Consider the following 220,311-nt stretch of genomic DNA (forward strand, 5'->3'; position numbering starts at 1 on the left):
CTGGCCTGCCGCCGGCCGCGCTCCGACAGGCCGGCCTCCGGCGACTCGGTCGCCGCGTTCTCCTGCTCGCCGTGCCGAGCCAGGTACAGCAGCCGGGTGATCATGGCCTGCATTGCACCACGACGGACGGCGCGGGGTCGACCCCGCGCCGTCCGTCGACCGACGGATCAGTCCGCCCGCCCGCCGGCCGCCCGGGCGAAGGTGAGCGCCACCCACAGCCACCCGGCCGCCACCGCCACGCCGAACGCCACCATGACGGCCGGCGCCGGCCGGACGATCAGCGCCACCCAGGTCACCGCGAAGAAGGCCCCGGTCGCCAGGCTGTACACGGCCCGACCGCGTTCCCCCCGGCGCGCAGCTCGCCGGCCACCAACGACCGTCGCCACGATCAGCGACACGAAGGCAACCGCCGCCACCAGGAAGTGCAGACCGCCGTGCCAGCTGATCTGGCCGGCCCCACGGGGAGTGCCCGCCGGAAAACCGTCGAGCGGGTCGGCGCTGAAGATCCCCGCGCCCACCAGGCCCAGCCCGTAGAGAGCGAGCAGACGTGGCAGCCAGACCGAGCCGGTCGACGCCGACCGCCGCAGCGCCACGGCGGCGGCCAGGCACAGCGCGCCGGTGGTCAGGAACGTGGCGATCTGAATCCAGCCCAGCCCTCCGGTGCTCAATGCGCTGACCGGGTGCCGCCGGAAGTCGAAGCCGTCCCTGGTGAAGCCCTGCAGCAGCGCGGAGGCTACGAAGATCGGGCCGGCGAGCACCCCACCGAGCAGCAGAGCGCGATCCCGGTCGACGGTGGCCGGTCGGACCACCGCGGTCGGCGCAACCTGGGTCATCGGTCCGCTCCCCTCAGGCCCGCGGAAACATCTGGCCGACGCGGATCTTGTTGCCGAACGGGTCCCGGATGCCGAAGTCGATCCCGTACGGGCGCTCGGTCGGCTCGTCGGTGATCTCGACGCCCTTGGCGACCAACTCCTCGTGGGTCTTGTGGGCGTCGTCGGTGGTCATGAAGAGGGAACCGCCCAACGCACCCTTGGAGAGCAGTTCCCGGACCTGCGCGGCGGTGGCCGGGTCCAGCGCCGGCGACCCCGGCTTCTCCAACAGGATCTCGCGTTCCGGGTCGCCGGGCAGGTTGACCGTCAGCCACCGCATGAAGCCGAGGTCCTGGTCGGTGTTGAGCTCCATGCCGAGCTTGTTCACGTAGAAGTCGAGTGCCTCATCCTGGTCGAGGACGTAGATCTGGGAGCGGCTGATCGCGTTCATCGTCATGGCAATCACGCTAGACGTAGACCCTGACCTGCTGCTTATCCAAAACTGCTGGGTCGCGTCCACGCTTTCATGAAGCAGGACGGCACGTTGCCCGGCGCGGCGCGGCGGCGAAAGTCGGTCGGGGACTCCCCGACGATCTGCCGGAACGTCCGGCTGAACGTGCCCAGGCTGCCGAAGCCGACAGCGAAGCAGATGTCGGTGACGTCCCGGCCGGTCTCCATCAGCAACGACATCGCCCGCTCGACCCGGCGGCGCTGCAGGTAGCGGTGCGGCGTCTCGCCGAACGTCGCCCGGAAGGTGCGGATGAAATGAGCCTCCGAGACGTGCGCGATCCGGGCCAGCGCCGGAATGTCCAGCGGTTCGGCGTACGCCCGGTCCATCGCGTCCCGGGCACGCAGCATCGCCCGGTTCGACTCCTCCACCGCGCGACTCATCAGCTCGCGTACACCCGATCCGCTGGCAACCTCTGACTCACCCCGACAGAGCATAGGGCCGTGCTAGCCGCGTCCTCCTGCTGCGCTGCCCACGGGGATCCGCAGGGCAAGATCCGCACAGGTTCAGGGGTGTTGCTGCCTCGAACGCGTCGGAGGCGGCAACACCCCTGAAGTTGCGTAAATCTTGGGCGCTACGCGCGGTACGCGGGTTTGCTCCGCTCTCGGCGGGCAGCACCCGATGGTGAATGTCAGGCGATGCTGGGGGCTGCGGTGTGGGGAGCGTCCTTCGGGTCGGCACCGTGCCGGTTACTTCCCCGAGTGCCTTCCTTGACGAAGAACACGATCAGGACGATGGCCCCCACGAGAGGCACGAGTGCGATGAACAACCACCAGCCCGAGCGGTCGGTGTCGTGCAGTCGACGCACCGAAACGGCCAGGGTCGGCAGCAGCAGGGCCAAGCTGACGATGAGCCCGATGACGCCGGTGGAGCTCGGTTCCGAGCCGATTTTGGTCCCCAGCGCGCTGTCCAGAATTCCGGTGACAATGCTGAGGATCACGGTGAAGAGAGCGAACCACCAGTACTCGGACCGGCGAGCTCGACCGCGGAAGCCGACGTACTGGGAGAGGACAGATTTGATGGCATCGACGGGGGACATGAATGCTCCAGCGCAGTAAGGGATTGAGACCCGTAAGGTCAACTGCGACGCAGCCAAGCAGACGCCGGGCGGGCGGTCAACGGCCTTTCGGCTGGCCCCGCCCGGTTGGAGTCCGGGACGTGAAACGCTGATCCTTCCGATGGTCGAAAGATCATCTCAGATCGGGCGAATCAATACCCCGACCTGGATGACGCCTCTTGCTGTCTCACCCGTTCGACGGTTCTTGGCTCTCGAACCGGCCGCTCGCGGCCGTACCCGTCGGCAGGAGCCTGGTGAAGATGAAGAGCCCCCGGCCGGGATCGAACCGGCGACATCTCGCTTACAAGGCGAGTGCTCTGGCCAGCTGAGCTACAGGGGCGCGCGCGTCGGGGTCAGCATAGCGAGTGACATCCGGATATCCCGCTCGCCAGGCCTCCCGAGCACGGGAAACGTCGCCAACCCGACGCTCGTACGTCCGGCCGTACGTCGATTGATGTCCGCCCGTGCCCGACTGACCGTTTTGCGTAGGCGTCCACTGCTCCCTCACCTTGGCAGCGCGGGCAAAGCCGTTTACGGTGCAGGAACACGGACGAAGGTCCGGCCGCCCCTCGCGACCGACCGCCGTCCGTTGACCGGCACGGTCACCGTGTCGGTCGCTCCTTCACTCGGATCGTCCGGCACGTTCCTGCCGGTGAAAGGAAGCGCTTCACCATGGCTACGGTCACCTATTCCAAGGCGTCCCGGGTCTACCCGGGCCAAGAGCGTCCCGCCGTCAACGAGCTGGACCTCGAGATCGGCGACGGCGAGTTCCTCGTCCTGGTCGGCCCGTCCGGTTGCGGCAAGTCCACCAGCCTGCGGATGCTCGCCGGCCTGGAGGACGTCGACGCCGGTTCGATCTACATCGACCAGCGCGACGTCACCCACCTGCCGCCGAAGGCCCGCGACATCGCGATGGTCTTCCAGAACTACGCCCTCTACCCGCACATGACGGTGTACGAGAACATGGCGTTCGCCCTCAAGCTGCGCAAGACCTCCAAGTCGGAGATCGACCGGCGGGTCAAGGAGGCGGCCGGGCTGCTCCAGTTGGAGGAGTACCTCAGCCGCAAGCCCAAGGCGCTCTCCGGTGGTCAGCGCCAGCGTGTCGCGATGGGTCGGGCGATCGTCCGCGAGCCGCAGGTCTTCCTCATGGACGAGCCGCTGTCGAACCTCGACGCCAAGCTGCGCGTGCAGACCCGTACCCAGATCGCGTCTCTGCAGGCCAAGCTGGGCGTCACCACGGTCTACGTCACGCACGACCAGGTCGAGGCCATGACCATGGGTCACCGGGTCGCGGTGCTGCTCGACGGTGAGCTCCAGCAGGTGGACACGCCGCGGGCGCTCTACGACACCCCGGCCAACGTGTTCGTCGCCGGCTTCATGGGCTCGCCCGCCATGAACATCAAGACCGTGGCGCTGAACGAGAACGGCGCCGAGTTCGCCGAGCTGCAGGTCCCGCTGACCCGCGAGCAGGTCGCGGCGGCCCGCGCCGAGGGCGGCGACGGCAAGGTCACCGTGGGCTTCCGCCCGGAGGACTGCGAGCTGGTCAGCCCGACCGAGGGCGGCATGCCGGTCGTGGTCGAGCTTGTCGAGGACCTCGGCTCGGACGCCAACGTCTACGGTCACGCCGCGCTGAGTGGCAACTCGGAGCGCTTCGTCGTCCGCACCGACCGGCGCTCCATGCCGAACATGGGTGACACCGTGTTCGTCAAGCCGCGTACCGGCCGCAGCCACGTCTTCCACGCCGCCACCGGCAACCGGATCTGACGTAACGCCGTACCGACAGGGGCGGTCCGCTTCGGCGGGCCGCCCCTGTCGTCGTACCGCGATGGGTTCTCAGCCCGGAGAGCCAGCGCGGAGGTGGCTCTCCGGGGTGATTCGGCACGGCCGGCCGCGCTCGTAGCGTCACGGCAACCCCGAATCCCGAGGAGACATCGTGACCGCCGCGCCAGCAAGCCCCGCCGTGCCCACCAGCCCCGCCGAGTCCCCGACCGCCCGTTCCCGGCCGTACCGGACGGCCCGTCTGGCCGGCCGCAGCCTTGCCTACTGCGCCGCGCTCGTGCCGCTCGCCCTGCTCGCGCTGGTCACCACCCCGCTCGGTGGAGCCGGTGCCGCTGCGACACGCTGGCGGGCCCTGCGTTCCAGACTGCTCGGGGCACCGCCCGCCACCGCCGGCCGGAGACCCGGCACGGTCTCGGTGTTTGGCCACGCCCTGCTCAGCCTGCTGCTCGGTGCGGCGGCCCTGCTGCCGCTCGGAATCGAGGTGTTGCTGGTGCTGCGCGGCGTGCTCTACGGAGTGGTCGACCCCGGCCCGTACACCAACTCCTGGGGTGGTCCGACCCGGGCCGGTGCGTGGCTGGCGCACTTCCTCGTGGGCCTACCAATGGCCGCGGCCGGGCTGGCCGCGCTGATCGGCATCGCCGCCGTGCATCAGCGGCTGACCCGGAGTCTGGACGGGGAGAGTCGCGCACCCTGGCTGATGCCGACCGCGCTGCTGATCGCGCTGGCCGGGGCGCTGCTCTTCGTTGCCTGGACCCACCAGATCTAGACACGCGACGAGGCCCCCTCCCGCGGGAAGGGGCCTCGTCGACGTGGTTACAGCTCGACCGCGCGGCGCCGGGCGACCTCGGCCAGGGCGACCGCGGCGGCCACGCTGGCGTTGAGCGACTCGACCTCGGAGATCATCGGGATGCTGACGGTCAGGTCACAGGTCTCCCCGACCAGCCGGGACAGGCCGCGGCCCTCGGAGCCGACCACCACCACCAGCGGACCGACCGCAGCCTCCAGGTTGTAGAGGTCCGTGTCGCCGTCGGCGTCCAGGCCGACCACCATGAAACCGGCGTCCCGGCAGGCTTTCAGCGACCGGGTCAGGTTGGTGACCTGGGCCACCGGCACCCGCGCGGCCGCGCCGGCACTGGTCCGCCAGGCGGTCGCCGTGATTCCGGCGGCCCGCCGCTCGGGTACGAAGACACCCTGCGCGCCGAACGCGGCAGCCGACCGGATCACCGCACCCAGGTTGCGGGGATCGGTGACACCGTCAAGTGCGACCAGCAGCGGTGCCTGCTGCTCCACCGCCGCGGCGACCATGTCCTCGAACGGCTGGTACGCGAACGGCGGCACCTGGAGCCCGACGCCCTGGTGCAGCACCCCGCCGGTCATCCGGTCCAACTCCGCCCGGCTGATCTCCAGGTTGGCGATGCCCCGGTCGGCGGCGGTCCGGATGATCTCGTTGATCCGGTCGTCCATGTCGATGCCCTGGGCGGTGTAGAGCGCCGTGGCCGGGACCAGGGCGCGCAGCGCCTCCAGGACCGGGTTGCGCCCGACCAACAGCTCCGGGCTGTCCTTGGACGGGTTGGACTTGCGCCCCGGCGCGACGCGAGGGCCACCCCGGCCGGTGGGCTTGCCGCCTCGAGCACCGGTGCCACCCCGGTTGACCGGAACGCCTCGGCCGCCGCCCTTGCCCCAGGTGGTGTCCTTGCTGCCCGGCTGACCGATCTTGGGGGCACGCCCCTCCTCGACCGCCGCCCGGCGCTCCTTGTCCTGCTTCCAGGCGGTGCGCTGGGGCAGCTTCTCGGTGCCCGAGTAACCCTTGTGCCACGGCCGCTCGTCGGCGGGCAGGGTGCGCCCCCGCCCGGCCAGGGAGTCCTTGTTCTTGCCGCCGGTGCCCTTGGGGGCGCCCGCCTTCGGCGTCAGTCGCCGGCCACGGCGCTGCGAGTTGCCGGCCATCAGTCCTGCTCTCCAATAGTCCAACGGGGTCCCTGGGGGGTGTCCTCGACCACCACGCCGGCCAGCTTCAGCTGGTCGCGTACCGCGTCCGCGGCGGTCCAGTCCTTACGGCCCCGGGCCTGCGCGCGCTGCTCCAGGGCCAGCGCGATCAGGGAGTCCACCACGGCACGCAGATCGTCCGAGCGGCCGCCACCGGTCCAGGCCGGGTCGAGGGGGTCGATCCCGAGGATATCCAGCATCGCCCGTACAGCGGCCAGCGTGGTGCGGACGGTCACATCGTCGCCGGTGCTCAGCGCGGTGTTGCCGTCGCGGAGCTGCTGTTGCAGAACGGCCAGCGCCGCCGAGGTGTTGAGGTCGTCGTCCATCGCCGCGACGAAGCCGTCGGGCAGCCCACCGGGATGCCCGGCGCCCACCCGCTCGGCGGCCCGCAGCACGAAACCCTCGATCCGGCGGTACGCGACGGCCGCCTCGCGGAGCGAGTCCTCCGAGTAGTCGATCACGGAGCGGTAGTGCGCGGCGGCGTAGTAGTAGCGCAGCTCCACCGGCCGCACCCCGAGCGAATCCACGTAACCCAGGTCCAGAGCGTTGCCGGCGGACTTGCCCATCTTGGCGCCGCCGATGCTGAGCAGCCCGTGGTGCACCCAGTAGCGGGCGAACGGCAGCCCGGCCGCGTGGGACTGGGCGATCTCGTTCTCGTGGTGCGGGAACGTCAGGTCCAACCCGCCGCCGTGGATGTCGAACTCCGGGCCCAGGTAGCGCCAGCACATGGCCGAGCACTCGATGTGCCAACCCGGGCGGCCCAGCCCCCACGGCGACGGCCAGTAGGCGTCCGCCGGCTCGTCCGGCTTGGCGCCCTTCCAGAGCGCGAAGTCGCGCGGGTCCCGCTTACCCCGGTCGGGGGCGTCCCCGGCCGACTGCATCGCGTCCGGGGACTGACCCGACAGCGACCCGTACGCCGGCCAGGAGGCCACGTCGAAGTAGACGTCGCCGGACCCGTCCGATGCCGGGTAGGCGTACCCGTCGGCGATCAACTTCGTGATCAGCTCGTGCATCTCGGGAATGTGCCCGGTGGCGCGCGGCTCGTAGGTGGGTGCCAGCACATTCAACGCCCGGTACGACTCGGCGAGGATCAGCTCGTTGGCGTACGCGATCGACCAGAACGGGCGGCCCTGCTCAGCCGCCTTGACCAGGATCTTGTCGTCGATGTCGGTCAGGTTGCGGATGAAGGTGACCTCGAAGCCGGCGGTCAGCAACCAGCGGCGCAGCACGTCGTAGTTGACGCCGGAGCGAAGGTGACCGATGTGCGGCGGAGCTTGGAGGGTGAGACCACACAGGTAGACCCCCACCTTGCCGGCTTCCCGCGGGACGAAGTCCCGCACCGATCGGGTGGCGGTGTCATACAGGCGTAGCGTCACCGTACAAGGGTAGCCGTCCGCGCCTGTCCGAGTCCTCCGGTGCCGGGTCGTACGCTGCCAGGCGTGGATGCGACCGTACGCCCCGGTGAGCCGCCCGCCGGCCCGAGCACCGGCAGCGACCAGGCGGACGCGGTCTCCGGCCGTGCCGGCGAGACGGCGCAGACGCTGGACCGGGGGTTGCGGCTGCTGCACCTGGTCGCCGACGCGCCAGGCGGACTCACCGTCACCGAGGCGGCGAATCGGCTCGGCATCGGCCGGGCTGCCGTCTACCGGCTGGTCGGCCCGCTGACCGGGCACGGCATGCTGCGCCGCGGCGGCGACGGCCGGCTCCGTCTCGGCGCCGGGGTGCTGCACCTGGCCCGACGCGCCCAGCCGCTGCTCGCCGACGGGGCACTGCCCGCGCTGCGCCGGCTCGCCGAGCAGGCCGGTGCCACCGCACACCTGACCGTGGTCGAGGGCGGCGAGGGTGTCGCCCTCGCCGTGGTCGAGCCGAGCTGGACGTCGTTTCACGTCGCGTACCGGACCGGGGCGCGGCATCCGCTGGACCGGGGCGCGGCGGGTCGGGCCATCCTGGCCGGCCGGTCCGGAGCGGCGGAACCGGTGAGCAGCAGTGGTGAGTTGCAGTCCGGGGCGTACGGGGTGGCTGCGCCGGTGCTCGGCGTACCGGGGTTGGAGGCCAGTGTCGGCGTGGTCGCGCTCGCCCCGTTGGACGTCGACACGGTCGGCCCCCAGGTGCTCGCCGCCGCCACGGCCGTCGCCGCCGCCCTCCGCTGACCGCAGGACCACCCGCCTGCCTGCTCGCCGCGCCCGATTGCCTGCGCGCCCGATTGGTCAACTCGACTTCCTGGACAACGCGGTGTCCGCGCGCCGACGACAGCCCGACTTTCAGGAACGCGAGTGGATCATTGCCGGCCCATACCACGACCGGCGGGCCGGCTCGTGGTTGTCCACAGGCGTCGCCCGGACGTTGAGGTGAGTTGTCCACAGGGGTTTCCGCGGCCGAACGGCGGTCGGCAGGCTGCTCGGTATGCCGCCACGTCCACACCGCCCCGACGCTCTGGCCTGGCAGGTCTTTCGGGGCTCCGACGCCATCCGGAACGACCTGCTCACCGAGCATCAGCTGCGCAGCTCCGCTTGGTTGCGTCTACGCCACGACGTGTATGCCGACGCACGGCTGGACCGGGACCACGCCCTGGCCTGTCGCGCCGCGCTTCTCCGGCTACCGCCCGGCGTGGTGGTCGCCGGCCCGTCGGCGGCCTACCTACACGGCGTCGAACACGCCGCCGCCTTCACCGACGACGTGCACGTCCTCGTGCCCCGGCCGCTGCGAATCGGCGCACAGCGCGGCCTCCGCGTGCACACCAACAGCATCACCCCGATGCCCGACGTCGCGACCACAGACCCACCCCCACCGGGCGCGCAGCGTCCGCCCCAATCAGGGCAGCCCTCCATCGCGCAGGGCCCGAACGCGACGTGGCACAGTCCCAGCGGCGCCGGGCACCCACCCGGCCCTGCTCAGGCACCAGGGATCCAGCGCCCAGCCGGCACAGGGCACCCACCGGGGACAGGGCAACCCTCGGTCGTCGGAATGACGGTGCCCCTCGCACGGCAACTGCTCCGGCGAGGCGACGCCGTGGTCGGACCGGATGGCCGTGCGATGGCGGGGCCGGTCGGCGGAACGGTGCTCTCCGGACCGCAACCTGCCCGAGATCGGAACGGCCGGATCCCCCGCTCCGACCCCGGGCGGGCCGCCTGGGAGACGAGCATCTGGCTGGAGCCGGTCCGGGCGGTCACGATCGTCGACTCACTGCTCGGGCAGGGCCTGATCCAGCGTGACACGCTCGTCGAGTTGGCCGCGCGCAACGTGGAGCGGCCCGGCGGGCGGCGCGCACAATGGGTCTTCGCACTTGCCGATCCGGGTGCGCAGTCGCCACCGGAATCGCAGTTGCGGGTCCGGCTCGTGCTCGGCGGGCTGCCGCGGCCGATCGCCCAGCACCCGATCCGGCTGCCCGACGGCGTGCTCCTGCATCCCGACCTGGCGTGGCCGGAGTACCGGGTGGCGGTCGAGTACGACGGGCAGTGGCACGCCGACGCCGATCAACTGCACCGCGATCGCCGCCGACTGAACCTGCTTGTTGGTGCCGGGTGGCTGGTGCTGCACGTGACCAGCCGACGTCTGCACACCGACTTCCCGGCAGTGCTCCAGGAGGTGCGCACCGCGCTGACCGCTCGCGGGTGGCGTAGGTGACACCCCCGGCTGGTCTGCCACGATCGACTCGGATTCCTGGAGTCTGCGCGATCCATTTGTCGGTGACATCCCGCTTCCAAGGAACTCGAGTCGATCACGAGTCAGCGAGCCCCGCACAGCCGAGCCGGGCGAACGCGAGGGGGCCCGGTCGACCAGAGTCGACCGGGCCCCGAGGCGTTGCCTTACGGACGGGCGTTCGGCCTGAGCGGGGTCTTCACCGCCGCGTAGGCGTCAACGATCCCGTACCCGTAGAAGCCGTTGAAGTTGAGCCCACCGGCGCAGTAGGCGTCGTAGGTCTCGTCCCGGCCCTCATTGCGGTACTGCTGCAGCCGCGGCGACGGGCAGGCGTGCTCGGCCGCCGTCCGGTAGAGGTGCTGCTCGACCTGGTCCGGCGACAGGCCGAAGCCACCCCGACGCTCCGCCTTGCCGTAGCGGCTCACGATCAGCGCGGCCACGCCGGCGGCGTGCGGGGACGCCATCGAGGTGCCCTGAAGGTAGGTGTAGTAGCCGCACTCACCGTTGGCCTTGCACTGCTTGAAGACGAGCGTGGCGACCCGCGGGTCGATGTTGCCGTCGGCGTCCACCCGGGGGTCCGGGATGGTGGCGGAGATCGGCTCCTCCTGGAGCACCTTCAGCGGGTAGGTGGAGAGGATCCGGTTGCCCGGGGTGTTGTACGTCGGGGTTCCGAAGCCGTCCCGGGCGAAGCCACCCGGCGCGGCGACCGAGATCTGCTCGGTGCCGTAGTTGGAGAAGTCCGCCTTCTTGCCGGACGGGCCGACCGACGACACACCGATCACGTGCGGACCTTCGGTGGGCAGGTCCCAGCAGCTCTCGTTGTCGATCGGGCGCGGGTACGGGTCGGCGCCGTAGTCCGGGCTGGAGACGTCGGTACGGGGTGCGCCCAGGTCCTCGTTGTTGTTGCCGAGCGCGCCGACCAGGGTGACGCCCTTGTTGTGGGCGAAGACCAGCGCCCGCTTCATCGCCTTGATGATGGCCCGCTGCTCGGCCTGACTCGCCGGGGAGTCGGCAGGGTTGGCGGTGCAGTTGTAGAGCCACGGGTCGACGTAGAACGACATGTTGACCACATCGATCCCGGACCGGCCAGCGTAGACCAGGGCGTTGACGACCGGGTTGAGGAAGAAGTAGCCGGAGTCCTGGCCACCCTTCAGCTCGACCAGGGAGACCTTCGGGGCCACGCCGGAGAGACCGAAGCCGTTGGCGGCGGCACCGATGGTGCCCGCCACGTGGGTGCCGTGCCCGCCGTCGTCGGTGCCCACCGCGTCGAGGCAGCTCGGCACCTCGCACGGCCCGTCGACGTCGGTCAGGTCCGGTGCGAAGTTGCGCGACAGCGCCCAGTTGAAGTTCGGCGCGATGTCGGGGTTGCTGGCGTCCACGCCGGTGTCCAGCACGCCGACGGTCACCCGACGGTCACCGGGCTCGATCTTTCGGGCCTGGTCGGCCCTGATCATCTTGAGACCCCAGAGCTTCTCGTCGAGCGGGTCCAGCTTGGCGCCCTTCTTGGCGGCACCGGCGGCGGCCGTGTCGGCCAGCACCTGCTCCTGCTCGATCCGGTCCAGCGTCGGCTTGCGGCCGATGGCCTTCTGCTCGGCGGCACCGATCAGCGTCGGGGCGGCGACCGCCCTGGCCGCGAAATCGGCCCGGTCACTGGTCACCTGGAACATGCCGACCTCGTCGGACCGGGACACCACCGTGCCGCCAGCAGCTCGGATGGCGGCGACCGCCGTGTCGGCGGCGACGCCGTCCTCGGCGACGACGGTGAAGGTTCGGGAGTTGGTCGGTGCGGCGTTGGCCGGTACACCCAACCCCGTCGCCGTAAGTGCCAGCACAGCCGCGGTCGCGACGGCACCGACGGTGAAGCGCTTGCTCACCACATCGGATCCTCTCGTTGAGGGACGTGGCAGCCATCACACAGCAAATGACAGGTTTACGCCAGGTGAACGCCCGTTATGGCGGTGAATCTCTCGTTCATCCACCCAGCTCGACGCGGATACCATCCGCGTCGATGCCCAGATCGGCGAGCACCGCCGGCAGATCGGCCATCGTGGACAGTGGTCGGCAACTGTCTCACCGGCCGTCGACGGCCAGCGCGGGCTCGGGCCGGACGGGCGCCGGTGCCGGCTCCGACCCGCGCAGCTCGTCGAGGCGCACCAGGGCGACCCCGGCGACGATCAGGACCCCGCCGAACAGCTGCCAGCCCGTGGGCAGCTCGTTCAGGAACAGCCAGGCGATCAGCACCGCGAAGAGCACCTCGGTCAGCCCGACGAACGACGACAGCCGCGGGCCGAGGATCCGGGTGGCGGCGACACCGGACAGGTACGCGACGACGGCGGCCACCAGCGACAGCCCGGCGATGGGCACCAGCCAGCTGGTGGGTCGCCCGGCGAAGGTCACCTCACCGAAGGTGGCGTGCAGCGGCAGCAGACCGGTCATCCCGATGATCAGCAGCGTGGCGGCGCCGACGGCCATTCCGCCGCTGGCCAACGCGACCGAGGGCAGTCGGGGATCGACCCGGCCGGCGAGCACGAAGTAGCCGGCCAGGCCGAACGCCGCGCCCAGACCCCAGAGCACGCCCAGCGGGTGGAAGTCAGCCGTGCCCGCGAGGTCGAGCACGAACGCCAACCCGGCCAGGGCGGCCACCGACCCGGCCACGGTGAGCCGGCGGGGACGCTGCCCGTGCCGCAGCCACATCCAGCCCACGACGAGGATGATGCCCAGGTACTCCAGCAGCAGCGCGACGCCGACCGGCAGGTAGCGCACGGCGTTGAAGAAGCAGACCTGGGCCAGCGCCACCCCGAGAAGCCCGAACAGACCGATGGCCGTGGCGTTGGTCCGCAGCACGTGCCACTTCCCCCGCAGGGACAGCAGGGCGGGGATCGCCAGCACCAGGGCGGCGATGCCGACGCGGGCGATCACGGCGGACCCGGCCGACCAGCCACCCTCGATGAGCGACCGGGCGAAGGTGCCCGAGGTGGCGAAGGTGACCGCGGAGAGCAGCGCCAGCGCGGCGCCTGCGGCGGGTCGTGACTGCATCTCGCGCTCCTCGGGACGACAGGGTGTCATGAGCAAACTATCCTTGTGCTCATGACGCTAGGGGGCCACTGCGACAGGAGTCAAGGTGCTGTTCGCTCATGACACCGAATGTTCGCTGATCGCCGCCGCCGCGCTGGTCAACACCGCGGGTCGGGACGGCGAGTTGCTGCCCGACGTCGCCGCGCTGGACGCGTTCTTCGTCCGGCACTCCTACAGCGGGCGGCACGAGCACACCGACGCCGAGGTGCGCGCCGTCCGGGAGCTACGCCCCCGGCTTCGCCGCATCTGGTACGGCGAGCCCGCCGAGGTCGTCGCCGTGGTCAACGGCCTGCTGCTCGAGCACCGGGCGCTGCCACAGCTCATCGAGCACGACGACGAGCCGTACCATCTGCACGCCGTGCCCCGCGACGCGCCGCTGGCCACCCGGATCGCGGTGGAGGCGGCGATGGCGATGGCCGACCTGGTTCGTGCGGGGGAGCTGAGCCGACTGCGGATCTGCGAGTACCCGGACTGCGACAACGTGGTCGTCGACCTGTCGCGCAACCGGTCGCGGCGGTTCTGCGAGGCCGGCTGCGGCAACCGCGCCGCGGTGACCGCCTATCGTGCCCGTCGGGCCGCCGGCCGCTCCTGAGCGGGGGCGGCCCACTCCCGCGCCCGCAGCTCGTACTCCACCTCGCCATGCTCGGTGCCCGGAATCGGGTCGTCCCACTGCAGGTGGAAGGTCCGCACGTAGCGCAGGCCGGCCTTCGCCATGACCCGCCTGGAGCGATCGTTGACCGTCATCGTCTCGGCCCACACCCGCTGCACCCCGACGGTGTCGAAGGCGTGCCGGACCAGGGCCCGGCAAGCCTCGGTGGCCAGCCCGCGCCCCCACGCCGAGCGGAGCAGCCGGTAGCCCAGCTCGGCCTCGGTGCCGTCCGCCGACGGGTCGAGCGCGAACCAGCCCAGGAACTCCCCGCTCTCCCGGTCGTGCGCAGCCCAGCGACCCAGCCCCGGATGCCGGTCGTACTGCGCCAGCAGCCCCGGCAACTGCTCGTCGCGGACCCGCGCCAGCGGCGTGGCGACACCCCCGCTGAGGAACCGCATCACCTCGGGATCGCTGTCCAGCTCGACCAGTGCGTCCACGTCGCCCATGGTCAACCGCCGCATCCGCAACCGCTCAGTCCGCGGCGGCAGGCCCGCACCATCTCCACCCACGGGCCGGATCATCCCGCCGCCGCGCGACACCGTCGAGCCGTTTACCCGAGCCGCCCGCAAGATCCGCCCAACGTCGGTGAAGTTGCTGCTTCACGCCGCGCCGAGGCAGCAACGTCACCGACGTTGCCGCGGAACCCTGACCGCCGTCGCGCGCCAGGCAGTCGCGTCAGCGCGGGGGCGCGACCACGAAGAGCCGCCAGGAGTACGCGTCGACAACGAGCACGGGTTTGTCCGGGTGGTCAGGGGTGGGTCATCCGGAGCAGGTCGAGCGCCTCGTCGAGTTGGGTCTCGGTCAGCTTTCCCGAGTCGACATGACCTCGGGAGATCACCACCTCGCGGATGGATGTCTGCTTGGCCAGCGCCTCCTTGGCGATCGACGCCGCCTCGTCGTACCCGAGGTGGCGGTTGAGCGGGGTGACGATCGACGGTGAGCCCTCGGCGTACGCCAGGCAGACCTCGGCGTCCGCGACAAGGCCAGCCACCAGGCGGTCGGCGAACAGCCGGCTCACCGCGGAGAGCAGCCGGATCGACTCCAGCAGGTTGCGACCCATCACCGGGAGCATGACGTTCAGCTCGAAATCGCCCTGCGAGCCGGCGAAGCCGACCGTCGCGTCGTTGCCGATCACCTGGGCGCAGACCTGCCGCATCGCCTCGGCGACCACCGGGTTCACCTTGCCCGGCATGATCGACGAGCCGGGCTGGAGGTCGGGGATGCGCAGTTCGCGCAGGCCGGCGCGAGGGCCGGAACCCATCCAGCGGATGTCGTTGGCGATCTTGTAGAGGCCGATCGCCACCGTCCGCAGCTGCCCCGAGGCCTCGACCAACGCGTCCCGGGCGCCCTGCGCCTCGAAGTGGTTGCGGGCCTCGGTCAACGGCAGCCCCGTCGACTCGCGCAGCTTGCCGATCACGGCGGCGGCGAAACCGAGCGGCGTGTTGATCCCGGTGCCCACGGCGGTGCCGCCCAACGGCAGTTCGGCCAGCCGGGGCAGCGCCCCCTCCAGCCGGTCCACGCCGTAGCGGACCTGGGCGGCGTACCCGCCGAACTCCTGGCCCAGGGTGACCGGGGTGGCGTCCATCAGGTGGGTACGTCCGGCCTTGACCACCGTCTCGAACTCCGCCGCCTTCGCCTCCAGGGTCGACGCGAGGTGGGCCAGCGACGGCAGCAGGTCCTCCACGATGAACTGGGTGGCAGCCAGGTGGATCGAGGACGGGAAGATGTCGTTGCTGGATTGGGACGCGTTGACGTGGTCGTTCGGGTGCACCGGAGCGCCCAGCTCGCGGCTCGCCAGGGTGGCGATCACCTCGTTGGCGTTCATGTTCGAGGAGGTGCCCGAGCCGGTCTGGAAGACATCCACCGGGAACTGGTCGTCGTAGCCGCCGTCGGCCACGTGCGCGGCGGCCGCGGCGATGGAGGCGGCCACGTTGGCGTCGATGACGCCCAACTCGCCGTTGACCTCGGCCGCCGCGCCCTTGATCTGCGCGAGGGCCTTGATCTGGGCCGGCTCGATGCCCCGGCCGGAGATCGGGAAATTCTGCACCGCGCGCTGGGTCTGTGCCCGCCACAGCGCCTCGGCGGGCACCTCCACCTCGCCCATCGAGTCGCGTTCGATGCGGTAACCGGTCGCCTCTGGAGTCGTCACGCGTACCATCCTGCCGCGCCCGTGGCCGACTCGCAGATGATCCGTCAGCCCAACTCGGCCAGCAGCCGTTCCACCTCGTGCTGGTCGGGCGACTCGATCTGCCGGAACAGGAACAGCGCCTGATTCAGGTGCACGCGGGCCGCCGCTGGATCGGTGGTCCGTACACAGCGGGCGATGCCCGCCAACGCGCGGGCCTTCTCATAGCGGGCAGCAAGCCGGCTGGCGTCGGCGAACACCCGGCGGTGCAGGTCGAGTGCGCTGGCAATGTCCCCCTGTTCCAGGATTGCCCGGGCCAGCAGATTGCGGGAGGCGCACTGACCGATCCGGTCGCCGGCATCGACCATCGCCACCAGCGCTTCCCGGTGCAGGGCGGCGGCACGTTCCAACTCTCCGGCAGCGAACTCCATCACGCCGATTTCGTTAAGCAACTCCCCCTCGCCGAATCGGTTGCCTCCCCGGCGTTTGAGATTCAGCGCGACCCGCAGCAGACGGCGGGCGGGACCGAGGTCACCCATCCGGTGCCGGGCAATGGCGAGATGTCCCAGCGCGTTGTTGGTCTGCCGAAGGTCCTTCGTCTGCCGGGCCAACAGGAGGTGCAGCCGGGCGGTGCGCAGCGCCTCGTCGTACCGGCCCCAGCCGATCAACGCGTAGGACACGTTGTTCAACAGATTGGTCAGTTCATGCGCGTCGGCCGGCCCCCGGATCATGCCGAGTGCCTCGTCGAACTTCGCCTTGCCCTGCCGGAGGTCGCCGTTCGCGGAGTACGAGACGCCCAGGTTCCATAGCGTGCTGAGCACATCGCCGCGCAGCCCGAGCCGGCGGCGCAGGGTGAGCGCCACCTCCATCGCCCTGATCGCCTCCGGAAAGCGGGCCAGCCGGAAGTACGCCGACGAGAGGTAGTTCAGCATCATGGCGATGGCCGCCTCGTCGCCCAGCCGCTCGGCCACTCGAAGCCCGATCGTGTGGGTCTCGATCAGCTCGTCGAGGTGCCCGCCGTCGAAGTTGAGTCGCCAGCAGGCCCGAGCCATCTGCCAGCACTGGACCGGGAAGTTCTCCTCCTCGGCCATCCGAATCAGAGCGGTGAGCCCGGCGTGGTTCGCCTCGAACCACGCCTGCCCCTCGGCCCCCGGGATGGCCAGCAGATCGGGGCGGAGGGGCGTGTCCGCGGGGATGTTGCGGCGACTGCCCGCTGCCTCGATCGTTCGGGCGATCGCCAACGTGACGGACAGGTGATGGTCCAGCAGCCGCTCCAGGGCGGCCCTGCGCTCCGTCTGCCACTCCGGTCCAACGAGCAGCAGCCGGGCGTACTCGCGCAGCAGGTCGTGCAACCGGTACCGGCCCGGCTGCACCTCCTCCACCAGGTGCGCGTCGACCAGCTCGTCCAGCAGGTCCTGGGTGTCGGCCAGGGGCAGCTCGGCGAGTGCGGCGGCCACCCGGCTGTCCAGGCGTCCGCCCGGGTACAGGCCGAGCATCGGAAACAGGCGCTGCGCCGGCGGTGTGACTTGCGCGTACGACAGGGCGAACGCCTGCCCCACCGAGCGCTGCCCGGCGGCCAGCTCGGCCAACGGGCCCGCCTCGGCGCCCAGCCGTTCGGCGAGGTCGGCGACCCGCCAGCGAGGCCGGTGCGCCAGCCGCGCGCCGGCCAGCCGGATGGCGAGCGGTAGGTGGCCGCAACGACGCGCCACCTCGGCAGCCGCCTCCGGTTCGGCGGCGATCCGCTCCACGCCGGCCACCCGACCGAGCAGCTCGATCGCCTCATCGGCGTCGAGCACCGGCAGCGACGACGGCCGGCCCTCGTCGAGCCCGACAAGCCGACGACGGCTGGTGATCAGGACCAGGCAGTGCGAGCCGTTGGGCAGCAACGGTGCCACCTGGTCGGCGGTGGCCGCGTTGTCCAGCACCACCAGGGCACGGAGGCCGGCCAGCTCGGTACGCCAGAGAGCAAGTCGGTCGTCGAGGTTCTCCGGCATCCGCTCCGCGGCCGTTCCGAGCTGGCGGAGCAGAGCCGCCGCGGCCGTGGTCGGTGTCAACGGTCGGCGCTCGCTGTGCCCGTGCAGGTCGATGAAGAGTTGCGCGTCGGGATAGCGGTCGGCGAGTGCGGTGGCGACGTGCACGGCGAGCGTGGTCTTACCGCTCCCGGCCATTCCGTCGATCATCTGGATCCGGGTTCCGTCCTCCTCGATCTCCTTGACCAGGCGGGTCAGCGTCTGCTGCCGGCCGATGAAATCGCCGATCGCCCGGGGCAGCGAGCGGACCGGGGCGATCGGTCGGGCTTCCCGACCAGCCAGGGCCAGGTCACCGGCGAGCACCCGTTGGTGCAGTGACTGCAACTCGACGCCCGGTTCGATGCCCAGCTCGTCGGCGTAGATCCGCCGGCCCTCGCGGTAGACGGCGAGCGCGTCGGCCTGCCGGCCGACCGAGGAAAGGGCGAGCATCAGCTGGCCGCGCAGGCGCTCCCGCAGCGGATGCTGGTCGACGCTCTCGGTCAGCTCCTCCAGCAGCTCGACAGCCTGGCCGAGGCGCAACTCGACGTCGACGCACTCCTCCAGGGCGGTGAGGCGCTGCTCGTCGAGTATCTGGGCACGACGGCGGACGCTGCGGCTCGCAATGCCGGCGAGCGCCGGCCCTCGCCACAGCGCCAGGGCGGCGCGGTACTCCGAGCGGGCGTCGACCAGGCGACTCGCCGCGACGGCGGCACGGGCCGCCTCCACGGCCTGGGCGAAGACCTCGGCATCCAGGTCGGGTGGTGCGGTGCGGACGCCGTACCCCGCCGGGTCGGTGACGATGGTCCCGGCGCTCAGCCCCAGCTCGGTGAGTCGACGCCGCAGCCGCGACACGCAGGTCTGCAACTGGGCGCGGGCGGTGGCCGGTGGTTGCTCCTCCCAGACCGCGTCGATCAGATCCTCGACCGGCACCAGCCGGCCGGTGCGCAGCAGCAGCATGGCGAGCACGATCCGGTCGCGCCCGGCGGTGACGGTGGACTCGCCACCGCCGACCCGCAGAGGCCCCAGGATCCCGAACCGCATCTACTCCCCCGCTTCAGTCGTGCAACTTCCAGCAGAGTAGTCCGGTGGTCACAGATCGCCCCGGTCAGGCGATAGCGATCTGAGAGTGGATCGACAGCGGTGCGCAGCAGACTCGCTCCGGGTTGTCGGTGACGGCATCCGACGGGGGCGGTGCGCCCGTCCCACCCCAGCGGGGCGGGCGCACCGATGTCGGTTACAGCACGGACGACCGGAGGGGCGTCGAGCGGATCCGCTCGACGCCCCTCCGCGTGCCCGTCTGTCGGGTCAGCGTCGGCCGACGGTCAGCACCGGCTTGGTGACCTCGGCGAAGAAGTCGTTGCCCTTGTCGTCGACCACGATGAAGGCCGGGAAGTCCTCCACCTGGATCTTCCAGACGGCCTCCATGCCCAGCTCCGCGTATTCGAGCACCTCGACGTGCTTGATGCAGTCCTGGGCGAGGCGGGCCGCGGGGCCACCGATCGAGCCGAGGTAGAACCCGCCGTGCTGCTGGCAGGAGCGGGTCACCTGGCTCGAACGGTTGCCCTTGGCCAGCATCACCTGCGAACCACCGGCGGCCTGGAACTTCGCCACGTAGGCGTCCATCCGCCCGGCGGTGGTGGGGCCGAACGAGCCGGAGGCGTACCCCTCGGGGGTCTTGGCCGGACCGGCGTAGTAGACGGCGTGGTCGCGCAGGTACCGCGGCATCGGCTCGCCCGCGTCCAGCCGTTCGGCGATCTTGGCGTGGGCGATGTCCCGGGCCACCACCAGCGGTCCCGACAGCGACAGCCGGGTCTTCACCGGATACTTGGACAGCTCGGCACGGATCTCGTCCATCGGCCGGTTCAGGTCGACCCGGACGACCATCTCGGCGTCGAGCGAGTCCTCGGTGACGTCGGGCAGGAAGCGCGCCGGGTCGGTCTCGAGCCGCTCCAGCCACACGCCCGACGGGGTGATCTTGGCGACCGCCTGCCGGTCCGCCGAGCAGGAGACGGCGATCGCCACCGGGCAGGACGCGCCGTGCCGGGGCAGCCGGACCACCCGTACGTCGTGGCAGAAGTACCGGCCACCGAACTGTGCGCCGATGCCGAAGTTGCGGGTCAGCTCCAGCACCTCCGCCTCCAGCTCCAGGTCACGGAAGCCGTGGGCGCTCATCGAGCCGGCGGTGGGCAGCGCGTCGAGGTACTTGGCGCTGGCGTACTTCGCGGTCTTCAGCGCGTACTCGCCGGAGGTGCCGCCGATGACGATGGCCAGGTGGTACGGCGGGCAGGCGGCGGTGCCGATCAGCCGCAGCTTCTCCTCCAGGAACTGCATCATCCGCGTCGGGTTGAGCAGCGCCTTGGTCTCCTGGTAGAGGTAGGACTTGTTGGCCGAGCCGCCGCCCTTGGCCATGAAGAGGAACTTGTACGCGTCGGGGTGCCCGTCCGGGTCCTCGGCGTACACCTCGACCTGGGCCGGCAGGTTGCTGCCGGTGTTCCGCTCGTCCCACATGGTCAGCGGGGCGAGCTGGGAGTAGCGCAGGTTCAGCCTCGTGTAGGCCTGGTAGACGCCCCGGGAGATCGCCTCGGCGTCGGCGCCGTCGGTCAGCACGTGCCGGCCGCGCTTGCCCATGACGATGGCGGTGCCGGTGTCCTGGCACATCGGTAGCACTCCGCCGGCGGCGATGTTGGCGTTGCGCAGCAGGTCCAGTGCGACGAACCGGTCGTTCGGCGAGGCCGCCGGGTCGTCGATGATCGCCCGGAGCTGGGCCAGGTGCGCCGGGCGCAGGAAGTGCGCGATGTCGTGCATCGCCTCGGCGGTCAGCGCGGTGAGGGCGGCCGGTTCCACGGTGAGGAAACGACGGCCTCCCGGGCCGTGTACGACGTCGACGCCCTCGTCGGTGACCAGGCGGTAGTCCGTCTGGTCGGGGCCGGTCGGCAGCAGGGGGGCGTACGAGAATGCGGCGGCACTGCTCATGAGCGGCAAGCCTAGGGCAGACCGGTCGATCACTCCCACCCGCCGGGCTGGTCCTGGGACGCCGCTCTCATCCGCCGGGCTCACCGCGCACCGGTCACGACCGTTCGGCGTGCGGCACGCCGGCCGGGCCGCCCGTTCAGCCGTCCTTGCCGCCGGCCGGGTCGGGGCAGAGTTCCCCCTTGGGACCGCAGGTGCCGTCGATCGGCGGGTCGGGACGGTTGCCGCCCGGGCCGGGGACGCCGCCGTCGCCGGGCGGCGGGGCGGGGGTGCCGGCGGTGGCGCCGAAGCGGACGTACCCGATCTCCCGCCCCTCGCCGATGATCATGCCTTGGGGCCCGACGGCGAGGGCGTTCGCGGAGGTCCGCAGGACGGCCAGCTCGCGACCGGTTCGCGGGTTCAGTGCGACCAAACGGGTCGGCTTCTCGTCGGCGACCACGGCCGCGTACGGGGTGAGCGCGGCGCTGGCCTTGCCACTGGCGGGCCGGGTCCACAGCACCCGGTCGGTGCCCAGCTCGCGGGCCACCACCGAGCGCTTGTCGGCGGCCCGGAAGATGGCGAACCGGTCGTCGACCGCGATCAGCCGCGTCCCCGATTCGCCGACCCAGAGCAGCCGCCCGTCGTACCCGTCGATGACCGCCTCGCGGGCGTCCGGGGCGACCCCGATCAGGACGTTGCGCGCGCCCTGCGGGTCCTCCCGTTGTACGCAGCCGGCGCTGTCGGCGGTCCGCAGGTTGACCCCGGTTCGCTGCCAGGCCTCCTGGCCGGTCGCCGGGTCCCGGGCGGAGATGGCGTAGTAGCAGGTGCCGTCCTCGGACCGTGCGACGATCCGGAGCATCCGGCCGCCCACCACGGAGAGCCGCTCGTCCTGGCCCGGCTCGACGTTCTGCAGCACGCGTCCGGTGGCCGTGTCGACGACGTGTACGCGGCCGTCGACCGGAAAGCCGAGCAACGGTGGTGCCGGCTCGGGCCCGGCCACTCCGTCGTCGACCCGGGTGGCGGTGAGCCGGCGGGTGCCGCGCAGACCCGGGTTGTCGGCGAGCAGCCCGCTGTGCACACCGGGTAGGAAGGCGGTCCACAGTGGTGCGGTGCCGCGCGGGTCCCAGGCGCTCAGGGTGCAGTCGGTGGCGTCCGTGCAGTGGGCGTCCAACAGCAGGTTCCGGTACGTCCAGACGGCCACCGCGTCGCCGTCGCGCCGCCGGGTCACGCCGGTGGCGGGATCGAGCAGCTCGTACCCCTTGACCAGCAGCTTGCCCACGGCCACGACCGCGTCCCGGTCGCCGCCGGCGACCGCCGACCAGTCCGCCTTGCGCTCCCACAGCTTCGCGCCGGTTGCCAGGCTGCGGGTCTCGACCCGGGTGCGTTGCTCGACCACCACCGTGTCACCGGCGATCGTCACGCTGCGCGGCGTGCCGCCGACCCGCTGTTGCCAGACCACGTCGGGTTCGGAGATGGGTTGGCTGCGGTCCACCCAGTCCCAGAGGCCCGGAAAGGGGTTCCACACGCCGGTGGCGGCGAGGGCGACGACCACGGCGAGGCCGAGCAGCAGCCCGCCGCGCACGCTCCCCTTCGCCACACCGCACACCGTAGCCACGATCACGGATCTTCCGTAGGCCCGCGCCGCCGTGTCGCCGCGCTTTCTGCGGGCGGAGGTGTTAACAGGGCCTGCACCTGCGCCGAGGGGCGGCGGGTCTACTGGCGCACGGCGCTGCGGATCAGGGGAAGGGTGCGGTACGGGATCTGCTCGGCCAGCGCGATGATCGTCGACGCCCGGGTGATGCCGGCGGAGGAGACGATCAGGTCGATGACGCGTTGCAGGTCGGTGTTGGAGCGGGCCACGATCCGGCAGAGCAGGTCGCTGGAGCCGGTGATGGTGTGCGCCTCCAGCACCTCGGGAATGGCGGCCAGGTGGGCGGTGACCGGGTCGTGGCCCTGCCGCTGGCTGATCTCCAGGGTGACGAAGCTGGTCACCCCGAACCCGATCGCGGCCGGTGAGATCTCCGGGCCGAAGCCGCCGACGACCCCCCGGTCGACAAGCTTGTCCAGCCGGGCCTGCACGGTGCCCCGGGCCACCCCGAGCCGCCGGGAACACTCCAGCACCCCGATCCGCGGCTCGTCGGCGAGCAGTTCGATCAAGCGGACGTCGAGTGCGTCGAGCTGTACAGCCTGCTCACCGTTCATGGGTCAAGACCATACCGAATGCACAACCTGACCAGCGCTTCCGCCGACAGTTGCCCACCCCGGCCCGACGGCGCGATCCTCGCCTCAGCAACCAACCACGGCGGCCCACGAGGCCGGCTGGTACGCGAGGGAGGCCACCATGACCCAGGCGATCGACCGACCCCAGTCGACCGAGGACGTCGACGTCGACCGGCTCGTCGGCGCTGTCGACCACGACATCAGCCACGACCCGTTCCCGGTCCGGGGTCTCGACCACGTGCACTTCCTGGTCGGCAACGCCAAGCAGGCCGCCCACTACTACTCCACAGCGTTCGGCATGACCTGCGTGGCGTACCGCGGCCCGGAGCAGGGCTACCGGGACCACGCCCAGTACGTGCTGACCAGCGGGTCCGCCCGGTTCGTGCTGACCGGCGCGGTGCGTCCGGACGCCGACGGCGCCGAGCACGTGGCCCGGCACAGCGACGGCGTCAGCGACATCGCGCTGGAGGTGCCGGACGTGGACGCCGCGTTCGCGCACGCCATCGCGCAGGGCGCCGCCAGCGTCGTCGAGCCGCACGAGGTGACCGACGAGCACGGAACCGTCCGGCTCGCCGCCATCGCCGCGTACGGCGACACCCGGCACACGCTGGTCGACCGCTCCCGCTACACCGGCCCGTTCCTGCCCGGCTTCGTGGCTCGCGGCCCGATCGTGGACCGGCAGCCGATGATCGACGCCGGCATCCAGCCGAAGCGGTTCTTCCAGGCCGTCGACCACGTGGTCGGCAACGTGGAGCTGGGCCGGATGGACGAGTGGGTCGAGTTCTACAAGCGGGTGATGGGCTTCTCCAACATGGCGGAGTTCATCGGCGACGACATCGCCACCGACTACTCGGCGCTGATGAGCAAGGTCGTCGCGAACGGCACCCGCAAGGTCAAGTTCCCGCTCAACGAGCCGGCGATCGCCCGCAAGAAGTCGCAGATCGACGAGTACCTGGAGTTCTACCAGGGGCCGGGCGCCCAGCACATCGCGGTCGCCACCAACGACATCCTGGCCAGCGTCGACGCCATGCGTACGGCCGGTGTGGAGTTCCTGGACACCCCGGACTCGTACTACGACGACCCGGAGCTGCGCGACCGGATCGGCAACGTGCGGGTGCCGATCGAGGAGCTGAAGGCCCGCAAGATCCTCGTCGACCGGGACGAGGACGGGTACCTGCTCCAGATCTTCACCAAGCCGGTGCAGGATCGCCCGACCGTCTTCTTCGAGTTGATCGAGCGGCACGGCTCGCTCGGCTTCGGCAAGGGCAACTTCAAGGCGCTCTTCCAGGCCATCGAGCGGGAGCAGGAAGCCCGCGGCAACCTGTAACACTTGCGATCGTGACGCAGCCTCCGTCGTACCCGACGCCGCCGGTCGGTGGGCTCCGGCCCGCCGCCGGCGGCTTCGCGCCGCCGCCCGGACCACACCCGCAGGGGTACGCCGTGGCCTGGCAGCAGTGCCTCCACGCCCAGTTCGCCGCCAGGGTCGTCGTTAAGGTGTCCGAGTGAGCGAGCGAACCAGCAGGACCAGCAGCGTGGAATCTCGCGCCGGCGCGCAGCGAAGCGGAGCGGTGGCGTGAGCGTAGAACCCGGCTGGTACGTGGACCCCGCCGACCGTGAGACCCGGCGGTACTGGGACGGCGAGGGTTGGCTCGGTGCGCCGATCTCCGTCGACGCCATCCCACCGGAGGGCCCTCCCCCGGTGGAGCCCCCACCCGTCCCGGTCACCCCGACCACCCCCAGCCCGGTGACGGCGGCACCGGACTGGCCACAGCATGCCGGCCCGCACCCAGGGCACGGCCGACAGGTCGGGCACGGCCCGCAACCGGGGACCGCCCCACAGGCTGGGCACGGCCCGGGCTGGGGGCCGCAGGCAGGGCCACCCGGGTGGGCGCCGCAGGGTGTTCCGCCAGGATGGGCGCCGCAGGCCGGCCCGCCCGGCTGGCCCGGACGGCCCCAGGAGCCGCGTCCGCACGGCCTGGAGCTGGCCGGCTACGGTCGCCGGCTGACCGCCCGACTGATCGACTTCGGCATCGTCTTCCTGCTGAACGCGGTGGTCAACGGCTGGTTCGTCTGGCGATTGGTCGAGGAGCTGCTGCCGTACTGGCGGGAGGTGATCCGACGAGGGCTGGAGGGCAACACCTCCACCGAAGGGCTGCCGCCGATCGGCGAGCAGGCCGGGCTTCTCCAGATCGTCATCCTCATGATCGCCACCGCGCTCTGGCTGGCGTACGAGGTGCCCACCATGGCCGCCGGCGGGCAGACCGTCGGCAAGCGGCTGATGCGGATCCGCGCCGTACCACTGGCCGCTCTCCAGCCGCTGGGCTTCGGCCGGGCGCTGAGCCGGTGGAACATACTGGGCCTGTCCACCCTGCTCTGGTTCTGCGCGGGGCTCGGCCTGGTGCTGCAACTGGTCGGTGCCCTCTCCCCGCTCTTCGACCACCCGCTGCGTCGGGCGCTGCACGACAAGGTCGCGCAGACGGTGGTCGTGCACATCCCCCGCAGCACGGACCCCACCGCCCCGAACGACCGCACCCAGCCCCCGGGAGACACCGAATGACCGACACCGGACGTCACCAGCCGGCGCTGCGGCTGACCCGCGCCGACCTGGACGCGCTGCCCAGCTACGTGCCGGGGCGTAGCCCCGCCGACCTGGCCCGGGAGCTGGGTCTGCCGGAGGCGATCAAGCTGGCCAGCAACGAGGTGCCGTACGGGCCGCTGCCCGGCGTGGTGGAGGCGATCACCGAGGCGGTCAGCGGCGCACACCGCTATCCGGACATGGGTGTCGTCGCGCTGCGCGAGGCGCTGGCCGAGCGGTACGGGGTGGACGCCGACCGGATCGCCACGGGCTGCGGGTCGGTGGCGCTCGCCGATCACCTGGCCCGGGCCACCTGCCTGCCCGGCGACGAGTTGCTCTACTCGTGGCGGTCGTTCGAGGCGTACCCGATCATCGCGGCGACCAACGGCGCGACCAGCGTGCGGGTGCCCAACGACGCCGGGCACGGGCACAACCTGACGGCGATGGCCGCGGCGGTGACCGACCGGACCCGGATGATCTTCGTCTGCAGCCCGAACAACCCCACCGGCACCGCGGTACGCCGGGCCGAGCTGGACCGGTTCCTCGACGCGGTGCCGGATGACGTGCTGGTGGTCGTCGACGAGGCGTACCGGGAGTTCGTCACCGACCCCGACGTGCCGGACGGGCTGAGCTACCTCGACCGGCCGAACGTGGCCGTGCTGCGCACGCTGTCCAAGGCGTGGGGCCTGGCCGGCCTGCGGGTCGGCTGGCTGGTGGCCCAGCCCGTGGTCGCGGCGGCGATCCGCAAGGTGGTGACCCCGTTCTCCACCAGCACGGCTGCCCAGGCCGGAGCGCTCGCCGCACTGGCACAGGCCGAGGAGATGGAGCGCCGCTGTGCCCTGGTCGTCGGCGAGCGGGAGCGGGTCACCGAGGCGGTCCGGAAGTTCCTGCCCGACGTGCCGACCAGCCAGGCCAACTTCGTCTGGCTACCGCTCGGCGAGCGGGCGGTGACGTTCGGCAGGTCGTGCGAGGCACGCGGGGTGATCGTCCGCCCGTTCCCCGGGGACGGCGTCCGGGTCACGATCGGCACCCCGACCGAGAACGACGCGTTCCTCGCGGCGGCCGAGGCGGCACTGGCCTGAGCGAGCCCGGCCGCCGGCGCCGGTGCCGGGCTGAGAGTTCGACGAAACTGGCGGGCGGAGCAGCGCTACCACGTTGCGCCGCCCGCCAGTTTTTCGCTAGGGCGCTCCGTCGATGACGGCCAGGTGCCAGCGCGCCTCACCCTCGGTGTCGACACGAAGATCGGTGGACACCCCCTTGTCGACGAAGACCTGGGACAGGTTGGCCACCCCGTCGCAGGGGTACCGCACCGGCGCTGTGGACTTCATGTTCAGTGCGATCCGACCCCCACCGGCGCAGACGAAATACACCGTGAAGCTGGCCCCGCCGGGCACGACGCCGGCGAGGGTTGTTCCCTGGTCGTCTGACAACGGGCCAGCCAGAAGGACGCGGCCGGTGGGAAACCAACCCGCAGGCTCGTCCGGGGTGGAAGAGGGCCCGACGGGCAGGTTGGAAGGCGGGGCACCGGACGGTGCGGACGACCGTCTCGCCGTGCCATCGGTGCAACCGGCGACCATCAGCAACGGAAGAGCCACACCGACGGCCAGGCGCACCACGGAACGACAAGCGCGCATCTCGCGTCTCCAATCCAGACCGGGCGCGTCGAACGACCGCCGTCGGGCCGTCAGACTGCCCGAACCGCAGTCTCGTACGTTTGTCGGGCAACGTCAGTAGTACAACTTCCACGCTTCGCGGTACGGCGCGTAGGCGCTTCCCGACTTTTCGGAAGTCGTGTTGCAGTTGCTGTAGACGTAGTGCGATTTCCAGTTGACGTTCTCCTTCCAGTTTCCATAGTCACCGTAGAGAGTGGAGTTTGCATTGACGGTGCCGCTCACCTCGACACCGTAGGACGTCGTGTTGCTCTGCTCGATACCGGCATTGACGGTGGCTTCCATCTTGGCGAAGATCGCCGCCTTCAACTCGGCCGTGACCGAGAGCGAAACGGTGAAGGTCGTGGTACCCGTCTTCGTCGCGGTGAATTTGAAGCTCTTCGCCGAACCGGTGTTGTTGATTACCGAGGTGCGGAACTTGGCATCGAAGGTGTTCGTGGTGTTCGTCATCGAGTAGACGTAGTCTCCAGGGGAGCAGTACTCCGACTGGGTACCGTACTGCGGACCCTGCTCACCCCTCGGCTGCACGGGGGAAGGGATGGGAACGAGGTCCTCCGAAGCCGCCGGGGTGACATTCCCACTCGCCATCGCGGGGAAAGCCGGCAATAGAACGGCGGCGACGACGGTCGCAGCGAGTGGAACAGCTCGAAGAAAGCTGGTGGAAGTCTTGCTCATCGCCACATCCTTCATCGTGTCCGTGCTGGAGAAACCAATGTTCCACGGGGCTGCACCGGAACTGCATATCGGCGGCCCATACCCATAGTCGACTGACACTCCACCCAGCCACACCGTGCTCGCGAGGAGCGGTTGCGGACTCACGATGGCGGGGGCGTCCGCCGCGACGTGGATGGCGACTTGCAGCAGGATCGTGCGACTTTTCCGATAGATACGTTAAATCAGGACGAGAACATCCATTGCATGGGTGTGACAGTGGATGTAGCGTCCTCGTCGCTGCTCACCTCGACGGTGAGCGACCACGGGGGTGTCATATGAGATTGTTTCGACTGCTCGGTTCTCCGGGGGTGACTGTCGATGATGTCGCTCTCCATCCACGGGGAGGGCACGTGCAGGGCATACTCGCGGCTCTTCTGCTCCGACCTGCCCAAAATGTCAGCGCGGCCAGCCTGACGGCGGCAATGTGGAGTGACCCCCCGGTTTCCGCCCATGCCAACGTGCGAACCTTCGTCACCAAACTGCGCCGTTTTCTCGGCGACGTCGAACCAGGTCTCAACGAGCGCCTCATTACCGTTCAGAGGGGCTACCGACTGGGCGTTTCCGTCGGCGAGACCGACCTGGGGCAATCCACCGAACTCTGGAACGCTGGTCGTGCGGCGATGACCCGTGCTGACTTCTCGGCTGCCGTTGACGCTCTGCAGGGCGCATCGGCGCTCTGGACCGGAGTTCCGGGTCAGGGGGTTGCTGCAGAAGGGTGGCTCAGCCATCGCTTCGCGATGCTCCGCGAGCAACGCTTCGCCCTGGCGGAGGACCTGGCCGCTGCTCGCATTGCTCGCGGCGACGGCCTGCCTGCCATTGCCGGCCTACCGGAAATTGTCGGTGCGAACCCTGCCCGGGAGAAAGCGGCGGCCCTCATGCTCGTGGCGTGCTACCGGTCCGGCAATCTTCCGGCGGCTCTGGGCATCTTCGTGGCAGCCCGCACGACACTGCGCCGCGAATTCGGCGTGGAACCGGGATCGTGGCTGCAAGTCCTTCATCGTGCCGCCCTCAACCGCGATGACGCCCTGCTGCTCTCCGAACAGTTGCTGGTGAGGCTGAGCCGCGATGGCGAGCCGCGACTTTCCACCGTCAAGGCGGCCTGAAGGACAGAACCGTTGCGCGATCGTAGGGCCTCCGGTCGGTTTCGCAGCCTGGATTCCGGGCGCGCCACGATCAGGTGGCGGCCAGGATCACCGCCTCAGCGGTCAGGTAGTACCGCTGGTCGTCGCCATCCGGGTCGACCGGCTCGCGGAGCCGTTCCACGGCGACGTAGCCGTCCACCGCGGCCACCGCTCCCGGTACCCAACCCGTACCGTCCGAGCCGACGTTCAGCGAGAAGCGGGAACGTTGTACGCCCGTCGCCGGATCCAGCGTCACCAGGTCGTTCGCCTCGGTCAACAGGTGCACCCGTCCGGGTTGGACGGCGAGCACCCGGGCCGGTCCCAGACCCGCGGACCGCCACAGCTCGGCGCCCGAGCGTGCCGACCGTCCCACCACCGCTCCGTCGAGCACCGAAATCGCCTGCTCATCGATCAGCGTGGCGCCGGCCGGGTCGAGCGCGGGCGCCGCGATCGGCTCGCCACCGCCCAGCAGCCAACCCCTACCACCCGCGTCACCCGGTCCAGCGGTCCGCAGGCCCGGGCAGTCCGACCGGCCGGTACGGCATCCGAGCGGGGTGACCACCAGTTCGTCCGGTCCACCGGGCGGACGCCACCGCTCGCGCACCACACCGTCCGCCGCGTCCCGGAACTCGACCGTGGCCGGGCCGGCGCAGGTGTCCACGCCGATCAGCTGCCCGGACGCGGTGGTGCCGACGTCGCTGCGGCAGTCACCGGGCAGGTTGACCCGCCACAGCTCCCGACCGCCAACCAGTTCCATCCCGCGAGCGTCGGCGGCCCCCGCGACCACCACCACCGTCCGACCATCGACGAGGTCGGTGAGGTAGAGCCCGCGAGGATTCCACACGGTGGCCGCACCGGTTCGTCGGACCACCGCGCCGCTTGCCGTCGGCACCGGGCCGTCCGCCCGCCACAACACGCGGCCGCTCGACGCGTCGAGCGCGACCACCCGACCGTCGGACCAGCGGCTGACAACGGTACGGCCGCTGGCCACCACCCCGGTCAACTCCGCCGGCCACCGCCGGTACGACCAGTACGGGGTGGTCCGGTGCCGCCCGTCGACCGGTCGGTCGGCGTAGACCTGTCGGTGCGCGGCGTACACCCGTAGTCGGGAGTCCACGATCAGCGGGGCGACCGGCAGCCGACCGACCACGCCGGCGGCCGGTGGGGCCGCGGCCGGATACCCACCGCGAGCCACGGTGCTCACCTCGGCCGGCGCGAGCACCCGGTGGACGATGACCGCGACAGCCGCGGTGACGACCAACGCCGCGACCACCGCCACCAGTCGCCGCGGGCCCTTCGGGAACCCCATGCCGCACCTCCGCACGGCACCCTACCCAGCGGAACCGGCCGGATCCCGGTCAGGTCACGCCCGGCGATGCGTGTCCGGGTGGATGCTCGCCGCCGCCCGACGAGGGTGGCGATGGGCCCGGTCGAGGTCAGGCGGCCTCGGCCGAGCCGGTCGCACCGGCCGCGACGGCCAGATCGGCGAGATCGCGCCGGAGGGCCACCTCGACCGCCCGGGCGGCGAGCCCGCCGAGCAGCAACGCCACCACCCGCCCGTACGGGGCGGTCGGCACCGCCTCCTGGGTGACGGTTACCGCCGTGCATCCGCGACGGCGACGCCGGACCTGCCGCAGACTCAAGGTGATCCGGTAATCCGCGCCGGCACCGGAGGAGCAGAGGACCATCCGGTGGGGGGCGAGCGCCTCCACCACCAGGAACTCCTCGATCAGGGTGCCGCCGCCCGGCTGGGCGCGCTCCGCACGCCACGCGGTGCCCGGCCCGAACGGGCCGGGGGTGAGCAGCTCGACCGGGCCGGCGGCGGTCAGCCGGGCCTCGCGGCCGGGCAGGTCGGTCAGCAGACGCCAGACATCGACAGCGTGTGCCTCGATGAACCCGGTAACCGCCACCGTCGACATGCCACCTCCCGTGTCCTCGACGGTACGCGGGGTGAGGGCCGGACGTGGCCCCCGGAACGGAATTTCCACCGCCCGGAGGCCACGCTGTCCATGTCGGTGGCTGCTCGACGCCGGTCGTCGACCGGCCCAGCCGCTCAGCGCTCGAAGCGACCGGCCCGGATCGCGCCGACGAAGGCCGTCCATCCCGGCGGGTTGACGGCGAGTGTGGGCCCGGCCTGGTCCTTGGAGTCACGGACCGCGACCAGACCGAGGACGTCGACCAGGTTGTCCGCCACCTCCACGCAGAGCCCCTGGTCATTGGAACGGCTGCTGGTACGCCAGACCGCGCCCGCGAGATCGTGCATCGTCATTACCTCCGTGTGCGATGGGATGCCCCACCACTGCCGGCCAGGTGCCCGGCCCGTACCGCGCGGCGGGGCGACGGAATCCGGACGATCAACGGGCAAAACCCGATCGGCGATCGCACAGCCGGTGCGATCAACAGTCCCGCCCGCGAGACGGGTTGGCCCGGGCGGGTGACCAACCCGGTCCGGCGGTGCCGACGGTCGGCTCGGACGACCGCGGAGGCCGATCGGCGGTCGGCGGCCTCAGCGGGCCGGGCGGACCGTGCCGGTGACCTCGCCGAGGGCGATGGTGGTGCCGTCCGGGCCGGGTGCGGTGGCGGTGATGGTCACCGTGTCGCCGTCGGCGAGGAAGGTGCGGCTCTCGTCGCCGAGCTGCACCGGCTCCGTCCCGCCCCAGGTCAACTCCAGGAACGAGCCGACCTGCCCACGGTCCGGGCCGGAGACGGTGCCCGAGGCGTACAGGTCGCCGGTGCGCAGGGACGCGCCGTTGACGGTGAGGTGTGCCAACTGCTGCGCCGGCGTCCAGTACATGGTGGCGAACGGCGGCTCGCTGACCGGTACGCCGTTCCACTCGACCGCCAGCCGGAGGTCCAGCCCGACGTGCGGCACGTCACGTAGGTAGTCGGCGACCGGCGGGTCCTGGTCGGGGGCCGGTACGAAGGCGTCGGCCAACGCGTCCAGTGGCGTGATCCAGGCCGAGACCGAGGTGGCGAAGGACTTGCCCAGGAACGGGCCGAGCGGCTGGTACTCCCAGGCCTGGATGTCCCGGGCCGACCAGTCGTTGACCAGCACCACCCCGAACACGTGGTCGGTGAAGTCGTCGACGGACACCGGTGTGCCCAGCGGGCTGGGTACACCGACCACGAAGCCGACCTCCGCCTCGATGTCGAGGCGTACCGACGGGCCGGTGACCGGGCCTTCGGCGGAGGCGCGCTGGCCGGTGGGGCGGATCACCGGCGTACCGGAGACCACCACCGTGCCGGCCCGCCCGTGGTAGCCGATCGGCAGGTGCTTCCAGTTGGGCAGCAGCGCCGGCTGGCCCGGGCGGAAGATCTGCCCGACGTTCGACGCGTGGTGTTGCGAGGAGTAGAAGTCGACGTAGTCGGCCACCTCGATGGGCAGCAGCAGCTCCACGTCGGCCAGCGGCACCAGCAGAGGCTCCACCGCCGGGCGGTGCGCCGGGTCGGTCAGCAGCTCGGTGATCCGTTGCCGCACGGCGGTCCACTGCGGACGGCCCAGTGCCAGAAACTCGTTCAGGGTGGGCCGGCCCAGCGCGCCGGCCGCCAGCACCAGATCGGCGGCCTCGGCCGCGGCGAGGTCGAACACCCAGGACCCGATCCGTACGCCGATCCGCGGCCGCCCCCCGTCGGACCGGAACACCCCGTACGGCAGGTTCGTCACCCCGTACGGCGAACCGTCGATACCGGTCACCCAGGTCATGCGTCGTAGCCCCCGTTCACCAGCCCCAGCCGGATCAGATCGGTCAGTGGTTCCAGGATGCTGCACGAGCCGAAGCCGACCCAGAGCGGGCGGGGCGCGTCGAGCCGCCCGTTCGTGCGCTCCAACAGGGGACGCGGGTCGGTCACGGTCAGCAGCTCGGCGACCGCGTGCACGTCGTCGCCCTCGGCGGCCGCCAGTGTCGCGGCCAGCACGTTCGCGTAGCCGTGGTGGGTGAAGCCGGTCTCCGTGTCGAGGTGCCGGACGGCCTGGTGCAGCCCGGCGGTGAGCTTGAACGGCAGCTGCCGGTCCCGGCAGGCGCAGATCACGGCAGCCAGCTCGGCCGGCGTGGGAAAGAGCTCGGCGGCCAGCCCACCGGTGCGGAACTTGGCCGCGATCGGCACTCCGTCGGCGCGGGCGGCGGCGAGGGCGTCCAGCGCGCCCATCAGGCCGAAGGCCAGCGGCAGCTCCGCGTAGACGGCCTCGACGTCCGGCATGGCGTCGGTCAGCCGCAGCAGCTCGGCGATGCCGGGCAGCGGGTCCTCGCCCCGCCGGGCGACCGCCACCTCGACCTGCCGGGCGCTGACGCCGTCGGGCGCCAGGAACGACAGCGCGAAGGGCAGGCTCGCGACACCGGTGTCACCGATCACCCCGACCACCAGGCCCTCGGCCGGGTCGACGAGACCACTCAGCTCGCCGGCGGCGACGGTCGACGCCGGGACCAGCAGCGGGCCGACCAGGTCGGCGTACCAGGCGGCGCGGTACCGGCGGTGGGCGGCCAGCGCGTCGGGCAGCTCGGCGCTGCCCGGAGGAAAGACGGCGGCGTCGTCCACCAGGCCGTCGAGGAGTGCGGGCACCTGCGTTGACACGGAACAAGAAGATACGGGACGCTACAAGGAACGGACAACAGCGTCCGATTATCGGACGCCCCCGGCCGGTGAACGGGACATATCGGGAGGCGAGATGCCGTACTACCGCAGCGTCGGCGAGGTGCCGCGCAAGCGCCACACCCAGTTCCGCCAGCCCGACGGCAGCCTCTACGCCGAGGAGCTGATGGGCCAGGAGGGCTTCTCCTCCGACTCGTCGCTGCTCTACCACCGGTACGCGCCCACCGCGATCCTGGCCGCCGACGAGTTCACCCCGCCGACGTTCACCCGGACGCCGAACCTGCCGCTCAAGCCCCGCCACCTGCGCACCCACAAGCTCGACACCGGCGGAGCCGACCCGATCCTCGGCCGGCAGTACCTGCTCGCCAACGACGACGTGCGGATCGGCTACGTCCTCGCGGACCAGCCCTCGCCGCTGTTCCGCGACGCCACCGGCGACCACTGCCTCTACGTCGAGTCGGGCGCGGTCCGGGTCGAGTCCCCGTTCGGGGTGCTGGACGCGGTCGCCGGCGACTACGTCGTCATCCCCACCTCGACCATCCACCGGTTGGTGCCCACCGGTGGGCAGCCCGTCCGGCTGCTCACCATCGAGGCGGCCGGGCACATCGGGCCGCCCAAGCGCTACCTCTCCGTACGCGGCCAGTTCCTGGAGCACTCGCCCTACTGCGAGCGCGACGTCCGCGGCCCGGACGCCCCACTGCTCGTCGACGGCGAGGAGGCGGAGGTGCTGGTCCGGCACCGGCGTGGCTGGACCCGCTACGTCTACGCCCAGCACCCGTTCGACGTGGTCGGCTGGGACGGGCACCTCTACCCGTGGGCGTTCTCCATCCACGACTTCGAGCCGATCACCGGACGGATCCACCAGCCCCCGCCGGTGCACCAGACCTTCCAGGGCCCCAACTTCGTCATCTGCTCGTTCGTGCCCCGCAAAGTGGACTACCACCCGGCCTCGATACCCGTGCCGTACAACCACCACAACGTCGACTCCGACGAGATGCTCTTCTACACCGGCGGCAACTACGAGGCTCGGCGCGGCTCCGGCATCGAGCAGGGCTCGATCTCGCTGCACCCGTCCGGGTTCACCCACGGCCCCCAGCCGGGTGCCGCCGAGCGCTCCATCGGCGCGGACTACTTCGACGAGTTGGCCGTCATGGTCGACACCTTCCGCCCACTGGATCTCTGCGACGCGGCCCACACCGTCGAGGACGAGGCGTACGCCTGGACCTGGGCGCGCCGCGCCTAGTCAGCGGACGGCGGTGCGGCTGAAGACGGCGAACTCGGCGATCGCGGTGGCGACGATGGCCAGCACCAGCAGCCACGGCGAGCCGATCACGGCGTACACCAACAGCAGCACCGGCGCGGCTGCCACGGCGTAGATCGCCAGGGCCATCGCCCGGTCCGAGTGCAGCAGGGCGGGCAGGACGGTCCGGGTCAGCCCCGGCAACCGGGCCGCGAACTGCCAGACGACGATCCCACCGGTGAGCGCGGCGAGCACCGCCAGGACGCGGGAGAACCCGTCGCTCGCCGAGGCCGCGAACGCCACCAGCACCGCCGCCACCAGCGACCAACCCGCGCCGTAGAGCACCAGGCGGTGCAGGCCGGACGCGAGGGTCCGCGGCGAGTCGATCCGGCGAGGGCTGACCGTCACCGTCTCGGCGATGTGCGCCAACACCGCCGACCAGCGGCGCTGCTCCAGGCGCATGACACCCACGTCGTGCCCGGCTTCGGCCACACTCGGGTCGAGCCGCAGCGCCTCCCGGTAGGCCTTCTCGGCCAGGTCGAACAGGTCCAGCCGGGCGGCCACCAGGCTCAGCACCAGGTGGGCCTGCGGCTCCTGCGGGGCCAGCTCGACGCCTCGCCAGGCCGCGTTCAGCGCCGGCTGGCCGTTGCGGGCGTCGGCCAGGAGCGCCGCCGCGCTCCGCTGGGCGTACGCGTCGGCCGGGCCGAGCGCGAGGATCCGGTCGGCGGTGGCTGCCGACTCGGGGTAGCGCTCCAGGTCGGCCAGTGCCATGCCCCTGGCGACCAGCGGTGGGAGTGCCTGCGGCGCGGCGGCGACGGCCGCGTCGGCGGCCGTGAGCGCATCGGCCGGCCGGCCGGCGGCGAGATGCACCCGGGCCAGCATGAGGAGCGCGTCCGGGTCGTCGGGCCGCAGGGCCAGCCCGTAGGTCAACTCCCCGGCCGCCTCGTCGTGGCGACCGAGTTCGGCGAGAAGCTGGGCCCGCTGCAGGTAGCCGTCGGCGGCGGACTGGTCGGGGGTGGGGTCGCTGGACATCGCGGCGAGCCTAGGTGGCCGGCGCGTCGTACACCAGGGCCACCGCGATGCCGGCCAACCCCTCCTCGCGGCCGGTGAACCCGAGCCCGTCGGTGGTGGCGGCGGAGACGGTCACCGGGGCGCCGACGGCGGCGGAGAGCACCTGCTGGGCCTCCTCGCGGCGCCGGCCGATCCTGGGTCGGTTGCCGACGATCTGCACGGACACGTTGCCGATCTCCAGGCCGGCGGCCCGTACCCGGCGAGCCGTCTCGGCGAGCAGGGCGACCCCGGACGCGCCGGCCCACTCCGGCTGACCCAGACCGAACGCGGAGCCGAGATCGCCGAGGCCGGCGGCCGAGAGCAGCGCGTTGCAGGCGGCGTGCGCGGCCACGTCGGCGTCCGAGTGCCCGGCCAGGCCGTCCTGGTCGGGCCAGAGCAGGCCGGCCACCCAGCACGGCCGACCGGGCGCGAAGGCGTGCACGTCGGTGCCGACAGCAACCCGGGGAACGATCATGATCAGAGGGTACGCGTCAGCCGGCGGCGGTCAGTAGGTGCTCCGCCAGCGCCAGGTCGAACGGGCGGGTGATCTTCAGCGCGTACTCCGATCCGGGCACGCACCCGACCGTGACACCCTGCTTCTCGACCAGACCGGCATCGTCGGTCAACGGGTCACCGGCTGCGGCGTGTGCGGCGGTGAGCACGGACCGACGGAACCCCTGCGGGGTCTGCACCGCGCGCAGGGCGGATCGGTCGACGGTGCCGAGGACCACCTCGCCGGCGCCGACCTCCTTGATCGTGTCGACGATCGGCAGCACCGGGATCACGGCGTCCAGCCCGTCACGGACCGCCGCGGCGACGGATTCGACGAGCTCGGGCGGGGTCAGCGCACGGGCGGCGTCGTGCACCAGGATGATCGACGGGCCATCTGGCACCGCGGCGAGCGCGGCGGCCACCGACGCCTGCCGCTCCGCGCCGCCGGGCACCACCGTCACCGGCGCCACCGGAGCGAGCAGTTCGCGCACGGTGGTGACCTCGGTTGCCGGCGCGGCCACCACGATCGTGTGCACCGAGGGCGCCGCGGCCAGCCTCCGCACGGCGTGCACCAGCAGCGGTTCGCCGGCGAGCAGGCGCAGCGCCTTGGGTCGGCCGGGCCCGAGTCGTACACCGGCACCCGCCGCAGGAACGAGGACCGCGACGTCACCGCGCGGATTGAGCTGCGCGGTCACGTCACGGTCCTCGGTGGTTTCTTCGCTACGAAGTGGGACGACGACTAGGCCTCGGTGAGCACCTTGTCGAGCAGCATCTCCGCCTCGTCCTTGGTGCTCTTCTCCGCCAGCGCGACCTCGCCGACGAGAATGTCGCGGGCCTTGGCGAGCATCCGCTTCTCGCCCGCGGAGAGGCCCCGCTCCCGCTCCCGGCGCCACAGGTCACGCACGACCTCGGCGACCTTCAGCGGGTTGCCGGAGGCCAGCTTTTCCAGGTTGGCCTTGTAACGCCGCGACCAGTTGGTCGGCTCCTCGGTGTGCGGAGCCCGGAGAACGTCGAAGACCAGGCCGAGGCCTTCTTCGCCGACCACCTCACGCACACCCACGATCTCGGCGTTCTCGGCCGGCACCCGGACCGTCAGGTCACCCTGCGCGACCCTCAGGACGAGGTATTGCTTGGGCTCGCCCTTGATGACCCGAGTCTCGATTGCCTCGATGAGTGCGGCCCCGTGGTGGGGGTAAACAACGGTCTCGCCGACACTGAAAACCATAGGTTCGAAACCCCTTTCGCTGTGTCTAGGGTAACACGGTCAGGCACCGATGTCTCACCGATGTCCTGACTGTTGGCGCAGCTCAGGGGCCCTGTGAGAGGTCTTGCTTCAGCTTGACAGGCGGTCAAACCAATGGTTCGAACACGCTCCGTGACGCACGGATGACTTCCTGGCACGGGTGAACAGAACGTCGAGATCAAGGGCTATGCGCTCACCTCATGGTATCCCGCCCGGCGGGACTGCGCCCAGGTGTAGCGGGAGGTGCCCCCGGTGCGGGAGGCTGGACGCAACACCGCGTGCCACTCCCGAGACGCTGTCAGGGGGTCCGATGGGCAGACCAGACGCAGAGGGCCAGGGGCCGTCCGACGGGCTGCCCGACCTGCCGCCCGAGTGGGGTCGGGTGGTGGTCCCCGACGACGCATCCGCGCTCGCCGCCGAGGCCGCCCAGATCCGTCGTGAGCTGCGCCGGGCCGCCGGCCAGCCCGGTGACGGCCTCCGCGCCCTGGCGCTGCCGCTGCTGGTCCTGCTGGTGGCGCTGCTCACCACGGTAATCGGCCTGCTCGCGATCACCTGGCCGCGCGCCAACCGCGGCGCCGACCGCCCGACCCCGGCGCCCTACTCGCCACCCGCTGCCGTCACCGGTCGCCCGCTGCCCGCACTCGACCTGGTCGACACCGGCCAGGCGCCGGTGCCCCTGCGCGGCCTGCTCCCCGCCATGATCATCCTGGTGGATGGCTGCACCTGCCCCGACCTCGTCGCCGACGCGGCGGCCGCGGCGCCCGCCGGGGTCGCCGTGGTCACCGTCACCGGAGGGCGCACGGTGACGGCCCTGCCTCCGGCCGGACGAGACGTACGCGCGCTGGCCGACCCCGCCGGCGGGCTGCGCTCGTTCGTGGGCCAACCGGCCCGACCCGGCAGCGCGACCGCACTGCTCGTCGACCGCGCCGGCGTGGTGACCCGGGTGCTGCCCGAGCTGGGGCCGATCGACGCGTACCGGGCGGACCTGACCGCTCTCGGCGCCTGACCGGCGTGACCCGACCTAGCGGGGCAGCGCGACGAGCTGCGCCTGGACGTCGATGGGCTGACCACCGATGGCCGACAGGGACACCCGGAACGGCCCGCTACCGGGCATCACCTCGGCGGAGGCGATCGTGCCGTCGCAATCGATGCGCGGCGGGCCGGTGATCTCGGCCCCGGTGCTCGTCACCGCCAACGTGCCGGGCCGGGTGCACCGGTATTGGAGCAGGTAGCGTGCGCCGTCATTGGCACTGGTGGACTGCCTGGTCACCCCCTGACCGGGGGTGAGTTCCCGCTGTTCCCGCCAGATCGTCTGGTGGAACAACGGCAGGTCACCCGCGGGGAAGAGCATCGACGGATCACCCTGGATGTCGGTGATCGCGCCCGTCGCCGGGTCGACCACCGCCCTGACGGCGTCGCCCGTCACGTCGTCCAGCCGCATCATCACCCGAGCGTCGGGCACGCCCGAGGCCAGGGCACCTTCCGTTTCGGTGCTGACGCTCGGTTCAGCCGTCGGCGGACCCGCCGACCCGGCCGTCGGGACGGGCGCGGCGGCCCACCACCACCAACCGCCCACCGCCACCACGGCCAGGGTCACCCCGACCAGAACCGCCGACCGCAGCCGGTCGTCCGCCGTGTCCATGCTGGCGAGCGTACCGGCCGGGCCGCCGGTCGCTCAGCCCTGTCGATCGAGCAGGGCCGCGTACAGGGTCAGGCCGGGCCCGAACGCCAGCATGACGATCCGTCGAGGTGCTGAGGTGGCGCGGCTCAGCCGGTCCACGATCAGCAGCACGGTCGGCGAGGAGCAGTTGCCGTGCTCGTCGAGCGTCGCCCGGGACGCCGCCAGCGCCTGCGGCGGCAGGGCCAACTCCCGCTCGACCACGTTGAGGATCCGCGGCCCGCCAGGGTGCACCGCCCAACCGTCCACCTCGGAGCGCGTGGTGCCGTGCCGAGCGAGCAGGTCGTCGACAAGCCCACGGACGTGCCGGGAGAGCACCTGCGGCACCTTCGGCGACAGCCCCATGCGGAAGCCGGTGTCGGTGACGTCCCAGGTCATGTGATCCGCGGTGGAGGTGTCGGTGACCGAGGTGACCTCGCGCAGCGCGTACCCCGGCCCGCCCGGCACCACCACGGCGGCGACCGCGGCGTCGGAGAAGAGCGCGTGCGAGACGATCTGCTGTGTGTCCACCCGGGCACTGGAGGGCTGGATGTGCAGGCTGGTCAGCTCCGCGCAGAGCAGCAGCGCGGGACGACCCCGTGCGGTGACGAAGTCACTCGCCGCACCCAGCCCGGGCAGCGCCGCGTAACAACCCATGTGGCCGACGAACATCCGCTGGGTGTCCGGGGCCATGCCGAGATCCCGGGCGAGCAGGATGTCCAGCCCAGGGGTGGCGTACCCGGTGCAGGAACAGACGATGAACAGGCCGACGTCGCCGGCACCCAACCCGGCCGCGGTCAACGCGCGGCCGATCGCCTCCTTACCCAGCGGCAACGCCTCCACCTGGTAGCGGCGCATCCGTCGTTCGGTCGGCCAGTCCGAGACGTCCTCGAGCAGAGGATTGACGGCGGCCTGCCGCCGCGTCACCCCCGAGTTCGCGAAGATCCGCTGGGCCAACGACCGGGTGGTGCCGGAGAAGTGCCGGGAGAAGAAGCCCTCCCACAACTCGTCCTGAAGGGCGGACGGCGGTTGCGCCGCCCCGAGCCCCGCGATCACTGGTACGGGCACGATCCCCACCTCTCGTCCGACGCTGTCCTCCCCCGGGCCGTCCCACCGGCCACCTCGGCCGGCCAATCCCCCGCGGCGGTCGAACCACTGGCGCTCACCAACGCGGGGCCGATCCGTCGCGATCCGGGTCTCCGCCGAGCGCGGCGATGCCGAGCCAGTCGGCGCAGACGTCCGAGGTGGCCGGATGCAGTGAGCCGCAGCGGGCATCCCGGTAGAGCCGCTCCAACGGGTGGCCGCGCCGTGTCGCCGAGGTGCCCGCGGCCTCCAGCATCGACGCCGCGACCTCGGCGGCCGTGGTTCCGGCCAACAACTTCGCCCGCCACACCCAGCGATTGGTCTCCGCGTCACCCGGTGACTCGTCCACCCTCCGGGCCGCCTCGGCCACCGCCAGGTGGGCTGCGGCCGTCGCCGCGTCCGCCCGCCCCAGCCGGGCCCGCACCGCTGGCAGACCAGCCAGGTTTCGGGCGTTGAGATGCTCGGCCGCCGCGTCGATCGCCGCCCGCGCCACCCCGACGTAGACGGCCGCGTAGCTGGCCACCAGCCAGTGCGGCATCAACTGGGCGACCACCAGAGCCAGCCCCTCGACCCCGCCGAGCAGCCGGTCGGCCGGCACCTCGACGTCCAGGTGCAGGTCGTGTGAGGAGGTGGCGCGCATGCCGAGCGCGTCCCAGGTCGGCTCGACGGTCAGCCCGTCCGGGCCGGCCGGCACCAGGAACTGGGAGACCGTCGACTGGTCGGCGGAACTGCGCGCGGCCACCAGGTAGCCGTCGGCGTGCCCGGCCCCCGAGCAGAAGGTCTTGCTGCCCTTGAGGCGCCAACCCCCGTCGGTCGCCTCGTAGACCGTGCTCAGCTGGGAGAGCCGGGCACCGGCGCCGCGCTCGCTCATCGCGACCGCGTACCAGGAGCCCCGCGCCGCCGCGGTGAGCAGCCGGTCCCGGGCGGCCAGCGCCTCGTCCGGCACGCCCAGAGCCTCGGCCAACTCCTCGGTCACCGCACCCAGCGCGCCGGTCACCGAGGCGTGCATGTTGAACACCAGGGCGGTGGCGCCGTTGCCCCGGGCAAGTTCGGTAGCCACGGCGGTGTACTCGGCGAAGCTGGCGCCCAGCCCACCCAAAGCCCGGGGCACCATCAGCCCGAACAGGCCGGCCTCCCGCAGGTCTCGAAAGTCCTCGATCGGAAAGGAGCCGTCCCGATCGTGCGCCGCCGCTCGCGCGGCGAACCGCGGCGCCAACCGGCGGGCCGCCTCAAGCGCATGCACCGTCATATCGCTCCCTCCTCGGCGTCCCTTACCCCGGTCACGGCCCGACTATCCTCTGCGGACCCCCAGGCCCTGGTACAACACGGCGGTGGACCGGGTCGGCACCATCCGCGGGACACGGCCGGCGGCAGCCGCGCCCGGCGCCCGGGACGCGCGCGCCCGTCGCAGCAGCCAGGCCACCAGGGCACCGACCTCGGGGCGGATGCCGCGCAGCCGCAGGTCGACACCGTGCCGGGCACACTCGGCCACCAGCGCGCGATCATCCACGAACATGTGTGGGTCGTGGATGTTGCGGGGCACCGTCGGCAGACGCTCGGCGATCCGTACCGCGACCAGGCGCGCCAGCGCCGTGTCGTTCAGCGTGTCCAGCACCAGGAGGCCGCCCGGTCGCAGCAGCCGACACGCCTCGGCCACCGCGCGTGGCCAGTCCGGCACGTGCTCCAGCAGCTCGCCGGCGGAGACCACGTCGGCGCAGCCGTCGGCAAGCGGGATCGCCGTGACGTCGGCCTGCAGCACGCGCACACCGTGCTCGGCGGCCTGCACCAGCGCCGAGCAGGTCAGGTCGACCCCGACATGCCGATATCCCTTGCCCGCCAGATGTGGCGCGAGCAGCCCGGCACCGCAGCCCAGGTCGACCAGGAGCGCGTCGGGGTGGGTGGCCGGCGGCACCATCGCCGCCCGGGCCTCGGCCAGCCAGTGCAGCATCGCGAACGCGCCATCCGGCCGCCACCACTCCCCGGCCAGGTCGTCGTACTGGCGCGGATCGTTGCGCGGCAGCACCCGGGGACCGGTCGGCGCCGCGGCCGCAGCCACGTCTCGCATGGCTCTGAGCGTGGCACGACTGCTCGGTAACGACCAGACTTCCCTTATGTCGTCGAGGGTGTTAGGGCTGGTCAGGGCGAGCCATCCGGAACCGGGCGTGGCGGTGACCACGGTGGCCGGTCTGCTGGCCTGGGGCGTGGGGCACCGGCCGTCCGGAATCATCTCCGTGGTGCTCGCCGTGCTGGCCAGCCAACTCGCCGTGGGCTGGACCAACGACGCGCTGGACGCCGAGCGGGACGCCACTGTGGGGCGTACCGACAAACCGGTCGCCGCCGGCGCGGTCGGCCGGCGCACCACGGCCTGGGCCGCGACGGTGGCCGCGGTCGCCTGTCCGCTGCTGGCGCTGACCACGAACCCCGTGGCCGCGTTCTGGCTCACCGTCGCCCTGATCTCCGCGCTGCTCTACGACTGGCCGCTCAAGGCCACCGCCTTCTCGGTGCTGCCGTACGCGGTCTCCTTCGCCGCGCTACCCGCCTTCGTGGTCCTGGCGCTGCCCGGCGAGCCGAGCCCGCCAGGCTGGCTGCTGGTGGCGGGCGCCTGCCTGGGTGCCGGCGCGCACTTCGCCAACGTCCTCCCCGACCTGGCCGACGACGCACGCACCGGGGTACGCGGCCTACCCCACCGGATGGGCGCGACCGGCAGCCGGATGGCCGCCGCCGGGCTGCTCCTCGCGGCGACCGCGGCCCTGGTCCTCGGGCCGCCCGGGCCGCCGTCGGCGGTCGGTCTGGCGGCGGTCGGCACGGCCGCCGTGGTGCCACCCCTGAGCTGGTACGCCGGGCGCTCGGCGGTCCGGGACGGCGGACGGCCGGTGGCGGCGTTCCGCGCGGTGCTGCTGGTGGCCCTCATCGACGTGGTCCTGCTGGTGGCGAGCGGTCGGGTGGTCTGACCGGCACCCGGGACGGTGGCATTGCCGGGTCCGCGTGCGGGCCTCGATCAGCCCCAACTACCCTGGAGCGCGGTCTGCGCGGGTATGGCCACCGTGCCCGGCGTGCGGCCGGGTGGGGATCGTGACGAGGAGGACCGACGTGACGCGCTCGATCAGGGGATCCCGGCGGGCGGCCCTGCTGCTGTCCGGGATTGCGGCGGCGACCAGCCTGCTGGCGTCCGGGTGCGGCGCCGGCCAGATCGCCGAGACCGCCAAGAAGGCGCCGTCGGTCCAGGGCGTCAACCTCTCCGCCGGCAACGGCGTCTTCGCGGTACGCGGCCTGCTGGTCGAGTACCCGGGCGTCGAGGGTTACCGGGCCGGGCAGGACGCCCCGCTCAACGCCGTGATCTACAACGACTCGAAGGACACGGTGACGGTCACCGTCACCAGCGAGAGCGCCCGTGAGGTGGTGATCAGCGACGGCTCGGCGAGCCCGTCGCCGTCGGTCTCCGAGTCGGCCTCCGCCACCCCGTCCGCGTCCGGTTCGGCCAGCCCGTCGGTCTCCGGGTCGGAATCGGCCAGCCCGTCGGCGACCCCGTCCGAGACCGGGTCGTCCTCGGCCACCCCGTCCGCCCCGGAGTCGGCGCGGGCGTCGGGCTCGGCCAGCCCCTCACGACCGGGCCAGCCGGCCCGGATCGAGTTGGCCCCGCTGAGCTACCTCCAGCTCAACTCCGAGGCCACCTCGCAGCTCCGGCTGCTCGGCCTGACCGAGGCGGTGCGTTCCGGTCAGAACGTCGTCCTGACCTTCGACTTCGGCAACGGCAACACGGTGACCGGCTCGGCGCCGGTCGCGGTGCCGCTCACCCCCGCGGCACCCCCCTCGCCGATCATCGAGCGTGAGGGCGGCCACGAGGGCCAGGAAGAGGGCGGCACCAGCCACGGCTGACCAGACCCCGGCATCGACGAACACCCCGGCGTGGTGACCACCACGCCGGGGTGTTTTCGTCGTACGCGAGGACTAGCGTCCTGATGTGACCACCTCCCGATCGGCCGCTCCGCGCGGCGGCACGGCCAGTGGTGCCCGCGGGCGGTCCGCCGCTCGCGAGCCGCGTCCGGCCTACGAGTGCGACGCCTGCGGCCACCAGCCGCCCAAGTGGGTGGGGCGTTGCCCGGAATGCGGCGAGTGGGGTGCGGTGGTCGAGAGCACCGTGACCGGCCCGACCGTGTCGGGTCGGGTGGTCAGCTCCCGACTGCCGGCCGAGCCGGCCCGACCGATCGCCACCATCAGCGCCGCGCCGGCCCGTGCCCGGCCCACCGGGGTGAGCGAGCTCGACCGGGTGCTCGGCGGCGGCCTTGTGCCGGGCGCGGTGGTGCTGCTCGCCGGCGAGCCCGGTGTGGGCAAGTCGACCCTGCTGCTGGACGTGGCGCAGCAGTGGGCCGCCGGCTCCGGCAGCCCCTCGCTCGTGGTCAGCGGGGAAGAGTCGGTCAGTCAGGTGCGGCTGCGCGCCGAACGGATGGGCACCCTGCACGAGCAGCTCTACCTCGCTGCCGAGAGCGACCTCGCGGCGGTGCTGGGGCACCTGGACGCGGTCAAGCCCGGCCTGCTGGTGCTCGACTCGGTCCAGACCATCTCGACCACCGGCACCGAGGGGGTGCCCGGTGGCGTGACCCAGGTGCGCGCGGTCACCTCCGCGCTGGTCTCGGTCGCCAAGGAGCGGGGCATCGCCACCGTGCTGGTCGGGCACGTCACCAAGGACGGCCAGGTGGCCGGGCCCCGGGTGCTGGAGCACCTGGTCGACGTGGTGCTGCACTTCGAGGGCGACAAGCACTCCTCGCTGCGGCTGGTACGCGGCGTGAAGAACCGTTTCGGCGCTGCCGACGAGGTCGGCTGCTTCGAGATGCACGAGGGCGGCATCAGCAGCCTGGCCGACCCGTCCGGGCTGTTCCTCACCCGCTACGCGGAGCCGGTGCCGGGCACCTGCGTGACCGTCGCGATGGAGGGACGCCGGGCCCTGGTCACCGAGGTGCAGGCACTGATCGGCGCGACGGTGGCCGGCTCGCCCCGGCGCACGGTCTCCGGCCTCGACTCGGCCCGGCTGGCGATGGTGCTGGCGGTGCTGCAACGCCGCACCGAGCGGCTGACCCTGCACGACCGGGAGGTCTTCGCGGCCACCGTGGGCGGCATCCGGGTCGTGGAGCCGGCCGCCGACCTGGCGGTCGCGTTGGCGGTCGCCTCCGGCGGGCTCAACCTGGCCATCGCGCCGCACCTGGTGGCGATCGGCGAGGTGGGCCTCACCGGCGAGGTGCGCCGGGTCGGCGCGGTGCCACGCCGGTTGGCCGAGGCGGCCCGGCTGGGGTTCAAGGTGGCCCTGGTCCCGCCCGGTAGCGGCCCGTCCAGCACCGGTGCCGGCCCTGAGCAGATGCGGGTGACCGAGGTCACCGACGTCCGTTCGGCGCTGCACCATGCGGCCCGCGCGTCCGCCGAGTGACGCGCCGTGCCGACGGGAACGGCGATACCGGACAGCCCGCCCCGGGCGGGGAAACGGTTGGAAGGGCGGCATCGTGACACATCACAGTAACCACGACAGCACCCACCGCACGGCAGTCCGTAGACTGTGCCCGTGCCGATCGACCGCGAAACCACCAAGCCAGCCGGCGCGCCGCCGCACGCCCGCACCGGCGGCGTGGGCTCGCCTGCCCGCCCGATCAGCGTGAGCGTGACGGCGGGGACCGCCGGGAGCGCCGGCGATCCGCTGCGGGCCAACCTTGCCCTGATGGCACCCGGCACCGCTCTGCGCGACGGGTTGGAGCGCATTCTGCGCGGCCGCACCGGCGCGCTCATCGTGCTCGGTTACGACAAGGTCGTCGAGGGTCTGTGCACCGGCGGCTTCCCACTCGACGTGGAGTTCTCCGCCACGCGGGTTCGCGAGCTGTGCAAGATGGACGGCGCCGTGGTGCTCTCCAGCGACGGCACCCGGATCGTCCGGGCGGCGGTGCACCTGATGCCCGACCCGTCCATCCCGACGGAGGAGTCCGGCACCCGGCACCGCACCGCCGAGCGGGTGGGCCGGCAGACCGGCTACCCGGTCATCTCGGTCAGCCAGTCGATGCGGATCATCAGCCTCTACGTCAACGGCCAGCGGCACGTGCTCGACGACTCGGCGGCCATCCTGTCCCGCGCCAACCAGGCGCTGGCCACCCTGGAGCGCTACAAGCTCCGGCTGGACGAGGTCTCCGGCACGCTCTCCGCCCTGGAGATCGAGGATCTCGTCACCGTGCGGGACGCGGTGGCGGTGGTGCAGCGACTGGAGATGGTCCGCCGGATCGCCGACGAGATCGCCGGTTACGTGGTCGAGTTGGGCACCGACGGCCGGCTGCTCGCCCTACAGCTGGACGAGCTGATGGCCGGCGTGGACGCCGACCGGACGCTGGTCATCCGGGACTACCTCCCGGTCGGCCGCAGGTCCCGCACCCTGGACGAGGCGCTGGTCGAGCTGGATCTGCTCGGCGCCACCGAGCTGATCGACCTCGTGTCGGTGGCCAAGGCCATCGGTTACCCCGCCGCAACGGACGCCCTGGACGCCGCGGTCAGCCCGCGGGGCTTCCGGCTGCTGGCCAAGGTGCCCCGGCTGCCGGTGGCGGTGGTCGACCGTCTGGTGGTGCACTTCGGCAGCCTCCAGCGGCTGCTGGGCGCCACGGTGGAGGACCTGCAGGCCGTCGAGGGGGTCGGCGACGCCCGCGCCCGTGGCGTCCGCGAGGGGCTGTCCCGGCTCGCCGAGGCATCCATCCTCGAGCGGTACGTCTGACCCGACTCGGCCGGCGAATGGCTCGGCCGGCGATGGCGGTCGGTGACGGGTCGGTCGGTGACGGTTCAGCCGGTGATGGTGATCTTCGCCGGAGCGCTCAGCTTGGTACCGACCCTGGCGAACACCTGGTACGTCCCGGCCGGCGGGAACGGCCCCGCGGCCAAGCCGTTGGTGTCGCACCGGGTGGTGTCCCGCCCGTTCCAGCCGACCTGGTAGGAGCGCTCGAAGTTCGGGGTGAAGGACTGCACGTCCGATCCCTGGACCTTGCCGCAGGTGTCCGACGACCAGATCTTCTCCGCGCCGGACTTGATGAAGATTTCCTGGAGGTCGGCGCCCACGTTCCGGCTGCACGTCCGGTCCGCGGTGTTTTTGATCTTGAGCTCGAGGTCGACGACCGCTCCGCGCTGCACCGAGGTGGGCTGCGCCACCGAGATCACGCTGATCTCCGCGTCGGTGCAGGTGCCGTCGTCCACCGACCCGGCGGCCGCCCCCGGCGGCGGAGCGTTGCTGGTGATCTCGGGGCTCGGGTCGCCCCCAGCCGGATCGGCTGACCGGGACGCCGGAGGAGCCCCGCTCTGCGGCGTCAACACCGGGCCGGCGGGACCCGAGGTCGCGGCGGATGTCGGAGTCGGCCCTGCCTGCGGCCGATCCTCGGAACGGCCCGAGCCGGTGCACGAATAGAGCAGGACAATCAGGAAGAGAAGCCCCGCTCCGAGTACGACGACGCGACGCCGCCAGTACACGGCGGGTGGCAGGGGGCCGACCGTCAGACGCATGATGCCCCCCACCGTAGCGGCGCAGCCCCCACCAACCCGACGCGACGCGCCGGAGCACCACCAGCTCGACCCACCGAACGTCCCTTGAGGACGGTTTGGTTGATCGCCGCACGCCCGTTCAGAGGTAGACCTTTCGCTGGTAGACGGCGTGCGCGCCGGCCACCCGGTCCAGGAAGAGCAGCCCGGCGCAGTGGTCGATCTCGTGCTGCAACGCCCGCGCCTCGAAGCCGTCGGTCACCAGCCGCACCGGCTCCCCGGTCCCCGGCAGGTCACCCTCCACCACCAGCCGGCTGGCGCGCTTCACGTCCCCGGTCAGGTCCGGCACCGACATGCACCCCTCCCGGCCCGGCTTCCACCGCGTCGCCTCGACGACCCGGGCATTGCAGAGCACGAAGGCGCCGTGCACGGTGATCGCCTTCGGATGCCCCGTGACATCCACCGCGAAGACCCGGGCACCCACACCGATCTGCGGTGCGGCCAGGCCGACGCAGCCGGGCGAGACGCGCATCGTGGCGACCAGGTCGGCCGCCAGGCGTACCGTCTCACCGGCGGTCGGGTCGACCTCGTCGCCAGCCCGGCTCAGCACCGCATGCGGGGCCGACACCACCGGCCGCACCTCACCCGGCAAGGCCAGCGACTCCGGTGTCCAGTCACCCAGGCCGGCGTACGTGTCGGCGCCCCGACCGGTCTCCGCCCCGCTCCGCCCGCCCGTCACAGCAGGTCCGGGTCCGCCGGCCGAAGGGTGACCTCGACGCCCAGCTCCGTGGCCGTCCGGTGCAGCCGGTCGATCACCGTGTCGGCGACACCGGCCGGCAACTCGACCTCGGCCAGCACCACGTAGAGCGAGCCGGCCAGCCGGGTGCTCAGGTCGGTGACGTTCCCGCCGGCGTCCACCAACACCCGGGTCATCGCCGCCACGATGCCCATCCGGTCCGATCCGTGCACCGCCAGCACGTACGGCTCGCCCACCGGAGGCACCTCGCCGTCCGGGGTGACCGCGCGTACCGTCGCCAACAGCTGCCCCTCGGCGGCCAGCGGCACCAGCGCGGCCTCGACCTCGGCGGCGGCCGGGCCGGTGCAGATGAGGGTCATCGCGAAGTGCCCCCGCAGCCTCGTCATCGTGCTGTCGGTGAGGTTCGCGCCCAGTCGGGCCAGCACCTCCGCGACGTCAGCCACGATGCCCGGCCGGTCCCGACCGATGACGGTGATCGCGAGCTCGTTCATCCGGGCATTCTCCCCGATCCGCCCGCTACCGCCCTGCCACCCCGCCCGAGCCGCCCATCCAGCGGGAATGCCACGTGACATCATCGACGACGCGATGACTCAACCCGATTTCGCCACCATGGTCAGCCGGTGGTACCAGCAGAACGCGCGTGCCCTGCCATGGCGCGACCCCGACGTCAGCCCGTGGGCCATCCTGGTCAGCGAGGTCATGCTCCAGCAGACGCCGGTGGTCCGGGTCGTACCCGCCTGGCAGGCGTGGTTGGCCCGCTGGCCGGACCCGGCGACGCTGGCGGCGGACAGCCCAGCCGAGGCTATCCGGATGTGGGGACGCCTCGGCTACCCCCGCCGGGCTGTCCGGCTGCGGGAGTGCGCGGTGGCGATCGTGGACCGGCACGGCGGCCAGGTTCCGGACCGACTGGAGCAGCTACTGGCGCTGCCGGGCGTGGGCACGTACACGGCGCGGGCGGTGGCCGCGTTCGCGTACGGCCAGCGACACCCGGTGGTGGACACGAACGTACGCCGGGTGGTCTGCCGGGCGGTGGCCGGCGAGTCGGACGCCGGCCCGGTGACCCGGCCCGCCGACCTGGTCGCCACCGAGGAGCTCCTGCCGGTGGAGCCGGCCGCCGCCGCACTCGCCAGCGCGGCGTTCATGGAGCTGGGTGCGGTGATCTGCACGGCCCGGTCGCCACGCTGCACAGCCTGTCCGGTCGAGTCGGTCTGCGCGTGGCGGGCCTCCGGGCAGGAGGCACCGGCCGGACCCACCCGGCGCCCCCAGCGGTACGCGGGCACCGACCGGCAGGTGCGCGGCCTGCTGCTCGGAATGCTCCGTGAGTCGACCGGGCCGGTCCCGCACCAGCGGCTGGACCAGGTCTGGACCGACGACGTGCAGCGCGCCCGCGCCCTGGCTGGCCTGGTGCAGGACGGCCTGGTCGAACCGGTCGGCAACGACTCGTTCCGCCTCGCCGGCGACGGCCCCGCCCTGCCTACCACCGACCTCACCACCTGACCCGCACGGAGCCATTCGGCGCGCCCCGCCAGCCACGGGGGGCGCGGTGCGGCCTGCCGGCGTATGCCTTTCAGCGAGCCGCTCACGCCACCGACGCGGGCTGGTGCGAGGTCGGCAACGAGCGTGATGCCTGTGAGGCATTTTTATGCCTCACAGGCATCAGGCCAAAGACAGTGACCGCTACCAGGTGAGGCTCGCGCAGCCCAGAACGGATCCGGGGCGGAACGACGACCGCCGAGGGTGCAAGCCGTCGCACGACGGGCGGGGGAGGTTGGCGACGACAAGGCGGGGCCCCGGTGGCCTGCGCCACCGGGGCCCCGCCCCCTGCTATCGGTTGTGCTACTCGTCGGCGCCCGCGGCGGCGGTGCCGCCCAGGTCGGCCGGCACGGCGTCCGGAACCTCGACCGGCTTGTCCGCGCCCCGGAAGACGAGCTTGGACTTGTCGATGTCGTTGGGGTCGCCTTCGCAGTCCACCACCACGATCTGACCCGGGGTCAGTTCGTTGAACAGGATCCGCTCGGAGAGGTTGTCCTCGATGTCGCGTTGGATCGTGCGACGCAGCGGACGGGCGCCGAGGACCGGGTCGAAGCCCTTGAGCGCCAGGTACTTCTTGGCGTTGTCGGTCAGCTCCAGACCCATGTCCTTGTTACGTAGCTGACCCTCGATCCGCTGGATCATGATGTCCACGATCGAGAGGATCTCGTTCTGCCGCAGCTGGTGGAAGACGATGGTGTCGTCGATCCGGTTGAGGAACTCAGGCCGGAAGTGCTGCTTGAGCTCGTCGTTGACCTTCTGCTTCATCCGGTCGTAGGTCGACTCGGAGTCCTCCGACTGCTGGAAGCCCAGCGACACCGCCTTGGCCACATCGCGGGTACCCAGGTTGGTCGTCAGGATGATGACCGTGTTCTTGAAGTCCACGATCCGACCCTGACCGTCGGTGAGCCGACCGTCCTCGAGGATCTGCAGGAGCGTGTTGAACACATCCGGGTGGGCCTTCTCGATCTCGTCGAACAGCACCACCGAGAACGGCCGACGGCGCACCTTCTCGGTCAGCTGCCCACCCTCGTCATAACCGACGTAGCCGGGAGGGGCACCCACCAGCCGGGAGACCGTGTAACGGTCGTGGAACTCGGACATGTCCAGCTGGATGAGCGCATCCTCACTGCCGAACAGGAACTCCGCCAAAGCCTTGGACAGCTCGGTCTTACCCACACCCGACGGGCCGGCGAAGATAAACGACCCCGACGGGCGCTTCGGGTCCTTCAGACCGGCCCGGGTACGCCGGATCGCCTTCGAGACCGCCTTGACCGCATCCTCCTGGCCGATGACGCGCTTGTGCAGCTCGTCCTCCATACGCAGCAGACGCGAAGTCTCCTCCTCGGTCAACTTGTAGACCGGGATACCCGTCCAGTTACCGAGCACCTCGGCGATCTGCTCGTCGTCGACCTCACTGACGACGTCCAGGTCACCGGCCTTCCACTCCTTCTCCCGCTGCGCCTTCTGACCAAGGAGCTGCTTCTCCTTGTCCCGCAGCTGGGCGGCGCGCTCGAAGTCCTGAGCGTCGATCGCGGACTCCTTGTCACGACGCACCTGCGCGATGCGCTCGTCGAAGTCCCGCAGATCTGGCGGCGCGGTCATCCGACGGATCCGCATCCGCGCGCCAGCCTCATCGATCAGGTCGATCGCCTTGTCCGGCAGGAAACGGTCGGAAATGTACCTGTCGGCCAGAGTCGCGGCAGCCACCAGGGCAGCGTCGGTGATGCTCACCCGGTGGTGCGCCTCGTAACGGTCACGCAGGCCCTTGAGGATCTCGATGGTGTGCGCCAGGGACGGCTCACCCACCTGGATCGGCTGGAACCGGCGCTCGAGCGCGGCGTCCTTCTCCAGGTGCTTGCGGTACTCATCCAGCGTCGTGGCGCCGATGGTCTGCAGCTCACCGCGGGCCAGCATCGGCTTGAGGATGCTCGCCGCGTCGATCGCACCCTCGGCGGCACCCGCACCCACCAGGGTGTGGATCTCATCGATGAACAAGATGATGTCGCCGCGGGTACGGATCTCCTTGAGCACCTTCTTCAAGCGCTCCTCGAAGTCACCGCGGTAACGTGAACCAGCGACCAGCGCACCGAGGTCAAGCGTGTAGAGCTGCTTGTCCTTCAGCGTCTCGGGCACCTCACCCTTGATGATCTTCTGGGAGAGGCCCTCCACCACGGCGGTCTTACCGACCCCGGGCTCACCGATCAGGACCGGGTTGTTCTTCGTCCGGCGGGACAGCACCTGCATGACCCGCTCGATTTCCTTCTCCCGCCCGATCACCGGGTCGAGCTTGCCCTCACGGGCGGCCTGGGTCAGGTTACGACCGAACTGGTCCAACACCAGGCTGGTCGACGGCGCGGCCTCACCCGGCGCGGCACCGGCAGCGGCCGGCTCCTTACCCTGGTAGCCCGACAGCAACTGGATCACCTGCTGGCGGACCCGGTTCAGGTCCGCGCCGAGCTTCACCAGCACCTGGGCGGCGACGCCCTCACCCTCACGGATCAAACCGAGCAGGATGTGCTCCGTGCCGATGTAGTTGTGGCCGAGCTGCAACGCCTCACGCAGCGACAGCTCCAGCACCTTCTTGGCCCGCGGCGTGAACGGAATGTGCCCGCTCGGCGCCTGCTGACCCTGGCCGATGATCTCCTCGACCTGCTGACGAACACCCTCCAGAGAAATACCAAGACTCTCCAGAGCCTTCGCCGCGACGCCCTCACCCTCATGGATCAGGCCCAGCAGGATGTGTTCCGTACCGATGTAGTTGTGGTTGAGCATCCGGGCCTCTTCTTGGGCCAGGACGACAACCCGTCGCGCTCGGTCGGTGAACCGCTCGAACATGCCCTCGTGCTCCTCACGTGCCGTGCGCCTTGATGGTCTAGATCTCGGCGGGGCCGGTGCACGAACGTCCGGGACGGGCGTCCGTGCCTCCTTACTCTATCGTCGCTGACCGACTCAGCTGAGGTCGTGTGTCTCCGGTGCGGGTCGGTTCCACGTCGTTTTGCACAACCGTCCGCGCTCAGGAGGTGTTCCGGTAGCCCTGTCGCTACGCGCAGAGCGAAATCGCATCCGACGCGACGGACGCCCGCTGCCCACCCTGAGGGGCTCCGCGAGGGGTACCGGCGCCGGCGATGGACACCGCGACAGTCCCTGAGGAACGTTGTCCACAGGTTGTGGACAGCTGCTCCACTGGTTGTGGACAACGTCGGGCGGGCGGCAATGCTTCCCGCCGGGATGCGGCGCCGTCCGGATACGGCGACGCCGGCCCGGAGAGGCTCCGGCCCGGCGTCGGTGTCGCCCAGCGGTGGCAGTGGGCCACCAGAAACTGACAGAGTCAGCGCTTCGCGTGGAACTCGTCGACGATCTCCTGCGGGATACGTCCCCGGTCGGAGATGTCCTTGCCGGCCTTCTTGGCCCAGTCCCGGATGGCCTTGTTCTGCTCCCGATCGGCGGTCGCGCCGCCCCGACCGCGAGCGGCACGCCCACCGATCACCACACCACCACGGCCCACCCTGGTCCCGGAGGCCACGTACGACGCAAAAGCATCGCGCAATTTCGCGGCGTTGGAACTCGACAGGTCGATCTCGTACTGAACGCCGTCGAGGGCGAACTTGACAGTCTCGTCAGCGTCCCCGCCGTCCAGGTCATCGACCAGCTTGTGAATGATCTGCTTGGCCACGTCCCACATTCCTTTCGAGCAGGGTGCTCCTGCTTAACGAGAGCACAATAACCCCCGCGCTGCATGCCCCGTCAATAGGATGCGGTTTCAGCCCGGCAGGAGCCCGCCGAGACTACTCCGGGCGGACCAACGGGAAGAGGATCGTTTCCCGAATTCCGAGCCCGGTCAGCGCCATCAACAGCCGGTCGATTCCCATTCCCATACCGCCCGATGGCGGCATTCCGTACTCCATCGACCGGAGAAAGTCCTCGTCGAGACGCATCGCCTCGTCGTCGCCACGAGCGGCGAGCTGCGCCTGGGCCAGCAGGCGTTCCCGCTGCACCACCGGGTCGACCAGCTCGGAGTACGCCGTGCCCAGCTCGAAGCCGAGCACGTACAGGTCCCACTTCTCGGCCAGCCCCGGCTCGCTGCGGTGCGCCCGGGTCAGAGGGCTGGTCTCCTCCGGGTAGTCCCGGACGAAGGTGGGGGCCTGCAGGCCGGGAACGACCAGTTCCTCGAACAGTTCCTCGGCCAGCTTGCCCGTGCCCCACTTCGGGTCCACGGCCAATCCCACCTTGTCCGCGTACTCGATCAGGCGCGGCCGTTCGGTGCGGACCGTGACCTCCTCACCGAGCGCCTCGGAAAGCACCCCGAACAGGGTCACCGACCGCCACTCGCCGCCCAGGTCGAACTCCTGCCCGTCGGCGTGGGTCACCACCGTCGAGCCGCTGACCGCGACCGCCGCCTGTTGTACGAGATTGCGGGTCAACTCGGCCATCGTGTTGTAGTCGCCATACGTCTGGTACGTCTCCAGCATCGCGAACTCCGGCGAGTGCGACGAGTCGACGCCCTCATTACGGAAGTTGCGGTTGATCTCGAAGACGCGGTCGACCCCGCCAACCACCGCGCGCTTGAGAAACAGTTCCGGTGCGATTCGCAGATACAGATCGGTGCTCAGCGCATTGCTGTGAGTCACGAACGGCCGGGCCGCCGCGCCGCCGTGCAACAGCTGCAGCATCGGGGTTTCCACCTCGATGAAGCCCTGCCCGTGCAACGAATCACGCAGACTGCGCACCGCCGCGGCCCGGGTACGGACCATCTGCCGGGCCTGCGGCCGGACGATCAGGTCCACGTAGCGCTGGCGGACCCGGGCCTCCTCGGAGAGCGGCTTGTGGGCCACCGGCAGCGGCCGCAGCGCCTTGGCGGTCATCTCCCACCGCCCGGCCAGCACGGACAGCTCACCCCGACGGCTGGTGATCACCTCACCGGCGACGCCGACGTGGTCACCGAGGTCGACCAGGCGCTTCCAGTCCTCCAGGCGCTCCGCGCCGACCCTGTCCAGGGAGAGCATCGCCTGCAACTCGGTGCCGTCGCCGTCGCGCAGGGTCGCGAAGCAGAGCTTGCCGGTGTTGCGCACGAAGATCACCCGACCGGTGACCGCGGCCTGGTCGCCGGTGGCGGTGTCGGTGGGCAGGTCGGCGTAGCGCGCCCGCACCTCCGCGAGGGTGGCCGTGCGGGGAAATCCCACCGGGTACGGTTCGACGCCGTCGGCGAGCATCCGGTCCCGCTTCTCCCGGCGGACCTTCATCTGCTCGGGAAGGTCGTCGGCGGGGTCCACTGGCACGGCGTTCTGCTCGGTCACGGCACGCTTCCTCGTCACGGAGTTACAGGGGGTCAGGCCCGAGCGTACTCAAGCGCCCAGGGGGCCGTTACCGGATAACCTGCCCGCCATGGTCGATCACACTCGTGCCCCCTCCTCCGGCCGGGCCGCGGCCGAACGGCGCTGACGGGTGGTGGTGGCGCGCCGAGGATCAGAGGTTGCGCTCGTAGACCATCCGCAGACCGATCAGGGTGATCATCGGCTCGTGGTGGGTGATGCTGCGGCACTCGTTGATGACCAGCGAGGCGAGGCCGCCGGTGGCGATCACGGCCTTCACGGCGCCCAGTTCCTCGGTCATCCGCTCGACGATCCGGTCGACCTGGCCGGCGAAGCCGAAGTACAGGCCGGACTGGAGGCACTCCACGGTGTTCTTGCCGATCACCGAACGGGGCTTGGTGGCCTCGACCTTGCGCAGTTGGGCGGCGCGGGCGGCCAGCGCGTCGAAGGAGATCTCGATGCCCGGCGCGAACGCCCCACCGAGGAACTCGCCCCGACCGCTGATGACGTCGAAGTTGGTGGTGGTGCCGAAGTCCACCACGATCGACGGGCCGCCGTAGAGGGTGTACGCGGCCAGGGTGTTCACCACCCGGTCGGCGCCCACCTCCTTCGGGTTGTCGATCGCCAACTGCACCCCGGTCCGCACCCCGGGCTCGACGATCACGCTCGGCAGGTCGGCGTAGTAACGGTCGAGCATGGTGCGCAGCGAGCGCAGCGCGGCCGGCACCGTGGAGCAGGCGGCCACCCCGGTGATGTCGACGTTGTCCCCGGCGAGCAGGCCCCGGAACATCAGACCCAGCTCGTCCGCGGTCGAACGGGCGTCGGTCTTGACCCGCCAGGAGTGCACCAGCTTGTCGCCGTCGAAGGTCGCCAGCACGGTGTTGGTGTTTCCGATGTCGATGCAGAGCAGCACGCACGCAGCCTAGACAACGGCCGTCCGGGCGGGTGCGGACCGGGCCGCGGACCGTATCCTTGTCGTATCGCGACATGAGCATGGATCAATCCACGGCGCGGCCGGACGGGGAGCGGACATGTCGGGGACGTGGTGGATGCGGGGCCGCAACACCCTGCGCCGGCGTCGGCGACACGTGCTGGTGCTGGTCGCGCTGGCCGGCGGCGCCATCTGGATGATCGTGCAGGCCTGGCGGGCGTCCCTCCGGGAGGCAGGCAGCTTCGCCGGCGACCTCTACCTCAACATCGGCGCCGCGCTGATCATGACGTTACTGACCTACGTGGTGCTCAACCCGCTCTTCCGCGAGCTCCAGACGGTCAGCATCATCGAGCACCCCCGGCTGGACCGGGACGCGCTGATCGAACGGGTCGCCCAGTGCCGCGAGATCGTGGCCATCCTGGAGACCTGGACCAGCATGTTGGAGGGCCCGTACGCGGCCCGGTTCGTGGCCGCGCTGCGCTCGGCGTTGGCCAACGGCGCCGTCGTCAAGGTGCTGCTGCTCGACCCGGACTCACCGGCGGTCCGGCTGCGCGGCGAGGAACTGCGCCGGCGGGACGCCTCGGTGGCCATCCTCAACAACCTGTGGCATCTGGCCCGGCTCAGCGAGGAGCTGCCCGAGTCGGCCCGGGCCCGGCTCCAGGTCCGGGTCTACAGCGCCGCCCCCTCGGTGCAGATGTACCGCTGGGACGGCAAGGCGTTCATCTCGTTCTTTCCGGTGCAGGGCAGCACCTTCGACACCCAGCAGATCGAGGCGTTCGTCTCCACCCCGCTCGGCGAGTTCGTCGACGACAGGTTCGCCGAGTTGTGGGAGACGGCGCCGCTGGAGGACCTTGCGGCGTGCCTCACCCTGCGGCTCTGCCTGCGCCAGGCCGATCGGGACCTGGAGCGCTGCGAGGCGCTCTACGTCCGCTCCGACGGCGACTGGTACATCGCCGGCACCGACCTGGTGCGCAACGTGGCCCGGCACGGGCTGGCCGGGCTGAGCGTCGTCCTGGACCGACCCGAGACCCAGGGCGAGACCTTCGCCATCGGCGAGGCCGACGAACTGCCGCCCGAGATCTACAACCGGGTGCTGGAGCTCTTCCGGGCCAAGTACGGCCTGGACGGTCGGCAGGACACCGAGAACCGGGTGATCTTCAACCTGGCCGCCACCTCACTCACCACCGTCTGAGGCCCGGCCGGCCGCCAGCAGCACCTGTCATTCCGTCCGCAGGTCCATGGCGATGTCCAGGATGGGCGACGAGTGGGTCAGCGCCCCCACCGAGAGGAAGTCGACACCTGTGGCCGCGTACCTGGCGGCCACCTCCAGGGTCAGACCGCCGGTCGCCTCCAGCTCCGCCCGGTCACCCACGGCGGCCACCGCCTCGGCCAACGCCTCCGGCGTCATGTTGTCGCAGAGCAGGAAGGCCGCACCGGCCTCCACGGCCTCGACCGCCTCGTCGACGCCGGTCACCTCGACCTGCACCGGCACCTCGGGAAACGCCTCCCGGACCCGCCGGTACGCCGCGGTGATACCCCCGGCCGCCAGCTTGTGATTGTCCTTGATCATGGCCACGTCGTAGAGGCCCATCCGCTTGTTGGTGCCACCGCCGGCCCGCACCGCGTACTTCTCCAACGCCCGCAGCCCCGGCGTGGTCTTGCGGGTGTCCAGCACCATCGCCTTCGTGCCGGCCAGCGCGTCCGCCCAGGCACGGGTGTGCGTCGCCACGCCGGACATCCGGCAGAGCAGGTTCAGCGCGGTGCGTTCGGCGGTGAGCAGCAGCCGGGTCGGCCCGGTCACCGTGAGCAGCACGTCGCCGCGGGCCACCCGCTCCCCGTCGCGGGCCAGCACCGACACCTCGACGGTACGGTCGCCGAACACCTCGCCCACCAGCTCGAACACGGCGGTGGCCACGGCCGTCCCGGCCACCACCCCGTCCGCGCGAGCCACCAGATCGGCGGTGTCGGTCTGCTCCGCCGGAATGGTGGCCACACTCGTGACGTCCAGGAAGCCCGGCCCCAGGTCCTCGACCAACGCGTTCTCGATCACCCGCCGCACCTGAGCCGGGTCCAGTCCGGCTGCCTGCAACGCGGCCTGCGTCGACTCCGCCAGAAGCTTCTCCGCTCGCGACACCGGCCCACTCCTCGCGCTCACTGCATCCCCTTCCACTGCTGCGTCACCCTGCCCTGCGCCCCGATCGACCCGACCAGGTGGCCCAGCCACCGTTCGTCGGCCGTCGGGAAGTCCTCCCGCCAGTGGCAGCCCCGGGTCTCCCCGCGCGCGTAGGCCGCCGCCACCAGCGTCGATGCCACGGTGAGCAGATTCGTCGCCTCCCAGTCCGCGGTGCGCGGCCGGCCGCCGGCGGCACCCAACTCGGTCAGCGTCCCGGCCGTCTCGGCCAGCGTTGCCGCCGAGCGGAGCACTCCGGCGCCCCGGGTCATGGCGCGTTGCAGGGCCGGCGTCGCCCCGGTCGGCAGCAACCAACCGGCACCACCCCGCCAGGCGCCCGTGTCGGCCGGTTGGACCTGCTCGGGCAGGCCGGCCGCGATGTCGTCGGCGATCCGCCGGGAGAAGACCAGACCCTCCAACAGCGAGTTGCTGGCCAGCCGGTTCGCGCCGTGCACACCCGTGCAGGCGACCTCACCGCAGGCGTACAGGCCGGGGATCGAGGTCCGGCCGCGCAGATCGGTGCGGACGCCGCCGGAGGCGTAGTGCGCGGCCGGGGCGACCGGGATCAGGTCGGTGGCCGGGTCCACGCCGATCGCCAGGCAGGACGCCACGATCGTCGGGAACCGGCCGGCCAGGAACCCCCCACCCAGATGCCGGGCGTCGAGGAAGACGTGGTCCGCGCCGCTGGCCAGCAACACCCGGTGGATGCCCTTGGCCACCACGTCCCGCGGGGCCAGCTCGGCCAGCTCGTGCTGGCCCACCATGAACCGCTTGCCGTCCGCGTCCACCAGGTACGCGCCCTCGCCACGCAGCGCCTCGGAGACCAGTGGCTGCTGCGCGTGCCCGCCATCAGGCATTCCCGCGCCCGGCGGGGTGATAAGGGCGGTCGGATGGAACTGAACGAACTCCACATCGGTCACCGCCGCACCGGCCCGCATCGCCAGAGCCACCCCGTCCCCGGTGGAGACCGCAGGGTTGGTGGTGGCCGCGAAGACCTGGCCCATCCCGCCGGTGGCCAGCACCACCGCCCGGGCCAGCAGCGCCCCCACACCGTCCTCGCTGCCCTCACCGAGCACGTGCAGGGTGATCCCGCAGGCCGGACCGAGGCCGTCCGGGCCGTTCCCGGGGGCACGCAGCAGGTCCAGCACCAGGGCGTGCTCGACCAGCCGGATCCACGGATCGCGGCGCACCGCGGCATGCAGCGCCCGCTGCACCTCGGCGCCGGTGGCATCCCCGCCGGCGTGCACGATCCGGTCCGCCCGGTGCCCACCCTCCCGGGTCAGCATCAGTGAGCCGTCCGGGTTGCGATCGAACTCGGCGCCGACCCGCATCAGCTCGCGCAGCCGGGTCGGCCCCTCCTCGACCAGCACCCGGACCGCCGCCGGGTCGCAGAGCCCGACCCCGGCGACCTCCGTGTCGTACGCGTGGGCGGCCGGGGTGTCGGCCGGGTCGAGCACCGCGGCGATGCCGCCCTGCGCCCATCGGGTCGAGCCGTCGTCAATGTTGACCTTGGTGACCACCGTGACGTGCAGCCCCGCCTCGCGCAGGTGCAGCGCCGCGGTCAAACCGGCCACCCCGGAGCCCACCACGATCACGTCGGTCGTCTCCACCCAGCCGGGCGCTGGCGCGGCCAACAACGGAGGCAGGGCCGGCAGGTCCACGGTCGGAAGGTCCATCCCCCCAGTCAACCCGAACCGTCCTCGCCCGGGGCGGCGGGGGCGCGACGAGTGGTTTGGGCTACCCCGTCCGACACCGGCCCTGCCGCGACGACCGGCGCACCGTGGTCACTTGGTCCGAACCGGCAGGCCCACCGGGCCCGCACCCCGCAGCGAGGCGGTCACCGTACGGTCGCTCAGCCACAGGTAGCAGCGGACCCCCCGGTCGCCGACCCGCCAACGCCCCGCGCCGGGAGGGCGGACCAGCACGCCGCTGCGGAACCGCAGGGCAGCGTCGTCCGGAACGCCCACATACCGGCCGAGGAGCGTCCGACAGCCGGTGTAGAGCGGTGCCCACTCGGCGTCCCGGGTCGGGTACGGCGTGTCCGGCGCCCGCCACACCCCGACGAACTCCGCGTCGTGGCGGCCGCCGCACTCCGCCGGGACCAGCGTCTGCGCGCCCCGGCCGGCTCCAGCACGGGTCTGCTGGCAGCCCAGCCGCAGCGTGGAGGCACCCTTCAACGCGTCCCGCAGACTGCCCGAGCGGACCACCACGGTGGCCGCCGCCTCGACGGTGGTCAGCTCGCTGAGATCGCATCGGTACCAGCGGGAACCGGCCGTCCAGCCCGCCCCCGAGGGCAGGGCCACCGACAACCGCAGCCGACCGGCCCGCCAGTCATCGCCCACGTACCCGGTGGTGCGGGTGTCGCACTCGGCGAACGCCCCACGCAGCTCGGCGGAACCGCCGGCCGGGGCGGCGGCCCGCTCGACCGGAAACGACCCCACGTGCACGGTCTCCACCCGGTGCGGGCCGACGCAGTCCGTGGGCTGGTAGCTGGCCAGGGTGACGACGTCGGTGAAGTCGGCGGCCTGACACACGCCGGCGGCCGGGGTGAACGCCGCGGCTGGCGGTAGGGCCGCCCAGTCGTCGGTCAGGTCACCGTCCAGACCGCCGGCCCCGGCGCAGCCGGCCAGCAGGACTGCCGTGACGGCAGTGGCGAGCAGAGTCGTCATCGCACGGCGCATGCGGCCTCCCCCAGGCACCGACCAGCTTCCGACGGCGCAACAAGGGTAACCGGAAATGACCTTCCAGTGACAGACCGGAATCGGAACGCGTCGGGGTCAGACGGCCGCCACGGCCAGCGGGCTGGGCACCGGGTCACCGGCCGTGCCCGGTGCCGCCGCGGCCGGGTCGGCACCCAGCTCGACCACCCGGTTGTCGGCGTCCACGTGCACCACCCGAGGCCGGTACGAGCGGGCCTCGGCGTCGTCCATCTGCCCGTACGAGATCAGGATGACCAGGTCACCGGGGTGCACCAGGTGCGCGGCGGCCCCGTTGATGCCGATCACACCGCTGCCCCGCTGGCCCGGAATGACGTACGTCTCCAGGCGTGCACCGTTGGTGATGTCCACGATCGCCACCTGCTCGCCGGGGAGCAGGTCGGCAGCGTCGAGCAGATCCTCGTCCACCGTCACCGAACCGACATAGTGCAGGTCGGCCTGGGTCACGGTGGCCCGGTGGATCTTCGACTTGAGCATGGTCCGCAGCATCGAGGTGGCCTTTCGCGAGGGTGGTGGAGGGGTGCGGCCGGGTCAGGGGCGGGGCGCGAGGTGGACAGCCGCGTTGTCGATCAACCGGGTGCTGCCCACCCACGCGGCGATCACCAGCCGCGCCGGGCCGGACACCGGGCCCGGCTCCAGCTCCGGATCGGTCAGCACCAGGTAGTCGAGCCTCGCACCGGGCGTACCGGCGGCGAACGCGGCGTGCGCGGCCGCCAGCACCGCTCCCGCGTCCAGACCATCGTCGGCGGCCTCCGCGGCGGCCAGCAGCGCGGCGGACAGGCTCAACGCGGCGGCCCGCTCCGGCTCGCTCAGGTAGCGGTTCCGGCTGGACAGCGCCAAGCCGTCCGGCTCCCGGACGGTCGGCACGCCGACCACCTCGACCGGCACGTCCAGGTCCCGGGTCATCCGCCGGACCAGGGTGAGCTGCTGGTAGTCCTTCTCGCCGAAGAACGCCAGGTCAGGCCGGGTGAGCTGAAGCAGCTTCACCACCACGGTGAGCACGCCGTGGAAGAAGCCGGGGCGGCTCGCGCCCTCCAGGTCGGCACCGAGCGGGCCAGGATCGAGCCGTACCCGAGGCTGGCCGTTCGGGTACATCTCGGCCACCGACGGGGCGAAGACCAGGTCGGCGCCGGCCCGCCGGCACACCTCCAGGTCTGCGTCGAGCGTCCGGGGGTAGCGGTCGAAGTCCTCGTTCGGCCCGAACTGCAACGGGTTCACGAAGATCGTCACCAGCACGTGGTCGGCCTGTTCCCGGGCCGCGCGCAGCAGCGTCTCGTGCCCGGAGTGCAGCGCGCCCATGGTCATCACCACCGCTACCGGGCCCGTCATCGCGGCCCGGGCCTCGGCCAGGTCGGCACGCGTGTGTACGAGCTGCGTCACAGCGCCACCTTGGCTCGCGACTGCGGGGCTCGCAAGATCGGCTCACTCCCCACGCTCACGCGGCCACCTCCCGACCACTGTCGGCCAGCACGCCGAGCAGCGACTGTGCGTCCACCGGCCGGAGCCTGCCGGCGGCGATCGCCCGGTCGGCGGTACGCCGGGCCAGCGCCAGATAGGCGGGGACGGACTCCGGGGCGGTGGCGGACAGTCGGGCCAGATGCCGCTGGACGGTGCCCGCGTCGCCGCGCGAGACCGGGCCGGTCAGCGCGTCGTCGCCGAGCCGCAGCGCGTTCTCCAGGGCGGCCCGCAGCAGCGGGGCGAGCACCTTCTCCGGCTGGGTCACACCGGCGTCGCGCAGCCGGTCGGTCGCCTCGTTCACCAGGGTCACCAGGTGGTTCGCGCCGTGCGCGAGCGCGGCGTGGTACAGCGGGCGGTCCGCCTCGCCCACCCACTCGGGCACGCCACCGAGGTCGGCCACCAGCCGGGCCGCCAGCGGACGCAGCTCCGCCGGGGCGGTCACCCCGTACGAGATGCCGGCCAGCCGGGCCAGGTCGTCCGGCGTACCGGTGAAGGTCATGGCGGGGTGCAGGGCGAGCGGCCGGGCACCGACCGCGACGGCCGGTGCCAGCACGGACAGCCCGTGCGCGCCGGAGGTGTGCGCGATCACCTGACCCGGGCGCAGCGCGCGCCGGTCGGCGAGGTCGGCGACCACCCCGGCCAGCGCGTCGTCGGGCACGGCGATCAGCAGCAGGTCGGCGGCGGCGTGGGCGACGGCGGCGACCGGGCGGCGGGGAACCTCGGGCAGCAGCAGGGCGAGCCGGGCCTGACTGGCTCCGGAGCCGTCGGCGACGGCTGCCACCCGGTGCCCGGCGGCGGCGAGTGCGGCGCCCAGCACGGCGCCGACCCGCCCGGCACCGACGACACCGACGGTGAGCAGACGGGAGGTGGCGGCGGCCGAGGCGCCGACGACGGCGCTATCCCGCAGTGCGGCAGGCCCGTGTGGGGCGGCCGGACGCGGGCGCAACGGTGCGCTCATGACGACGATCCAGTCCTCGAGAAGGGGTACCGGTCGATCGCAAGTATGCCCCCGGCCTCCCGAACCGGGACAAGCATGTGTGAAAACCTTCACCACCCGCCCCACGGCCTCCTCGTGGACCTCCTGCGCTGCGACCGGACAGTCCCGAGAGGTGGGAGCGCGGGTCGAACCGTAGGGTCGGCATGGTGACGCTGCCTGAACTCCCGACCGTCTGATGGCGCTTCCCTGGCGGAACGCGATGAGTCAGGCCCTCTACGGGCCGAGCGGATTCTTCGTGGCCGGCGCCGGGCCAGCCGACCACTTCCGGACCAGCGTGCACGCCTCCCCGGCGTTCGCCGGTGCGCTGCTGCGCCTGATCGCACAGGTGGACGCGGCACTCGGCCACCCTCCCCGTCTCCGGGTGGTCGACGTGGGCGCCGGGCGGGGGGAGCTTCTGCTCAAGCTGGCGTCCGCCGACGTCCAGGCCGCCGCCGGGCTCGCGGTGGGGGTTTCCGCCCGTCCGTCGCTCGCGGAACGCGTGCGGTTCACCGCGGTGGAGTACGCGCCGCGACCCGAACACCTCCCCGCGGAGATCGAATGGGTGGCCGAGATTCCGGAAAGGATCACGGGAGTGCTGCTGGCCACCGAGTGGTTGGACAACGTTCCACTGGACGTGGCGGTGCACACCACGGACGGCTGGCGGTACGTGTCGGTCGACCCCGAGAGCGGTGCGGAGACGGTTGGCGAGCTGGTCGGTCCTGCCGATCTCGAATGGCTCACCACCTGGTGGCCCTCCGGTTTCCGGGCGGAGATCGGGCGGACCAGGGACGAGGCGTGGGCGGACGCGGTAGGCAGGATCGAGCGGGGCATGACGGTCGCGGTCGACTACGGGCACCTGCGCGACGACCGGCCGGTGGACGGGACGCTGACCGGGTACCGCGCTGGGCGGCAGGTGCCCCCGGTACCGGACGGGTCGAGTGACGTGACCGCGCACGTGGCCATGGATTCGGTCGCCTCCGCCGGTGCGGCGGTCGCCCGGTGTGCGTACTCCCTCGTTCCGCAGCGGGAGGCGCTGCGGGCGCTCGGGGCCGACGGCGGGCGACCGCCGCTGAGCCTGGCCGGCACCGACCCGGCGGGGTACGTGCGGGCGCTGGCCGCTGCCTCGGCGGTGGCCGAGCTGACCGACCCGGCCGGGCTCGGCGGGCACTGGTGGCTACGCCAACCGGTCGGCATCCCGCTCGGGCCGGCCGTGGCACGATGACGGGCATGACCACCGACGCCGGGGACCTCCGTGAACTGACCGTCGGCACCGGGGCCGGCCTGGTCGCCGGCACCGGCGGTGAGCAGCTCGGCACCGACATGGTGCTCAACATCGGCCCGCAGCACCCCTCCACGCACGGCGTGCTGCGGTTGAAGCTGGTGCTCGACGGCGAGCGGGTGGTCGCCTGCGAACCGATCATCGGTTACATGCACCGGGGCGCGGAGAAGCTGTTCGAGGTGCGCGACTACCGGCAGATCATCGTGCTGGCCAATCGGCACGACTGGCTGTCGGCGTTCTCCAACGAGCTGGGCGTGGTGCTCGCGGTGGAGCGGCTGATGGGCATGGAGGTGCCGGAGCGGGCCACCTGGCTGCGGATGGCCCTCGCGGAGCTGAACCGGGTGCTCAACCACCTGATGTTCCTCGGCTCCTACCCGCTGGAGATCGGGGCGATCACGCCGATCTTCTACGCGTTCCGGGAACGGGAGACCATCCAGGCGGTGATGGAGGAGGTCTCCGGCGGCCGGATCCACTACATGTTCAACCGGGTGGGCGGGCTCAAGGAGGAGGTGCCGTACGGCTGGACCGGGCGGGCCCGTGCGGCGATCGGTGAGGTACGCCGACGGCTGCCCGACCTTGACCACCTGATCCGGCGCAACGAGATCTTCCTGGCCCGCACCGTGGGCGTGGGGGTGCTCTCGGCCGCCGACGCTGCCGCGTTCGGGGCGTCCGGGCCGGTGGCCCGCGCCTCCGGGCTCGACCTCGACCTGCGTCGCGACGACCCCTACCTGGCCTACGACGAGCTGGACGTGCCCGTGGTCACCCGCACCGCGGGCGACTGCCACGCCCGCTTCGAGGTGCTGCTCGACCAGGTGTACGCGTCGCTGGACCTCGCCGAGCAGTGCCTGGACCGGGTGGACCGTCTGACCGGGCCGATCAACACCCGGCTACCCAAGGTCCTCAAGGCGCCGGAGGGGCACACCTACGCCTGGACCGAGAACCCGCTCGGGATCAACGGCTACTACCTGGTGTCCCGGGGCGAGAAGACGCCCTGGCGGTTGAAGCTGCGCACCGCGTCGTACGCCAACGTGCAGGCGCTGGCGACCCTGCTCCCCGGCTGTCTGGTGCCGGACCTGATCGCCATTCTCGGCTCGATGTTCTTCGTTGTCGGGGACATCGACAAGTGACCTGAGCGGTGCGGGGTCAGCGCCAGCGGTCGGTGACCGGGGCACCGCCGGCGCGTGGCTCGTCGTCCTGCGGCGGATAGCCGTACCGCTCGTCGACGCGGCGCCGGCCGGCCCGCTCCGGTGCGGGATCCGCCTGGTGGCCGCGCTGGCGCGGGGGACGCCACTCGTCCGGCACCGCCACGCCGCCGACCGGCAGCGCCGGCCGGTCCTCCGGCTCGGCCCGCCAGCCGCCGTTCCGGTCGTGCCAGCGCGCCGGCTCGTCCCGGTGGTACGGCTCGGGCTCCTCGTGGCGGCTCGGCTCGTCGTAGCGGCGCGCGTCCTCCTGCCGGCGCGCGTCCTCGTGCCGGCGCGCGTCCTCGTGCCGGCGCGCGTCCTCGTGCCGGCGCGCGTCCTCCTGCCGGCGCGCGTCCTCCTGCCGGCGCGCGTCCTCGTGCCGGCGGGGGTCCTCGTGTCGGCGGGGTTCCTCGTGTCGGACGGACGCCCACCGGTCGGCCATCCGGTACTCGGTGCCGCTCGCGTCGGCCTGCACCTCGGCCCGGCGCTCACCGACCCGCACCTCACGGCCGTGTTCGTCGTCGCGCACGGCTGCCCACCGGTCTCCGGCCCGCAGTTGCGACCAGTACTCGCCGGTGTCGTCCGCCCGCAGGGCCGGCCCGGGCTGCGGCGCGGCCGTCCGGTCCGGCTCACGCTGCGCCGACCAGGCGCGGTCGTCGTGGCGGTCGTCCGGTTCTGCCCACGATCCCGGGTGCGGCCGGTCCTGGCCGCGCGGCGGTCGGGCACCCCGGCCGGGCTCGTCGGGCTGGGCGTGCGCGTCGCGCGGATCGGGCCACTCCGGCTCGTTGCGGGAGGCTCCCCAGCCAGGCGCGTCGCCGGAGCGGCCGCGATCGTCGGCGGGGCGGCCGCGATCGTCGCCGTGACCGGACCGGGGGCGCTGCTGCGGCTCATCCCACGAGCCTTCCGCCGGCCGGGAACGCTCGTCCGCGCCGCCACCCGGGGTCCACTCCCGCGCGGGCGCGGTCCACTGACCGGCGTATCCGCCGTCGTACCGCCCGCCCGGCTCGGCCGGGCCCCCGTCCACCACGGTGTGCCGAGTGGTCACGTGCACGGTCTCGGTGTGCCGGACCACGCCGACCGGCCGCTGCGCCGGCTCGGGGCGGCCCTGGTCGCGAGGGCGGGAGGCCGTGCCGTACCCGGCGGCCGCCGGTCGCTGCGCGCCGTACACCCCGCCGGCCGCCGGCGGCTCGGCGCCGTACACGCCGCCGTCGTTCGAGGGCTCGGCGCCGTACACCCCGCCGCCGGTCGAGGGCTCGCCGGCGCCGTGGGCGGCCGAGCGCGGGTACGCCGGCTCGTCGTCGTCGACGCGCTCGGCGCGACCCCGCCGGGGCGCCGGTTCCTGGGTGCCCGGCATTCGGCTCCGACCCGCCGGGGCCCCACCCGGCACCCGACTGATCGCCGGGGCCGGGGCCGCCGGCTCGGCGGCCGGCACCCGCGCCCGGGCGGCACCCGTCGGGTCGACCGACGGGGTGGCACCGGCGGGGACGGCACCGCTGGCGTCGAGGCGGCGGCGGACCGCGGCGATGCCCTCCTGCGCCCGCTGCGCCTGGTCGAGCGCCTGGTTGCCGCGCTGCGCGGCGGCCGCGATCTCGGTACGCAGCTCCCGGCGCAGCCCCTCGACCTCGTCCAGCAACTCGTCGGTCCGCGCCGACGCGCCGTCGGGCCGCAGGGCGATGGACAGGCCGATCAGCACCACCGCCACGATGGCGAGCACCGCCGCGAAGCGCAGCGGCCCGTTGCCGTCGGCGACCAGCAGGATCAGCGCCGCCACCGGGGCGAGGGCCACGCCGGCCCAGAAGAGCATGGTCAGCAGCGGCGGTTGACGGCGGGCGTCGGGAGTGACCGAGGCTGGCATGGCTGTGCAGCCTACCGAGGATCTCCACCTGAGGGAACGGGTGCCCGGCAACGTACCGACGCCCCCGCCCCGAGGGGGGCGAGGGCGTCGTCAGCACGCCACGAGGTGGCTCAGCTGGTGGCGAAGGCACCGTCCGAGGAGAAGATCAGGCCCACGCTGATGGCGCCGGTGCGCAGGCCGTTCTTGGTCAGCGGCCCACCCTGGTCGAGCGAGGAGAACGAGCCCACCGAGAGCCCGTACGTCTTCTCCAGGCCCGGCTTGCAGAACGGACGCTGCTGGCACTCCGGCGGACCACCCAGCACGGTCGCGGTGCCGGAGCACTTCGCGGCCAGCTCGGAGAGCGTCTTGACGCTGTACTTGTCGGCGAATGCCTGGGTGACCGCGAAGGCGTTCTGGTCCTGCGCGGCGGCCGGGGCTCCGAAGGTGAGGCCCACCTTGTCGCCCTCGGCCTTGAGCTTGGTGACCGTGGTGTTGATGTCGGGCGAGGAGACCGGCGGGGGGTTGGCGCCGTTGGCCTTGGTGTTGAGGAACTCGGCCATCGTCGCGGCGTACTCCGGGACGACCTGGACCTCGCCCTTCTCCAGCGCCGGCTCGTACAGCTCGCGGTTGCCGATCTGCTGCACCTTCACCTGGTAGCCGGCGGCGGTGAGCGCGATCCGGTACAGCTCGCCCAGCGTCTGGCTCTCGCTGAAGTTGCCGGCGCCCACCACGATGTTGCCGCCCGGGCCCTTGGCGATGCCCGCGGTGAGGTCGTTCGCGGTGGCGAACTCCTCGGCCGCGACCTTGGGGGTCTTGCGGTCCGCGTCGACGGCCTTGTTCAGCTGGACCAGCTTCGGCGTGTCGAGTGCGGCGGAAACCTTGTCCAGTGCGGCGATCAGCTGCGGGTTGGCCGCCTTGCTGTTGACCGCCGGAATGATGTTGTCGGAATTCTGCAGCTTCTTGTCGTCCTGCAGTGCGATGAGCTGCTGCCCGGCTACCGGGGCGCACCCGGCGCCGGAAGCGCTCGCCTTCGGTGCGTCGGTGCCGGACGAACCGGCGTCACCGCACCCGGTGAGGAGCGCCGCCGCGGCGACGGCGCCGACCGCGCCGAACGCCAGACGTGTACGTGCGCGCATGTGCCCGCCTTCCGTGTCCCGGCGCGGCCCGTCCTGGGCCGGCCGCGTGTCCGACGGACGAACCTGGCTGTCGGTCGCCCGCGAATGTCCACCCAACATCGTCCGGAACCGACCGACAACTCCAGGAGGGCTTCGTCACCGCATTGTCACCAGCCGAGCCGTCCCCGGTCGGTGAATTCGACGACCGCTCACCCTTTCCGGGCCGACCCTCGTGGGTCAGGCGCGGCCGGTGGCGTCGGCGGACCGGGGCCGCCCCGTACCCTGCCGGACGCGCCGCAACGGACGGGGTGTGACCAGCCGCTCGACGCCGCTGAGGAGCACCTCGGCCAGCAGCGCGAGACCGGCCACCAGCACGCCACCGGCCACGATCTGACCTCCGCCGGACGCGATGCTCAGGCCGAACCCGGTGCGGATGATCTCGCCGAGGCCACCGCCGTTGACGAACGACGCCAGCGCCGTGGTGGCGATCACCTGAACGGTGGCGGTCCGGAAACCGGCGGCCAGGTAGGGCACCGCGAGCGGCAGCTCGACCCGCCTCAGCAACTGCCCGCCGGACAGACCCATCCCGCGGGCCGCGTCGCGTGCCTCCGGGTCGGCCTGGCGTACGCCGAGGTAGGCGTTGGCCAGCAGCGGAGGGACGGCGAAGACGGCCAGCGCCACCACCACCGGCGTACGCCCGAAGCCGAGGAACGTCAGCGGCAGGATGGTCAGCAGCGCCAACGTGGGGATGGCCAGGGTGGCGTTGGACACCAGCACCACCAGGCCGCCGCCGCGCCCGGTGTGCCCCAGCCAGAGCCCGAGCGGCCAGGCCACCAGGCAGCCGAGCACCACCGCGGCGGCGGAGATCGACAGGTGCTCGCCGAGCCGGTCCAGGATGCCGCCCGGGTTGGTCCAGTTCAGTGGGTCGTTGAGCCACAGCACGGCCTGGTGTACCGGGTTCGCCGCGGCGCTCATCGGGCACCCCGGGCGGCCCACGGGGTGACCAGCCGACCGACCAGGACCAGCAGCAGGTCCAGCAGCACGGCGAGCGCCACGCAGAGCACCGTACCGGTCATGATCTCGGCCTTGTAGAGGTTGTTCTGGAAGCCCGCGAAGATCAGCTGCCCGAGGCCGCCGTGCCCGACCAGCACCCCCACGGTGACCAGCGCGACCGTGGACACGGTGGCCAGTCGCAGCCCGGTCAGGATGCCCGGTATCGCCAACGGCAGGTCGATCCGGAACAGCCGACCCCACCGGCCGTAGCCCATGCCCTCGGCGGCCTCCCGGACCTCCGGTGGCACCTGGTTGAGCCCGGCCACCACGTTGCGGACGATCAGCAGCAGCGCGTACAGGACCAGCCCGACCAGCACGGTGGTGGCACCGGTGCCCAGGTACGGCGCGATGAAGGCGAACAACGCCAGCGACGGAATGGTGTAGATCACGCCGGTGATGCCGAGGATCGGGCCGGCCAGCGGGCGGAACCAGTACGCGACCACGGACAACGGCACGGCGACGAGGACCGCGATCAGCACCGCTCGCCCGGTGAGGGAGGCGTGTTCGCGCACCGCGGCGAGGATCGTGTCAGAGTTGTCCCGCACGTACTGCCAGGAGAACCACGGATTACCCGGGTCGGCCCGGTAGCTCAGGCGGAAGGACATACGTGGACGTTACCCCGGAGGCCGCCGGCATGACCGAATCACCCCGCGCGGCATCGATCTCCCTACAGGGCATCCAGAAGCGCTATCCGAACGGCACCGAGGCCGTTCGTGACCTCAGTCTGGAGGTCACGTCCGGCGAGTTGGTGGTGCTCATCGGACCGTCCGGCTGCGGCAAGTCGACGGTGCTTCGCATGATCAACCGGCTGATCGAACCGACCGCGGGGCGGGTCATGCTCGGTGACGAGGATGTCACCGACGTCGACCCGGTGCGCCTGCGCCGTCGGATCGGCTACGTGATCCAGAACGTCGGGCTCTTTCCACACCAGACGGTCCGGGCGAACGTGGCCACCGTGCCCGGGCTGCTCGGCTGGTCCCGCAGCCAGACCCGCACCCGCGTCGACGAACTGCTCGACCTGGTCGGGCTGGACCCCACGCAGTTCGGACGCCGCTACCCGCACGAGCTGTCGGGTGGGCAGCGGCAGCGGGTCGGGGTGGCACGGGCGCTCGCCGCCGACCCGGTGGTGCTGCTGATGGACGAGCCGTTCTCGGCCGTCGACCCGATCGTCCGGGCCCGGCTGCAGGAGGAGTTCCTCCGCCTCCAGGCCGAGGTCCGCAAGACGATCGTGCTGGTCACCCACGACCTCGATGAGGCGGTCCGGCTCGGAGACCGGATCGCCGTGCTCTCCCAGGGCGGCCACCTGGAGCAGTACGACACCCCGGCGGCCCTGCTCGGCAGCCCCGCCACCCCGTTCGTACGCGAGTTCGTCGGGGCCGACCGGGGCATCCGCCGGCTGGCCGTCACACCCCTCGACCGGAAGGCGCTGGACCCGGTGCCCGGCGACGCACCGGCGGACCTGCCGACCGTTGCGCTGGACGGCTCCGCGTACGACGCGCTGGCGGTGCTGCTCACTTCGGGACGGGACCGTCTCGTGGTGACCGACGACGGCCGACCGGTGGGCGCGCTCAGCCGACAGCGCGTCCTCGACCTCGGCCGGTCGACGGACTGACCGGAAGCCGGCCGCGTCAGCTCAGCCGATGATCCGGCCGGGATGCCCGTACCGGCTCAGTGCTTCTGCAGGTAGTCGATGAAGGCGGCCCGCAGCAGGGGCGCCGACTCCTCGTACCCGTGCCCGGTCATCTCCCGCCACAGCGCGTTGGCCTCGTCGATGATCGGGCCGATGGAGTTGGGCGCGCCGTCCAGGATCGTCGCCTCGTCCGCGTTCGGCTGGCGGCGCAGCACCGACAGGAAGAACCCCACGTCACGGTGCTCACGGGCCAGGGCGAACGCCCGCTCCCGCAGTTCCTCGGTGGACAGCAGGTCGAGCTCCTGGAACGAGGATCCGCCCGGGGTGGCGGCAGGTGTGTCGGTCATCCGCCGAGCCTAACCGTCGAGATCAGCGCCGGCGCGCGGACGCGGCACGGCTCACCGGTCGTCGGCGTCCCACCGACGCGGGCTGTCGTCCCAGCGCGGATCGCGCCACGGGTCGACCTGTTGCGGCGCCGGCGTCGTCGGCAGCTCGGGGGACCAGGTGTCGACCGGCTGCGGCACCGGCACCGACCAGCCCCTGCTGATCGTGCCGTCGCCGACCGGCTCCGGCCGCTCGGTGCTGCCCGGCCGGGGCCTTCCGAACGTCTCGACCAGCCGGGTGACCAGCAGCCCGACGCCGAGCGCCACACCGCCGATCGTCCAGGTGTCCACCGTCCAACCACGCGCCCGCGCGTACGCCTGGAAGGTGGTGACCAGGCCCACCGCCAGCAGCGCTCCGAAGACCCCGCCCCGGCGTCCGAACGCGCTGGTGCCGCCGAGCAGGGCCACCCCGATCGCCAGGACGGTCCACTCCAGCCCCGTGGTGGGGATGACCGACCCTGGGCCGTTGGCGGCGAGCAGCACGCCGGCCAGGGCCGCCAGCACGGTCGAGCCAACCACCGCGGCACCGGTGACCACGGCGGCGACCGCACCACGGCGACGGGCCGGGTCGACGATCGGCCGGTACCGGCCGACCAGCCGACGGACCGCACGGATCGCACCGAACAGCCCGCCGAGGACCGCCACCGCGGCGAACCCGGCGAAGAGGTAGCCGGCGGTACGCCCCGGCTCGTAGTCGCCCTGCACCAGCACGGGTGCCGACCGGCGCTCGATGAACACCACCACACCGGCCGCGCCGGCCAGGCTGGCCGCCCAGCCCGGCACGTGCAGCACCACCACGGCCAGCGCAAGGGCCAGCCCGCCCAGCGCGGCGACCGCGACGGCCGGGCCGACGGAATCGCGCAGGCCCTGGTCGCCCCGCTCCGCGTAGTGCAGTGCGGCGGCGACCGCCACCGGCCCGACGGCGAGGTTCGCGGCGGCGGTGCGCAGGCTCAGCCCGGCGGCGAGAGCGAGCAGCCCCAGCCCGACCGCGTCGACCAGCAGCGTGTTCAGTCCGGCGCCGCGCAGCGCGGCCGGGTCGGCCTGCCAGAGCAGCCAGCCCAGGGCGGCGACGCCTGCCAGCAGCAGGATCTCCCAGACCACGTGCACGCCGATCCGGTCCCGGCCGGGCTCACCGTGGGTGGGGTCGTCGAAGACGTTCTCCAGGACGGCGGCGGGCACCCCGGCCGGAGGTTCCGCCCAGCGGTCCCGGCCCGTTTCTTCGTACGCCATGACGCCGCCTCCCCGCTGGCCGGCCCACCCCGGTCCGGCGCGCGGACGGACCGAGGGCGGCCGTTGCTCTCCGGTCGCAGGCACCGTACCCGCGGCCGGAGCCAGGCGTAACCCCCTGCTCAGCGCTGGCCGGGGCGGCTCTCCCGCTGGTCGGGCTCGCGCTCGTCGTCCGGGCGCTCCGGCACACGGCAGGACCGCTCCAACCAGAGCGCTGCGCCGACCAGCGCCAGCGAGGCGAGCAGGCCACCCCCGGCGGCCGGCCGATCCTCCGTGGCCGCCCGGGTGGTCTCGACGAAGAGCCAACCGGTGAGCCCGGCGTAGAAGCCGGCGAAGATGGCCGCGGCCAGCGCCGACGCCTTGGCCAGCACCACGAAACGGGCCACCATCAGCGGGTCGACCGGATCCCGGCCGGGTTTACGCGCGATCCGACCGCGGGTGTTGATCGCGGCGTAACCCTCCAGCGCGGCGAGCCCGGCCAGCGTCACCACCGGCAGCCAGGGCAGCCGGGGGATGCCGCTGTAGTAGAGGCTGCTGATCAGCAGCCAGGCCACCGCCGCCGCGGCCAGGGCCGCCACGAGCAGGGTGGAGATCCGGGTGGGACCCATTCGAGACCGGTCCGGGCCGGGCCCGCCCGGTGGTGGGGACTTCGCCTGTGTCATGCCGGCCGGCTCCGCTCGGTCATGCCGTCGACTCTAACGCCAACTCCGGCCGGGGACGCAGATCCAGCGCGTCCTGGGCGGCGGGGCCGGCGGTGAGCAGGTCGGTCAACCAGCCGTGCCCGGGCAGCCGCCCGTACGGCTGGATGTCGATCCACGGCCGGAGCACGAACGCGCGCAGATGCGCCCGGGGGTGCGGCAGGGTCAGCTCGGGGTCGTCGCTGAGCATCGGCTCGTCGTCGTCGCCCCAGACGGCGATCACGTCCACGTCGAGGGTGCGCGGCCCGAACCGCCGCTGCGGGTTGCGGACCCGGTCGGCCGCCCGCTCCGCGGCCCGCGCCCGCTCCAGCCAGTCGCGCGGGGCGGCGGCGGCATCCTGGGCCAGCAGCACAGCGTTGAGGTACGCGGGCTGGTCGGCGTCACCCCACGGTGGAGCCTCGTACACGCCGGAGAGCACCAGCACGCTGTCGCCGAGCGTGGCGACGGCCGTACGGAGATGATCCAACCGGTCACCCAGGTTGCTGCCGATGGAGAGAACGGCCCGGGTCACCGGGCACGCGTCCGGGTCATGGTGACGGCCACGTCGGTGAAGGTGTGCGGCACCGGCGCCTCGGGCTTGTGCACCGTGATCGTGGCGCTGTCGACCCGAACGTCTGCCAGGCAGACCACCAGCAGCCGGTCCGCGAGGGTCTCGATCAGGTTCACCGGCTCGCCGGTCACCACCGCGACCAGGCGTTGCGCCAACTCACCGTAGTGGACGGTTGCGGTGACATCGTCGCTGGCGGCGGCCGGGGAGAGATCCAGTTCGAGGGTCGCGTCGACAACGAAATCCTGCCCCTGGGCGCGTTCGAAGTCGTACACCCCGTGCCTGCCGTGGGCCCGCAGGCCGGTGAGCTGGATCCGGTCGGTCATCAGTCTCCCTCTCGAACGGCCCGCGCGAGGGCCAGGCGTGGACGTCCGGTGGCGACCCAGACCGCAAGCGCGTCGGCGGTGGCCCGCACGTCGTGCACGCGTACCCCCCAGGCGCCCGCAGCGACCGCCAACACGCTGGTGGCGACGGTGGCCGCCTCCCGCTGCGCCGTGGGTCGCGACGTGCCGTCCGGGGCGGCGAGCAGCCGACCGAGGTACGACTTCCGGCTGGCCCCGAAGAGCAGCGGGCACCCGAGGTCCAGCAGTTCCGGGAGGCGGGCGCTGAGCTCCCAGTTGTGCTCGGCCGTCTTGGCGAAGCCGAGGCCGGGGTCGACAACGATGCGGTCAGCCGACACCCCGGCGGCCAGCGCTGCGTCGATCCGCTGGCTCAGCTCGGCCCGCACGTCGGCCACCACGTCGGTGTAGCTGGCCAGCTCGCGCATCTGCCGGGAGTGACCACGCCAGTGCATCAGCACCCACGGGCAACCGGCGTCGCGGACCACCCGGGCCATGTCGGGGTCGGCGAGCCCGCCGGAGACGTCGTTGACCACGGCCGCCCCGGCGCGCAGCGCCGCCTCGGCCACCCGCGCCCGACTGGTGTCGATGCTCACCCGCACTCCGGCGGCGGTCAACTCGCGGATGACCGGTAGCACCCGGTCGGCCTCGGTCGTCGCGTCGATCCGCTCGGCGCCCGGGCGGGTCGACTCGCCGCCGACGTCGACCAGGTGCGCCCCGGCGTCGCGCAGACGGACGCCATGTCCGACGGCTGCGTCGAGGTCGGCGTACCGTCCGCCGTCGGAGAAGGAGTCCGGCGTGACGTTGAGGACGCCCATCACCACCGGGCCCGGGGCCCGTACCAGATCGGTCACGACTAGACGGTACCGGTCGCGTGGGCGGCACCCGCCGACCCGGGTCGGCTCTCCCCGGCACCCCTGACGTGGTAATTAGAACAGGTGTACGATCGGCCTTTCGGGCACGATCCGGCACTCCCGTCGCGGCTTGTCGCAATCCGGGGCGGCCCGTACGCTTTGGAATTGGCCAGCATCACGATGGCGACGCTTGGAGGGAGGGCCGAAGCGGGGGAAAACCGCCCAAAGCTCGCCACTCTCCGTGGTGAGTAACGAACGCAGGGTCGAGAACGCTGCGCCCTGCGAGCACATTTCCCGCCAGGCTTGCCTACTGCACCGCCGCGGCACCGCCGGCCGCGATATGGGGAGGTTCCAGTGATCGCCTTCGAGCTCATGGAGACGGCGTCGTCCGGCGTCGCCCACGCGCTCTCCACCCTGGCGTCGGCTCCACTCGCCGAGCCGGCACCGAAGGGGATCGACACCAACAGTGTGGTCACCTTCTTCGCCAGCAAGATCGCACCGATCCTGCTGGCCGTCCTGGGAGTCATCTTCATCGGCCGAGCAAGCCGGGGCGAGATCTCCAAGGTGCTGACCAGCTCCGCCATCGCCATCGTCGGGCTGGCCTTCATCGCCGGCGCGGCAACACTCTTCTTCGTCGGCGATTACCTGATCGATCTGATCTTCGAATAGGCGCGATCACCAGATGCGGCTGCGCACCGATGACGACATCTACCGGGCACGCCTGGTCTACCTCGGGCCGCCCGGCTACACCCTTCCGGTCCACCTGCCCTACGCCCAGTACGGGCTGTTCATGCTGCTGGTCCCCCTCTACATGTTCATCCACTGGCTGTTCACGCTGACAGTCGAGCTCTTCCCAGCCTGGGAGATCGCGCTCGCCATCGTGACCACGTCGTTCATCTTCCGGCACGTCGACCCGGATCGGCCGGCGCGGGTTGTCATCCGCACCGCACTGACCGACTGGCGACGCACCCGGGAGCCGGCGATCGAGCAGCGCGACCCGCGACTGGTCGGCAGCCGGATCAGGATCCGGGAGGAGCTGGCATGACCGGGCGTACGCCGATCGGTCCGTCGCATGAGGCGGTCGCATGAATGGCTCTTCCACGCCGGGTTCCCCGGCCGGCCGTCCGGCCGCGCCGGGGGGTCACCGTGCGCAGTCACTCGACTACGCCGACGTCGAGGACGAGGTGGCGCTCGACCCCGCGCTGGTGACCTCCCCAGGTCACGGCGCGGTCGGAGTCTTCCAAGCCCCCCGGCCGGTCCCCCGCCGGCCGCCACCCGCAGAGCCCACCGCGGTGTCGGCCGGCGAGAACGCCGACATCGACTCCCCGTTCCTGGACCTCTTCGGCGCGTCCCGGCCCGGTGGCGCTCGAGCCGTCCCGGTTGGCCCGGCGACCCGGGAGCAGCCGGCAATCCCGGAGCAACTGCCCGCCGCGACGCACCTCCAGCCGGGTGCTGCACACGCTCAGCCGGCCGCCACGCACGTTCAGCCGGCCCAGCGGGTGCCGGGTCGGGCACCTGATCCGGCACCCGCTGGGGCGCCCGACGAGCCCACCAGCGGCGGGTGGCCCGTCGAGCCGCGGCGCGGAGTCGGCGAATCCCGAGTGCCGCACCAGGCCGGCGACCGGTTGCCGATGCTCCGCCCACCGAACGAGCCCGACGCGGGCGCCGGGGCAGTATCGGCTTCCTCGGCCGGGGGGCCAGCGGCCCTACCAGCCAGCGCCGCGCCATCGGGCCGGCCGACGGCACGGGTCGTCGAGCCCCCCAGCACCACACCCGGGGACCGGCCGGCCCTGGAGCGCAAGCCTCGCCGCGTCGCCGAGGGCGGCCCAGCCCGGTCGGCGCCGGCCGATGCCGCACCGACCGGGCGAGAGGTGGCCGCACCCCGGCAGCGGCCCCCCGCCCGGCCGACCCGGGTCCGCGCCCCAAAGATCAAGTTTGGGGATCGTGACCCGTCGGTCGAGTTGGCCATCACCGAGATAGCCGGCCACCTCACCTTCACCCCGAACACGGTCACGGCCTGGTACTGGCTACCCGAGGTGCGCTGGGCCTTCCGACCCGACGCCGAACGCGAGGCGCTGCTGTCGGCCATCTCCGAGCAGTACGCCGGCCTGGCCGGTTTCCGACTGCACCTGCGGCGCACCACCCGCCCGTTCCCCGCCGACGAGTGGGCACGCACCATCGACGCGCACACCTCGGCACCCCTGCCCGACGTGCCCGGCACCACCGGCTGGGCCGACCACCTGGTCGCCGCCCAACGGCACCTGATGTCGGTCAACCACGCCGAGGGGCAGACGTACCTGGGCGTCACCTTCGCCCGCCGGTCACTCGGCGACTCACTCACCGAGCGGCTGCTGCGCACCTTCGGTCGCGGCACCGCCGACAGCGAGCGCCGCAAGCTGGGCCGCACCGTCGAGCAGTTCGACGAGGTGCTCGGCGCGTTCGGCATGCGCGGCCGACGCGTCACCGCCCAGGAGCTGGAATGGCTGCTCTACCGCTCGGTGGCACTCTGCATGGCGCCGCCGGGCCGGCTCTCCCCCGTGACCGACGGGCGTTGGGAACGCGGCGACCTGCTCGCCATGACCGAACAGGTCGAGCGGTACCGCACCCCGTACGGCTCGACCGTGAAACTGGTCAACCGGATGACCGGCGAGGAACGGCACGTGGCCGTGCTCGCCGTCGGCCGGATGGAGCCCCTGGAGATCCCCGAACGACACGAGCCCTGGCTGCACTTCCACGAGCGGCTGCCCTGGCCGATGGAGATCTCCACCCGGGTCGACATCCTCGGCTCCGGTGACTCCTTCCGCAATCTCGAACACCGCCTCCGGATGATCCGCTCCCAGCAGCTCGACTACGCCGAGCACGGCATCGACGCGCCTCCGGAGCTGGAACGGCTGGCCAAGCGGGCACTCGTGATCGGCGACGAGATGACCACCGGTCTGCCCGTCGACTCGGCCCGTGCGCATGGCTGGCACCGCATCGCGGTCGGTGGTCGAACCCGTGAGGAGTGCCTGGAGCGGGCCCGCCGGCTCATCCAGCTCTACTCCCGTGAGCTGCGCGTCTCACTTCAGCACCCGAAGAACCAGGACTGGCTGGCCCGCGAGTTCATTCCCGGCGAGCCGATCGCCAACACCGGCTACGTCCGGCGCATGCCGGTCCCGCTGCTCGCCGCCGCGCTCCCCCAGGCCGCCTCCAACGTCGGCGACCGGCGGGGCGACCTGATCGGCCGTACCGCGGGCACCTGCCGCCGCCCGGTCTTCCTCGACCTGCACTTCCCCATGGAGGTACGGGAACGCTCCGGGCTCGCGGTCTTCGTGGCCGAGCCGGGCGGTGGCAAGTCGACCCTGCTCGGCGCGCTCGGTTACCTCGCCGCCCGGCGGGGCGTCCAGGTGACCCTGCTCGACCCGTCCGGGCCGTTGGCGCGGCTCTGTGCCATGCCCGAGCTGCGGCCATACTCGCGGGTGCTCAACCTCACCGGTTCGGAGCAGGGCACCCTAGCGCCGTACTCGCTCATCCCGACGCCGCTACGCAGCGAATTCGGTGCCGGGGCCACCGGTGACCGGGAGTTCGAGATCGCGGTCTCCAACGCGCGAGCCGAGCGGCGGATGCTCGTCCAGGACATCTGCATGATGCTGGTGCCGCCGCAGGTGGCCCGGGAAGCCTCCACCGCGACCCTGTTCCGGCATGCCGTCCGCCAGGTTCCCGCCGAGGAGACGTCCACCCTGGACGACGTCGTGAGCTGCCTCGGGCGACTCGACGACGACGCCGGCAAGGAGCTGGCCAACCTGCTGCTGGACACCGCCGAGATGCCGCTCGCCATGCTCTTCTTCGGCCGGCCGCCGGAAGGGCTGCTCGGTGCCGACGCGGCACTCACCGTGATCACCATGGCCGGGCTACGGCTTCCCGACCTCAAGATCGAACGGGAGTACTGGTCCGCCGAGGAGGCACTCGCCCTGCCGATGCTGCACACCGCACACCGGCTCGCCGTCCGCCGCTGCTATGGCGGGTCGATGTCCTCCCGCAAGCTCGTCGGCCTGGACGAGGCGCACTTCATGGAGGGCTGGCGGTCCGGGCGCTCGTTCCTGGTCCGGCTCGCCCGGGACTCCCGCAAATGGAACCTGGCCGCGCTCGTCGCCTCCCAGAACCCGCGCGACATCCTTGGCCTCGACGTCCAGAATCTCGTCTCCACCGTCTTCGTCGGCCGCATCGCCGAAGATGCGGAGATCGCCTCCGAAGCGCTGCGGTTGCTGCGAGTGCCAGTGAACGACGGGTACGAGGCCACCCTCGCGTCGCTGTCGGCCGCCGACACGAGTTCGGCCTCCCGGCTCGGCTTCCGCGAGTTCGTGATGCGCGACGTCGACGGGCGGGTGCAGAAGGTCCGAGTCGACGTCTCGTACGTCGAAGGGCTGCTGGACCACCTCGACACGACGCCCGCCGCGATCGCCGCAGCAGCCGGAGTGCTGCCGAGCATCCCCCTGCCGGATCTGGAGGCGTGACATGGCGAGGGCCCGGGAACGGATCGCGGCATTCCTGCTCGCTCTCGGCGTACTGGCCGGGGCCTCCCTCTCCTGGCCGCTGATCGGTGCGGAAGCGGCGGCTGCCGCACCGCCCGCCGCCCAGGCCCGCGCCGACCTCTGCACGACCTCCGAGTGGCAGGCCGACTTCCGGGCCTGCGTGGGGAAGCTCAAGGAGGTCGGCGAAACCGAGGTCACCTGCCGCAACGCACCGACCCCCGACACACCGGACTCCGGGCTCGCCGGCTGGTTCGCCGGACGGCCGGACTCCGCCAAGCAGCCCGGCCCGAAAGGGCTCTACAGCGACTACGGATACGCCGGCTACAGCTATCCGACGTACGACATCCCTGGCGGGTGTGCTTCGTCGGTCCTGCACCCGGACTACAAGTTCACCACTACCGTGGCAAACGGCGAATTTATGATCGCCACCGCGGTCATCGGCGCCTCGAACGCGCTGCGGGAGCGGGCCTGGGACCCGAGTTCGATGTGGGGCTGGGCCGATCCGCTGGTCGAGCAGGCGACCAAGGCCGTTTACCAGAAAGTTTTCAGCGTCTTCGGCATCGTCACGCTCTGTGTGGTGGGGCTCTACCTCCTCTGGCGCTCCCGCCAGTCGGACATGAGCAACGCCATGACCACTGCGGGCTGGGCGCTGCTGGTCATGGTCGCGGTCACCGCGCTGGCAGCCTGGCCGGTCAAATCGGCGAACATCGCGGACGGCACGCTGGTCACCACGCTGGGCGTCGTGCACGATGCCGTCGGTCCCGCAGCCCGAGACACGCCATCGGATAAGTGTGACGATCCAAACCCCGAGGCTTGTAAGGACAACCGACCGCCCGCCGTTCGGGCCAGCGACACCGCCACCGAGGCGATGCTCTACCGCAACTGGCTACGCGGAGTGCTCGGCTCGGCCGACAGCGAGACCGCTCGCAAGTACGGCCCCGCTCTCTACGACGCCAAGTCACTCTCCTGGGAGGAGGCGGAGAAGCTGCGCGCCAACCCGGCCACCCGGGACGCCACGATCAAGGCCAAGCAACAGCAGTGGGCACGGGTCGCTCAGCAGATCCAGACCGAGGACCCGGAGGCGTACGAGTACCTCCAGGGAGTGCGGGACATGGACCGCGTTGGCGCCGGGTTCATCGCGGTGCTGGCATCGGTGCTCTTCGCCATGTTCGACCTGACCGCGTCGGTGCTGGTGCTGCTCGGCTTCCTGATCTTCCGGTGGGCGGTGATCGCGGCGCCGATTCTCGGCACCGTCGGTCTGCTCCGACCGGCCAGCGCCGGGTTGCGGCGTTTGGCGAACGCCGTGGTCGCGGCGGTCTTCAACATCGCCATCTTTGGCACCGGGGCCGCCATCTACCTGTTCGCGGTTGACCTGATCATGAGTACGTCGACCCTGCCCGGCTGGCTCCAGGTCGTGCTGGTCTGGCTCTGCGGCGTGGTCGGCTGGCTGCTGCTGCGGCCCTACCGGCGGATCACGCAACTCGGCGGCAAGGACAGCAGCGAGGCGGTGGGCTCGGCCGGGTCCTGGCACCGCCGGTTCTTCCGGGACATGCGGACCGCGGCGCGGCTGGATGTGGCGGAGCCCGGCGGCACGCTGGAGCCGATCGGCGGACGTCGCCAGTCGCCGGTCGCCGAGCGGACCTCACTGCGGCCGGAGGCGCGGCAGGAAGACCCCGGTTCCGTGCCGACCCGCCCGACCGACGGCCAGCGCACCGGTGCCGGGCGCCCGGATGGCAAGGAGCGTGCGGACGAGGTGCCGGTGGAGGAGGCCGGCGGCCGGGACCGCCCGATGGCGCCGCGGCCCCGTCGCCGGCAGCCGGCAACCTGGACCGAGCCGGACGTGCCGGCCGAGAATCCGTCTTTCGTGGTCTACCGGCCAGGCTCCGTCGACCGTGAACCGGACCGTCCCGGACCGCGGGTGCGCTCAGAGGCGCGGTGACGACGATGCGACGGGCGCTGGAGTTTCTGGTCACCCGGGTGTTGCGGTCCCGACTGGGAGTTGCGCTGGTGATCGCGGTGCTCGTCTTCGGCGTGCTCGGAGCGGCCCGACTGTTCGCTGGCCCCGTCGATCCCGGACTGGGACTGAGCAGCCGGCCGAATCGGCCGATCAGCACCGTCGACCCCACGACCGGTGACGACGGGCTGGTCTCCACCGACACACCACAGTCACCGGTGACCCGGTCCGGTGACCGCACACCCGAACAGACCGCCGACCGGTTTGCCGCCGCCTGGCTCGGCCGGCCCGGGCTGACCACCGAGCAGTGGCAGACCGGATTGCGGCCGTTCTCGAGCCCGGCGCTGACCGAGAAGCTGGCCGGTGTCGATCCCGGCGGCGTCCAGGCCGAGGAGGTCACCGGGCCGCCGGTGGTGCAATCGCGCACCGAGACATTCGTCGAGGTGCTGCTGCCGCTGGACACCGGTCGGCTCCGACTGGAACTGGTCGCCGCGAAAGACGGGTGGCTGGTCGACGCGGTGGACTGGGAGCGGACATGAACGACAGCAGAGGCACCACCGCCCTCCGCCGGCCACTGCGGCTCGGTGTCGTCGCCTCGATACTGACCGGGGTGCTGCTCCTGCTCTGCTGTGCCGGCGGCACCACCGCCTTCTTCCTCAGTGGCCTCAGCGGTGATGCGGAGGACGGAGACACCCTGGCCAACGAGGACTGCGGTCCCGTGCGGCCGGTGGACATAGTCGGCAAACTGCCCCGGTTTCCCGAGTACGGCGACGCCCAGGTCCGTAACGCTGCGATCATCATCAAGGTCGGTCAGGACATGAAGGTGCCTCCGCGGGGCTGGGTGATCGCCCTGGCGACCGCGATGCAGGAGTCCGGCCTGCGCAACCTCGCGAACAGCGGTGTGCCGGCGTCCCTGGCTCTGCCGCACGAGGGCGCCGGCGCCGACCACGACTCGCTGGGCCTGTTCCAGCAGCGGCCGGGTTGGGGCACGGTTGCCGAGCGGATGACTCCCGCGTACACGGCCCGCAAGTTCTACGAAAAGCTCGTCGGGGTGCAGAGCTGGCAACGACGACCGCTGACCGTCGTGGCGCAGAAGGTCCAGATCAGCGCGTACCCGGACGCCTACGCCAAACACGAGGAACTGGCCAGCCGCATCGTGAACGCACTGTCCGGCGGTGCGGCCCGCACCATCGAGATCGACGGCAAGGCGCTGTGTGACGCAGCCGAGCACGGCCAGATAGCCGCCTCCGGCTGGACCGCCCCGATTCCCGGTCAGGTCGGCTCCGGCTTCCGGACCGCCAGCCGGCCCGGCCACGACGGCGTCGACATCGCGGCAGCCAAGGGCACCGAGATCCGGGCGGCGGCCGCCGGTCGGGTTCTGGTCGCCACCTGTGATCCGGACAATTGGAAGCGGGTGAACTGCAACGTGGACGGGTACCCCGGCAAGGGTGGATGCGGCTGGTTTGTCGACCTGCTGCACGCCGGGGGCTACATCACGCGTTACTGCCACATGGTGGTCCAGCCCCGTGTGGAGCTCAATCAGCTCGTGGCAGCGGGCGAGGTGATTGGCCAGGTCGGCAGCAGCGGCAACTCCTCCGGCCCGCACCTGCATTTCGAGGTGCACCTACGCGGCGACCGGTCCCCCCGTGGAGCCGTCGACCCGAACCAGTTCATGCGCACGCGGGGTGCCCCGCTGCGCCGCCCGGCGTGAGGTCACCGAAGGCATGAGCGGACCCCTGCCGGACCCGTTCGCCGACCAGCCTGACTGGGCGCCCCGGCCACCTCTGCCGCTGGCGATCATGCCCGCCACCGAGCGGGTGGAGTTGCGCGGACGGCGTGTGCTCGTCGGGCTGCCGGGACTGGGCTGGCGGGGCGACCTGCGCGCGGACGACCGGGTGGTGCAGGGCGCCCGGACCTACGTGCCGGTGATCCCCGAGCACGAGTGGTACCGGGCCGAGGCCGACCAGGTCGAGGTGTTCGCACCACTGATGCCGGTCGATCGGGTCTGGGTGGAGACAGTCGCCGACCGGCCGAACCAGGACGACACCCGAAGCACCGGGATACGACTGGTCTCGCTGGACGGCCCGGCTCACCGATCCCCCACACCGGTCTTCGAGGCGGACGCGGTCACCGGTCGCCGGGTGGTCCATGTCGACGGCGGCGTGGAGCATCGCGACCTACGCGCGGTCACCGAGACCTACTCGGGCGCCGAGGGAGACATCTGCGTCCGGATCACTCCCGAGGTGGAGTGGTACCGCTGGGCCTGGCGCGGCCAGTCGCCCACCACCCTGGAGGTCCCGGTCCATCTTCTGTGGATCGAGTAATAGTCAGCCGGCTCGCGTACCGCCACAAACTCGCCACCCATCATCGTCGTCGACAACGTTGAACACCCAGTTCTCTCGCCGGCTGCTCCTGGGGACGCCATCTGCAGAGCCGGCGATGGTAAGCGTCGTGCCCACGGACTCACCGTCGCCGGACGAACTTCTTGTCAGCGGACCCCAACTGACTCGCACGACCACATCAAATTTCGTCTCACGCTGCTCTACCTCAAGACGTAGGTCACGCATGGCCTGAAGCTCAGCAGCGCCGTCCTCACAGGTGAAGAGGCCAGCCCTCGTGTCGTCACGATCCACGAGGAAGGCGCGTAGGTAATTGTCGACCACCACGTCGGGCGCGCTGCGGTCAGGGGCGGCGGCCCGGCTGTATAGCACCAGTCCGGCGATGGTTCCGGCCACCATCAGCAGGGCGAGCACACCCCCGACCACGATGAGCGCGGTCCGCATCCGGCGGCGCGGCGGCTGCTGCGCCGGCGTGGCCGGGGCCGGCGGCAGTTGCTCGGACGGTGTCCGCTGGGCCGGTACGCGGGAGACCTGGGAACCGGCTGGGGGCTGCACTGATTCCACCTCCTGAAGTTATCGGCTGGACGCCCCGGAGCCAATGCCCCAGATCCAGCGGATCGTGACGGACCCCTCCCCATTGGTGAGATCCACGACAACACCGGCGCACCGCCGTGGCACCTCCCGGAGGTGCGGCCCTGGCTGGGATACCGTCTCTGATCGGGGAGGGGTTGCCAGCCTCGGGCGGAGGGGGTGGACGCGGTGGCCGGATCGAAGGCACGCACGAACCGCGCCGCAGCTCTGCACCGACGGGCGGCGGCTGTCGCGACCGCCGCCGCCGGCATCCTTGACGAGACACGACCCGCCCCGGCCGATCAGCGCCGCCAGTACGAGGTGGCGGACCGGCTGCGGGCCGCTGCGGCGCGGTTGGCTCCTGGCTGGTCGGGCGCTGCTATCGACTCGCTGACCGTGGATTCTCCGGCGGGCGACGGCCCTCCTGGCTTCGTCCGGGTCGGCACCGCGGCGCCGCTGGACGACGCCCGCTTTCCCGCGCTGGTGCCGTTTGTCGGCGCCGGGCATCTGTGCATCGACTCGGACGCCCGGGAGCCGCGGGTGGCGGGGCTGCTGCGGGCTGTGCTGCTGCGGTCACTGGGCGCCGCGCCGGCGGGTGCGCTGCTGGTCCGCGCGGTGGACGCCACCGGTGTCGTGCTCGTTGCGTTCGGGGCGCTGGCCGATGCCGGCCTGTTGCCACCGCCGGCGGTGGACGTGGCGGGTCTGCGCGCGGTGCTGACCGAGGCGGAGCAGTGGGTCACCCCGGGGGCGAGCGGGCCACGGCGGCATGACCGGACGTTGCTGCTGGTGGTCGCCGCGCTGCCGGAGCGGACCGGCCCCACCGACCTTGCCCGGCTCGAGGCGCTCGCCGAGCAGGGGCCGGCCGCCGGGCTGCACCTGGTGGTGGCCGGCTGGCCTACCGCCGGCCCGTACGCCGCCCGGGCGCCGCTGCCGCACGCCACGCCGTTGGCGCTGCGCAACGCGTACGCGCTGCTCGGTGACCCATCCGGTGCGTCCTTCTCCAGCCCTGGCGCTGATGCGCCGGGCGGGCTGAACTCACCGGTCTTCGTCGAGGCGGATCCACCGGCCGAACTGGTGGACGCGGTGTGTCGGCGGCTCGCCGCGCAGGTGGAGGCCGGCTCCCGGTTGGCCCTGGCGGATCTGCTGCCGCCGACGGGTGATCAGCTCTGGGCTTCGGATCCGGTGGACGGGTTGAGCACGACGGTCGGTGACGCCGGAGGCCGGCAGGTGTCGCTCGGCTTCACCGAGCTGACTCCGCACTGGCTCGTGAGTGGCCGGTCGGGTGCGGGGCGCGCGGCGTTCCTGACCACCGCTCTGCTCGGGCTGGCTGCCCGCTACGGCCCCGACGATCTGGCGTTCTACCTGGTGGATCTGGGCGATGGCGAGTCCTTCGTGGAGTTCCTGCAGACCGAGCGGGACCGGTCGTGGGTTCCGCAGGTGCGGGCGGCGGCGATGGCCGCGGACCGGGAGTACGTTCGTGACCTGCTCGACCAGTTGACGGCCGAGGTGCAGCGCCGCGCGGATGCCGGTGGACGCGCCGGCGGGCAGCGGTTCGCGGAGCTTCGGCAGCACCGTCCGCTGCCCAGGATCGTGTGTGTGGTGGACAATGTGCCGCTGCTCTTCGCCGAACGGGACCGGCTGGCCGCCGAGGTGGCCGCGCAGCTGGACGCCTTGGCGCGCACCGGCCGGGCGTACGGCGTACACCTGGTGCTGGCTGGCGCGGGCGAGTTGGGGCTGAGTGCCCGCGCGGACGCCGGGCACCGGGATTCGGTGTTGGGGCAGTTCCCGGTGCGGGTGGCGTTGCCGGGCGGCGGTCCGGTGCTGGAGCCGACGAACGACTCGGCGGCGGGTCTGCCGGTGGGCAGCGCGGTGGTGAACACCGCTGGCGGGCTCGGTGGCCCTCGGGGTGCGACCCGTGGTCACGAACGGCTGATTCGTCACCCTGACCCGCAGGACCACCCGGAGGTGGTGGAGCGGCTGCGGCAGGAACTGTGGACGGCCCGGCCGGCCGGGTCGGTGCCTCCGGTGGTCTTCGCCGGCTATGCCCGGCCGCTGCTGGGCAACGACCCGCGGCACCGGACGGCGTTGGCCGGGCAGGCGCACGGGCCTGCGGCTCTGCTCGGCAGGGCGGTGGACGTGGCCCGTTCGACGGTCACCGTTGCGCTGGGTCCGGCTGCCGGTCGCAACCTCGCGGTGCTGGGGTCGGGCCCGGCGGCGGGCGGCCTGTTGGCGACGGCGGCCCGGAGCACGGCCGGCCACCACGAGCCGGGCACGGCCCGGTTCCTGGTGGCGGCACCGGATCCGGGTGCCAGGGTGCTGGCGGAGGAGTTGACGACGGAGCTGGCCGCCCGCCATCCGGCCACCACCATGGTTGACCTGCCGACGCTGCTCGCAGATCCGGGTGCGGAGCTGCCCACGTACCTGGTGGTTTTCGGATTGGACCGGCCGGGGCCTCGGGAGCTGCCGGTGGACCGCCTGCGCGCACTGCTGCGGGACGGACCGCCGGCGGGTCGGCACCTGCTGGGCTGGTGGCGGGCGGTGCCGCCGTTCGCCGCGCTGCTGGAGCCGGACGGCGAGGTGGGCAAGCTTGCCGCCGTGGCCGCGCTGGACGTGCCGGCGGCCCAGCTCAGCGCGGTCTTCGGCCGGCCGGTGGAATGGCGGTCCCGGCCCGATCGCGCGGTGCTCTGGGATGGCCCCGATGAGCGGGGGACGGTCCTGGTGCCGTTCGCCGACGGGGTCGGGTGATCCGGTGGTGCGTGCTGCGGGAGGTGTCGGCGTGGGTCCGAACGCGACGGTGACCGGGCCGGGGCGGCAGCGGGCCGCCGAGCCGGGCGGGGACGTCGCGCCGGCCGGCCCGGAGGCCACCACGGCCTGGTCGGAGTATCTCGCCGCCGCCCGCCAGCTGGACGGGGTACGCCGCGGCGCTTCGGCCGCCGCCGGCGAGCAGGCCCGCTCGGCGGAGGCCGCCCGGGAGGAGCTGACGGTTGTTCGCACCGGGCTGGCGAGTCAGCAGGAGCGGCTGCGTGAGCTGGGCGTACCGGCGATCTCGCTGGTGCCGTCGCCGCCGGAGCTGACCGAGGCGGCCCGGTCGATGGCGGGTGGTCCGGCGGCCGTGCTGGCGGCGCTGCGCGGCGCGCGGGGCCGCGCCGAGGCGGCGGACGCGGCGCTGGCGGCACGTGGTCGGCTCCGGCCGGCGTCCTGGCCCGCACGGACCCGCAATCTGCTGGTGTACGGGCCGTTGGCGCTGCTGGTGCCGCTGATCCAGGTCGTGGTGTACGCGGCGACCGGCGCGGACGCGCTGAGTGTGGCGGCGTTGATCTGCGGGCTGCCGATGCCGGCGGCCGCCTTCGTCGCCGGTTGGGTGGGCATCGGGCGGGTGTTCCGGGCCGGTCCCGGCGAACGGTTGGACCGCACGGTGCGCTTTGGTGCGCTGGTCTGCCTGGTCCCGGCGGTGCTTGTCACGGCCGGCCTTCTGCTGGCACTGCTGGCTGACTGACCCGCCACGCCGAGGGCCCCGGCGGCCGGGGAGATACGAGTAAGGGCCGCGACGATGACGAGAACGGTCGGCCGTCCCGGAAGGGGTCGGCCGACCGTTCGCGCGTTCGGGGTCGTCAGCGGGGAATGATGAGCGCCATCGCCTCGGCCCGCGACTTGGCGTCGTTCTGCAGGGTGCCGCGCACGGCTGACGTGATCGTCCTGGCACCCGACTTCTGGATGCCCCGCATCGCCATGCACATGTGCTCGCACTCCAGCACGACCACGACGCCGCGCGGTGAGAGCTTGCTCATCAGCAGGTCGGCGACCTGGGAGGTGAGCCGTTCCTGCACCTGCGGCCGGCGGGCGAAGACCTCGACCAGCCGGGCCAGCTTGGACAGGCCGGTGATCCGCCCGTCCGGCCCGGGGATGTAACCGATGTGCGCGCTGCCGCGGAACGGCAGCAGGTGATGCTCACAGAGGCTCATCACGTCGATGTCCCGGACGATCACCAGCTCTTCGTGGTTGGCCTCGAAGGTGGTGCTGAGCACCTGGGCCGGGTCGACCCGCAGGCCGGCGAAGAGCTCGGCGTACGCCCGGGCGACCCGGGCCGGGGTCTGCTGGAGGCCGTCACGGTCCGGGTCCTCGCCGACCGCGATGAGGATCTCCCGGACAGCCCTCTCGATCCGGGCGAGGTCGACAGCGTCCTCGACCGGCCTGCCGGTCAACCTGCCGCTGATCAGCCGGGCGGCCACGTAGTCCAACCCGTCGTCACCGTCGGGCTCGGTTGCGGAGACGGCCAGCTCCCGTTGCGGGGAGCTGGCCGTCGAGTCGCTGCTCAGTGCGTACCGTCCGAGTTGTTCGACCCGGTGGAACCGCCGCCGACCGCCGCCTGGGCGCCGTCGGCCTGGGCCTGCGCCTTGAGCTTGTCCTTCTCCGAAGGGGTGAGCACGGGCGGCTCGGTGGAGGGCTGGCGCTTGCCGAAGCCGTTGTACGGCGCCAGCGGCGGGCGCTTGACCACCCGGGCACAGATCCGGGCCATGTCGGCGGTGGAGAGGGTCTCCTTCTCCATCAGCTCGAGCACGATGCTGTCCAGGACGTCCCGGTACTCGACCAGGATCTCCCAGGCCTCGTCGTGCGCCAGCTCGACCAGTGCCCGCATCTCGCCGTCGATCTCGGCGGCCACCGAGTCCGAGTAGTCCCGCTCGTGGCCCATGTTGCGGCCGAGGAACGGCTCGTCCCCGCTGGTGCCGTACTTGATGGCGCCGAGCTTGGAGCTCATGCCGTACTGCGTGATCATCGCGCGGGCCAGTTGGGTGGCCTTCTCGATGTCGTTGCCGGCGCCCGTGGTCGGCTCGTGGAAGACCAGCTCCTCGGCGGCCCGACCACCCAGCGCGTACGCCAGGGTGTCGATCATCTCGGCGCGGGTCTGGGTGTACTTGTCCTCGGTGGGGAGCACCAGGGTGTGGCCCAGCGAGCGGCCACGGGACAGGATCGTCACCTTGTGCACCGGCGCGGCGTGCGGCAGCGCCCAGGCGACCAGCGCGTGCCCACCCTCGTGGTACGCGGTGATCTTCTTCTCCTGGTTGCTCATCACCCGGGTCCGCCGCTGCGGGCCGGCGACCACCCGGTCGATCGACTCTTCCAGCGAGTCGTTGCTGATCGCCCGCTGCTCCTTGCGAGCGGTGAGCAGGGCCGACTCGTTGATCACGTTGGCCAGGTCGGCGCCGCTGAAGCCCGGCGTACGACGGGCCACCGCGTCGAGGTCGACGTCGGGCGCGAACGGCTTGCCCTTGGCGTGCACCCGCAGGATGGCCTTGCGGCCCTCCATGTCGGGGGCGTCCACCGGGATCTGCCGGTCGAACCGGCCCGGGCGCAGCAGCGCCGGGTCGAGGATGTCCGGCCGGTTGGTGGCCGCGATCAGGATGACCCCGCCCTTGGTGTCGAAGCCGTCCATCTCGACGAGCAGCTGGTTGAGCGTCTGCTCCCGCTCGTCGTGGCCGCCACCCATGCCGGCACCACGGTGCCGGCCGACGGCGTCGATCTCGTCGACGAAGACGATCGCCGGGGCGTTGGTCTTGGCCTGCTCGAACAGGTCACGGACCCGGCTGGCGCCGACGCCGACGAACATCTCCACGAAGTCGGAGCCGGAGATGGAGTAGAAGGGCACCCCGGCCTCGCCGGCGACCGCGCGGGCCAGCAGCGTCTTGCCGGTGCCGGGCGGGCCGAACAGCAGCACGCCCTTCGGGATCTTGGCGCCCAGGGCTTGATACTTCGCAGGGTTCTGCAGGAAGTCCTTGATCTCGTACAGCTCTTCGACGGCCTCCTCGGCACCCGCGACGTCCGCGAAGGTCGTCTTCGGAGTGTCCTTGGTGATCATCTTCGCCTTGGACTTGCCGAAGTTGAGCACCCGGGAGCCGCCGCCCTGCATCTGCGACATGAAGAACAGCAGCAGGAGCACGAGCAGCGCGATCGGCAGCAGGTTGACCAGCAGACTCACCCAGATGCTGTCCGACGAGACCTTGGCGTCGGCCGGGCCGGTGACCCGGTTGGCAGCCTTGGCGTCCAGCACCTCGTTCCAGACCTCGTCGCCCACCTGGTACGGGAACTGGGCCTCGATCTTGTTGGTGGTGGTCTTGCCGAACTTCGTCTTCTGGGCCAGGTCGAGCTGGAGCGTCTGCTCCTTGTCCTGGAAGACGACTTTATTGATCTTGGCGGTGTGCAGCTGGTCGAGCGCAACGGAAGTGTCCACGCGGTGGTAGCTGGGACCAGCGGTGAACAGCTGACTGAGCACAACGGCGCCGAGGATGACCAGGATGATCCAGACCACCGGTCGGCGGAAGAAACGCGTACGTTCCATACTGTTGTCGAGCGCCAGAGCGCCCGCATCCTCCTGATCGACGTCCTGACCGTCTGATGGGGTCGCCGCGATGAGCGACGGCCGGAGCCGCCGTGCGGGCCGGCCTCGACCCCGAAGCGCGGAAACTGCCGCGCCGCGGTCATTCGACGGTACACCGTGTACGCGAGGAGTGAGCTTGCGAGCCCCGCAGTCGTACACCCGTCAAAAAACCGTGTACGCGAGGAGTGAGCTTGCGATCCCCGCAGTCGTACACCCGTCGAAAGAACCGTTGAACGTACGGCGGGTCCGGGTAGAAGCCGGCGTGGCGGGAAGTCCGGCTCGGCCACCCGAACGCCCGGTCAAGCGGTCGAGGGGTCGAGCGCGGAGGAATCTCCACGCCACCGGGCTCCACGGTAGCCGCAACAGCTGAGAGCGCGCTGAACGTCGGCTTGACGGGTACCAACGCGAGTTGACCTCACATCGCCACCGCTCGAACCCGGCGTGGGCCGGTCCTGATCAGCTGCGCGCGTACACCTCGGGCTTGAGCACCCCGACGTACGGCAGCTCGCGGTATCGCTCACCGAAGTCCAGGCCGTACCCGACCACGAACTCGGTCGGGATGTCGAAGCCGACGTACTTCACCGCGACGGGCACCTTGACCGCGTCCGGCTTGCGGAACAGCGCGACCACCTCGACGCTCGCCGCCGAGCGGGACTCCAGGTAGCGCAGCAGCCAGGAGAGTGTCAGCCCGGAGTCGACGATGTCCTCGACGACCACCACGTGCCGGCCGGCGATGTCCCGGTCCAGGTCCTTGAGGATGCGCACCACACCGGAGGAGGTGGTGCCCTGGCCGTACGAGGAGATGGCCATGAAGTCGAGTTCGGCCGGGGGGCCGTTGCGGCCCAGCGCCCGGGCGAAGTCCGCCATGAACATCACCGCACCCTTGAGCACGCAGACCAGCAGCAGTCCGTCACCCACGTGGGCGTAGTCGGCGGAGACCTGCTTGGCCAGCTCCGCCGTCTTCTCGCGGATCTGCGCCTCGGAGATGATCACGTGGTCGATGTCGGCGTCGTACCAGGAGCCGTCAGCCATGACTCCTAGCCTGCCGTACGTCTGATGGCCTCCGTCGGCGGGGCCGCACCTTTTGGCGCGGTCCCGCCCGGGATTTTCACCGCAAAAACCACCAAACACATCAGCAGGTACGCGACCGCCAGCGGCGGCCGTCGTCGCTTGGCTTCCAGTCGGCCGAATCGTGACTGTCGGTGGTGAGACCGGCCGCCGAGGCGGCGACGAGCAGGACGAGGAACACGAGGAAGAGCAGGAACTCCATGGCGGCGCTCGCTTTCGCATGATTGCTGTCGGTTTCGCCGCCGGTGCGCACCGGACTGAGACCAGTCTGCGACGACTCGCGCCGACCGGACAGTGGCAGTGATGCCAGTGAGCATCGATTTACTGCCACCTGTCGGGTTACCCTCGTCACATGCTTCGATCCGTCGCCGTTCTCGCCCTCGACCAGGTCGCCGCCTTCGAGCTCGGGGTGCTCGCCGAGGTGTTCGGCACCGACCGGACGGCCGACGGCTTCCCCGGTTACCGCTTCCACGTGTGCAGCCCGGACGGCGCGTCCGTGCGCACCTCGTCCGGCTTCCACCTCACGCCGCACGCCGACCTCGGCCCGGTGGAGGACGCCGATCTGGTGGCCATACCCGCGCACGCCCAGGCCGACGCCGTCCCGGGCCCGGTGCTCGACGCGCTGCGCCGGGCCGACGCGCGCGGCGCGCACCTGTTCAGCGTCTGCTCCGGCGCCTTCGTGCTCGGCGCGGCCGGGCTGCTCGACGGCCGGGAGTGCACCACCCACTGGCGGCACGTGGACGAGTTGCAGAGCCGCTATCCGCAGGCCCGGGTGCGCTGCAACTCGCTATACGTCCAGGATGGCCGCCTGCTCACCAGCGCCGGCACCGCGGCCGGCATCGACGCCTGCCTGCACCTGGTCCGTCAGGAGCACGGCTCGGCCACCGCGACCCGGCTGGCCCGGCGGATGGTGGTCCCACCGCACCGCGACGGCGGCCAGTCGCAGTACGTCGAGGCACCCATCCCCAGGGCGCCGGAGGCACCCACCCTGGAGCCGGTGCTGGAGTGGCTGATGGGGCACCTGGACCGGACCGTCACGGTGGAGGAGTTGGCGGCGCGGGCCGGCATGGCCCCACGGACGTTCGCCCGCCGGTTCCGCGCCGAGACCGGCACCACCCCGCACGACTGGCTCACCAACCAGCGGGTGCTGCTCGCCCGACGGCTGCTGGAGGAGACGCCGCTCAGTGTGGAGGCCGTCGCCGACCAGGCCGGCTTCGGCGACGCGGCGGCGCTGCGCCACCACTTCAGTCGCCGGGTCGGCGCCACTCCGCACGGCTACCGGACCACCTTCCGGGACCGGGCGCACAGCGGCTGAGACAGCCGGCGCGCCGCGCCACCCCTCAGCCCGAGGGAACGGGGGCGAGCCGGTCGTCGCGGCGGAGCACCCGAACACCACCGGGCAGATCGACCGGGCCCTGACCGTGCCACCCGGTGACCAGCGCGTCCAGCGCGGCGACGTGCCCGAACGACAGGGCTCCCGGACGGGCGCCCAGCTCACGCGCCCAGGAGTGCAGCACCCGGCCGCGTACCGCGGGGGCCAGGCCGAACAGTTCCGGCACCGACAGCCCGCCACCGGGATGCCGGGCCGCCGCCAGAGCCGTCTCCGCCAACCCGTCCAGGACGGCGTTGTCGGCCGCCACCAACCGGGCGGTACGCGCCAGGTTGTCCAGCACCCCCGGCCCGAGCGCCCCCACCAGCGCCGGCAGCACGTCGGCCCGTACGCGGGACCGGGCGTACGACGGGTCGGTGTTGTGCGGGTCCTCCCAGGCGCTCAGCCCGAGCACGGCGCAGGCGGCGCGGGTCTGGTCCCGGTCGACCGTCAGCAGCGGGCGCAGCAGCGTCACCCCGGCCACCGTCCGGCCGACGGGCATCCCGGCGAGCCCACGGGGGCCCGACCCTCGGGCGAGCGCGAGCAGCACGGTTTCGGCCTGGTCGTCACGGGTGTGCCCGGTCAGAACCGCGACGGCGCCGTGCTGCCGGGCGACCTCGGTCACCGCCTGGTAGCGGGCCTCCCGCGCGGCTGCCTCGGGCCCACCGGCCCGCCCGGACACCTCCACCCGGGACACCACCACCGGCGTGAACCCGGCGTCCCGAGCCCAGCCGGCCACCGCCTCCGCGCGCTGCGCGGAGCCGGTCTGCAGGCCATGGTCGACGGTTACCAGGCCGGGCGTCCGGCCCAGCCGGGGCGCCACGAACGCGGTGGCCGCCGCCAGGGCGAGTGAGTCGGCACCACCGGAACAGGCGACCAGTACCGGGCCGCCGGACGGCAGGCCGGCCAGCGCGCGGCGGACCGCCACCCGGATCGCGGCCACCGGCGGGGCGAGCGCGGCCACCGCGGACGGTCAGCCGGCAGCCGGAACGGTGCCGGCCGGACCGTGCACGCGGGCCACCCAGGCGTCCGGGTCGCCGAGCTCCGACAGCCGGGGCAGGGTGAGTGGAGAGTTGAAGATCGCGTTGAGCCCGGGCATGCCGACGCGCTCGACCACGCCGTGCACGAACGTGCGCCCCTCGGCGTACTGGCGCATCTTGACGTCCACACCGAGCAGCCGGCGGATCGCCCTCTCCAGCGGGTTGCCCGCCTCACGGCGGCGGTTGAACGACGCCCGGATCCGCTCGACGCTCGGAATCACCCGCGGGCCGACGCCGTCCATGACGAACTCGGCGTGCCCCTCCAGCAGGGTCATCAACGCGGTGAGCCGGTCCAGGACCGCCCGCTGCGCCGGAGTCTGCACGATGTCCAGCACGCTCGTCCGGCTCTCCGGGTCACGGACCGCGTCGGACAGGGTGGCCACCCCCCGCCGCAACCGCTCGACCAGGTGCTCGCCGCCGCTGGACGAGGCGTCCACGAATGCCTGCACCTCGCCCAGGAAGTAGCCCCGCATCCACGGCACCGCGGTGAACTGGGTCCGGTGGGTCACCTCGTGCAGGCAGACCCAGAGCCGGAAGTCGCGCGGGTCGGCGCCGAGCTTCCGCTCCACCTCGACGATGTTCGGAGCGACAAGCAGCAACTGTCCCGGGTCGGCGGAGAAGACCTCGTACTGGCCGAGCACCCGGCCGGAGAGGTACGCCAGCACGGTGCCGGCCTGCACACCGGTCAGCCGGGACCCGATCGCCTCGGTCAGTGCGCCCGGTGGCTTGTCGCCGGAGAGCCGGCTGACCAGCGGGGTGATCACCTCGCGCAGCCCGGCGATGTTGGTGGCGGCCCAGTCTCGGCGGTCGACCACCCGGACCGGCGGGTGCGACACCTGCGCCCGCAGCCCCGTGTAGTCGGCCACGTGCCCGGCCGCCTCGTCGGTGAGCCGACGCAGGTCGCCGACCACGTCGGTGGCCTCGGTGTACGACACCCGAGGGCCCGACTTGCTCAACGCCCCCGCGGTGGCGGCGGCCAGATCCCAGTCCACGAACTGCGCCATGGACCCACCGTACCCGCGCCGCGACACCCCGACCCGGGCTCGCGTCGCCGACCGACGACGACCCGGACCCCGTGGCCGATCGCGAGCGCTGCGCGGACGGCGGCGGTCAGCGACAGCCGCAGCCGGCCAGTGCGGCGGCGATCCGGTCCAGCGCCGGTTGCGCGGTGTCCGTACCGCCGGGCACGTCATCGGTGAGCACCGCGAAGGTCAGCAACCGGCCGTCGGCCGTGGTCACCAGACCGGCGATGGCGTGCACGCCGGTCAGCGTGCCGGTCTTGGCCCGTACGGCACCCGCTCCCGCGGCGGTCCCGGGAGCCCCTCGGTAGCGGTCGTCCAGCGTGCCGGACCAGCCGCCCACCGGGAGGCCACCGAAGATGCCGGCCAGCTCCGGATGGTCCGGGCTGGCGGCCAGCCGGATCAGGTCGGTCAGCAGCGACGGGCTGATCCGGTTGCGGTAGGACAGCCCGCTGCCGTCGGAGAGGGTGATCTCTTCGGCGGGCAGACCCAGCTTGGCCACCTCGGCGTCCATCGCGGCGGCGGCGCCGTCGAACGAGGCCGGCTGGTTGCTGGCCAGCGCGACCTGGCGGGCCAGCGTCTCGGCCAACAGGTTGTCGCTCTCGTTGATCATGATGTCGACCAGCTTGATCAGCGGCGGGGACTGCACGACGCCCAACTCGCTGCCGGGCGCCGTGGTGCCGCCACCAGCGGCGGCGACCGGGGCCGCGCCGCGCTTGACGGCGCCCGCCGGTACGCCGAGCAGCCGCGCGAACGACCGGCCGGCTGTCAGGTCCGGCTCGGCGACGCGCTCGGCACCGCCGCGCTCGGCGCCCGGGTCCGCACGCGCGCCGTCGGTCATCAGGGCGGTCACCGCCCCGCCGTACCCGTCGGTGGGGGTGTCGTCCTTCCAGCCGGGACCGTAGAGCGGACCCGAGTAGGCCGAGCCGTCGACGATCACGCTGGTGGGAGCGGTGCCGCCCAGTGCGGTGCGCACCTGGGCGGCCAGGTCACTGAGGCGCGCCGCGCCCGGGTAGTAACTCTTCTTGTCGACCGCGAGAGTGGCGTCGCCGCCACCGACGATCACGACCTCGCCGGACTTCGCGCCGGCCACCGCCCGGGTGGGGATCCGGTAACCGGGCCCCCGGGCGGCCAGCACGGTCACCCCGGTGGCCAGCTTCGTCACCGAGGCGGGCACCGTCCCGTTGTCCGCACCCTTGCCGTACAGCGTCTGGCCGGAGGTCACGTCGGCCACCGAGATGTTCACCCGGCCGCCCAGGGCGGCGGCCCCGACCAGCGGGTCCAGGGCGGCCCGTACCCCGGCGGGGGTGGGCAGCGGGGCGTTCGGGTCCGGGCCGGCCAGCACGTCCGACGGGTCGGGCTCGGGGGTGGTGCCGGCGGCGGCCGGCGTGGGCCCGGCGTCGTCGCCCAGCCAGCCGGCGACCGGGCCGGGCCGGGTCACGAAGACCCCGACACCGGCGAGCACCAGCAGCAGCACCAGGGTCAGCACCAGCGGAAGCCGCCGACGACGGAACGCGGCGGGCGCGGGCTGCGGCGCGATGGGCGGCTCGGCGCCGGCCGGCGCCGGCAGCGCGGAGATGGGCGGCCCCAGCGGTGCGACGCCGGCCGGGACCCGAGCGGTCGGTCCGTTGCCGAACGGCGGGCCGCCCGGTGCCGGGCTCGACGGGACCACCGCCCTCCCGCTCAGTGGGGCACCGGTGGGCCGACCACCGCCGGCAGCCGGGTAGCGACCGCTGTTCGCACCGGCGGGCGACGGCCCCGCTGGCGGGCGCCAGGGCAGCGGAGGGGGGCGTTCGGGCACCGTCTCCGGCGCCGGGGGCGACGGCTCGGGTGACCGCGGGACGTGGGCGTCGGGCACCGGAACCCGTCCGGTGGCGCCGCCGGAGCCGGATCGTCCGGTACCGCGCGCGTCGCCCCCGTCCGGGCGGTAGTGTGAATCTTCCCTCCCCACGACCCCCTCCTCCCGCAGTCAAAATCGGCTTGGGTGACACTACTTCGGTCCGAAGACTATGCGGCGGCCGGAGTTGGCGGGTGGGCTTCACCTGTCCCGGGAGGCCGCCAGTGGTTTCCGTTAGCCAGCGTGGGCAGACGAGGGAGCGTGCAGATGGATTTCGACGTGACGGTTGAGATCCCGAAGGGTCACCGGAACAAGTACGAGGTGGACCACGCGACCGGCCGGATCCGGCTGGACCGCACCCTCTTCACGTCCACCCAGTACCCGGCCGACTACGGGTTCATCGAGGGCACGCTGGGCGAGGACGGCGATCCGCTGGACGCTCTCGTGCTGGTGCCCGAGCCGACCTTCCCCGGCTGCCTCATCCGCTGCCGCACCATCGGCATGTTCCGGATGACGGACGAAAAGGGTGGCGACGACAAGGTGCTCTGCGTGCCCTACGAGGACCCGCGCCAGGAGCACCTGCGTGACATCCACCACCTGGGCGAGTTCGACCGGCTGGAGATCCAGCACTTCTTCGAGGTGTACAAGGACCTGGAGCCCGGCAAGTCGGTGGAGGGCGCGACCTGGGTCGGCCGCACCGAGGCCGAGGCCGAGATCCACGCCTCCTACCAGCGGGCCAGGGACGCCGAGGCACGCGGCGAAGCTGCCCACTGACGACGATCACTGACGCACCGGGCCCGGGAGCCGCTCAACCGAGCAGCCCCCGGGCCCGGTCGTACAGGTCGAGCACCGCGCAGGCCACCGGCACCACGGCGACCACCAGTGCCGTGTCGGTGACATCCGCGAGCCGGCCCACGTACGGCGAGACCGGCCGACGGGCGTACCCGGTGCCGGCCGCGACGGCCACCAGGGCCAGCGCCGCCCCTCCGAGGACCAGCGCCAGCCGCCCGGTGTCGTCGGCCCGGCCGACCAGCACCGCGCCCAGGATCGCGTAACCGGCCAGCCCGGCGAGCACGGTCGGCACCCGGTGCCGCAGCGCCACGAACAGCCGCGATCGCAGCAGCAGCACCGCCGAGGCCACCGCCACCAGCACGCGGCCAGCTGTTCCGCCGGCCACCCCGAGCACCGTCGCCGTGCCCACCACCAGCAGCGCGTGCCCGAGCAGCATCCCGGTGAGCATCTCCTCCGTGCGGGTCACCGCCGCGTGCACCCGACCCCGGTCCGGCAGGTCCCGGGCCCGCTCCGGCTCCGCGGCGGGCTCGGCGGCCGGCAGGGTGATCGGCGGCAACGGCAACTTGCCCAACCGGATGGCCAGCAGTGGGATCACCCCGACGGCGAACACCAGCGCGCTGATCAGCACCGCCGCGGTGCCGGCCGAGGTCAGCAGCAGCCCCCCGAGCGCCGCGCCGACGCCGACCAGGCCGACCGTGACGCCGGCCACGAAGACCCGTAGCCGGCTGGCCACCCCGAGCAGCCCGAGCAGCGCGACCAGCAGCAGCGCCACCGAACCGGCCAGCAGTTCCGGAGCGCCGACCCAGCGCGCCGGGCCGAACGGCCCGACGGGATCGCCCGAGCCGACCGCGAGGGCGCCGGCGACGAACGCGTACGGCAGGGCGTAGCCGCCGAGAGTCGCCCCGGCCGTACCGTCGCCGTTGGCTCGGGACGCGACCGTGCCGGCCACGGTGAGCAGCAGCGCCACCACGGCCGCTGCCAGCCAGCCACCCCGATGCGCAGGGCCGCCGGTGAGCAGGGCGAACAGGCCGACGGCGAGCGGCACTCCGGCGCCGGCCAGGCCCGCCGCCCGGGTGGCGGTGGGCGACCAGGCCCCGCCCCGGCGACGGGCTCCGTCGGCGATGGCCTCCACCACGTCGTCGTACTCCAGCTCGGGCCAGTGGGCGCGGGCCGGCACCAGGTGCAGCACCTCGCCGTCGCGGACCCCCTGTGGCAGGAGCGCCTGGGCGGTCGCCAACAGCGCGCCGTCGGTACGCCGCAGCACCCAACCGCCGTGTCGCTCGCCGTCGTCGGCCAGCCCCTCACCGGCATGCCGGAGCACGTCGGGCAGCAGCTCGGCGAGGGGCACCTGCTCCGGCAGAGCGACGTCCACCCGTCGTTGCGGCGCGCTGATGGTGACGCGGGCCAGTCCGGTTGTCATCGACTGATCTCCATATCGAGGGGGATCGGAGGCTGCGCGGACGACAGGACTTTACCTACCATGAGCCAGGCTCGGGTTACCCAGCGCTGTCAGGAGGCCGAGTGTCCACCGTCGTCATCAAACGTCCGCCCCGCCGGTCGGCACCGGAGATCCCCGCCGGCGACCTGCCGGTCGAGGCACCGCCGGAGATCCCCGTGGTGACCGGCGGGCGGTGGCAGCAGGTGCTCATGCTGCTGCCCATGCTCGGCGGCACGGTGGCCATGGCGATGATGTTCGGCCGCGGCGGTGGCGCCTACTCGTACGTGGTGGGCGGCATGTTCGGCCTCTCCTCGTTGGCGATGCTGGTGACCTCCTGGGGCAGCGCCTCGGGCACGCCGAAGAAGTCCGAGATGATGGCCGCCCGCCGGGAGTACCTGCGCCACCTGGCCACGCTGCGCCGGCGGGTCCGGCAGACGGCCGGGCAGCAGCGGGCCGGGCTCTACTACCGACACCCCGACCCGGGCCGACTGTGGTCGACGGTGGACAGCCACCGCGTGTGGGAGCGACGACCCGCCGACCCGGACTTCGCGGTGGTGCGGGTCGCCGTCGGACCGCAGACGCTGGCCACCCCGCTCGTTCCCCCGGTCACCCGGCCACTGGAGGAGCTGGAGCCGATGACCGCCGGCGCGCTGCGGCGCTTCCTGGACGCGTACTCCGTGGTTCCGGACCTGCCGGTGGCGCTGTCGCTGCGCAGCTTCGCCCGGGTGCACGTGCGCAGCGCCGGCCGCACCGGCCCGACCACCGGCGGGCCACCCACCGGCGGGCCACCCACCGGCGACCCGGCGGCCCAGGCCCTGGTGCGGGCCGTGCTGACCCAACTGGCCGTCTTCCATGCCCCGGACGAGCTGCTGGTCGCGATCTGCGCCGGCCCGGAACGGCGGGCCGGCTGGGAGTGGGTGAAGTGGCTTCCGCACGCCCACCACCCGGCCCGCACCGACGCGCTCGGCCCGGTACGGCTGGTCACCAGCTCCGCGGCCGAGCTGGAACGACTGCTGGGCGACGTGCTGGGCAGCCGATCCCGGTTCAGTCCGGCGGGACCGGCAACCGACGGCCCGCACGTGGTGGTGGTCCTCGACGGTGGCGACCTGACCGGCGCCACCGACCTGACCGGCGACGGCGGCATCGACGCGGTCACCGTCCTGGACCTGGACACCCCGCCGCCGCGCCTGCTCGACCGGTACGCGCTGCTCCTGGAGCTGCGCGGCCGGCTGCTGCACTCCTGGTCGGTCGAGGGGCACGCCGAGGTGGGCAGCGCCGACCAGCTCGACCCCGCCGACGCAGAGGCGGTCGCCCGACGACTGGCGCCGCTGCGCCTGGCCGGCGCGGCGCGCGGCCCGGACGCCCCACTGCAGGCCGAGCTGGGCCTGCCCGAACTGCTCGGCCTCGGTGACCCGGAGAGCTTCACCGCCGAGCAGGGCTGGATGCCGCGCTCGGCGCGGGACCGGCTGCGGGTGCCGATCGGGGTGGGCGCCGACGGCGGGGCCATCGAACTGGACCTCAAGGAGTCCGCCCAGGACGGGATGGGCCCACACGGCCTGCTCATCGGGGCCACCGGCTCCGGAAAATCCGAGTTGCTGCGTACGCTCGTGCTCGGGCTGGCCGCCACACACAGCTCCGAGCAGCTCAACTTCGTGCTGGTCGACTTCAAGGGCGGCGCCACCTTCGCCTCGTTCGACCGGCTGCCGCACACCGCCGCGGTGATCACCAACCTGGCCGACGCGCTGCCCCTGGTCGACCGGATGGTCGACGCGATCAACGGGGAACTCGTCCGCCGGCAGGAGCTGCTGCGGCGGGCCGGCAACTTCGCCAGCGTGCGCGACTACGAGCGCGCCCGGGCGGCCGGCAGCCCGCTGGCCCCCCTGCCGTCGCTGCTGCTGATCTGCGACGAGTTCTCCGAGCTGCTCTCCGCCAAGCCCGACTTCATCGACCTGTTCGTGCAGATCGGCCGGCTCGGGCGATCACTGGGCGTCCACCTGCTGCTCGCCAGCCAGCGCCTGGAGGAGGGACGGCTTCGAGGGCTGGACACCCACCTGTCGTACCGGATCGGGCTGCGGACCTTCTCCGCCCTGGAGTCGCGCACCGTGCTCGGGGTGCCCGACGCGCACGAGCTGCCCCGGTCGCCGGGCCACGGCTACCTGCGCGCCGGCACCGACCCGCTGGCCCGGTTCAAGGCCGCGTACGTCTCCGGCGCGGTCCACCGACGGGCTGCGGCGGCCGGGGCGACCGCCGGTGGCGGTGCCCGCCTGCTCACCTTCACCACCCACCTCGTGCCGGTGGTCGAGCCGACCACGCCGCCCGTGCCCGTCGTGACCGACGAGGACGGTGGCCGGGCGACCCTGCTCGACCTGCTGGTCGACCGGCTCGTCGGGCAGGGCCCGCCAGCGCACCAGGTCTGGCTTCCGCCGCTCGGTCAGCCGCCCGCCCTGGACGAGCTGCTCGGCCCGGTCGAGGTCGACCCGACGCGCGGGCTCACCGTGGGCAACCCCGAGCTGCACGGCGCGCTCGGGGTGCCGGTGGCGGTGGTGGACCGGCCGCTGGAGCAGCGCCGGGACCTGCTCTGGCTGGCGCTGGACGGCGCGGCCGGGCACGTGGCGGTGGTCGGTGCACCGCAGAGTGGCAAGTCCACCGCGCTGCGCACGTTGGTCTGCGCCCTCGCGCTCACCCACACGCCGGCCGAGGTGCAGGTCTACTGCCTCGACTTCGGCGGCGGCGGGTTGGCCGCGCTGCGCGACCTGCCGCACGTCGGCGGGGTGACCGGCCGCGCCGATCCGACCGCCGTGCGGCGCACCGTCGGTGAGATGACCACCCTGCTGACCGACCGGGAACGCCGATTCGCCGAACTGGGGGTGGAGTCGATGGCCGCGTACCGGCAGCGCCGGGCAGCGGTGGGGGCTGCCGGCCAGCCGGGCGCCGAGAAGTACGGCGACGTGTTCCTTGTCATCGACGGGTGGAGCACGGTGCGCGGCGAGTACGACGACCTGGAGCCCCTGGTCACCGACCTGGCCACCCGTGGCCTGTCGTACGGGCTGCACGTGGTCGCCACGGCACTGCGCTGGCTGGATTTCCGTCCGGCGATCCGGGACCTGTTCGGCTCCCGGTTGGAGCTGCGCCTCGGCGACCCGGCCGACTCGCTGGTGGCGCGGCGGGCGGCCGCGAACGTGCCGGAGCGCTCCGGTCGAGGGGTGACGGCGGAGGGCCTGCACTTCCTCACCGCGCTGCCTCAGCTCGCCACCGCCAGCGGGGACACCGCCGACCTGGTCAAGCGGGTCGCCGGCAGCTGGGGAGGTTCCGTTGCGCCCCGGGTCCGGCTGCTGCCGCCGGTGCTGCCGTACGCCGAACTGGATCTCGCCGCGACGACCGGGCTGCGGCTGCCGATCGGAATCGCCGAGGCGGACCTGCGCCCGGTGCTCCTCGACTTCGCGACCGAGCCGCACTTCGTGGTCTTCGGGGACTCGGAGTGCGGCAAGTCGTCGTTCCTGCGGGCGCTGGCCACCTCGATCATCACACGGTTCACCCCGGAACAGGCCCGGGTGATCCTGGTCGACTACCGACGCAGCCTGCTCGGCGCCATCGAGTCGCCACACCTGATCGGTTACGGCACCGCCGCGGCGCACACCGCCGACCTGGTCGAGTCGGCCGTCGGCTACCTGGAGCGGAGGGCTCCGGGGCCGGAGGTCACTCCGCAGCAGCTGCGCGACCGGTCCTGGTGGTCCGGGCCGGAGCTGTTCGTGCTGGTGGACGACTACGACCTGGTTGCGGCCGGGCCGGCAAACCCGTTGCGGGCGCTGGAGGAGCACCTGCCGCACGCCCGGGACGTCGGGCTGCACCTGGTGCTGGCCCGCCGCTCGGGCGGGGCGGGCCGGGCCCAGTACGAGCCGATCGTGCAGCGCCTGCGGGAGCTCTCCACCGCTGGGCTCGTGATGGCGGGCAGCCCGGAGGAGGGCGCACTCGTCGGCCCGGTCCGGCCGGGACCGCTGCCACCGGGGCGTGGTCGGCTGGTCACACGGCGGGAGGGTGTACGCCTCGTCCAGCTCGCCCAACTGCCGCCGCCGTGACTGTCTCCGCGGTTTCTGCCGTGACGGGTGGGGAAACCGGTAATCTCCGATCGTCATGGTTCTGTCGGGATGAATGGCTGAGGATGTGACTGGGGTTCGGCACAGCTGTCCGGCGGCGGCCCGACGGGCGACCGGCCGGTTCGTGGTCGGTGTGGCGGCAGCGCTCGCCGTCGTGGCTCCGGCCGCAGCTGCCGCGCCCGTCGCCGTGCCCGCCGCAGGCGGACAGATCGCGGCCGTGCCTGTCGCGTTCGCCCCCGGCGACACCGTGGCCCGCAGCGATGAGGCCCGCGACGAACAGTGGCAGCTCGACGAGCTACGCGCCGAGACGGCGTGGCGCACCTCGACCGGGCGGGGCGTGACCGTCGCCGTGGTCGACTCCGGGGTGGACGCCAACCATCCCGACCTGACCGGCCAGGTGCTGCCCGGTCTCGACCTGGTGGACCCCGACGGCGGCTCCGGCCCGGATCCGGTGGGGCACGGCACCACCGTCGCGGGCCTGATCGCCGGGCGCAGGGACGACAAGCGGGGTGTGGTCGGCCTGGCCCCGGACGCCCGGATCCTGCCGGTACGCGTCCTCGACGACGAGAACCGCTACGACGACGCGCTGATCGTGGCCCGGGGAGTGCGCTGGGCGGTCGACCACGGCGCCCGCGTGATCAACCTGTCGTTGGGCGGCAGCGGCGACAGCCCGGCCCTGGCGGCGGCTCTGGACTACGCGTTCGCCCGCGACGTGGTGGTGGTCGCCTGCACGGGCAACCTGGCCACCTCCAGCAGCTCGAAGGTCTGGTATCCGGCCCGGGAGCCGGGCGTGATCGCGGTCGCCGGCCTGGAACGCAGCAGCGACAACCTCTGGTCCGGCTCGATCACCGGGCGGGCGACGGTGCTTGCCGCCCCGGCGACCGGGCTGGTGGGCGCCAAACCGCCGACCGGGTACTGGCGGGTGCAGGGCACGAGCTTCGCCGCGCCGCTGGTGACCGCCACCGCCGCGTTGGTCCGGTCCCGCTACCCCACGATGCCCGCCGGTGAGGTGGTCAACCGGTTGCTGGCCACCGCCCGTGACCTGGGCCCGACCGGGCGGGACGATCGCTTCGGGTACGGAATGGTGGACCCGGTGGCGGCGCTGACCGCACAGGTGACGCCGGTGACCGTCAACCCGTTGGACGACCAGAGGTCTCCGGGCGTGGTCGGCTTCGGCCCCGCCCCCGGCTCCGCCGACGACGACCCGGTGGCCGGCGCCGGCAGCGACCCGCTCGGTCTCACCGCGCCCCGCCAGCAGACCCGATGGACGGCTCGCGCGGCGGGCGGGCAGGACGAGTCGGCCCCGGAGCAGCTCTTCACCGAGGCCGCGCTCCTCGTTGCCCTGATCACCGGCGCGGCGTTGGTGGTGCGGCGGTTCCGCCAGCGCGCCCGCTGATCAGCGTCGGCGCCCGCAGGCCTGACCGCGCCGCGGGTGGGGTAGAACCCTTCGCATGAGCACGCCCGGCCAGCGCACCCTGGCACCCGCCGACCAGTCGTCCTGGCGGCGGCGCCTCGACCCGGACCACTCGCTGGGCCTGCGGCTGACCCTGGCCGCCACGGCGGCGTTTCTGGTGCTGGTGCCGTTCGCTCTGCTCACACTGCTGGTGCTCGGTGCCTGGGCACCGCTGCACCGGCTGGACGCGACGATCACCGAGACGCTGCACGGGCACGCGCTCGACCATCCGGCCTGGGTCACGCTGATGCGGATCTGGACCGAGGTGTTCGGGCCGATGCCGTTGCGGGCCGTCGCCCTGCTGGTGGTGATCTGGCTGCTGCGTCGGGGCGCCCGCCGCCTGGCCTTCTGGGTGACCACCACGATGGTGGTGGGCGGTTCGATCGGTCCGCTGCTGAAGCTGCTCGTCGGCCGGGACCGGCCGGAGCTGCTCGATCCGGTCGCCCGGGCGGCCGGCTACTCGTTCCCCTCCGGGCACGCGCTGAACGCCACCCTGGCCGCCGGGGTGCTGCTGCTGGTGTTTCTGCCGTACGCGGACCGGGGGGCGTGGCGGATCGTGCTCTGGGTAGCCGCGGTGCTGCTCACCGTGGCGACCGGGTTGAGCCGGGTGGCTCTCGGCGTGCACTTCGCCAGCGATGTGCTCGGCGGTTGGCTGCTCGGTACGGCGGTGGTCGCGGCGACCGCGGCCGCCTTCACCAGTTGGCGGGCGCACACCGGCCTACCGGCCGTTCGGCCCAGCCGTGACGGCGTCGCGCCGGAGGTCGAACGGCACCCCGGAGCGGCCTGAGGCGTGCCGACGACCACGACCGGGTACTGGCCGGCCATGACCGAGACCGTGGTCCAGATCGTCCGGCGGGTGCTGCTGCCGGTCTCCCTCCTGCTCGGCGTCATGGTGCTGCTCGGGGTGCTGGTCACTCGGGTGTTCGCCCGCACGTGGCCGTTCACCGTGGAGGACGCGGTGAACCGGGAACTCGCCGGAGACCGGACGGCCGGTTGGAACAACGTGTCGCTGGTGTTCAGCACGATGGCCAGCACACAGATGATCATCGTGGTCACCGTGCTGGCGGCGCTGACGCTGCGGCTCTGGTTGAAGCGCTGGCGGGAGCCGCTGTTCCTCTGCGCGGCGGTGATCGCCCAGGCCCTGGTGTTCCTGCTGACCACGCTGGCGATCGACCGGCGGCGGCCGGCGGTGGAGCACATGGACGTCTCGCCGCCGACGTCCAGCTTCCCGTCCGGGCACACCTCGGCCGCGGTGGCGCTCTACGTCGGCATCGCGGTGCTGCTGGCGCTGCAGACGCGGAGCACCGGGGCAAGGGTGGCCTGGTGGACGCTCCTGCTGGTGGTGCCGTTGGGCGTGGCCCTGACCCGGATGTACCGCGGGATGCACCACCCCAGCGACGTGCTGGCGTCCTTCCTCAACGGCGGCACCTGCGTGGTGATCATGGCGCGCAGTGTGCTCGATCGTGGGGTGCGGTGGGGACGGACGAAGCTGCCCGCCGGCAGCAGGCGCCCCGTGCCGGCCCGGAGCTGACCCGGACGGCGGTCAGGTGCACTCGCCGGTGCCCACGCCCCTGGTGCGTTCGGCGCCGGCCAGCGCCACCGGGCGCGCCTCGGCCGCGGTGACCGCGAAGCCGGTGTTCGGGTCGTCGGCCGCCGCCGCGAAGATGACCCCGAGCACCAGGCCGTTACTGGAGACCAGCGGCCCGCCGGAGTTGCCACTGCGGACCAGCGCCCGGATGGTGTAGATCTCGCGGCTGACGTCACCGGAGGAGTAGATGTCCGGTCCCTTGATCCGGTCGACGTCACGGACCCGCGCCGACTGCGCGTTGTACGGGCCGTCGAGCGGGAAACCGAGCACGATGGCGTCCGAGCCGCTGCCCGCGTTGCCGGCGGCGAAGCGCAGCGACGGGCCGGGCATCCCGGGCACGTGCAGCACGGCCAGGTCGCGGTCCGGGTCGTAGACCACCACCTGACCGTCATACCGCTCGCCGCCGAGTTCCACCGCCACCGAGCGGGTGCCGGCGACCACGTGTGCGTTGGTCATCACCCGGTCGTCGGCGTACACGAAGCCGGAGCCCTCGATCCGGCGCGAGCAGCTGGGCGCCGAGCCGAGCACCTTGACCACCGACCGTTGGCCGTTGACCACCACCTGGGAGCCGGCCAGCGCGGGGTCGGGCGGCTCGACCTGCCGAGCCCGGGTGGGTGCGAGGTCACCGAAGACATCCGGAAAGCCGTTGGTGTCGACGGTGTCCCGCAGCGCGGTGGAGAGCTGCTGGGCCTGGTCCGGCAGGACCCGGTCCACCACTGTGATCAGCGCGCTGTTGCGCACCGACGCGGCCAGCCAGGGCAGCGACGACGAGCCGAGCGGCACGGCGACCAGCCAGGCGACCAGCAGTACCGCGAAGAGCGAGACGAGCGCCCCGCCGACGTCGTCGACCCGCCTGCCCACCTCACTGGTGATCGTCTTGCGGAGGTGCGAGCCGAGCCAACCGGCCAGCGCCTGACCGACCACGGCCAGCCCGAAGACCACGACCAACGAGATCAGCACCCGGGTGCCGCTGTCCACGAACTGCCGGGCGAGCAGCGGCCCCAGCTGGAGGCCCAGCAACGCGCCCAGGAAGAAACCGGAGAACGACAGGATTCCGGTGACGAAGCCCTGGCGGTATCCGCTGATCGCGAACACGAGCATGAGCAGCAGAAGGACGAGATCCACGGCGGACACTCCCCAAGCGTACGGGCCACGCGCCCGGCAGATGACCTTCGCTCGCTGAAGGTGACCGCGCGGTCAGCGCAGGGCGGTCTCGTCGACGTCGTCGGTGCCGGCCGACGGCGCGGGTGTCGCCCCGGTCGGCGGGAGCTCCACGACCCTGCCGCGCGACCACGGGCGGGCCCAACCGCCCATCTCGAGCAGGGTGGCCAGCACTCCTGCGGTGAAGCCCCAGACCAGCATGCCGCGCGCCGAGAAGGCCGGCCCGATCCAGCCGCTGGGGTGGCGGACCCGCAGCCGGTTGGCCGGGTCGACCAGTTCGCTGACCGGCAGCCGGGCCACGTGTGCCACCTCGGCGGGCTCCCGGGGGTGCACCGGGTGCGGGTCGTGCCACCAGGCCAGCACCGGGGTCACGACGAAGTCGCTGACCGGGATCCAGAGCTTCGGCAGCTCCGCGAGCACGGTCACGCTGGCCGGGTCGAGGCCGACCTCCTCGTTCGCCTCGCGCAGGGCGGTGGCGCGGACGTCGGCGTCACCCGGGTCGGCCGCACCGCCGGGAAAGGCCGGCTGGCCGGCGTGCGTGCGCAGGGTGGCGGCGCGTTGCAGGACCAGCACGTCGGGGCCGGCACCGGGCTGCTCGCCGAGCAGCACCAGCACGGCGCTCTCCCGGCCGCCCTCGGCCGGGGTCGTCAGTCGGGTGAAGTCCTCCGCGCGGGCGGTGCCGAGCCGGGTCAGCAGCGGCTCGATCCACTCGGGCGGACGGTGGGTCACGCCGCCACCGCCAGACCGAGGTGCTGGCGAACCAGCTCGGCGAGCCGGGCGTCGTCGAGCGCGCCGCTGGCGTCGATGTGCCGGATCCGGCCGTCGGCGCCGACGAAGAGGGTCATGGGGAAGAAATTGCGCTCCAGCTCGCGTTGCAGCGTCTCACCCTGGTCGACCAGGATCGGGAACCGGATGCCCAGGTCCTCACCGGTGGACTGGGCGCTGCTGCGGCTGTCCCGGCTGTTGACCCCGACCACCTGGAGCTGACCGGCGGTCCGATCGCTGAGGCGTTGGAAAGCGGGCAACTCCTTGCGGCACGGCGGGCACCAGGAAGCCCACACGTTGATCACCGCCGGCCCGGCCACGTCCCGCAGGGCGACGGGAGCGCCGCCGGTGAAGCAGGACAGGGTCAGCTTCGGCAGCGCCTGGCCGCCAGCGGCGGAGGACGTCGTGCCGGGCGTGGCGGGGGACGTCGTGCCGGGCGCGGCAGAGGCCGTCGTGCCGGGCGCGGCGGGGGGCGTCGTGGCGGGGGCCGTCGGGCCAGCGTTGGGCGACGCGGCCGTGGGCGCCGTGCTCAGCGCGGCGCAGTCCCGGAACGGCGACGGTCGTTCGGCTGCGGCTGGACGGGGAGCCGGGTCGTCGTCGGCCGTGCCGCCGGTGCAGCCGGTGACGACCAGCAGCAGCGGCAGGAGCAGCAGTGCGAGGCGGCGGTTCACGGCACCTCCGCGGCGACCGCCTGGGCGGGCACGAGCGCCGGGTCGACCCCGGCCGCCGCCGCCAGGTCACGTGCCCGAGGCCCCTTCAGCAGCTTGGCCGCGGCGGCCGGGTCGGTGGGGCCGGTGCCGTACGAGGGGCAGAGCTTGGCCAGCGTGCACGCGCCACAGGCCGGCTTGCGGGCGTGGCAGACCCGGCGCCCGTGGAAGATGATCCGGTGCGACAGCATCGTCCAGTCGCGCCTGTCGTACAGCGCGCCGACCGCGTGCTCGATCTTGACGGGGTCGGTCTCGGTGGTCAGCTGCCACCGGTGCACCAGCCGCTGGAAGTGCGTGTCAACGGTGATGCCCGGAACGTCGAACGCGTTGCCCAGGATGACGTTGGCGGTCTTGCGGCCGATCCCGGGCAGCGTCACCAGGTCGACGAGCCGGCCGGGGACCCGACCGTCGTACCGGTCGAGGAGCGCCTGCCCGAGCTTGAGCAGGGAGTCGGTCTTGTTGCGGTAGAAGCCGGTGGGCCGGATCAACTCCTCCATCTCACCCCGGTCCGCGGCCGCGTAGGCGGCGACGCTCGGGTAGCGGGCGAAGAGCTTCGGTGTGACCTCGTTGACCTTCTTGTCCGTGCACTGCGCGGAGAGGATGGTGGCGACGGCCAGCTCCAGCGGCGTGGAATGGTCCAGTTCACAGTGCGCGTCGGGGTGCGTCTCGGTCAGCACCCGACCGATCTTCCGGGCGCGGCGCTTGCGCCCAAGGTCGGTCTCGCTGACACCGGGAGGACTACTGGTCACGACGGTCAGCCTACGTCGCCCCCCGGACGTCCTCGTCGTGTCAACCGGCGGTCGGCGGCGAGATCTTGCCCTGCCCGTCGAGCCGGGCACCGCCCTTCGGGAAGTCGCCACGACTCAGCTCGGTGACCAGGCCCAGGCCCCGGTCGTCCGTGTCCATCGTCGGCTTGCCCACGGAGTTCATGTACGTCGAGGTGAACGAGCCGCCAGCCCAGCCGCCGTCCGGCTTCAGCGACACCTTGAGCACCCCGCCCCAGCCGAGCCGCCCGTCGTTGAGCAACGAATTGCCGCCGCCGGCGAAGTTGCCCATGCTGTAGGCGATGAGCCGGCCCTGATAGAACTCCATCCCCCGGAGCACGTGCGGCCCGTGACCGACGATCAGGTCAGCGCCGGCGTCGATCATCGCGTGCGAGAACTTGACCGGGTCGCCGCGGTTCTCGCCGAGGAACATCTCCGTGCCGGGCTTCACCCGGGTCTTGTCCGCGCCCTCGCCACCCATGTGCACCTGCACCACGACCAGGTCAGCCATGGTGGCCGCCTTGGCGACCACCTCCTTGGCCGAGCCGATGTCGACCAGGCTGTTGGACCAGACGTACGACGAGAAGCCGACGACCGCCACCTTGACGCCCCTGATGTCGACCACGGTGATCTCGTCGGGGGCGCCGGTGTGCTTCAGGTCGTACTTCTCCAGCGCCTTCTGGGTGTTCTCGTAGCCCTTCGGGCCGTAGTCGTAGCCGTGGTTGTTGGCCTGGTTGAGCACCTTGAAACCGGCGTCGCGCAGGTGTGCGGCGTACTCCGGTGGTGCCCGGAACTGGTAGCAGCGGCTGGAGTTGGCCCCGCACTTGCCGGTGCCGGTGTCGACCGTCAGCGGCTCCTCCAGGTTGCCCATCACCAGGTCGGCCTTGAGCGCCTCGGTGACCGAGCTGAAGAAGCCCTTGCCGCCGGCGGCGGGCAGCCGGCTCGGCGCGTTGCCCATGATGATGTCGCCGGTGGCGGAGAGCGAGATCGCGCCGCCCCCACCGGAGGTCGAGGTGCCGGCGCTGGCCTTCGGGCCGGCCGTGGTCACCGGCGCGCCGGTGCCACCACCACCGGCACCCGGTTGCCAGACCGGCGCCTCAGCGGAGTCGGCACAGCCGGCGACGAGCAGGGCGGCCAGCAGCGCGGCGAGGCCGAGGGCGACGCGGCGGCGCGGGCGGGGCGCAAAGAACTCAGGAGCGTACATCGTCCGCGACCCTACCGGGCCGGGAACGCGCCGACGACGGCCGATCGGTCGGAAGTTCAGCCGTTCAGCCGGTCCGACCAGGGCAGGACCGGCCGGTCACCGCCGGTGAGCACCGCGGCGTGCACCGCCCAGGCGAGCGGGGCGCCCCAGGCGGAGCGCGGTCCGCCGTACCGGGCCTCCGGCCCGTCCACGGGGCAGAGCACGGTGACCGCGTCGGTCGGTGTGCCGGTGCCCGACAGGCCCAGCTCCATGATCGCCTGGGACTTCGCCTCGGTCGCGGTGGCCACCGCGTTGACCAGCGCCGAGTCGGCGAGTCGGGCCGGCACGTACACCACGATGTTGACCGTTCCGACCTGCTGGGTGAGCGCGGCCGGTGCTGGCACCGCGGCGGGCACCGGGGTGCCGAGCCCGACGGTCGCCCAGGCGCGCACCCCGGCGTCGGTCCGGGTCACCACCTCGGTCACGTCGACACCGGTCAACAGGCCCACCCCGGGTCCGTCGAGGTCGAGGTCGGCGGCGAGCGCCGCCAGGTGCCCGGCGGGGTCGTCGCGGTCGTACGACATGGGCACGGTCGCGTTCAACACCCAGCGCCGGACGCCGAGGCCGCCTCCGAGTGGGCCGCTGCTGATCGCCCTCAGCGGCCCGTCGGTGCGCCACACGAGCAGCGGGATGTCCCACCCGTCTTCGACGCGGCTGGTCAGGGTCGGCTCGCTCAACACGTCGGGCAGGTTACGCCCACCGATCAAGATTCCAGGGGCGACCTCTGATTCATGCTCATGTGCGCCTAGACTTGACGGCGCGTGAGGGGGTCAGCGGACGGCGGCCCCGGCCGGGAAGACGGCACGCGCAACCGGAGGTGCGCGATGGACGAGGTACTGGCCCGCAGCGGGATCTTCCAGGGTGTCGACCCGGAAGCTGCCGAGGCGCTCGCCAAGGAGATGGAGACGATCGAGGTCCGCAAGGGCGAGATCGTCTTCAATGAGGGCGAGCCCGGCGACAGCCTCTACATCCTGCTGTCCGGAAAGATCAAGGTTGGCCGACGCGCGGCGGACGGCCGACAGAACCTGATCGCGGTGATGGGCCCGTCGGACATGGTCGGTGAGCTGTCGCTCTTCGACCCGGGTCCGCGTACGGCGACCGCCACCGCGGTGACCGACACGCGGCTGGTGCGACTGCGCAAGCAGGCACTGCGGCCGTGGCTGAACAACCGCCCGGAGATCGCCGAGCAGCTGCTCCGGGTGCTCGCCCGGCGCCTGCGCCGGACCAACGACTCACTCGCCGACCTGATCTTCACGGACGTGCCGGGTCGGGTCGCCAAGAACCTGCTCCAGATGGCCGGCCGGTTCGGCACCCGGGACGGCGGCGTGCTGCGGGTGACCCACGACCTCACGCAGGAGGAGATCGCCCAGCTCGTCGGCGCCTCCCGTGAGACGGTCAACAAGGCGCTCGCCGACTTCGCCTCGCGCGGGTGGTTGCGCCTGGACGGCAAGAGCATCATCATCCTCGACCCGGAGCGCCTGGCCCGCCGCGCCCGCGTCTGAGCAGGCACCCGCCCACCGGCCCCCTCCCTCTGCCCGCCCCAGAATCGCTGGACTCGGCGCGGCATCCGGGGCGAGGGTGGCGCCATGGTGAACAGGGTTGCGGTGCTCTCCGACATCCATGGCGTACTGCCCGCACTGGAGGCCGTGCTGGCCGAGCCGGATGTCGCCGCCGCCGACCTGATCGTGCTCACCGGCGACATCGCGGCCGGCCCGCAACCGGTCGAGGTGCTGGACGTGCTCGCCGATCTCGGCGACCGCGTCTGCTGGGTGGGTGGCAACGCCGACCGTGAGCTGGTCGAGTCACGGGCGGGGCAGCCCGCGTCGATCGAGGTGTCCGAGTGGGCCGCCGGGCAGCTCCGCGACGACCAGCTGTCCCGTCTCGCCGCGCTACCGGCGACGGCGACGTTCGAGATCGACGGTCTCGGTCCGACGATCTTCTGTCACGCGACCCCACGAGACGACGAGGAGGTCGTGCTCGTCGACTCCCGGATGGAGCGCTGGGCACAGGTGTTCGCCGGTCTCCCGGCCGCGATCTCGACGGTGGTCTGCGGTCACACCCACATGCCCTTCACCCGGCTGGTCGATCGCCGCCTGGTGGTCAACCCTGGCAGCGTCGGCATGCCGTACGGGGGCGCTGGCGCGTGGTGGGCGCTGCTCGGGCCGGGGGTACAGCTGCGCCGCACCGCCTTCGACGTGGATGCGGCGTGCGCGCGGGTGGCGGCGGAGTCGACCTTCCCCGACGCCGCCGCCTGGGCCGACGAGTACCTGCGCTCCCAGCACAGCGACGCTGACGCGCTCGTCGTCTTCGGGCCCCGCGACGGCCGCTGACCCAGCAGGTCGGGAGGTGGGGTCGGGTGCCTTTGGAGCTGAATCGTCTGCGACATCAGCTCCAAAGCACGCCAGCACACCGTCGCCCACCCCGACGCCTCGCCGCCGTCGCACCCTCCGCGCGGCCAAGGGTGCGGCAGCACACTAAAAAAGTCAGTCTTGACTGTTTGTTTCCCAGGCAGCAGGCTGTTCCCGTGTCCACAGCATCGACGCGCGTCCCTCAGCAGGAACGCAGCCGCGTCACTCAGGCCAGGCTGCTGGAGGCGACCGTCGACTGCCTGATCGAGCACGGCTGGTCCGGCACCACGACCACCGTCGTCGCGGCGCGGGCCGGCGTGTCCCGTGGGGCCCAACTGCACCACTATCCGACGAAGGCCGCGCTGGTGACGGCCGCCGTCGCCCATCTCGCTGAGCGGCGGGCCGCCGAGCTGCGCACCGAAGCCGAGGCGTTGCCGGCCGGGCCGCAGCGGCTCGACCGGGTGATCGACCTGCTCGGCGTGGCGTTCACCGGCCCACTGTTCGTGGCCGCCCTCGAGCTCTGGGTCGCCGCCCGCACCGACCGGGAGCTTCGGGACGCCCTGGTGCCGCTGGAGGCGACGGTCGGCCGGGAGATGCACCGACTCACCGTCGCCCTGCTCGGCGTCGACGAGCGCCGGCCCGGTGTCCGCGAGGCTGTGCAGGCCACCCTCGACCTGCTCCGCGGGCTCGGGGTGGCCAATCTGCTCAGCGACGACTCGGCCCGCCGCACTGCTCTGCTCGCCACCTGGAAACGCCAGCTCGCCACCTTGCTCACGCCCTGACCGGCCGCCCGCTACCGGGCCCGCTCTGACTCGCCGCCCGCTGCCGGGCCCGCCCTTCACCGGAGGCACGATGGTCGACCTCGAGGACCTGCTCGCTGATTTGGCCGACGAGTCCGATCAGTTGGACGCCCTGGTAGGCCCGCTGCCGGCTGGCGCGTGGGCGCGACCGACGCCCGCGCCCGGCTGGAGCATCGGGCACCAGATCGCCCACCTCGCCTGGACCGACCACGTGGCGCTGCTGGCCGCCACCGACCCCGCGGCGTTCTTCGCATCGGTGACCGCTGCCCCCGATCCGACCCGGCTGGTCGACGTCGGCGCCGAGGAGTTCCTCGCCCCGCCGGCCGAACTGCTCGCCCGCTGGCGGGCCGGCCGAACGGCACTCGCCGTCGCGCTGGCCGCCGTGCCGGAAGGCGAGAAGCTGCCCTGGTACGGCACCCGGATGTCGGCCACCTCGATGGCGACCGCCCGGATCATGGAGACCTGGGCGCACGGCGAGGACGTGGCCGACGCGCTCGGCGTCGTCCGGCCGGCCAGTGACCGGCTCCGACACGTGGCGCACCTCGGCGTGCGTACCCTCGGGCATGGTTTCGCCGCGCACGGCCGGCCCGCACCGACGACGCCGGTCCGGGTCGAGTTGACCGGCCCCTCCGGCGACACCTGGAGCTGGGGTCCGTCGGACGCCGCCGACCGGCTGACCGGCCCGGCCCGGGACTTCTGCCTGCTGGTCACCCAGCGCCGGCACCGCGCCGACCTCGCCCTGCTGGCCAGCGGCCCGGTCGCCGACGAGTGGCTCGACGTGGCCCAGGCCTTCGCCGGCCCGCCGGGTGCCGGCCGCGAGCCGGCCGCCGCGCCCGCCGGTGCAGACGGAGTACGGGCATGATCCGGATCGGCAACGCCTCCGGCTTCTACGGTGACCGCTTCACCGCCTGGCGGGAGATGCTCGACGGCGGCGAGCTGGACGTGCTGACCGGCGACTACCTGGCCGAGCTGACCATGCTGATCCTCGGCCGGGATCGGCTGCGCGACCCCGATCTCGGCTACGCGAAGACCTTTCTGCGCCAGTTGGAGACCTGCCTCGGCACCGCCCTCGACAGGGGCGTACGGCTCGTGACCAACGGCGGCGGCCTGAACCCCGCCGGCCTGGCCGCCGCCATCGAACGGCTCGGCGACCGACTGGGTCTGCCGACCCGGGTGGGGTACGTCGAGGGCGACGCGATCGAGCGGCCGGACGCACTGACCGCGAACGCCTACCTCGGCGCGTTCGGGATCGCCGCCTGCCTCGACGGCGGGGCGGACGTCGTGGTCACCGGCCGGGTCACCGACGCGTCGCTGGTGGTCGGCCCGGCCATCGCCCGGTACGGGTGGAGTCGCGACGACCTGGACGAACTGGCCGGGGCGACCGTCGCCGGGCACCTCGTCGAGTGCGGCGCGCAGGTCACCGGCGGCAACTTCAGCTTCTTTTCCGAGCTGCCCGACGGTGGGCACCGGCCCGGCTTCCCGATCGCCGAGGTGCACGCGGACGGCTCCGCGGTGCTCACCAAGCATCCGGGCACCGGCGGCGCGGTCACCGTGGAGACGGTCACCGCCCAACTGCTGTACGAGATCGGCGGGCCGGCGTACCTGGGGCCGGACGTGGTGACCCGGCTGGACACGGTGACGCTGCGCCCCGACGGGCCGGACCGGGTCCTGGTCTCCGGCGTCCGCGGCACCCCACCGCCGCCGACACTGAAGGTGGGCGTCAACAACCTCGGTGGCTTCCGCAACTCGATGACCTTCGTCCTCTGCGGGCTGGACATCGAGGCGAAGGCGGCCCTTGTCCGGGGCCAGGTCGAGGAGGCGGTGGGCAAGGACGGGTTGGAGTTCGTGCTGGCCCGGACGGACCATCCGGACGCCGTGGACACCGAGACGGCCAGTGCACTGCTGCACGTACACCTGCGCGACAGCGACAGGGCACGGGCCGGGCGGGCCTTCTCGGCCGCCGCGGTGGAACTGGCGCTGGCCTCCTACCCGGGCTGCACGCTGACCACCCTGCCGGGCGACGCGACACCGTACGGCGTGTTCACCGCCGACACCGTGGCGCAGGACGCGGTGGCGCACGTGGCGGTGCTGCCCAGCGGCCAGCGGGTGCCGGTCGCCCCGCCGATCCGCACCGAGCCCGCGCCCGACGCCGGGACGTCGCCGGGCGGTGGAACGGCCGCGGTCGCGGGTCCGACCCGGCGGGGGGCGCTCGGTGAGCTGGTCGGCGCGCGCTCCGGGGACAAGGGCGGGGACGCCAACCTGGGCGTCTGGGCGCGCTCCGACGCCGGGTACGGCTGGCTGCGCGAGTGGTTGACCGTCGAACGGCTGGCCGAACTGCTGCCGGAGACCGCTCCGCTGGACGTGCGGCGGTACGAGCTGCCGAATCTGCGGGCGGTCAACTTCGTGGTCGAGGGCCTGCTCGGTGCCGGGGTGGCCGCGTCCACCCGATTCGATCCGCAGGCCAAGGCGCTCGGTGAGCTGCTGCGCTCCCGGATCGTCGACCTACCGGCCGACGTGACGCCGTGAGCGCGAGGAGTGGGCCGGTCCTGGGAGCCCCGCAGTCGCGAACAGGGGTCATCCCGTGAGCATCGTGGACACGCCGGAGCGGCGGCAGTTGCGTGAGCTGACCCGTGCGTTCGTGACCCGCGAGGTGCTACCGCACCTCGACGACTGGGAACGCGCCGGTGAGGTGCCCCGGGCACTGCACGTGACCGCCGCCCAGCTCGGCCTGCTCGGCATCGGCTTTCCCGAGTCGGTCGGCGGCAGTGGCGGTGACCTGCTCGACTCGATCATCGTGACCGAGGAGCTGATCCGCTCCGGTGGCTCGTCCGGCCTGGTCGCCGCCCTGTTCACGCACGGTATCGCGCTGCCGCACATGGTCGCGGCAGCCGGCGCCGGCTCCGGCGGCCTGCTTGCCGGGCGACGCGGCGGCGCCGCCACACCCGACGCGGCGGACGACCTGGTCGACCGGTACGTCCGGCCCACCCTGGCCGGCACCATGATCGGCGCGTTGGCGATCACCGAACCGGACGGCGGCTCGGACGTCGCCGGGATCCGCACCACCGCCCGCCGGGACGGCGACCACTACGTGGTGAACGGGTCGAAGACGTACATCACCAGTGGGCACCGGGCCGATTTCGTGACCACGGCCGTCTGCACCGACTTTCCGGGTAGCGGTGAGCTCACCCTGCTGGTCATCGACCGCGACACACCCGGCTTCACGGTCGGCCGTCGGTTGGAGAAGCTCGGCTGGCACTGCTCGGACACCGCCGAACTCTCCTTCGTCGACGTGCGGGTGCCGGTGACGAACCGGATCGGCGCGGAGAACACCGGCTTCCTGGCGATCATGCAGCACTTCGCGGCGGAACGGCTCTCGCTGGCCACTCAGGCGTACGCGATCGCGCAGCGCTGCGTCGAGCTGGCCGTGCGCTGGTGCCGGCAGCGGGAGACCTTCGGCCGTCCGCTGGTCAGCCGGCAGCTGGTCCGGCACCGGCTCGCCGAGATGCACACCCGTGCCGAGGCGGCCCGGTCGTACGTGCACGAGGTGGCCGCCCGCGTGGCGGCCGGGGAGCCGGTGGTGACCGAGGTGGCGATGGCCAAGAACGTGGCCGTGGCCGCCTGCGACCACGTCGTCGACCAGGCGTTGCAGCTGCACGGCGGTTTCGGCTACCTCCGTGACGCCGAGGTGGAGCGGCACTACCGCGACGCGCGGATCCTCGGCATCGGCGGCGGCACCACCGAGATCATGAACGAGATCGTCGCGAAGGGAATGGGCCTGTGAGCATTCTGGAGAGCGCGGTCGACCCGTCCGCGACCGGGTTCGTGGCGAACCGGACGGCCCTGCTGGACCGGCTGGCCGAGTTGGACGCCGCTCTGGACCAGGCCCGGGCCGGCGGCGGCGAGAAGTACGTGACGCGGCACCACGCCCGCGGCAAGCTGCTCCCCCGCGAGCGGATCGAGTTGCTGGTGGACGCCGACAGCCCGTTCCTGGAGTTGTCGCCGGTCGCCGCGTACGGCACGGACTTCCCGGTCGGCGCCAGCGTGGTCACCGGCATCGGGGTGGTCGAGGGCGTGGAGTGCCTGATCATCGCCAACGATCCGACGGTACGCGGCGGCGCGGTCAACCCGTGGTCCCTGGCGAAGACCCGGCGGGCCGGCGAGATCGCGCTGGCCAACCGGCTGCCGATGGTGAACCTGGTCGAGTCGGCCGGGGCGGATCTGCCCACCCAGGCGGAGATCTTCATTCCGGGCGGTCGGGTGTTCCGTGACCTGACCCGGCTCTCCGCGGCGGGCATCCCCACGGTCAGCGTGGTCTTCGGCAACGCCACGGCCGGTGGCGCGTACGTGCCGGGGATGTCTGACCACGTGATCATGATCAAGGACCGGTCGCAGGTCTACCTGGCCGGGCCGCCGCTGGTGCGGATGGCCACCGGCGAGGTCACCGACGACGAGTCGCTGGGCGGCGCGGCGATGCACGCGGCCACGTCCGGGCTCGCCGACCACCTGGCCTCCGACGAGCGCGACGGCATCCGGCTGGCCCGTCAGTGCGTCCGCCGGCTGAACTGGCGCAAGCAGGGTCCTGCGCCGCGTACGCCCGTGCCGCAGCCGCCGACGTACGACCCGGAGGAGCTGCTCGGGATCGCCAGCGCCGATCTCAAGGTGCCGTTCGACCCGCGGGGGGTGCTGGCCCGGGTCCTGGACGGCAGCGCCTTCGACGAGTTCAAGCCGGCGTACGGGGATGCGCTGGTCACCGGCTGGGGCGAGCTGCACGGATACCCGGTGGGCGTGCTGGCCAACGCCCGGGGGGTGCTGTTCAGCGAGGAGGCGCAGAAGGCGGCGCAGTTCATCCAGCTCGCGAACGCCGCCGACGTCCCGCTGATCTTCCTGCAGAACACCACCGGCTACATGGTCGGCACCGAGTACGAGCAGCGCGGCATCATCAAGCACGGCGCATTGATGATCAACGCGGTATCCAACTCGACGGTGCCGCACCTGACGGTGAACCTGGGCGCCTCGTACGGGGCCGGCAACTACGGCATGTGCGGTCGGGCGTACGAGCCGAGGTTCCTGTTCACCTGGCCCAACGCCAAGTCGGCGGTGATGGGCCCGGCGCAGCTGGCCGGTGTGCTCTCCATCGTGGCCCGGCAGGCCGCCGCCGCCCGGGGGCGCGACTACGACGAGGAGTCCGACGCGGCGATGCGGATGATGGTCGAGCAGCAGATCGAGTCGCAGTCGGGCGCGCTCTTCCTCTCCGGCCGGCTCTACGACGACGGGGTCATCGACCCTCGGGACACCCGTACCGTCCTCGGGCTCTGCCTCTCGGCGATCCACAACGGACCGGTGAAGGGCGCCGACGGTTTCGGCGTCTTCCGGATGTAGGGGGCTGCACTCGTGATTACTCGACTTCTGGTGGCCAATCGGGGCGAGATCGCCCGCCGGGTCTTCGCGACCTGCCGGGCGCTCGGCGTGCAGACGGTGGCCGTGCACTCCGACGCGGACGCCGACGCGCCGTTCGTGGCCGACGCCGACCAGGCGGTCCGGCTGCCGGGTGACGCGCCGGCCGAGACGTACCTGCGGGTGGATCTGATCCTGGACGCGGCGCGCAGGAGCGGCGCGGACGCCGTGCACCCGGGCTACGGCTTCCTGGCCGAGAACGCGGAGTTCGCGGCGGCGGTGGCCGACGCGGGGCTGACCTGGGTGGGGCCGCCGGCCAAGGTGATCGCCACGATGGGCGACAAGCTGGCGGCGAAGGCACTGCTCGCCGAGGCGGGTGTGCCGATGCTGCCCAGTTGGACCGACACCGACGGGATCACCGACTTCCCGGTGCTGGTCAAGGCGTCCGCCGGTGGCGGTGGGCGCGGGATGCGGATCGTCCGGGAGGCCGCCGGGCTGGCCGAGGCCGTGGCCTCCGCGCGCCGCGAGGCGGCCGCCGCGTTCGGCGACGGCACGGTCTTCCTCGAGCGGTACGTCGAGCGCGGCCGGCACGTCGAGGTGCAGATCTTCGGGGACACCCACGGTACGGTCGCCGCGCTGGGTGTGCGCGAGTGCTCGATCCAGCGCCGGCACCAGAAGATCATCGAGGAGGCGCCCGGGGTCATCCCCGCGGAGCTGCGGGATCAGGTGCACGAGGCGGCGGTGGCGGCGGGACGCGCGGTCGACTACGTGGGTGCCGGCACGGTGGAGTTCCTGCTGGCGCCGACCGGCGAGTTCTTCTTCCTGGAGATGAACACCCGGCTCCAGGTCGAGCACCCCGTCACCGAGTTGACCACCCCGGCCGGCCTGGACCTGGTTCGGCTGCAACTGCTGGTGGCCGAGGGTGCCCCGCTGCCCGAGCACGCCCGCTATCCGGCCACCCGCGGCTACGCCATCGAGGTACGGCTGTGCGCCGAGGAGCCGGCCCAGGGCTGGCGGCCGGCCACCGGCACCCTGCACCGCTTCGACGTGCCGGGGGTGGACCGCGAGTTCGGCTGGCTCCAGCGGTCGGGCCTGCGGCTCGACTCCGGCGTGGTGGCAGGCTCGGTGGTGGGCGTGCACTACGACTCGCTGCTCGCCAAGGTGATCGCCGTGGCACCGACCCGGTCCGAGGCGGCCCGGGCACTGGCGGGCGCGCTGGCCCGGGCCGAGCTGCACGGGGTGGCGACCAACCGGGACCTGCTGGTCAGGGTGCTGCGCAGCCCGGAGTTCGGGGCAGTCGAGATCGACACCGGTTTCCTGGACCGGCATCCGGAGGTCTTCGTTCCGCTGCTCCCCGCCGACGAGCTCCCGGTCACCGCGCTCGCGGCCGCGCTGGCCGGCGCCGCCCAGCGCCGATCGACGGCGCCGGTGCTGGGCGGGCTCCCCTCGGGTTGGCGCAACGTGCCCGCTGTCCGCCAGGTCACCCGCTTCACCCGGCCGGACGGCGAGATCGAGGTCCACTACCGCCTGGACCGCACCGGCCGACTCGCCGAATGGTCCAGCACGCCGGCTACCGGTGCGGCCGAGGGCTCGGCCGACCGGCGGGAAACCGGCTCGGCCGCACCGGTCGCGCCCACCGTGGCGCTGGTCGAGGCCACCCCGGACCGGGTGGTGCTCGACGTCGACGGGGTGCGGCGCGCGTACCGCGTACACCGGGTGGGGTTGGCGGTGTTCGTGGACGGTCCGGACGGGGCGGCGAGCCTCGCCGAGGTGCCGCGTTTCCCGCTGCCCACCGCGGAGGTGGCCGCCGGGTCGCTGCTCGCGCCGCTGCCGGGCGCGGTGACCCGGGTGCACGTCCAGGTCGGCCAGCGGGTCGAGGCCGGCGATCTGCTGCTCACGCTGGAAGCCATGAAGCTGGAACATCCCGTGCTCGCCCCGACCGACGGCATCGTCGCCGAACTGCCGGTGCCGGCCGGCGGTCAGGTACGCACCGGTGCCGTGCTGGCCGTGGTCACATCCGAGGAGGACTCCCGATGACCTTCGACCTCACCCCCGAACAGGATCAGCTACGGGACGCCGTGCGGGCGTTGGGCCGCCGGTACGGCCACGGCTACTTCGTCGAGAAGGCGAAGACCGGCGAGCACACCAGCGAGCTGTGGGCCGACGCCGGCCGACTCGGCTACCTGGGGGTCAACATTCCCACCGAGTACGGCGGCGGGGGCGGCGGCATCACCGAGCTGGCCATCGTCTGCGAGGAACTGGCCGCCGCCGGCTGCCCGCTGCTGCTGCTGGTGGTCTCCCCCGCCATCGCGGCCACCGTGATCCACCGGCACGGCACCGAGGAGCAGCGCAAGCGGCACCTGCCCGGCCTCGCCGACGGGTCGGCGAAGATCGTCTTCGCCATCACCGAGCCGGAGGCGGGCTCGAACTTCCACCGGCTCGGCACGGTGGCCCGACGCGACGGCGACGACTGGCTGCTGAACGGCCGCAAGTGCTACATCTCCGGCGTCGACGAGGCCGGCCACGTGCTGGTGGTGGCCCGCGTCGCCGTCGGAGACGGCCAGGCCGGCTCGGGGGACGCAGCTCCGCAACGACTCAAGCCCGCGCTGTTTCTCGTGCCGACCGACGCGCCGGGGCTGACCCGGTCCAAGCTGGACATGGAGATCCTGTCCCCGGAGAACCAGTTCCTGCTCTACCTGGACGACGTGCGGCTGCCCGCCGACGCGCTGCTCGGTGAGTCGCTGGAGGCCGGTCTGCCGGCGCTCTTCGCCGGACTGAACCCGGAACGGATCACGGTGGCAGCGATGGGCGCCGGCACCGGCCGGTACGCCATCGAACGGGCCACCGACTACACCGCCACCCGCAAGGTCTGGGGCGGCCGGACGATCGGCTCACACCAGGGCGTGGCCCACCCGCTGGCGCACGCGGCGGTGCAGGTCGAGCTGGCCCGCCTGATGATCCAGAAGGCCGCCACCCTGTACGACGCCGGCCGCGACCTGGAGGCCGGAGTCGCCGGCAACATGGCCAAGTACGCGGCCGGGGAGGCCGCCGCCCTCGCCGTGGACACCGCCGTGCAGGCCCTCGGCGGGGCCGGCATGACCACCGAGTACGGGGTGGCGACCCTCCTCGGCGCCGTTCGGGCCGGCCGGATCGCCCCGGTCAGCCGCGAGATGATCCTCAACTTCGTCGCCCAACACGTGCTGGGCCAGGACAAGTCCTACTGAGGGTGCCGCCCACGGGCGCGAGCAGGTGGAGGACGGCCCGTCCCGGTACCGGATGGCTATAAGGCGGTGAGCCTCGTCATCGAGGCTGGCCACAACGTTGCCGAGCACGTGCTTGCTCTCTGCCACAATCTGCTCTCACCCAGCCAGGCCGACGCAAGGTCAGCGGCTCTGCGAGGTGGCTCTTCTGCGCGGCCTCACGAGGCCGTGCTTATCAAGGCGTGGGGTGCCGGTCACTGTTGTGAGCGTGATGCCTCAGAGGCATATTTATGCCTCTGAGGCATCACGCTCTGCGGGGCGCGGGGCGCGGGGCGCGGGGCATGCGATCCTGGTGGACTACGAACCGCACCTGGCGGCAGCGACGCAGGACCTGTCCCGGGCTCCATCGACCGCGCTGTGTAGCCAGATCCTGGGGTGACTGCGGTGAAGCCGGGCGACGTCGTGTTCGTCGGTCCAGCTTGCTCGGTGGTGAGGTCGAAGTCCGGCGATCGGATGTACTCGAAATGCGTCGTGTCGCCGGCGCTCAGCCCGGCGCGCGGCAGGCGGCGTCGATGCGGTGCACCGGCCGGACGCGCCGGCCCAGCCCCTCCAGCAGCGAGTCCTCGATGTGGAAGTCGTGGACGCGTAGCCGGTGCCGGGGCAGCTCCTCCTCGGTCGGGCAGAGCACCTGGGCGCGGACCAGACCCACCGGGACGTACCGCACGCCGCCCTGTTCCTGGAGGATCACCATGTTGACGTCGTCGGTGGTCACCACGTGCCCCCGCACGTCCTCGGTGGGCCCGTTCTCCGCGCCCACCGTCGTGACGGTGAGCGGCAGGACCGGCGTGCTGATCACCGGCAGCGCGGCCCAGACCAGCATGGCCAGGACCGCCACCTCGGTCACCGACGCCAGTGGCCGGATCACCATCCCGGGCAGCGGCCCGGCGATGACGAGCGCCAGCACCGGTGGCACCACGAGGAGCACCAGCACCAGCCTCTCGTCCCCCTGTGCCAGCGCGTCGCGCAGCGTGGGCATCACCAGCCAGCCGTACCCGCCGAGCAGCGCGACGATCAGCAACAGCCGGGGCGCGACCCGCTCGTGCAGGCGCCCGGGGCGGAGCTGGAACGCGGCCACGAACGCCGGCAGCAGCAACGGCAGGTAGAGCAGCGGCCAGGTGAGGAGCGCGAGCAGGAAGCTGGCCAGCACCACCCAGGCCGGGGTGAGATCCGCCCAGCGGGCGAAGAGCGGGCGGCGGGTGCCCGGCGGCAGGCGGTCCACACTGACCGCCAGCACCGCGCCGAGCGCGAAGACCGCGACCAGGCCGGTGGAGAGCAGCCGGGCGGCGGTGGTCAGGAAGCCGGCGAGCAGATTGACCGGTCCGACGTTGGCCACCAGCAGCAACGTGGTCTGGAGCTCACCGCCCGCCTCCACGCCGAGCCGGAGCACCGAGAAGATCGCCGGTACGCCCACCAGCGCCGTCCAGAACGACTGACTGGCCCGAGCCCGCCGCTCGGCCGGGTCCCACCGCACCCGCCCCGGCGCGATGCCGTCCACGACCGGCTCGACGGGTTCGGCGACCGGCACACCCGCCGGCCAGACGGGCCCGGTCGACGCGTCGACGGCGTCGCTCGGCACGGATGCCCGGGGTGGCGGGACCGGGCCGTCGGCGCTCGCGCCGCCGGTGGCGGTCGGCGCCGCGCTCACCGCCGGGGCGCCTTGTCGTCGAAGTCGACGAGCTTCGGCACCTCCAGCGGCTGCGGCTGCCGCTTCTCGGCCCGCAACCACGGGCCCAACGTCCGGTTGTACGCCGTCTGCCACGGGCTCGACTGCCCGTCCCGGCCCTGCTCGTAGCTCTTCTGCAGGAAGAACGCCACCAGGTCGCGCAGCGCGGGGTCACCGATCGGCACGCCGATGCCCAGCAGTTCGCTGGTGCCGAACGGCATGTCCACGATCTCGAAGTCCTTGGGAAAGCTGGCCAGGAAGCCGGCGAGGATCGACTCGTCGGAGCTGACCGCGTCGTACCGGCCCTTGCGGATGCCGTCGACGCAGTCCCCGACGTCCTTCACCACGAACGTCTTGACCTGGTGCTTCTCCAGCTCGGCCTCCGTGGTGGAGCCGCCGCTGGTGCAGACCTTGTAGGCCGGGTCGCGGAGGTCCTCGATGGTGCGGATCTTGTCCTTGAGCCGGGACGGCACCATCACCTCCTGGGTGGTGACGAAGTACGGCCCGGCGAAGCTCACCAGCTTCTTGCGCTCCTCGGTCATCGAGAAGCTGGACACCACCAGGTCGACCGTGCCGCCCTGCAGCGCCGGGATCCGGTCCTCGGTGGCCACCGAGACGAACTCCAACCGCTGGTCCCCCTCGTAGCCGAGGGAGGCGGCGATGTACCGGCCGATCTCGACGTCGAAGCCGACGTGTTGGCCGTTGCGGAGCTCGCCCATCAGCGGCTCGTTCGTGGCGACACCGATGCGCAACTTCGTCTGCCGGTAGATGTGCGACTCGCGCAGCTTCTCCTGCACGGACGGCAGCTCCGGTTCCTGCCGGCTGTCGCAGCCGGCGGCGGCGGCCAGGGTGAGGGTGAGGGCGACCGCCAGGGTCGTCGCGACCGAGCGGAGCCGGGACTGGGAGCTGCGTACGTTCATGGGCGACCTCGCTGACGGAACAGCCTGCGGGATACCGAGAGTAGCGGCCCTGGTCCATTCCGTGTGGAGGCGCGGAGGCACAGTTGATCGATGTTGTCGGCGCGCCGGACGGGCTCCACGGTTGACAGCCGGCCCGGCCGCGACATGCTGGAGGGGTGAGCCGACTGTCCAGACCAGACGCGCGGGTGGTAGCGGTGGTCGCTGCGCTGGGAGCCCTCGCGCTGCTGGTCACATCGGTCGTCCTGCGTCGTCAGGACCTGCTCGGCGTCCTCCTCGCGCTGCTCTGTGTCCTGCTGACCACGGTCGCCGGGGTGGCCGTCTCCGCCGCCCGGCAGGGCGCCGACCCGGAGCCGGCGGACCGCCCCGCGGCCGGCGGGCCGGCAGAGTTGATGCCGTACGGGCTCGACGCGGACACCCTGGACGCACTGGACAGCCGGGACGCGTTGCGTGCGGTCCGTGACCGGCAGCGCGAGCTGGGCGGGCTCAGCGACCGGTGAGGGTGGGCGCGGTGAGCGCGTCCACGCCCCGCCCGGCCAGGCACCGGTAGGCCCGATCGATGCTGCCGTCCACCGGTGGCAGCACCTCCAGGTGCCAGCCGGCCGACCCGGCGAGCCCGGTGGTCAACCGGAACGTGGTCGCGCTGCACACCTGGCGCACCGGCTCGGCGGCGGCCACCTCGTCGTATCCGGCACCGACCAGTGAAACCGGCAGAACGCCTTCGGCGTACGTCTCCCAGGTGTGCCGCCCCGCGCAGGGGACCCGGGCCGCCTCGGCGCGGGCACCGCGGATCCGCACCGGGCCGAAGCACTCCAGCTCGGGCAGGCACCGTGCGCCGTCCGGCAGCGCGGTCGGCGCGGCGGCGCCGGTGGTGCAGCCGGGCAGCGGGCCGGTCGCCGGCGCGGCGACCCGGCTGACCGAGGGCGCGGGGCCGGGCGACTGCGGGTTACCGGCCACGAGGGCTCCGGCGGTTGCCGACGCGGCGAGCGCGAGCACCCCGGCGCCGCCGAGGAACCAGCGCCGCAGGGAGCGCCGGCCGCCGGGGACCGTCGGGTCGACGTTCTCGACCGGAGGGCGGGGCACCGGCTGGCCGGCGGCGTACCGGCGGCTCGCGCCGCCGCTGACCGGGGCGCCGCTGACGGGAGCCGAGGGCGAGCCGAGCGGCAGGCTGGCGAGCAGGTCGTGCAGCTCGAGAGCGGAGGGTCGCTCGGTCGGGTCGTTGGCCATGCCGGCACGCAGCACGTCGATCAGCTCGTCCGGTACGCCGGGCAGGGCGGGAACCGGCTGGTTGAACATCTCCAGCACGGTGACCAGGCTGGGGTTGCGCTCGGACTGCCAGCGCGGTGGCCGGCCCTGCATCACCGCGTAGAGGGTGGCGCAGAGCGCGTACACGTCGACGGCCGGCGACGGCGGGCTGTGGCTGAACATCTCCGGCGGCGCGTACGCCGGGGTGAGCACCTCCAGGGTGACCGAGGCGTCCCGGGCCTCGGCCAGCACGGCCAGCCCGAAGTCGGCCAGCACCGCCGAGTTGAAGTGCGAGTGGAGGATGTTCGCCGGCTTCACGTCCCGGTGCAGCACACCGGCCGCGTGCGAGTGGGCCAGCGCGTCGGCGATCTTGACGCCGAGGTCGCGGGCCTCGAGCGGACCCAACGGGGACGTCCGCATCCGTTCGGCGTACGACCCGTCGCAGAGTTCCATGATCAGATAGGGGTGCTGGTCGATGGTGACCCCGACGTCGAAGAGGTCCACCACGTGCGGGTGCGACGACATCCGCCCGGCCGCGCGAGCCTCACGAAGGAAACGGGCCTGATCGCGTTCGCTGTCCAGTGTGCGGTTCTCCACCTTGACGGCGACCTCGCGCCCCACCGAGATCTGGGTGGCCTGGTAGACCGTCGCGTAACCACCTCGGGCAAAGACCCGCAAATCAGTCAGACCAGGCACGATCGGGACCGGCAAGCCGCCGGTCGGAGTGTCGGTCACTGCTCGAAAATACCCAACCCGGCCGGTCGCTCAGCGCACCGCGTCCGCCGGAGCGGCACCGGCCGTGCCCGGACCCTCCCCGGCGTGGCCCACGGACGGCAGCGGATCGGCGTCGTCGGGCCTCGCGTCGGTGCCGGCCGGTGCGCTCCTTCGGGCATCCAGGCGCAGGCCGACGGCGGTGGCCAGCGCGCCCAGCCCTTCCCAGGCCGCCACCCCGAAGAACCGGTCCGGCGCGATGTCGGCAAGCACCGCGATGCTGAACACGGTGAAGGTGACCAACCGGAACACCACCGTGAACCGGTAGAACGACCGCCACTCGGTGACCGTGGCGAGCAGGTAGTAGACACCCATGTTGAACGACGCCATCGACGACGCCAGCAGGAAGGTGCCGGTGTGGTCACCCGCCGAGCGGGTGGCCGGCACGTCCAACCCCAGCAGGCGCAGCAGCGCGTCGGGCCAGAGCAACCCGAGCGCGCCCATCACCAACGCCAACACGCCGAAGACCGCGATGGTCCAGCCCGCGACGGAACGCGGCAGTTTCATGACGTGCCTCCCCAGGCGCGGCGACGATCACCTGTGGACCATCGAGCGGTGGTGACACGCTAGCCGCTCCCCCCGACCAGCACATCCCCGAAACCGCCAAACCCGGACCGACGCCTGCCCTCCGAACCGCCGCGGCACCTAGTCGGCGAGGAGGCGGGCGCGCAGGGCGTCGGCGGCAGCACGTTCGCTGCGCTGCTCGGTGGCGTACGCCAGACGGACCGCCTCGTCCGCGCTGGCCAGTGCCTCCGCCGGGCGACCACAGGCGGCCAACGCCTCGGCCAGCACGCTGGCCGCGATCACCTGACTGCGCACGTCCTCGGCCGGGGCGGTGACCGCCCGCCGGGCCCAGTCCAGCGCCTGGTCCCGCTGACCGTGCGCGAGCAGCGCCGACGCGTACCGGGCCATCGTCTGGCGTCGGGAGAAGAGCAGCGAGGGCGCGCTCGCGGCGGCGGTCGCCACCGGGGCGAGCAACCCGACCGCGGTCGCCGGGTCGCCAGCGGCCAGTCGGGCGGTGGCCAGCAACACCCGGGGCGCGACCTGCGCCGGGGCCTGCGGGTTGTGCGGCTCGACGGCGGTCAGCACCGCACGGGCCACCTGCTCGGCGGTCTCGCAGTCGCCCATGTCGAGCGCCACGAAGCCCCGCAGCGTCCCGGCCATCCCGGTGAGCAACGGGTGCGAGGTCCGCTCCGCGTACGCCAGGGCGTCGGTGAGCAGGTCGGCCGCGTGCTCCGGCTCGCCCAGCCCGCGCGCCACCACGGCCCGGACCACCAGCGCGAACCCGCGCCCCCAGTCGTCGGAGGCGGCCGCGAACTCGCGGTACGCCCGCCGGGCCTCCCGGTCCGCTTCGGTCAGGTCGCCCAGCTCGGCGGTGGCGAACGCCGCCACCGCACGCAGCGTGCCCACCGCCCACGCCTCGCCGACCCGCTCACCGAACGGCAGGAAGATCTGCGCCATCCGGCATGCCTCGCCCAGCCGGCCGGCGAGCAGCCGGGCGAACGCCGTGGTGCCCCGCAGCCAGGCCCGACCGTACGGGTCCTTCAGCTCGGCGAAGAGTCGGGCGGCCCGACCGAGCACCGCGTCGGTGCCGGCGAAGTCACCCCGGGTGGTGGTCACCCAGGCCAGGTTCTGCAACGCCCAGGCCTGCCCCCGCCGGTCCTGCGCGCCGAGGCTGACCTGGTAGGAGGATGCCAGCCGGCTGCTCGCCTGACCCAGCCGCCCGGCCACGAAGTCGGCCATGCCGAGCCGGCGCATCGCCGAGGCGCGCAGCGTGGGCAGCCCACCGGCCGTGGCCACCTGGAAAGCCTCCTGCCAGGCTGCCACCGCGCGGTCCTGGTCGCCGAGGGTCTGCTGGGCCTGCCCGGCGAGCAGCAGGGCACTGGCCCGGACGGCCTCGTCCCCCGCGTTCGCGGCGATCTTCTCGGCGAAGGCGAGCGCGTCGCCGACCCGACCGATCTGCAGCAGCGCCCGGGCGTGCACCACCCGGTCCACCGCCGGCAGCCCGTCGCGGGATAGCTCGGCGGCTCGCTCCGCGTACTCCACCGCCAACGCCGGCTCGCCGGCCGACAGTGACCGGCGGGCGGCCCGGCCCAGCGCGGCGATCCCGAGCGGGACCACCGCGCGGGCCGGCGCGTCCGGGCGCAGCTTCACCGCGTCGGCAAGCCTGGCCGCCCGCTCGACGTGCGTCGCCACGAAGTCGTCCCGGGCGTCGTCGGTGAACCCGCTCGGCCCTCCGGTGGCGGCCTCGTCCCCCGGTGCCGCCCAGCGGGCCAGCGCCGCGTGTCGCTCGGCCAACTCCGCCTTGCTCACCCCCGCGTACGCGGCTTCCCGCATGAGCGGAGTGGCGAACGCGTAGCCGGTACGGGTGCGGTGCAGCATCCGCCGTTGCAACAGCTCCTCGACGGCCCGGTCGAGTTCGACGGCGACCACGGCCGACGGTCGGCCGCCGCGGCCCGCCCGCTGGTCGCGCAGCGCCTCCATGGCACCGGTCGGCACCGTGTCACCGACGACCGCCGCGTCGCGCAGCACCGAGCGGGCATCCGGCGGCAGCGCGTCGATCCGCGCCGCGAGTACGGCGGCGAGGTCACGGGAGAGCAGCCGGCTGCCCAGCGAGCCGGGCACCAGCCGCCAGCCGGCCGCGCCGTGGTCCCTCTCGCCGGGTGCGGTCCGCCCCTCGCGCCCCGGTTCCACCGCGTCGCGGAGCCCGCGCCCCGGTTCCACCGCGTCGCGGAGCCCGCGCCCTGCTTCCACCGCGTCGCGGAGCCCGCGCCCTGGTTCCACCGCGTCGCGGAGCCCGCGCCCTGCTTCGACGGTGGTGAGCGCTCCGCGCTCGATCAGCAGGGTGACCAGCTCGGCCAGATAGAACGGGTTGCCCTGGGCGGTGGCGAGCAGCCGGTCCGCGTCGGCCGACGGCAGCTTGCCGCCGCTGAGGTAACTGGTGAGCAGCCGGGCGGCATCGGCGCCGCGCAGTGGCGGCAGGGAGTGCACCTCGGCGTCCGCGACCCGGGTCAGCGCGCCGGCGGTCCGGACCAGCTCGGGGCGGCCCAGCAGCAGCACCAGCACCGGGCCGGCGAGTCGGGACAGGGTCAACCCGAGGGCGCGGATCGTCTCGGCGGTGGCGTCGTGCAGGTCGTCGACCACGATCACCAGCGGCGCCTCCAGGGCGAGCCCGCTGAGCAGGTCGGCCACCGCGTTCGGCACGGCCTCGGCGTCGGCCGTCGACGCGCCCGCGCTGCCCCACTCGCCGTCGTCGGTGCCGCCGTGGGCGGGCAGTTCGGCGTAGCCGAGCAGGGCGAGCAGCTGGTCGGTGACGATCGGTGGCTGCTCACCGCCGGCCCGTGCGAGCCGTTGGCCGAGCCGGCGCAGCCGCTCCTCGACCGCCGGCCGGGTCAGCGCGGTGGCCGCGTCGCTGGGCAGACCGACCGCCGCGCGGACCAGGTCGGCCAGCGGCGCGAGTCGACGCCGTTCACCGAAGGCGGCGCAGCGCACCGAGAGCACCCGGGCGCCCGTGTGCGCGGCGTAGCGTCCGGCGCCCACGTCGTATCCGGCGGCGAGACGTTCCACCTCGGCGGCGAACCGGGACTTGCCGATGCCCGCCTCGGCGGTCATCAGCAGCACCCTCGGGTCACCCTGGTCGATCACCTCGGCGAGCCGGCCGGCGACCCGGCCGATCTCGGTCTCCCGGCCCACGTAGGGCGCTTCGTCGCCGAGGCCCGACCGGGTGCCGGGCGCGTCCAGCAGACCCAGCAGCTCGTACGCCTCGACCGGCTCGCGCTTGCCCTTGAGCCGCAGCGGACGCAGCGCCCGCCAGGAGGCGACGTGCCGGGTGGCGGCGGCGGTACGCGCGCCGGCGTAGACGGCGCCCACCGCCGCGGCGTCGGAGAACCGCGCGGCGGTGTTGACCGTGTCCCCGATGACCGTGTACTCGATGGCCGCCTGGATGCCCGCGATGACGTCGCCGGTGTTCAGCCCGACCCGCAGACCGAGGGGCGCACCGCCGCCGCGCTCGTCGTCGAGGACCCGGCGGACGGCCCGCTGCATCGACAGGGCGGCACGCACCGCGCGTTCGGCGTCGTCCTCGTGCGCCACCGGGGCACCGAAGACCGCCATGATCCCGTCGCCGGTCAGCTTGTCGACGTGCCCGCCGAAGGTCTTCACCGCGCCGGCGAGAGCGGCGAGCACCCGGTCGGTGACCGCACCGACCCGTTCCGGGTCGAGGTCCTCCGACCACGAGGTGAACTCGGAGAGGTCTCCGAAGAGCACCGTGACCACCCGGCGCTCGGCCGCCGGCAACGTCGCGGCGGCCGGCAGGGCCGCGCCGCAATTGTGGCAGAACCGGGCACCGGGGACGGCGACGGTTCCACACACAGGGCAGGTCACATGTGCTCCAACCCACTGACCCCCGGCTCGGATTCCCCGGTGGCGACGCCCAGATGCTCCAACTGGGCACGGACCGACCACTCGGCCGCCCACCAGAGCGAACGATCCACGTCCGCATAGACCACCGCGACCACCTCCGCGGGAGTCCGGGCCCCGGCGGCGACGGCCGCCCGGACCTGGTCGAGCCGGGCCCGGCGGTGGGCCAGGTAGAAGTCGGCGGCCGCGGCGCAGTCGGCCAGCGCCGGGCCGTGCCCGGGCAGCGCCAGGATCCCGCGGTACGCGGACAGCAACTCCAGGCTGGTCAGGTAGTCGCCGAGGTGCCCGTCCGGGTGGGCCACCACCGTGGTGCCCCGGCCGAGGATCGTGTCACCGGTCAGCACCACCCGCTCGTCGCCGTGCTCCACCAGGAAGCAGACCGAGTCGGCGGTGTGACCGGGGGTCTTCAGCAGGCGGATCGCCAGGCCGAAACCGCCGAGATGCTCGGCCGGCTCGGTGAGCGGCTCACCGCCGATGGTGTGCGCCGGGTCGACGGCCAGGACGTGCGCCCCGCCGAGCAGCTCGCTCAGCCGGGCCGAGCCCTCGGTGTGGTCCGGGTGGCCGTGGGTGATCAGCACGAAACCGATCGGGCCGTGCGCGGCGATCGCCGCCAGGTGCCCCTCGTCGGCCGGACCCGGGTCGACCACGACGCCGTACTCCGCGCCCGGGGCGCGCAGCACCCAGGTGTTGGTGCCGTCGAGAGTCATCGGGCCGGGGTTCGGTGCACGCAGCAGCGTCACCCAGCTCGGCAACTCGTCGGCGAGCGCCGCCGCCGGCGCCGTCACGTGCCCGCTCATGGCTGCGATCGTACGACCCGCCCCGCCAGACTCCGCGATCATGCTCCTGCCGCCCCTGAATCATCCCCGTTCAGGGCTTTTCGTCAGGTGCGGGGCGTGCACGATCGCGGAGTGGCGGCGGTCAGGCGACTTCGACGATGAGTTCGATCTCCACCGGAGCGTCGAGGGGGAGTTCGGCCACGCCCACGGCGCTGCGGGCGTGGCGGCCGGCCTCGCCGAAGACGGCGCCGAACAGGTCGGAGGCTCCGTTGATCACGGCGGGCTGACCGGTGAACCCGGGCGCGGAGGCCACGAAACCGGTCAACTTGACCACCTTGACCACATTTTCCAGGCCGACCAGCGAGTCGACCGCGGCCAGCGCGTTGAGGCCACACCGCTGGGCCAGGTCCTTGGCCTGCTCGGCGGAGATTCCGGAGCCGACCTTGCCGGTCGCCAACAGCTTCCCCTCGGCGATCGGCAACTGGCCGGAGACGTACACGTGCTGCCCGGACTGCACGGCCGGCACGTAACTGGCCACCGGGGGCACCACCTCGGGCAGTTCGAGCCCCAGCTCGGCGAGCTTCGCGTGCGGACCGTTGGTCATGCCTTCGGCCGCTTCAGGTAGGCGACCAACTGGTCCGGGTTCGGCCCGGGGACCACGGCGACGAGCTCCCACCCGTCCTCGCCCCAGTTGTCGAGGATCTGCTTGGTCGCATGGACCAGCAGCGGGACCGTGGAGTATTCCCACTTCTGCATCGCTGGAGGGCTCCCTCTCGGTGCGGACTTCTTCGAGGCACAGCCTACGGTCCGCTTGCCGGGTGAGGCGCGGGACGTTGCTCCGGCGCGGCCGGCGACTCACCGCATGGCCCCTGGTGCTCGTACCCCTGGGGGCAGCGGGACCGGTCGGGCAGCAGCAGGTCGCAGAAGACCCGGTGGCGGTTGTTCTGGTCGTCGGCGTTGGACACGGTGGTCTCGCCGGCGTCCAGCTCCGGCAGGAAGCCCAGTGACACCGCGACCCGACCGGCCAACGCGGTCGCCGCCGCCAGGTCGGGGACGCGGATCGGCAGGTGGATGACGAAGCCCGGCTCGTCGTCGTCGCGGGTCCGCTCGGCGGGGCGACTCGCCCGGGCCACCTCCGTCGGCTCCGGGAGCCGGCGGTACGACCTCTCGTTGACCGGCAGACCGCCGACCGGCACGCCGGCCTCGCCGAAGGACCCGGGCCTGCGTGGCCGGTCGTTGGTCGGGAACTGGGTGCGAGGGATGTTCTCCGCGTCGCGCATGTACTGCCTCCGGTCGTACCTCTCGGACCACGCTTCCGGTCCGGACCATTCGTCCGTTCCGGCCCCCGCCCGGCACGAAGGTAGGTCCCGGATCGCAGTCCCGCCAACAGGACGCGCGCGTCCGGTAACCCGCAGTCACATATGCGACAGATTGCAGGTAGGAAGCCCGACGGCGCTTTCCGGCGAGGTCCTGTCGGTCGGATCCGGAGCTGGCACGGCGCGACAGGGGCGACATCGGTCCGACGATTGACCGCTACCCTTCCGGTCGGACGGTCGCGCAGCGCCCGGACGCCCGCTCGATCACGCTCGGCGCCAGGGGTGGCGACGGGCGCCGCACCCCCGGGGGAAGAGATGACCCAACCGCCCAGCGGCGACCAGGCCGGCCCGCCCGTACCGCCACCGGCTCACCCGGACTCCGCCGGCCAGCCCGGGAGTCCGGCCGTGCCCGCCCAGCCGGCCCCCGCCGCGCAGCCGGGCCCGCTCGCCCTCCCGGCGCAGCCGGCTAGGCCGGCACTGCCCGCGCCGCCGGCCGCGCCGGCCCTTCCCACCCAGTTCGGCGGACCGGCCATGCCCGGGCAGCCCGGGGTAGCTGGCGGTGCCAAGCAGCCCGAGGGTACGAGCGAAGCCGTCACGCCGGCGGGACCGGGCGGTCAGGACACCTCGGTGATCCCGCCCGCCCCGCCCGGCTACCCGCCCTACCAGGGCGCTGTCGAGCCGAAGAAGAAGCGCGGCCTGCTGATCGCGGCGATCGCGCTGATCGTGATCATGGTGCTCTGCGTGGGCGGCGGTGTGGTGGCGTTCCTGACCCTGCGCAACGCCGAGAACGGCGAGGGCGCCAAGGAGCCGGCGGTCGCCGTCGACGAGTTTCTCACCGCGGTCTACAAGGACCGGAACGCCACCAAGGCGGCCAGCCGGGTCTGCGCCGCCTCCCGGGACGACAAGAAGATCGCGGCAAAGGTGGCCGAGGTGCAGAAGTACGCCGCCGAGTACCAGAACCCGCGCTTCCGGTGGACCAGCCCGAAGGTGGACAACCAGACCGGCGACCGGGCCACCGTCACCACCCGGGTCACGATGACCACCGCCGACGAGAAGGTGGCCGACCAGGATCTGCGCTTCACGGTGGTGCAGAAGACAGGTTGGTGGGTCTGCGAGGTCGCGTGACCGCCAACCCTGGATAGGCTCGACGGGTGCGTGCAGCTGAGCGGCCGTCCGACCCGGCCGGTACCGGATGGTCGGCCCGCCTCCACGTCGTGACCGGCAAGGGCGGCACCGGCAAGACCAGCGTGGCGGCGGCGCTGGCCCTGGCGCTGGCCGCGGGCGGCCGGCGCACCCTGCTGGTGGAGGTCGAGGGTCGCCAGGGCATCGCCCAACTCTTCGGCATCGACCCGCTGCCGTACGAGGAGAGGCACCTCACCGACGCCCCGAACGGCGGCGAGGTGCGCGCGCTGGCGGTCGACGCCGAGGAGGCGCTCCTCGAATACCTGGACATGTTCTACAAGCTGGGTGCCGCGGGCCGGGCGTTGCGCAAGCTGGGCGCCATCGACTTCGCCACCACGATCGCCCCCGGCCTGCGCGACGTGCTGCTCACCGGCAAGGTCAAGGAGGCCACCACCCGCACCTCGGGACAGCGGCGTGCGTACGACGCGGTGGTGCTGGACGCTCCGCCGACCGGGCGGATCGGCCGGTTTCTCAACGTGACGGCAGAGACGGCCCGACTGGCCAAGGTCGGCCCGATCAAGACCCAGAGCGAGGGTGTCGCGGCTCTGCTGCGCTCCCCGATCACCGCGGTGCACGTGGTGACGCTGCTGGAGGAGATGCCGGTGCAGGAGACGGTGGACGCGATCGCCGACCTGACCGCGCTCGGCTTCGGCGTCGGAAAGGTGATCGTCAACGGCACCCGCCCACCGCTGCCCGCCGGGCAGACGGTCAGCGCGGCCGAGCTGAGGCGCGGGCTGGTCGCCGCCGGGCTGCCGGCCGACCGGGAGACCGTCGCCGGTCTGCACGACGAGGCACGCGACCAGGTCATCCGGCGCGAGCTGGAGGATTCGCTCCGCGCCGACCTGGTGGAGTTGGGGCTGCCGATGACGGAGCTGCCGTTGTTGCCCGACGGGGTGGACCGGGCGGGCCTCGCGACGCTGGCCCAGGCGCTCGTCCGGGCCGATTGACTCACACCTGAGCTCCGCACCGGCGCGCGGACCCACCCGGCCCGATACGCTCGATTGGTGCCTTCCGAAGACGCGGCGCCGCAGCTGGACGTCGACCGAATCCTCGCCGACCCGGGCGTGCGGATCATCGTGTGCTGCGGTGCCGGCGGGGTGGGCAAGACGACCACGGCCGCCGCGCTGGCGCTGCGGGCCGCCGAGCAGCACGGCCGCCGCACGGTGGTGCTCACCATCGACCCGGCGCGCCGGCTGGCTCAGTCGCTGGGCCTGACCGAGTTGGACAACACCCCCCGCCAGGTCAAGGGGATCGACGTCGAGAGCAGCGGCGGCGAACTGCACGCCATGATGCTGGACATGAAGCGCACCTTCGACGACGTGGTGCTCCAGCACACCGAGCCGGCGAAGGCGGCGGAGATCTTCGCCAACCCGTTCTACCAGGCGATGAGCTCGACCTTCGCCGGCACACAGGAATACATGGCGATGGAGAAGCTGGGTCAGCTGCACGCCCGGGGCGAGTGGGACCTGATCGTCGTCGACACCCCGCCGTCCCGCTCGGCACTGGATTTCCTCGACGCGCCGGCCCGGCTATCCCGATTTCTCGACGGCCGGATGCTGCGACTGCTGCTGGCCCCCGCACGCAGCGGTGGACGGAGCATGTTCAGCCTGGTCACGGCCTCGTTCGGGATGTTCTCGAAGGTGGTCCAGAAGGTGCTCGGCGCGCAGTTGCTCACCGACCTGTCCGGCTTCGTGGCCGCACTGGACTCGATGTTCGGCGGCTTTCGCCAACGGGCCGAGCAGACGTACCGCATCCTGCAGGCACGGGAGACGGCCTTCGTGCTGGTCGCGGCGCCCGAGCCGGACGCGGTCCGGGAGGCCGCCTACTTCGCGGGCCGGCTGCGGGAGGAGAAGATGCCGCTGGCCGGCCTGGTGCTCAACCGGGTGCACCGGCCGGCGGTGCCGGAGCTGGACGCCGAGCGGAGCCGGGTCGCCGCGGAGCGGCTGACCGAGCTGGGTGGGCATGAGGCCACCGCCGAGGTGCTGCGGGCGCACGCCGCGCTGGCCCGTCAGGCGGTACGCGAGCAGCAGGTGGCCGCGCGGTTCACCGAGGCGTTCCCGGCGGTGCCGTCGGTGTCGGTGACGGCGCAGCCCGCCGACGTGCACGACGTCGACGGGCTGCGGACGATCGGCGCGGCGATCAGCCGGCCGTGACCGGCTTCAGGTGGCAGCGCTAACGAGGATCTTGTCCTTGCCGGCCTTGTCCTTGCTGTTCTTCTTCATCGCTGCCTCGAACATCTTGCGCCAGCTCGTCACCTGCGGGTGACGACGCAGTAGCGCCCGCCGTTCGCGTTCGGTCATGCCACCCCACACACCGAACTCGATCCGGTTGTCCAGCGCGTCGGCCAGGCACTCGTACCGAACTGGGCAGCTCCGGCAGATCCGCTTCGCCACGTTCTGTTCGGCGCCCTGTACGAACAACGCGTCCGGGTCCCCGTTCTGACACGCCGCCTGCGACGGCCAGTCAGTGATCATGCCCATGTGTACACGTCCCCCCTTGCAGTACCTACCGACCTCGTTGCACGTCAGCCGGCAATTTCCCCCCGATCGCCCGGCCTGCCTTCCCCAAGGCGGCGCGGACGACATGTGGCGCTGTCGCCGCCCTCATCATGCTCTGTAGTCGACTGATTACGCAACGTTGTCGGCGAAATCCATCATTCCGGACACTCCCGGCTTCCCGGGCTCTCGACCGCCGGTTACCCCGCCGAGGTCCGCGAAAACGCTGCGCCCTTTCCTCAGGTCGGAGGAGACTCGCGGCAGTTCACACGCAACCACGCACCGGGGGTCGTGCGTTTAGCACAACGAGGGCAGCGCGCGCAGGAAATGGGGAAACACGCCCAGGCGCCCCTCGTTCCCTACTCGCGTACCATGCCGAGGTGACCTGGATGCGGAAACGTGACCACAATGTGCTGACCAACGCCGCATCGCTGCTCATATGTGGCCTGTTGGCTGGCGTGGTGGTCGCTGCGGCGGCCTTCCCCGCAGTGGCGATGTCCGGCCTGGCCGCAAAGGCCGGCGCCGAGACCTTCGATGCCCTGCCCACGGCGTTCACAGTGGCTCGGGCGCCACAGATCAGCTACCTGCTGGCCTCGGACGCCAAGACACCGCTCGCCACGATGTACGACGAGAACCGGCGGGACGTGAAGCTCGCCGACATCTCGCCGTACATGCAGAAGGCCATCATCGCGGCCGAGGACCACGACTTCTACAAGCACAACGGCGTCGACATCAACGGTGTCGCCCGCGCGTTCGTGAACAACCAGAACGAGGCCGCCGGCCGGCAGGGCGCCTCGACGCTGACCATGCAGTACGTCCGGCTGGCCATCGCCTACTCGGCGACCCACCCGGCCGACGTGGTCGCCGCGACCGAGGACACCAGCGCTCGCAAGCTCCGCGAGATGAAGCTGGCCCTGCAGGTCGACAAGGAGTTCTCCAAGGACGAGATCCTCACCCGCTACCTCAACCTCGCCTCGTTCGGCAACGGCGCGTACGGCATCTACGCCGCCAGCCAGGTCTACTTCGGTAAGCCGCCGAGCAAGCTCAAGATCGAGGAAGCGGCGCTGCTGGCCGGCATGGTGAAGGCGCCCACCACCAACGACCCCACCACCAAGGCGGGCTATCCGCTCGCCCTGGACCGGCGCGACTACGTCATCCAGAACATGGTCGACATCAAGGCCATCACCCAGCAGGAGGCCGACGCGGCCAAGGCCGTCAAGCTCGAGCCGAAGGACAAGCGCACCCCGAACGGTTGCGTCTCCGCCAACGTCAACAACTGGGGCTTCTTCTGCGACTACTTCTACCGCTGGTGGATGCAGCAGGAGACGTTCGGCTCGACCACGTACGACCGTGAGCGGCGGCTGAAGAGCGGCGGCTACACGATCGTGACCTCGATCGACGTCCAGGCCCAGAAGGGCGCGGACAGGGCGGTCCGTAAGGCCAAGAGCGAGAACAGCAAGGAAGCCGCCATGGTCGCGGTGGTCGAGCCGGGCACCGGCCGGGTCCGGGCGCTCGCGGTCAACAGGCAGTTCAAACTGGACGACCCCAAGAACCCGACGAACAAGATCTCCAGCGATCCCGCGAAGAGCAAGAAGGGCATCCGGGGCAACTACCCGGCGACGGTCAACCCGCTGCTCACCGGCGGCGACGGCATCACCGGCTACCAGGCCGGCTCGACCTTCAAGATGTTCACCATCGTGGCCGCGCTGGAGAAGGGCATTCCCCTCAGCTACACCATCAACGCGCCGAAGCAGTTCAAATCGGAATACATCATTCAGCCAGGTAAGGCCGCCTGCCCGGGGACCAGCTTCTACTGCCCCACCAACTCGACCGACAGCATGGCGGGCGTGCACAACATGTGGAGCGCGTTCGGCCGCTCGGTGAACACCTTCTTCGTGCCACTGCAGCAGCAGGTCGGCGCGGAGAACGTGGTCAAGGCCGCCAAGCGACTGGGGATCAACTTCCGAGCCCAGGAGGATCTGGACCTGGAGCGGGGGGCGCACCAGTGGGGCGCGTTCACCCTGGGCGTCTCGCAGACCACCCCGCTTGATCTGGCCAATGCCTACGCCACCCTGGCCGCGGACGGCAAGTACTGCGAGCCGATCCCGGTGCAGGAGATCCGGGACCCGGACGGCAAGAAGCTGGACATCGCCAACCCGCGCTGCGAGAAGCGGTTCAGCACCGAGGTCGCCCGCGCCGCGGTCGACGCGGCTCGCTGCCCGGTCGGTGACCGGTCGACGTCCTCCCAGTGCACGGGCGCCACCGCCGGCAACGTGCGCAGCGACGTCGGTTACCCGGTGGCCGGCAAGTCCGGCACCACCGACTCCGAGAAGACGGCCGCCCTGGTCGCGATGACCAAGCAGTACGCGGTCGCCGGCATCATGGCCGACCCGGACTGGCCGCAGACCAACGTCAAGATGAAGCACAAGGAGAAGGACGGCATCAACCCGCCGGTGTGGGAGACACTGCGGGATGCCATGAAGGGCAAGCCGAAGATCCAGTTCGAGCCGCCGGGCCAGAAGATCTCCGAGGGTGACCAGCGCAGCATTCCCGACGTGAAGTGCCAGACGGTGGACGCCGCGAAGTCCCGACTGAGGGACGCGGGCTTCGAGCCGACGGTCTCCGACACGAAGGTGGCGTCCACCTGCCCGGCTGGCACCGTCGCCGGCACCAGCCCGGACGGGCGCACCATCAAGGGCGGCGTGGTCACCATCCAGGTCAGCAGCGGCGGCGGGATTCTCCCATCGAACAAGCCGGGCCAGCCCGGCACGGGCCGCCCCGGCGGCTGAGCCGACGAGCAGGGCGTACGAAAGGGCGGGCACCCTCAGGGAGCCCGCCCTTTCCGTCTACCCGGACCACGTTCGGACTGCCCCGAAACGCGCGGTGTCGCGCAGTGCCAGGATCAGGCGTGTCAGGAACCTCGCTGGTCTGGGTGCCGCCGGTCAGAGGCCGAGCTGTCGGCGTACCTCGGAGGCCACCCGGCCCCCCTCGGCCTGGCCGGCCACCGCGGCCTGAGCCGCCTTCATCGCCGGGCCCATCTGGGCCTTGCCGGTGAAGCCGCCCTCGGCCAGCGCGGCCGACACCAGGTCGGTCAGCGCGGTGTCCGAGAGCTGCCGGGGCAGATAGCGGTCCAGCACCTCACCCTCGGCGGTCTCCTTGGCGGCCTGCTCGGCGCGGCCCGCGTCGGCGAAGGCGGTGGCCGCCTCCCGACGCTTCTTGGCCTCCCTGGTCAGCACCGCGAGCACCTCGTCGTCGGTGAGTTCGCGCTTGGCCTTGCCGGCGACCTCGGCGGTGCCGACGGCAGCCAGGGCCATCCGCAGCGTGGAGGTGGTCAGCTCGTCGCGCGCCTTGAGTGCGGAACGCATGTCGGTGGTGAGGCGGTCCTTCAGCGTGCTCATGGACGGTCAAACTACCCTGAACGCCATGCGAAAGCGCACACTATTCCGACTCGCCGCCGGAACCGCCGCGGTCGGCGCGGCCACCCTGGCGTACGCGTCGCTCATCGAGCGCAACATGTTCACCCTGCGGCGGTACGACGTACCGATGCTGCCGGCCGACGCGGAGCCGCTGCGCGTGCTGCACCTGTCGGACCTGCACATGATGCCCAACCAGGCGCGCAAGCAGCGCTGGGTGGCGTCGCTGGCCGCCCTCGACCCGGACCTCGTCGTGGTGACCGGCGACAACATGGCGCACCCCGACGCGGTGCCCGGGGTGCTGCGGGCGCTGCAACCGCTGCTGGACTACCCGGGGGCGTTCGTCTTCGGCTCCAACGACTACACCGGGCCGGTCCTGAAGAACCCGTTCACCTACTTCCTGCCCGACCGGGAGTACACCGAGGGCGTCGACCTGCCCTACGAGGAGCTGCGCCAGGTGTTCACCGGGGCCGGCTGGGCGGACCTCAACAACGCCCGTACCACAGTGAAGGCCGGCGGCCGGGAACTCGAACTGGTCGGCGTGGACGACCCCCACATCGACCGGGACGACTACGACGCGGTGTCCGGGGCCGTCTCGTCCTCGTCCGACCTGTCCATCGCACTCGCGCACTCACCCGAACCGCGGTTGCTCGACCAGATGGCCGCGGACGGCTTCGGGCTGATGCTGGCCGGGCACACCCACGGCGGTCAGGTTTGCGTGCCGGGCTTCGGGGCGCTGGTGACCAACTGTGGGCTGCCGCGCTCGATGGCGCGCGGGTTGCACAGGTGGCCGGGCTCGGACTCCTGGCTGCACGTCTCCGCCGGCCTCGGCACCCACCCGACCGCGCCGGTCCGCTTCGCCTGCCCCCCGGAGGCGAGCATCCTCACCCTGATCCCCCGCTGACCACCACTCCCCCGCCGTCCGCCACCCGCCGTCCGCCACCCGCCACCCGGCGTCCGGCGTCCGGCGTCAAGATCCGCGCAACTTCAGGGTTTTAGGTGCCTCACCGCGCTGGGAGACCCCAACATCCCCGAAGTTGTGCGGATCTTGGCTGTTCTAGGCGGGGTCCGCCCGGCGGGGATACCGAGTTTGACCATCGCGGCGGGTGGGCTACTATTTGTCGGCACGCCTCGGGGTGTGGCGCAGCTTGGTAGCGCGCTTCGTTCGGGACGAAGAGGTCGTCGGTTCGAATCCGGCCACCCCGACCAGAGGTAAGGCCAGTTCAGGGCCGGTCTCCCGCAAAGGAGACCGGCCCTGAACTGTCTCCCGAGAGTGCCCCTGGGAGAAATCTGGGAGAAAATCTTGAAGAACGCGTCTCCCGGGACCTCTAGGCAGGCACCTTCAACAGCCGGTCGAGCGCGCGCACAGGTGAGCCGGGCGACATCCCTCGGCGGGCCGCAAGCGACGCTTCCCACAGGCCAGTGAGCGCGACCACGAGGCGTTGCCGCATGTCCTGCGTGACGTGCGAATAGCGAGCCTGCACCGACCCATCCTCGTGCCCCATCCGGTCATCCATCAGCTTCGAAGGAATGCCCGCGCCGACCATGACCGTCTTGTGCGTGTGCCGAAGTCCGTGCGGCGTCAGACCGGGCGCGATCGGCAGCCAACACGATTCAGCTCGTGCGGCACCGTTCCGGCCACGCGCGGGCACACCTGGCCATGGGTCAGCCAGCAGCGGCACCGGTCGCGCCTCCTGCGGTGCTTTCTTCGGATACCAGCCAGTGGCCGACGGGTGGAAAAGCCACGTAGCAAAGCTGTTGCGCCGCCAATGAGCTGCAAGCTCTCCCGACGATCCAGCGCCACGGACGTATCCGAGGTCTTCGGCCGCAGCCAGCACCTTGACGCGCGTCGCCTCCCGCACGACCTCTGAGTGATTCATGGCCGCAGAGGCGGTACCGCCTGCTGGCATCCGATAGACATAATGGCCGGCATGCGATCAACGGCGCGTTGGCGGCTGAAGCGGAGACGAGCGGACCCTCTTAGGGAGCTTCAGGAGCCTCTGCACGTGCTTCGCCTGTGGCCGGTGGTAACAGCAGTGGTGATGGTGGTCCTCCTCGGCGGATTCGCAGCCATGTGGCTGCTAGGCGTGTGGTCACCAATCACGCCGACAGTGAAGGATCCGGAACGGCTACGCCTTGACCGCATCAAGACTGCATTGACGGTGGCGGCCGGCCTTGCGGCTGGCATAACACTTCTACTCACGCTACGACGACAGGCGTTGAGTGAGCGTGCTCAGCGATTCACGGAGCACGACGCGATAGAGCAAAGAATCACGGGGCTATACATTGCCGCAGCGGGACAACTAGGCAGCGACAAAGCTGCGGTTCGGCTGGCAGGGCTCTACGCCCTTGAGAGGCTCGGCCAAGACACGCCTAAGCTTCGTCAAACCGTCGCGGATGTTTTGTGTGCATATCTGAGGATGCCGTACACGCCGCCGCAAGAGGTTCTCAACAGGAGCCCGCAAAGTTCGCCTCATTTCGTGTCGCCGGAGGAAGAGTTCGATCCAGAGGAACAGTCAATGCGACGCGAGGAACTACAGGTTCGACTGACGGCTCAACGCCTGCTAGGAAATCACCTACGCGCTGACAACGCAGAAGACCCGGAACCGCCTTCATTTTGGCGCGGAACCGAAGGCGAACGGATGAGCCTCGACCTTGTGGACGCAGTCCTGGTTGACTTCGACCTGTGGAAGTGTCATGTCGACGGGCTAGACCTACGGGGTGCCCAACTCTATGGCAGTGCGCGATTTCGCAAAGCGCAGTTTCACGGCGACATCCTACTCATCGGCGCGCAATTCCACGCTAAGGTGGACTTTGGCGAGGCCCGATTCATGGGGAGCCTGCTCGGCACCCACGTGACCTTTTGGGGGGCCTTGGGACTGTCGGCAGTACACTGTTTCAAGAAGGTAGATCTGGAACGCGCCCATTTCCACGAAGGCATCTACATGGGGCACGCCAAGCTTGAAGGTGTCCTTAACCTGCGCTCCGCCATTTTCTGGGCACAAGCGAATTTAAGCAATGCGGAATTCCGCGATGTTTCGATGCGGCAAACGCACTTTCGGGGGGATTTAGAGCTACGTGGGTCGCGATTTCGCGGAGACATGAGCGCACGGGATGCCGAGATCCAAGGGACCGCCCGCTTGAATGATGTGCGGTTCGAGGGGACTAGCCTTCTGGTGGGAGCACGGTTTAGGGACCGGGTGGAAATGCGTGACGTCACATTCCACTCTGATAGCAAATGGGACGCCGTGTGGCTGCTTCAGGGTATCGACCTACGAGGTGCCCGGTTCGAGCAAGGCGCAAGTCTCCGGACGATCGTCTTTCATGGGCCAATCCACTTGGAAGGCTGCCGCCTCGCGGACGTGCGGTACATACCATCGACTTGGAGGGCTCTCATTCAAGCGCCTGACGGGCTTTGGTCTGTCGGGGTGGCACCCCCTCAAGCTGAGACCTCGAACGACGGCGAGTCACGGGACACCGATGAAGCCCCTAAGCCATAGAGCCGTACGTCCTCTTCGAGCCATGCATCCGACCTCTCCCTACGGCGGCGGCTGTCGAGCTGTGCCAAATACGTGCCAAAGTTGCGAGCGGTGCCCGTCCACGCGCGACACTCGCCCAGCTCAAAGGCAGGATGCGGCCTACAGCACCCACGCCCTCCGGAGGTGGGAGCGCAGCCGATGAGGTTCCAGCCGCGCGCTGCCCCGTCATTGAGGTGACGATCATTCAGTCGCCAGAATTCAACCCATGGCAGGTAGCTATGACACGTCTCTCACAATTATTACAAAGCCAGGCTCGATTCGGAGGCGAATCGAGCCTTGCGGGTCGAAATCGCGCTCTACCTCGATCCCATGTTCGCCGACCGGCTCGGGAAGGTTCGAGGGCATCCCGACATCATCTCGTAACTGACCCACTACAGGTGACCCGCGAGACGAGTACAGCGTTTTCGGCATGTCGGCCAACGGACACAGTGGATCGCGGCTCGCACCTTGACTCATCGGCTAGGACCTGCTGGGAGCCGCGTCCGCATTCCTAGTCGGCGACGAGCCGGCGTGGCTGCTCACTTTCGGTACGTGTCCAGCGAAGGCCAACAGAATCCGTGAACGCGATGCAGGGAACAAACAACTTCTTGGGCGCGTCGTAGCTCGCCGCGTCCATACCGTCCTCGGGTGCCGAAGGCTGATAGGGAGGAACCAGCCTAAATTCGCTTAATCCACCTGGATCGATCACTGGCTGCGGCAGTCCTGCTGCGATCTCCCAAAGGGCGACGCTAGGCGGTTGATCCCCCCGGCTCACGAGCTGGGCCTGCACATCAGTAATCGGGAAGGGAGAGTCGTTCCGCACAGTGATCCGGGCCGCATACCCACTAGAGGGCCCGTAGTCCCACCGCGCCCGGGACGCGACAAGGCGTGCCTGAGATGCCTCTCGGTCGCGGGCCTCGTCCACCCTCCGCTGTTCCTCCGTGCGGTGGCGGCGCTTGTCATTGCGGAGTTGCATACCGAAGAAGGCGAGAGTGCCGACGGTGCCGATTCCAGCCAACCAGTCAGGCACTGAGCCCCAGTCAATGGAGTAGTTGCACAGCACTGAATCATACCTACAGGCTGGGTGTAACGCGGGCGGCGGCGACAGGGCCGACAACACTGGAATTATCGAGGCGGCGAAGAAGTTCGAGGATCTCCTCATTCGCGGCATGTAGCCGAGCATCTAGTCGAGCGTCCAGGTAATCCGCCTGCTCCGCAGATTGGGCGCTGATGGCGAGAAGCATTTCATCTTGAGCCGCCCCAATAAGGGCATCGAGGGCAGCGTCTGCCTTGTCCGGAACACCCGCGTCATGAGGCGTCATGACCTTCGCCCTTCCTTCGGGAAGAGTATGCTTTTCATGTTTTCCCGGGCGCGGTGCAAGCCCTGCCGGGCAGCCTCCGGACTAAGCCCAAGCTCTTTGGCGATCTCCGACGGTGCGAAGCCGTCGATTGTCCAAACCATAATTTCTCGCTGCGCGGGCGGCAATTGACGTAACGCCGCCACAAGGTCCATCGTCTCCTCCGACACCTGGCTACCTAGTGGCGCGGAGTCAGCGATATCATATTTCTCATCGAGAGGAACCGTCGGCTGATTGGCCTTCGCGACTGCTCGAATGGCCACCGTACGGAGCCACGTCCTCGGGTTATGGATTTGCTCCCAGCGCCGCCATGCCTCCACGAAAGCATGTTGAGCCGCATCGAATGCGTCTTGTGGTGCAGCTCCTCGATAAATTAGAAACCTTACTAGTGGTAGGCGCTCCTGCTCATAACAGACTGCATACTCATTAGCTGTCATCGACTCTTGCAGTGCGGCGAACTCGTCCCGGACGTCTCGGGTTGTCGTCGTGCTGCGAGTCTGCTTGCGCATCGCGGCCTCGAACATCTTCCGCCAACTCAAAACTTGCGGATGTTTGTTGAGGAGCGCTTGCCGCTCACGTTCAGTCATTCCGCCCCAAACGCCAACTTTAATGCGATTGTCTAGGGCGTCCGCTAGGCATTCATAGCGGACTGGGCAAGTGCGACACAACTTCTTCGCTACATTCTGCTGCCCGCCGAAGACAAGCATCGCGTTCGCCTCGGTACTTTGGCAGGCAGCCAGGCTTGGCCAATCCTTAATCATCGCCATCGCTACCCCTCTCGCCGGCCTCTTGTGGCTACCTCCACGGTGAGGCTGCCGCCGTGCGCGTCGATCATCCGGCTCCCTGGAATCAAGGAGCGAACGATCTCGCAGCGTGCTTGCGCCTGGATCCGGCGGCACCTCACCACTGCCCATGTTCGGATAAGCGCAACCAAGACGGTAGTTCCCGCGCCAATCAACACGGGCAGTGTCGTCCATGCGTCACTCGACAAGACTCAACCCTTCGCCACCCGGTCGCCTCGCGGTCCGGTCAGTCAGTAGTGGCTAGGCAAGACGTCCAGCGTGACGCTCTCGTTGCAAGATCTTTGAACTGCGGGGAGAGACTTGGGAGATGATCTAGTAATGCCTGGCATCAGCGTCGCGTCTAGACCAACGCATCCCAACGGCGCGACCTGCACGTATTGCGGGAATCCGAGGCCCGTCGAGTGACCGGACGTAATTCGGGACGAAGAGGTCGTCGGTTCGAATCCGGCCACCCCGACCAGGTAAGAGGGCACATCCGATCGATGGATGTGCCCTCTAGTGCTTCCTGGGTGATCAGCTGACTGAGCGACCGTGCTGGGTGACCAACTGGGTCGCGTCGGCAAGGAAGAAGCCCTCGCCCGGCAGGCGGCTCGACCGACCCGTCGTCGGGCCGGGTCGGATCGCGATCGGTTCACCGCCGGGACAACGGCCGGAGCCGGCACCGCGAACGGGGCCGGCTCCGGGTCGGAACGGGTCGGTCAGGAGGCGGCGGCGATGAAGTAGCCAGCCTGGTCGACGATCACGTGGCTACTGCCGGAGCTGTTGTTGTACAGGGAGATCCTGGCGCCGCCGGTCTTGATGACCGCGAGGTTCGCGGCTGTCTCATCGGCGAGGAAATTGACGTTCGACGCGGTGGGCGGGTTTTTCAGGTAGGGATAGCCGGTGAGCACCCCCGCGCTGGTCGGAGCGGTGACGGTCAGGTTGGCCACCACGGCCGTCGGCTCCGGGCAGTCCGACCCGCATCCGCCGCCATCAAACGCCTTGTAATACCACGCCTTGACGCTCGCCACCGCCTGCTTCTCCAGCGGGCCTGCGGCGCGGCCGATCAGGCCGTCGCCGGTGCGGCTGTCGGCGCTCCGCGCCGGCCCGAACGGCACGTAGGTCTGGGTGGCGCCGGAGGCCGCGGACCCGAAGTAGCCCGCCAGGTCGGCGACGACGTGGGTGGTGCCGGAGCTGGCGTTGCGGATCGCCACCCTGCCGTCGACGACCCGCACGGAGACCAGGTTGGGAATCGTCTGGCCCGCCACGAAGTTGAGGTTGGACGCCACCGGTGCGGGTGTTCCGTCCGGGTAGACGGCGAGCACACCGGCTCTGGTCGGCTGGGTGACGGTGACGTTGAGGATCGCGGCCGTCGCGTCGGCCGGCAGGACGCTGGAGAGATCCAGGCGCAGATCGGCGTTCGGGGCGATCGGCTTCGCCGCTCCCGACCGGGTGTCCAGCACCCGCTTCGGTGCGACCGGCGCGAAGCCCGAGCCACGGGCGCTGTAGTAGCCCTGGAGATCGGCGATCAGGTGGACGGTCCCGCCGCTCGCGTTCTCCAGGTAGATCCGTCCGTCCTTCAGCGGAACGGTGACCAGATTGGGCACCGTCTCGTTGGCCACGAAGTTGACGCTCGACGTGCTGGTGCCCATGGTGGCGTCGGGGTAGACCTTCACGAACCCGGCCCTCGCGGGACTGGTGACGGTGACGTTCACGACGATCGAGCTGATGTCGGCGGCCGGCACCCCTCCGAGTTGGGGCAGGTCGAGCATCACCCGGCCGCCGGCGGGAACCGGCACAGTGGTCGGGATGCCGAGGGCCGCACGGGTGTCCAGCAGCCGGGTCGGCGCGACCGCCGTGTAGTACGCGCCGGTCACCGTGCACGACCGGCTCGCGTACCCGCCGCTGGCGTGGCGGAAGCCGTTGGCGTTGGCGAAGTACTCGACGCAGGCGGATCCGGCGCGGCGGAAGGTGTGGCTGGCTCGCGGCACATCGGTGATGTGCGGGCTGGTCTCGTCGCCGAAGCGGAACGCGAACCTGCCCTGCTCACTCTCGACCGGCCAACTGTGGGTCGGGGTGCTGGTCGCCACCGTGTCGAAGGGGCCGCCGCCAACCGCCCGCCGAACATCGGTCGCACCGACGTCCATCGGACCCTGGCGTTCCCAGGCCCCCCGGTCTCGGTAACCGCTGCCGGTGCCGCCGTTGGCTACGGCCGGGTCGTCACTGTACGGATTGCCGAGGATGTCGCTCGGCAGGGCGCCGGGGGCGGATCCGTCCGCCGAGTCGATGGCCGGTGAACCCGGCCGGAGCGTGATCCAGCTCCGCATGTAGTTGATGTCGACGACATCGATCCCTGGATTCGTCGTCAGGTCGTGCGAGCCCTGTCCGGTGGCGGCGACGAAGCCGTCCCGGGTGGTGTGGGCGGCACCATTCCAGACGTAGAAGGGGCCGCCGCCAACTGGGTCGAGCACGTTGTGGTCGACGACGCTGCGAGCGGTGGATGCCGGTGCCACGGTGATCGCCGGTGCGGCCGCCGGGTCGTCGCAGACCCGCCGAGCGATGGTGCCCGTCGAGATGATGTTGTTCCGGATGCTCGTGCCCGGAGAGGCACCCAGCAGGTCGATGCCCGGCCGACAGAGGGTGATGATGGTGTTGCCCGTCACCACCGTGTCCGGGGCATCGGTTACGGCCACCCCTGCGCGGCCGTAGCCCTGGTTGCCGACGACCACCGCGTTGACCGTGTCGGCCTCGACGGCCACCATCGGCCCGCCGCCGATGAGGAACCACTGCCGGCTGACAGTCACGTCGTGGGATCCACCGGTGATCCGTACGCCTCCGGTGGCCTGGGCACCGCGCACACCGTTGCCGTCGATGGTGACCCGGGCCGAGCCGTCCACCGTCAACGCTGGCGCGCCGCTCACGCCTTCGACGACGAAGTCCCGCAGCGCCACGTCGTGCACCCCGGCGAAGATGACGACGCTGCCGGTGGTCGGCCCCGCCATGGTTCGCACACGGCCGACCCGCACATCCCCCCGGACGGCCGAGGCGCGGAAGGTGATCGGCGCGTCGGCCGTGCCGGACCGCGTGATCGTCAACACCTCCTCGTAGTGCCCCGGCTCGACCAGCACGGTCTGCCCCGCTTGAACGACTGCCGCAGCCGCCGAGATCGTGCAGAACGGGTCGTCACTGCCACCGGTGCCGCCGCCGACACGACAGCTCCTCTGGCTAACGTGCAGCTCGGTCGGCGGGATGGCCTGGGCGGCCGGTTGCACGGTGACCGGCGCGGGCGCCACGGCACGGGCGGCAACCGCCGGTCCGGCCAGGCCGGGAGATCCCAGAACAAGGGGTACGACTGCGAATACGGCGAACCGACGACTACTCATGGATCATCCTCGTCCACATATCGATCATGAAAGCCGGAGACTACCGGCACTGCCCTACCCGGGACGTCAGACGATCGGCCACCACCGGTGGAACGGCCGGAGCCGGCACCCACACGTGGTGCCGGCTCCGGAGCGGATCGGTTCGGTCAGGGGGTGGTGGCGATGAAGTGGCCAGCCTGATCGACCAGGACGTCCGTGCTGCCACCGCTGTTGTTGAACAACGTCACGTACCCGTTGGCGCCCACCCGGACCACTGCGGCGTTCGACGCGGTCTCCCCGGCCAGGAAGTTGACGTTCGAGGCGGCCGGTGGCACCTCGCCCCTGGGGTGGCCGGTGAGGACACCTCCGGCGGTGGGCGCGGTGACCGTCAGGTTGGCCACCAGGGCGGTCGGCTTCGGCGTGTCGTCGTTGCCGTTGGGATCGAGGTAGGGCACCAGCAGGTCGATCGACGAGAACGGAGCAAGTTTGCTGCCGCGGAACCCGCTCCGGGTGTCGAGCACCCGCTGGGGGCCGTACGGCACGAAACCGTCGGTGGCGCCGGTGCCGTACCAGCCGGCCAGGTCCGCGAGCACGTGGGTGGTGCCGGAGCTGAGGTTCTGAAGGACGAGGCGGCCGTTCACCACCGGCACCGTCACCAGGTTGGGGATGGTCTGGCCGGCGACGAAGTTCAGGTTGGACGCCGTCGGCACGGACGAACCCGCGGGGTACGCGGTCAGGACCCCGGTCGCCGTCGGCTGGGTGACCGTCACGTTCAGCACGACGGCCTTGGCACCCGACGGCACCCGCCCGGAAAGGTCCAGCACCCGATAGCTGTTCGCAGGGATTGGCGTGTCCCCGTTGGCCCGACTGTCCAGCACCCGGGTCGGCGGCAGCGGCTTGAAGCCGTCGCCAAACCCGGAGTAGAAGCCCTGCAGGTCGGCGACGACGTGCACCGTCCCGCCGGCGCTGTTGCGGATGCGCAGGTTGCCGTTGGACATCGGCACCGTGACCAGGTTCGGCACGGTCTCGCCGGCGACGAAGTTGACGCTCGACGACTGGGGTGCCGTCGTGCCGTCGGGGTAGACGGTGAGGAAACCGGGGGTCGTCGGCTGGGTGACCGTCACGTTGAGCACCACCGCCGTGATGTTCGAGGCCGCGACACCGTTGATCGACATGATCGGCAGGACGATCTCGGAGTTGGCGGCGACGGGAACCGTGGTGCCGATCCCGACGGCGGCCCGAGTGTCCAGCAGACGGGTCGGCGCCACCGGGGTGAACATCGCGCCCAGCACCGCGCAGTCTCCGCTCAGCTGGACAGGCACGCTCGGCGGGACCACGCGGAAGTTGTCGAATCGGACGTCGTTGTCCACGCAGGCCGCCCCGGCCCGGAGGAGCTGGCCAACGGCCGGCTCGATCGGACCCACCCGGTAGTAGCGATCGTTGCTGAACCTGCGGGCCACCTTGCCCACCGGGCCGTCGATGGGCCACGCGTGGGTGACCGTCAGCGGGTCGGTGTAGTCCAACGAGGATCCACCCGGCTTGCTCTGGACCCCGCTTCCGCTCACCGTCCGGCCGCCCTGGAGTTCAACCGCGCCCCGGTCGTGGTAACCGTTGCCGGTGCCGGTGTTGGGCACGTCGGGCGAATCGGCGTGGGCGTTGTCCAGCAGGTCGGTGCGGGTGGTGCCGGGTGCCGTCGCGTCGGCGGAGTCGACCGCCGGCGAGGCAGCGGTCAGGGGGAACCAACCCCGCTCGGTGCCCCGCTTCTCACCCAGCCTGGCCGGGGCCAGGATGTCGTGGCCACCCTGCCCGGTCGCGGCCCGGAACGACGCCAGGTCGGCGTGATCGGTGTCGCCCCACCGGTAGACGGCGCTGCCGCTCGCGGAGTCGACCAGGTTGTGGTCGGCCTCCGCATCGCCGGAGGCGGCGGCGGAGACCGAGATCGCGGGTGCGGTGGTCGGCTCGGCACAGGCCACCGGCTCCGGGACGGGCCCGGCACCGGTTCGCAGGATGTTGTTCCGGATGCTCGCGCCGGTCGAGGTGCCGGCCACCACGATCCCGGTCGCGCAGTCGGTGACCACGGTGTTGCCGGTGATCCGGGCTCCCGGCGCGTCGGTCACGGCGACCCGGCTCTTGGAGAAGGTGCTGGCGGTGACAGTCGCGCCTGAGACGCCCGCCTCGACCGCCACGCCGGTGGCCCCGGCGCCGGACCCGGTGAACCAGCCCCGGCTGACGACGACGTCGCTGGACGAGCCCGTCACCCGTACGGCGGGCAGACCGCCCACGCCGTTCGCGGCGATACCGTCCAGGGTGATCCGCTGCGCCCCGCTGACCAGAACCGGCACCGCGTCACCGCGGCCGGCGAGCGTGAAGCCCTCGACCACGACATCGTGCACGCCGGAGATCGTCAGCGGGGTGCCGCTGAGCGTGTAGTGGCCGATGCGGACGATGCCCCGTGACGTGTTGACCGCCCGCACTTTGATCGGCGCGGACTGCGTGCCGGACCGGGTGACCGTCACCTTCTCGGAGTAGTCCCCCGACTGCACGAGCACCGTCTGGCCCGGCTGGACCACAGCCAACGCGGCGCCGATCGTGCAGTAGGGCGCAGCCTCGCTGCCGTCGCCAGCCGGCTTGCAGTCACGCCGGCTGACGTACAGTTCGGTGCCAGCGGTCGCGGCCTTGACCGCTCCTGGCGCGGGTGCCGCCACCGCCGACGCGGCCGGCCCGACCAGGCCCACACCCGCCAGCAGCGGTACGACCGCGAGCTGCGCCGCCCTGTGTCTCTTCGTCACGCGTCCCCCCGTGGAAATCGAGCAAATCTCGGCGCAGCCTATCTCCGCGCTTGCCGTACCGGCTGTCCCATCACCGCCGGCATCGAGCGAGCCGACCCGCCCGCTGGTTGCGCGGGGCCGGCCCTGACGGTCTCGACGCAGCGGCAGCCACACCCCGATGAGGAGCGTGGCCGCCGCCGGCCGGACCGGTCAGTACTGCGGTGCGATGAAGACGCCTGCCTGGTCCACGATCACGTGCGTGGTTCCCGAACTGTTGTTGTAGAGAGTCATCCCGCGACCTCCGACGATCGCGAGGTTGGACGCGGTCTCCCCGGCGACGAAATTGACGTTCGACGCCGTCGGCCGTGCCTCGCCCGCGGGGTGGGCGATCAGCACGCCCGGGGTGGTCGGCGCGGTGACCGTCAGGTTCGCCACCACCGCCTCCACGAGCGGGCAGCCGCAGGCCGTGCCGGCCTCGTAGTCCGGATAGGCCGTCACCGACTCGCGTGGATTGAGCGCGCGATTGCCCCGGTTGGCGTCGGTCCGGGTGTCGGCGATCCGGGCCGGGGCATTCGGCACGTAGCTCAGTCGGCCGCTCGGCCCGAAGTAGCCGGACACGTCCGCGACGACGTGCGTACTGCCGGAACTCTGGTTGTGGATGCTCACCTTCCCGCCGACCACCGGGACCGTGACCAGGTTCGGAATGGTCTGGCCGGTGACGAAGTTCAGGTTCGAGGCCGCCGGCAACACCTCATCGGCGGGAAAGACCTTCAGGACTCCGCCCGCCGTCGGTCCGGTCACCGTGACGTTGAGGACGACGGCGGTCGCGTCCGCCGGGATCTTTCGGCCAAGATCGAGCTGCCGGGTGGTGTTCGGCGCGAACGCGCCACCGGCGGTACGGGTGTCGAGCACCCGCTGTGGACTGAGCGCGCTGAAACCCTCGCCCTCGGCGCTGTAGTGACCCTGGAGGTCGGCGATCACGTGAACGGTGCCGCCGCTGCGGTTCCGGAAACGGATCTTTCCGTTCTCCAGCGGTACGGTGACCAGGTTCGGCACCGTCTCCCTGGCCACGAAATTGACGTTCGACGCGTTCGGCGTGCCCGGTCCGTCCGGGTAGACGGTCAGGAAGCCCGCGGTCGTCGGCTCGGCCACCGTCACGTTCAGCACCACGGCACTGATCTGCGCCGCCGGCACGCCACCGATGCTACTGACCGGCAGCACCACGTCGGAGTTCGCTGGAATCGGAGTCGTCGTCCCTACTCCGACCGCGCTGCGGGTGTCGAGCAGCCGGGTCGGTGACACCGGGGTGTAGTGCGCCCCCAGAACGGTGCAGAGGGTGCCGTAGATACCGGGTTGATCTCGGTTGCCGGTGAGGTTGGCTCGGATGTAGGCGCAGGCCCGGCCCGCCTGGCGAAACCGGTGAGTCTCCTCGGGGGACCGGCTCACCCGGTAGAACCTCGCGTCACTGAATTTGTAGGTGAAGGTCCCCACCGGCCCGTCGGCTGCCCAATCCGACCGGGACGAGCTCCGAGCGGTGGCGTCCAGCGGCGAGCCGCCGACGGTACGGCGGAAGGGCTCGGTGCCCCAACTGAAGCCGCCGACCCGCTCGACCGCGCCCCGGTCGTGGTAGCCGTTGCCGGTGCCGGTGTTGGGCACCTCCGGGTCGTCGAGGTGTGAATTGCCCAGCATGTCGGTGGCGGGAACGCCCCGCGCCGTCGCGTTGGCCGAGTCGACCGCCGGTGAGCCCGGCTTCAGAGGCACGAAACTCCGCATTCCACCCCGTTGCAGGTCCAGCAACGGATCTGCGGCGATGTCGTGCGCACCTTGCCCGGTGGCGGCGCGGAAGGCGTCCAGGGTGGGGTGGGTCGTGCCGGCCCAGGCGTACGGATGGATGCCCGCCGTCGGATCGATCAGGTTGTAGTCAGCCAGGGCCGGCATCGACGTTGCCGAGACCGAAATGGCACTTTCCGCCACCGGCACCTTGCACGGAGCCTGCTGCTTGGTGAGGGGCTTGACGATGTTGTTCTCGATGGCGGCGTTGGGCGAGGCACCGGCGACGTCGATCCCCGGTCCGCAAGCTGCGGTCACCGTGTTGTTGGTGAGCGTGGTGCCGGGCGCGTCGGTGACGCCGATCCGCCCGGCCAGGATCTGGTTGGAGACGACAGTTGTGCCGGTCGCGGCCCCCTCGACAGCGAGGGCGACGTTACCTGTGCCATTGAGGTTAATCAGCATGTTTCGACGGATCGTCACGTCGCGGGAGGCACCAGTGACGCGTACCGCCGCCGGCACGTACGCCTGTTGGATCGCGACGCCATCCAGCGTGACCCGGGATGAGCCGTCAATCACCACCGCAGGCGACGTGCTGGAACTGTGCCCGTACACCACGAAGCCGTCCACGACCACGTCGTGGACCTGCTTGAGAGACAGGATCGTGCCGGTGATCGTCGCCCCGACGGTCCGGCCCACGTAGACCCACCCGTTGAAGGCGTTTACCGCGCGGAACGTGATAGGGGCGGTCTCCGTGCCGGACCGGGTGAAGGACACCGACTCTGGATAGTTGCCGGGCTGCACCAGCACGGTCTGGCCGGGCTGCACAACGGCCGCCGCGGCCGAGATCGTGCAGTAGGGCGCCTGTTCGCTGCCGTCGGCGTTCGGCGCGCAGTCCTGATTGCTCACGTACAACTCGGTGGCCGAAGCGGCCACCGCCTGGGCGGCCGGCGCGGGAGCCGCCGCCACCGCGGGCACCGCCGGCCCCACCAGACCCACACCACAAAGCAGTGGTACGACCGCGAGTCGCGCCAGCATCCGTCTGTCCATCAGGGCCCCCGTGCTAGTCGATCATGTGATCGTGCGTGAGCGTAGCGCGACGCCTGCCGATGCGATCAGCCCCGATCGGCCGACGTCCTCGGCCGATCGGCGGACCGGTCAGTCGTGGCGTTCGGTGCGCTCGATCTCGGTGAACGCCGTGCTCAGGTAGCCGTCGAGCGGCTGAGCCGTCACCGCCAGCAGGTCGGCCACGAGCAGCGGGGCGTGCCCGGCGGTCGCAACCGCGTCGGGCGGGGAGTCGTCGTCGCCCGGGTCGTACACACCGAGCGCCCCGGCCAGCAGGACGAGCACGACGTGCGGGTCGACGGCCGGCCGCCACGGGGCTGCCGAGCGGACGCACCGCTCCAACACGTGACGGACGTCGTCGCCGTCCAGCCCGTCCGGGTGGGTCTGCTCCAACAGCAACCGCACCACGGCACCGAGGACCAGACCGGAGCGCTCGGCTGCGGCGAGGCGCGCGGTCGCCACCTCGTACGCCTCGCTGTCCTGGACCTTCGCGGCCTCGACCGCGTCGGTGGCGGCGCTGGCGATCTCGCGGGCCGATGCGGGCAGGTGTCGCCAGGTCACGGTCACCCGGCCAGCATGGCAGAGCGCCCCGACAGCCCCCGTCGCGGTAAACGGTTCGCACATCGTCACACCCGCCGAAGAGAATGCCGGTCATGCTGCGTCGCGCCCTACCCCGCCGTCCGGAAGCTCGCCGACTCCTCATCGGCACCCTGCTGTCGGCGGTCGGGCGTGGTCTGACCCTGCCGTTCCTGTTCATCTACCTGACCGATGTGCGGGGGCTCACCGACACCCGCGCCGGGTTGGTGATCGGCTGGTACGGCGCGGTCACGCTGGCCCTGTCGCCGCTGGGCGGGACGCTGATCGACCGGTTCGGTGCCCGCCGGGTGGTGGTGCCGTGCCTGTTGATCGAGGCGGTCGGCACCGGCTCGCTGGCGCTGGTCCACTCGACCGGCTCGGCCCTGCTGGTGATGACGGTGGTCGCCGTCGGCAGCTCGGCGATCTGGTCCGGGCAGAACACCATCCTCGCCTCGCTCACCGACGACGACGAGCGGCAGCGCGTCTTCGGGTTGAACTTCGCCCTGCTCAACCTCGGCATCGGAATCGGCGGCATGACCTCCGGCGCGATCGTCGACACCGCTCGACCCGGTACCTTCCAGACGATCTACGTGCTGGACGCGGTGAGCTACCTGATCCCGGCGCTGATCCTGCTCACCCTGCCGGGGGTCGGCCACCGGCTCGGCCGCCTCCGCACCGGCGACGAGCCGTCGGCCGGCGGCTACCTGACCGTGCTCCGCGACCGCCCGTTCCGCCGACTGGTGATCTTCGGTCTGGTCCTCACGACCTGCGGGTACGCCCAGATCGAGGTGGGCTTCGCCGCGTACGCCGTGCGGGTCGTCGAGGTGACGCCCCAGGTGGTCGCCTGGGCGCTCGCGGCCAACACCGTGATGATCGTGCTCGCACAACTGCTGGTCATCCGCCGGATCGAGGGGCGCAGCCGCACGGGGGCGCTCGTCGTGGTCGGGGCCGTGTTCGCCGCCGCGTGGCTGGTCCTCGGCGCCGGCGGCGTGGTCAGCACCGGAAACGCCGTGGTGGCCGCCCTGTGCGTGGTGGCCTGCTCGGCGATCTTCGGTTTCGGCGAGACGATGTTGTCGCCGGTGATGCCGGCGCTGACGAATGCCCTGGCCACCGACGAGCTGCGCGGGCGATACAACGCGATGAGTTCGATGATCTTCGGGATCAGCGGGGTGATCGGCCCGGTGACCGCCGGCCCGCTTCTCGGCGCCGCCGACGGCAGGGTCTGGGTGGCGACGGTCGTCGGCGGCTGCCTGGTCGCCTCGCTGGTCGCGCTCTCCCTGCGCCGACTGCTCAGCCCGGAGCAGGACGGCCGCCCGACGACCGCACCGGCGTCCCCCGACCCCGCGCCCGCGCCCGCCCCCGCCTGACCCGAACAGCCTCCCGGCGGCCGACATAGGGCTGCAAGATCGTGCTGGATCCAGGAAGTAGTGGCCTCGCCGCGCCTCAACACCACTACATCCATGATCGAGCATGATCTTGCGGGCGGGCGGGCGGGGCGGACAGGCGCGCGCCAGGGATGGGACGGGTCGGGCCCCGGAGCGGGTGCTCCGGGGCCCGGTCAGTCCGGGATCGCCCGTCAGGCGGCGGGGACCTCGGCGGTGGTACGGATCCGGTTCAGCGTCGGTGGGGCCACCGGCGACTGCGCGGTCAGGTACGCCACGAACGCGTCCAGGTCGATCTGCCCGGTCACCGGGTTCGTGCCGCCGGTGAGGGCACTGAACCCGTCACCGCCGCCGGCCAGGAAGTTGTTCACCGTCACCCGGTAGGTGGCGGCGGTGTCGACGGCGGTGCCACCGATGGTGAGACTGCCCCGGACCACGCGGGTGCCAGCGCACGGGTCGGCCGCGGTGCCGGTGGTGCCGTTCGGGTCGACCACGTAACCCACGGTCGATGAGGGGTACAGCGTCCGGCCGGTGACGAACTGCTGCTCGAGGACGCAGTAGAGCTGCGCGCCGGTCAGGTCCAGTGTCACGAGGTTGTTGGCGAACGGCTGCACCGTGAACGCCTCCTCGTAGGTGACCGGGCCGGCGTTCAGGTCGGCCCGTACACCGCCCGGGTTCATGAACGCGGCCACCGCGTTCTGCTCGTTGTCGGTGGCGGCGAGCTGCGCATCGGCGACCAGGTTGCCCAGCGGGGACTCACCCAGCGTCGTACCGAAGAGGGTCTCCTGGCTCTTCGTGATCGCGGTGGTGGTCTCGCCGACCTGGCGCTCGGCCACCGGGCCGAGCACGGTCTTGTAGCGCTCGATCAACGCGGTCTGCTTCGGGTCCTTGGCGACGTCGCGGGTGACCACCACGTTCTCGGCGGCGGCGGAGATGACGTCACCGGTACGACGGTCGATCTTCAGGTCGATGTCGGTGACCAGGCGACCGAACGAGCTGGCGCTGGTGACCAGCTTGTCGTTGATCTCGCAGTTGTACGCCTGGTGGGTGTGCCCGCTGACGACCACGTCGATCGAGGGGTCCATCCGGTTGGTGATGTCCACGATCGGGCCGGTGAGACCGGTGCAGTCGTTGATCCCCGCGCCGGCGGCCTGGGTGCCGCCCTCGTGCAGCAGGACGACGATCGTCTGAACGCCGCGGCGGCGCAGCTCGCGGGCGTACCGGTTGGCGGTCTCCGCCTCGTCGGCGAAGGTCAGCCCGGCGACACCCTGCTGGCTGACGATCTCCGGGGTGCCCTCCAGGGTCATGCCGATGAAGCCGACCTTGACGCCCTGCACCTTGTGGATCGCGTACGGGGGCAGCAGCGGGCGACCGGTCGCGGTCGTGAACGCGTTGGCGGAGAGGTACTGGAAGCCGGCGCCCCGGTACGGGGTGCCGTCGGCGCAGCCGTCGACCGGGTGGCAGCCGCCGTTCTGGATCCGCAGCAGCTCGGCGGCGCCCTCGTCGAACTCGTGGTTGCCGACGCTGGCGTAGTCCAGACCGGCCATGCTCAGCGCCTCGATGGTCGGCTCGTCGTGGAACGCGGCGGAGAGCAGCGGCGACGCGCCGATGAGGTCACCCGCGGCGACCGTGATGGTGTTCTTCTTCTTGGCGGCGGCACGCAGCTCGGCCAGGTGGGTCGCCAGGTACTCGACACCGCCCGCGGCCTGCCCGGCGATGGTGCCGCTGGACCCGCTCGGGGGTTCGAGGTTGCCGTGGAAGTCGTTGAGGGCCAGCAGGGTGACATCGACCGGCTTCGGTCTGGCGTCGGCCTGCTCGGGGGTGGTGGCGACCGCGCCGAGCGCGGCCAGCGCGAGTGCGGTGAGGCCGATGCCGGCCCGACGCATCCCGGGGATGGACATGGAACTCCTCGTGAAAATCGGCGCTGCGGTGCCCGGACGGTGGGTCGACCGGTCGCCGACCGACGCCGTCGGAAGGATCGATCGTGGATGCCGGCGGTGGGGGAACGCCACCCGCCTGGACAGCTTCTCATCCGCACGCCGACCGGTCGAGCCGGACAGCAGTCGGAGCTGCGGGTACGCACGATCGACCATGGTCGAGGTGTGACCGGAGCACGCGGTGCGGCCGGCGGCCGGTTCGGCCGCGAGCCCGCCGGTGCCCGTCACCCACAGGCTGTGTCCACAGCCTGTGGATGGCACATGTGTACGAAGCCAGTCGACCCCGTGCCACCGTGAGTACGCTTGATCACGCGGTTCGGCGCCGGCCGACCCCTCCCCTACCTGGAACGACGTGCGAGTGGATCATCAGCGAGTCATCCGTGACGTCACCGTCCGCCTGCCGATGGCGTCGAGCGCGCCGGAGGCCTGTCGGTGGACGGTCACCGCGCTGTCCCGCCACACCTCGGCGACCATCTCCGTCCTGCTCGGGGTCCACGACCGGCTGCGCTGCGTCGCGGCGACCGGCGCCTGGCAGGTCTTCGCCACCGTGCCGGCCCGGACCGGGATCGTCGGCCGGGTGTACGCCGCCGGTACCGCCGCCGCCGTCCCGGACGTCAGCGCCGACCCGGACTACCTGCCGGTCCGCCCGGACGTGACCGCCGAGCTGTGCGTGCCGGTGCTCGACCCGGCGGGCCGGGCGATCGGTGTCCTCGACCTGCAGTGGAACGAGCCGGTCGACCTGGAGCCGTGGCGGGAGACCGCCGAGCGACTGGCCGCCCGACTCGGTGCGCGGATCGTCGCGCTCGGCGGCACGCCACCGGAGAGCCGCAGCGAGAAGCTGCTCCGGCACGCCGCCGCACTCTCCTCCGCGCCGACCGAGACAGACGTGCTGGGCGCGGCGGCCTGCGCGGCTCGGGAGGTCTCCGCTCTCTCCGCCGCGATACTGCTGATCGCCGGCCCGGAGGGTGCCGAGCTGGGGCCGTTCCCACCGGGCACGGCCGAGTTGGAGACCCGGATCCGGGCCGAGCTGACCGAGGCGGGTCCGGCCGCGCTCGGCCGGATGGCCGACCGGGCGCACCGGTACGGAGCCGGGTACACCCTGGGCGAGGCGGAACACCCGCCGACCGAGGACTACCGGCCGCTGACCCGTGCCGGGGTGCGCACACTGATCGCCGTTCCGGTCGGGCCCTCGGACGTCGGCGGAGTGCTGCTCGTCGCCGACGAACGGTTGCTGCGCCCGGACCCGACCACCGTCAGTCTGATGGAGCTGCTCGCCGGGCAGGCCTGGACCAGCCTGGACCGGCTGCGCACGCTGGCGCGGCTGCGGGAGCAGGCCAGCTCCGACCCGCTGACCGGCCTGCGGCACACCGGCTCGTTCGGGCGTCGGATCGCGGCGGCCACCCCGGGGCGTACGGCCCTGTTGGCGATCGACGTGGACGACTTCAAGGTCATCAACGACACGTACGGGCACCAGGCCGGCGACCAGGTTCTGGTCGGGTTGGCGCGGGCGCTGGAGGGGGCGCTGCGGCAGGGCGACGAGTTGTACCGGATCGGCGGCGACGAGTTCGTCGCGGTGATCGAGGTGAGCCGCCCGGAAGAGGCGGTCCGGATCGCCGAGAGGCTGACCGAGGCGGCCAGGAACACCGGTCGAACGATCAGCGTGGGCGTCGCCCTGCCCCGCCCCGGCGAGGCCCCCGACCGAACCCTCCGCCGCGCCGACCAAGCCCTCTACGCGGTAAAACGCCAAGGCCGAGACGGCGTCCACCTGGCCGCCGCCTAACCCCCCGCCCCCGCCCGCCCGTCGCGCATAGCCCCCCGCGTCGATCTAGGGCATATCGCTGCTGCGGGAGATCAACTCACCGTGATATGTCCTAGATCGGCGCGCGTTCAGGGGCATCGGCGCACGCTCAGGGGGTTAGGTCTTTGGCGAGGAGTTCGGCTATCTGGGCGGTGTTGAGGGCGGCGCCCTTGCGCAGGTTGTCGCCGGTGATGAAGAGGTCCAGGGCGCGCGGGTCGTCCAGGGAGCGGCGGATTCTGCCGACCCAGGACGGGTCGGTGCCGACGGCGTCGATCGGCATCGGGAACTCCCCGGCGGCGGGGTCGTCGACCAGGATCACCCCGGGAGCGTTGCGGAGTGCCTCGCGGGCGCCCTCGGCGGCGACCTCGGTGGCGAAGACCGCGTGCACAGCGACCGAGTGACCGGTCACCACCGGCACCCGTACGCAGGTGGCGGACACCTTGAGGTCGGGCAGGCCGAGGATCTTCCGCGACTCGTTGCGGACCTTCATCTCCTCCGACGACCAGCCGCCGTCGGCGGGTGAGCCGGCCCAGGGCACCACGTTGAGCGCCAGCGGCGCCGGGAACGGCCCCAGGTCGTCGCCGACCGCCTGCCGTACGTCGCCGGTCCGCGAGCCGAGCCCGCGGTCCCCGGCGACCTTGGTCAACTGCTCGTGCAGGATGTCGACGCCGGCCTTGCCGGCACCGGAAACGGCCTGGTAGGAGGCGAGTACCAACTCCCGCAGGCCGTACTCGCGGTGCAGCGGCGCGACCGCGACGATCATCGCGAGGGTGGTGCAGTTGGCGTTCGCGATGATGCCGCGGGGGCGGTTGCGGACCTGCTCCGGGTTGATCTCCGGGACCACCAGCGGGACGTCGCGGTCCATCCGGAAGGCGCCGGAGTTGTCCACGGCGATCGCGCCGCGGGTGACCGCGATCGGCGCCCACTCGGCGGAGACGTCGTCGGGCACGTCGAACATCGCCACGTCGACGCCGTCGAACGCCTCCGGGGTCAGCGCCTGGACGACGAGGTCCTCACCCCGACAGCGCACCCGCCGCCCGACGGACCTTTCGGAGGCGATCAGCCGGATCTCGCCCCAGACGTTGCGACGCCCGGTGAGCAGCTCACACATCACGGTGCCGACGGCACCTGTCGCTCCGACCACTGCGAGGGTGGGCAGCGCCGTCATCGGCGCTACCTACCCGTCCCCGCGTAGACCACGGCTTCGGTGTCGCCGCCCAACTCGAACGCGTCGTGGATCGCGCGGACCGCGGCGTCCAGGTCGGTGTCCCGGCAGACCACGGAGACCCGGATCTCGGAGGTGGAGATCATCTCGATGTTGACCCCGGCCGCGCCGAGCGCGGCGAAGAAACCGGCGGCCACCCCCGGGTGCGAGCGCATGCCGGCACCGATCAGCGAGACCTTGCCGACGTGGTCGTCGTAGAGCAGGCCCTTGAACTTGACCGGCTCCTGGATCTTGCTGAGCGCGGCCATCGCGGTCGGGCCGTCGGTCTTGGGCAGGGTGAACGAGATGTCGGTCCGGCCGGTGCCCTCGGTGGAGACGTTCTGCACGATCATGTCGATGTTGATCTCGGCGCTGGCAACGGTGTCGAAGATCCGCGCGGCGGCGCCCGGCTCGTCGGGCACCCCGACGATCGTGATCTTGGCCTCGCTGCGGTCGTGCGCAACGCCGGTGATCAGTGCCTGCTCCACGGAAAGGTCCTCCATCGATCCGGTGACCATCGTGCCGGTGTTGGTCGAGTATGACGAACGGACGTGGATCGGCAACCCCGCCCTGCGGGCGTACTCCACGCTACGCAGGTGCAGCACCTTCGCGCCGCACGCCGCCAGCTCCAGCATCTCCTCGTAGGTGATCTGCCGGATGTGGCGGGCGTTGGGCACGATTCGCGGGTCCGCGGTGAAGATGCCGTCGACGTCGGTGTAGATCTCGCAGACGTCGGCGTGCAGCGCGGCGGCGAGCGCCACGGCGGTGGTGTCCGAGCCGCCCCGGCCCAGCGTGGTGACGTCCTTGGTGTCCTGCGAGACGCCCTGGAAGCCGGCCACGATGACCACCGAACCCTCGTCGAGCGCGCCCTTGAGCCGCCCGGGGGTCACATCGATGATCCGCGCGCGGCCGTGCACCGAGGTGGTGATCACGCCGGCCTGCGAGCCGGTGAACGAGCGGGCCTCGTACCCCAGGTTGTGGATGGCCATGGCCAGCAGGGCCATGGAGATCCGCTCCCCGGCGGTGAGCAGCATGTCCAGCTCGCGGCCCGGCGGCAACGGGCTGACCTGGTTGGCCAGGTCGAGCAGCTCGTCGGTGCTGTCCCCCATCGCGGAGACCACCACCACCACGTCGTCGCCGGCCTTGCGGGCGCCGACGATGCGCTCGGCCACCCGCTTGATGCGCTCGGCGTTGGCGACGGAGGATCCGCCGTACTTCTGCACCACGAGTGCCACGACGGTGCACTCCCTCCCAGCGGACCTGAGCGTGCCGACGCCGCCGGAACCGGGGCCGGCGGCGCGTGTTCAAACCCCTTGAGGGTATCCGGCGGCGCGCGGCACCGGGTCGGGTGATCCCACCATCCGGCCCGCACCGGCCGCGGGTGGGGCGGGCGCGCCGGCCCCCGTCGCCGGCGCACAGCCATCAGAATGGGCCGGTGCCCGCCCTCATCCGCTCGGCCGGCCGCGCGCTCAGGCCGCTCGTGCTCGCCCTGCCGGCCCTGCTGCTCGCCTGCACCGCCGAGCAGCCGCCAGCCCCGCCACCGACTGATCCCGGACCGGTCGAGGTGGCCGCCGCCCGCGACGAGGTGGCCGCCCTCGCCGCCGCGGCCCAGGACCGTCACCTGGTGGCGCAGTACGTCGTCAGCCGGGCCGGTCAGTCGGACCGCACGATCGTCTTCACCAGCGCCAACGACGGCAGCTGGCGGGTCGACGTGCCGGGTGGCGCGCTGGGCGGCACGGTCGACGTCTCGCTGGCCGCCACCGCTGACGGTCTGTTCCAGTGCACCCTGCCGTCCGCCAGCCGATCGGAGCCGGCTCGCTGCGTACGCCTCGGGGAGCGCGACGACGCCCTTCCGCGCCGGCTGGACCCTCGGGTCCAGCATCCGCTCACCGACTGGCTGGACATCCTCACCGACCGCCGCGCACCGCTCGCCGTCGCACCGGCCGACCCGCCGGAGGGTTTCACCGGCACCTGCTACTCGGTGGACTCCACCTCGGCCTCGCTCAACGCGCCGCTGGACGTCGGCATCTACTGCTACGACCCGGACGGCACACCGACCGGTGTCCGGACGGAGGCCGGGTCGCTGAGGTTGGCCGCCCCGCCCGGGCCGGCGCCGGCCAGCGTGCAGTTGGCCGGCCCGGTGGTGGTCGACGAGGAGCCGCTCGACACCGCCGCCCCGCCGACACCTGAGCCGTCCGGCAGTTCGAGCGCGGGAACGCCGTGATCTTCATCCCGTTACGGGTGCGTTTGACCACATTCTGCCGCCCTGTTCAGAGGGCTGAATCGGCCATACAGGACACTTCACCCATGGCCCACCTCACCCCGCTGCTCGCCTTCCGCTGGAGCCCACGGTCCTTCGACCCGAGCGCCGAACTGACCCCGGACGAGGCGGCCTCGCTGCTCGAGGCCGCGCGCTGGGCGCCGTCGGCGGGAAACGGGCAGCCCTGGCGGTTCGCCATCGGCCACCGGCACGACGAGACCTGGAAACGGATCCTGATCAGCCTCCCGAGCAGCGACCAGGGCTGGGTCCGGCACGCCGCGACCCTGGTGGTCGGCGCGCACACCGGCGGCGACGCCGAGCGGACCGCGTACGACCTGGGTCAGGCGATCGCGCACCTGACCGTGCAGGCCACCGCGCTCGGCCTGTACGTGCACCAGCTCAGCCGCTTCGACCGGGCCGGCCTCGCCATCGAGTTGGACCTGCCCGGCGGCATCCGCCCGCTGGTGGTCGCCGCCGTCGGCCGGCTCGGGGACCCGTTCGATCTCCCGGCCGATCTGCGCACCCGGGAGACCGACCTGCGACACCGGCGTCCGGTCGCCGATCTGCTGCTCCACTGAGCGCCTGCCGGAGTTACCCGCCCCGGCTGGCCCGGAGCAGGACCAGAGCGGCCTCCGTGTTGCGGTAGAGGACGTGCCGCCCCTGCCGGACCCGGGTGACCAGGCCGGCAGCGTGCAGGGCCGCGAGGTGCTGGGAGACGTTCCCGCCGGACATCCCGGTGCGCCGCGCCAGGTCGGTGGTGGTCGTCGCGGCGTCGAGCAGGTCCAGCAACGCGGCCCGGCCCGAGCCGACCACCCGCGCCAGCGGATCGCCCGGCGGCATCGGGGTCTGCTCCCAGAGCGTGCCCACGGCCCGGACCGGGTAGGTGCCGCCGGGCGGCGACTCCTCGAGCAGGTTCCACAGCACCCGCCGACCGGTGAAGACGCCCGGGTTGAGCGCCAGCCCGCGTCCGCCCAGGTCGAAGTCCCGTTCGAACGGATCGTCGCTGACCAGCCGGTCGCCGAGCCACCGCAGCGTCGGGTGGAGCTCACCGAGAAGCCGGCCGGCGCCACCGTCCGCGAGTTGGGCGGCCCGGTGGGCGACGTCGGCGTCCAGCAGGGCGCGGATCCGGGGCCAGTCCGGGGCGATCGCCTCGTCGTGCCAGATCCGGACCGCGTCGACGAGCTGCGGCAACAGCCCGACGGGGTCGACGAGCAGGGCCATGCCGTACGCGCTGAGCGGGTGATTCGGCGTGGTCGCCAGCAGGTCCCGGACCACGACGTCGGGCGGGGTCTGGGCGATCTGCTCGAGCTGCTCGGCCAGCGTCACGTCCGACCGCGACGCCGCCGGAGTGAGGAAGTCCGGCAGCCAGCTCCGCGTGCGGGTCAGCTCGACCAGCGGGCGGACCCGGACGGCCACCTCCGGGCGCAGCAGGATCGCCCGGGCACGGTCGATCCAAGGCAGGTGCACCGCACGCCCGATCGGGTCATTCAGCGCCCACATGCTGGAGACCGTCTCCCAGACCGGCGAGACGCTGAAGCGCACCCTGGCGACGTCGGCCACGCTGAACCGCAACTCGGACAAGGACACCTCCGAACCAGAATTCGTTCCAGCCTAAAAGGCTCGACCGCGACCGTGGGGGCACGGTTCACTCCCCGGCCATGGGGACCAGAGAAACCATCCGCACCGCCGTCCGACACGTCGTACCACCCGCCGGGTTGACCCGGGCCCTGGCCGTGCAGGCCATGATCGGCGCCGTCGGTAACGGGCTGTTCCAGGCCGGCAGTGCCGTCTTCTTCACCCGGGCGCTCGGCCTCAGCCCTGCCCAGGTGGGGCTGGGACTGTCCATCGCGGCGGGGGTGTCACTGCTGGGTACGGTGCCGCTGGGCGGGCTCACCGACCGGTACGGACCGCAGCGGATCTGGGTTCTCGGGCTGGTGCTGGACGCGGCGTGTTTCGCGGCCTACCCGTTCGTGGGCGGCTTCGCCGGTTTCCTCGCCGTTGTGGTGGCGCTGGCCACCGTCGATGCCGCCACCGGCGTGGCCCGTCACGTCTACTCGATCAACGCACTTCCCCCGGCCGAGCGGGTGACGGCGATGGCGTACCAGCGCTCGTCGCTGAACGCCGGGTTCGGGCTCGGCGCGGTGATCAGCGGCCTGGTGCTGGCGGTGGACACGATCACCGCGTACCGGGGGATGGTCTGGTTCATCGCGGCGGTCTTCCTGGTGACGGCCCTCTTCGTACGGCGGCTGCCCCGGCTGCCCCAGGCGGCCCGGCCGGCGGAGCCGATGAGCCGGCTCGCCGTGCTGCGGGACCGCCCGTTCATGGCGGTGTCGCTGCTCTCCGGCCTGCTGACCGCGCACCAGACGCTCTACCTCACGGTGCTGCCGCTGTGGATCCTCACCCACACCGACGCCCCGAAGACGGTGATCGCCGGGCTGGTGGTGCTCAACACGGTCCTGATCGTGCTGCTACAGGTGCGCGCCAGCCGGGGCGCCGACACCGCGTCGGGCGCGGCCCGGTCCTCCCGCCGGGGCGCGCTGCTGATCGCCCTGTTCTGTCTGGTCCTGCCGATCTCCGGGGTCACCCGGGGCGCGGTCACGATCGTGGTGCTGGTGGCCGCCGCGACGCTGCTGATCCTGGCCGAGTTGATCGAGTCGGCCGGCACCTGGGGGCTCTCCGCCAGCCTGCCGCCGGCCGCCCAGCGCGGCGCCTACGTGGGAGCGTTCCGGCTCGGCACGCAGGTGCAGTTTCTGATCGCGCCGGCGGGGTTGACCGCTCTGGGGGTGACCACCGGTGGCTGGGGCTGGTATCCGACGGCAGCGGTCTTCGCACTGATCGGGCTGGCGATCGTGCCCGTGGTGGCCTGGGCCGCAGCGACGCCGCGGTTGGGCGCGACGGCCCCGGAGCAGGTCGTGACACCCGTCCCATAGTCCGGACCCACCTTCCCGACCCCCGTTCCATCACGTAGGGTCACCCCTGTCATGTGGCGGGCGCTTCTTATCCTTGGCCGCCGCGACGAGGCCTGACCGGCCGGCACCTCGTCGCGGAGTCGCACCGCGCCGTCCAGCACATCCGAACTTCTCCTCGGCACCGCGCGGGCACCGTCGCCCGGCACTCGCCGACACCTTCCGATTGCTGACGCCCCACGTGACCCACGGGAGTGCCCCGTCATGGCCCAACCAGCCAGCACCGCCGACGCCGAGACCGATCCGATCGCCCGGCAGCAGCCCAGCCGGATGCCGTACCACCGCTACCAGCCCTACCGGGAGCAGTTCCGGGTCGACCTGCCCGACCGCGCCTGGCCCACCCGGCACGTCGACGCCGCGCCGCGTTGGTGCGCGGTCGACCTGCGGGACGGCAACCAGGCGCTGATCGACCCGATGTCGCCCGAGCGCAAGCGTCGGATGTTCCAGTTGCTGGTCCAGATGGGCTACAAGGAGATCGAGGTCGGCTTCCCCTCGGCCAGCCAGACCGACTTCGACTTCGTCCGGCAGCTCATCGAACAGGACATGATCCCGGACGACGTCACCATCCAGGTGCTCACCCAGTGCCGGGAACACCTGATCGACCGGACGTTCGAGTCGCTGCGCGGGGCGAAGCGGGCCATCGTGCACTTCTACAACTCGACCTCGACCCTGCAGCGTCGGGTGGTCTTCGGCCTGGACCGCGACGGCATCACCGACATCGCCACCTCCGGCGCGCGGCTCTGCCAGAAGTACGCCGAGATCCACACCCCGGACACCGAGATCCACTACGAGTACTCGCCGGAGTCGTACACGGGCACCGAGCTGGAGTACGCGTTGGAGGTCTGCTCCCGCGTGATCGACGTGATCGACCCGACGCCGGACCGAAAGCTGATCATCAACCTGCCGGCGACCGTCGAGATGGCGAGCCCGAACGTGTACGCCGACTCGATCGAGTGGATGCACCGGCACCTGCCGCGACGGGACAGCCTGGTGCTGAGCCTGCACCCGCACAACGACCGGGGCACCGGCGTGGCGGCCGCCGAGTTGGGCCTGCTGGCCGGCGCGGACCGGATCGAGGGCTGCCTGTTCGGCAACGGCGAGCGCACCGGCAACGTGGACCTGGTGACGCTGGGGCTCAACCTCTTCTCCCAGGGCATCGACCCGATGATCGACTTTTCGAACATCGACGAGGTCCGGCGGGCCGTCGAGTACTGCAACCAGCTGCCGGTGCACGAGCGCCACCCGTACGCCGGGGACCTGGTCTACACGGCGTTCTCCGGTTCGCACCAGGACGCGATCAAGAAGGGGTTCGACGCCCTCGCCGTGGACGCCGCGGCGGCCGGCGTGGAACTGGGCGAGCACACCTGGGCGGTGCCCTACCTGCCGATCGACCCGAAGGATCTGGGCCGCACCTACGAGGCGGTCATCCGGGTCAACTCGCAGTCCGGCAAGGGCGGCGTCGCGTACATCATGAAGAGCGAGCACCAACTGGACCTGCCCCGCCGGCTCCAGATCGAGTTCTCCGGGGTCGTGCAGCAGGTCACCGACCACGACGGCGGCGAGGTCGACCCGAGCGCCATGTGGGAGATCTTCGCGACGCACTACCTGCTCGACCACCAGCCCGACCCGGCGGTGCGGCTGGCCGGCTACGCGATCGGCACCGCCGAGGGCAAGGTCGAGATCGAGGCCCAGGTGGGTGTGGGCGCCGAGCAGCGGTCACTGACCGCGGTCGGCAACGGCCCGATCGACGCGTACGTCAACGCGCTGCAGTCGGTCGGGGTGGGCGTGCGGGTGCTCGACTACCACGAGCACGCGCTCTCCTCCGGTGGTGACGCGCAGGCCGCCGCGTACGTGGAGTGTGAGGTCGACGGCCGGACGGTCTGGGGCGTCGGCACCGACGCCAACATCGTCACCGCGTCGATCAAGGCGGTCACCAGCGCCGTCAACCGCGCCCGCCGCTGAGACACCCGCTCCGCGCCCCCGCGTCCGTCACCGCGGGGGCGTGGCGGCGGGCATCGAGTGGCAGGGCTGAGACGGCGGAGCGGCCCGGGGCGGCCGATGGACCAGCACGAGGGCCAGCACCGCGCCGGCCAGCAGCAGCCCGGCGCACCAGGCCAGCGCACCCCGGAACGCGGTCGTCAGCTCGGCCTTCTGCTCGTACCCGCCGCCGGAGAGGCCGACCAGCAGCGGCAGTGCCGCCACGGAGAGCAGACCACCGGCCCGGGACGCGGCGTTGTTGAACCCGCTGGCCACGCCGGAGAACCGGTCCTCCACGGCCGCCAGCACCGACGCGGTCAGTGGTGCCACCACCAGGGTCAGCCCGAGGCCGAAGAGCAGCACCCCGGGGAGCACGTCGCGCCAGTACGACGCACCCGGCCCCACCTCGCGCAGGAGCAGTAGGCCGGCGGCGGCCACCACCGGTCCGACGGACAGCAGCGGCCGCGGGCCGATCTTGGCCGACAACGCGCCGGCGCGGGCGGAACCGACCAGCAGTAGCACCGTCAACGGCAGCAGCGCGATCCCGGTGCGGAAGGCCGACCACTCGACCACGTTCTGCAGGTAGACGGCGAAGAAGAAGGTGAACCCGCCCAGCGCCGCGTACACCACGACGGTGAAGATGTTCAGCACCGAGAAGAGCCGACTGCCGAACAGCCCGGTGGGCAGCATCGCGGCGTCGCCGCGCCGTCGTTCCAGCAGTACGAAGGCCACCGCCGCCAGCACCCCGACCAGTGCCGCGATCAGCACCGGGGCGGAGCCGTAGCCGCGCGCGGGCGCGTCGATCAGGGCGTACGTGACGCCGGCGAGGGCGAGCGCGCCGAGCAGCGCCCCGAGCACGTCGAACCGGTGCCGGGCCTGGCCCGCTCCCGCGGTCCGCGAGGCGCTCTCGTCGCGGCTCTCCGGCACCCAGCGCAGGGTGGCCAGCACGACCAGCACGGCCACCGGCAGGTTGAGGAAGAAGATCCACCGCCAGGAGAGCGTGTCGATCAGCCAGCCGCCGAGGAACGGACCCAGCGCGGTCGACACACCGGACAGCCCGGCCCAGGCGCCGATCGCCCGGCCCCGGTCGTCCGGGTGGAAGCTGGCCTGGAGCACCGACAGCGATCCGGGGGTGAGCAGTGCGCCGCCGGCACCCTGCAGGATCCGGGCCGCGATCAGCCAGCCGGTGCCCTGGGACAGCCCGCACAGCACCGAGGCGACGGTGAACCAGACCACCCCGATGAGAAAGATCCGCCGCCGGCCGAACCGGTCGCCCAGCGCCCCGCCCAGCAGCACGAACGCCGCCAGCATCAGCAGGTAGCCGTTGATGGTCCACTGGAGATCGGCCACGTTCGCGCCGAGGTCCTGGCCGAGCTTCGGCAGCGCGACGTTGACGACCGTGCTGTCCAGGAAGACCATGCCGGAGGCGAGCACCGCGGCGAGCAGCGTGCCCCGGCCGGCGACGGTGCCCATCCGCAGCGCGGGCTCCGGCGCGGGTGTGGTCATTCCACCAATCTGCCCTGCACCATGTGGGAGAGGCCGCGAAACGCCGAAACCATGTCCGGGTACTGTGCGCAATCGCCGGGAGCACGCAAGCTGGAGAGGTGTCGTCTGTGCGTACCAGATCAGGATCGCGTGCGGCGGTGGCCGCGCTCGCCGCGGCGCTGGCGCTCGGCGTGGCCGGTTGCGTCCCCCCGGATGAGCCGGACGCGCCGCCACCGAACGACGGCGGCGGCAACGCCGTGGAGCAGTTGGGCCAGCTCACCGTAGCTGCTGCCGGCTCGATGAAGGGCTACAGTCGCGAACACTTCCCGCACTGGCGGGACACCGGCAAGAACTGCGACGTACGGGACAGCATCCTGCAGCGCGACGGCAAGGACGTGAAACTGTCCGGGTGCAACGTGGTCGGCGGCCGCTGGGAGAGCGTGTACGACGGTCGCAGCGCGACCAATCCCTCCGAGGTGGACATCGACCACACGGTGCCGTTGGCGAACGCCTGGCGCTCGGGTGCCGACGAGTGGGACGACGCGAAGCGCGGCGACTTCGCCAACGACACCACCCGGCCGCAGCTCATCGCGGTTTCCGCCACCTCCAATCGGGCAAAGGGTGACCAGGATCCGTCGCAGTGGAAGCCGGCGAACCGGTCGTACTGGTGTCAGTACGCCGAGAACTGGGTGACGGTGAAGCACCACTGGCGGCTGACGGTGACCACCGCCGAGAAGGCCGCGCTGACCGACATGTTGGGAGGCTGCACATGGGCGAACAAGCCGTGACCGACGGCGGGACGACGACCGGAGGCACCGGCCCGGCCACCGCCGGCATGACCGCGGACGGCACGGCCGCGACCCCGGCTGCCGTACCGGGGGCCGGCATGGTCGCCGATTCGGACGGCGCCGGCGGCGCACAGAGCCGGACCGCCGACATCGTGCCCGGCCCGGGCGGGGTGATGACCGACGAGGTCGGGGTGGTCACCGGCGAGCTGACCCTGCGCACCGAGTACGCGGACGGCCGGGTCACGCTGCGGGTGCAGTACAAGGACGCGGACGAGTGGTACGTGGTGACCGGCGGGACGGTCGGGTTGGCCGACCCGGCGGGGCTGGACGCGGTGCACGGCGTCGCGGTGGCCCTGCTGCACCGCCCGGAGGGCTGAGCCACCCCCGGCAACGGTCCGTCGAGCGTGATGCCTCTCAGGCATATTGATGCCTGAGAGGCATCACGCTTTTCGGGACGTTGCGCGCGGTGCCGGTCCCGCCGACACCGCCTCAGACGTACGAGCCGGGCTCGCTGGGGGCGGAGACCACGCCCGGCGAGTCGCCCTCGCCCTCGGGGCGGACGATCTGCACGCTGACCTTGTGCGGGCGCAACTCCCCGCTGGCGATCTGCTCGGCCCAGTGGCAGGCGACCCGGCTTGCGCCGATCTCGCGCAGCACCGGCCGCTCGTCCACGCAGCGGGTGGGCTGCGCCCAGGGGCAGCGGGTGTGGAAGCGGCAGCCGGACGGCGGGTTGGCCGGCGATGGCAGGTCACCCGAGAGCAGGATCCGCTCCCGTCGGTCCTCCACGTCCGGGTCCGGCACCGGCACCGCGGACATCAGGGCCCGGGTGTACGGGTGCAGCGGCTCGGTGTACAGCCGGTCGCTCGGCGCCTCCTCGACCAACGCGCCCAGGTACATGACGCCGACGGTGTCGGAGATGTGCCGGACCACCGCCAGGTCGTGCGCGATCACCAGGTAGGTCAACCCCAGGCTGTCCTGCAGCTCGTCCAGCAGGTTCACCACCTGGGCCTGGATCGAGACGTCCAGCGCCGAGACCGGCTCGTCGGCGACGATCAACTCCGGCCCGAGCACCAGCGCGCGGGCGATGCCGATGCGCTGGCGCTGCCCACCGGAGAACTCGTGCGGATAGCGGGACAGCGCCCAGCGGGGCAGCCCCACCGCGTCCAGGGTCTCGCCGATGATCCGGCGACGGTCGGTCCGGTCGGCGCCGATCCCGTGGGTCTGCAGACCCTCGGTCAGGATCGACTCGACGTTCTGCCGGGGGTCGAGGCTGGACATCGGGTCCTGGAAGATCATCTGCATCCGGCGACGCATGGTACGCAATTTGCCGGACGGCAGCGTCGTCAACTCGACGCCGTCGAAGCTGACCTCGCCGGACGTCGGCGGGGTGAGCTGCAGCAGTGCCCGGCCGAGCGTCGACTTGCCACAACCGGACTCGCCGACCAGGCCGTACGTCTTGCCACGCGGGATGCTCAGGTCGACCCCGTCGACGGCCTTCACGTGGCCGACCACCCGGTCGAAGAGCACCCCCCGCTTGATCGGGAAGTGCACCTTCAGGTCGCGCACCTCGACGAGGATGTCGTTTCCGCTCACGCCAGCACTCCGCTTCGCTCCGCGCCGGCGTGAGAGGCCACGCTGCTGTGCCTGACGGTTCGCTCACTACGCTCGCTCACGCTGATTCCTCCTCGCGGGGGGCGGGCACCGTGCCGGGCACCGGCTCCGGGTTGACGCACCGGTAGCTCCGCCCGTCGTAGGTGTGCACCAGCTCCGGTGGCTGACCGACGCAGTCGTCGATCCGGCGGGCGCAACGCGGGGCGAAGGCGCAGCCGTCCGGCCAGGGCAGCAGGTCACGGACCGAACCGGGAATGGGGTTGAGCTTCTCGCCCCGCCCGGCGTCCAGGCGCGGCACGGAGCCGAGCAGACCCACGGTGTACGGGTGGCGCGGCTCGCGGAACAGCGGACGACGGCGGGCCGTCTCCACCACGCGACCGCCGTAGAGCACGTTGACGGTGTCACACATGCCGGCCACCACACCGAGATCGTGCGTGATCATCAGCAGCGCGGTGCCGGAGTCGCGGACCAGCCCCTTGAGCAGTTCCAGGATCTGGGCCTGGATGGTGACGTCCAGGGCCGTGGTCGGCTCGTCGGCGATCAGCAGCCGAGGCTGGCAGGCCACCGCCATCGCGATCAACGCCCGCTGCCGCATCCCGCCGGAGAGCTGGTGCGGGTACTCCTTCAGCCGGCGCTTCGGGTCGGGGATGCCGACCCGGTCCAGCAACGCCGCCGCCTCCTTCGCGGCGGCGTCGCCCTTCATTCCCCGGTGCCGGGTCAGCACCTCGGTCACCTGCAACCCGATCGGAATCACCGGGTTCAGGGACGAGAGAGGATCCTGGAAGATCATTGCGATGTCCCGGCCACGGATGTCCCGCCGGGAGCGGTCGTCGAGTTGGAGCAGGTCCGTGCCGTCGAAGACGGCCTTGCCCCCGACCCGCAGGCCGGGCTGCTTCGGCAGCAGACCCATGATCGCCAGTGAGGTGACGCTCTTGCCGCAGCCGGACTCGCCGACCAGGCCGACCACCTGACCGGCGTCGACCGAGAAGGACACCCCGTCGACCGCGTGTACGGCACGCTGGCCACGACGGGCGAACGTGACGGAGAGATCTTCAACTTCAAGGAGTGCCATGCTGTGCTGGCCTTTCGTTCGCGACTGCGGGGCTCGCAAGCTCTCTCCTCGCGCTCACGGCACTACTTCCGCAGCTTCGGGTCGAGGGCCTCGCGCATCGCCTCACCGAGCAGGGTGAAGCCGAGCGCGGTGATGATGATCCCGACGGCCGGGTAGATCGCCAGCGACGGCCGGATGCCGAGGTACTGCTGTGCGTCGGCGAGCATGACCCCCCACTCCGGTATCGCGGTGTCGGGGTTACCCAGGCCGAGGAACGAGAGCGCCGCGGCCTCGATGATCGCGGTGGCCAGGGTCAGGGTGGCCTGCACGATGACCGGGGCGAGTGAGTTGGGCACCACGTGCGTCAGAGCGATCTTCGACTTCTTCACGCCGAGTGAGGTGGCCGCCAGCACATAGTCGCTGTTGGCCTGCGAGATCATCGAGCCACGCAGCAGCCGGGCGAAGACCGGCACCGAGACCACGCCGACCGCGATCATGACCGTGGTCAGGCTGGCCCCGAGCAGGGCGGCGATGCTGACCGCCAGCAGCAGGCTCGGCATCGCCAGCAGCATGTCGATGAACCGCATCAGCGTGGTGTCGATCCACCGCCCCCACCGGCCGCCGAGGCCGGCCGCGGCACCGGAGACGCCACCGATGAGCGCGCCGATCGCGAGACCGATCAGGGTGGAGACGATGCCGACCAGCAGAGTCTGCCGGGCGCCCACGATCATCCGGCTGAACTCGTCGCGGCCCTGGTGGTCGTAGCCGAACCAGTGGTCACCGTTCACGCCGGGAATGGAACCCGGCTTGATGAGCCCCTCCCGGATGCCGATCGTGTCGGTCGGCGCGTACGGCACGAGGAACGGCCCGATCACCGAGACCAGCACGAAGATCGCCAGGATGATCGCGCCGACGATCGCCGCCGGGTTGCCCCGCAGCCGGCGGAACGCCTCCTGCCAGAGGCTGACCCCGCGCTCGTCGTCGCGGGCAGCGAGCTCCGCGAGTCGGTCGATCTTTTCACGCTTCTTGCTCGGGCTGAGCGTCATCGCACCCTCACCCTCGGGTCGATGAAGCTGTAGGAGAGGTCGACCAGGAGGTTCACCAGCACGTACACCACCGCGATGATCAGGATGAAGCCCAACAGCACGGGGTAGTCGCGTTGGCCGATGGCCTCGGCGACGAAGGCTCCGATGCCGTTGAAGGCGAAGACGGTCTCGGTCAGCACGGCACCGGACAGCAGACCGCCGGCGAGCAGGCCGATCGAGGTGGCCACCGGCAGCATCGCGTTACGCAGCACGTGCCGGCGTCGGACCACCTGCTCGGTCAGGCCCTTGGCCTCGGCGGTCCGGACGAAGTCCTCGTTGAGGACCTCCAGCACGCTCGCCCGGGTGATCCGGACGATGATCGCCAGCGGGATGCTGGCCAACGCGATGCTGGGCAGCACCAGATGCCAGAGGGCGTCGGCGGCGGCGTCCCACTCGCGGGTCATCAGCCCGTCGAGGACGAAGAAGTTGGTGACCCGGGTCGCTCCGAGCGTCGGGTCCTGCCTGCCACTGGACGGGAACCAGTGCAGGTTCTCCGAGAAGATGGCCTTGAGCACGTAGCCCAGGAAGAAGACCGGGATGCAGATGCCGATCAGCGAGCCACCCACCGAGGCGTGGTCCAGGAACCGACCGCGACGGCGGGCAGCCAGGTAGCCCAGTGGGATGCCGATGCCGATCGCGATCACCAGCGCGGTGATGGTCAGCTCGACGGTGCCGGGGAAGCGCTCGAGAAACTCGGTGATGACCGGCCGCTTGGTGGAGGTCGAGGTGCCCAGGTCGAGCCGGATGAGCCGCCGGACGAACCGGCCGTACTGCACCAGGATGGGCTCGTCGAGACCCATGTTGCGGCGGATGGCGGCACGCATCTCCGGCGTGCCGCGCTCGCCGAGGATGGCGGTCTCGGGACCGCCGGGGAGCCGGCGGAGCCAGATGAAGAGCAGGAGGGAGAGCCCGAACAGCGTGGGTATCAGCTGAAGCAGGCGCCTGACGATGAACCGGAACACGGCGGCCTCGAAGGGGTGCGGAGGGTTGCGGGCGGGCGCTGTGCGACAGCGCCCGCCCGCGTTCCTTGCGTCAGATCAGGACTTACTTGAACTCGGCGGTGGCGTACCGCTCGTCGGTGAGCGGGCTCGCCTTGACGCCGGTCACGTCCTTGCCGAACACGATCGCCGGCGGCGAGTGCGAGATCGGCACACCGGGCAGGAACTCCATCACGGACTTGTTAAGAGCCTTGTACTTCTCGGTGCGGGCCGCGATGTCGGCGGTGGTGTCCGCGTCCTTGAACTGGTCGAACAGGGCCTTGTTGTTGAAGCCCCACTCGTCCTTCGGCCGGTCGAAGAAGGTGCCGATGAAGTTGTAGGCGTCGCCGTAGTCACCGGTCCAGCCCAGGAAGTGGATGTCGTGGTTGCTGCCCGAGGTGGTGGCGTTGAGGTAGTCCGGGCTCCACTTCAGCGGGATCGCCTCGACCGTGATGCCGACCGCCTTCAGGTCCGCCGAGAGCAGCTCGAAGATGTCCTTCGGGTTCGGCATGTACGGCCGGGTGACCTCGGTGGGGTAGTGGAACTTCAGCTTCAGGTTCGACGCACCGGCCTCGGCCAGCAGCGCCTTCGCCTTGGCCGGGTCGTAGGTGTACTTCGGAACGTCGCCGTTCCAGCCCTCGACGGTGTCCGGCATGAAGTTGTCGGCCACCTTGGCGCCCGGGGGCAGCTTCGAGTCGACCAGCTGCTGGCGGTTCAGCGCGTACGCGATCGCCTGCCGGACACGGATGTCGGCGAGCTTCGGGTTGCCCTTCTGGTTGATCGCCAGGTAGAGCACGTTGAACGCCGGGCGGGTGAGGACGTTGAAACCCTCGCCCTTCAGCGGCTCGACGTCGGCCGGCCCGACCAGGTCGTAGCCCTGGATGTCACCGGAGCGCAGCGCCTGCTTGCGGGCGTTCTCGTCCGAGATCGTCTTGAAGATCAGGGTCTTGAGCTTGGCCTTGGTGCCGGAGTAGTCCTCGTTGCGCTCCAGGGTCAGCGTCTTGTTCGCGACGTCCCAGGACTTGAACTTGAACGGGCCGGTGCCGGTCGGGTGCTCCGTCGCGTACGACGGGTACTTGATGTCCTGGGCGGTGCCACCCACGTTGCTGGCGTCGAACTCCTGCAGCGCCTTCGGGCTGTGGATGGAGAACGAGGGGAGCATCAGCGCGGCCGGGATCTTGCTGGAGACCCGGGTGAATGCCAGGTCGACAGTGGTTGCGTCCTTGGCGGCGCAGGACTTGAAGAGGCTCGGCGGCAGTTCCGCGTCCTCGTTCTTGGCGAAGCCGCCCATGACGTCCTGCCAGTACGCGGTCACGTCCGGGCTCTGCATCAGGCCCTTGGCGTTGTACCAGCGGTCGAAGTTGGCGCAGACCGCCGCGGCGTTGAACTCGGTGCCGTCGTGGAACTTGACGCCGGACCGGAGCTTGAAGGTCCAGGTGGTGCCGGCGGCGTCCGGGGTCCAGGACTCGGCCAGACCGGGGGTGACCTTGGTGCCACCCTCCTCCGGGCGGACCAGGGTCTCGAAGACCTGACGCGCCACGCGCAGCGACTCACCGTCGCTGGCGAAGCTCGGGTCGAGCACCTTCGGGTCTCCGGCGACGCCGAAGACGAGGGTGTCCTTCTTGCTACCGCTGGGCTTGTCATCGCGGTTGCTCTCGGCGCAGCCTGCTACCGCGAGGGCCGCGACCGCGACGGCCGCGATCGCGACCTTCGGCCTGGGTGCACGCATCGTGCTTTCACCTCGTCCTTGGGGGTACGGACAACGTGGTGACAGGGGTCACCGATGGCGGTGACCATAGCTGCCGATGCGTCCACCCGGAAACCATCGGATGGATGGTTGGTATCGGATCGTGCCTCAATCGTCGCTTGACATTCGATTCGTAGGTGAACAGCGCCCGAAACCATGCTATCCGCACCCGTGATGCCAAACTGTTACGTCGAACTGACCGCAGGAGGGAGCAGGTGTCAGATCATTTCCGGGCACCGACGCGACGATGGCCGGCACCCCGGACAGGGTGCCGACCAGCGGCGAGCGTGGCCCTAGCTCAGACGGCCCGGCGCCCCTCGAAGGCGCGGCCGAGCGTGATCTCGTCGGCGTACTCCAGGTCGCCGCCGACCGGCAGCCCGCTGGCCAGCCTGGTCACCGCGATCCCCATCGGCTTCACCAGCAGCGCCAGGTACGTGGCGGTCGCCTCGCCCTCGGTGTTGGGGTCGGTGGCCAGGATCAGCTCCCGCACCGTGCCCTCGCCGAGCCGGATCATCAGTTCCCGGATGCGCAGGTTGTCCGGCCCGATCCCCTCCAGCGGATTGATCGCGCCACCCAGCACGTGGTAGCGGCCGCGGAACTCACCGGTCCGCTCGACGGCCACCACGTCCTTGGGCTCCTCCACCACGCACAGCACCTCGTTGGTGCGGCGCGGGTCGCGGCAGATCCGGCACTGTTCGGACTCGGCCACGTTGTAACAGGTCGTGCAGAACCGCACCAACTCCTTGACCTTGCGCAGCGCGCCGGCCAGCCGGTTGACGTCGGTCGGATCCGCCGAGAGGACGTGGAACGCGATCCGCTGGGCGCTCTTCGGGCCCACGCCCGGCAGCCGACCCAGCTCGTCGATCAGATCCTGGATGGCACCCTCGTACATCTGCCGGCTCAGAAACCGGGCAGGCCGAGGCCGCCCATGCCGCCGGTGACCGGGCCCATCTTGCGCTCGGTCAGCTCCCGCGCCGCCTCGGCGGCGTTGTGCACGGCCGCGACGACCAGGTCCTCAAGCGTCTCCACGTCGTCCGGGTCGACGGCCTTCGGGTCGATCTTGATCGCCTTGAGCTCCCCGCCGCCGGAGACGGTCGCGGTGACCAGCCCACCGCCGGCGGTGCCGGTCAGCTCGGCCTCGGCCAGCTCGGCCTGGGCGGCGGCGATCTGCTGCTGCATCTTCTGCGCCTGCTTCAGCATCTGCTGCATGTTCGGCTGTCCACCTGGGCGCACGGATGGCTCCTTCTCGCACTCGTCTGCTCGGCCGCCGCCCAGCCTAACCGCTGTGACCGGCCTCCCCCCGCCCGGTGCTTCCACGCCACGGATCGTCGGCGGATGATCGGCGGATCGACTGGAGGGAGCTCGAGGATGTCCCTGGAGCACGCGGCCACCGCCATGGAACGCCAGGCACGGGCATGCGCGCAACTGGACGCGCGCCTCTACGCCGACCTGCTCGTTCGCGCCGCCGAGGACGTCCGCGCCGGCGGGCCGTGCGCCGCGACCATCAGGGGGTACGAGGACCTGCCCAACTCCTCCGTGCTGTCGCTGCGGTTGCTCGGTGGCGTGCACGCGCTCGTGCTCACCGGGGACGCGCCCGACCTGGCCCGCTACTACCCGTCCACCGGCGGCGCCTACGTCCCGACGGAGGCGCAGGCCGCCTGGACCGCGTTTCGCGCGCTGCTCGCCGAGCGGTCGGACGACGTCCGCCCCTGGCTGCGCCGCCCCCCGCAAACCAACGAGGTCGGCCGGGCAAACCTCCTGCTGGCCGGGCTGCTGCACGCTCTGGCCGAGACGGGCGACCGGCCGGTACGCCTGATCGAGCTGGGGGCGAGCGCCGGGCTGAACCTGCGCGCCGACCGGTTCCGGGTCGAGGCGGACGGCTTCGCCTGGGGGCCGGCGGACTCGCCGGTGCGGCTGCCCGGTGCCTGGCGGAGCGGGGCGCCCGACTGGCTGCGTGCCGCGGCGGCCCGGCATCCGGGGATCACTGTGACGCAGCGGCTGGGCTGCGACCCGACCCCGCTGGACCCGGGCGGCGACGACGGGGCGCTCGCTCTGCGGGCGTACGTCTGGCCGGAGCACACCGCCCGGGCCGCCCGACTGGCCGGCGCGCTGGAACTGGCCGCGCGCGTGCCCGCTCGGGTGCAGACGGCCGGCGCGGCCGACTTCCTGGCCGGTGTGGCACCGCGCCCCGGCACCCTGACCGTGGTGTGGCACTCGGTGATGCGGCAGTACGTGCCGGCCGACGAGTGGAGCAGGACCACCGCCGAGCTGGACCGGCTCGCCCGGCTGGCGACCGCCGACGCTCCGGTGGCCTACCTGCTCTTCGAGCCGCACCCGGTGGACGGCCGGCACCCCTTCCAGCTGCGCTCCCGGCTCGGGAACGGACCGCAGCGGCTGCTCGCCGAGGCGAACCCGCACGGCCTGCCCGCTTGGACGCCGTGACCGACCCTGCCGGCCGGTCGCCCTACGCGCTGGTTCTCGGGATGAGCACCAGGGCCGTACGGGCAGCGCGGTGCAGCACGTCGGCGTCGACCCCGGCCCGGGCGATGGTGTCGATGCCCCGGATGACGCTGAGCAGCAGCCAGCCGAGGTCGACCGCGTCGACCTCGGCAGCGACCTCCCCGGCCTCCTGTGCGGCGGTGACAGTGGCGGCGAGCAGCCCGGCCAACTCGGCGAACGTCCGCCGGGACTGTGCCGCGACAGCCTCGTCGATGCCGGCGAGGTCCCCGGTCGCCCGGGACAGGAAACAGCCGCGCCGTGGTGACTCGGTGCCGAAGAACTCCGCCAGTGAGGTCAGGTAGTGCTCGATCCGCGCGAGCGGTGACCCGCCCTGGACGTTCCCGAGCGCGCTGCGGGCGTCGGCGACGAGATCCGTGCAGTAGTCGGCGAAGATCCGCAGGTAGAGGTCGTGTTTGCCGCCGAACGCGTGGTAGATGCTGCCCTTGCCCAGGCCGGTGACGTCCATCAGGTCGTAGGTGGACGTTCCCTCGTACCCGTAGGTCCAGAACCTGTCCCGCATCGAGTGCAGCACCGCGGTTTCCTCGAAGCCCCTCGTCCGTCCCATGCCGTCAGGATAGCTTTTTTTTGACTACTTGGACCACTAACCTTATAGTGGTCCAAGTAGTCAAGAAAACCGGCCGGACCCGGCCCGGTGACGCCATCGCAGAATCGGAGTTTCCTGATGCCCGCAGCGACCCCCGCCGCCCTGATCGACACGCTCGTCGACGCCCGCAACCGCGGCGACGTCGGGGCGGCATTCGCCTGCTATGCCACCGACGCCACGATCGTCGCCCAGCCTGGTCAGGTCCTGCGGGGCGGCGACGGCGTCCGTGGGGTCCTCGACTACTTCACCTCGCTCACGCCGACCTTCGAGGTGAGCGGCCGCACGATCCTCGAGGCCGGCGACATCGCCCTGCACCACTCGCAGTGGACGCTGCGCGGCACCGACGCCGCAGGTGACGCTGTCGAGTTCACCGGCGCGTCGGCCGACGTCCTGCACCGCAAGAGTGACGGCAGCTGGCTGATGGCCATCGACAACCCGTGGGGCGCCGGCATCCTCGGTGCGACCGAATAGGGCGCGACGCGGCATCGCCGCTCGTCCCGGCGACACTTCCGCCTAGCGCGCGTCGACCTCGTCGATCTTCTCGGCCCCAAACGTCTCGCGGAGCAGCCGTACCGCCTGCTCCTCGCTGGACTCCCGGGCGGTCTTCTCGTCGATGACCTCGTCCAGCGGCTCGTCGCCCGGGTCGAACCCCTCGTAGGTCGGGGTCGCCGCCGATGCCGCGCCCGCCGGCTTGCCCGCGCGTGACGGACCGTCGAAGTCCGGGTCGTAGGGGGGCTCACCGGCCCACTCGGCGTCCGCGGTGAGCCGGGTCGCCGTTCCGGTACGCGGACCGCGCCCCGCCGCCGCCGCACGGGCTGCGGCGATGGCGCTGCTCACCGGGGCACCGCCGGCGGCGGGCTGGCGAGCAGCCGGCGTCGGATTGGCCCGTCCGCCCGGCCTACCGCCGCCGGCCACCGCGCTCGTGCCGCTGTTCGCGCCGGCACCCGTTCCGCCCGGCCCGGTGCCGTTCCCGCCGCTAGGACCGCGCTCCGCGCCGTTCCCGCCGGTACGACCGCGCTCCGCGCCGTTCCCGCCGGCCGGCGCCGATCCGGAACCGCCGGAGGCGGCGTCGTCCACGGCACCGCCCGGCCGGGCGGCCTCCGGCCAGTCCTCGTCATCCGTCGCCTCGGCTGCGGGAGCGCTGCCGCCGGGGCGGGCGGCCTCCGGCCAGTCGTCGTCGGCGTCAGCCGACGCGGTCGGTGCCGACGGCTGCCCGCCGGGCTGCCGACTCGTACCGCGGCCGCTGGACGCGTTCGCGTCGGCACCCCCGCCAGAGGGAACACCAGGACCACCCCGCGCACCGGACGGGCCGGCGGGCAGACCGTCGCGGGCACCCGAGCCGCCGGTCGGGCCGGTAGCAACGGTCGCGTTCGGGACGGTGGATACGTCCGTCGGGACGGCAGCAACGGTGGCGCTCGGGACGGGTGATGCGTCCGTCGGGGCGGCGGGTGCGTTCGTCGGGACCGGTGGGACGTCGACCGGGGAGGGTGGGGCGTCGACCGGGGCGGATCGGGCCGGTGCGGCGGGCTGCGAGCGCGACGGACCGGCCAACGACACGCCGCCCCGCTCGCCGGCCACCTCGCAGCGGATCTGCCAGCGCCCGCCCAACTCCTCGTAGAGCGCGTCGGTGAGCACCGAGGCGTGATCGGCCATCATCTTGGCCAGCACGGTGGACTTGACCGTCAGCACCAGCATGTCGCCGTCGAGTTCACGGACGACCGCGTCGCGCATCAGGGCGGCGATCCGCTTGTTGCTCCGGTTGACCTTGCCGACCACATCCGGCCAGACCCGGCGGACCGCGACCGCATCCAGCGCCGCGGCCGGCGCGCCGGGCCGGGGCGGCTCGGGCGTCGCCGGGTCGGGGAGCACCGCCGACGGTGGGACCACCCGGCGCGGGGCCGGCGAGCCGGAGCCCGGTCCGGCGGGCGAGAACGCTGCGGCCCGGTCACCGGTTGCCGACCCGGCGGCAGCCGACGCGCCGGGCGACACCGGGATGGGCGAGTCGGCGGCCGGAGCACTTGAGGTCGGAGCACTTGAGGTTGGGGCGTTGGCCGAGGCGCCCGGGGCCGCAGCGCTCGGGCCGGAGGCACCCGGGGACTCCGCCGGGTCGACCGACCACGGGGGTGCCGAGGTCGGGGCAGCGGCGGGTGCGGGGGCGGCGGCAGCCGGGGACGGAGTGGCCGACTGGAGGCGTACACCAGGGTGGGTGGCCGGCGCGGAGCCGGCGGCGACGTCGGTGCCGCCCAGGGTGAGCCGGCGTTCCATCCGTTCCAGGCGCTGGAGCAGGCCGCCGGTGGAGTCGTCCGCGCCGGGCAGCAGCATCCGGGCGCAGATGAGCTCCAGCAGCAGCCGGGGCGCGGTGGTGCCGCGCATCTCGACCAGGCCGTCGTGCACGATGTCGGCGCAGCGGGAGAGCGTGCCCGGGCCGAGGTGCGAGGCCTGGGCGGCCATCCGCTCGATCTGGTCGGCGGGGCCGTCGATCAGGCCCTTCGCGGCGGCGTCCGGCACCTGCTGGAGCACGATCAGGTCACGCAGCCGCTCCAGCAGATCCGAGGCGAACCGGCGCAGGTCGTGCCCGGCCTCGGCGACCCGGTCGACGGTGGCGTACGCGGCGGCGCCGTCACCGGCGGCCAGCGCGTCGCACATCTCGTCGATCAACGCGGCGTCGGTGACCCCGAGCAGCGCGGCGGCTCGGGCGTAGGTGACGCCCTCCGACCCGGCGCCGGCGATGAGCTGGTCGAGCACGGAGAGGCTGTCCCGCATGCTGCCCCCACCGGCGCGCACCACCAGGGGGAAGACCGCCGGCTCGACGGTCACCCCCTCCGCCTCGGTGAGTTGCTCCAGGTATGGCCGGAGCACCTTCGGCGGGAACAGCCGGAACGGGTAGTGGTGGGTCCGCGACCTGATCGTGCCGAGGACCTTCTCCGGTTCGGTGGTGGCGAAGATGAACTTGACGTACTCCGGAGGCTCCTCGACAAGCTTGAGCAGGGCGTTGAAGCCCTGGGTCGAGACCATGTGCGCCTCGTCGATGATATAGATCTTGAAGCGGCTGCTGGCCGGCGCGAAGAAGGCACGTTCGCGCAGCTCCCGGGCGTCGTCGACGCCGCCGTGGCTGGCCGCGTCGATCTCGAGGACGTCGATCGAGCCGGCGCCGTCGGTGGCCAACGAACGGCAGGACCCACACTTGCCGCACGGCTCGGGGGTGGGGCCCTGCTCACAGTTGAGCGAGCGGGCCAGGATCCGAGCGCTGGAGGTCTTGCCGCAGCCGCGCGGGCCGGAGAAGAGGTAGGCGTGGTTGAGCCGCCCGCTGCGCAGCGCCTGCGACAGCGGTTCGGTGACCTGCTCCTGGCCGATCATCTCGGCGAAGGTACGCGGCCGGTACTTGCGGTAGAGCGCCAGCGTCACTCGTCCCGCCTCCTCTCGACCGAGCCATTCTGCGCCGGTCGGACGCGGGTGACCACCCACCCCGCCGGGCACCGTGGGTGGCCGCCGGGTCCGCAGACAAAAAGGCCTCCCGTGCACCCGGCAGAGCTCGCTTATCCTTGCTGCCTTCCGGCCCTGGGGAGGTTCACGAGATACCGCCGCACGGGAGGTGTCGCCAAGCCTACCCGACCGCCGGTCGATCTTCGGGGGGTGGTGGGGTGACCGTGCCCGTGGGGGCCTGTATCCTGGCTCGCGGAGGATTCGCCTAGAGGCCTAGGGCGCACGCTTGGAAAGCGTGTTGGGTTTACACCCTCACGAGTTCGAATCTCGTATCCTCCGCTCGCCTCAACGACAGAAACGCCCGGCAGACCGACAAAGGTCCGCCGGGCGTTGGTCTTGTGGTCCCATCGACGTCATGGCAGACACGGCGTGGGAGTGGGATGAGACGTTGTACGCGGGCAGCGCCCGCCACTACAGCGTCGGTCGGATGCCGTACCCGCGGGGCCTCGCGGAGACCGTTGGCAAGGAACTCGACCTCGACGGCACCGGCCGACTCCTGGACGTCGGCTGCGGGCCCGGTTCGGTGACGCTCCTGCTCGCGCCCCTGTTCGCATCGGCGGTGGGCGTCGACGCCGACCAGGGCATGATCAACGAGGCACGGCGCAGGACAGGAGAGGCCGGGATCACCAACGTCGAGTGGCGGCACCTACGCGCCGAGGCTCTGCCGGCCGACCTGGGCACGTTCCGGGTGGTTACGTTCGCCCAGTCGTTCCACTGGATGGATCGGCCCCTCGTGGCCCGTCGCGTCCGCGACATGCTCGCGCCGGACGGAGCCTGGGTCCACGTCGGCGCAAGCACGCACCAGGGCGTGACCGGGGACGACGTGCTTCCGTACCCCCGGCCGCCCTGGCAGCAGATCGACGAGCTGGTCGCCAGCTACCTGGGGCCGGTCCGCCGGGCCGGTCAGGGATACCTGCCCTCCGGCACCCCCGGCGGGGAGGGGGAGATCATGCGGCAGGCTGGCTTCGCCTGTCCCACCCGCATCGCGGTCGACCAGGGGATGGTCGTGGAACGCGGCGTGAGCGAGATCGTCTCGGCGGTGTTCTCGCTGTCCAGCTCGGCACCGCACCTGTTCGCCGATCGACTCGCCGCCTTCGAGGCGGATCTGCGTCACCTCCTGTCCGAAGCGGCGCGCGATGGTCGCTTCGCGGAGCGCAGACGGGGGATCGACATCGTCATCTGGCGCCCCTGACCACCTCGTCATCCGCGGGCGCGGGCCCAGGAGAGGAAGCGGTCGGTCAGCCGGGCGGGATCCACATCGGCGAGGTGAACGCCCGCCTCCGCCTGGAGCGTCGCCAGGTAGACCGTCAACGCCACCCGGTCGTGCCGGTACTCGGCGAGCAGCCGCAACGTGGCCGCCGAGCAGGGCCAGGCGATGCCGCACGCCGCGCAGCGCCAGGTGGGACGGGTGGGCAGATGATCCCGGTGGCGACGGCGCGTGTGTCGAGGTCGCCGACAACCTGCCCGAGGTGGTCGGCGTCCGGGACTCGAAGGACCCGAACGGGCCGGCGCTCACCTTCGCGCCGGCGGCCTGGCGCGCGTTCGTCACCCGGCTCGCCTGCGGGTCTGACGGCGACCGGCCCCTCCGGTACGGTCCGGGGATCGACACCGGCGCGGCCGGAACGCGTCGTACACATGTTCTATCCACAGGCTGTGGACGGCGGAGGGACCGATGGGTTACCAGCTCAGTGCGGTGGTCGCGGATGCGGATCTGCTTCGCGAGCAGGCCGCCGAGCTGGATCACGCGGTCCTCGGCGAGCTGCGCCAGGACTTCGCGCTGCTGCCGGTCACCCCGCAGTTGGTGGTGGAGTTGACCGGGTCTCTGCCGGACTTCGCGCTGGACGACCGGACCGATGAGCACCCGTTCGGCCTGGTGCTGTCACCGACGCTGGTCGAGGTGCTGGCCGGTTGGTCGCAGCAGGGGCCGGTGGCGTACCTGGAGGCGGAGTTCGTCGGCGGCACCGGCTACCAGTCGGCGGCGGTGTGGCTCGGTGGCGCGTCGTCCTGGGGTCCGCGGTTCGACAATGTGCTCGACGCGCCCCGCGACCAGTGGCCGATCAACGCGGCGCTGATCCGGCTCGGTGTCGAGCGGGGTACGTGGATCGACCCGTTCGCGGAACTCGGGTTGCACCTGGAGCGCAACACCGACGGGTGGCTGGCGCACGGACGGCGACAGCTCAGCGCGGACTACTGGGACGAGTTGGTCGAGGAGTGGGAAAACAGGTAATCCGTCGATCGGCAGCAACCTGGAGCCTCCGGCCCCGTTGGGGACTGGGGGATTCCATGAAATTGCGACAATTTTCTTTTATCGCCACGCTGCTGACGGCTGCCTCGATCGCGGGCAGCGGCGTACCGCCGTCCGGGACGCTCCCGGCCGGAAGCGTCGACGTCATCGGCCTGAACGGCCTGCGCAACATCGAGTTCGGCGTCACCGAGGACGAGCTGACGGCCCGGGGCATCCTGCGTACCGACCTGGCGGCCTGCGGGCCGACGCTCGCCGGCCACGACATGGTCAGCCCGGTCTTCGCCGACGACAGACTGGTGCTGCTCTGGCTCGGTGACCCGATGCGGACGCCGGAGGGCATCACCACGGGCTCACCGGTCGACCAGGTCTGGGATCGATATCCGTCGGTCACGCGGCTGCGCGCTCCACAGGGGACACACCGGTTCGACGGGCTGCTCGCCCGCAGCGGCGACCGCGCGTACCTGTTCCTGCACGACGGGCGCACGGTCCGCAAGACCATCGCCGGGTACGCGGACTGGGCCCGCCGCCTCTTCGAGGAGGGCGCCGACCCCTGCTGAGCCGAACGCGGGGCGGACCGGCCCACGAGAGACCGGTCCGCCCGACGCGCCCGCCGACGGCATCACCCGCGCAGCGACCGCCAGAAGTCGTACGAGTGGGCCGCCGCGAAATCCGTCGAGCCGGATCCACCGTCTCCGGAGAACACCCGCACGTACGGCGAATCGCTGCGCAGCCGCGGCCAGTCCACCCGACCCGACCGGGCGAAGTCGCTCCACGCACGGACCATCTCGTCGGAGAGCCGCCGCTGACCCGGTGTGAGTGCCTCGGCGTAGTCCACCGTGAACAGGTACGGCAGCTCCGCGCAGTGGTACGCGCCGGTGGGAAAGGTCGGCTCGGGGCCGTCGGAGAAGAACGGTGCGTCCGTGTCGGCGAACTCGTAGGCGTACGTCGGCACCCGGCGGGCGAATGCCAGCGCGGCGGAATACACCGGTTCGGCGTAGTCGCGGTCGGTCAGCACGGCCGCCAGCGTCTCGCTCGCGTGGTGCGCGTCGTCTCGTGGGTATCGGGCCAACACCTCGTCCGCCCCGTCACCGAAGGCCGTCCGCACCTGCTCGCGGTACTGCTCGTCGGTGAGGGGGCACGGCTCGGGCCGCTGCCCCGGCTCCGGCGGCGTCGGGCAGTTCATCCCACTGCGTTCCATCCCCCACACCAGCAGCGTGTTCTCGTTCCGGTTCATCCCCGTCAACACCGGCACCCGGTGCAGTCGCCCGGCGGCCAGCGCGTCCGCCGGACTGAGCGGCAGCGTGCGGCCGTCGACGAACGGGCCGAGATCGACACCCGCACCCGGGTAGCCGGCCGCCTGGATCAGCGCGGCGGGGTCACGCCCGCGCAGGCAGGCCGCGACCGCACCCGGGTCCGTGCAGCCGACCACTCGGGCGACATCCTCGGCCGCGTCGGTCGCGTCAGCCCGGGTCTGCACCGGGTTGGCGCACGAGTTGCTCTGCACGATCGCTCGATGGAACAGGCCACCGGCGGCGGGCGACGCGAGCTGCGCGCAGACGCTGGCGGCCCCGGCGGACTGGCCGAACAGGGTGACGTTGCCGGGGTCACCGCCGAAGGCCGCCGCATTGCGCCGTACCCACCGCAGCGCCGCCTGCTGATCCTGGAGGCCGTAGTTGCCGACGGACCGGCCGGCGTCAGCCAGCGCCGGATGCGCCAGGAAGCCCAGCGCGCCGAGCCGGTAGTTCACCGTGACGACGATGACGTCACCGCCGACCGCCAGCCGCCGACCGCCGTACACGTCCCCGCTACCGAACCGGAAGTCACCACCGTGCAGCCACACCAGCACCGGTCGGGGTGTCCTCGTAGCGGTGCGAGGCGTGGTGACGTTGAGGTAGAGGCAGTCCTCGGACTCCGAGGGCCGATCCATCGGCAGCCCTTCGAGTTGGGCGCAGGCGTCACCCGGGCGGGTCGCGTCCCGGACCCCGGTCCACACCGGACCGGGCTGCGGCGGTGCCCAGCGCAGCGCGCCCAGCGGCGGGCGCGCGTACGGAATTCCCCGAAACGACCGGTGATCCATCGCGACGGCGCCCCGCACCGCGCCCTGGTCGGTCCGCACGACCGCGGCGCTCCGGCCGTCAGCCGCGGCCTCGCCACCGAGCACCGCCGGCGCGAGCAGGGCGACGGAAACCACCACGGCAAGCCATCGGGAGCGGACCCTGCGGGCGGTCGGCTGCGCCACGGAAGCCGATCCGGGGTACGGGATGTCGGTCATGATGTCTCCCACTCGTCGAAACCAGTACGCCGTACGCACCGTGTTTCGGCGAGCATGCCGAGCCGGCCACCACGCGGCCAGGGAGCTCTAGTACGCCCACCACGGTGACCGACCAGCATCGACGGGCCGACGGTCAGCGCTCTAGTGCGCTACGGTCACACTCCGATCGATGCGGAGGCGACCGTGACCGAGATCGACGAGTCCACGCCGCCCTACCTGCGCATAGTCGCGGAGCTGCGGAGCCGCATCACGACGGGCGAGCTGGGCCCCGGCGACCGGGTGCCGTCGACCCGGCAGATCGTCCGGCAGTGGGGGGTCGCGATGGCGACTGCCAGCCGGGCCCTCACCGCTCTCCGTCAGGAAGACCTGGTGCGGGCGGTCCCCGGTGTGGGCATGGTGGTGACCGGCACAGAGCCAGCCGGACGGGCCGAGCCGGTCGACGTGCGGCGAGTGCCCGCCCGAGGGATGACCCGTGACCAGGTGGTACGCACCGCCACCGGCATCGCCGACGCCGAGGGCCTGCCGGCGCTCAGCATGCGGCGCATCGCGACCGAGCTGGACGTGCCCACCATGTCGCTGTACCGGTACGTCCGCGGCAAGGAGCAGCTCCTACTGCTGATGGCGGACGCGGCCTTCGCCGCCCACCGCCTGCCCCGCACGTTTCCACCCGGGTGGCGAGCCCAACTGGACCTGCTCTGCCGGCTCCAGTGGTCGATCTACCGGCGGCATCCCTGGCTGGCCCAGGTCATCTCGCTGACCCGCCCGGTGATGGCACCGCACGCCGTCGCGCACACCGAATGGGCGCTGCGCGCGCTGGCCGGACATGGCCTGGATCAACACACCCAGCTCCACCTGGCGGCCGCACTGGCCAACCACGTACGCGGCACCGCGGTGAACCTGGAGCGGGAAGCCGAGGCGGAACAGGACACCGGTCTGACCGACGACGAGTGGATGGTGGCCCAGGCCGACACGTTGGGCGCGCTACTCGCGGCCGGCGAGTTTCCGCACCTGGCCCGGCTCACCCGGTCGACGGTGGACCTCAACGTGGAGAGTCTGTTCGAGTTCGGCCTGCAACGGCTGCTCGACGGAATCGCTGAGCTGCTCGAACGGTGAACGCCCGCTGGCCGGGCTCACGCCGTCCCGGTGGCGTGCTCGGGCAGCCGCGCTCCTGACGCGGCGGCGAAGCCGGCAAGCGCTATCTCGGCCGCCTGCTGCAGGTCGGCCCGGCTGACCCCGGCGGCAGCGTGCACCGACTGCCCTTCGGTGACGATCGAGACGAAACGGGCGAGCGCGGCCGGGTCGGCGTGGGCGGGTAGGTCGCCGTCGGCGACCGCGCTGGCGAACCGGTCGGCGAGGGCCCGTTCGCCGACCAGACGGCTGGCGGCGAGGAACCCGGCGACCGAGGCGTTCTCGGTGGAGCAGGCGGTGCCGCCCTGGATCGACAGGCAGCCGGCCGGCCGGTCGAGGCGGGTCACGGCGACCACGTTGTCGCGCAGCAGGCTGGCGACGACCTCGTACGCGGTCGGTTGGGCGAACGCGTCCCGCGCGTACCCCATGTCCTGTTCGGCGTAGCGGGCCACGGCCTTGCGGAACAACTCCTCCTTGCCCCCGTAGGCGGCGTAGAGACTGGGTTTGTTGATACCCATGGCGGCGGTGAGGTCGCTCACCGACGCGCCCTCATATCCCTGACGCCAGAACACCTCGACCGCGCGCTCCAGCGCCGCATCGGCGTCGAAACCCCTTGGTCGTCCTCGCTGCGGCACGGCTCGCCACCTCCCGCCACCCATGTTACCCGCAGGACAACCGATCGGTACAGAAATTTGTCGGACCTGCCGGGAGTTGCTACGGTTACTTGAGTACCGCTCGGTACAGAAATTGGAGGATGGTGTGGGGAAACGACTGAAGACCTCGCTGCCTGCGGTCGGGCTCTGGAGCATGGAGCTGCGTGGCGCCGCCAACCCGGACGTCCGGGACGCGGCAACCGAACTCGACGAGCGGGGCTTCCGGGCACTGTGGGTGCCCGGCCTGGACGGCGGCGGGGCCGTGGACGACATCGGGCACCTGTTGGACGCGGCACCGCACTCCACCATCGCGCTGGGCGTGCTGGCGATCTGGGGCCAGGACCCGGTAGCGCTGGGTGACCGGCTGGCCGCGCTGGACGCCGCGCACGGCCCTCGGGCGGTCTTCGGGTTCGGGGTGAGCAACGCCCACTCCGCCGCCCAGGCAGGTCAGGAGTACGGCCGACCGGTGGAGTCGATGAGCCGCTGGCTGGATGCCCTCGACGCCGCGCCTCGGCCGGTTCCCGTCGAGCGGCGCATCCTCGGCGCGCTCGGCCCGAAGATGGCGGACCTGGCGGCCGACCGGACGGCCGGCTGGCACCCGTTTCTGGTGACTCCGGGTTACACCGCCACGCAGCGGGAACGCGTCGGTGCGCAGCCGCTGGTCGCTCCGCACCTCGCTGTCGTCCTCGACGAGGATCCAGACCGGGCCCGCGCCGCCGCTCGCGCCGGAATCGGGATGTTTCTCGGTTTCCCCACGTACCGGGCCAACCTGGTGCGCCTCGGGTTCACCGACGACGACCTGATCCCCGGGGGCAGCGACCGCCTGATCGACGCCCTGGTCGCCTGGGGTGACCTGGACGCGGTGGCCACGCGCATCCAGGAGCACCTGGACGCGGGCGCGGACCACGTCGCCCTCCACGTGCTGCGACCCGACGACCCGGGTCGGCCGGCCCTGCCCCTGCCCCTGCCCCAGTGGCGCGAGCTGGCCACCCTTCTGCCGAATTTCTCCACCACCCACTGACCACCGGCCAAAAGCCAACCGGCCGGACCAACCGCACCGCAATCCTGAGGAGATCCATCGTGGGACAGCTTGACGGCAAGACCGCTCTCGTCACCGGGGGCACCACCGGCATCGGCCTGGCGGCCGCCCGCCGCTTCGCCGACGAGGGCGCGCACGTCTTCGTCACCGGCCGGCGCAAGGGCCCGCTGGACGAGGCCGTCGCGAGCATCGGCGCCAACGCCACCGGCATCACCAGCGACGTGAGCAACCTCGACGACCTGGACCGGGTCATGCAGGCGATCGAAGCCCGGGGCGCCGGCCTGGACGTGCTGTTCGCCAACGCCGGAGGCGGGGAGTTCCTCCCGCTGGGCTCGATCACGGTCGAGCACTTCGCGAGCACCTTCGACGCCAACGTCCGCGGCACCCTCTTCACCGTGCAGAAGGCCCTGCACCTGCTCAACGAGGGCGCCTCGGTCGTGCTGACCGGCTCGACGGCCGCGGTCAACGGCACCCCGGCGTTCAGCGTGTACGCCGCCTCCAAGGCCGCGATCCGCTCGTTCGGCCGCACCTGGGCCGCAGAGCTGGTCGGCCGGAAGATCCGGGTCAACACCCTGATCCCCGGCCCGACCGAGACCCCGGGGCTCGCCGGACTGGCCCCCAGCCCGGAGGAGGCCGAGGGCCTGTTGCAGGCCATCGCCTCGGGCGTGCCCATGGGCCGCATGGCCCACCCGGACGAGATCGCCAACGCCGCGCTCTTCCTCGCCACCGACCAGAGCAGCTTCATGACCGGCAGCGAGATCTTCGTCGACGGCGGTCAGCAGCAGCTCTGACCGTGGGCACACAGCGAAACGCCCGGCCGATCCTCGCGGATCGACCGGGCGTTTCTGCACTTCATGAGCGGTGGCGGAGGGATTTGAACCCTCGGAGGGCGTTAACCCTCACACGCTTTCGAGGCGTGCTCCTTAGGCCGCTCGGACACGCCACCGCCGACGAGGGTACAGGACCGCTGGTTCGGACGCCGAACCGGTATCGGCGGAGCCGGCCTGGCAGGATCTTTGCCATGAGTACGCACATCGGCGCGAAGCCGGGCGAGATCGCCGAGCGGGTCCTGATGCCGGGCGACCCCCTGCGGGCCAAGTGGATCGCGGAGACCTACCTCGAGGGCGCGACCTGCTACTCGACGGTTCGGGGCATGCTGGGCTTCACCGGTCGTTGGAACGGCGTCGAGGTCTCCGTCCAGGGCTCCGGCATGGGCATGCCGTCGGCCTCCATCTACGCCCACGAGCTGATCAACGAGTACGGCGTGAAGACGCTGATCCGGGTCGGCTCCTGCGGCGCCCTCAGCACCGACCTCCAACTGCGCGACGTGGTGGCCGCCATCGGGTCGTCCACCGACTCGAACATGAACCGGATGCGCTTCGACGGGTTGATCGACTATGCCCCGGTGGCCGACTTCGGTCTGCTGCGTACCTCGGTCGAGGTGGCCGAGCGGCGCGGCATCAGCATGCACGTCGGGCCGATCCTGGCCGCGGACGCCTTCTACACCGACCGGCCGGACCTCTACGACACGCTCGCCGACTACGGCGTGCTGGCCGTCGAGATGGAGTCCGCGGCGCTCTACACGATCGCCGCCCGGTTCAAGGCCCGCGCGCTGACCGTGCTGACCGTGAGCGACCACATCAAGACCGGCGAGAAGACCACCTCCGAGGAGCGGGAGCAGACCTTCAGCCAGATGGTCGAGATCGCCCTCGACACCATCATCGCCTGACCCGCCGGCCTCGTCGGGGCGATATCACTGCTGAGAGCGTGATGACTCTGTGGCATTTTGATGCCCTGGAGTCATCACGCTTCTTCGTGTGATGCATCCCCCGCCGCGACACGTCGGACCAGCACGACGGGCGATCCTCAGCGGAAGAAGGCGCGCAGTACGGCTGCGGTCTCGGCTTCGAGCACGCCGCCGTAGACCTCTGGGCGGTGGTTGAGCCGACGGTCGCGTAGGACGTCCCAGAGTGAGCCGGCGGCGCCGGTCTTCGGCTCCCACGCGCCGAAGACGACAGTGGAGACCCGGGCCAGCACCAGCGCACCCGCGCACATGGTGCACGGTTCCAGGGTGACCACCAGGGTGCAGCCGTCCAGCCGCCAGCGGCCGAGCCGCGAGGCGCCCCGGCGCAGCGCCAGCACCTCGGCGTGCCCGGTGGGATCGCCGGTCAACTCCCGCTCGTTGCGCCCGGTCGCCAACTCGGTCCCGTCCGGGCCGTAGAGCACCGCACCCACCGGCACGTCGTCCACGTCGGCGGAGCCGGCGTCGTCGACGGCCGGGCCGGTGACGGCTACCTCCAGGGCGCGGCGCATCCACAACTCGTGCCGTTGGCGCCGGCCGAACTCGCCCGGGTCGGCCAGACCCTCGTGGGCGCCGGGGCCTGCGCGGCCCACCGCCCCGGGGGTCGGCTGCCCGGGCCGGATCGTCTCGAGCAGAGGGTCGGTGGCGTCGGCCGGCTCCGCGCCGCCCGCCGGTACCGTCGCGCCCGAGCCCGATCCGGGAGGATCAGACCTCACGCAACTCTTCGACCTGGTCGGCGCAGCCGAGCACCTGGCAGATCTCGGCGGTGACGTCGGCCGGCATCATGCCCTCGTGCGAGCACAGGGTCAGCAGCCTCTGCGCGGAGATGCCCAGATTGGCCAGCAGGTCAGCGTCGCCCACCGGGTCGGCCTCGGGGTCGACGACGGGCTGCTCGCTCTCCTCGTCGCCGGTGGACGCCGGGCGAGGCTCGTCGACGTCGTCGAGCCCGGTGACCGAGGTCTTCAGATCGGCGACCAGCAGCGACCCCAGCGGGGACTCCTCGGCGTACGCGGAGTCCGACCCGAAAACCCGCAGGTCCTCACCCTCGTCGAGGCGCATGATCACCAGGTAGGCGTCGTCCGCCTCGACGAAGAGCAGCGACACGTCGGCGTCCTGGTCGACGTCGCGCAGGCGGTCGGCGACGTCGTCGATGTCGGTGGTGCCGCGCAGGCTGACCTCCGCGGCCGACCAGCCACTGTCGTCGCGCACCACGGCCGCAGCGAAGTACGACACGGTCCCCCCAATAGCCCCTCGACACAGCGCCGACTCGTTACGCGTGCACGTTAGCCGGTCGGGTCGGCAGGCGACCGGTCAACGCCCCGAAGCGCCGGTCATTCCTGACAAAGTCGGATCAGCCGGCTACCCGACGGCGGGTGGCGATGAGCTGGCGCAGACGCTCGCTGCGCAGCCGCTGGGGGCGGTTGCGCTGGCGTACCGCCCGGGCCCCCGCCAACTCGGCGAGCAGCTGCAGGCGGCGGCGGCTTCGATCGGGGTCCTGCCGCGACGTGTTCCAGGCCATAGTGCCGAGCGTGCCGAGTCTCGGCGGCCACGTCAAGACGGCGTTCGCTACGCAGCCAACCGGGCACTCGGCGCAGTCATCGCCACCCGATGTGCGGCCCCTTCACCAGAGTGGCCAGTCGCCCGCGGTCGCCCAGCGGACCGCCACCACGGCGGCGGCGATGCTCCAGCCACCGGCGGTGACGATGGCAACGCCGGTGGCCACGCCGCGGTCGCCGTAGCGGACCAGGACCAGGGCGGTCGACCAGGCCAGCAGGCCGGCCACCACCGTCCACCACGCGTAGCTGACCACGTCGGTGCCGAGCAGGCCGAACAGCAGCAACCAGCCGGCCGCCGCGCCGCCGCCGGCGGCGACACCGCCGCCGGTGACCGGGTGCGGTTCGCGGTAGGTGGGACGCGTCGACGGCCCGGCCGGGAAGAGCCCCGAGGGGGTACGGAACACCGGGCGGGCGAAGCCGGGATCCGGGCCGGGGTCGGGCCGGGCGATGGTCATCGTCGCTGCCCTCCCTCCACGCGCGTCGCTCCGTGCCCACCGTACCGGTCTGTCAGGATGACCGGATGCCCTCGCCGTTGATCCGCCGCGCGCGTCCGGCGTACCCGATCCTGCTGGTGTTGCTCGCCCCGCTGCTCGTCGGCGGCTGCGCGACCACGCGGCCGGGGGTGCCTCCGGGCGGCGCGCCGACGCCGCCGACGGTCTGGGCGACCGGCGACCAGCCGGCGTCGCCCGGCCCGCCGCCGTCCTCGGCCACGCCGTCGGGGACCGCACCCGCCCGGCCGGCACCGACGGTCGGACCGCCGGGCGCCGCCCCCCGCGCGGGGCTACGGCACGTCTTTCCGGTACGCGCCGACGACGTCTCCTATCACCCGACGCACGGTGTCTACCCGGCGACGGACCTCTTCGCCGACTGCGGGGAGCCGTTCGTGGCGGTGACCGAGGGGACGGTGCTGGAGGTGAGCCGCACCGACCGGTACTCCAAGCGCGGGCCGCAGGGTCCGGACAACGGGGGTCTGTCCGTCTCCCTGCTCGGCGACGACGGGGTGCGCTACTACGGCTCGCACCTGAGCGCCGTGGCCACCGGCGTCGACGCCGGGGTCCGGGTCCGCGCCGGGCAGCAGCTCGGCAGGGTCGGCCGCACCGGCAACGCCAACAACGTCTGCCACGTGCACTTCGGCATCTCGCCGCCGTGTACGGGCGAGGACGGCTGGTGGATCCGGCGCGGGGTGATCTGGCCGGCGCGCTACCTGGACTCGTGGCGGCGCGGCGGCAACCGGGAGCCGGCCGCCGAGGTGACCGCGTGGCAGCGTAGACACGGCTGTCCGAAGGCTCCCTGACGGACCGGGTACCGACTAGGTTCGGTGGGATGAAGGCCCGGGATCCCATCGCCGACCTGCGCCGGATCGCTTTCCTGCTGGAGCGGGCGAACGAGGCCACCTATCGGGTGCGGGCGTTCCGGTCGGCGGCGACGGCGCTGGCCGGCCTGCCGGCGGCCGAGGTGGTCGAACGGGCCGGCAACGGCACGCTCACCGAACTGGCCGGGGTCGGTGACGTCACGGCCCGCTGCGTGGCGGAGTCACTGGCCGGCGAGGAGCCGGTCTACCTGCGCCGGCTGGTGGCGACCGAGGGCGCTGACCTGGACGCGGAGGCGACGGCGCTGCGTGACGCGCTGCGCGGTGACTGTCACACCCACTCCGACTGGTCCGACGGCGGCTCACCCATCGAGGAGATGGCGCTCGCCGCCGTGGAGTTGGGCCACGAGTATCTGGTGCTGACCGACCACTCGCCACGGCTGAAGGTGGCCCGCGGGCTGACGGCCGACCGGCTGCGTCGCCAGCTCGACCACGTGGCGCAGGTCAACGCGGCGCTGCCGGAGGGTTTCCGGATCCTGACCGGGATCGAGGTGGACATCCTCGCCGACGGCTCGCTGGACCAGGACGAGGAGCTGCTGGCCCGGCTGGACGTGGTGGTCGGCTCGGTGCACAGCGGTCTGAACGACGAGCGGGCGAAGATGACGCGGCGGATGCTGACCGCGGTCGCCAATCCGCACCTGGACATCCTCGGCCACTGCACCGGTCGGATGGTGTCGTCCCGCCCCGCCGGGGTGACCGGTCCTGGCGACCGGGGGCACCGGGCTCGGACCAGGGCGGAGAGCGACTTCGACGCGGACGCGGTCTTCGCCGCCTGCGCGGAGCACGACACCGTCGTCGAGATCAACTCTCGGCCGGAACGGCAGGACCCGCCGAAGAGGCTGATCCGCCGCGCCCTGGAGGCCGGCTGCCGGTTCGCGATCAACACGGACGCGCACGCGCCGGGCCAGCTCGACTGGCAGCGGTTCGGCTGCGAGCGGGCGGCCCTCTGCGGCGTCCCCGCCGACCGGGTGGTCAACACCTGGTCGGCGGAGCAGCTCACGGCGTGGACGCGGGGGCGCTGACCGCTCGGCGGCCAGAGGGTCAGCGTTGGATGACCGGCTCGGCGGCTGGCACGGCGGGAACGCCGACGGCCGTCTGGGAGCGGCGCCGCCCGAACACGCCCTGCGCGACCGCGACCCCGAGCAGCACGATGAGCGCGCCGACCGGCTGGTGCCAGTTGAGTCGCTCGTCGAGCGCCACGGCACCGATCAGCACCGCGAAGATCGGGATCAGGTAGGTGACGGTGGAGGCGGTGCTCGCGCCGGCCACCCGGATGTTGCGCATGTTGATGACGAAGGCGAGCCCGGTGCCGAGCGCACCGAGGGTCAGTACGCTGGCCGCCGCCTTTCCCGACAGCTCGGTGGGCAGCGGCGGCACGCCCGCGACGAGCGGGGTGACGATGGCCAGTTGCCCGGCGGCGAGCAGCAACTGCGCCGTCGAGAGTGACAGGCCGGAGTGGGCGCTGCCCGCGACGAACCGCTTCTGGTACGGGATGGCGAAGCCGTAGCAGGCGGCCGCGCCGAAGCACATCAGCTGCCCGGTGAAATGCGCCCCACCGATGCCCTCCCAGACGCCGAGCACCACGAGCACGCCGAGGAAGCCCAGCCCGAGACCGACCGCGCGGCGCGCGGTCAGCCGCTCGGTGCGGAAGACCAGCACCGCCAGCGGCAGGACGATCAGCGGTGTGGTGGCGTTCCAGATGCCGGCCAGCATCGATTCGACGCGCTGCTCCCCGTAGCCGAAGAGGGTGAACGGCACGGCGACGCCGAACGCGGCGACGACGAAGAGATGCGCCCAGACCCGGGGCTGGCGGGGCAGCCGGTCGCGCAGCACCGCGAGGACCACCAGCAGGGTGAGCGCGCCGGCGACGACCCGGTAGAGGGCGAGCTGCACCGGATGCAGCTCGGCCACCCCGACCTTGATGAACAGAAAGCTGGAACCCCAGATCGCGGCGAGCGCGACGAAGCCCGGCAGCCAGGAGCGCAGTGGCGCCTTGTCAGGAGTGGTATCGGCCGTCACCCCTGACACTCTGCCGTAGTCGTACGACGAAGTCCCGCGACTTTCGGACGTGGTGTCGACCGCCACAGATCCCGCGCAACTGCTTTCCCGGACACGGCAAACAACTTCGACAACCGCCCGGAGCGGTCACGTAGGGTCGCAGCGTGGGACACATTGATGAAGTCGCCAACCGCTACGTGGCCGAATGGGCGCCGTTGAGCCCGAACGGCGCGACCTACGTCGGCATCGCCGGCCACGACGACCAACTCGACGACCTGTCGCCCGAGGGCTACCAGGCACGCGCGGACCTGACCCGCCGCACGCTCGCCGAGCTTGAGGTGACCGAGCCGGACACCGAATCGGAACGGATCGCCAAGGAGGCCATGCAGGAACGGCTCGGCCTGGACCTGGCCCGCTACGAGGTCGGCGAGACCACCAGCGAGATCAGCGTGATCGAGAGCGGGCTGCACGAGATCCGTATGGTGTTCGACCTGATGCCGACCGCGACGGCCGACGCGCAGGCCAACATCGCGGCCCGCCTGAACGGCTTTCCCAGCGCGCTGGAGGGCTACAAGACCACGCTGCGCGAGGCGCTCGCCAAGGGGCAGGTCAGCTCGAAGGTGCAGCTGGTCGAGGTGGCCAAGCAGTGCGACATCTGGGTCGACCCCACCGGGGACAACTTCTTCCACGGTCTGGTCGAGCAGCTGGGCGCGGACGGCACCCTCGGGGCCGAGCTGCGCAGGGGCGCGGCGGCGGCCACCGCGGCGACCGCCGAGTTCGGCCAGTTCCTGCGCACCGAGCTGGCACCGCACGGGCGGGACAAGCAGGCCGCCGGCCGGGAACGCTACGAACTCGCCTCGCAGTACTTCCTCGGCGCCAAGGTCGACCTGGACGAGACGTACGCCTGGGGCTTCGCCGAGTTGGCCCGCCTGGAGGCGGAGATGCGCCTCGTGGCCGGGCGCATCGCCGGTTCCGGTGCCAGCGTCGACGAGGCCGTGGCCACACTCGACGCCGACCCGGCGCGGACGATTCGGGGCAAGGAGGCGTTCCGGGACTGGATGCAGGCGCTCGCCGACAAGGCGATCGCCGAGCTGCACGGCACCCACTTCGACATCCCCGAGCAGGTCCGTCGCATCGAGTGCCGCCTCGCGCCGACCAGCGACGGGGCCATCTACTACACCGGGCCGAGCGAGGACTTCTCGCGCCCCGGCCGGATGTGGTGGGCCGTGCCGCAGGGCATCACCGACTTCTCCACCTGGCGCGAGGTCACCACGGTCTACCACGAGGGGGTGCCGGGTCACCATCTCCAGGTGGCGCAGACCGCCGTGCGGGCCGACCTGCTCAACCGCTGGCAGCGGCTGCTCTGCTGGGTCTCCGGGCACGGCGAGGGCTGGGCGCTCTACTCGGAGCGGCTGATGGACGAGCTGGGCTACCTGGAGGACCCGGGCGACAAGCTGGGCATGCTCGACGGCCAGGCGATGCGCGCGGCCCGGGTGATCGTCGACATCGGCATGCACCTGGAGCTGGAGATCCCGAAGGACAACCCGTTCGGCTTCCACCCCGGTGAGCGGTGGACGCCCGAGCTGGGCTGGGAGTTCATGCGGGCGCACTGCCGGGTGCCGGACGAGAACCTGCGCTTCGAGCTGAACCGCTACCTGGGTTGGCCCGGGCAGGCGCCGTCCTACAAGGTCGGCGAGCGGATCTGGCTCCAGGCCCGCGAGGACGCCAAGGCCCGTAAGGGCGCCGACTTCGACCTGCGGGAGTTCCACCGGCAGGCGTTGGACCTGGGCGCGCTGGGCCTCGACCCGCTGCGTCGGGCGCTGGCCCGTCTCTGAGCCGGCGACGGCTCCCGGCGGTACGAGGGGCGTACGAGCGAGGGGTGGACCGCATCGCGCGGTCCACCCCTTCGGTCATGCTCGCGGTCGTACGCCCGTCAGCGCTGCTCCACCTCGCCGGGTGCCGGGCGCTGGGTCGGCACCGACGGATCCTCGGACTTCCAGTTCGTCGACGCCGGGGGAATCTCGTCGGTCAGCGGACCGCTCTGCCGCTCGGGCTCGTCGTCCCGCACAGCTGGCTGGTCCACCCGGGTCGGCGTGGGATCAGCGACGGGCAGCGGGTCGGCCCGGTGACGTGCCTCGGCCACCGCCACGGCACCGCCCCGGCGCACCACGAGCAGGCCGGCGACGATCAGCAGCAGGGCCAGCACGGCCACCCCGATCGGGGCGTAGACACCGAGGAGGGTGAGCTGACTGCGGCTCTCGTTGGCCCGCTTCACGGACGCCTTCACCGTCGCCTCGTTGTAGGTGAAGTCGGCGTTGAGCAGCGAGACCGGGGTGCCCACGTCCGGCACCAGGGTCTTGCTCTGCACCTCCCGCACCTTGACGTACGCACCGGTGACCGGGTCGACCCAGAGCGTCCGGCTGTTGCTGTAGGTCACCTTGCCCTGGGTCGCGCCGGGGGCGAGGGCTCCGAGCAGCAGGCCCACCCGGTCGGCGGCCAGGTTGAGCTGCTGGTCGGTGATGACCTGCTCGAACCGGTACGCCTCAAGCCCGTCGACGTCCTCCGTGCCCTTGTACGTGGCCGGCAGCTCCTTGCGCAGATCGCGGTCGAAGACGCCGTAGCTCCGCTTCTCGGTGTTGAAGGGGAACTTGTAGACCTGACCGGCGAACGACACCTTCTCCCGGGTCCCGGTGTCATCGAGGTACTGGCCGTCCCACTTCACGGCGGCACCGGAGACCCGGTCCAGTGCCAGCGTGGCACCGTACGCGTTGACCAGTTCCTTGGTCTGCGTCCGGTCGACGGTCTGACCAACCGTCCAGACCACCGTGTCGCCCGCGAGGTCACCGCCGAGCTTCGCGGTCTCCTCGCGGTCGGGCGTGACCAGGACGGTGGACTTGAGATCGCCCTGGCGGATCGCGATGGCACCGTTGGTGATGTGGAGGAAGGTCGCGCCCTTCGCCTCCGCCACCGACGTCGAAGCCGCCAGATCGTAGGGCAGCTTGGTCACCGCGGGCTTCACGACGAACACCAGTCCGGCGGCCAGCGCCAGGAGCAGTACGCCGCCACCGAACAGCACGGCACCTATGGCGCGGTGCTTCATGTTTCCTCCCTGGAGGAGCTAATTTCGCCGCTATCGATCAGTGATGTGGCCGCGAGGTTACTACCTGGTCACATAGCAACGCGACCCCCGGTCAGCTCTGTTTTTTCCGCCGCGCCGTCTGGTTCCTGACCGCCTCGCCGCAGGACGAGCACGAAATTCCAGGCCACGACCTCCCGTACTCCGGGCACCCGGACCACCCAGCGACCCCACCACGGGTGGTAGCGCGGCAGCGCGTCCAGCACCTCGACCTCGGCGTTGCCGTGTGCCCAGCGCAGCGCGTCCGAGATGGAGACCGGGAAGAGCGTCTCGCGGAAGCGGTTCTTCGGGGGCCTGCCCGTCCTGCGCTGGTAACGCTGGCGGGCCCGGTCACCGCCCAGGTAGTGCCAGGGTGCCGTCTCGTGCCCACCCCACGGCGACAGCCACGGGGTGAACGACACGAACAGGACACCACCGGGTCGGGTCACCCGGACCATCTCGTCCAGCATCCGGGGTGGCTCCGAGACGTGTTCCAGGACGTTCGAGGAGAACGTGACGTCCACACTGCCGGAGCGGACCGGCAGGGCGGTGCCGCTGCCACGCAGCATGCCGGCGACGGACTCCCCGGCGGCGGAGAAGTCGCCGACGTCCGGGTCGATCCCCACGTACCGGGCACCGGCGGCGCGGAAGGCGGCCGCGAAGTATCCGGGACCACCGCCGACGTCGAGCACGGTCCGCCCGGCGAGCGTGGCGTAGCCGGACACCTGACGCACCGAGTCCCCCGCCAGCAGACCGTAGAAGCGGTCCGGGTCGGTCTGCTCGACCAGGAACGCCCGGAACAGCGCCACCGAGCGGCCCAGTGTGGCGAACCGTCGGCGGGCCGCCCGACCAGCCGTCGCGTCGTCTGCTGTGGTCATCGCGTTACCGTCCCGTCGTCGTCCTGATCCGTGGTGTCGGCCGCGGCCGGCGCATCGGCACCGCTCGCCGATCGAGGTTGGGCGGCCGGCGTGCCGGGCACCGGGATCACCGCCGCGGTGACCGCGCCGACCGCGACCAACATCGCCGCCTGCACCCAGGGGCCGTACGCCCACTCCTGCCCGTGGCCCTGCAACCGGCCCGCGACCGCGGTCACCGTGGCGACCGTCAACCCACCGAGCACCACCACCGGCAGCGCCCGGACAGCAAGCTGCCGCAGCAGCATGGCGGCCAGCACGATGGCCACCGGCAGCACACCACCCAGTGCGGCGAGCAGCACCACCAGCAGGATGCCGATCGCCCACGCCGGCCCCTCGGCCGGGATCGTCCGGTCCACGCCCAGGCGACGTCGGAGCGGCCACGCGGCCAGCAGCAGCACCGCGAACGCGCAGATCGCGCCGGCCGCCAGGGCACCCCGGTACGTCCGGTCCGGCGCGAAGACGAGCCGGACCTCGACGGTGTCGCCGGCTGGCAGCACCCACGCCTGCTGCCAGCCGTCCACCCGGGTGGTGGCGAGCGTCCGGCCGTCCACGGTGGCCGTCCAGCCGGCGTTGGCGTTCTCCGGCACCGCCAGCAGCGCGGCAGCGCCGGCGGCCACCCGGACCCGGCGGTCGGTCGAGTCCCAGTCGAGCACGGTCACCGCGCGGTGCCGGGGTGCGGGGACAGCGGCCTCCGGGCGCAGCGTGGCGTCCTGCACCACGAACCCGGCCGACGGTGTGCTCGCCAGCTGGTGCCCACCGGCCGGAAGGTCCACCACGGCACCCGTGGCGCCGCAGATCGTGACCGGTGCCGGCCGCCCCGCCAGGACGTCGGCGAGGGTGGTGGCCACCGAGGTCTGGTAGCGGTAGCCGTCGAGTTCGACGGCGGGTCCGGTACCGCATCTTTCGGCGACGGCGGTGCCAGCCGACAGCGGGCGGAGCAGGTCGTCCAGCGCGGGAATCTCCACCTCGGCGATCCCGGCGGTGGCGGTCCAGCCGTTGCCGCGCCGGTCGGCGACCCGCGCGGCGGTGTCCCGGACCACGATCTCGATCCGGTCCGTCCTGACGGCCGGGAAGCGGACGGTCCCGTCCGCACCGACGGGCAGCACCTGGCTGCGGCCGGGGGCCCGCACCTCGACCTGCGTGGGCAGCGAGCCGACCGGCAGTTCCGCGGGCCGCAGCCGCACCTCGGCGAGGCGTCGCTGCCCGGACCAGCTCAACCGCAGCGTGGGGCGGAGGTCGCCGGTGTCGGCGAGCCACGCCGTTGCGGGGTCGCCGTCGACGGCCGCGTACCCGGCGACGGCCGGATCGCCGGTCAGGTACGAGGAGACGGTGGCCGCCACCGGAACCCCGGTGAGCGTGAGCTGCCCGCCCACCCGGGGCGCGGCGGTGAGCCCCAGCCGGTAGCTGCCCGGCGCGGTACTCCGGAACACACGGTCGACGCCGAGCGGTTCCTCACCGGCGCGGGCCAGGAATCGGTCGCACCGGACGACCGAGCCGGCCGGCCGGGTCCCGGTGCCACCCGCCGGTCCGCTCCCCGTACCGACCCCCGCCGCCACGTCCGAACCGGTGCCCGGGGCGGCGGTCGGGAAGCAGGCGGGACGGTCGGATGAGCCTCGGCTGAACGACCAGGTCACGGGACCGTCGAAGCCGTTGGGCAGATCGTTCGGCGTCCTGAGCGCGCGGCGGGCGGTGGTGCCGGGAATCGCGAGTTCCCGGATCCCGACCCCGCCGTCGCGCCGTTCCCCGGCGACGGCCAGCACCGTGACCCGCACCCTGCTGGTGGATCCGGGCAACGTGTAGTACGAGAACGCACCCAGCGTGTCGGCCACCTCGTGGTCCACCGACCCCCGGTCGGTGGTGATCCGGAATCGGGTGACCGGCCAGCCGACCCCGAGGTCGTCGACGAACGCCAGCGACACCGTCCCCACCTCGCGCGGGGTGTCCAGGTCAACCTGGAGCCACTGACCGACGGGCCCGGCCAGCGGCGCCGAGTGCCACGCGGTCGCGTACTCGCCGTCCAGAGCGGCGAACGGCAGGTGTGACGGGTCCGCGGCGCCCAGGTTGTCCACGAAACTCGTCGCGGTGCTGGCGGTGACCTCCCGTACCCCCTGGTAGGTGGCGACCGTCTGGTGTCGCTTGCCCGGGAACGGCAGCAAATCGAGGGCGACACGGCCCTGCCGGCCGGCCTCGGTGGCGGTCAGCGTCTGGCTGACGTTGTCCCGCACCCGGCCGATGTCGCGTTCCCGGCGGCGCAGCCCGTCCGTGACGATCCACCGCTCGTTTCCGACCTCGGTGCGGTCCCCGGCAAGCACCACCGGCCGGTCCCGCTCCACCAGCCCCTGTTCGAGCAGCGGCAGCAGGGACTCCGGGCCGCCGCTGACCGTCGGGACGTCGTCGGTGAGCACCGCCGAGGCGACCGGGACCGGTCGCTGCACCTCGTACACCTCGATGGCCGGCACGGGGCCCGCGTCGTCGTCGACCGGGCTGCCCGGGACACCGCCCGGCGCGGTGGTGCTGCCGAAGGTCGCCACCCGCGCGATGCCCGGCGATCCGGTCAGCGCCCGGCGCAACACCGCGACCGGTGGGGCGTCCACCTGGGCACGGTCGATGTCGTTGCGCAGCAGAACGTGCCGGAAGCCGGCCCGGGCCAGGAAGTCGGCCAGCCCCGCCGAGCCCTGCCCGCCGGCCAGGACGGTCTCCACGGCGTCCATCACCCGGGTGTTGCCGGCCGAGCCGAGTGGGATCTGGTTCCGCACCGCCCAGGGCGCCCCGGCGAGCGCCTGGAGCGGCTCGTCGACCGTTCGCCCCCACTCGTACTGGCCGAAGCCGGACCCGGGCACCATCAGCGTCCGGGCCAGCGCGTCCCGGTCGGCCAGCCAGGTGGCCGCGGACCGCCAGGTCGCCGGCAGGTCAGACCAGCCCGGCCCGGGCCGCAGCTGACCCAGCCAGGCCGGCGCGGCGGCACCCAGGATCAACAGCAGCACCGGTACGAACGCCAACGGCCGCAGCCGGATGCCGGGGCGGCGCCGGCCGACGGCGGTGTGCAGCCGGGTGACGACGGCGTCCACCCCGTGCGCGAAGCCGAGCATCAGCGGCAGCCGTAGCACCGGGTCCAGCTTGTGGACGTTGCGCAGCGGGGCCAGCGGACCGTCCAGCAACTCCCGGACCGGGCCCGACAGCGGGCTGTCCAGGCTGCCGACGTAGCCCATGGTGAGCAGCGTCAGCCCGGCCAGGAAGCCGAGCACCAGGAAGCGCCGCTCCGGCAGCAGGTTTCCGGCCAGCCCGGCCAGGCCGATCAGCGCGACCAGCGCGGTCAGCGCCATCAGCACCGGGTGGTCGATCAGCAGCCAGCCCGCCGGCCACCACGGGTCCCCCTGGACGATGTACGCCACCCACTGGTTGGTGCCCCGGACGGCCTGGAAGAGCGAGGCCACGGCGGTGGTCGTGGTGGACGACTCGATGTAGTCCAGGAAGGGCAGGCTGTATTCGCCGAGCAGCAGCAGCGGCACGATCCACCACAGGCAGACCGCGACGACGCCGAGACACCACCAGCCGACCAGGCGCAGATGGTCACGGTCCCAGCGGCGGGTGAGCAGCCAGACGCCGGGCAGCAGCAGGGCCAGCAGGACGACCGCCGCATTGATCCCACCCATGCCGAGCACGGCCAGCGCGGAGAGCGCCGCGGCCCGACGTGGCGAGCCGATCCGGCGCACCAGCACGAGTGGCAGCAGCACCCACGGCAGCAGCGTCGCGGCGAGCGTCTCCGAGGACAGCGCGCCGATCTCGGTGAGCATCCGGGGCGCCAGCGCGTAACCGAGCGCGGCCATGTAGCGCGTCGGTTCGGTGCCGATGCTTAACGCCCGGGCGAGCCTGAGCAGCCCGTAGAAGGCGACCGCCAGCAGGAGCGCCGACCAGGCCCGCTGCGTGATCCACGGCGGTAGGCCCAGCAGCTGCCCGCCGGCGAAGAACGGTCCCATCGGAAAGAGATAGCCGTACGCCTGGTTCTGCAGCTCGCCGGAGGTCGCCTCCGGGTTCCACAGGTGCAACGCCCGGGTCAGGAAGTGGATCGGGTTCGCGGCCAGGTCGAGCTTGGTGTCGAACGTGACCTGGCCGGGGCGCTGCACGAAGGCGAGGACGGTGAGCAGCAGCAGTGACAGCGCGGTCCCGGGCGCCGCGCGCACCGTCCGGGGGAGGTGCGGCCGGATCATCGGCGGCACTCCGGGGGCAGGCAGCTCAGGTCGGCGAGCGCGGAGAAGAAGATCTGCCGGATACCGCTGGGCTGCTGGGTGCGGAACACCTTTCCGCCGGTGACCTTCGTGATGGCGTTCAGCTCGTCGGGGTCGACGTCGCGGCCCAGCCCGATGAAGACGATCGGCAACGGACGCCGAGGGTCCTGCAGCTGGGCCAGTTCGGCGAGGAACCTGGACCGGCCGATGCTGTCGTCGTCCTCGTTCCGTCCGTCGGTCATGACCAGCACCAGGTTGATCCGGCCGGGTGTCCAGTGCTGCCGGGCGTTCCGGTAGGCGGCCAACGTGGTGTCGTACAGCCCGGTCCCGCCGCCCGCCTTGACCTGGACGTCGGCCAGCCGGTCTGCCAATCGTGTCCGCTGCTGGGTGCGTAGCGGAGCGACGGGCAGGATCTCCCGGTAGTCCCGGTCCCCGTCCACCTTGGTGGAGAAGACCCAGATCCCCAGCTCGCTGTTGTCCAGCAGGAGGCCGGCTCCCTCCCGAGCGGCCTTCACGGTCGCCGCGAGCCGGGTCTCGGCGGTGCCCGGCAGCCGGGCATCCATCGACCCGGATATGTCGATGACGGTCAGGATCCGGGCGCTGCGCTGCACGCCACTCCAGACGTTCAACACCTCGGTGACCGTCTCCTCGCTGGGCAACGGCACCGGTCGGCGCTCCTCCGCCCGCAGCCGGCCGTCCGCGGGAATGGCCGGCGGGAAGCCCGCCGCCGTACGGAAGCCGAACCCGAGCAGCGCATCCCGGGACTCGACCGTGAGCAGGTTCGCCAGGAAGCCCGCGGCGGCGTCACGGACATAACCGCGAGCGACCGGCAGCACCACGTACGGCAGGTCCAGAGACGGCACGCCGACCTCCGGGTACGCGGCGACCAACCTGTTCGAGCCGGTCAACGCGTTGTGATCGAGTACGGCCTGCTCGCTGGCAACGACCCCGTCCGTGCCACCGGCCAGCCCGCCCCCGATACCCAACGCGCCCGCGCCATCGCCGGCGGAGAACGTCACACCCGCGAGCCGACGCAGCACCCCCGCCATCGCGGCGGCGGGTTCCCGTTCGGCGGCGGACAGGGCACGCACCCCGAGCAGCGCCGCGACCCCGGTCGGATCGACGGCCGGATCCGGCATTCCCAGCGGGGCCGGCCGGGCCTTCGGTCCGATCAGTGACGCCCAGGTCACCGGCTTCGCCGGCCACCCCAACCGACGCGCGGTCGGCTCGGTCACCGCGAGCACCACCGGGCTGCTCGCCACCGAGGTGCCCTCGGCGGGCACCTCGAAGGCACCACCGGCCCGGGCCCGGCGCAGCCAGAACGTGGACTCCGGCAGCCAGGCGTCGGCGGCGTCCACCGCGTTGGCCAGGTCCCCGGCGACGGCGGCGGACTCCCGGGGCTGCACGACGATCGACACACACGGCTGCCGACCCACGCTGGCCCGCGCGATCCGGTCCAGGGCTGGAGCGATCACCGGAGCGGCGGCGACCCGCAGCCGGACCCGCTCGGCGCACTCCGGCACGCCCCGATCCGCCCGGATGTAGGCCACGGCCGCCCAGCCGGTCAACAGCAGCACGAGTGCCGCGCTGAGCAGCACCACCGGTGAGCGACGGGGGAGCGAGCGCACCGGCGCGAGTCCGTCGCGCAGCACCGCCGGCCACCTCCTCGTCGCGTACCGGCGCGTCCCCGCGCAGGTCGGAATCCGTAGCGCCCGCCGGGCGGCGCCACCTGGACGCCGGCCACCACACGCGGTTGCGCTGCACACCCTGCCAAGGTTTTCCGCCGCCGGCAAACCCCCGATCGACGAGGAGTTATCTGATCTTCGCTGCCGGTGCGACCCATTGCGCCGACGGGCCGGACAGCCCTAGGGTGGCGCGATCGTGCTCACTTACTCACCGGTAGGAGCAGCGTGGAGATCCCCGTCGCCCCCGCACGGCACGTCCTGTTCCTCAACTGGCGCGACACCACCAACCCGGAGGGCGGTGGCTCCGAGGTCTACCTCGAGAGAATTGCCGCCGAACTGGTCGCCATGGGCCACCGGGTGACCCTGCTCTGCGCCGCGCACGGCAACGCCGGCCCGGTGGAGACCACCGGAGAGGGCGTACGCGTGCTGCGACGCGGGTCCCGGCACAGCGTCTACGCCCGGGCGGCGATGACCTGTCTCGCCGGCCGGTTCGGCCTGGGCCCGCTCGGCCGACGCGGCACCGGCCGGCCCGATCTGGTGGTCGACGTCTGCAACGGCGTGCCGTTCTTTGCGCCGCTGTACGCCGGCCGGCCGGTGGTCGCGCTGGTGCACCACGTCCACCGGGAGCAGTGGCCGGTCGTCTTCGGCCCGTGGATGGCCCGGCTGGGCTGGTGGATCGAATCCTGGTTGGCGGTTCGGCTCTACCGCCGCTGCCGGTACGTCACCGTCTCCGAGGCCAGCCGGGCGGAACTGACCGAGCTCGGGGTGGCCGCCGATCGGATCGACGTGGTGCCGAACGGCACGCCGCCGGTGATCGGCCCACCGTTGCCGCGTACCCCCCACCCGTCGTTGCTGGTGCTCGGCCGCCTGGTTCCGCACAAGCGGGTGGAGATCGCCTTACGCACCGTTGCCGAACTGGTCGGCGAGTTGCCCGACCTGGAACTGGTGGTTGCCGGACAGGGCTGGTGGGAGCAGCCGCTGCGAGAGCTGTGCGACTCGCTCGGCATCGCCGACCGTGTCCGTTTCACGGGTTTCGTCAGCGAGGAGGAGAAGCACGCCGCGCTCTCCTCGGCCTGGGTGGCGCTCACCCCGTCCATCAAGGAGGGTTGGGGGCTGACCATCGTCGAGGCCGCGGCGCGCAGCACCCCGACGGTGGCCTTCCGCTATGCCGGCGGGGTCGCGGAGGCGATGATCGACGCCGAAACCGGCCTGCTCGTCGACGACGAGGCGGAGTTCACCGCCCAGGTCCGTGAGCTGCTCGCCGACGACGTGCGGCGCAAGGCGATGGGCGAGGCGGCGCTGCACCACGCGTCCCGCTTCACCTGGGCCGCGACCGGTGCCCGCTTCGCCCGCCTGGTGACCCAGCAGACGGGCCGGGCCGGCTGACCCGAGCACCACGAAAGGGCGCCCGCAACCAGCGGACGCCCTTTCGTCGTCTAGATCAACGCGTGCCGTACAGCGGAGGCTTGGCGCCCTGCTCACCATTGACATTGCTGGTGGCGGCCTCCTTGGCGGACGGGCTGAGCACGTTCGCCAGACCGACGCTACCGAGCAGGCCGAGCACGACCCCGAGCACACCGACGGCGACGAACGCGGGCAGGTTCCTCATCCACCTTCTCCTTCCGCGGGACTCGCGTGCCGGGACGCTACCACGCGGTAGGTCACCCGCGCAGTGCCCGAAAACCCGATGCCGAGCACCACCACTCCCGCCAGCAGATGCGCCAGCCCGACCGGGCCGGGCCGGGTTGGTGTGGGTGTGGGTGACCAGCTCGGATTCTCGTACAGGGTCAGTTCCGGTCCATCGTGGACAACGCGCAGTCCGGCCAGGGACGCCGGTGGCAGCGGCGGACCCGCCGCGCGCTGGACCAGCACCCACCGGGAGCCGACCGCCGACACCGGATCTCCGCCGGCGAGGACTTCCCGGACCCGCGCGGCACGCGGGTCCTCACCGGCCACCGCCAGCCCGCCCACCCGCAGGGTGTCGTCGATCAGCACGGGCACGCCGAGATACCGGGGCGCCGGGTCGATCACCACCTGGCCACGATTCCACGCGTAGCGCTGATACTCCTGGAACGGCAGGGAGATCACCTCACCCGGCCGCTGCTCGACCAGCCGAGCCACCGTGCTCCATTCCGCGGGCCAGGCCACCGGTCGGAGACGACCCGCCGCACCGAACGCCAGGTCGGGCAGGAGCGCCACCGGCAACAGTGCGGCGCCGACCAGCAGCACCCGACCGGTCGGCGCGTCGAAGCGGACGGCCACCCGGTCGGCGAGACGTTCCGCCCCGAGCGCGCCGGCCACCGCCAGGGCCAACGCGTACGGAACGAGCAGCTTCTGGCCGTCCCGGACCAGGCCCGCGCCGGGCAGCGTCGCGACCAACCAGCCGAGCAGATCCGCGCCGCCGGGCAGCGCGCCGAGCGCCGCCACGAGCCACGAAGCGGCGGCGAGCAGACCGAACCGGCCGGCCACCGGGGCGGGCCAGCGCCGACGCAGCAGCGGTACGCCGCACCCGGCGACGGCCAACACCACCACGGTGACCAGGGGCACCAGCGGGACGCCCCGGGAGCCGGGCGTCGTCTGCCCGTTCCAGATGCCGCCGGTGCCGGCGAGCGCCACCAGTGGCCCGGCCCAGTTCTCCGCCCGGGCCGCGAAGGCCAGCACACCGGCCGGGTCCGACCTTCCGCTGCCCGTGCTGGCGAACCCGGCCACCAGCCACGGCGCATTGAGCAGCACCGTCAGGCCCAGCGCGGTCGAGGCCGCCCGCACCGCCCCCGGATACCGTCCGGGCAGCAGCACCGCGATCGCCACCAGGGCGATCACCCCGCCGGTCGGGGTGATGGCGGACGCCGCCGCGGCGAGCAGCAGCCGTGGCAGCGCGCCCGGCTGGCCCGCCCGTACCCCGATCGCCGCCCGGACCAGCCAGGGCAGCGCGGCGTACGCGACCAGCAACCCCCACTGGCCGACGAGCAGCCGCTCGGCCAGGTACGGCGTCCAGGCGTACCCGAGGCCGGCCACCACCCGCACCGCGACCCGGTCGGTCGGCACCAGTCGGGCCGCGCCGAGCACCGCCAGGTAGAGGATCGCCGCGAGCACCAGCCGTTGCAGCAACCAGCCCGGCACCACCTGGTTGGCCAGCGCCACCACGGCGTCCTGCGGAACGGCCCTGGGCAGCGCCGAGGCCGGGGCGATCACCTCCCAGCCCAACACCTGACGGGGCACGAAGACCATGTCGTAGCGGAGCACGTAGCCGGGGAGCACCAGCGGCGCGAGGACCACCGCCGTCACGGCGGCCGCCACCCCGTGCGGCACCAGCCGTTCGCGCATGCTGTCGACCCCACCCCGGTCCGGCACGACCACCCGTCGCGCTGGTGGCGGCCACTGTACGCGCGACGCCGTCGGCCACCGAACCAGCCGTTGACCTGATGGGGCAGCCCGTCGGAGATATGGCAGTCTTCCCGCCATGGCATTGATCGGATCCGAGGTGGGCGCGGCACGTGGTGAGACCGGCGGAGCCGGCCGACTCGTACGCGCCGATCCGATCCGATCCGTTGCCCTCGCGATGATCGTGGTGAGCGTGCTGTGGCGCGCACAGATCGCCTCCCGGGGCTACCTGGCAGCCGACGACTACGTGCTGATCACGCAGTCCACCGAGTCGCGCCTCACCCCGGGCTTCCTGTTCACCCTCTACAACAACCACTTCATGCCGGGCGGACGTCTGCTCACCTGGCTGGTCACCGACGCGTTCGGGCTCACCTACTGGCCGTACGTGCTGTTGATGGCCGCCGGTCAGGCGTTGCTCGCCGTCGCGTTCTACCAGCTGCTGCGGACCCTGCTGCGACCGAGCCGTCTGCTGTTCGTCCCGCTCGGGATGTTCCTGTTCAGCCCGCTGACGCTCGAAGCGACCTCGTGGTGGGCGGTCGGGGCGAACATGCTGCCGATGCAGCTGAGCATGGTGCTCGCCCTCGGCGCCCAGCTCAGGTACGTCCGCACCGGGCGCAAGCGGCACCTGTTGTCGCTGGTCCTCTCCGTTCTGCTCGGGCTGCTCTTCTTCGAGAAGGCCCTGCTGGTCGTACCGCTGGTCTTCCTCTTCACCGTCTGCTTCCTCACCGACGGAGGCCCGGTCCGTTCGGTGCTGACGGCGCTGCGCCGCTGGTGGCCGTCGTGGCTCGTGCAGGCCGCGCTGGTGGGCGCGTTCGCCGCGGTCTACCTGACGCGCTCCGAGTCGTCCCTGCGCCGACCGGACTCGCTGGGAGAGGTGCTGTCGTTCCTCACCCAACTGTTCGGTTCCACGCTCGTGCCGGGCCTGTTGGGTGGCCCCTGGGGCTGGCTGGGCGCGGGGGACGGGGCAGCGGTCGTCGCGCCACCCGAGCTCGCTCGCTGGATCGCCTGGTCGGCCTTCGTCGCGCTGGTCGTACTGACGGTCAAACGGGACCGCAGGGCCACCCGGGCGTGGGTGCTGCTCGGCAGCTACCTGATCCTCGTGGCGACGCTGCTGGCCGCCACCCGGCTCGGCTCGGTATTCAGTGCCGTCGCCGGCGGGGTGCCGCGCTACGTCAGCGACGCCGTCGTGGTCGCCTGCATCTGCGTCGGCGTCGCCCTGGTCGGAATCGCCCGCCCGGCGTCGGCCGGTGGCGAGCCGACCGACGGTGAGCCGGAGTCTCTCGCCGGGGATCCGGCACCCGCTGCCGAGCCGGAGTCGCTCTCGGAGCCGGAACGGACGCTCGCGGCACCGCGCACCGTGCTCGCGGCCGCCTCCACCCGGGCCGGTGTGATCCACGCCGAGGCGCCCGAGGACCCCGAGCCAGCGCCAGCGGAGGAGACGCCGCCGGCAGAGGATCCGGCTCGCCCCCCGGCGTCAGCGCTTCCCCCCGACCCGACGCTCGCCCCGGCGTCAGCGCTCACCCCGGATCCGACGCTCGCCCCGGCATCGGCGGCCGGACCGGCCCGGGTGGTCGAGCCGACGCCCGAGGCCGCGCCGGACTGGCTGGGCCGGGTGCCCGAGCGGTACCGCGAGGTGGTGACCGCCGGTCTGGCGCTGCTGCTGGTGGCGGCGGTGTTCGGCACCGTATGGACCACGTCCCGCTTCAGCGACGAGTGGGCGAAGAAGTACGGCCGGTCCTACCTCGACACCGCCCGCATCGAGCTGGCCAGCGCACCGCCCGGCACTGTCTTCTTCGACGACGTGGTTCCGGAGGGAGTGCTGTCAAACCTGTCCAAACCGTACAATCTCCAGTCCCGGTTCTTCGCGGCAGCAGGCTCGCGTCCCGAGTTCGTGCGAGACACGGAAAACGCGTCACTGCTGGACGGCCTCGGGCGGGTCCAGGTCGCCACCATCCAGGGCAGCAGCATCCAGCCGGGCCCGCAGGAGGGCTGCGGCTATCTGGTGGCGAACGGCCAGACCGTCCGGATGCCGCTGAACAAGCCGCTGTTCGAGTGGCACTGGATCGCCCGCATCGGTTACCTGAGCTCGACCGATGGCACGGCGGTGCTGCGGTTCGGGAATGGTAGCTACACCTTCCCGGTCAAGAAGGGTCTGAACCAGCGCTTCTTCGAGATCGAAGGCGGCGACGACGACGCGGTGGAGCTGACGGTGACCGGACCGGACCTGACCCTCTGCACGAACGAGATCACCGTCGGCAACCTGACGCCGAAGCCCGAGTGACCACCGACGGAGTCCCGGTGGTGGCGGAGGCGACACGGCCCGCTGCGGAACGACGCGCCGCGCGGGACATCGGGGTGGTGGGACTCGGGGCGGCGGGCGTCGCCGTCACCGCCGCCACCATGCTGACCAACGGACTGGCCTACCTGGTCCCGATGCTCGGTGCCCGGCAACTGACCGCCCCCGACCTGGGCGCGCTGGCCACAGTGCTCGCGCTCGGTGCCATCGCAGCCGTACCCGGGTTCGGCCTGCAGATCGCGGTGGCGGCACACCGTGCCCGCCGGGGGCCCAGCGGAACGCTACGACTGGCGCTGTGTACGGCGGCGGTCACCGCCGCGGTGACCCTCGCCGCGGCACCCGTGCTCACCGTGGCGCTCCGGCTTCCGGTCGCGCTGACCCTGCTGCTCGCTCCGACCACCTTCGCCACCGTGCTGGCCGGCTGCTGGCTGGGCGAGCTCCAAGGCGACCAGCGGTTCCTGCGGCTCTCCGCCGCGATGATCGGGCTCGCCGCCGGGCGCTACGGCGGGCTCGTCGTCGGGCTCGCCCTCGGGTGGGGGCCGGTCGGCTCCCTCCTCCTCGGCACGCTCACCGGACTCCTGGCCCTGCCACTGCTGGCGCGGCTCGCCGCGCCCACCACCACCGGCGGCCCGGTCGCCGGTGGACCGGACCCCGGCGCACCAGACCGGGGGCTGACCGGCCGGCAGGTGATGACCGCGTGCGCCGCCACCCTGGCGATGCTCGTCATCTCGTACGCCGACCTGCTTCTCGCTCGTCAGCTCCTGCCGGCCGGCGGCTCCGGCGGTTACGCGGTCGGTTCGATCCTCACCAAGGGGGCCCTCTGGGCGCCGCAGGTGGTCACCCTTCTGGTGCTGCCACGGCTGGCCTGGGGCGACCGGCGGGCGCGGGCGCTCGCGCTGGGGTTGATCCTGGCCTGCGGCGCGCTGCTGGTGGCCGCCTCCGCGGTCGCCGGCGAGCTGGCCTTCCGCTTGGTGGGCGGCTCGGACTATCTGCACCTGGCCGGCGAGGCACCGCTGTTCGCCGCGACCGGCGCCCTCTACGCCGTGGTGTTCATGCTGGCGAACGACCGGGTGGCGACCGGTGCCCGCTGGCCGGCCGCCCCGCTCTGGGTGGCCACCGCCGGCCTGGTGGCGGCGGCCCTGCTGGTGGCGCCGCGCACGGTCGAGGGCGTGCTCACCTGCGCCCTGGTCACCGCCGCGACGACCGCCGCCGCCATGAGCTGGTTGGCCTTCCGCCCCACCCGGGGCTGAACGTCGTCCTCCACCAGAGGTGCGGGGGCCGGGATCAGTCGCCAGCGGCGACCCAGGCGCCGAGCAACCGGTGATCGATCGAATCGACCCGACCGAGCCTACGACCGGAGGCGGCACGCGCCCGCAGTTCCGCGCGGGTGAACCAACGCGCGGCCAGCAGTTCGTCGCCGTCGACGCGTACCTCCTCGGACGTGGCGGTGGCCCGGAAGCCCACCATCAGCCCGGCGGGAAACGGCCACGCCTGCGACCCCTGGTAGGTCACGTCGGTGACGGTCACGCCGGCCTCCTCGGCCATCTCCCGCCGGACCGCGTCCTCCAGGCTCTCGCCCACCTCGACGAAGCCGGCGAGCGTGGACCAGGCGTCCTCCGGCGCGCCGGCGTGCCGGGCGAGCAGGCAGCGTCCCGGCGGGCCGGGCGCCTCGACCAGCACGATGATCGCCGGTTCGATCCGGGGAAACAGGAGCCGCCCGCATCCCGCGTCGGTGCAGGTCCGCACGTGGCCGCCGCCGTCGGCGACGGCCGGCGCACCGCACGTGCCGCAGTGCCGTTGCTGCCGGTGCCAGTGCAGCAACCCCCGCGCGTACGCCTGAACGGCTGCGCTGCCCGGGTCGAGCCGCCCGACGAGGGCCCGTACGTCGACAGCCCGCGCCGCACCGGCCATCTCGACGGCGGACTGCTCGCTGAGCGCGGAGAGGTCCACGGCGAACAGGGCGACCTCGTTCTCGTCGAGCCCCAGGAAGACCGTGGTACCGGTGGCGGATCGGACCAGGGACGCCCGTTCCGCGGTCAACCGGACCGGACCACCCTCGTCGACGAGACAGCGGTCCCGCCACAGGGGCAGCACCACGCTGGCCGGGTCGGCGAGCAGCTCGCCCAACCGGGTCGGGTCGGTGCGCAGCGCCGCCGCCCGATCCAGCCACCCGCCCCCGTACGCCAACACCCGCTCCGCAGTGTTCACCTGGCCACCGTGCCACGTCCGCGACCCGCCACCGCCACCGCCCCCGACCCGCACGACACGCCGGAGGCGACACGCGGTACCCGCGCGAGTGGGCGCAGCCCGCGAGGACGGCCGAGCATTCGTTACCGTAGGTGTTTTCCGGGAGGGGGGACCTCCCGCGGCACCTGGCGATCGAGGTTGCAGTGACGCTGTACGGCGAAAAACGTCCACCCGCCGACGACCGACCCACCGTGCAGGTCACGGCGGTCACCTGGCCGGACGACGGGCCGGAGCCGGCCACGGCGCCCAGCGGAGGGCCTGGAAGCGGCCGGCGCCGGGTGCGGGTGCTGCTCGCCGCGGGCGTCACCGGCGGCATACTCGCCGCCGTGGCGGGCGCCGGTGCATGGGCGTACGCCGGGGACGTGCCCCGGGGCACGAGCGTGCTCGGCACCGAGCTGGGCGGCCGGAGCCGTACGGCGGCAGACCGCGAACTGCGCGCGGAACTGGACCGGCGTGCGGCGGCTCTCGCCGCGCCGTTGCGCATCAGCATCGGGCAGCGCACCGCCGAGATCAACCCAGCGGAGGTGGGGCTGGGCGTCGACGTCACGGCCACCGTGGCGGCAGCCGCCGCGGCCGACGCGCACCCGGTCAGCCGTCTGGTCGGTTCGCGCACCGTCGATCCGGTGGTCACGGTCGACTCCGACCGGCTGGACGAGGCGCTCCGGAAGGCACTCGGTGACGAGGCCAGTGCGATGACCATGCCGGCGATCACCTACCAGGGCACCACCCCTAAGGTGGTCCAGCCCAAGCCGGGCCTGGCGCTCGACCCGAAGCGCTCGGCAGACGCGGTCCGCGCCGGCTGGCTGGCCGGGAGGCCGGTCACCGTTCCCCTGGTGGAGAGCCACCCGGCGACCACCGCCGAGGACCTGGACCGGCTGGTCGCCGAACTGGCGAAGCCGGCGGTCGCCGCACCGGTCACGCTGCGCACCGACAGGGGCTCGGTGCAGATCCCGCCCGCCGCCATCGCGAAGAGTCTGCGGTTCACCGCCGACAAGACCGGCCTGCTGACCCCGACGGTGGACGTCAAGCGGCTGCGCACGGCGCTCGGGAATGCCCTGCTCGCCGTCGAGGTGCCGCCGAAGGACGCCACGGTGACCATTGCCGGTGGCCGTCCCACGGTCACCGACGGGCGGCCCGGCCAGCAACTGGACACGGCCACGCTCGGCCGTGACGTGCTGGCGGTGTTGCCGAAGTCGGACGGCCGCGAGGTGACCGGCACGCTCAACCCGACGCCGGCCGAGCTGACCGCGCAGAAGCTGGCCGACCTGGGCATCAAGGAGCGGGTCTCCACCTTCACCACCCGGTTCACCGGGGGCATGGCCTCGTCGCGTAGCCAGAACATCGCCACCGTCGCCAAGGAGGTGGACGGCACGGTCGTCCTGCCCGGAAAGACGTTCTCGCTGAACGGCCACACCGGCGAACGGGGCTACGCGCAGGGCTACCGCGACGCGCCGGTGATCCTGGACGGCAAGCTGGTGCCGGGCGTCGGCGGAGGGACCTCGCAGTTCACCACCACGCTGTTCAACGCCACCTACTACGCCGGGCTCGAGGACGTCGAGCACAAGCCACACTCGTACTGGTTCGACCGCTACCCGGCGGTCATCGAGTCGACCATCTTCTGGCCCGACCTGGACTTCAAGTTCCGCAACAACACCCAGTACGGCCTGCTCATCGACACGTCCTACACGTCGAGCACGATCACCGTGTCGATCTGGAGCACCAAGCTCTACGACAGCGTGAAGACGGAGTACGGGCCGCGCCGCAACATCACCACGCCGAAGCTGATCCACCTGGACCCCGGGCCGTCGTGTATTCCGAGCAACGGGATCAACGGCTTCACCCAGGACGCCTTCCGGGTCATCAAGAAGGCCGGCGCAGTGGTCAAGCGGGAGAAGTTCACCTGGCGGTACGACGCCGAGCCCCGCTACGTCTGCGGCCCGAAGCCGTCCTGAGCCTGGCTCAACGCGGTGGACCCGTCGGGGCACCCTGACCATTAGCCTGGCACCATGCCGGACCCCGACTACGACGAGCTGGTGCTCCGTGCGTTGGAGTTCTATCAACACGCGGTGCGCCGGGTGGCGGACGACTTCGCCCTACGCGGTGCCGTCATTCGGCCCCTCGGCGTGGACCTGGAGCACGGCGACACCCTCATGGTGACCTACGACCTGCGGGAGCAGGCGGGGGACGGCGCCCTCAGCCTGCCGCCCACGGGTGACCTCGAGCAGGCTGTCGTCGAGATGGCGGATGCGCTGCAGGAGGAGGAGTTCGACGAGGGCGACACCACCTGGCCCGGCTGTACCGCCGGGCACACCCATCCTCCTACCGCGGCCGTCGTCAACGGCGTCGCCTGCTGGCAGTGCCCGCGAAACCACAACATCCTGTCCCGCATCAACTAGCAGCCACCCACCAGGCGGGTGGGGATATGCGTCAGGGCCACCCCGGATGGGGTGGCCCTGACGAAAGATTGTCCGGCGGTGTCCTACTCTCCCACACCCTCACGAGTGCAGTACCATCGGCGCTGGAGGGCTTAGCTTCCG

At 71.8% G+C, this 220,311-nt stretch carries 189 protein-coding genes, 4 tRNA genes, 1 other RNA gene and 5 pseudogenes; 80 read left to right on the top strand and 119 right to left on the bottom strand.

The genetic code is table 11. From position 1 onward, the window contains the following. Positions 1-167: 167 nt before the first annotated feature. The 5 genes from ACLJN9_RS27800 to ACLJN9_RS27820 all read right to left on the bottom strand — a co-directional run bounded on the left by ACLJN9_RS27800 (position 168) and on the right by ACLJN9_RS27820 (position 2,714). Positions 168-833, bottom strand: coding sequence for a DUF998 domain-containing protein (locus ACLJN9_RS27800; protein ID WP_410814583.1), 666 nt, complete (start codon positions 831-833; stop codon positions 168-170). Positions 834-846: 13 nt separating this feature from the next. Next, positions 847-1,266, bottom strand: a complete 420-nt coding sequence (locus tag ACLJN9_RS27805; protein WP_410814584.1) for a VOC family protein — start codon at positions 1,264-1,266, stop codon at positions 847-849. A 35-nt stretch (positions 1,267-1,301) separates the two neighbouring features. Further along, the gene (locus ACLJN9_RS27810; RefSeq protein ID WP_410814585.1) at positions 1,302-1,700 is read right to left on the bottom strand and encodes a helix-turn-helix domain-containing protein; all 399 of its coding nucleotides are present in this window, start codon (positions 1,698-1,700) and stop codon (positions 1,302-1,304) included. Between the two features lie 248 nt (positions 1,701-1,948). Next, positions 1,949-2,356: a DUF805 domain-containing protein gene (locus tag ACLJN9_RS27815; RefSeq protein ID WP_410814586.1), complete on the bottom strand. Its 408-nt coding sequence runs from the start codon at positions 2,354-2,356 to the stop codon at positions 1,949-1,951. A gap of 284 nt (positions 2,357-2,640) precedes the next feature. Then, positions 2,641-2,714 (bottom strand) — tRNA-Thr (locus tag ACLJN9_RS27820). A 332-nt stretch (positions 2,715-3,046) separates the two neighbouring features. On the opposite strand from ACLJN9_RS27820, the gene ACLJN9_RS27825 reads away from it, so the two are divergent. Both ACLJN9_RS27825 and ACLJN9_RS27830 read left to right on the top strand, forming a co-directional pair. Next, positions 3,047-4,138: an ABC transporter ATP-binding protein gene (locus ACLJN9_RS27825; RefSeq protein ID WP_410814587.1), complete on the top strand. Its 1,092-nt coding sequence runs from the start codon at positions 3,047-3,049 to the stop codon at positions 4,136-4,138. Between the two features lie 169 nt (positions 4,139-4,307). After that, a complete protein-coding gene (locus ACLJN9_RS27830) occupies positions 4,308-4,919 on the top strand; it encodes a hypothetical protein (RefSeq protein ID WP_410814588.1) in 612 nt (203 codons plus the stop codon). Positions 4,920-4,966: 47 nt separating this feature from the next. Here the strand turns inward: ACLJN9_RS27830 and rlmB are convergent, their stop codons facing one another. Continuing rightward, entirely contained in the window at positions 4,967-6,097 is a 1,131-nt protein-coding gene (gene rlmB, locus ACLJN9_RS27835; protein ID WP_410814589.1) for a 23S rRNA (guanosine(2251)-2'-O)-methyltransferase RlmB, read from the bottom strand. Then, entirely contained in the window at positions 6,097-7,512 is a 1,416-nt protein-coding gene (gene cysS, locus ACLJN9_RS27840) for a cysteine--tRNA ligase (RefSeq protein WP_410814590.1), read from the bottom strand. Before cysS ends, rlmB begins: the two co-directional genes overlap by 1 nt. A 63-nt stretch (positions 7,513-7,575) precedes the next feature. Between cysS and ACLJN9_RS27845 the strand changes: the two genes are divergently transcribed. Together ACLJN9_RS27845 and ACLJN9_RS27850 are read left to right on the top strand one after the other, a co-directional pair. Next, positions 7,576-8,286, top strand: coding sequence for an IclR family transcriptional regulator (locus ACLJN9_RS27845; RefSeq protein WP_410814591.1), 711 nt, complete (start codon positions 7,576-7,578; stop codon positions 8,284-8,286). 253 nt (positions 8,287-8,539) lie between these two features. After that, positions 8,540-9,760, top strand: a complete 1,221-nt coding sequence (locus ACLJN9_RS27850) for a DUF559 domain-containing protein (RefSeq protein ID WP_410814592.1) — start codon at positions 8,540-8,542, stop codon at positions 9,758-9,760. A 182-nt stretch (positions 9,761-9,942) separates the two neighbouring features. Here the strand turns inward: ACLJN9_RS27850 and ACLJN9_RS27855 are convergent, their stop codons facing one another. Together ACLJN9_RS27855 and ACLJN9_RS27860 are read right to left on the bottom strand one after the other, a co-directional pair. Continuing rightward, on the bottom strand, positions 9,943-11,649 hold the full coding sequence (locus ACLJN9_RS27855; RefSeq protein WP_410814593.1) for a S8 family serine peptidase: 1,707 nt from the start codon (positions 11,647-11,649) through the stop codon (positions 9,943-9,945). A 196-nt stretch (positions 11,650-11,845) separates the two neighbouring features. After that, complete coding sequence (locus ACLJN9_RS27860) at positions 11,846-12,811, bottom strand: EamA family transporter (RefSeq protein ID WP_410814594.1); 966 nt, start codon at positions 12,809-12,811, stop codon at positions 11,846-11,848. Between the two features lie 85 nt (positions 12,812-12,896). Between ACLJN9_RS27860 and ACLJN9_RS27865 the strand changes: the two genes are divergently transcribed. Further along, a complete protein-coding gene (locus tag ACLJN9_RS27865; RefSeq protein ID WP_410814595.1) occupies positions 12,897-13,442 on the top strand; it encodes a CGNR zinc finger domain-containing protein in 546 nt (181 codons plus the stop codon). On the opposite strand, the gene ACLJN9_RS27870 is transcribed toward ACLJN9_RS27865, so the two are convergent. The 6 genes from ACLJN9_RS27870 to ACLJN9_RS27895 form a co-directional block, all read right to left on the bottom strand. Further along, positions 13,409-13,960: a GNAT family N-acetyltransferase gene (locus ACLJN9_RS27870; protein WP_410814596.1), complete on the bottom strand. Its 552-nt coding sequence runs from the start codon at positions 13,958-13,960 to the stop codon at positions 13,409-13,411. The genes ACLJN9_RS27865 and ACLJN9_RS27870 overlap by 34 nt on opposite strands. Positions 13,961-14,247: 287 nt before the next feature. Further along, a complete protein-coding gene (locus ACLJN9_RS27875; protein ID WP_410814597.1) occupies positions 14,248-15,657 on the bottom strand; it encodes a class II fumarate hydratase in 1,410 nt (469 codons plus the stop codon). A 35-nt stretch (positions 15,658-15,692) separates the two neighbouring features. Continuing rightward, positions 15,693-18,674, bottom strand: coding sequence for a BTAD domain-containing putative transcriptional regulator (locus tag ACLJN9_RS27880; RefSeq protein ID WP_410814598.1), 2,982 nt, complete (start codon positions 18,672-18,674; stop codon positions 15,693-15,695). Positions 18,675-18,938: 264 nt separating this feature from the next. Continuing rightward, positions 18,939-20,606, bottom strand: coding sequence for a fumarate hydratase (locus ACLJN9_RS27885; protein ID WP_410814599.1), 1,668 nt, complete (start codon positions 20,604-20,606; stop codon positions 18,939-18,941). A gap of 136 nt (positions 20,607-20,742) precedes the next feature. Next, positions 20,743-22,188 carry a PQQ-binding-like beta-propeller repeat protein gene (locus ACLJN9_RS27890; protein ID WP_410814778.1) on the bottom strand — a complete coding sequence of 482 codons (1,446 nt, stop codon included), beginning with the start codon at positions 22,186-22,188 and terminating at the stop codon, positions 20,743-20,745. A gap of 107 nt (positions 22,189-22,295) precedes the next feature. Continuing rightward, on the bottom strand, positions 22,296-22,784 hold the full coding sequence (locus tag ACLJN9_RS27895; protein WP_410814600.1) for an Lrp/AsnC family transcriptional regulator: 489 nt from the start codon (positions 22,782-22,784) through the stop codon (positions 22,296-22,298). A 139-nt stretch (positions 22,785-22,923) separates the two neighbouring features. Between ACLJN9_RS27895 and hppD the strand changes: the two genes are divergently transcribed. The 4 genes from hppD to hisC all read left to right on the top strand — a co-directional run bounded on the left by hppD (position 22,924) and on the right by hisC (position 26,459). Further along, the gene (gene hppD, locus ACLJN9_RS27900; RefSeq protein ID WP_410814601.1) at positions 22,924-24,129 is read left to right on the top strand and encodes a 4-hydroxyphenylpyruvate dioxygenase; all 1,206 of its coding nucleotides are present in this window, start codon (positions 22,924-22,926) and stop codon (positions 24,127-24,129) included. An 11-nt stretch (positions 24,130-24,140) separates the two neighbouring features. After that, the gene (locus tag ACLJN9_RS27905) at positions 24,141-24,308 is read left to right on the top strand and encodes a hypothetical protein (RefSeq protein WP_410814602.1); all 168 of its coding nucleotides are present in this window, start codon (positions 24,141-24,143) and stop codon (positions 24,306-24,308) included. A 67-nt stretch (positions 24,309-24,375) separates the two neighbouring features. Beyond that, the gene (locus tag ACLJN9_RS27910) at positions 24,376-25,359 is read left to right on the top strand and encodes an RDD family protein (RefSeq protein WP_410814603.1); all 984 of its coding nucleotides are present in this window, start codon (positions 24,376-24,378) and stop codon (positions 25,357-25,359) included. Continuing rightward, positions 25,356-26,459 (top strand): histidinol-phosphate transaminase, encoded by a 1,104-nt coding sequence (gene hisC / locus ACLJN9_RS27915; RefSeq protein ID WP_410814604.1) that lies wholly within the window; start codon positions 25,356-25,358, stop codon positions 26,457-26,459. The genes ACLJN9_RS27910 and hisC overlap by 4 nt, the downstream gene beginning before the upstream one ends. A 96-nt stretch (positions 26,460-26,555) precedes the next feature. Here hisC and ACLJN9_RS27920 read toward each other — a convergent pair whose 3' ends face one another. Next, the gene (locus ACLJN9_RS27920) at positions 26,556-26,807 is read right to left on the bottom strand and encodes a hypothetical protein (protein ID WP_410814605.1); all 252 of its coding nucleotides are present in this window, start codon (positions 26,805-26,807) and stop codon (positions 26,556-26,558) included. Between the two features lie 297 nt (positions 26,808-27,104). After that, positions 27,105-27,722, bottom strand: coding sequence for a hypothetical protein (locus ACLJN9_RS27925; protein ID WP_410814606.1), 618 nt, complete (start codon positions 27,720-27,722; stop codon positions 27,105-27,107). A 389-nt stretch (positions 27,723-28,111) separates the two neighbouring features. Here ACLJN9_RS27925 and ACLJN9_RS27930 point away from each other — a divergent pair, with 389 nt between their 5' ends. Beyond that, positions 28,112-28,864: an AfsR/SARP family transcriptional regulator gene (locus ACLJN9_RS27930; protein ID WP_410814607.1), complete on the top strand. Its 753-nt coding sequence runs from the start codon at positions 28,112-28,114 to the stop codon at positions 28,862-28,864. 70 nt (positions 28,865-28,934) lie between these two features. Here ACLJN9_RS27930 and ACLJN9_RS27935 read toward each other — a convergent pair whose 3' ends face one another. The 5 genes from ACLJN9_RS27935 to ACLJN9_RS27955 form a co-directional block, all read right to left on the bottom strand. Next, a complete protein-coding gene (locus tag ACLJN9_RS27935) occupies positions 28,935-30,191 on the bottom strand; it encodes a pyrrolo-quinoline quinone (RefSeq protein ID WP_410814608.1) in 1,257 nt (418 codons plus the stop codon). Between the two features lie 127 nt (positions 30,192-30,318). Continuing rightward, positions 30,319-30,801: an SRPBCC family protein gene (locus ACLJN9_RS27940; protein WP_410814779.1), complete on the bottom strand. Its 483-nt coding sequence runs from the start codon at positions 30,799-30,801 to the stop codon at positions 30,319-30,321. Positions 30,802-30,935: 134 nt separating this feature from the next. Then, positions 30,936-31,145 (bottom strand): DUF397 domain-containing protein, encoded by a 210-nt coding sequence (locus ACLJN9_RS27945; protein WP_410814609.1) that lies wholly within the window; start codon positions 31,143-31,145, stop codon positions 30,936-30,938. Between the two features lie 243 nt (positions 31,146-31,388). After that, the gene (gene fahA / locus ACLJN9_RS27950; protein ID WP_410814610.1) at positions 31,389-32,585 is read right to left on the bottom strand and encodes a fumarylacetoacetase; all 1,197 of its coding nucleotides are present in this window, start codon (positions 32,583-32,585) and stop codon (positions 31,389-31,391) included. Beyond that, the gene (locus ACLJN9_RS27955) at positions 32,582-33,451 is read right to left on the bottom strand and encodes a hypothetical protein (RefSeq protein WP_410814611.1); all 870 of its coding nucleotides are present in this window, start codon (positions 33,449-33,451) and stop codon (positions 32,582-32,584) included. The genes fahA and ACLJN9_RS27955 overlap by 4 nt, the downstream gene beginning before the upstream one ends. Before the next feature lie 94 nt (positions 33,452-33,545). Here ACLJN9_RS27955 and ACLJN9_RS27960 point away from each other — a divergent pair, with 94 nt between their 5' ends. After that, complete coding sequence (locus tag ACLJN9_RS27960) at positions 33,546-34,712, top strand: homogentisate 1,2-dioxygenase (protein ID WP_410814612.1); 1,167 nt, start codon at positions 33,546-33,548, stop codon at positions 34,710-34,712. Here ACLJN9_RS27960 and ACLJN9_RS27965 read toward each other — a convergent pair whose 3' ends face one another. The 4 genes from ACLJN9_RS27965 to ACLJN9_RS27980 are packed head-to-tail and all read right to left on the bottom strand — an operon-like array spanning position 34,713 to position 37,476. Further along, the gene (locus ACLJN9_RS27965; protein WP_410814613.1) at positions 34,713-35,741 is read right to left on the bottom strand and encodes a tetratricopeptide repeat protein; all 1,029 of its coding nucleotides are present in this window, start codon (positions 35,739-35,741) and stop codon (positions 34,713-34,715) included. Between the two features lie 10 nt (positions 35,742-35,751). After that, the gene (ispF, locus tag ACLJN9_RS27970; RefSeq protein ID WP_410814781.1) at positions 35,752-36,237 is read right to left on the bottom strand and encodes a 2-C-methyl-D-erythritol 2,4-cyclodiphosphate synthase; all 486 of its coding nucleotides are present in this window, start codon (positions 36,235-36,237) and stop codon (positions 35,752-35,754) included. Positions 36,238-36,250: 13 nt separating this feature from the next. Next, positions 36,251-36,946: a 2-C-methyl-D-erythritol 4-phosphate cytidylyltransferase gene (ispD, locus tag ACLJN9_RS27975; RefSeq protein ID WP_410814614.1), complete on the bottom strand. Its 696-nt coding sequence runs from the start codon at positions 36,944-36,946 to the stop codon at positions 36,251-36,253. Positions 36,947-36,990: 44 nt separating this feature from the next. Then, positions 36,991-37,476 carry a CarD family transcriptional regulator gene (locus ACLJN9_RS27980; RefSeq protein WP_328421148.1) on the bottom strand — a complete coding sequence of 162 codons (486 nt, stop codon included), beginning with the start codon at positions 37,474-37,476 and terminating at the stop codon, positions 36,991-36,993. Positions 37,477-37,804: 328 nt separating this feature from the next. On the opposite strand from ACLJN9_RS27980, the gene ACLJN9_RS27985 reads away from it, so the two are divergent. Then, entirely contained in the window at positions 37,805-38,500 is a 696-nt protein-coding gene (locus tag ACLJN9_RS27985) for a hypothetical protein (RefSeq protein ID WP_410814615.1), read from the top strand. A gap of 15 nt (positions 38,501-38,515) precedes the next feature. Here ACLJN9_RS27985 and ACLJN9_RS27990 read toward each other — a convergent pair whose 3' ends face one another. The 4 genes from ACLJN9_RS27990 to ACLJN9_RS28005 all read right to left on the bottom strand — a co-directional run bounded on the left by ACLJN9_RS27990 (position 38,516) and on the right by ACLJN9_RS28005 (position 42,299). After that, on the bottom strand, positions 38,516-39,136 hold the full coding sequence (locus ACLJN9_RS27990) for a hypothetical protein (RefSeq protein WP_410814616.1): 621 nt from the start codon (positions 39,134-39,136) through the stop codon (positions 38,516-38,518). Between the two features lie 33 nt (positions 39,137-39,169). Next, positions 39,170-40,228, bottom strand: coding sequence for a type III polyketide synthase (locus ACLJN9_RS27995; RefSeq protein ID WP_410814617.1), 1,059 nt, complete (start codon positions 40,226-40,228; stop codon positions 39,170-39,172). A gap of 85 nt (positions 40,229-40,313) precedes the next feature. After that, positions 40,314-41,483 (bottom strand): acyl-CoA dehydrogenase family protein, encoded by a 1,170-nt coding sequence (locus ACLJN9_RS28000; protein ID WP_410814618.1) that lies wholly within the window; start codon positions 41,481-41,483, stop codon positions 40,314-40,316. 42 nt (positions 41,484-41,525) lie between these two features. Continuing rightward, a complete protein-coding gene (locus ACLJN9_RS28005) occupies positions 41,526-42,299 on the bottom strand; it encodes a methyltransferase domain-containing protein (RefSeq protein WP_410814619.1) in 774 nt (257 codons plus the stop codon). A 46-nt stretch (positions 42,300-42,345) separates the two neighbouring features. Between ACLJN9_RS28005 and ACLJN9_RS28010 the strand changes: the two genes are divergently transcribed. The 4 genes from ACLJN9_RS28010 (at position 42,346) to disA (ending at position 46,970) form a co-directional block, all read left to right on the top strand. Further along, entirely contained in the window at positions 42,346-43,185 is an 840-nt protein-coding gene (locus ACLJN9_RS28010; RefSeq protein ID WP_410814620.1) for a UbiA family prenyltransferase, read from the top strand. 139 nt (positions 43,186-43,324) lie between these two features. After that, complete coding sequence (locus ACLJN9_RS28015) at positions 43,325-44,110, top strand: hypothetical protein (RefSeq protein ID WP_410814621.1); 786 nt, start codon at positions 43,325-43,327, stop codon at positions 44,108-44,110. Positions 44,111-44,195: 85 nt separating this feature from the next. Then, positions 44,196-45,653, top strand: coding sequence for a DNA repair protein RadA (gene radA / locus ACLJN9_RS28020; protein ID WP_410814622.1), 1,458 nt, complete (start codon positions 44,196-44,198; stop codon positions 45,651-45,653). 132 nt (positions 45,654-45,785) lie between these two features. Beyond that, positions 45,786-46,970, top strand: coding sequence for a DNA integrity scanning diadenylate cyclase DisA (gene disA, locus ACLJN9_RS28025; RefSeq protein ID WP_410814623.1), 1,185 nt, complete (start codon positions 45,786-45,788; stop codon positions 46,968-46,970). A 65-nt stretch (positions 46,971-47,035) separates the two neighbouring features. Here the strand turns inward: disA and ACLJN9_RS28030 are convergent, their stop codons facing one another. The 3 genes from ACLJN9_RS28030 to ACLJN9_RS28040 all read right to left on the bottom strand — a co-directional run bounded on the left by ACLJN9_RS28030 (position 47,036) and on the right by ACLJN9_RS28040 (position 48,970). Then, complete coding sequence (locus ACLJN9_RS28030) at positions 47,036-47,746, bottom strand: hypothetical protein (RefSeq protein WP_410814624.1); 711 nt, start codon at positions 47,744-47,746, stop codon at positions 47,036-47,038. A gap of 118 nt (positions 47,747-47,864) precedes the next feature. After that, the gene (locus ACLJN9_RS28035; protein ID WP_410814625.1) at positions 47,865-48,461 is read right to left on the bottom strand and encodes a peptide deformylase; all 597 of its coding nucleotides are present in this window, start codon (positions 48,459-48,461) and stop codon (positions 47,865-47,867) included. After that, positions 48,458-48,970 carry a glycine cleavage system protein R gene (locus ACLJN9_RS28040; protein ID WP_410814626.1) on the bottom strand — a complete coding sequence of 171 codons (513 nt, stop codon included), beginning with the start codon at positions 48,968-48,970 and terminating at the stop codon, positions 48,458-48,460. The genes ACLJN9_RS28035 and ACLJN9_RS28040 overlap by 4 nt, the downstream gene beginning before the upstream one ends. A gap of 94 nt (positions 48,971-49,064) precedes the next feature. On the opposite strand from ACLJN9_RS28040, the gene ACLJN9_RS28045 reads away from it, so the two are divergent. Next, entirely contained in the window at positions 49,065-49,976 is a 912-nt protein-coding gene (locus ACLJN9_RS28045) for an A/G-specific adenine glycosylase (RefSeq protein ID WP_410814627.1), read from the top strand. Between the two features lie 339 nt (positions 49,977-50,315). Here ACLJN9_RS28045 and ACLJN9_RS28050 read toward each other — a convergent pair whose 3' ends face one another. The 4 genes from ACLJN9_RS28050 to ACLJN9_RS28065 form a co-directional block, all read right to left on the bottom strand. After that, positions 50,316-52,847: an ATP-dependent Clp protease ATP-binding subunit gene (locus ACLJN9_RS28050; RefSeq protein WP_410814628.1), complete on the bottom strand. Its 2,532-nt coding sequence runs from the start codon at positions 52,845-52,847 to the stop codon at positions 50,316-50,318. 493 nt (positions 52,848-53,340) lie between these two features. Then, positions 53,341-53,685, bottom strand: a complete 345-nt coding sequence (locus ACLJN9_RS28055) for a histone-like nucleoid-structuring protein Lsr2 (protein ID WP_410814629.1) — start codon at positions 53,683-53,685, stop codon at positions 53,341-53,343. Positions 53,686-53,797: 112 nt separating this feature from the next. Then, entirely contained in the window at positions 53,798-55,306 is a 1,509-nt protein-coding gene (lysS, locus tag ACLJN9_RS28060; protein ID WP_410814630.1) for a lysine--tRNA ligase, read from the bottom strand. A 169-nt stretch (positions 55,307-55,475) separates the two neighbouring features. Next, positions 55,476-56,234 (bottom strand): type III pantothenate kinase, encoded by a 759-nt coding sequence (locus ACLJN9_RS28065; protein ID WP_410814631.1) that lies wholly within the window; start codon positions 56,232-56,234, stop codon positions 55,476-55,478. 118 nt (positions 56,235-56,352) lie between these two features. On the opposite strand from ACLJN9_RS28065, the gene ACLJN9_RS28070 reads away from it, so the two are divergent. Further along, positions 56,353-57,444: a hypothetical protein gene (locus ACLJN9_RS28070; RefSeq protein WP_410814632.1), complete on the top strand. Its 1,092-nt coding sequence runs from the start codon at positions 56,353-56,355 to the stop codon at positions 57,442-57,444. Positions 57,445-57,471: 27 nt separating this feature from the next. On the opposite strand, the gene nadC is transcribed toward ACLJN9_RS28070, so the two are convergent. The 6 genes from nadC to ACLJN9_RS28100 form a co-directional block, all read right to left on the bottom strand. Further along, positions 57,472-58,365: a carboxylating nicotinate-nucleotide diphosphorylase gene (gene nadC / locus ACLJN9_RS28075; protein WP_410814782.1), complete on the bottom strand. Its 894-nt coding sequence runs from the start codon at positions 58,363-58,365 to the stop codon at positions 57,472-57,474. Between the two features lie 38 nt (positions 58,366-58,403). Then, positions 58,404-60,098: an L-aspartate oxidase gene (locus ACLJN9_RS28080; protein WP_410814633.1), complete on the bottom strand. Its 1,695-nt coding sequence runs from the start codon at positions 60,096-60,098 to the stop codon at positions 58,404-58,406. 108 nt (positions 60,099-60,206) lie between these two features. Continuing rightward, positions 60,207-61,103 (bottom strand): septum formation family protein, encoded by an 897-nt coding sequence (locus tag ACLJN9_RS28085; protein ID WP_410814634.1) that lies wholly within the window; start codon positions 61,101-61,103, stop codon positions 60,207-60,209. 96 nt (positions 61,104-61,199) lie between these two features. Beyond that, complete coding sequence (gene panD, locus ACLJN9_RS28090; protein ID WP_410814635.1) at positions 61,200-61,628, bottom strand: aspartate 1-decarboxylase; 429 nt, start codon at positions 61,626-61,628, stop codon at positions 61,200-61,202. A gap of 42 nt (positions 61,629-61,670) precedes the next feature. Next, positions 61,671-62,519 carry a pantoate--beta-alanine ligase gene (panC, locus tag ACLJN9_RS28095; protein ID WP_410814636.1) on the bottom strand — a complete coding sequence of 283 codons (849 nt, stop codon included), beginning with the start codon at positions 62,517-62,519 and terminating at the stop codon, positions 61,671-61,673. A 55-nt stretch (positions 62,520-62,574) separates the two neighbouring features. Next, positions 62,575-63,555, bottom strand: a complete 981-nt coding sequence (locus tag ACLJN9_RS28100; RefSeq protein WP_410814637.1) for a Rossmann-like and DUF2520 domain-containing protein — start codon at positions 63,553-63,555, stop codon at positions 62,575-62,577. 214 nt (positions 63,556-63,769) lie between these two features. Between ACLJN9_RS28100 and ACLJN9_RS28105 the strand changes: the two genes are divergently transcribed. Beyond that, positions 63,770-64,795 carry an SAM-dependent methyltransferase gene (locus tag ACLJN9_RS28105; protein WP_410814638.1) on the top strand — a complete coding sequence of 342 codons (1,026 nt, stop codon included), beginning with the start codon at positions 63,770-63,772 and terminating at the stop codon, positions 64,793-64,795. Next, the gene (locus tag ACLJN9_RS28110; protein ID WP_410814639.1) at positions 64,792-65,979 is read left to right on the top strand and encodes an NADH-quinone oxidoreductase subunit D; all 1,188 of its coding nucleotides are present in this window, start codon (positions 64,792-64,794) and stop codon (positions 65,977-65,979) included. The genes ACLJN9_RS28105 and ACLJN9_RS28110 overlap by 4 nt, the downstream gene beginning before the upstream one ends. A gap of 16 nt (positions 65,980-65,995) precedes the next feature. Here the strand turns inward: ACLJN9_RS28110 and ACLJN9_RS28115 are convergent, their stop codons facing one another. The 4 genes from ACLJN9_RS28115 to ACLJN9_RS28130 form a co-directional block, all read right to left on the bottom strand. Then, positions 65,996-67,888: a hypothetical protein gene (locus ACLJN9_RS28115; RefSeq protein ID WP_410814640.1), complete on the bottom strand. Its 1,893-nt coding sequence runs from the start codon at positions 67,886-67,888 to the stop codon at positions 65,996-65,998. Between the two features lie 110 nt (positions 67,889-67,998). Beyond that, complete coding sequence (locus tag ACLJN9_RS28120) at positions 67,999-69,003, bottom strand: glycine betaine ABC transporter substrate-binding protein (RefSeq protein WP_410814641.1); 1,005 nt, start codon at positions 69,001-69,003, stop codon at positions 67,999-68,001. Positions 69,004-69,219: 216 nt separating this feature from the next. Further along, positions 69,220-69,957 carry an ABC transporter permease gene (locus ACLJN9_RS28125; RefSeq protein WP_410814642.1) on the bottom strand — a complete coding sequence of 246 codons (738 nt, stop codon included), beginning with the start codon at positions 69,955-69,957 and terminating at the stop codon, positions 69,220-69,222. Then, positions 69,954-70,640: an ABC transporter permease gene (locus ACLJN9_RS28130; RefSeq protein ID WP_410814643.1), complete on the bottom strand. Its 687-nt coding sequence runs from the start codon at positions 70,638-70,640 to the stop codon at positions 69,954-69,956. The genes ACLJN9_RS28125 and ACLJN9_RS28130 overlap by 4 nt, the downstream gene beginning before the upstream one ends. A gap of 2 nt (positions 70,641-70,642) precedes the next feature. Between ACLJN9_RS28130 and ACLJN9_RS28135 the strand changes: the two genes are divergently transcribed. Next, on the top strand, positions 70,643-71,647 hold the full coding sequence (locus ACLJN9_RS28135) for an ABC transporter ATP-binding protein (RefSeq protein ID WP_410814644.1): 1,005 nt from the start codon (positions 70,643-70,645) through the stop codon (positions 71,645-71,647). 56 nt (positions 71,648-71,703) lie between these two features. Here ACLJN9_RS28135 and ACLJN9_RS28140 read toward each other — a convergent pair whose 3' ends face one another. From ACLJN9_RS28140 to folP, 6 genes are all read right to left on the bottom strand, one after another. Continuing rightward, on the bottom strand, positions 71,704-72,012 hold the full coding sequence (locus ACLJN9_RS28140) for a hypothetical protein (RefSeq protein ID WP_410814645.1): 309 nt from the start codon (positions 72,010-72,012) through the stop codon (positions 71,704-71,706). Between the two features lie 51 nt (positions 72,013-72,063). Continuing rightward, a complete protein-coding gene (locus ACLJN9_RS28145) occupies positions 72,064-73,278 on the bottom strand; it encodes an ABC transporter permease (protein ID WP_410814646.1) in 1,215 nt (404 codons plus the stop codon). Between the two features lie 119 nt (positions 73,279-73,397). After that, the gene (locus ACLJN9_RS28150; RefSeq protein ID WP_410814647.1) at positions 73,398-73,937 is read right to left on the bottom strand and encodes a DUF3180 domain-containing protein; all 540 of its coding nucleotides are present in this window, start codon (positions 73,935-73,937) and stop codon (positions 73,398-73,400) included. Positions 73,938-73,956: 19 nt separating this feature from the next. Next, on the bottom strand, positions 73,957-74,484 hold the full coding sequence (gene folK, locus ACLJN9_RS28155) for a 2-amino-4-hydroxy-6-hydroxymethyldihydropteridine diphosphokinase (protein ID WP_410814648.1): 528 nt from the start codon (positions 74,482-74,484) through the stop codon (positions 73,957-73,959). Continuing rightward, positions 74,481-74,846 carry a dihydroneopterin aldolase gene (gene folB, locus ACLJN9_RS28160; RefSeq protein ID WP_410814649.1) on the bottom strand — a complete coding sequence of 122 codons (366 nt, stop codon included), beginning with the start codon at positions 74,844-74,846 and terminating at the stop codon, positions 74,481-74,483. Before folB ends, folK begins: the two co-directional genes overlap by 4 nt. Continuing rightward, on the bottom strand, positions 74,846-75,712 hold the full coding sequence (folP, locus tag ACLJN9_RS28165; RefSeq protein WP_410814650.1) for a dihydropteroate synthase: 867 nt from the start codon (positions 75,710-75,712) through the stop codon (positions 74,846-74,848). The genes folB and folP overlap by 1 nt, the downstream gene beginning before the upstream one ends. Before the next feature lie 354 nt (positions 75,713-76,066). On the opposite strand from folP, the gene ACLJN9_RS28170 reads away from it, so the two are divergent. The 7 genes from ACLJN9_RS28170 to ACLJN9_RS28200 are packed head-to-tail and all read left to right on the top strand — an operon-like array spanning position 76,067 to position 84,501. Beyond that, positions 76,067-76,381, top strand: coding sequence for a hypothetical protein (locus ACLJN9_RS28170; protein WP_030327982.1), 315 nt, complete (start codon positions 76,067-76,069; stop codon positions 76,379-76,381). A gap of 13 nt (positions 76,382-76,394) precedes the next feature. After that, on the top strand, positions 76,395-76,757 hold the full coding sequence (locus ACLJN9_RS28175) for a hypothetical protein (protein WP_007466101.1): 363 nt from the start codon (positions 76,395-76,397) through the stop codon (positions 76,755-76,757). Between the two features lie 40 nt (positions 76,758-76,797). After that, positions 76,798-80,205, top strand: a complete 3,408-nt coding sequence (locus tag ACLJN9_RS28180) for an ATP-binding protein (protein ID WP_410814651.1) — start codon at positions 76,798-76,800, stop codon at positions 80,203-80,205. A 1-nt stretch (position 80,206) separates the two neighbouring features. Beyond that, the gene (locus ACLJN9_RS28185) at positions 80,207-82,162 is read left to right on the top strand and encodes an MFS transporter (protein ID WP_410814652.1); all 1,956 of its coding nucleotides are present in this window, start codon (positions 80,207-80,209) and stop codon (positions 82,160-82,162) included. Further along, positions 82,159-82,716: a hypothetical protein gene (locus ACLJN9_RS28190; protein WP_410814653.1), complete on the top strand. Its 558-nt coding sequence runs from the start codon at positions 82,159-82,161 to the stop codon at positions 82,714-82,716. Before ACLJN9_RS28185 ends, ACLJN9_RS28190 begins: the two co-directional genes overlap by 4 nt. Then, complete coding sequence (locus ACLJN9_RS28195) at positions 82,713-83,888, top strand: M23 family metallopeptidase (RefSeq protein WP_410814655.1); 1,176 nt, start codon at positions 82,713-82,715, stop codon at positions 83,886-83,888. Before ACLJN9_RS28190 ends, ACLJN9_RS28195 begins: the two co-directional genes overlap by 4 nt. A 13-nt stretch (positions 83,889-83,901) precedes the next feature. After that, positions 83,902-84,501, top strand: coding sequence for a hypothetical protein (locus ACLJN9_RS28200; RefSeq protein ID WP_410814657.1), 600 nt, complete (start codon positions 83,902-83,904; stop codon positions 84,499-84,501). Positions 84,502-84,504: 3 nt separating this feature from the next. Here ACLJN9_RS28200 and ACLJN9_RS28205 read toward each other — a convergent pair whose 3' ends face one another. Next, a complete protein-coding gene (locus ACLJN9_RS28205) occupies positions 84,505-85,071 on the bottom strand; it encodes a hypothetical protein (RefSeq protein ID WP_410814783.1) in 567 nt (188 codons plus the stop codon). A gap of 195 nt (positions 85,072-85,266) precedes the next feature. Here ACLJN9_RS28205 and ACLJN9_RS28210 point away from each other — a divergent pair, with 195 nt between their 5' ends. Together ACLJN9_RS28210 and ACLJN9_RS28215 are read left to right on the top strand one after the other, a co-directional pair. After that, positions 85,267-87,831: an FtsK/SpoIIIE domain-containing protein gene (locus tag ACLJN9_RS28210; protein ID WP_410814659.1), complete on the top strand. Its 2,565-nt coding sequence runs from the start codon at positions 85,267-85,269 to the stop codon at positions 87,829-87,831. A 31-nt stretch (positions 87,832-87,862) separates the two neighbouring features. After that, a complete protein-coding gene (locus ACLJN9_RS28215) occupies positions 87,863-88,582 on the top strand; it encodes a hypothetical protein (RefSeq protein WP_410814660.1) in 720 nt (239 codons plus the stop codon). Positions 88,583-88,697: 115 nt separating this feature from the next. Here the strand turns inward: ACLJN9_RS28215 and folE are convergent, their stop codons facing one another. From folE to ACLJN9_RS28235, 4 genes are all read right to left on the bottom strand, one after another. Further along, entirely contained in the window at positions 88,698-89,363 is a 666-nt protein-coding gene (gene folE / locus ACLJN9_RS28220; protein ID WP_410814784.1) for a GTP cyclohydrolase I FolE, read from the bottom strand. Between the two features lie 35 nt (positions 89,364-89,398). Then, positions 89,399-91,420, bottom strand: coding sequence for an ATP-dependent zinc metalloprotease FtsH (gene ftsH / locus ACLJN9_RS28225; RefSeq protein ID WP_410814661.1), 2,022 nt, complete (start codon positions 91,418-91,420; stop codon positions 89,399-89,401). A gap of 495 nt (positions 91,421-91,915) precedes the next feature. Further along, positions 91,916-92,491 (bottom strand): hypoxanthine phosphoribosyltransferase, encoded by a 576-nt coding sequence (hpt, locus tag ACLJN9_RS28230; RefSeq protein WP_184179352.1) that lies wholly within the window; start codon positions 92,489-92,491, stop codon positions 91,916-91,918. A gap of 100 nt (positions 92,492-92,591) precedes the next feature. Beyond that, on the bottom strand, positions 92,592-92,780 hold the full coding sequence (locus ACLJN9_RS28235; RefSeq protein ID WP_410814793.1) for a hypothetical protein: 189 nt from the start codon (positions 92,778-92,780) through the stop codon (positions 92,592-92,594). A gap of 99 nt (positions 92,781-92,879) precedes the next feature. On the opposite strand from ACLJN9_RS28235, the gene ACLJN9_RS28240 reads away from it, so the two are divergent. Then, positions 92,880-93,842 carry a GlxA family transcriptional regulator gene (locus ACLJN9_RS28240; protein WP_410814662.1) on the top strand — a complete coding sequence of 321 codons (963 nt, stop codon included), beginning with the start codon at positions 92,880-92,882 and terminating at the stop codon, positions 93,840-93,842. Between the two features lie 25 nt (positions 93,843-93,867). Here ACLJN9_RS28240 and tilS read toward each other — a convergent pair whose 3' ends face one another. The 3 genes from tilS to dacB all read right to left on the bottom strand — a co-directional run bounded on the left by tilS (position 93,868) and on the right by dacB (position 97,495). Further along, complete coding sequence (gene tilS / locus ACLJN9_RS28245) at positions 93,868-94,860, bottom strand: tRNA lysidine(34) synthetase TilS (RefSeq protein ID WP_410814663.1); 993 nt, start codon at positions 94,858-94,860, stop codon at positions 93,868-93,870. A 9-nt stretch (positions 94,861-94,869) separates the two neighbouring features. Continuing rightward, the gene (locus tag ACLJN9_RS28250) at positions 94,870-95,940 is read right to left on the bottom strand and encodes a zinc-dependent metalloprotease (RefSeq protein ID WP_410814665.1); all 1,071 of its coding nucleotides are present in this window, start codon (positions 95,938-95,940) and stop codon (positions 94,870-94,872) included. A 106-nt stretch (positions 95,941-96,046) separates the two neighbouring features. Beyond that, a complete protein-coding gene (gene dacB / locus ACLJN9_RS28255; RefSeq protein ID WP_410814785.1) occupies positions 96,047-97,495 on the bottom strand; it encodes a D-alanyl-D-alanine carboxypeptidase/D-alanyl-D-alanine-endopeptidase in 1,449 nt (482 codons plus the stop codon). A gap of 564 nt (positions 97,496-98,059) precedes the next feature. On the opposite strand from dacB, the gene ACLJN9_RS28260 reads away from it, so the two are divergent. Then, positions 98,060-98,566 (top strand): inorganic diphosphatase, encoded by a 507-nt coding sequence (locus tag ACLJN9_RS28260; protein WP_328421261.1) that lies wholly within the window; start codon positions 98,060-98,062, stop codon positions 98,564-98,566. A 34-nt stretch (positions 98,567-98,600) separates the two neighbouring features. On the opposite strand, the gene eccD is transcribed toward ACLJN9_RS28260, so the two are convergent. Beyond that, positions 98,601-100,004: a type VII secretion integral membrane protein EccD gene (eccD, locus tag ACLJN9_RS28265; RefSeq protein WP_410814667.1), complete on the bottom strand. Its 1,404-nt coding sequence runs from the start codon at positions 100,002-100,004 to the stop codon at positions 98,601-98,603. Positions 100,005-100,105: 101 nt separating this feature from the next. Here eccD and eccCa point away from each other — a divergent pair, with 101 nt between their 5' ends. The 4 genes from eccCa (at position 100,106) to ACLJN9_RS28285 (ending at position 107,100) form a co-directional block, all read left to right on the top strand. Next, positions 100,106-104,098: a type VII secretion protein EccCa gene (gene eccCa, locus ACLJN9_RS28270; protein WP_410814668.1), complete on the top strand. Its 3,993-nt coding sequence runs from the start codon at positions 100,106-100,108 to the stop codon at positions 104,096-104,098. Between the two features lie 73 nt (positions 104,099-104,171). Continuing rightward, entirely contained in the window at positions 104,172-105,512 is a 1,341-nt protein-coding gene (gene mycP, locus ACLJN9_RS28275; protein ID WP_410814670.1) for a type VII secretion-associated serine protease mycosin, read from the top strand. Between the two features lie 55 nt (positions 105,513-105,567). Next, entirely contained in the window at positions 105,568-106,356 is a 789-nt protein-coding gene (locus tag ACLJN9_RS28280; protein WP_410814671.1) for a phosphatase PAP2 family protein, read from the top strand. A gap of 36 nt (positions 106,357-106,392) precedes the next feature. Further along, a complete protein-coding gene (locus ACLJN9_RS28285; RefSeq protein ID WP_410814672.1) occupies positions 106,393-107,100 on the top strand; it encodes a phosphatase PAP2 family protein in 708 nt (235 codons plus the stop codon). A gap of 12 nt (positions 107,101-107,112) precedes the next feature. Here the strand turns inward: ACLJN9_RS28285 and ACLJN9_RS28290 are convergent, their stop codons facing one another. The 6 genes from ACLJN9_RS28290 to ACLJN9_RS28315 form a co-directional block, all read right to left on the bottom strand. Next, the gene (locus ACLJN9_RS28290; RefSeq protein ID WP_410814674.1) at positions 107,113-108,291 is read right to left on the bottom strand and encodes a MarP family serine protease; all 1,179 of its coding nucleotides are present in this window, start codon (positions 108,289-108,291) and stop codon (positions 107,113-107,115) included. 63 nt (positions 108,292-108,354) lie between these two features. Further along, the gene (locus ACLJN9_RS28295; RefSeq protein ID WP_410814675.1) at positions 108,355-109,047 is read right to left on the bottom strand and encodes an NUDIX hydrolase; all 693 of its coding nucleotides are present in this window, start codon (positions 109,045-109,047) and stop codon (positions 108,355-108,357) included. Then, on the bottom strand, positions 109,044-109,754 hold the full coding sequence (locus ACLJN9_RS28300; protein ID WP_410814676.1) for a TlpA family protein disulfide reductase: 711 nt from the start codon (positions 109,752-109,754) through the stop codon (positions 109,044-109,046). Before ACLJN9_RS28300 ends, ACLJN9_RS28295 begins: the two co-directional genes overlap by 4 nt. Continuing rightward, positions 109,751-110,539, bottom strand: a complete 789-nt coding sequence (gene nth / locus ACLJN9_RS28305) for an endonuclease III (protein ID WP_410814678.1) — start codon at positions 110,537-110,539, stop codon at positions 109,751-109,753. The genes ACLJN9_RS28300 and nth overlap by 4 nt, the downstream gene beginning before the upstream one ends. A gap of 40 nt (positions 110,540-110,579) precedes the next feature. Then, on the bottom strand, positions 110,580-111,758 hold the full coding sequence (locus ACLJN9_RS28310; RefSeq protein ID WP_410814679.1) for a CapA family protein: 1,179 nt from the start codon (positions 111,756-111,758) through the stop codon (positions 110,580-110,582). A 56-nt stretch (positions 111,759-111,814) separates the two neighbouring features. Further along, a complete protein-coding gene (locus ACLJN9_RS28315) occupies positions 111,815-112,477 on the bottom strand; it encodes an adenosylcobinamide amidohydrolase (protein ID WP_410814681.1) in 663 nt (220 codons plus the stop codon). A 144-nt stretch (positions 112,478-112,621) separates the two neighbouring features. On the opposite strand from ACLJN9_RS28315, the gene ACLJN9_RS28320 reads away from it, so the two are divergent. The 9 genes from ACLJN9_RS28320 to ACLJN9_RS28360 all read left to right on the top strand — a co-directional run bounded on the left by ACLJN9_RS28320 (position 112,622) and on the right by ACLJN9_RS28360 (position 123,563). After that, entirely contained in the window at positions 112,622-113,299 is a 678-nt protein-coding gene (locus ACLJN9_RS28320) for a Crp/Fnr family transcriptional regulator (RefSeq protein ID WP_007466162.1), read from the top strand. A gap of 84 nt (positions 113,300-113,383) precedes the next feature. After that, complete coding sequence (locus tag ACLJN9_RS28325) at positions 113,384-114,127, top strand: metallophosphoesterase family protein (protein WP_410814682.1); 744 nt, start codon at positions 113,384-113,386, stop codon at positions 114,125-114,127. A gap of 194 nt (positions 114,128-114,321) precedes the next feature. Further along, entirely contained in the window at positions 114,322-114,927 is a 606-nt protein-coding gene (locus tag ACLJN9_RS28330; protein WP_410814684.1) for a TetR/AcrR family transcriptional regulator, read from the top strand. 70 nt (positions 114,928-114,997) lie between these two features. Further along, positions 114,998-115,807, top strand: coding sequence for a TIGR03084 family metal-binding protein (locus tag ACLJN9_RS28335; RefSeq protein ID WP_410814685.1), 810 nt, complete (start codon positions 114,998-115,000; stop codon positions 115,805-115,807). Continuing rightward, positions 115,804-117,471, top strand: a complete 1,668-nt coding sequence (locus ACLJN9_RS28340) for an acyclic terpene utilization AtuA family protein (protein WP_410814686.1) — start codon at positions 115,804-115,806, stop codon at positions 117,469-117,471. Before ACLJN9_RS28335 ends, ACLJN9_RS28340 begins: the two co-directional genes overlap by 4 nt. A 55-nt stretch (positions 117,472-117,526) precedes the next feature. Beyond that, on the top strand, positions 117,527-118,726 hold the full coding sequence (locus tag ACLJN9_RS28345) for an acyl-CoA dehydrogenase family protein (protein ID WP_410814688.1): 1,200 nt from the start codon (positions 117,527-117,529) through the stop codon (positions 118,724-118,726). Next, a complete protein-coding gene (locus ACLJN9_RS28350) occupies positions 118,723-120,324 on the top strand; it encodes an acyl-CoA carboxylase subunit beta (protein ID WP_410814689.1) in 1,602 nt (533 codons plus the stop codon). Before ACLJN9_RS28345 ends, ACLJN9_RS28350 begins: the two co-directional genes overlap by 4 nt. Positions 120,325-120,336: 12 nt before the next feature. After that, positions 120,337-122,376, top strand: coding sequence for a biotin carboxylase N-terminal domain-containing protein (locus tag ACLJN9_RS28355; protein WP_410814690.1), 2,040 nt, complete (start codon positions 120,337-120,339; stop codon positions 122,374-122,376). After that, positions 122,373-123,563: an acyl-CoA dehydrogenase family protein gene (locus ACLJN9_RS28360; protein WP_410814691.1), complete on the top strand. Its 1,191-nt coding sequence runs from the start codon at positions 122,373-122,375 to the stop codon at positions 123,561-123,563. The genes ACLJN9_RS28355 and ACLJN9_RS28360 overlap by 4 nt, the downstream gene beginning before the upstream one ends. A 520-nt stretch (positions 123,564-124,083) precedes the next feature. Here the strand turns inward: ACLJN9_RS28360 and ACLJN9_RS28365 are convergent. Together ACLJN9_RS28365 and ACLJN9_RS28370 are read right to left on the bottom strand one after the other, a co-directional pair. After that, positions 124,084-125,244: a hypothetical protein gene (locus ACLJN9_RS28365; protein ID WP_410814692.1), complete on the bottom strand. Its 1,161-nt coding sequence runs from the start codon at positions 125,242-125,244 to the stop codon at positions 124,084-124,086. Then, positions 125,241-126,182 (bottom strand): transporter substrate-binding domain-containing protein, encoded by a 942-nt coding sequence (locus ACLJN9_RS28370; protein ID WP_410814693.1) that lies wholly within the window; start codon positions 126,180-126,182, stop codon positions 125,241-125,243. Before ACLJN9_RS28370 ends, ACLJN9_RS28365 begins: the two co-directional genes overlap by 4 nt. A gap of 155 nt (positions 126,183-126,337) precedes the next feature. On the opposite strand from ACLJN9_RS28370, the gene ACLJN9_RS28375 reads away from it, so the two are divergent. Further along, positions 126,338-126,679 carry a hypothetical protein gene (locus tag ACLJN9_RS28375; RefSeq protein WP_410814695.1) on the top strand — a complete coding sequence of 114 codons (342 nt, stop codon included), beginning with the start codon at positions 126,338-126,340 and terminating at the stop codon, positions 126,677-126,679. On the opposite strand, the gene ACLJN9_RS28380 is transcribed toward ACLJN9_RS28375, so the two are convergent. From ACLJN9_RS28380 to ACLJN9_RS28415, 8 genes and pseudogenes are all read right to left on the bottom strand, one after another. Next, positions 126,666-128,159, bottom strand: a complete 1,494-nt coding sequence (locus tag ACLJN9_RS28380; RefSeq protein WP_410814696.1) for a serine/threonine-protein kinase — start codon at positions 128,157-128,159, stop codon at positions 126,666-126,668. The genes ACLJN9_RS28375 and ACLJN9_RS28380 overlap by 14 nt on opposite strands. 30 nt (positions 128,160-128,189) lie before the next feature. After that, positions 128,190-128,702: a hypothetical protein gene (locus ACLJN9_RS28385; protein ID WP_410814697.1), complete on the bottom strand. Its 513-nt coding sequence runs from the start codon at positions 128,700-128,702 to the stop codon at positions 128,190-128,192. A 138-nt stretch (positions 128,703-128,840) separates the two neighbouring features. Further along, positions 128,841-130,832: pseudogene (locus ACLJN9_RS28390) on the bottom strand (adenylate/guanylate cyclase domain-containing protein); the annotation flags it as partial. A gap of 177 nt (positions 130,833-131,009) precedes the next feature. Further along, a pseudogene (locus tag ACLJN9_RS28395) lies at positions 131,010-132,578 on the bottom strand (adenylate/guanylate cyclase domain-containing protein); the annotation flags it as partial. Further along, complete coding sequence (locus ACLJN9_RS28400; protein ID WP_410814698.1) at positions 132,575-133,411, bottom strand: MBL fold metallo-hydrolase; 837 nt, start codon at positions 133,409-133,411, stop codon at positions 132,575-132,577. The gene ACLJN9_RS28400 and the pseudogene ACLJN9_RS28395, both read right to left, overlap by 4 nt. Before the next feature lie 121 nt (positions 133,412-133,532). Continuing rightward, positions 133,533-133,994, bottom strand: a complete 462-nt coding sequence (locus ACLJN9_RS28405; RefSeq protein ID WP_410814700.1) for a RidA family protein — start codon at positions 133,992-133,994, stop codon at positions 133,533-133,535. After that, positions 133,991-134,146: a DUF4177 domain-containing protein gene (locus tag ACLJN9_RS28410; RefSeq protein WP_007466198.1), complete on the bottom strand. Its 156-nt coding sequence runs from the start codon at positions 134,144-134,146 to the stop codon at positions 133,991-133,993. Before ACLJN9_RS28410 ends, ACLJN9_RS28405 begins: the two co-directional genes overlap by 4 nt. A 44-nt stretch (positions 134,147-134,190) precedes the next feature. Beyond that, positions 134,191-134,670 carry a hypothetical protein gene (locus tag ACLJN9_RS28415; protein WP_410814702.1) on the bottom strand — a complete coding sequence of 160 codons (480 nt, stop codon included), beginning with the start codon at positions 134,668-134,670 and terminating at the stop codon, positions 134,191-134,193. Between the two features lie 567 nt (positions 134,671-135,237). Between ACLJN9_RS28415 and ACLJN9_RS28420 the strand changes: the two genes are divergently transcribed. Genes ACLJN9_RS28420 through ACLJN9_RS28430 form a run of 3 tightly spaced genes read left to right on the top strand, consistent with a single transcriptional unit; the run spans position 135,238 to position 138,041 of the window. Then, positions 135,238-135,831, top strand: a complete 594-nt coding sequence (locus ACLJN9_RS28420) for a hypothetical protein (RefSeq protein ID WP_410814786.1) — start codon at positions 135,238-135,240, stop codon at positions 135,829-135,831. A 26-nt stretch (positions 135,832-135,857) separates the two neighbouring features. Continuing rightward, positions 135,858-136,835, top strand: coding sequence for an ArsA-related P-loop ATPase (locus ACLJN9_RS28425; protein ID WP_410814703.1), 978 nt, complete (start codon positions 135,858-135,860; stop codon positions 136,833-136,835). 54 nt (positions 136,836-136,889) lie between these two features. Continuing rightward, a complete protein-coding gene (locus tag ACLJN9_RS28430) occupies positions 136,890-138,041 on the top strand; it encodes an ArsA family ATPase (RefSeq protein ID WP_410814704.1) in 1,152 nt (383 codons plus the stop codon). Between the two features lie 6 nt (positions 138,042-138,047). Here the strand turns inward: ACLJN9_RS28430 and ACLJN9_RS28435 are convergent, their stop codons facing one another. Further along, positions 138,048-138,368: a WhiB family transcriptional regulator gene (locus ACLJN9_RS28435; protein WP_410814705.1), complete on the bottom strand. Its 321-nt coding sequence runs from the start codon at positions 138,366-138,368 to the stop codon at positions 138,048-138,050. Positions 138,369-138,772: 404 nt separating this feature from the next. Between ACLJN9_RS28435 and ACLJN9_RS28440 the strand changes: the two genes are divergently transcribed. Then, on the top strand, positions 138,773-141,172 hold the full coding sequence (locus ACLJN9_RS28440) for a penicillin-binding protein (protein WP_410814706.1): 2,400 nt from the start codon (positions 138,773-138,775) through the stop codon (positions 141,170-141,172). Between the two features lie 153 nt (positions 141,173-141,325). Here the strand turns inward: ACLJN9_RS28440 and ACLJN9_RS28445 are convergent, their stop codons facing one another. Continuing rightward, on the bottom strand, positions 141,326-141,781 hold the full coding sequence (locus ACLJN9_RS28445; RefSeq protein WP_410814707.1) for a GatB/YqeY domain-containing protein: 456 nt from the start codon (positions 141,779-141,781) through the stop codon (positions 141,326-141,328). A 25-nt stretch (positions 141,782-141,806) separates the two neighbouring features. Between ACLJN9_RS28445 and ACLJN9_RS28450 the strand changes: the two genes are divergently transcribed. After that, positions 141,807-142,700: a metallophosphoesterase gene (locus ACLJN9_RS28450; protein WP_410814708.1), complete on the top strand. Its 894-nt coding sequence runs from the start codon at positions 141,807-141,809 to the stop codon at positions 142,698-142,700. Positions 142,701-142,928: 228 nt separating this feature from the next. After that, a tRNA-Pro gene (locus ACLJN9_RS28455) sits at positions 142,929-143,005 on the top strand. A gap of 119 nt (positions 143,006-143,124) precedes the next feature. On the opposite strand, the pseudogene ACLJN9_RS28460 reads toward ACLJN9_RS28455, so the two are convergent. Continuing rightward, positions 143,125-143,700, bottom strand: a pseudogene (locus ACLJN9_RS28460) (tyrosine-type recombinase/integrase); the annotation flags it as partial. A 102-nt stretch (positions 143,701-143,802) separates the two neighbouring features. Between ACLJN9_RS28460 and ACLJN9_RS28465 the strand changes: the two are divergent. Continuing rightward, complete coding sequence (locus ACLJN9_RS28465) at positions 143,803-145,296, top strand: pentapeptide repeat-containing protein (protein WP_410814709.1); 1,494 nt, start codon at positions 143,803-143,805, stop codon at positions 145,294-145,296. Between the two features lie 1,091 nt (positions 145,297-146,387). Here ACLJN9_RS28465 and ACLJN9_RS28470 read toward each other — a convergent pair. From ACLJN9_RS28470 to ACLJN9_RS28500, 7 genes and pseudogenes are all read right to left on the bottom strand, one after another. Beyond that, positions 146,388-146,636 carry a hypothetical protein gene (locus ACLJN9_RS28470; RefSeq protein WP_410814710.1) on the bottom strand — a complete coding sequence of 83 codons (249 nt, stop codon included), beginning with the start codon at positions 146,634-146,636 and terminating at the stop codon, positions 146,388-146,390. Further along, on the bottom strand, positions 146,633-147,181 hold the full coding sequence (locus ACLJN9_RS28475; RefSeq protein WP_410814788.1) for a sigma-70 family RNA polymerase sigma factor: 549 nt from the start codon (positions 147,179-147,181) through the stop codon (positions 146,633-146,635). Before ACLJN9_RS28475 ends, ACLJN9_RS28470 begins: the two co-directional genes overlap by 4 nt. Then, a pseudogene (locus ACLJN9_RS28480) lies at positions 147,164-147,439 on the bottom strand (WhiB family transcriptional regulator); the annotation flags it as partial. The gene ACLJN9_RS28475 and the pseudogene ACLJN9_RS28480, both read right to left, overlap by 18 nt. A gap of 734 nt (positions 147,440-148,173) precedes the next feature. Continuing rightward, positions 148,174-150,837: a right-handed parallel beta-helix repeat-containing protein gene (locus tag ACLJN9_RS28485; RefSeq protein ID WP_410814711.1), complete on the bottom strand. Its 2,664-nt coding sequence runs from the start codon at positions 150,835-150,837 to the stop codon at positions 148,174-148,176. Positions 150,838-150,983: 146 nt separating this feature from the next. Then, a complete protein-coding gene (locus ACLJN9_RS28490) occupies positions 150,984-153,605 on the bottom strand; it encodes a NosD domain-containing protein (RefSeq protein ID WP_410814713.1) in 2,622 nt (873 codons plus the stop codon). Between the two features lie 189 nt (positions 153,606-153,794). Continuing rightward, positions 153,795-156,401, bottom strand: a complete 2,607-nt coding sequence (locus tag ACLJN9_RS28495; RefSeq protein ID WP_410814715.1) for a right-handed parallel beta-helix repeat-containing protein — start codon at positions 156,399-156,401, stop codon at positions 153,795-153,797. Between the two features lie 108 nt (positions 156,402-156,509). Beyond that, positions 156,510-156,983: a hypothetical protein gene (locus tag ACLJN9_RS28500; protein ID WP_410814716.1), complete on the bottom strand. Its 474-nt coding sequence runs from the start codon at positions 156,981-156,983 to the stop codon at positions 156,510-156,512. Positions 156,984-157,069: 86 nt separating this feature from the next. Between ACLJN9_RS28500 and ACLJN9_RS28505 the strand changes: the two genes are divergently transcribed. Beyond that, the gene (locus ACLJN9_RS28505) at positions 157,070-158,359 is read left to right on the top strand and encodes an MFS transporter (RefSeq protein WP_410814717.1); all 1,290 of its coding nucleotides are present in this window, start codon (positions 157,070-157,072) and stop codon (positions 158,357-158,359) included. A gap of 209 nt (positions 158,360-158,568) precedes the next feature. Here the strand turns inward: ACLJN9_RS28505 and ACLJN9_RS28510 are convergent, their stop codons facing one another. Then, a complete protein-coding gene (locus tag ACLJN9_RS28510; RefSeq protein WP_410814718.1) occupies positions 158,569-160,275 on the bottom strand; it encodes a bifunctional metallophosphatase/5'-nucleotidase in 1,707 nt (568 codons plus the stop codon). Positions 160,276-160,669: 394 nt separating this feature from the next. Here ACLJN9_RS28510 and ACLJN9_RS28515 point away from each other — a divergent pair, with 394 nt between their 5' ends. After that, entirely contained in the window at positions 160,670-162,091 is a 1,422-nt protein-coding gene (locus tag ACLJN9_RS28515; RefSeq protein WP_410814719.1) for a diguanylate cyclase, read from the top strand. Positions 162,092-162,218: 127 nt separating this feature from the next. Here ACLJN9_RS28515 and ACLJN9_RS28520 read toward each other — a convergent pair whose 3' ends face one another. Together ACLJN9_RS28520 and ACLJN9_RS28525 are read right to left on the bottom strand one after the other, a co-directional pair. Further along, entirely contained in the window at positions 162,219-163,277 is a 1,059-nt protein-coding gene (locus ACLJN9_RS28520; RefSeq protein WP_410814720.1) for an aspartate-semialdehyde dehydrogenase, read from the bottom strand. 5 nt (positions 163,278-163,282) lie between these two features. After that, positions 163,283-164,548 (bottom strand): aspartate kinase, encoded by a 1,266-nt coding sequence (locus ACLJN9_RS28525; protein WP_410814722.1) that lies wholly within the window; start codon positions 164,546-164,548, stop codon positions 163,283-163,285. A 200-nt stretch (positions 164,549-164,748) separates the two neighbouring features. Here ACLJN9_RS28525 and ACLJN9_RS28530 point away from each other — a divergent pair, with 200 nt between their 5' ends. Then, complete coding sequence (locus ACLJN9_RS28530; protein WP_410814723.1) at positions 164,749-165,537, top strand: hypothetical protein; 789 nt, start codon at positions 164,749-164,751, stop codon at positions 165,535-165,537. 83 nt (positions 165,538-165,620) lie between these two features. Continuing rightward, the gene (locus ACLJN9_RS28535) at positions 165,621-166,151 is read left to right on the top strand and encodes a nitroreductase family protein (protein ID WP_410814724.1); all 531 of its coding nucleotides are present in this window, start codon (positions 165,621-165,623) and stop codon (positions 166,149-166,151) included. Positions 166,152-166,164: 13 nt separating this feature from the next. Here the strand turns inward: ACLJN9_RS28535 and ACLJN9_RS28540 are convergent, their stop codons facing one another. Further along, positions 166,165-167,154 carry a MarR family transcriptional regulator gene (locus tag ACLJN9_RS28540; protein ID WP_410814725.1) on the bottom strand — a complete coding sequence of 330 codons (990 nt, stop codon included), beginning with the start codon at positions 167,152-167,154 and terminating at the stop codon, positions 166,165-166,167. Between the two features lie 77 nt (positions 167,155-167,231). Between ACLJN9_RS28540 and ACLJN9_RS28545 the strand changes: the two genes are divergently transcribed. Further along, positions 167,232-168,503, top strand: coding sequence for an MFS transporter (locus ACLJN9_RS28545; protein WP_410814726.1), 1,272 nt, complete (start codon positions 167,232-167,234; stop codon positions 168,501-168,503). Positions 168,504-168,743: 240 nt separating this feature from the next. After that, positions 168,744-170,501, top strand: coding sequence for a 2-isopropylmalate synthase (gene leuA / locus ACLJN9_RS28550; protein ID WP_410814728.1), 1,758 nt, complete (start codon positions 168,744-168,746; stop codon positions 170,499-170,501). 27 nt (positions 170,502-170,528) lie between these two features. On the opposite strand, the gene ACLJN9_RS28555 is transcribed toward leuA, so the two are convergent. Beyond that, the gene (locus ACLJN9_RS28555) at positions 170,529-172,022 is read right to left on the bottom strand and encodes an MFS transporter (protein ID WP_410814729.1); all 1,494 of its coding nucleotides are present in this window, start codon (positions 172,020-172,022) and stop codon (positions 170,529-170,531) included. Positions 172,023-172,129: 107 nt separating this feature from the next. Between ACLJN9_RS28555 and ACLJN9_RS28560 the strand changes: the two genes are divergently transcribed. Together ACLJN9_RS28560 and ACLJN9_RS28565 are read left to right on the top strand one after the other, a co-directional pair. Next, on the top strand, positions 172,130-172,789 hold the full coding sequence (locus ACLJN9_RS28560; RefSeq protein ID WP_410814730.1) for an HNH endonuclease family protein: 660 nt from the start codon (positions 172,130-172,132) through the stop codon (positions 172,787-172,789). After that, on the top strand, positions 172,771-173,166 hold the full coding sequence (locus tag ACLJN9_RS28565) for a hypothetical protein (protein WP_410814731.1): 396 nt from the start codon (positions 172,771-172,773) through the stop codon (positions 173,164-173,166). The genes ACLJN9_RS28560 and ACLJN9_RS28565 overlap by 19 nt, the downstream gene beginning before the upstream one ends. A gap of 112 nt (positions 173,167-173,278) precedes the next feature. On the opposite strand, the gene ACLJN9_RS28570 is transcribed toward ACLJN9_RS28565, so the two are convergent. The 7 genes from ACLJN9_RS28570 to ACLJN9_RS28600 all read right to left on the bottom strand — a co-directional run bounded on the left by ACLJN9_RS28570 (position 173,279) and on the right by ACLJN9_RS28600 (position 180,469). Beyond that, positions 173,279-174,382 carry an ABC transporter ATP-binding protein gene (locus ACLJN9_RS28570; RefSeq protein WP_410814732.1) on the bottom strand — a complete coding sequence of 368 codons (1,104 nt, stop codon included), beginning with the start codon at positions 174,380-174,382 and terminating at the stop codon, positions 173,279-173,281. A 76-nt stretch (positions 174,383-174,458) separates the two neighbouring features. Then, entirely contained in the window at positions 174,459-175,472 is a 1,014-nt protein-coding gene (locus ACLJN9_RS28575) for an ABC transporter ATP-binding protein (protein WP_410814733.1), read from the bottom strand. 62 nt (positions 175,473-175,534) lie between these two features. Then, the gene (locus tag ACLJN9_RS28580) at positions 175,535-176,497 is read right to left on the bottom strand and encodes an ABC transporter permease (RefSeq protein WP_410814734.1); all 963 of its coding nucleotides are present in this window, start codon (positions 176,495-176,497) and stop codon (positions 175,535-175,537) included. Beyond that, on the bottom strand, positions 176,494-177,498 hold the full coding sequence (locus ACLJN9_RS28585; RefSeq protein ID WP_410814735.1) for an ABC transporter permease: 1,005 nt from the start codon (positions 177,496-177,498) through the stop codon (positions 176,494-176,496). Before ACLJN9_RS28585 ends, ACLJN9_RS28580 begins: the two co-directional genes overlap by 4 nt. 82 nt (positions 177,499-177,580) lie before the next feature. Continuing rightward, entirely contained in the window at positions 177,581-179,242 is a 1,662-nt protein-coding gene (locus tag ACLJN9_RS28590; protein ID WP_410814737.1) for an ABC transporter substrate-binding protein, read from the bottom strand. A gap of 316 nt (positions 179,243-179,558) precedes the next feature. Beyond that, positions 179,559-180,152 (bottom strand): recombination mediator RecR, encoded by a 594-nt coding sequence (gene recR / locus ACLJN9_RS28595; RefSeq protein WP_410814739.1) that lies wholly within the window; start codon positions 180,150-180,152, stop codon positions 179,559-179,561. An 8-nt stretch (positions 180,153-180,160) separates the two neighbouring features. Continuing rightward, positions 180,161-180,469: a YbaB/EbfC family nucleoid-associated protein gene (locus ACLJN9_RS28600; protein WP_410814789.1), complete on the bottom strand. Its 309-nt coding sequence runs from the start codon at positions 180,467-180,469 to the stop codon at positions 180,161-180,163. A 159-nt stretch (positions 180,470-180,628) separates the two neighbouring features. On the opposite strand from ACLJN9_RS28600, the gene ACLJN9_RS28605 reads away from it, so the two are divergent. Further along, on the top strand, positions 180,629-181,702 hold the full coding sequence (locus ACLJN9_RS28605; RefSeq protein WP_410814740.1) for a DUF2332 domain-containing protein: 1,074 nt from the start codon (positions 180,629-180,631) through the stop codon (positions 181,700-181,702). A gap of 22 nt (positions 181,703-181,724) precedes the next feature. Here ACLJN9_RS28605 and ACLJN9_RS28610 read toward each other — a convergent pair whose 3' ends face one another. Further along, entirely contained in the window at positions 181,725-182,324 is a 600-nt protein-coding gene (locus ACLJN9_RS28610; protein WP_410814742.1) for a TetR/AcrR family transcriptional regulator, read from the bottom strand. A 117-nt stretch (positions 182,325-182,441) separates the two neighbouring features. Between ACLJN9_RS28610 and ACLJN9_RS28615 the strand changes: the two genes are divergently transcribed. Then, the gene (locus ACLJN9_RS28615; protein ID WP_410814743.1) at positions 182,442-182,834 is read left to right on the top strand and encodes a YybH family protein; all 393 of its coding nucleotides are present in this window, start codon (positions 182,442-182,444) and stop codon (positions 182,832-182,834) included. 42 nt (positions 182,835-182,876) lie between these two features. Here the strand turns inward: ACLJN9_RS28615 and ACLJN9_RS28620 are convergent, their stop codons facing one another. Next, a complete protein-coding gene (locus tag ACLJN9_RS28620; RefSeq protein ID WP_410814744.1) occupies positions 182,877-185,768 on the bottom strand; it encodes a DNA polymerase III subunit gamma and tau in 2,892 nt (963 codons plus the stop codon). Positions 185,769-185,868: 100 nt separating this feature from the next. Next, positions 185,869-185,958: signal recognition particle sRNA small type (ffs, locus tag ACLJN9_RS28625), an RNA gene on the bottom strand. A gap of 82 nt (positions 185,959-186,040) precedes the next feature. Here ffs and ACLJN9_RS28630 point away from each other — a divergent pair. Continuing rightward, positions 186,041-186,125 (top strand) — tRNA-Ser (locus ACLJN9_RS28630). Positions 186,126-186,201: 76 nt separating this feature from the next. Then, on the top strand, positions 186,202-187,038 hold the full coding sequence (locus ACLJN9_RS28635) for a class I SAM-dependent methyltransferase (RefSeq protein WP_410814745.1): 837 nt from the start codon (positions 186,202-186,204) through the stop codon (positions 187,036-187,038). 8 nt (positions 187,039-187,046) lie between these two features. On the opposite strand, the gene ACLJN9_RS28640 is transcribed toward ACLJN9_RS28635, so the two are convergent. After that, positions 187,047-187,196: a hypothetical protein gene (locus ACLJN9_RS28640; RefSeq protein WP_410814747.1), complete on the bottom strand. Its 150-nt coding sequence runs from the start codon at positions 187,194-187,196 to the stop codon at positions 187,047-187,049. A gap of 80 nt (positions 187,197-187,276) precedes the next feature. On the opposite strand from ACLJN9_RS28640, the pseudogene ACLJN9_RS28645 reads away from it, so the two are divergent. From ACLJN9_RS28645 to ACLJN9_RS28655, 3 genes and pseudogenes are all read left to right on the top strand, one after another. Next, positions 187,277-187,414, top strand: a pseudogene (locus tag ACLJN9_RS28645) (DUF397 domain-containing protein); the annotation flags it as partial. A 104-nt stretch (positions 187,415-187,518) separates the two neighbouring features. Further along, positions 187,519-188,073, top strand: a complete 555-nt coding sequence (locus ACLJN9_RS28650) for a hypothetical protein (RefSeq protein WP_410814748.1) — start codon at positions 187,519-187,521, stop codon at positions 188,071-188,073. A gap of 92 nt (positions 188,074-188,165) precedes the next feature. Then, a complete protein-coding gene (locus ACLJN9_RS28655; protein ID WP_410814790.1) occupies positions 188,166-188,648 on the top strand; it encodes a hypothetical protein in 483 nt (160 codons plus the stop codon). A gap of 62 nt (positions 188,649-188,710) precedes the next feature. Here the strand turns inward: ACLJN9_RS28655 and ACLJN9_RS28660 are convergent, their stop codons facing one another. Next, the gene (locus ACLJN9_RS28660) at positions 188,711-190,363 is read right to left on the bottom strand and encodes a carboxylesterase/lipase family protein (RefSeq protein ID WP_410814749.1); all 1,653 of its coding nucleotides are present in this window, start codon (positions 190,361-190,363) and stop codon (positions 188,711-188,713) included. Between the two features lie 183 nt (positions 190,364-190,546). On the opposite strand from ACLJN9_RS28660, the gene ACLJN9_RS28665 reads away from it, so the two are divergent. Next, positions 190,547-191,476, top strand: coding sequence for a TetR/AcrR family transcriptional regulator C-terminal domain-containing protein (locus ACLJN9_RS28665; protein WP_410814750.1), 930 nt, complete (start codon positions 190,547-190,549; stop codon positions 191,474-191,476). Positions 191,477-191,493: 17 nt separating this feature from the next. Here the strand turns inward: ACLJN9_RS28665 and ACLJN9_RS28670 are convergent, their stop codons facing one another. After that, entirely contained in the window at positions 191,494-192,126 is a 633-nt protein-coding gene (locus ACLJN9_RS28670; protein WP_410814751.1) for a TetR/AcrR family transcriptional regulator, read from the bottom strand. A gap of 124 nt (positions 192,127-192,250) precedes the next feature. Here ACLJN9_RS28670 and ACLJN9_RS28675 point away from each other — a divergent pair, with 124 nt between their 5' ends. Then, positions 192,251-193,165: a TIGR03620 family F420-dependent LLM class oxidoreductase gene (locus ACLJN9_RS28675; protein ID WP_410814752.1), complete on the top strand. Its 915-nt coding sequence runs from the start codon at positions 192,251-192,253 to the stop codon at positions 193,163-193,165. A 59-nt stretch (positions 193,166-193,224) separates the two neighbouring features. Then, complete coding sequence (locus tag ACLJN9_RS28680; RefSeq protein WP_410814753.1) at positions 193,225-193,974, top strand: SDR family oxidoreductase; 750 nt, start codon at positions 193,225-193,227, stop codon at positions 193,972-193,974. Between the two features lie 68 nt (positions 193,975-194,042). Here the strand turns inward: ACLJN9_RS28680 and ACLJN9_RS28685 are convergent. Beyond that, positions 194,043-194,129, bottom strand: a tRNA-Ser gene (locus tag ACLJN9_RS28685). A gap of 75 nt (positions 194,130-194,204) precedes the next feature. On the opposite strand from ACLJN9_RS28685, the gene deoD reads away from it, so the two are divergent. After that, positions 194,205-194,912: a purine-nucleoside phosphorylase gene (deoD, locus tag ACLJN9_RS28690; RefSeq protein WP_030328147.1), complete on the top strand. Its 708-nt coding sequence runs from the start codon at positions 194,205-194,207 to the stop codon at positions 194,910-194,912. 137 nt (positions 194,913-195,049) lie between these two features. Here deoD and ACLJN9_RS28695 read toward each other — a convergent pair whose 3' ends face one another. The 4 genes from ACLJN9_RS28695 to ACLJN9_RS28710 form a co-directional block, all read right to left on the bottom strand. Further along, entirely contained in the window at positions 195,050-195,496 is a 447-nt protein-coding gene (locus ACLJN9_RS28695; protein ID WP_410814791.1) for a nucleoside deaminase, read from the bottom strand. Positions 195,497-195,689: 193 nt separating this feature from the next. Then, positions 195,690-196,217, bottom strand: coding sequence for a tRNA adenosine deaminase-associated protein (locus ACLJN9_RS28700; protein WP_410814755.1), 528 nt, complete (start codon positions 196,215-196,217; stop codon positions 195,690-195,692). A 118-nt stretch (positions 196,218-196,335) separates the two neighbouring features. Next, positions 196,336-196,503 (bottom strand): hypothetical protein, encoded by a 168-nt coding sequence (locus ACLJN9_RS28705; RefSeq protein ID WP_410814756.1) that lies wholly within the window; start codon positions 196,501-196,503, stop codon positions 196,336-196,338. Positions 196,504-196,605: 102 nt separating this feature from the next. Further along, positions 196,606-196,995, bottom strand: a complete 390-nt coding sequence (locus ACLJN9_RS28710; RefSeq protein ID WP_410814757.1) for a hypothetical protein — start codon at positions 196,993-196,995, stop codon at positions 196,606-196,608. Positions 196,996-197,060: 65 nt separating this feature from the next. Between ACLJN9_RS28710 and ACLJN9_RS28715 the strand changes: the two genes are divergently transcribed. After that, on the top strand, positions 197,061-197,834 hold the full coding sequence (locus tag ACLJN9_RS28715) for a M23 family metallopeptidase (protein WP_410814758.1): 774 nt from the start codon (positions 197,061-197,063) through the stop codon (positions 197,832-197,834). Positions 197,835-197,863: 29 nt separating this feature from the next. Then, positions 197,864-198,931, top strand: a complete 1,068-nt coding sequence (locus tag ACLJN9_RS28720) for a PHP domain-containing protein (RefSeq protein ID WP_410814760.1) — start codon at positions 197,864-197,866, stop codon at positions 198,929-198,931. 19 nt (positions 198,932-198,950) lie between these two features. Here the strand turns inward: ACLJN9_RS28720 and ACLJN9_RS28725 are convergent, their stop codons facing one another. After that, positions 198,951-199,928, bottom strand: a complete 978-nt coding sequence (locus ACLJN9_RS28725) for a DMT family transporter (RefSeq protein ID WP_410814761.1) — start codon at positions 199,926-199,928, stop codon at positions 198,951-198,953. 143 nt (positions 199,929-200,071) lie between these two features. On the opposite strand from ACLJN9_RS28725, the gene ACLJN9_RS28730 reads away from it, so the two are divergent. Continuing rightward, positions 200,072-201,742 (top strand): DUF885 domain-containing protein, encoded by a 1,671-nt coding sequence (locus ACLJN9_RS28730; protein WP_410814762.1) that lies wholly within the window; start codon positions 200,072-200,074, stop codon positions 201,740-201,742. Between the two features lie 98 nt (positions 201,743-201,840). Here ACLJN9_RS28730 and ACLJN9_RS28735 read toward each other — a convergent pair whose 3' ends face one another. The 4 genes from ACLJN9_RS28735 to ACLJN9_RS28750 all read right to left on the bottom strand — a co-directional run bounded on the left by ACLJN9_RS28735 (position 201,841) and on the right by ACLJN9_RS28750 (position 209,817). Then, positions 201,841-203,007, bottom strand: a complete 1,167-nt coding sequence (locus ACLJN9_RS28735) for a DUF3068 domain-containing protein (RefSeq protein ID WP_410814764.1) — start codon at positions 203,005-203,007, stop codon at positions 201,841-201,843. 68 nt (positions 203,008-203,075) lie between these two features. Continuing rightward, on the bottom strand, positions 203,076-203,900 hold the full coding sequence (locus tag ACLJN9_RS28740) for a class I SAM-dependent methyltransferase (RefSeq protein WP_410814765.1): 825 nt from the start codon (positions 203,898-203,900) through the stop codon (positions 203,076-203,078). After that, complete coding sequence (locus ACLJN9_RS28745) at positions 203,897-208,147, bottom strand: alpha-(1->3)-arabinofuranosyltransferase (RefSeq protein ID WP_410814766.1); 4,251 nt, start codon at positions 208,145-208,147, stop codon at positions 203,897-203,899. Before ACLJN9_RS28745 ends, ACLJN9_RS28740 begins: the two co-directional genes overlap by 4 nt. Next, the gene (locus ACLJN9_RS28750; protein ID WP_410814767.1) at positions 208,144-209,817 is read right to left on the bottom strand and encodes a substrate-binding domain-containing protein; all 1,674 of its coding nucleotides are present in this window, start codon (positions 209,815-209,817) and stop codon (positions 208,144-208,146) included. Before ACLJN9_RS28750 ends, ACLJN9_RS28745 begins: the two co-directional genes overlap by 4 nt. Positions 209,818-210,075: 258 nt before the next feature. Here ACLJN9_RS28750 and ACLJN9_RS28755 point away from each other — a divergent pair, with 258 nt between their 5' ends. Further along, on the top strand, positions 210,076-211,236 hold the full coding sequence (locus tag ACLJN9_RS28755) for a glycosyltransferase family 4 protein (protein WP_410814768.1): 1,161 nt from the start codon (positions 210,076-210,078) through the stop codon (positions 211,234-211,236). A gap of 55 nt (positions 211,237-211,291) precedes the next feature. On the opposite strand, the gene ACLJN9_RS28760 is transcribed toward ACLJN9_RS28755, so the two are convergent. Together ACLJN9_RS28760 and ACLJN9_RS28765 are read right to left on the bottom strand one after the other, a co-directional pair. Next, positions 211,292-211,459, bottom strand: coding sequence for a hypothetical protein (locus ACLJN9_RS28760; protein ID WP_410814770.1), 168 nt, complete (start codon positions 211,457-211,459; stop codon positions 211,292-211,294). Beyond that, positions 211,456-213,174, bottom strand: coding sequence for a hypothetical protein (locus ACLJN9_RS28765; protein ID WP_410814771.1), 1,719 nt, complete (start codon positions 213,172-213,174; stop codon positions 211,456-211,458). Before ACLJN9_RS28765 ends, ACLJN9_RS28760 begins: the two co-directional genes overlap by 4 nt. Positions 213,175-213,310: 136 nt before the next feature. On the opposite strand from ACLJN9_RS28765, the gene ACLJN9_RS28770 reads away from it, so the two are divergent. After that, entirely contained in the window at positions 213,311-215,512 is a 2,202-nt protein-coding gene (locus ACLJN9_RS28770; protein WP_410814773.1) for a hypothetical protein, read from the top strand. Then, complete coding sequence (locus ACLJN9_RS28775) at positions 215,509-216,777, top strand: polysaccharide biosynthesis protein (RefSeq protein WP_410814774.1); 1,269 nt, start codon at positions 215,509-215,511, stop codon at positions 216,775-216,777. Before ACLJN9_RS28770 ends, ACLJN9_RS28775 begins: the two co-directional genes overlap by 4 nt. A 34-nt stretch (positions 216,778-216,811) precedes the next feature. Here the strand turns inward: ACLJN9_RS28775 and nudC are convergent, their stop codons facing one another. Then, on the bottom strand, positions 216,812-217,735 hold the full coding sequence (gene nudC, locus ACLJN9_RS28780; RefSeq protein ID WP_410814775.1) for an NAD(+) diphosphatase: 924 nt from the start codon (positions 217,733-217,735) through the stop codon (positions 216,812-216,814). A 182-nt stretch (positions 217,736-217,917) separates the two neighbouring features. Between nudC and ACLJN9_RS28785 the strand changes: the two genes are divergently transcribed. Continuing rightward, complete coding sequence (locus ACLJN9_RS28785) at positions 217,918-219,726, top strand: VanW family protein (protein ID WP_410814776.1); 1,809 nt, start codon at positions 217,918-217,920, stop codon at positions 219,724-219,726. A gap of 54 nt (positions 219,727-219,780) precedes the next feature. Continuing rightward, positions 219,781-220,170: a hypothetical protein gene (locus ACLJN9_RS28790; RefSeq protein ID WP_410814777.1), complete on the top strand. Its 390-nt coding sequence runs from the start codon at positions 219,781-219,783 to the stop codon at positions 220,168-220,170. Positions 220,171-220,311 lie beyond the last annotated feature (141 nt).

It is taken from the genome of Micromonospora sp. 067-2 (genome assembly GCF_046549295.1).
GTDB lineage: Bacteria > Actinomycetota > Actinomycetes > Mycobacteriales > Micromonosporaceae > Micromonospora.

Excerpts from the sequence above, each read along its gene's own strand:
- ACLJN9_RS27800 (WP_410814583.1), bottom strand. The coding sequence starts at position 833 with ATGACCCAGGTTGCGCCGACCGCGGTGGTCCGACCGGCCACCGTCGAC.
- ACLJN9_RS27805 (WP_410814584.1), bottom strand. The coding sequence starts at position 1,266 with ATGACGATGAACGCGATCAGCCGCTCCCAGATCTACGTCCTCGACCAG.
- ACLJN9_RS27810 (WP_410814585.1), bottom strand. The coding sequence starts at position 1,700 with ATGAGTCGCGCGGTGGAGGAGTCGAACCGGGCGATGCTGCGTGCCCGG.
- ACLJN9_RS27815 (WP_410814586.1), bottom strand. The coding sequence starts at position 2,356 with ATGTCCCCCGTCGATGCCATCAAATCTGTCCTCTCCCAGTACGTCGGC.
- ACLJN9_RS27825 (WP_410814587.1), top strand. The coding sequence starts at position 3,047 with ATGGCTACGGTCACCTATTCCAAGGCGTCCCGGGTCTACCCGGGCCAA.
- rlmB (WP_410814589.1), bottom strand. The coding sequence starts at position 6,097 with ATGGCCGGCAACTCGCAGCGCCGTGGCCGGCGACTGACGCCGAAGGCG.
- ACLJN9_RS27850 (WP_410814592.1), top strand. The coding sequence starts at position 8,540 with ATGCCGCCACGTCCACACCGCCCCGACGCTCTGGCCTGGCAGGTCTTT.
- ACLJN9_RS27860 (WP_410814594.1), bottom strand. The coding sequence starts at position 12,811 with ATGCAGTCACGACCCGCCGCAGGCGCCGCGCTGGCGCTGCTCTCCGCG.
- ACLJN9_RS27870 (WP_410814596.1), bottom strand. The coding sequence starts at position 13,960 with ATGCGGCGGTTGACCATGGGCGACGTGGACGCACTGGTCGAGCTGGAC.
- ACLJN9_RS27875 (WP_410814597.1), bottom strand. The coding sequence starts at position 15,657 with ATGGTACGCGTGACGACTCCAGAGGCGACCGGTTACCGCATCGAACGC.
- ACLJN9_RS27880 (WP_410814598.1), bottom strand. The coding sequence starts at position 18,674 with ATGCGGTTCGGGATCCTGGGGCCTCTGCGGGTCGGCGGTGGCGAGTCC.
- ACLJN9_RS27885 (WP_410814599.1), bottom strand. The coding sequence starts at position 20,606 with ATGAGCAGTGCCGCCGCATTCTCGTACGCCCCCCTGCTGCCGACCGGC.
- ACLJN9_RS27895 (WP_410814600.1), bottom strand. The coding sequence starts at position 22,784 with ATGAACGGTGAGCAGGCTGTACAGCTCGACGCACTCGACGTCCGCTTG.
- hppD (WP_410814601.1), top strand. The coding sequence starts at position 22,924 with ATGACCCAGGCGATCGACCGACCCCAGTCGACCGAGGACGTCGACGTC.
- hisC (WP_410814604.1), top strand. The coding sequence starts at position 25,356 with ATGACCGACACCGGACGTCACCAGCCGGCGCTGCGGCTGACCCGCGCC.
- ACLJN9_RS27925 (WP_410814606.1), bottom strand. The coding sequence starts at position 27,722 with ATGAGCAAGACTTCCACCAGCTTTCTTCGAGCTGTTCCACTCGCTGCG.
- ACLJN9_RS27935 (WP_410814608.1), bottom strand. The coding sequence starts at position 30,191 with ATGGGGTTCCCGAAGGGCCCGCGGCGACTGGTGGCGGTGGTCGCGGCG.
- ACLJN9_RS27940 (WP_410814779.1), bottom strand. The coding sequence starts at position 30,801 with ATGTCGACGGTGGCGGTTACCGGGTTCATCGAGGCACACGCTGTCGAT.
- ACLJN9_RS27945 (WP_410814609.1), bottom strand. The coding sequence starts at position 31,145 with ATGCACGATCTCGCGGGCGCGGTCTGGCGTACCAGCAGCCGTTCCAAT.
- fahA (WP_410814610.1), bottom strand. The coding sequence starts at position 32,585 with ATGACCTGGGTGACCGGTATCGACGGTTCGCCGTACGGGGTGACGAAC.
- ACLJN9_RS27960 (WP_410814612.1), top strand. The coding sequence starts at position 33,546 with ATGCCGTACTACCGCAGCGTCGGCGAGGTGCCGCGCAAGCGCCACACC.
- ACLJN9_RS27965 (WP_410814613.1), bottom strand. The coding sequence starts at position 35,741 with ATGTCCAGCGACCCCACCCCCGACCAGTCCGCCGCCGACGGCTACCTG.
- ACLJN9_RS27980 (WP_328421148.1), bottom strand. The coding sequence starts at position 37,476 with ATGGTTTTCAGTGTCGGCGAGACCGTTGTTTACCCCCACCACGGGGCC.
- ACLJN9_RS27985 (WP_410814615.1), top strand. The coding sequence starts at position 37,805 with ATGGGCAGACCAGACGCAGAGGGCCAGGGGCCGTCCGACGGGCTGCCC.
- ACLJN9_RS27990 (WP_410814616.1), bottom strand. The coding sequence starts at position 39,136 with ATGGACACGGCGGACGACCGGCTGCGGTCGGCGGTTCTGGTCGGGGTG.
- ACLJN9_RS28000 (WP_410814618.1), bottom strand. The coding sequence starts at position 41,483 with ATGACGGTGCATGCGCTTGAGGCGGCCCGCCGGTTGGCGCCGCGGTTC.
- ACLJN9_RS28005 (WP_410814619.1), bottom strand. The coding sequence starts at position 42,299 with ATGCGAGACGTGGCTGCGGCCGCGGCGCCGACCGGTCCCCGGGTGCTG.
- ACLJN9_RS28010 (WP_410814620.1), top strand. The coding sequence starts at position 42,346 with ATGTCGTCGAGGGTGTTAGGGCTGGTCAGGGCGAGCCATCCGGAACCG.
- ACLJN9_RS28030 (WP_410814624.1), bottom strand. The coding sequence starts at position 47,746 with ATGCGTCTGACGGTCGGCCCCCTGCCACCCGCCGTGTACTGGCGGCGT.
- ACLJN9_RS28040 (WP_410814626.1), bottom strand. The coding sequence starts at position 48,970 with ATGAACGAGCTCGCGATCACCGTCATCGGTCGGGACCGGCCGGGCATC.
- ACLJN9_RS28045 (WP_410814627.1), top strand. The coding sequence starts at position 49,065 with ATGACTCAACCCGATTTCGCCACCATGGTCAGCCGGTGGTACCAGCAG.
- ACLJN9_RS28050 (WP_410814628.1), bottom strand. The coding sequence starts at position 52,847 with ATGTTCGAGCGGTTCACCGACCGAGCGCGACGGGTTGTCGTCCTGGCC.
- ACLJN9_RS28070 (WP_410814632.1), top strand. The coding sequence starts at position 56,353 with ATGTCGGGGACGTGGTGGATGCGGGGCCGCAACACCCTGCGCCGGCGT.
- ACLJN9_RS28080 (WP_410814633.1), bottom strand. The coding sequence starts at position 60,098 with ATGGACCTTCCGACCGTGGACCTGCCGGCCCTGCCTCCGTTGTTGGCC.
- ACLJN9_RS28085 (WP_410814634.1), bottom strand. The coding sequence starts at position 61,103 with ATGCGCCGTGCGATGACGACTCTGCTCGCCACTGCCGTCACGGCAGTC.
- panD (WP_410814635.1), bottom strand. The coding sequence starts at position 61,628 with ATGCTGCGGACCATGCTCAAGTCGAAGATCCACCGGGCCACCGTGACC.
- ACLJN9_RS28100 (WP_410814637.1), bottom strand. The coding sequence starts at position 63,555 with ATGAGCGCACCGTTGCGCCCGCGTCCGGCCGCCCCACACGGGCCTGCC.
- ACLJN9_RS28105 (WP_410814638.1), top strand. The coding sequence starts at position 63,770 with ATGGCGCTTCCCTGGCGGAACGCGATGAGTCAGGCCCTCTACGGGCCG.
- ACLJN9_RS28110 (WP_410814639.1), top strand. The coding sequence starts at position 64,792 with ATGACGGGCATGACCACCGACGCCGGGGACCTCCGTGAACTGACCGTC.
- ACLJN9_RS28115 (WP_410814640.1), bottom strand. The coding sequence starts at position 67,888 with ATGCCAGCCTCGGTCACTCCCGACGCCCGCCGTCAACCGCCGCTGCTG.
- ACLJN9_RS28120 (WP_410814641.1), bottom strand. The coding sequence starts at position 69,003 with ATGCGCGCACGTACACGTCTGGCGTTCGGCGCGGTCGGCGCCGTCGCC.
- ACLJN9_RS28125 (WP_410814642.1), bottom strand. The coding sequence starts at position 69,957 with ATGAGCGCCGCGGCGAACCCGGTACACCAGGCCGTGCTGTGGCTCAAC.
- ACLJN9_RS28130 (WP_410814643.1), bottom strand. The coding sequence starts at position 70,640 with ATGTCCTTCCGCCTGAGCTACCGGGCCGACCCGGGTAATCCGTGGTTC.
- ACLJN9_RS28140 (WP_410814645.1), bottom strand. The coding sequence starts at position 72,012 with ATGACCGACACACCTGCCGCCACCCCGGGCGGATCCTCGTTCCAGGAG.
- ACLJN9_RS28145 (WP_410814646.1), bottom strand. The coding sequence starts at position 73,278 with ATGGCGTACGAAGAAACGGGCCGGGACCGCTGGGCGGAACCTCCGGCC.
- ACLJN9_RS28150 (WP_410814647.1), bottom strand. The coding sequence starts at position 73,937 with ATGACACAGGCGAAGTCCCCACCACCGGGCGGGCCCGGCCCGGACCGG.
- folB (WP_410814649.1), bottom strand. The coding sequence starts at position 74,846 with ATGACCGACCGGATCCAGCTCACCGGCCTGCGGGCCCACGGCAGGCAC.
- ACLJN9_RS28175 (WP_007466101.1), top strand. The coding sequence starts at position 76,395 with ATGCGGCTGCGCACCGATGACGACATCTACCGGGCACGCCTGGTCTAC.
- ACLJN9_RS28180 (WP_410814651.1), top strand. The coding sequence starts at position 76,798 with ATGAATGGCTCTTCCACGCCGGGTTCCCCGGCCGGCCGTCCGGCCGCG.
- ACLJN9_RS28185 (WP_410814652.1), top strand. The coding sequence starts at position 80,207 with ATGGCGAGGGCCCGGGAACGGATCGCGGCATTCCTGCTCGCTCTCGGC.
- ACLJN9_RS28195 (WP_410814655.1), top strand. The coding sequence starts at position 82,713 with ATGAACGACAGCAGAGGCACCACCGCCCTCCGCCGGCCACTGCGGCTC.
- ACLJN9_RS28200 (WP_410814657.1), top strand. The coding sequence starts at position 83,902 with ATGAGCGGACCCCTGCCGGACCCGTTCGCCGACCAGCCTGACTGGGCG.
- ftsH (WP_410814661.1), bottom strand. The coding sequence starts at position 91,420 with ATGGAACGTACGCGTTTCTTCCGCCGACCGGTGGTCTGGATCATCCTG.
- hpt (WP_184179352.1), bottom strand. The coding sequence starts at position 92,491 with ATGGCTGACGGCTCCTGGTACGACGCCGACATCGACCACGTGATCATC.
- ACLJN9_RS28240 (WP_410814662.1), top strand. The coding sequence starts at position 92,880 with ATGCTTCGATCCGTCGCCGTTCTCGCCCTCGACCAGGTCGCCGCCTTC.
- ACLJN9_RS28250 (WP_410814665.1), bottom strand. The coding sequence starts at position 95,940 with ATGGCGCAGTTCGTGGACTGGGATCTGGCCGCCGCCACCGCGGGGGCG.
- ACLJN9_RS28260 (WP_328421261.1), top strand. The coding sequence starts at position 98,060 with ATGGATTTCGACGTGACGGTTGAGATCCCGAAGGGTCACCGGAACAAG.
- eccD (WP_410814667.1), bottom strand. The coding sequence starts at position 100,004 with ATGACAACCGGACTGGCCCGCGTCACCATCAGCGCGCCGCAACGACGG.
- mycP (WP_410814670.1), top strand. The coding sequence starts at position 104,172 with ATGGCTGAGGATGTGACTGGGGTTCGGCACAGCTGTCCGGCGGCGGCC.
- ACLJN9_RS28280 (WP_410814671.1), top strand. The coding sequence starts at position 105,568 with ATGAGCACGCCCGGCCAGCGCACCCTGGCACCCGCCGACCAGTCGTCC.
- ACLJN9_RS28285 (WP_410814672.1), top strand. The coding sequence starts at position 106,393 with ATGACCGAGACCGTGGTCCAGATCGTCCGGCGGGTGCTGCTGCCGGTC.
- ACLJN9_RS28310 (WP_410814679.1), bottom strand. The coding sequence starts at position 111,758 with ATGTACGCTCCTGAGTTCTTTGCGCCCCGCCCGCGCCGCCGCGTCGCC.
- ACLJN9_RS28320 (WP_007466162.1), top strand. The coding sequence starts at position 112,622 with ATGGACGAGGTACTGGCCCGCAGCGGGATCTTCCAGGGTGTCGACCCG.
- ACLJN9_RS28325 (WP_410814682.1), top strand. The coding sequence starts at position 113,384 with ATGGTGAACAGGGTTGCGGTGCTCTCCGACATCCATGGCGTACTGCCC.
- ACLJN9_RS28335 (WP_410814685.1), top strand. The coding sequence starts at position 114,998 with ATGGTCGACCTCGAGGACCTGCTCGCTGATTTGGCCGACGAGTCCGAT.
- ACLJN9_RS28340 (WP_410814686.1), top strand. The coding sequence starts at position 115,804 with ATGATCCGGATCGGCAACGCCTCCGGCTTCTACGGTGACCGCTTCACC.
- ACLJN9_RS28360 (WP_410814691.1), top strand. The coding sequence starts at position 122,373 with ATGACCTTCGACCTCACCCCCGAACAGGATCAGCTACGGGACGCCGTG.
- ACLJN9_RS28370 (WP_410814693.1), bottom strand. The coding sequence starts at position 126,182 with ATGAACGTACGCAGCTCCCAGTCCCGGCTCCGCTCGGTCGCGACGACC.
- ACLJN9_RS28385 (WP_410814697.1), bottom strand. The coding sequence starts at position 128,702 with ATGAAACTGCCGCGTTCCGTCGCGGGCTGGACCATCGCGGTCTTCGGC.
- ACLJN9_RS28400 (WP_410814698.1), bottom strand. The coding sequence starts at position 133,411 with ATGAGCGGGCACGTGACGGCGCCGGCGGCGGCGCTCGCCGACGAGTTG.
- ACLJN9_RS28405 (WP_410814700.1), bottom strand. The coding sequence starts at position 133,994 with ATGACCAACGGTCCGCACGCGAAGCTCGCCGAGCTGGGGCTCGAACTG.
- ACLJN9_RS28410 (WP_007466198.1), bottom strand. The coding sequence starts at position 134,146 with ATGCAGAAGTGGGAATACTCCACGGTCCCGCTGCTGGTCCATGCGACC.
- ACLJN9_RS28415 (WP_410814702.1), bottom strand. The coding sequence starts at position 134,670 with ATGCGCGACGCGGAGAACATCCCTCGCACCCAGTTCCCGACCAACGAC.
- ACLJN9_RS28420 (WP_410814786.1), top strand. The coding sequence starts at position 135,238 with ATGCCCGGGCAGCCCGGGGTAGCTGGCGGTGCCAAGCAGCCCGAGGGT.
- ACLJN9_RS28435 (WP_410814705.1), bottom strand. The coding sequence starts at position 138,368 with ATGGGCATGATCACTGACTGGCCGTCGCAGGCGGCGTGTCAGAACGGG.
- ACLJN9_RS28440 (WP_410814706.1), top strand. The coding sequence starts at position 138,773 with ATGCGGAAACGTGACCACAATGTGCTGACCAACGCCGCATCGCTGCTC.
- ACLJN9_RS28445 (WP_410814707.1), bottom strand. The coding sequence starts at position 141,781 with ATGAGCACGCTGAAGGACCGCCTCACCACCGACATGCGTTCCGCACTC.
- ACLJN9_RS28450 (WP_410814708.1), top strand. The coding sequence starts at position 141,807 with ATGCGAAAGCGCACACTATTCCGACTCGCCGCCGGAACCGCCGCGGTC.
- ACLJN9_RS28470 (WP_410814710.1), bottom strand. The coding sequence starts at position 146,636 with ATGACGCCTCATGACGCGGGTGTTCCGGACAAGGCAGACGCTGCCCTC.
- ACLJN9_RS28475 (WP_410814788.1), bottom strand. The coding sequence starts at position 147,181 with ATGCGCAAGCAGACTCGCAGCACGACGACAACCCGAGACGTCCGGGAC.
- ACLJN9_RS28485 (WP_410814711.1), bottom strand. The coding sequence starts at position 150,837 with ATGAGTAGTCGTCGGTTCGCCGTATTCGCAGTCGTACCCCTTGTTCTG.
- ACLJN9_RS28495 (WP_410814715.1), bottom strand. The coding sequence starts at position 156,401 with ATGGACAGACGGATGCTGGCGCGACTCGCGGTCGTACCACTGCTTTGT.
- ACLJN9_RS28505 (WP_410814717.1), top strand. The coding sequence starts at position 157,070 with ATGCTGCGTCGCGCCCTACCCCGCCGTCCGGAAGCTCGCCGACTCCTC.
- ACLJN9_RS28510 (WP_410814718.1), bottom strand. The coding sequence starts at position 160,275 with ATGTCCATCCCCGGGATGCGTCGGGCCGGCATCGGCCTCACCGCACTC.
- ACLJN9_RS28520 (WP_410814720.1), bottom strand. The coding sequence starts at position 163,277 with ATGACGGCGCTGCCCACCCTCGCAGTGGTCGGAGCGACAGGTGCCGTC.
- ACLJN9_RS28535 (WP_410814724.1), top strand. The coding sequence starts at position 165,621 with ATGGCCCACCTCACCCCGCTGCTCGCCTTCCGCTGGAGCCCACGGTCC.
- ACLJN9_RS28545 (WP_410814726.1), top strand. The coding sequence starts at position 167,232 with ATGGGGACCAGAGAAACCATCCGCACCGCCGTCCGACACGTCGTACCA.
- leuA (WP_410814728.1), top strand. The coding sequence starts at position 168,744 with ATGGCCCAACCAGCCAGCACCGCCGACGCCGAGACCGATCCGATCGCC.
- ACLJN9_RS28555 (WP_410814729.1), bottom strand. The coding sequence starts at position 172,022 with ATGACCACACCCGCGCCGGAGCCCGCGCTGCGGATGGGCACCGTCGCC.
- ACLJN9_RS28565 (WP_410814731.1), top strand. The coding sequence starts at position 172,771 with ATGGGCGAACAAGCCGTGACCGACGGCGGGACGACGACCGGAGGCACC.
- ACLJN9_RS28575 (WP_410814733.1), bottom strand. The coding sequence starts at position 175,472 with ATGGCACTCCTTGAAGTTGAAGATCTCTCCGTCACGTTCGCCCGTCGT.
- ACLJN9_RS28580 (WP_410814734.1), bottom strand. The coding sequence starts at position 176,497 with ATGACGCTCAGCCCGAGCAAGAAGCGTGAAAAGATCGACCGACTCGCG.
- ACLJN9_RS28590 (WP_410814737.1), bottom strand. The coding sequence starts at position 179,242 with ATGCGTGCACCCAGGCCGAAGGTCGCGATCGCGGCCGTCGCGGTCGCG.
- recR (WP_410814739.1), bottom strand. The coding sequence starts at position 180,152 with ATGTACGAGGGTGCCATCCAGGATCTGATCGACGAGCTGGGTCGGCTG.
- ACLJN9_RS28600 (WP_410814789.1), bottom strand. The coding sequence starts at position 180,469 with ATGCAGCAGATGCTGAAGCAGGCGCAGAAGATGCAGCAGCAGATCGCC.
- ACLJN9_RS28605 (WP_410814740.1), top strand. The coding sequence starts at position 180,629 with ATGTCCCTGGAGCACGCGGCCACCGCCATGGAACGCCAGGCACGGGCA.
- ACLJN9_RS28610 (WP_410814742.1), bottom strand. The coding sequence starts at position 182,324 with ATGGGACGGACGAGGGGCTTCGAGGAAACCGCGGTGCTGCACTCGATG.
- ACLJN9_RS28615 (WP_410814743.1), top strand. The coding sequence starts at position 182,442 with ATGCCCGCAGCGACCCCCGCCGCCCTGATCGACACGCTCGTCGACGCC.
- ACLJN9_RS28635 (WP_410814745.1), top strand. The coding sequence starts at position 186,202 with ATGGCAGACACGGCGTGGGAGTGGGATGAGACGTTGTACGCGGGCAGC.
- ACLJN9_RS28650 (WP_410814748.1), top strand. The coding sequence starts at position 187,519 with ATGGGTTACCAGCTCAGTGCGGTGGTCGCGGATGCGGATCTGCTTCGC.
- ACLJN9_RS28660 (WP_410814749.1), bottom strand. The coding sequence starts at position 190,363 with ATGACCGACATCCCGTACCCCGGATCGGCTTCCGTGGCGCAGCCGACC.
- deoD (WP_030328147.1), top strand. The coding sequence starts at position 194,205 with ATGAGTACGCACATCGGCGCGAAGCCGGGCGAGATCGCCGAGCGGGTC.
- ACLJN9_RS28695 (WP_410814791.1), bottom strand. The coding sequence starts at position 195,496 with ATGCGCCGCGCCCTGGAGGTAGCCGTCACCGGCCCGGCCGTCGACGAC.
- ACLJN9_RS28705 (WP_410814756.1), bottom strand. The coding sequence starts at position 196,503 with ATGGCCTGGAACACGTCGCGGCAGGACCCCGATCGAAGCCGCCGCCGC.
- ACLJN9_RS28710 (WP_410814757.1), bottom strand. The coding sequence starts at position 196,995 with ATGACCATCGCCCGGCCCGACCCCGGCCCGGATCCCGGCTTCGCCCGC.
- ACLJN9_RS28715 (WP_410814758.1), top strand. The coding sequence starts at position 197,061 with ATGCCCTCGCCGTTGATCCGCCGCGCGCGTCCGGCGTACCCGATCCTG.
- ACLJN9_RS28720 (WP_410814760.1), top strand. The coding sequence starts at position 197,864 with ATGAAGGCCCGGGATCCCATCGCCGACCTGCGCCGGATCGCTTTCCTG.
- ACLJN9_RS28735 (WP_410814764.1), bottom strand. The coding sequence starts at position 203,007 with ATGAAGCACCGCGCCATAGGTGCCGTGCTGTTCGGTGGCGGCGTACTG.
- ACLJN9_RS28740 (WP_410814765.1), bottom strand. The coding sequence starts at position 203,900 with ATGACCACAGCAGACGACGCGACGGCTGGTCGGGCGGCCCGCCGACGG.
- ACLJN9_RS28745 (WP_410814766.1), bottom strand. The coding sequence starts at position 208,147 with ATGATCCGGCCGCACCTCCCCCGGACGGTGCGCGCGGCGCCCGGGACC.
- ACLJN9_RS28760 (WP_410814770.1), bottom strand. The coding sequence starts at position 211,459 with ATGAGGAACCTGCCCGCGTTCGTCGCCGTCGGTGTGCTCGGGGTCGTG.
- ACLJN9_RS28765 (WP_410814771.1), bottom strand. The coding sequence starts at position 213,174 with ATGCGCGAACGGCTGGTGCCGCACGGGGTGGCGGCCGCCGTGACGGCG.
- ACLJN9_RS28770 (WP_410814773.1), top strand. The coding sequence starts at position 213,311 with ATGGCATTGATCGGATCCGAGGTGGGCGCGGCACGTGGTGAGACCGGC.
- ACLJN9_RS28790 (WP_410814777.1), top strand. The coding sequence starts at position 219,781 with ATGCCGGACCCCGACTACGACGAGCTGGTGCTCCGTGCGTTGGAGTTC.